Raw genomic sequence first — 225217 nt, 5'->3', positions numbered from 1 at the left:
GCCTCGACCCCGGCAGCTTTCAGATGATTCAGCAGATGGGCCGCGAGAACTTTCTGGAAATCGTGGACAACATTCCCTTCGACATCATTTTCCCCAACGACGACGAGGCCCGCGCCATGAGCCACGAGAGCGACCCCGAACGGGCGATAGCTTGGCTCAGACACCGCTACCCGAATGCGCTGGTGGTGGTGAAATTGGATGAAGAAGGCGCGCTGCTGGACGGCCCCACCCAGCCCCGAACCCGCGTGGCCGCCACCCGCGATCATCTGCTGGACGCCACCGGCGCGGGCGACAGCTTTGGCGGCGCATTCCTGGCCGGATGGCTGGCACACGGTGACGCGGTGCGGGCCGCCGAACTTGGGGCGCAGGTGGGCGGCTGGGTGGTGTCGCGCTTTGGGGCGAGGCCGCCCGCCGACGCCGAACTCAGGGCGCGGCTGGCCTCGGTGGGCATTCTCGCTCCGGTGGCTGTGTCTGCAGCTCCTGCGGCGGTGACGCCATGACCCGCCTCGGCAAGCGAAAAACGCCCGTGTGGGTGTGGCTGCTGCTGGCCGCCGTGCTGCTGCTGCTCCTGGCGGCGGGGGGCGCGTTCCTGTACCTCCGCAGCCTGCTCGCGCCTGCGGGCGGCGCGGCCTACACGCTGGAAGTCAAACCCGGCGACAGCCTGCCGCGCATTGCCCGCACCCTGCAAGACAAAGGCATCATCAAAAACGCCGAAGCCCTGCGCTTCGTGATGCGTCAGGACGGCACGGCGGGCAGCCTGAAAGAAGGTTTTTATGACCTGAACGGCACCCTGACTGTGCAGCAAGTGGCCGACAAATTGGCTGGCCCCGCCCGCATTCCCACCGTCAATGTCACCATTCCCGAAGGGCGGCGTATCAAGGACTTGCCGGCCATTTTTGCCAAAGCAGGCTTTGACGCTGCGGCGATTCGGGCCGAACTGAACAACGCGGCGCTGAGTCCCTACGCCAACACCAATCTGGAGGGCTTTGTGTTTCCGGCCACCTACGAACTGCGGCCCAAAGAGACGCCTCGCAAGATCGTGCAAATGCTGGTGGCCCGCATGAACGACGAATTTACGCCCGCCAACGTCGCCAAAGCCAAAGCGCTGGGCCTCAGTGTGCGCGACTGGGTCATTCTGGGCAGCATGGTGCAGGCCGAAGCCGCCAACAACGCCGAAATGCCCATCATCGCCGGAGTGTTCCTGAACCGCCTCCGCGACGGCATTGCGCTGGGCAGCGACCCGACCGTCGCATACGGCCTCGGCAAAGACCTGCCCGAACTAGACCGCAGCGCCGGAGACTTTACCAAAGACACGCCCTACAGCACCTACACGCGCCAGGGGTTGCCTGCTGGCCCGATCAACAACCCCGGTCAGGCCGCGCTGCTGTCTGTCCTCAGCCCCAACCGCAAGCTCCCCGATGGCCGCGACGCCGTGTACTTTTTGCACGGACTGGACGGCAAGATTTACGTGAACGCGGATTATCAGGCCCATCTGCGGGACATCGCACGGTATAGGTAAACGCTTTCAGATCGGATGAAAAATAGAATTGGAGAGAAAGACTCGTTTGGCCCTGTACTTCAAGAGCCGAACGAGTCTTCTACTTCCGCAGCCCCTTCAGCAGCGGCCCCCGTTCCTTCAACGCCTTCTGAAACGCCTGCGCGTCGTTCATGGGCGCGGCGGCCTTGACTGGACTGGACTGCGCTGAACTTGATGGGGTAGGGGCTGAGGCCCGTGCAGACTGTCCGGGCAGATTCTTGACGCCCAGTTTTTCTCCTCCAGCTCCGGCAAAGCGGCGGGCGCGGAACATGCCGGGATGCTCTTCAAAAATGGCGGTGGTGCCATCGGGTAGGCCTGCAAGGTGGGCGGCAAAGAGGCGTTCCTGTGCAAGTTCGGCGTGGGCTGCGCCTGTGCCCAGCTCGCCCAACAAGCGGTCTATCAGCGCAAACACGCGGGCGGCGTAGGTGTCCACTTCCTCGCGGCGGGGCAAATACCCCCTATGAATTACCCGGTTGCGGAAGTCTGCGCCGAGGGCTTTGGTGGTCAGGAAGTCCGGTTCGCGGCCCTCACGCAGCAGGTAGGCCAGCGCCATCATGCCCACCTGCCGCTCGGACTGGCTAGACACATGCCGCCAGGTGGATTCCAGAATGCCCGCCGCGCCGTCAAAGTCGGTCTGGCCCTGCAGCGCAGCGCGTTCCAGGGCAAACGAGCGCACATAGAATTCAAAAAAGCGTTCCAGTGCGGCGGCAAAGCTGGCCACCGCTTCACGGGCGTAGCCGTCCATCAGGGCGCGGGTGCCCAGATCAAACAGCACTTCAAACTTCTGCTTGCGAACGAACACGCAAAAGCGGTTGGCGCAGTGCGGGCAGGTCACGTCATGCACGGCGCTGTCGGTAAATTCCACCTGCACTTCACGCTGGCAATGGGGGCACACGGCGGGAAAACGCATGGCCGGAGTGTAGCGGCCCGCCGGGGCAAGCGGTGTGACCACCCGGTTGCTTACGGTAGATTGCTCCTGTGAATAGCTGGATAGGCACCCTGTGGCAAGCGGCAGATTCGGAACGGAAATGGGCCCTGGCGTTGGCAGCGGGTGTGCTGCTCCTCGGCGGGCTGACGCTGGGGCCAGCGCTGTTTCCATCGCCGCGAGTGCCCACCATCACGCGCCAGGTTCTGCCTCTGGTTGCTGCCGCGCCGAGTGCCGAGCCACCGGTTTATCCCCGCACCGCCAGCGTGCAGCCCCTGATTTCGGGCCGCCTGAATCTGAACACCGCCTCCTCCGAGCAACTGGAAGCCCTGCCCAAAGTGGGGCCGAGCATGGCCGCCCTGATCATTGCGGCCCGCCCACTGCGCTCTATTGCTGATCTGGACGCCATAAAAGGCGTAGGCGAAAGCACCTTGAAAGCCCTCACGCCGCTGGTCTCGTTTTGACGGGTGCTGGGTTGACGGGCTCTCTGGTAGCTGAGCGCTGATGGCTGTTCCCCTTCAACCGCACGAGGTGGTGACCGGACGCCATGCCGAGAAAGGAGTTTTTGCTCCCCGGCGTCCTCAACCCCGTGCTGTGCCCAAATTTCCCACTGCCCCCAACGGTGGGCGCTTGGCGTGGACGGTTCCTGCCGTGCTGGGTGTGATGGGCGGCATTCTGCTGGGGCTGGGCATCGGCTGGGGCGGTGTTGGCTGGGTTGCTCTTGGCATGGTCAGATGCTCGCCCACTGTTGCTGGCGGGAGCGTTGCTGGGCGGCGTGGCAGGCTTCGGCTCGGTGCGCTTGCAGGCGGCCCAACCCGACCCCATGACCCCCTGGATCGGCGCACATGTCACGCTGACCGACGACTGGGACGGCCAATTCCTGACCCTGCACGACCCCCGTGCGCGGCTGGCGGTGGCCCCCAAACCCGGCATTCCCACAGGCCGCGTCACGCTCAGCGGGCGACTGGTGCGTCCCGATGGGCGGCGCATTCCCGGCGGATTCGATCAGGCGGCGTGGCTGCGCTCGCAGGGCGGGCTGTTTTTGCCCACGCCGACGGCCATTCTGGTGGCGGCCCGCGTGCGCTCCAGCACCCCCGAAAACGGTCTGCGCGGGTGGTTCCGGCGCGGCCTGATCACGGGCCTCGGCCAACGCGAAGCGGCGCTGATGCAGGCCATAGAACTCGGAGACCGCAACGACATCGGGCAGGAGAAGTTTGCGGAAGGCTACGGTGTCCGAGACGCCTTTAACCGCGCTGGGCTGGCGCACCTGATGGCTTTATCGGGCCAGAATGTCGCCCTGATTACGGGCGTGTTGATCTGGCTCCTCACGCGGGCGGGTGTGCCGAACCTGTGGCGCTACCTTGCCCCGCGCTGTTGCTGGTGCCGTATCTGGTGCAGTTGGTGGGGTTTTCGCCTAGCATCACGCGGGCCGTCATCATGGGCTTCGCGGTCATGATCGGGCTGCGGTGGGGCGCGGCAAACCCGACGGGCTGGGCATCACGGCATTCGCGGCGCTGGCCTGCCTGCTGCCTTTTCCCATGTGGCTGCTGGATGTGGGCTTTCAGTTGTCGTTCCTGGCGGTGCTGGCCCTGCTGCTGTCGGGCAAAGTGGCTGAATTGTTGCCTCCCAAATGGCCCAGATGGGTACGGCTGGCACTTGTCGCTACCGTGCTGGCCGAACTGGGTACGCTCCCCATCATTGCCAGTACCTTTGGGCAAATTCCGCTGGTGGGCCTGCCTGCCAACCTGCTGGCAGTGGCGGTCATGGTGGTGCTGGTGCCGCTGGGTTTTCTGGCGGGATTGCTCGGCCCAGCCGCGTTTCTTGTCAACTGGCTGGTGTCTATTTTTGCCAACATGCTGCTCCTGATTGCTGAAACCTTTGGCCGCGCCCCGGTGCTGAGTTGGGGCACGGTCAGCGCCGCCAGATACGTGGCTTACGCACTGGCGGCAGGGGCGGGCGCGCTGTGGCTGAGGGGCCGAATCCGTGCGCCTACCGCACTGGGCACGGTGCTGGCCTGCATGGTGCTCACCGCGTTGCCGCCGCGCCTGAATCCACCCCGCGAACTCGTGTTTTTGGGTCTGCCAAGGGGATTCCACCCTGATTCGTCTGCCTGGATTCACGGCGTTGGTGGATTCAGGCGGCAGCGTCAATTCCGACTACGACGTGGGAGAGCGCACGGTGGTCCCGGCGTTGCGTGCGCTGGGCGTGCGGAAGCTGGATCTGGTCATCGCCACTCACGCCGACACCGACCACATCGAGGGCATTTCCGGCGTGCTGCGCGGCCTGCCTGTGGGGGAACTGTGGGTGGGCCACCTCAAAACCGATGACCCCATGCTGACGACGGTGCTGCTGACTGCCCGCGAACGCCGCGTGCCGGTACGCGAAGTCCGGCGCGGCGACCAACTGAAAGTGTCGGGTCTGACCCTGAACGTGCTGTGGCCGGTGGGTAAGGTCTGGAGTACCGAGGACAACGACAATTCTGTGGCGGTCACGCTGGAGTCTCAGGGTTGGCGCACCGCTCTTTTGGGTGACCTGGCTGACCCCGCCGAAGCCCTGATCGGAGCGGGCAAACTGGACTTGCTGAAGGCCGCGCACCACGGCAGCCGCTTTTCCAGCGGAGAGGCGGTACTGGCCCAAACCCGCCCCAAAGACGTGCTGATCAGCGTGGGGCGTAACACCTACGGCCATCCTCATCCGGCGGTGCTGGCCCGAATTGAGGCGGTGGGGCAAAGGTGTGGCGCACGGATACGCAGGGCACGGTGCGCTGGCCCTTGCCCTAGCGGGCGGCGCGACGCGGGATGTGGGAGAGCAGCTTGACCTTGAGTTTTTCTGACAACCCACACCCTCTGGCCCACAACCGACACCCGCCGCGTTATTGTTGGTCAGACTTCAATCTTTCAGGAGGATTTACCCATGACTACCAAACCACCCATTCGCGTTGCCGTGACTGGCGCAGCCGGACAGATCGGCTACAGCCTGCTGTTCCGCATCGCTTCCGGCGACATGCTGGGCAAAGACCAGCCCGTTATTCTGCACCTGCTGGAAATCACACCCGCCCTGAAAGCCCTCAACGGCGTCGTGATGGAACTCCGCGACTGCGCCTTCCCGCTGCTGGCCGATATCGTGACCAGCGACGATCCGATGGTGGCCTTCAAAGACATCGACTACGCCCTGCTGGTGGGCGCGATGCCCCGCAAAGCTGGCATGGAACGCGGCGACCTGCTGAGCGCCAACGGCGGCATCTTCAAACCTCAAGGCGAGGCGCTGAACGCCGTCGCCAGCCGGGATGTGAAGGTGCTGGTGGTGGGCAACCCCGCCAACACCAACGCCCTGATCGCCCAGCAAAATGCCCCCGACCTGAACCCCGGACAGTTCACGGCGATGGTGCGCCTCGATCACAACCGCGCCATCTCGCAATTGGCCCAGCAGACCGGCAAGCCCGTGAGCAGCATCCAGAACCTGACCATCTGGGGCAATCACTCCAGCACCCAGTATCCCGACCTGAGCGCGGCCACCGTGGACGGCCAGCCCGCCCTCGATCTGGTAGAGCGCGACTGGTATGAGAACAGCTACATTTCTACCGTTGCCAAGCGCGGCGCGGCCATCATCGAAGCACGCGGCCTGAGCAGCGCGGCCAGTGCGGCCAGCGCCGCCATCGACCATATGCGCGATTGGGCGCTGGGCACGGCGGAAGGCCAGTGGGTCAGCATGGGCATTCCCAGCGACGGCAGCTACGGCATTCCCGAAGGCCTGATCTACGGCTTCCCCGTGACCTGCAAGAACGGCCAGTACGAAATCGTGCAGGGCCTGGAAGTCAGCGAGTTCAGCCGGGGCAAAATGGACGCTACCGCGCAGGAACTGACTGAGGAACGCGACGAAGTACGGAAACTGGGCCTCGTCAAGTAAGGTTCAACAGGCAACAACCTAATCAAGACAATTCGGATCAGAGGGGAAGCGGGGCACTAGCCTTGCTTCCCTTTTTCATTCCCCCAAAGGCCAACCTCAAGCGATTGCGCTTCGTCTCTAAGTCATCCAACACAGAAAGTCTTCGTCGAACTTCCAAGGAGTGAATTTATCTACAACTTCATGCCCTGTTAATACACTCTGGGCCAGTGATCCAATCTCCGTGCATCGGCATACAAGCAAGTCAAAGGGACGCTTCACCAGATCGAGACCGCTGCTGTTTGCGGGTTGCCCCGTCCTTTGGCTGCCTGCGCCTGCTGCCCCGCCCTTGCCCCCATTCATTTTTCTGTGCCCGGAGGATTCACCATGAGCAACGACACCACTAAGCCCGCCAACAGCCGCCGTCAATTCCTCGGAGCCGCTGGCCTGATGGGAGCAGGCGCACTGATCGCCGGATGCGCCCCCGTGATCGCCGCCCCCCCCGTCAAGGCCAACCTCGACGCCACCATCTTCAACTTCGCGCTGAACCTTGAGTACCTGGAAGCGGCGTTCTACCTCGCTGCCGTGGGCCGCTTGAGTGAGCTGACTACGGCAGGCGGCGACGCAAGCAAGGTCACCCTGCCCGCCGGAATGACCGGCAACACGGTCATGCCTGGGCTGACGGGCGACACCCTTGCTATCGTCCAGGAAATTGCCCAGGACGAACTGGCGCACGTCAAGGTTATCCGCGCTGTCCTGGGCGCTGCTGCTGTCTCGCAGCCCCAGCTCAACCTCTCCACCTCGTTCAGCACTGCCGCCGATCTGGCCAGTGGCGGCAAGCTCAAGGGATTCAACCCCTACGCTAACCCGCTGTACTTCCTGCACGGGGCGTTCGTCTTCGAGGACGTGGGCGTGACCGCCTACAAGGGCGCTGCCCGTCTGCTGGTTGACGACAAGCCTGCCGGCAACCTGGAGAATGCCGCTGGCATCCTGGCCGTCGAGGCCTACCACGCCGGCACGATCCGCACCCTTTTGTACCAGCAGAGGGCGGTCAGCGACGCCACGCTCACCGCTGGCCTGACCGTCGCCCAGATCGTGCAGGCGATCAGCAACCTCCGCGACAGTGTGGACGGCGCCGACGACCGCGATCAGGGCATCGTGGGCGGCGTGGGCAACCCCGACTTCGTGTCCACCACGGCGGCTAACATCGTGCCGACCGATGTGAACGGTATCGCTTATAGCCGCACGCCCCGTCAGGTGGCGAACATCGTGCAGCTCAACGCTGACGCCAAGAACGAAACCTTCAGCTTCTTCCCCAACGGCCTCAGCGGCAACTACAGCGCCATTCTCGCCCTGTAAACCCGGCCTCAGAGCAAGTGCCCCCATCCAATTTGGACTGGGGGCGCTTTTTGTTGTCTGGAATGTGATGAGTACTTCTGCACTCTTTGTCCCGCCTAATCCAGCCTCACCAATTGCCCCGCCGCCTCATACCACACGCGTCTGTCCGGGCCTGCTGCTAGGGCGTGTGGGCCAGCCGCTTTGCCGTTCTGGGTCAGCACGGGTACGGTCAGTGTGCTGGTGCCGCCGCTCTGGGCGCGGTAGAGGCGGGCCTGTGTGGAGTCGCCCACCCATAGCGTGCCGTCTGGGGCCACCGCCAGTTCAGTTGGGCGTGCGCCAGCGGGCAGGGCCAACTGACTTTGCTGGCCTGTAGCTGGGTTCAGGTTCCACACCGTGCCCGTGCGGACTTCTATAAACCACAGCGTGCCGTCGGGGGCGGCGGTCAGGGCGTCGGGCAGGCTTTTGCCGGGAATGCCCACCCTGTACGCGGTGGTCTTGCCGGTGGCCGGATCAAGCCCGATGATGGCGGGGTCGGCATAAAAGCGGGTGTAGTACAGGTGCCCATTCGCGCCCAAAGTCAAGTCTTCGGCGTTCTCTTCTACGGCATAGGACGTGACCTCGCCGCTGGCCGGATTCAGGGCGGCCACGCGGTCACGGGTGTACTGGGTAAACCACACCCGGTCTGCGGTGGGCGTGGCACCGTTGATGGTGTCGGCGGTGGCCCCCACAGCATGCCGTTTGATCTGGCCCGCACTGTCCCGCGAAATCAGCACGCTGCCGTCACTCAGTGCACTCCGAACCGTGACCCACACGCGTCCATCCGGGGCAACGGCATGGCTGGTAATCGTTTCAAAACCGCCCAGGCCAAAGCCCAGCAAAGTAAAGCTGTTCTGGTCCGGATCGAAGCGCAGCAGATGATGACGGCTCTCCTCGTTTGCGCTGACTGGAGCACGCAGCAACACGGTTCCGCCCGCCTCGAATTTCATGCCGCTGGCCTCGTATGGACTGCCCGCACCCACCACAATCGGATGTACCGCGAAGGTCAGCACGGGCAGCGTCAGCGTGGCGCTTTTGCCCGCAGAGGTCACGGTAACGGTGATGCTTTGGGTTCCTGTGGTGCTAGGCCGTCCCTGTACTCGCAGCGGGATCAGTGTGTCTGCGCCGTCTGGCCGGGCAGATTCCGCCGTCACGGTCAGTCCGGCGGGGGCGCGGTCTACCGTGACCGTCACTGTTCCTGCCGAAGACACCCGCAGCAAAGTCTGTGCATCTGCGCTGCCAATCAGTGCCAACGCTTGATCTGCACTCACTTTGAGGCTGGCTACGGCGGGCGCGGTGTGGGTACTTCCGCCCTGTCCACCCGGCACAGCGGGCGCAGTCGGCCCCCCGCAGGACGCCAGCAACAAGGCAGCGGCCAGCAGCGGTGCAAACCGCTCGGCGGGCTTCCGGCGAGGTCGGCTTTCAGAGCAACCGGGGTGGCGGGCAACCGTGAGGGGAAGACGCATAGGTGCAGTTCACACTATGTTCCCTGACTTCCACCTTACATTCTTCACTCAAAGGAATAAATATTTTTGAACTAAACCGCTTGCCACTAATTCTGATGTCACACAGGCGGCGGCCCACTCTGTTCAGTTCAGGGTGCGTCCGCCACTGCCCATGAGGGCCTCGGCTTTTCGCAGGTGGTCGCGCAGGGTGACGTGCCAGTCGTCGCTTTCGGGCGTGTGCGCCAGGGCCTGCTGGGCGTGGGCATAGGCTGCCGCCGGATTCAGGAAGCCCTGCTGGGCCATTACGTCGGCGGCCATCTGGTGCCCCGTGACCCAATCGCGGCTATCAGGGGCGGCCTCCCGCACCACACGCTCGTAGTGTTCCAAGGCGTCGTCGAGGTGGTAATAATCCAGCGCCACGCTGCCCAGCACCAGACTGGCCGGAACCACTGCGCCCTGCGCCAAGGCCTGTTCTGCGGTCTGCTGCGCTTCTTGCAGGCGGCCCAGGCGGTAATCGCATTCGGCCATATCTGCCAGCACTTCGGGTAGGTAAGGGTATTCCGGGTCTTGCAGCACGGCTTCCAGGCGCTCGCGGGCGTCTACCGGTCGGTCTAGATCCAGCAGGGCCACGCCGAGTTCGTGGTTGGCATACGGCCTGTCGGCTTCTGTCGCCAGTTTCAGGGCTTCCTCGAAAGCAGCGATGGCCTGTTCCTGCAAGCCCAGATGGGTCAGAATCTGGCCGCGCACCAGCGCCACGCCGTAGCTGGGGTCGCCGTGTTCGCGCTCCAGCCGGGCGGCTTCCTGAATGGCCTCGTGCGCGGCGTCGGGCTGCTCCTGGTTCAGCATGGCCTGCGCCCGCAGGTAGTACCACGTCGCCAGATTCAGCCCCTCGTCGGGTTCCTGCCCGGTGTACAGGGCGCGGGCCTGATCTAGGGCGATGGTGGCTTCTGCCGTCTGGCCCACCGTCAGCATCAGCGCGGCCTGCTCCTGCAACATAATTGCGCGGTTCAGACCGCTCGTCAGGTGCGCGGCCTCGCCGTACAGGTGAATGGCATCGGTGGTGTGGCCCAGTTGCTCCTGACTGTCGGCCTGCCAGGAGCGCAACCGCCAGCGCAGATGCTCCGGCAGTTCGGTGCTGGGCAGGTGTATGTCCAGCGCCTCCTGCGGCTTCTCGGCCAGGGCCAGGGCGCACATGGCATGAAAACGGGCCAACGGGTCGGCGGCCTCGCGCACGCCAGCCGGGGGCGGCGTGGCCTCGCCCTCACGCAATCGGGCGTCCAGTTCGGCCATCAGTGCCAGATACAGCGGGTCGGTCTGGAGGGCGGCGTCCAGCAGGCGGGCTTCGCGCAGCGCCAGAGCCACCTCATTGGTCGAAGTATCTCCGTACAGCGCATGGACACTGGCGACATACAGGGCGATCCGCGCCCGTTCGAGTTTTCCAGCTTCCCGCATGGCGCTGTCCAGCACGTTGAATGCCGTGTCGTAATCGCCCCCTGCGAGAGCCGTGCAAGCCTGCTGCCAGGTGGTGGCGACCTCAATCATTACCCAGCAGTTTAGCGCGGAAGGAAGAACGGGTCAGTGGTAAGGGGCCAGTGAGGAGCGGCGAGCGCAAAAGAGGCTCAGTGGTGGAGAGGCAAGCTGACTCTTTAGCGTTGGTGCCAGATGACGGAACCCGAAAACTATGGCGCTCACCTAAGCTGCTTCCGCATTCCACGATCTACGCGTGACATTCCGGCTAAATCACCTCGCCCCTTAGCACTTGCTCAAGCCAACGTGTGACACCGCCTACACCCACACATCTTGAGTCTGGTACACTCAACTTCATGGAGCATCCATCGGCTTCACCCGCAGTTTTTCCCTCCCCGCCCTCTCTAATTCTGGAGGATTTCTCTTGAAGCGGTTGAATCCATGGCTGATCGTTCTGTTCGTGCTGGCGCTGTTCCTGATGTTTTCTCAGGCACCTCTCGGCGGGCGTGCTACGGTCAATTATAACGAGTTCAAAAATCTGCTCGACAAAGGCGTGATCAAAACGCTGGTGGTTCGGGAAAGTATCGGCACCGTTACCCTAGACGCCCCCTCTCAGGTCAATGTCAATACGCCGCAAGGCCCTCAACCCCGTGAAGTTCCCGGCTTTACCGTGCGCTTGCCCGGCAGCCTCGCCACGCCCGATAGTGGTCTGATCGGCCAACTCGAAGCCCAGAACGTCGATTACCGCTTCGAGGCTCCCAGCCAGTGGCTGAACATTATTCTTAGCCTGCTGCCTATTTTGCTGCTGTTCGGCATGATGTATTTCTTCTTTATGCGGGCGCAGGGCGGCCAGAGCGGCGTCATGCAGTTCGGCCAGAGCAAGGCCAAGAAGTACGGCAAAGAAAACCGTGTGCAGACCAAGTTTACCGACGTGGCCGGACACGAGGAAGCCAAGCGTGAACTGATCGAAGTCGTGGACTTCCTCAAGAATCCCGGCAAGTACCACCAGATCGGCGCAGAAATCCCCAAGGGCGTGCTGCTGGTCGGCCCTCCCGGAACCGGTAAAACGCTGCTGGCCCGCGCTGTGGCCGGAGAAGCCGATGTGCCGTTCTTCAGCGTCAGCGCCTCCGAATTCATGGAAATGTTCGTGGGTGTAGGAGCCAGCCGTGTTCGCACGCTGTTCGAGGACGCCCGCAAGAGTGCGCCCGCCATCATGTTCATCGACGAAATCGACTCGATTGGCCGCAAGCGTGGTGCAGGCATCGGCGGCGGGCACGATGAGCGCGAGCAGACGCTGAACCAGATCCTCTCGGAAATGGACGGCTTCGACAAGACCAGCAACGTGATCGTGCTGGGCGCGACCAACCGCCCCGACGTGCTGGACTCGGCTCTGCTGCGCCCCGGACGCTTTGACCGTCAGGTGACGATCGACCTGCCGACCCTGAAAGAGCGCGAAGCTATTTTGAAGGTGCACCTGCGCAACAAGCCGATGGCTCCCGGCGTAGACGTGCCAGAAATCGCCAAGAGCACGCCCTACTTCAGCGGCGCAGACCTGAAGAACGTGACCAACGAAGCCGCGCTGGAAGCGGCCCGCCTGAGCAAGACCCAGATCGACATGAGTGATTTTTACCGGGCGCTCGACAAGATCACGCTGGGCCTGGAAAACGGCTCGCTGAGCGTCAGCCCCGAAGAGCGCAAGGCGATTGCCTACCACGAGGCCGGACACGCCGTTACCTCCGCCGTGATCCCCGGTTCCGACAGGCTCCAGAAAGTCAGCATTATTCCGCGTGGGCGTGCGCTGGGTGCCGCGTTCTACCTGCCCGAAGAGCAGGTGTTGATGAGCAAGGAGCGCCTGGAAAACCAACTGGTCGTCGCCCTGGGTGGCCGCGCCGCCGAAGAAGTCTTCATGGGCAACGTGACCAGCGGAGCCGCCGACGATTTCCGCAAGGCCACCAACATCGCCCGCAAGATGGTGCTGGAGTGGGGCATGGGCGAGAACTTCAAGAACATGGCGCTCTCCACCGAAAGCGGCCCCGTGTTCCTCGGTGAAGACATGGGCCGTCCCAAGGCCTTCAGCGAGCACACCAGCCAACTCGTAGACGAGGACGTGAAGCGCATCCTGAACCGCGCCTACGAACGCGCCCGCCAACTGGTCAGCGACTACACGCCCGCCATGCACGAAGTCGTGGAAGCCCTGCTAAGTCAGGAACTGATTACGGGTGACGTGGTACGCGCCGCCGTAGCCAAGATGGGCGGAAGCCCAGAGCCGATGCCGCAAACGACGGCGTAAGCCTGACTAGATTTCATTCAGATTGACGACAACTCCCGCTGTTTGGGGGTTGTTTTTGGTTGTGGCTTTCCGTATCAGGCTTTCTCGGCTGGCGTGATCTTGAACTCCAGCCCCCCAAATTCCCGCGTCCACAGGTCGGCCTTGTCGCGTGCGCCTGCAAGGTCTAGCGGCGTGGCTCCGCTGATCTGCACCGTCCAGCCCTGCCCGCTGCGAGTCAGGCTGTGAATCTGGGTCTGGCCCGCGTGCGAGCGGTCTAGGCCGTCTGCAACACGCAAAATCGCCGACAGGCGCGACACGAGGGCGCGGTCTACGGTGGGCAGGGCCATAAAGTCGGCGTGCGACGGCTTGGGCAGGCTTTTGCGGTGGTAGCGGGCCACCTGCGCGATCCGTTCTATGTCGTGCGGGCCAAACCCGCGCAACTCGGCGTGCCGGATCAGGTAGGCGCTGTGTTTGTGGTGACTGCTCTGGGCCACGATTTGCCCGGTTTCGTGCAGGGCAGCGGCGGCGGTCAGCAGGCTGCGGGCCTCTTCGGGAAAGGGCACGCCCGCCGCGATCAGGCCGTCCATCAAAGCCCGCGATAAGGCGGCCACCTGTTGCGAGTGGCCCAGATTTGCGCCAAAGCGTTCGGCAGTCGCCAGCACGCTGCGTTGGCGGGCGCTGAGGCCGGAAGAAAAACTCTGGAAGCGCGAGAGTTCCTCGATCAACATGCCTTCCCGCAAGGCTCCCTCGCTGACGGTGACCTGTGTGGCTCCCAGCATCTCCAGCGCAGCGTGCAGCACGGCCAATCCCGCCACGATGGTATCGGCACGGTTGCCCAGGCCCGGCAATTTGGCGCGTGCGGCGGGCGACATCCGGCGCACCCGCTCCAGCAGTCCGGCCAGATCGGCCACCGAAAAGCGCACCCCGTTGATGCTGCCTTCACGGCCCGACAGGACAGCAGCGGCGGCTTCTGCCGTGCCACTCGACAGAATTACGCGGGTGCCGGGGCCCATTCGGAAACGGGCGGCGTGGGGGGCCAGTGCGTGCCTGACAGCGTCCTGTACGGCCTTCACCCCAGTCCGGTTGCCACGCGCCTCATGGTGCAGATGCGCCCGCGTCATTCGGATGCTGCCGAGGGGCAAGCTCAGGATGTCGGCGGCCTGATCGGGGCGACCCCGCGCAAATTCCAGGCTGCCGCCGCCCAAATCCAGCAGCACGTTGTCTGGCCCCAGTTCCACGCTATGGGCCACGCCCAGATACGTCAGTTCGCCTTCCCGCTCGCCGCTGATGACCGCCGGATAAACCCCCGTGCGGGCCTGGCTTCGCGCCGCCACTTCGGGGCCATTGGGAGCCTCGCGCAGGGCACTCGTGGCATACACGCGCAACTCGCTGACTCCTGCTGCGGCGGCCAGTTCCTTAAAGCGGGTCAGCGCCGAAGCCAGGCGGTTTTCCCCTTCCGGCGTCATGTTTCCGGCGGCGTCCAGGCATTCGCCCAATTTGGTGCGGTCTTTCAGGGCGTCCAGCACCCGGAAATCGCCCTGCTGGTTGGCTCCGGCGTGGGCCTCGGCAATCAGCAGATGGCTGGAATTGGTGCCGACATCGGCCACGGCTACTTTCATACAGCCACCTTCATTCTGTTTCTGACCGCACAAACTCCGGCGCACGCTTGGCCTTGAACGCGGTCACGCCTTCCTGATGCTCCCAGTGGTCTCCGGCCAGTTGTTGCAGTTCGGCCTCCAGATCCAGCGCCTGATCCAGCGTGCTGGTTTGGGCCGCGTTCAGCGCCTGCTTGGTCAGCTTCAGAGCGTTGGCGGGGCGCGAGGCGAGGCGTTCGGCGTAGGCCTGCACCGCGTCTGCAAAGCCTTCGTCGGGCAAGACTTCTTCGCACAGGCCGTACTTCAGCGCGTCGTCGGCCCGCACCCGGTCAGCCAAGGCCATCAGCGCGAAGGCGCGGTGGTAGCCCACGAGTCGGGGCAAAAACCACGTGCTGCCGCTGTCGGGCACCAGCGCAATGTTGGAAAACACCTCGATCAGGCTGGCCGACTGCGCCCACAGCCGAATATCGCCTGCCAAAGCCAAGCTTGCGCCCGCGCCCGCTGCCACGCCGTTCACTGCCGTAATTACGGGTTTGCTCAGCCCGCGAATGGTGCGAATCAGGGGGTTGTAAGTGTGATTCAGGTGCTCGGTGAAGGTCATGTCGCGCCCCGACACGTCGCCCAGATCCTGTCCCGCGCAAAAGCCCCGGCCCGCGCCCGTGATGACCACCACACGCACGGCATTGTCGGCGTCGGCGGCCTGCAATTCCGCCGTCAGCGTCAACAACAGCGCGTCGTTGGCCGCATTCAGTTTGTCAGGGCGGTTGAGGGTCAGGGTACGCACGCCCGCACGGGTCTGGCTGAGAATCACCGGGGATTCGGGTTGGGTCATGGGGTACAGGGTAGTGGATCGTAGACCTTTGGATCGTGGAGATGTGAACTGGATCTCTGGGGTTGTTCGCAAACCTCACAGTCAACAAGCGTGATGCCCGCCCAATCTTTTCCTACTCACCAATACCCACTTACCATTTTTCACCTATCCTCCCCCCATGACCCCCACCGCCCTTCCCACCGTTCTCGCACTCGACGTCAGCAAGCGGCGCATCGGCTTTGCGGTCAGTGCCGGGGGGCTAGCCTTCGGGCGCGGCAGCATAGACCGCAAACGCCTGCCGCTGGATCTGAAAGCCGTGCGCCTGCGTGCAAAGGAATCAGGGGCGGGGCTGCTGCTGCTGGGGCTGCCGCTGGACGCCGATGGGGGCCACAATGCCGCGTTAGACCGGGTGCGGGCCTTTGGACGCATTTTGCAGGAGCAGGGCTATACGGTGGCCTATCAGGATGAACGCTTTACCACCCAGCGGGCGCGGGCGCTCGGCGCAGCCGATGAAGACGAGGCCGCCGCCGTGCAGATTCTGGAACTGTACCTGATGGGCCTGAAGCACAACGCGCCCGCCGAGGCCGAGGAATGGGAGTAGGGAAGGGCTTGGTGGACAGAGAATCTGGACTCCAAAATCACCCAGCCAATTGACCCAGCGGCCCCCGTTTTCTGCACCACACCGGGCCAGTGCCCCGTAAGATGAAGCATGGCCCTCCACTCCATCTGGCAGCGTGTCAAAGCAGTGTTCAGGCGTCCTTCTGGCGGCCAGCAAAGGGAAGATGAAGGCGACGGCACGGGCGTGCTGGTGGGTGTCGGCCCGCGTCCGCTGAGGGGCGGGGCACAGGCCAAGCCGCCTCAGCATGTAGTGGAGGAATCTTCAGAGCAAGCTCGGCACTAGGGGCAGAGGGAATGGCTCCGCGTGGGTGTTCCTGCATGTGTTGCGGATTTGGGCCGCCGTATGAAGCTACACCACTCTAGACTCGGTTCAACTTCCTCGTTTCCCGCTAGAATACCCACACACATAGGCTTTCCCCTTTGGGGCAGACACAGGGCGAACCGTCGCCTTTGTTTTCCCTGTCGCTGCTTTTCCCTGTTCTCAACTTCTCTCGCTGATCTGTGCCCACACAGCAGCCACCTTCCCCGGAGGCCACCCATGCAAGGCAACATGATGGATGTACCGCTCACCGTCCCCTTTATTCTGGAGCGGGCACGTACCACCTACGCCTCCCGCGAAGTCGTGAGTTTGCTGGTGGCAGGGCGCGACGAAGCTGGACAACCGATTCCTCACCGCCATAGCACCACCTACGGCGCGGTGGCCGACCGGGCCTTGCGTCTGGGCGCGGGTTTGCTGGGCCTTGGCCTGCAACCGGGAGACCGGGTGGCCACGCTGGCGGTCAATTCCTTCCGGCACCTGGAGGCGTATCTGGGCGTGCCCAGCGCGGGACTCGTGCTGCATACCGTGAATATTCGCCTGCACCCGAAGCAGATCGCGTGGATTCTGAACCACGCCGAAGACCGCGTGCTGCTCATCGAAAACGTGTTTGGGGCCATGATTCCGGCGATTAAAGCCGCCTGCCCCAAGCTGGAGCATATTCTGGTGCTGGGGCCGACGCCTGCGCCTATTCCGCTGCCCGGTGTGGCCGACTATGACGCCTTCGTGATGGCCCACGAGCCTCTGGCCCAGTATCCGCAGATCGCTGAAACCGACGCGGCAGCCATGTGCTACACCAGCGGCACCACCGGAAACCCCAAAGGCGTGCTGTACACCCACCGCTCTACGGTGCTGCACTCGCTGGTCAGCGCCCCCAAAGACGGCCTGAACGTGGGCGAGGCCGATACCGTGATGCCGATTGTGCCCATGTTCCACGTGAATGCCTGGGGCCTGCCCTACACCTGCGCCATGTACGGCGCGAAACAGGTGTTTGGGGGCGTGTTCAGCGATGGACGCACACTGGCCGGACTGCTTCAGAATGAGGGCGTGACCATCACGGCGGGCGTGCCGACCATCTGGATGGGCCTGCTGGCCGAGCTTGACCGGGCCAAAGCCGAGGGCGAATCCTACGACCTGCACGCCCTAGAGCGCCTGATCGTGGGGGGCAGCGCCGCGCCCGAAAGCCTGCTGCGGGCCTTCTGGAACAATCATGGCCTGACCATGCTGCACGCGTGGGGCATGACCGAAACGCACCCACTGGGCACCGCCAGCGGCGTTCCTGTCGGAGTAGATCCCGCCAGCGATGAAGGTTTTGCTCTGCGGGCCAAGCAGGGCCGCGCCGTGCCGCTGGTCTGGCTCGATCTGCTCTCGGAAGAAGGCGAGCGCTTGCCCCACGACGGCAAAACGATGGGCCGCCTGATCGCGCGTGGGCCGTGGATCGCCAACAGCTATTTCAAGGGCGAGGGCCAGAGCAATTTCTTCGAGCTGGACGGCAATCTGTGGTTCGACACAGGCGACATCGCCACGCTGGATGCACGCGGCTATATGCACATTCAAGACCGCTCCAAAGACCTGATCAAGTCGGGCGGCGAGTGGATCAGCTCCGTGGATCTGGAAAACGCGATCATGGCCCACCCCGCCGTGGCCCAGTGCGCCGTGATTGCTATGGAAGACCCCAAATGGGATGAACGCCCGCTGGCCGTCGTGGTGCCGCGCCCCGGCCAAAGCGTCAGCCACGAAGAAATCATCGCGTTCATTTCGCCCAAGTTTGCCAAGTTCTGGCTGCCCGACGCGACCATCACCGCCGAAAGCATTCCGATTGGAGCCACCGGCAAATTCCTGAAACGCGAAATGCGCGAGCAGTACAAGGATTTCAAGCCGGGAAGCTGAGGTGTTTGGGCTATGAGCCAAGAACTCTGGGCCATGGACTCCAATTTTTTGAATTTGATTCTCTGCTGTTTACCGCGCCCCAAGTCAACCCGACTGGGGCGCGGCTTTTTGCCCTGCTCAGTCATTCTGCCGATGCTTTCGCCCCGTGCTACACGCCACACTAACGGGCATGACCGCTCTTTCCCAGCTTCCAGCTTGGCTGCCCGAACTGACCCAGCACTGGGCCGCCGAAGAAGGCGTGCAAGCCGTGTTCCTGACCGGAAGCTTTGCGCGGGGCGATGCCAATGAATTCAGTGATCTGGACGTGCAATTGCTGGTGGTTGACGGCTCATCGGTGAGCGGCCATACCACCTACCATGAAGGCCTGCTGCTGAGCGTAGACCGCAGCGAACTCAGCCACCGCGAACGCGCTCTGACCGACCCCGACACCGCCCTCTGGAACCTGGTGGCGCTACAGACGGGTCTGCCGCTACACGATCCGGCAGGGGTATTTGCCGTGCTGCAAGCCAAAGCACGGGCATTAGAGTGGGCCACGCTTGCCCCTGAAGCCCACAGGCAAGCGGCCAGGCGAATCGCTGGGAGTGCCGAAGAACTCCACAAGATCATGGGCGGCCTGAATGCGGGCGACGCGGGCAAAGTCGCTTACGCCGCGCTAGGCCTGACCTTTGCGCTGGGGCAAGCCGCTTTACTGAGTACCGGAACCCTGATTCCCACCGAAAACCGCTGGCTGACACTGGCCCGTGATGCTTGGCCTGATCCTGTTTGGCATGAGTCTTTCTCTTGTCTGGCCGGACTGGGAACCGACTCGCCGGAAGCGCGGGGGCGGGCGGCACTCACTACTTATGCACGTGCCGTCGCTCTGGCGCAGTGGCCTCAAGATTCTGGGCCAGAGCAGCGGGACTACGCCGTGGCACAGGAGGCAGCGAGCCGTGGTGCAGCCTTTCTTAGCCGAGTTGTGCCCTGAACTCTGACCGCACCTGCTCCAGCGCCAGCCCCAGCAGATTTTGGCCCCAGCGGGCGCGGTTGGCTTCGGCGTCGGCCTCGCGGTAGCCGATGCCCCAGATGCGGTCTGAGGGCGAGGCTTCTACCAACGGCGCGTCGCCCGTTTCGAGCAGGACGGCGCGGAGCCTGGCATTCTGGCCGAATTTCAGTCGCAGCATGTCCAGCGCCACTTCAAAACGTTTGGCCTCCCACACGGCGTTGTCGTAGGGCGCAACCAGACGGCCCAGGCGTTTGCATTCATCAGGCGTGGGGGCGGCCAGAATCGCGGCGAGGCGTTCTGTGTCACCAAAACACTCGGCTTTACGGGCCATCAAATACTGTTCGGCAGTGTGGTAGGTCACGCCGTCGGCCGTAAAAATGCTGGGGTGAAAGTTAGAAAAGGGATGTGCAGTACGGTAGAAGTAGACGGGAGCGGTCATAGGGTTAGCCTGTCACGCGCCGCGCCCCGGTGCATCGGCTCTGTGGCCTAAGCCGCCTCAGCATCCCGGCGGGCTATACTGCTCTGCTATGCCGCGCCCCGCCCGTTCCCGCTCCGACAATCGCCATGACCCCAATTCGCCCTTTAAACGCAAGGCCAGCAAGCCCAAAGGCGACTACCGGGAGCGGCAGCCTGCACACGAATACGTGCTGGACGTGCTGCCGGGGCTAGAGGCGATTGCGGAAAACGAACTGGCCGATGTGCCGTTGGCCCGCGATATTCGTGGTCTGCGCTTCTGGTATCCCGGCGACATGGAACGCCTGAACCGCCTGAAATCGGTGGTGGCCGTGTACCGCATCAAGGCCTGGGATGTGCCGCGTCCACGCGGGTTTCTGGGCAATCAGCAGCTCAGCGAACTGGCGACCTTCGTGGCAGAAGTGGCGCGGGTGGGCGGCCACAAATCCTTCCGACTGGGCGCGGCGGGCAAGGAATCCAGCGTGATGCAGCGCCTCGCCTCCGAACTGGAGGGGCTGATTGGTCTGACACACAATGCCGAAGAAGGCGAATTGCTGCTGCGGTTCCGGCCCGAAGAACACGGCGAAGGCTGGGAAGTGTTGGCCCGCATGACGCCCCGGCCCCTGTCGGCGCGGGCGTGGCGCGTGTGCAACATGAACGGCGGCCTGAACGCGACGCTGGCTTACGCCGTACTGAAACTGGCCGGGCAGCGCGACGAAGACCGCATTTTTAATCCCATGAGCGGCAGCGGCACCCTCCTGATCGAACGCGCCCTGATGGGGCCATCGGCGGCGATGGTGGGCGTGGATATAGACCCCGCCGCCGTGGAGTGTGCCCAGCGCAACCTGGCCGCCGCCAAACGTGAAATTGAAGTGGCCTGCGTGGACGCCCTGAACACGGGCCTGCCCGACCGTTCCTTCGACCTGATCCTGGCCGACCTGCCCTGGGGCGACGCCATCGGCACGCACGGCGGCAACGAAGTCTTGTACCCGGCCTTCCTGAAGGAAATGTACCGCCTGCTGAGCCGTCAGGGCCGCCTGGCCGTCATTACGCACGAGATCAAATTGTTTCAGGGCCTCCTCGAAGGCAGTACCGAGTGGTACGCCCGCGAACTGTTTCAGGCGTTCAGCGGGGGGCATCATCCGAAGGCGTATTTGCTGAGCAAACGGTAAAGAGACTGTCGGAAGTGAGGTGTAGCACGGAGGAAAGCGTGGAGTGTGCACCGTGAATGGTGGGAAAAGCCAAACCACGATCTACGCTCTCCACTCCACGCTCCATTAGGCTAGAGCCATGACATCTACGGGAGCGGGCTTACGCTGGGGCATCTTGGGCGCGGCGCGGATTGGGCGGGCGCTTATTCCAGCTATTCGGGCGGCGGGCGGAGAAGTGACGTTTTTGGGCGTGCGCGAGCCAAATGCCGAGCGGGCGCGGGACTACGCCGCCGAATGGAACATTCCGGTGGTGGGCAGCTACGCCGACGCCCTCGCCTCTGATGTGGACGCCATTTACAATCCGCTTCCCAATGATCTGCACCTGCCCATGACCCGCGACACCTTGCGGGCCGGAAAGCACGCCCTCACCGAAAAGCCGTTTACGCTGAATGCTGCCGAGGCCGCCGAACTGGAGCGGGAAGCACAGTCAGCGGGAAGGGTGCTGCTGGAAGCCTTCGCCTACCGCTTTCAGCCGCATGTGGAGCGCATCGTGGAGTTGGTGCGCGGCGGCGAATTGGGCGAGATTCGGGCCTTCCGGGGCGCGTTCGGCTTCCCGCTCACCAACCCCGACGACTTCCGCTGGGACGCCAGCAAGGGCGGTGGGGCGCTATTCGATGTGGGCACGTATCCGGTGAATCTGATGCGCCTGCTGTTGGGCGAACCCCAAAGCGTTACCGCCCGCGCCCGCTGGACGGAAGGCGGGACTGCCTCTGGCGTGGACATGGGGCTGAGTGCCGTGCTGGACTACCCGCAGGCCTCGGCCAGCATAGACTGCGCCTTCGATTGGGGAGATACGGCCACGCAGCGCCTGACCGTCATCGGCACACAGGGCACCCTGGATATGTCGGGCGTATTCCACAGCAACACCGCCGAGCCCAGCACGTTTACCCTCACCAACGCCGCCGGGACAACGCAGGAAACGTTTGGGCCATTCAATGCCTATGCGGGCATGGTCGCCCATTTTCAGCGTGTGGCGTTGGGGCAAGAAGCCGCCCTGTACCCGCCCAGCGACGCCGTCGCCCATGCCCGCGTGCTGGACGCCCTGTATGCTTCGGCCCGCACGGGGGAGCGGGTGGACATTCACGGGTCTTGAGTTGGCGGGATGCAGAAGTTGAGCGCCTGACGGCGCAATACGGCACGGTTCCGCCCCCTTTGACGCTGTACCCCGAATTCCATCCGCTCAGTGCGTTTTGGCGCATGGGCGGCGGTGAGAGCCACATCATGTTGTGGGGTCAGTGGTGGCAATCTCAGGCTTGGGATGAGGCCCAGCAGCTCGCCTACTTCCGCAGTTTTTTGCCCCCGCCGCGTTGGTTGCCGTGGATGGGGGACGCGGTTTGGGGTGCCGATTCGGATGACGAATTGGAGGAAGACGCCGTGCTTGAAAAGCTGGAGGGCCTAGGCTTCGGCAGCCGGGCTGAGTATCTAGCCGATTGGGAGGATGAGCGGTGGGAATGAAGGACTGGGTTATTGGCCTTGTCCCACCATGGATTCCCCCACCCCCGGCCCCCTACCCCCAAAGGGAGCATGGGGAGTGTCACTCCGCTGAGGAGGATTCATCTTGTCGTGTTCTAACTCGGCTAAATCCCTCATTTGAACCGCAATTGCCAGTTCATTCCAAGATGGAATTGGCCCGCGCGTTTCACGCACGACGGCCCCACCTGCATTCGGGCGGCGCGTTTTTAGGTCTGCTACAGGGGAAACCAAACTGTTGACACTGCCCACCTACTCAAATTACCCACTCCACGATCCACCGCCCCTATATCGGTGCGTCTTCTGCAAATTTCGGCTCCCGCTTTTCGCGGAGGCTGGCTAATCCTTCGCGCACATCGGGGCCAGTAAAGCCCAGAAATTCTAGGGCGAGGCTGGCATCAAAGGTCGGCCCGGCCGCACGGAGCCAGTTGTTCAGGGCGTATTTTGTCCAGCGAACGGCGGTGGGGCTGCCTGCGGCCAGTTGGCGGGCCACCCTCCATGCCCGGTCTAGCAGTTCCTCGTCTGGCACGCACAAGCTCACCAGTCCAATCCGCTCGGCTTCCTCGCCCGACACGGGTTCTCCGGTCATCAGGTGGTATTTGGCCTTGTTCAGACCGCACAGCAGGGGCCAGATGATTGCCGCGTGGTCGCCCGCTGCCACGCCCAGCCGCACATGGCCGTCCAGCAACCGCGCTGTTTTGGCCGCCACGCTCACATCGGCCAGCAGTGCCACTGCCAGTCCCGCACCCACGCAGGGGCCGTGAATCGCGCTCACCACAGGTTTTCCGCAATTGATGACGTTGTACACGAGGTCACGGGCTTCGCGCCACACGCGGGCCAGCGCCGTAAAGTCAGACGCCATTTCTTCGATCAGTTCAAAATCCCCGCCCGACGAAAAGCCTCGGCCCTCGCCCCGGATCAGCACGCAGCGCACGCCCTCGGCAGCGTCTATGTCGCGCCACACCACCGTCAGGGCGCGGTGGGCGGGGGCGTTCACACTGTTCAGGGTGCGGTCATTTTGCAGTACCACTTCCAGAATTCCGCCGTCGTGCATCTGGAGGTGCAGGCCGGGGTACGCGCCGGGTGCGGTCAATTGGGCGACGCTGGGAGGCTGTCCGAAAGAATGGGGAGTCATGGGCTGAGGCTAATACAGAAGGGGCCGGGTTGGTGGGCGGGAGTCCCAAGCTTCCCTGATCAATTCGGACTGAAATAGACGACAAGCAGGACGGGCCTTTACGTTCTGGCCCGTCCTGCCGCTGTGATCCTCTGTTCTTAGCCCAATTTGCGCTTGAGGTAATCGTCCAGTTGGGCCAGTTGCAAATTCAGGTCGCGCTGCAAGCCGTCTATGCGGGCGTTTGTGGCGGCCAAGTCAGAGGCGCTTAGTTCCTTACCCATGCCCAAAGCTTTGGGCGCTTGCATCTGCGTTTCCAGCGAGCCGAGGCGCTGGTCGATGTGGGTTTGCAGTTGGGCAAAGCGGCTGCCCTCCTGACTGTCGAGGCTGACACGCAGGGCTTCCATATCGCGCAGCAATTTGGCGCTGTCGGCCTGTGCCCGCAGACCCGTGACGCCCGCCCAGAAGTAGAAGATCAAGGCCAGCGCCAGCCCCAGCAGCAGCAAAATCATGCCCAGTGGCACGCCCTTATAGGTCACGAATCCCAGGCTGAGGGTATGGGGAAAGGTCAGGGCATTGATGTTGAGGATGCCGAACAGCACCAACAACAACACAATGACGATCAGGACAATGGTACGCATACAGAGCAAGGTAACACCCCGGCTGGGGCAAAGGGCCGGGGATAGATTGCGAGAAAGTTCACGGAACGGGCGGGGAGATGAGTTTGGGGATCAGTTCACCCGGTCAAGAATCAGAGCTTCTGCGGCGGGTTTATCGGCTTGCAGGGTCAGACCCGCCGTCAGCAGGTCGCGGGCCACATCCAGCCCCCGCCCATCCCGGTGATACAGGCGGAGCACGGCGTCTCCGACCTGTACCGCGTCGCCAGGTTTTTTCAGGAGTTCCACGCCGACTCCGTGGTCGATCGCCTCGCCTTTGCGCTCGCGCCCGCCGCCCAGCACCAGTACGGCGCGGCCCACGCTCAGGGCGTCTATCTTGCCCACGAAGCCGCCGCTGGTCGCCAGAATCTCCTCGCGTCCGGGCGCTACGTCAAACTTGCTCACATCGTCCACGTAGGTGGGATCGCCGCCCTGTCCCTCGATAAAGGCCCGGAATTTGGCGAGCGCCGAGCCGTCGCTGAGGGTGGCGCGGGCGCGGGCTTCAGCTTGCTGCTCGTCTTCGCCCTGTGCGGCCAACGCCTCTACAGCCAGCGATACGCACAGTTCGGTCAGGTCTTGGGGGCCGTGACCGCGCAGGGTGTCCAGCGCTTCCAGCACCTCCAGGCTGTTGCCCGCCATAAAGCCCAGCGGCGCGTCCATGTCAGTCAGCACGGCCCGCACCTGCCGCCCGGAATGCTTGCCGATGTCCACCATCGCCCGCGCCAGCCCGCGCCCATCTTCCAGCGTTTTCATGAATGCACCCGCGCCGACTTTCACGTCCAGCACCACCGTATGCGCCCCAGATGCCAGCTTTTTGCTCATAATCGAACTGGCGATCAGGGGCAGACAGTCCACGGTGGCGGTCACGTCGCGCAGGGCGTACAACTTGCCGTCGGCGGGGGCAAGGTCTTTGCTCTGGCCCACCAACGCCAGCCCAATCGTGCGGGCCTGCTCCAAAAAGTGGGCCTCATCCAGCTCGCTCGTCCAGCCCGGAATGCTTTCCAGTTTGTCTATCGTGCCGCCCGTGTGGGCCAAACCGCGCCCGCTCATTTTGGCCACCGTCAGGCCCAGCGCGGCCAGCATCGGCGTCAGAATCAGGCTGGTCTTGTCGCCCACGCCGCCCGTGGAGTGCTTGTCTACGGTGCGCGGCAGGTCTCCAAGGTTCATCTGATCGCCGCTGGCCGCCATCACCAGCGTCAGATCGGCGGTTTCGGGAGGCGTCATGCCCTTCAGATACACCGCCATCAGCCACGCGGCCACCTGATAATCGGGTACGTCGCCCCGCGTGTAGCCCAGCACCAAGGCTTCCAGTTCTGCGCGGGAATGTTCGTGTCCGTCGCGTTTTTTCTGAATCAGGTCAGGAATATGCAGTTTGGGTGTGGCAGTCATACAGCAGTCTACGGGGCGCAGACCAGGAAAGTGGATGAATCTCTGGGGTTGGTTTAGCCTTCGTTCGTGGGCTGGGGATCGCTTTTCCAGCCGATTTTCTCGTGCGTGCCGTCGCAATACGGTTTATGCGTGCTGGCTCCGCAGCGGCACAGGGCGGCCCGGACTTCTTTCACGGGGCCGCCCGGAGTCATCAGCGTCAGGTCGCCGCGCACGATCAGCGGGCCGTTGGGCACGGGTGAAATGGTGGTGGCCGGGTCGGGGGTTTCGGCGGGGCCACCCTGGAGTACGTAATGCAGCGCCCCAGTCGGGCAAGTTCGCACCACAGCGGCCACTGCCTGCGCCTCGGCATTGGCTGGCTGAATCCACGGACGGGCCTGTGGGTCAAACACATTCGGCAGTCCGCTCACACAGGCCGCCACATGACGGCAGCGCACGGCGTCGTAATACACGGTGATGCCGGGGGCGGTATACGCCTTGCCGCTGGTGGTAGCGCCTTGGGCCTGAGTCATGGTTCAGTTTAACCAACTCGTCAGCAAATTGCCTTTGATATGAATTCCGATTGAAAGCCCCATATTTTGGGCTTGAAATCCGACTTGCAAAGCCCCGAAGGGGAGCAGAGCGAGGAGGAAAGACTAAGGGCTACGCGGTATGGAGGAGTGGCGTTCTCATGGGCGTCCGTTCACGACGATAGAGCCGCAAGCGGTGCTGCCAGGGGTGTGGCGGAATGGAGCGGAGTCCGTCTGGTCTGCGTCCCCATTCCGTAGAGCTTGCCAGCCCGTGGGCTACCCTACAGCTATGCGGGTACTGGTCACGGGTGCAACGGGCTTTTTGGGGGGCGTAGTGGCCCGCGAACTCGCGGCATCCGGCTTTGAGGTCTGGGGCGTGGGCCGCGACGCTGTGCGGGGTCAGGCCCTCAGCGCAGATGGTGTGCGCTTCGTGCCGCTGGACTTGCGGGAGGGGACAGGGTTGAGAGGGCTAATAGCAGAGGCTGATGCTGTGGTGCATTCGGCGGCGCGGTCTACCCTGTGGGGCCGCTGGGCCGACTTCTACGCCGACAATGTAGAGGTGAGCGCGGCAGTGGCGCGGGCCTGTGCTGGGGCAGGCGTGCGCCTCGTGTACATCAGCACACCCAGCGTGTACAACGCCACCGGGCAGACGCGGAATATCTCAGAAAGTACCCCGGTTGGCCCCGCCTATTTTCCACACTTCGACTCCCTGTATGCCCACAGCAAATATCTGGCCGAATTGGAAGTACAAGCCGCCCACCCCGAAGCCACTTTATTGCGCCCACGCGGCATTTATGGCCCCGGCGACACCAGCATTTTGCCCCGGCTGGCGCAGGCTTTACGGGCAGGCCGCCTTCCCCGCTTGGATAGTGGGGGAGAAGTTCACACCGAATTGACGCATGTCCGCAACGTGTCGCACGCTGTAGCTTTGGCAATCACGCGACCTGCCCCCGGCCTCTACAACATCACCGATGGCGTGACCATCCCGATCTGGGCCACTCTAGACCGCTTGGCCGATGCCCTCGGTGTGCCCCGTCCCACCCGGCAGGCCAACCCGCGTGTGCTGGAAGCAGTGGCCCGCGTGCTGGAAGCTGTGTATGCTCTGCATCCCCGCCGTCCCGAACCGCCCCTGACGGCCAGTGGCGTGCGCCTGCTGACGCGCGGCATGACCCTAGACCTGACCCGCGCCCGCGAACGGTTAGGGTACCGGCCTGTAATTCATCCCGATCAGGGGTTAGAGGAAGCCATAGCAGAAGTTGCAGAGCGGGCGGCGGCCCATGCCTGAGCCTGTCACCATTGGCCCAGTGACTGTGTGTGTCATCCCCCTCGCGGCGGGCGAGTGTCTGAATGTGGCGGCGCTGACGCAGTGGGGAGCGGCGTGGCGGGTGCAGGCGTATCCGGCGGGGTTTGCGCTGCTGCTGCACCCTTCCGGTCCGGTGCTGCTGGACACGGGCTACGGCCCACAGGTGCCCCGGCTGATGCGGCGCTGGCCCGGCGTGCTGTACGGCCTGATTACTCCCGTGCGCTTGGCGGCTGGAGGCACGGCGGCGGCGCAACTGGCCCGCATGCGGCTGGAGATTCGGAGCATCAAGACCGTGATCGTGTCGCACCTGCACGCCGATCATGTGGGCGATTTACGGGCGTTTCCAGCGGCGCGGTTTGTGCTGGACGGTAAGGCATATCCGCCCCTGCGCGGTCTGCGTGGACTCCGGGCGGTGCGGCGGGCTTTTCTGCCCGAGCTCTTGCCCCCAGATTTCGAGGCCCGCACGGATGCGCTCGCCTTTGCCCCGGCCCCCGCGTGGCTGGCCCCCTTTGCCGAAGCCGCCGATGTCTTCGCAGATCAGAGCGTGTGGGCGGTGCGGGTTCCCGGTCACGCCCCCGGCATGATCGCGCTGGTGGTGCGTGAGGCGGCAACGGGCGAGGGCGGCTCGGAATGGACGCTGCTCGCCACCGACGCGGCGTGGAATGTGCGTGCCCTGAGGGAAGGTGGGGAAGTGCATCCCCTCGCCCGAATCGCCTTTTTTGACGTGCAGCAGGAGCGCCGCAGCCGTCAGCAGTTGCAGGCTTGGCTGGCCCTCCATCCCCGCGCCCGCGTGATCGTCAGTCATGATGTTCCCGAGACCCGTTTACTGGAAAGTCGTCCGGTCAGCCTATGAACGATGCTCTCGCCGCCGTCGGGTACGCCATCGCGGAAGGCCGCCTGCATTTCCGCACCCGCATTGCCCTAGAAGCACATCAAGACCGGCTGGCGCATGGGCATCTGCGTTGGGTGGCCGCCCACAGCCCCGCCGTGGCTGCTCGGTTCCGGGCTGCGGGCCTCGGCCTGAGTCAGTGGCGCTCCTTGCCCCCCACCTCTAAGGCCGAGATGATGGCCGACTTTGACCGCCTGAACACCGCTGGATTGCACCTGTCGGACGTGTTGGCGCTGGCCCGCTCCGCCGAAGATCAGCGCGATTTTTCCGGCCAATTGCGTGGGGCAGCTCAGTCTGCTTTTGCGGAGCAAGCCGTCACCGTCGGGCTTTCCAGCGGCACCAGTGGCACACAGGGCGCGTTTGTGGTGGGTGTGCAGGAGCGGCAGCGCTGGGCGGGCGTGGTGCTGCGGCATCTGCTTCCGCCGCCTTTTTTCCGGAGCCTGCTTCGTCCCGTGCGGGTGGCCTTTTTGCTGCGGGCCGAAGGAGGGCTCTACCGCAGCGTGCAAAGTCGCCGCATCAGCTTTACGTTTCTGGACTTGCTGCGCCCGGTGCCCGAGTTGGCCGCCGCCCTGACCGCTGCCGATCCAACCTTGCTGGTGGGGCCGCCGAGCGTGCTGCGTGCCCTGTTGGATGCTGGGGCCGAGGCCAAGCCCGCCCGCGTGGTCTGCGTGGCAGAGGTCATGGAAGAGGCAGACCGCGCCGCGCTGAACGCTGGATTTGGCCCGGTGGTACAGGTGTATCAGGCCACCGAGGGGCTGCTGGCCCTGCCCTGCCCGCACGGAAGCCTGCACCTGAACGAGGCCCATGTCCACTTTGATCTGGAGGCGCTGGGCGACGGACGCTGGCGGCCCATCATCACCGATTTGCGCCGCTGGGTGCAGCCCATGATTCGGCACCGCCTGGACGACATTTTGCAGTTAGACGCCACGCCCTGCTCCTGTGGCAGCGTGGCGCGGCGGGTGGCCCGGATAGAGGGGCGGCAGGACGATGCGTTGCTGTTTGCTGCTGCTTCGGGGCAGCCCCTAACCATGTGGCCCGACTTTCTCCGCGCCGCCCTGAACCGCGTGCCGGGCCTGCAAGAGTACCGCGCCGAACAAACCGCCTCTGATACGCTCTGGCTGCTGCTCGACCCCGATTTGCCCAGTACCCGCACTGCCGCCGCTGCCGAGGTTAAGGCGGCTTTGGCACGCGCCGGAGCCGATGCTGGGGGCGTTCGTCTGTGCTTCGGCCCCCTGCTGCCCGCGCCGCCGGGAACCAAACGCCGCCGGGTGCTGCGCCGCACGTTTTCCCAGTCTTCTCCTGTCCCAGAGGTCATCCCATGACAGTGCCCGGTCCCAGCCCCTCCATTCTCCCCGTCCGAATTTTGGGCACGGGCCAGGCCTTGCCCAGCCGAGTCGTGCCTACTGCCGAGGTTGCCGCGCTGTGTGGTCTGACCGCCGAGGCCGCCGAAGCCCGCACAGGGGTGCGCGAACGCCGCTGGCTGTCGGGCACCGAAACGGCGCTGACGCTGGGAGCCGAGGCAGCACGGAATGCGCTGGCAAGGGCGAATCTGGAACTCGGCGATATAGACGTGCTGCTGAATGCCAGCGGTTCTCAGGCCCAGCCGATTCCTGATGGTGGGGCGCTGCTGGCCCGCGAACTGGGACTGAGCGGCAAGGCGGCCTATAGCATTCACGGCACCTGCCTCAGCTTTTTGCTGGCGCTTCAGCACGCCTCGTTGCTTATTGCGTCCGGTCAGGCGGCGCGGGTGCTGATCATCAGTACAGAGGGCGGCAGCGTGGGCCTGAATATGGCCCAGCCCGAAAGTGCGCTGCTGATCGGTGACGGCGCGGCGGCGGTGGTGCTGGGGCCAGCGGTGCGCCCCGGCCAGGGCCTGCACGCGGCCCGCATAGAAACCTATCCGGAAGGCGCGGAGCATACCCGTATCCGGGGCGGCGGCACCCTGCGTCATCCCCGCAATCCCGCCGTGCAGCCCGAGGAATACCTGTTCGACATGCAGGGCCTCGGCGTACTGAAACTTGCCAGCCGCGTCGTCCCTGCCTTTCTGGAGCGCCTGCGCCCCGGCCTCAGCACTGGTTTGGTAGGCATTTCCCGCGTTGTGCCGCATCAGGCCAGCAAAGTCGGGCTGGATTTGCTGCGCCGCTACGGCTGGCCCGCAGACCGGGTAGAAGTGACCCTGCCCACTCTGGGCAACGTGATTGCCGCGAGTTTGCCCCTCACGCTGCATCAGGCGCTGAGTTCCGGGCGGGCCGGGGAAGGCGACACGCTGTTGTTGGTGGGCACCGGGGCGGGATTGACGGCGGGCGGGTTGATTCTGGAACTTTGAGCGGCGGCCCAGACTTTACTTCCCTCCCCAGTTACCCTGTTGGCATGCCCACCACATCCCTTCCCCTGACCGGAAAAATAGCCTTGATTGCCGGAGCCACACGCGGTGCGGGGCGCGGTATTGCCACCGAATTGGGCGCACTGGGGGCCACCGTAATTTGCACGGGCCGCAGCACCCGCGCCAGCCAAAGCGACTTGAATCGCCCGGAAACGATTGAGGACACCGCCGAGTTGGTCACAGCGGCGGGCGGCGTGGGCGTGGCGCTGCGATCACAGCGACGCGGCGCAGGTGGCGGCCCTGATGACACGGGTTCAGGCGGAATACGGTGGCCTCGACATCCTGATCAACGACATTTGGGGCGGCGAATCGCTGATGGAATGGGGCAAAAAGGTCTGGGAACTCGACCTGAATAGGGGCCGACTGATGCTGGAACGGGCCATCTGGACGCACATCATCACGGGCCATGCAGGATTGCCGCTGTTGCGGGCGGGTGGCCTGATTGCCGAAATCACCGACGGCGACGGCTGGTATTATCGGGGCAGCTTCTTCTATGATCTCGCCAAAACGGGCGTGATGCGGCTTGTTCAGAACTGGGCCAGCGAACTCGAAGACGATCCCCGCGCCATCACCAGCGTTTCCGTGACGCCCGGATTTCTGCGGAGTGAGGAAATGCTGACCCATTTTGGCGTGACGGAAGACACCTGGCAGGAAGCCGTGAAACAGGAACCCCACTTTGCCGAGTCCGAAACCCCGCATCTGGTGGGCCGGGGCGTAGCGGCGCTGGCGGCTGACCCCGAAAAGCACCGCTTCAACGCTGGGGCTTTGGCTTCCTGGACACTGATGGATGAATACGGATTTGCCGACCTAGACGGCAGAAAGCCGCACTGGGGCAACTGGTACCGGGATGTGGTCAAGCCGCAGCTTTGAGCCGGACAGGATGTAGAATTCTGGCCCTTCTGTCATCCTGAGTTCGTGCCTCCAGCCATGCCCATAGAATTCGAGCCGGAGAACCGCGCCGAGTGGCGGGCGTGGCTGAGCCAGCATCACTCCTCAGCGCGGGGCGTGTGGCTGGTGCTGCGCAAAAAGGCCGCGCCCCTGCCCAACCTGACCTGGGCCGAAGCTGTACAGGAAGCCCTGTGTTTTGGCTGGATAGACAGTGTGGGGCGCAAGCTGGACGACACGCGCTCGCTGCTATATTTCACGCCGCGCAAGGCCGGGAGTGGCTGGAGCGCGGTCAATAAAGGGCATATAGAACGCCTCTCGGCGGCGGGCCAGATGACGGCGGCGGGGCAAGCGCGGATAGACGCGGCCAGAGCGGACGGCTCGTGGACGCTGCTGGACAGTGTGGAAGCTCTGGAAGTGCCGGATGACTTGAAGGCAGCTTTAGACGCGATTACCGGTGCGCTAGACGGCTGGAACGCCTTCCCCGCCAGCGCCAAGAAGGGCATCTTGCAGTGGATCGTGCAGGCCAAAACCGCACTTACACGGGCTAAACGCATCACCCAGACGGCGGAACTGGCGGCGCAGGGCATTCGCGCCAACACCTGGAAGTCGGGGCGTTAACCTTTCCACAATTTTCTTCTTTGCGCTGCATCCTGCTTTATTAGGTAAAGTACCCGAATGGAATACCGGAACCTGGGCAAGAGTGGCTTGAAAGTCAGTGAAGTGGCGCTGGGCGGCTGGGAAACCTACGGGCGCAGCGTGAACGAAGAGCAACTGGTGCGCGACATCGTGATGAAAGCCTACGAGGAAGGCGTGAATTTCTTCGATCAGGCCGACGTGTACGCGCGGGGCAAGTCCGAAGAGATGATGGGCGCGGTCCTGCGCGAGTTGCCCCGGCATACGCTGGTCATTTCCAGCAAGGTGTTCTGGCCCATGAGCGACGACGTGAATGACCGCGGCCTCAGCAGAAAGCACGTGCTAGAGAGCATCGACAAGAGCCTGAAGCGCCTAGGCACCGATTATCTCGATATCTATTTTGCCCACCGCTACGACGAAAGTGTGCCGATGGAAGAAATCGTGATGGCGTTTGATCAGGTCGTGCGTTCGGGCCGCGCCATGTACTGGGGAACCTCCATGTGGCCCGCCGCCCGCATTGCACAGGCCGTAGAATTTGCCCGCGCACACGGCCTGCACGCCCCCGTGACCGAGCAACCCGAATACTCCATGCTGCGCCGCGAGCGTGTGGAAAAAGAAATTTTGCCCTATACCCAGGATGCGGGCGTGGGCCTGGTGGTCTGGAGTCCGCTGGCGATGGGCCTGCTGACCGGCAAATACGACGAAGGCAAGCCCGAAGGCGCACGCCTGACCGAAAACGAGAACTGGGGCAAGAACTTCCTGACCGATGAAAATATTCAGAAGGTGCGCGATCTGAAGCCTGTGGCCGACGATCTGGGCATCACGCGGGCGCAACTGGCGCTGGCCTGGATTCTGCGCCAACCCGGCGTCAGCAGCGTGATTACCGGGGCCACCAAAGTCAGCCAGATCGAGGACACCGTGAAGGCCGCCGGAGTGCGCCTCAGCGAAGACGTGAACAGCAAGATCGAAGCAATACTGACGCGCTGATACAGCTGTCAATCTGCCCGACCTGCTCTGGGGGCAGGCCGGGTTTTTCTGTCGGCGGGCCCAGCGTCCAGTCTGCAACTTTCGCCGCTCTCCTTGCGCCGCCCCACGCCCTATGCTGACCAGATGACGCAGCAGCGGGCCACCTCCTCAACAGCGGCCATAGAGACGCGGGAACTTCAGAAAGTGTACCGGGGGCGAGCAGTCGTGGACGGCCTCACGCTGACCGTGCAACCCGGCGAAGTGTTCGGATTCCTCGGCCCCAACGGTGCGGGAAAAAGCACCACCGTCAAGATGTTGCTGGGCCTGGTACACCCCAGCGGCGGCGAAGTGCGCGTGCTGGGCGGCCATCCTTCCGACCCCGCCGTGCGTTCCCGCCTCGGCTTTCTGCCCGAACAATTCCGCTTTCAGACGTGGATGACCGCCGAAGAATTCCTGCGTTTTCATGGACGGCTGGCGGGCCTGCGGGCCGATGAACTTCGCGCCCGCATTCCGCAGGTGCTGGAAACGGTGGGCCTCGGCGGACGCGGCACCGAGTCGCTGGGCGGCTATTCCAAGGGGATGTTGCAGCGGGCGGGGTTGGCGGGGGCCATTCTGGCGCGGCCCCAACTGGTCTTTCTCGATGAACCCACCAGCGCCCTCGACCCGATTGGGCGCGTGGAAGTACGCGAGATCATAGAGGGGCTGCGGGCGCAGGGCGTGGCAGTCTTCCTCAATTCCCATTTGCTGTCGGAAGTGGAGCAGGTGTGTGACCGGGTGGCCTTCGTGAAGGCGGGGCGGGTGCTGCGGCAGGGCAGTATGCGCGAACTGATGGGCGACGTGCTGCCTGTAGGCGTGCGCGTAGACCGCCTGACGCCGCCACTGCTGGAGGCGCTGGCCCGCATAGGCGAGGTGCGCCACACCGACACCCAGAACCCCGAACACACCGATATAGAACTGTGGGTGCAGCGCCGAGAGGACGTGCCTGCGCTGGCCGACGCCGTTCATGCCCACGGAGTGCGGCTGTACGCCCTGACGCCGCGCCAGCCCGATCTGGAAACCATGTTCCTGGAACTCATGGAAGATGCGCCCGAAACCGCCGCGCGGCGCAAGGAGGCCGCCCATGTCTGACGCTACTCGCTCCGAGACAACTCTGTCTGTACCCCACACGCCGTCGTTCTGGCGCAATACTCTGCTCATCGCTGAACTTTCCCTGCGCGAAGCCGTAAGGAAGCGCTTGGTTATCGTGCTGCTCGTACTGACTGGGGCGTTCGTGGGCTTTTACCTCTACGGCATCTTCCGGCTGGAGGGCACGCTGGATCAACGTGCCATAGACGCGGGGCTGGAGGGCCGCAGCATCAGCGGCTTGGCCAACGCGCCCATCGTGTACGCCTCAGCGTTCGGCATGTATCTGGTGTTTTTCCTCGGCTCGCTCATGGCCGTGCTGTCTACGGTGGGCGCGGTCAGTGGCGACGTGGAAAACGGCGTGATGCAGAGCGTCATTGCACGCCCAATCACGCGGGCCGCGCTGGTGCTGGGGCGCTGGCTGGGCTTTACCCTCGTTAACGTGTCGTATATCGCACTGATTAGTACGGCCCTCCTGACCGGCATTTACCTGATCACCGGGTTCCTGCCGCCCGCGCCGCTGCCTGCGGTGGGCCTGATCCTGCTCGCCATCGTGGTCATCACGGGCCTGACCGTTCTGGGAAGCACTCTGTTCAGCACGCTTGCCAACGGCATCGGCGTGTTCGTGCTGTACGGCGTGGGCTTTGCGGGCGGCATTCTCAGCACCATCGGTTCGTTTGCCGACAGCCCTACCCTGATCACGCTGGGCCGGGTCGCCAATTTCGTGATGCCCACCAATGCCCTGTGGCTGGGAGCCAGCTACCACCTGCAAAACGAGTCTGTGCTGCAACTCGGAGAAATGGCACGCGGTGCGAATCCCATTTTCGGCAACGAACCCATTGCGCTGGGGTTGGTGGTCTGGGCTTCAGCGCTGGCACTCTTGGCCCTCCTGGCGGCCATGTGGCACTTCAGTCGCAAGGATTTGTAGGCGATTGGGTAGGGAAAGTCTAAGGGTCTAAAAGTCGAGGGTCTAAGGTGCTGGGGCGGAGACGATGCTATGTGCAACGGCTTGCCGCCCCTGCCTTATATATTTTCCATCTGTTCTTAGCCCATCGACTTTTAGACCCTTGATATGCCCCTTGGTCGGCAACTTTCAACCGATCTTAGCCGGCAACACTTCCGCTATCCAATTGCTTTCGAGGGATTCATCCTGGCGTGTGCCGCCCGTGCTGGCGTGCGCCCCAAAGCGCATGAGCGGCCATTCCCGCCCTGCCGCACTCAGGGCATAGCGGCCATGTTCGCCTGCGCCCGGTATGCGGCTGCCGCTGCTCTGGTACACCACCTTTACCGCGTCGCCGGAGCGCAGGGCACCCAGGTCAGAAGTGTTCACGACGCCAGCGAAAGCGCGGGCCGGGTCAGACACGTCGCCGATCCACGCCCCCCGGATGGTCACGATAATAGGCAGATTGGTTTCTAAAGTCATGCGCCCATCTCAGCAGACCCCGCGTGAGGCGGATGTGCTGTGACGGGCGCGGGTCTTGAGAAATGGCTGAACGGCCTGGGGGGTCACATGTGTCGGTTACATGTCCAGGGGGTCAGGGTGCTTGCTGGCGTTCTCGGCCTCTTCCAGGTGATTTGGGCGGCGGTAGAGCTTGTCGCGGCCTGCCTCGTTGCCTACACCTATAGCGGCGTCGGTCACAGGCAGCTTTTCGTCGCTGTGCTCTACGGTGGGGTTTGGGGTCGTCGAGGTGGGCTTGTCGTCATTCTGCGTCATGGGTTGGGCCTCCTTGCTCATCTGGACAGGGTTGATCTGCATTGGGTTGATCTGCACTGGGCTGATCTGGGTTGCAGTGGACTGCACGCTCTGGGTGGGGCGCGGCATGGCGTCTGGCACGGTGGGTTCCGTCGCGCCACTCTGCGGGGACGTAGCCTGAGCCTTGCCTTCCTGATGCACCATTGCGCTGCTGTCTACAGGCTCAGCCGCCGCCGTGTTCAGTTCCTGAATCAGGCGTTCGCGGGCGTTGATTTCTTCGTCCACGCGGCGAATATCTTCCTGCACAGTCTGAAGCACACTGGCGTCGGCCCCGGCATGATAAGAACGCCCCAGCCGCGCAAACAGGCCGTCTTGCTCCCGCGTGAGCTGGAAGACTTCGACCCGGAGTTTGGTCACCTGAGCGACTTCTTCGCCCCGGCGCTGCACGCGTTCGGCTCCCCGGCGCACACTGTTCAGAATGTTATCCAGCATGGCCCAAGTGTGCCGCCCCGCACCCGGCAATGGGTGAGGGGCGGTTTAGAGAATGCACGGCGAGAAAGTACAGCGAGAAGGGAGCCAGCCGCTCAGGCCAGTTCGTTTTCCAGCTTCCCGGTCTGCTGCTCCTGCCCGTGCCCCAGCAGGTGCGCCAGCGCCAGCGGGATAGCCGCGTCCCAACCCTGGGGGTGGCAGGCGGCGGGGTAGGGCACAGGCGGCGTATGGGACTCGCGCTTAAATCCGGCCAACAGTTCTCTGAGGCGGCGGTCACCTGCGGCGCGCGCCACGTCGAACAGGGCGCGGGCCACCTGCGCGGCCTCAGCGTTCAGGCCGTAACGGTGCATGCCCAGCGCGGCGGCGGCGGTGTCGTGCGGCCACACGCTGCCGTTGTGATAGGACACCGGATTGTAGCGGATTTCGCCCTCGCCCAGTGTGCGAATGCCCCAGCCGCTCCAGAGGTTGTCGCCCAGCGCGGTGGCTGCCACCTGCGGCGCGAATTCAGGCGGAATAATACCCGTCCAGAGCGTGTGGGCCGGGTTACTGACCAGCACGTTCAGGGGCTTTTTATCGCCGTTCAGACCATGCACGTAGTAGCTGCGCTCGGGCCACCAGAACGCCGCGTGAAAGCGTTCGCGCAGGCTGGCCGCACGGTTTTCCCACTCCACCGCTTGCCCTTCATTGTTCAGCAGGCGGTACATCCGGGCGGCAGCAAGGTACGCGGCGTAGGCGTAACCCTGTACTTCTACCACCGCTACATGCCCGCTGATGTCTACACCCTCGGCGGTAAACGTAGAGTCGCCGCTGTCCTTCCAGACTGCATTGGTGATCCCGCTTTCGTCGGGCGTGTACTCGATAAAGCCGTCCCTGTCAGGGTCGCCGTCAGTGAGGCACCAGTTCAGGGCCGCTTCCCACTGCGGGCGCAGTTCGCGGGCAATGTCGGGGTGCGCGGCGCTCAGTTCGCCCACCAGCCACACGAACAGGGGCGTGGCGTCGGCGGTGGCGTAGTAGGGGCGGTGCGGCGTACGGCCCATGCGCGTCAGTTCGCCAATCCGTTCCTCGTGCAAAATCTTGCCGGGTTCTTCCAGCGTGGATTTGTCGTACTTGCTGCCCTGCCGCGCGGCCAGATACCGCGCCACCGTCAGCGCCATCTCGGGCATATGATCCTTCACCATCAGGGCAATGATCAGGCTGTCGCGGCCAAAGGGAGCCACGAACCAGGGCAGGCCCGCCGCCGGAAAACGCCCCTGATCGGTCTGAAACGACAGGCTCCGCAGGTCTTCGATGCTCTGATCCAGCACCTGTTGATCAAGCGGGTCGGCCAGCCGCAGATTCATCGCCCCGTGCAGCGCGTCGTATTCGGCAGCTAGTGCAGCCGGGTCGCCGGGCGTGGGCTGCTCGTCGCCCTGCAACGGGAACACACTCACCCGAATCCTGGTTTCTATCTCCGTCAGATTCCAGGTCAGTTTCTCGCCGTCCCACGCGGCAGCGGGCGATACCTGCACCAGTGCGCGGCTGTGCAGGCCGTCACCAGCGGTGTAGCTGAATTCCACGCCGCCGGGCACCTCCTGGGAACTCACCGTGCGTTCGCCGAGGCCGCCGGGCCAGCCGCGCACCTCGAACATATCTACAAAATCGGCAGCCAGCGCCAGCGTCACTTCCTGGGGCCCTTCTCCGAGGTAGCGGGTCACGGTCAGGGTGTCGCGCACCTCGCTTCCGGTCACGGTCAGATCGCGGGAAATGCCCACTTTCATGGTGTAACCCACGTTGGCGTTGGCGCTGTGCTCGTGCAGCCAGAAGGGGTAGCGCTCGTGCTGGAGCAGATGTTGCGGGCGCTCGCCGTCCAGCCGCCATTCGTAGTGGCTTAGAAAGCGGGTGTCGCGGCGGTACAGCCCACTTTCGCCCTCGGCAATTTTGTAGTGGCGGTTGCCGACAAGGTACAGGTCATTTTCTTTGAGAACAGTGCGGGTATTGAGCATGGACGCTCCTTGGGGGCGGCGTGTGGCGGGGGGTGAGGGCGGAGAATTGGGGCGCAAATCAGGCGCGAACGCTCAGATTGTAAGCGGTTACAGCAGGGAAGGTATGCCGGGTTTGGACGGCGGGGCCAAGAGATAAAAACAGTCTGTCAGATACGGGGATATTTAGAAAGGAAAACGGGCGGGCAGGGTCAGGCAGCTTCCAACGGGAACGCCCCAACGCCGCCCGCCTGGGGTGCGCCCGACTAGCCTTTCACGGCGCTGTCTGAGCCGGTATCCACAAAGTAGCGCTGGAAAATAATGAAGATGATGATCACGGGAATGGCCGACAGGATCGCGCCTGCCAGAATGAGGCCGTAATCGCCTTGCCCGCCGTACAACTGCGAGAAACTGGAGAGGCCCACCGTGAGGGTAAAGTCGGTGTTCTGGCGCAGCAGCACCAGAGGCCAGAAAAAGTCATTCCATGCGCCCTGAAACTGCGTGATGGCGAGAGCAATCAGCGCGGGGCCAGCCTGCGGCAACATCACTTTCCAGAAGGTCGTGAAGGGGCCAGCGCCGTCAATAGAGGCCGATTCTTCCAGTTCTTTGGGCATGCCCTCGAAGAACTGCTTCATCAGGAACACGCCGCCTGCCGCCACGAGGCCGTTAAACCACAGCCCCCAGATATTTAGCAGACCTAAATCCTTGAGGAGCACGTAGTTGCTGACCAGGTTCACCTGACTCGGTACCATCTGCACGAACAGCACCGCGCCCAAGAAAATCAGGTTCTTGCCAGGAAAGTCGAAGCGGGCCAGGGCGTATCCCGCCAGCGAGCAGAACACTATGGCGGCGGCCACGCGTAGGAAGGCGTACAGGAACGAGTTCAGTACCCAGGAGAAGAACAGGCTGCGGCCCGATTTGGGATCCATCGTTTCGTTGAAGGCGCGGCGGTAGTTGTTGAAGGTGTAACCCAGAATGCCGGGGGTCACGTTGCGGAAGGCAAACGACCGGTCAAAGTTCTGCTTGTCGCTGGGCGGCAGGGTGCTGTTCACGATGCTTTGCCCGCGCTGCACGTCCACCTGCATGGGCGTGCGCTCGAACAGTGGCCCGCGCAGGTAGTAGTTCTCGCCCGACTTGACCAGTTCCACGCGCTGCGTTTCGCTCAGTTCGTACTGCTTGGCCTGCGCTGCGGGCGTGTCCAGTGTCACCTTCACGATTTGGCCGCCCGGCAGTTGTGCCCGGACGTCACTGTCGGGCGTCACCAGTTTGGCCCGGATCACTTCGCCTGTTTGCGCCGTCATCGCGGGGTAGGTCACGGTGGTGCGGTACACCCGCGTATCTCCCGTCTGAGACACCTGCACCGTCTTCAGTTGGGCGTAGTCTTTGGCCTGCGCCTGGCGGGCAATAGCCACCAGACTCACGGGCTGATAGGGAAACAGGCTGACCACAGGAGCGTCTTTGGGGGCGTCTGCCGGAGAGCGCACCGACACCTCGAAGTTGACTTCTCGGCCCGGAGTCAGGCCACCGTTCCACCCGCTGTTGCCGCCCTGCACCCCAAGGTTGTAGGCGCGGCTCACGTACTGCGCCGTCAGTTGCGGAATGATGACTTTGGGCGGGTACTCGTTGGGATTGTCTTTCATGCTGCTCAGCAGGCCCATCAGGAACGGGCCGAGAAAGAAAAAGCTCATGACCAGCATGAACACGTACAGCCAGCCAGCCCGCGCCCAACGTCGCCGCGAGAGCCATGCGTCGTGGTTAGAGGCCGCCACCCTGCGTTCTGTCTGAATTGCCGTCATGCTGCCGCCTCCTGGTAAGTCGATTCTGATTGAATCCCAAAAGTGCAAGATTCAATCCGAGTGGAACGAGTCGGAAAAAAGACGGATTGCGGAACTTGCAAAGCTGCGAAGCAGAGATGGACGGAGACCCGGCGCGGCTCCGGGTGGCCGGGAATCGGACGGAATCGTTCTAAAGAAGTGCTGCCAGGGCCGCGCATCCTAGTTGGCCTCGGGTGCCACAAAGAACTTGCGCTGCACGAACACCATGCTCAGGATGATCAGGGCCAGCACGATGGCCGCCGCCGACGCCATATTCACCGGGGCCGCGCCGTTCTTGAAGGTGTTGGTGTACACGTAGAAGGCCAGCGTAATCAGCGTGTCCTGCGGGGCCGCCGAACCGATCACGGCCACCTGATCAAACATCTGCATCGTTCCAATCAGGCCCACCGTGACCACATAAAAGGTGACTGGGCGCAGCATGGGAACCGTCACGTTCATCAGTTTCTGGTAGGGCGTCGCGCCGTCAATATCGGCGGCCTCGTACAGCGAGCCGGGAATGCTCTGGAGTCCTGCGAGGAAAAACAGCATCAGCGTGGGCACGGTGGTAAAGGTGTTCTGGATGATGATGACCAGCAGCGGAATACTCAGCACCCGCACGCCGCCGATACTGATCCACTTGTCGGCAAAATACTGGTAATCGTAGGGAGCCACTTCGCGCACACCGACCAGCCCGGTGGTATTCAGAATCAGCACCACGATGATGGCAATCAGCGCACTGACCGCTGCCAGCGCCGGATCAAGCCAGCCTGCGGGCAACTTGCGCGACCTTTCCCAGAGCACCTGCACGATTTGCACCACGATCAGCACGCCAAGGAACGTCAGAACGATGGGTTGGTAGGCCTGCCACTGCGTAATCAGGTAGTTGGCAATGCCGCGCCGTTGAAACAGCCACAGGAAAATCAGGGTAATGACCACGCTGGACGTGATGGAAGGCATGTACCACGCCGAGCGGAAGAAGGCCATCCCGCGAATCTTGTTGTTGAGCGCCACGGCCATCAGCAGGGAAAATATCGTTTGCAGCGTGGTGGTCACGATGGCGAAAATCAGGCTGTTGGCGAGCGCCCGCCGGAACGACGGATCGGCCAGCACGTCGCGGTAAGGCTCGATGCCGATTAGCGTGGGCGTATTGAACAGGTTGAAATCGGTAAACGAATAATAGATGGCGCGGCCGAACGCATAGAAAAAGAAGATCAGTGTGGTGATCAGAAACGGGGCTAAAAACAGCAGCGCCGTCGTGGTCGTCTGGCTCTGCTTGGAGCGGGCGGCCTTGGGTCTTTTGGCAGTGGGATTGGTAATGGTCATACACCCTCCAGCGGTGAAACCCAGCAGAAATAAATGCAGAAGCTGATACGGATTCCGATTGAATCCTGCTCTTTTTAGGATTCAATCCGACTTGCAAAGCTCCGAAGGGGAGCGGAGCGAGTGGGAAACTATGCGGGCTACGCGTTATGGAGCCGCAAACGGTGTTGTCCCAGTTGTGGCGGAATGGAGCGGAGTCCGCATGACTTGATAGAAATTTAGACGACTGACAACAATGACAGAGGGCCGGGGGCAGGCAACGCTCGCCTCCCGACCCTCTGACCAGATCAGCCCTCTGTGTTAAACCTCAGTGGGAAAGATCAGCGGTTCTGGAAGGTGTTCATGTCCTGCTGCGCTTTTTTCAGGGCGTCGGCGCTGCTCTTCTGGCCGCTGAGGACGGCGGCGAGGGCGTCGTTGATGGGCTTGCTCCAATCTGGGCCTTGAGGCCCGAAGCTGAAGGACTTGACGTTGCCGTCGGAAGCGCCCTGGAACACGAGGCGGCTGTTCACTGCGCCCGCGTCGGTCTTCTTGAAGTAGGCGTTGTCGCCGAGGGCCGTGCGGCTAGGAATAGCGAGGCCTTGCTCCAGCACGTACTGCTGCACGGCGGGGCTGGTCAGGATGTTCAGCACCTTGGTGGCGGCGCTCTTGTTCTTGGTTCCGGAGTTGATGGCCCAGCCTACGGTATACAGGAAGTTGCCGCGTTTGGCGGTCTTGTTGTTCTTGGGCATCAGCGCGGTGCCGAACTTCAGGTTGGGCGCGTTGTCGCGCAGGAAGTTGACGACCCATCCGCCTTCGATCGCCACAGCGACCTTACCGGTCTTCAGGCAGCCGCCCGTCCAACCTTCGGACACTTCGCTGGGCGTAATACCGACTTTGTTCTTGGCGAGGCCGGTGTAAAAGTTGAAGGCTTCGGCAAAGCGGGCATCGGCGAGGTTGGTCTTGCCCTTGGAATCGAACTGATTCCAGCCGGTGGCGTAGGCGAACGCGCCGAATCGGTCGAAGTTGGGCTGAAGGCAGATGCCGTAGTACTCGTTGCCGAGGTTCTTCTTGAGGGTGGTCAGCTTGGTCTGCAAGTCCGTCCAGGTGTCGTTGTTGTCGGGGTAGGCGACTTTGGCTTCGTCAAAGAGGTCTTTGTTGTAGACCAGCGTCAGGGTGTTGAAATCCTTGGCGATGCCGTACACGCGGCCATTTTGCGTAAAGGCGGTGTTCAGGCTCTTGATGTAGGGGGTGGTGTTGACGACGCCGTTCAGGGGCAGCACTTTTCCGGTGGCCACAAAGCCGCTGAGGGTTTCGGCGGGCAGATAGAACACGTCGCCCGCATTTCCGGCGGCCAACAGTGTGGTCAGCGACTTGTTGTAGTCGCCTTGCAGCGGCTCGTAGACCACCGTGATCTTGTCTTTGGCCAGCGCGGGCTTCACGAACTTGTTGATCAGGTCGCCCACTACAGCGGGGTCGGTACCGCCGTAACCGTTGATCTTGATGGTGGTCTGGGCTGCGGCGCTGGAAGCGAGGACGGCGAGGCTGAGCAGGAGTGCGTTCTGAATCTTCATGGTGACCCTCCGGGGGCAGGCGCAACCGTTGCGCCGGAAATAAGCTGAACAGGAATGAATTCGCCACGGGGCAAGCGCCCCGAAATGGCCTCCCCAACAAGGGTGAGCGCGGTGCTGGCTATGCGGGGAATGTCTTGCGACACGGTGGTGAGAGCGTAGGGAAGCGGCAATTCGGGCAGGCCGTCAAAGCCGACCACCGATACGTCTCCTGGAATGTTGATGCCCAGGTCTTCCAGAGCGGCGACTGCGCCAATGGCACTCTCGTCGCTTTGGGCAAACAGGCCCGTAAAACGCAGGCCCGATTCCCATGCTCGCCGCACGGCGCGGTAGCCGCCCAACACCGTGAAATCGGCAGCCAACAGGTGTGTGGTGGCCCCGGTGGTGCGGGCGGCCCGCTCGAACCCGCGCTGGCGGTCTTGCGCCACCTGACTGGGGCCAGCCCCCAGATACACCAGGTGGCGGTGTCCCGCTTGCAGCAGTTGCGTGGTCGCCAGTTGTGCACCGCCTTCATCGTCCGGAGCCACCCAGAACGACGCCGGATGATGGCCGATGAGCACGGCTGGCACGCCTGCCTGCTGCAAAAACGACAACCGGGGGTCGCCTTCTACGGCGTGCATGACCAAGACGGCGCTGGGCAACCGGGCCATACGGGTCAGGTCGGCCCGCAAGTCCAGCAGTTGCACGCCCAGCGGCGCAGTGTGGGCCTCCAGCGCCCGCCGGAACAACACCTGATAGGGGCTGAGCATGGGATCGTCGCGGTCAAGAGACAGCCCCAGCGTTTGCCCCGTGCGCCAACTCAGGTTGCGGGCAGCGGGGTCAGGCGTGTAATCCAGCCGCGCAATCACTTCCTGCACGCGGGCGCGGGTGCGCTCGGCCACAGTGGAATGCCCATTGATCACACGGCTCACGGTTCCTTTGCTCACGCCAGAAGCGCGGGCAATGTCTTCGATGGTGGGGCGGATCAGAGCGTCAGACATAGCGATGTTCTATCTCTCCTTGAAAACACGTAACCGGTTACAGAGCCGACAGAACGAATAAGCGTGGCGCAGAGAAGCACCCACAGAGATGGCCCGATGTGACCCCAGATGGTCACGCCAAGTTTTTGTAATCGGTTACAAGACCATTGTGCGCTTAATTTCTCACCTGTCAAGCCCCTGCTCAGGCGACTGACCCGGCTCACTCTTGGGCAAAAGACTAAAACGTTTAAGTCCTAAAGTCCTGACCCGGTGGTAAGTTATGGCGGCTTGTGCGGTTGGTTGGGTATAGGAAAGATAGGGGGCTGGAGCGCTGTGTGCAAGCCAGACTGGCCAGAGATACAGCGCATGGTTCAGAAAGCCATGAATTACGAAAGACGCTGTTTCTGAACAGACAGTGAAGCCTGCCGCCGTTCCCGGCCCAGTACCCCGTACCTTTGTTGGCATCCCAGTACGATCAGCCATGACCAATGCGCCAGCCGCTTTCGCCACCACCGACCTCAGTGACGCGCACCCCGAGGCGCAGATTCTGGCTCCTGTGTTCCAGGACTACGGCGGCCAGGCGCGTTTTTGTGGACCTGCCTTCACCCTGCAAGTCTCCGAGAACAATCCGTTGGTGCGCTCGACCCTGGAAACGCCGGGGCTGGGGCGCGTGCTGGTCGTAGACGGCGGCGGCAGCCTGAATTGTGCGCTGCTGGGCGGGATGCTGGGGCAATTTGCGGTGCAGAGTGGTTGGGCAGGCGTCATCATTTACGGCTGCGTGCGCGACACTGCCGAACTCCGGGCGCTGCCTGTCGGGATTCGGGCATTGGCGGCTCACCCCCGGCGCAGCGGCAAGGCGGCAGAGGGGCAGGCGGGCGGAATCGTGACTTTTGCAGACGCAACTATCCAGCCCGGAGATCATATTTTTGCCGATGAGGACGGGATTCTGGTACTGTCAGGGCAATAACTTGGGGGTGGTGCGCTAGGCTGCCGCTGTGTCTACGCCGCCCCGCCCCATCCGCCCGCTGTGGGTGGTCTTGGGATTTGTGCTGACCGGGCTGGGCTTCATGGGCCTCATTCTGCCGGGGTTTCCGGGTACGGTCTGGTTTATACTGGCCGCTGCCGCCTTTGCGCGGGGCGATCCGCGCTGGGAAGCGTGGCTGCTGTCGCGCCCGGTCATCGGTCAATTGGTCAGCGATTACCGCTCTGGTCGCGGAATGCCGCTTCGGGCCAAGTGGTTTGCTTGCGTGTGCATTGTGCTGGCAGTGGGTTTTAGTCTGCCGCGTATTCCGGTGCTGGTGGGGCAAGTGGCGTGGGTGGTTCTGGGCGTGGTGTACATCGTGTGGCGCGTGCCGACCAAGCGGGGCTAAGGTGACGGATCTAGGGTGAACGTGCTGAATATTCCAGTTTCGCCGGACGTGTTGGCACGCTGGGCCGAGTGGCTGGCCCCGCCCATACAGCCCTTCCTTCTGACCGGGGCCGAGGCTGAGGGGTTTGGCCTGCCCACCCTTGCCTATGCCGATTGGCAACCTCCCCCGGAACTCCGCGACACGTTCACCCTCTGGAGCTTGTCTGACGCTGCGAACCGGGTGGCCCTACTCTCCGAGGATGATTGGAACGGCTTAACCGTACCTGCTCGCCAAAGTCTAGTGAGTCTGCAAGTGCGGCATGGGCGCGGCAATTTGCCCTATGCCAAAGCGTTTGCAGACCTGATGCCGGAGCCTCAGCGCGGGCGCTTTGTGTGGTGGCGCTCTATGCTCACCCCCGAACGGGTGGCCCGCCTCGTGTCTGCCGAATCGCAACCTTGTCAGCGCCAGCAAGTGCCGGAAGCTGTGTGGCAAACTGCCGAATCGGTGCTGCCGCGTGCCCTCGCTTTGGCTGGAACGTTCGCGGGGGGCAGCGGCCCCAACTGCTTTGGCACCGTTATGGCTGCCGCAGGCACAGTAGGCGCGGAGTCGGAATGGATGCAGCGCGAGCCATTTGAAGCATTCCTGGCGACCCATACGCGGTCTGATGACAAGGACGATCAACCCGGGACGCTGTTGGTCTGGCGAAGCAAAGGCAGGCAAGTGGAACACGCCGCTGTAACATTGGGGGCGGGGTGGGCGCTGCACAAGCCCTCTCAATCATGGATAACGCCGCGTGTCGTGCTGCCCACCCGCGCCCTCATTCGCGCCTACCGCACGCCCGGACACCGACTAGAGCGGCGGAGGCTCAGCTAAATCTGTTTACTTCCCGTGCTTGGTCAGTCGCCACAGGGTTACACCGTTGGTAATCAGGAGGAGGAGGCACAGGCCCGCCATCGGCCACTCCTGGCGCTGCACGAAGCGGATGCTCAGGATGCCCCAGCCGCACACCAGCGCCACCACCAGCCACACCCGCCATGCCGGAGCGTTCACGAAAAAAGCCTCATGACTTCATCTTAGGCAAAAGCGGTGGGCAACACGTCCCATTTACGCCGACCCAAACAAAAAATGAAGCCGGGGCGTTCAAATCCCGGCCTCGTCCTGGTCGTCCATGCGCGTTCCGGGCACATGGGCAGATTCTCAAGACGCCCCCGGAGCAAGTGGGTGTGCGGCGTCTGCATGTATGGTGCGCCAGGCCCGTATGAGACGCACAAAAGCCGGGTGAGAAGGTCTGGATGGCTGGTCAGACTGGCGTTATTTTTGGCCCAGAGGCCAGCATGACGCCGCCCCACTTGCCCACTCCCTATTTTCCCAGCGAGGAAGCTAACGCTGCCCGGAGTGCCGCCCCCGCATTCAGTGTGCCAGCGCCGCAAGTCCGGGCTGGGTCAGGGTCGCACTGTCCACTGGGAAACGGGGTGGCTGTACCAGTCAGCAGGCTCCGCAGTTGCGTGGGCGAGAGCTTGGGCCGCACACCCAACAGGAGGGCCGCCACACCTGCCGCGTGTGGGGCGGCAAAACTGGTGCCGTTGGGTTCGCGCACGCCGCCCACACCGCTCAGGCTGCTGGCCACGATGCCGCGCCCCACTTCTCCGCCCGGCGCAGCCAACGCCACAGTGCGGCCCCAGTTGGCATAGCTGGGCCGCACGCCTTCATCATTCACGCTGGTGATGGTCAGCACGCCCCGGCAGCCCGCCGGAGAGTAGCCGCCCGCATCTTTGCCGTCGTTGGCGGCCCCGGCAATCACCAATGCGCCGCGTGCGGTAATGGCGTCTACGGCGGCCTGCACGCGGGCGTCACAGCGGGTGAGGGGAATAAAATCAGCGTACAGACTCAGGTTCAGAATCCGGGCCGGGTTCGGGTTGGTGGGCACGCCCGCCACCGTCAGGCCCGCCGCCCAGCGCAGGCTGTCGGCCAAATCCTGGGGGTCGATCAGGCCATCGGTGCCCGCCACGCGTATCTGCACCACCCGCACACGCGGCGCGATACCGGCCATGCCGCGCCCATCGTGCGCCGCGCCGATGATGTTGCCCACCAATTCGGCGTGGTAGGCCAGCGCCCCCAGTCCGGTGGCGTCGGTGTCGCGCCCGTTGCCGTCGCCCGCCCGCGCCGCATCCGACACGAAGTCGTAGCCGTTGATGACCCGGCCCGCCAACTCCGGCGAAGCGATATACCCGGTGTCCAGCACCGCCACCGTAACGGGGGAGAGGACAGCAGGAAGCTGTGCCCACGCGCCTTCCAGGTCAATAGTTTGCAAGTTCTGTTGCCGCACATACAGCGGATCGGTGGGCCGGGGCAGGCCAGAGCGTGCGGCTGGAGTCGGGGTCGCCGGGGTGGGCCTGACCGGGCTGGGTGTACTTGGACGTGAAGGCGCGACGGGCGACAGTTCCGGTAGAGGAGCGGGAGAGGTGGGCCGCAATTCGGGCAGGGGCGGGGGTGGGATGGTTGGGGGTGGAACGGCAGGCGGTGTGCTGCGGGGCGGCAGCGCAGGAATGGCCTTGATGGACTGTGCAGCAGGCAAAAGGCCCGCCCCCAGCAGGAGGCCACCGAGCAGGGCAGCGCGAAACCGGCCCCCAAAACGATTCTTCATCCCACCAGTGTGCGCCGCCTGCCTGATGCTCGTCTGAGACGGCGTTTGTGCATTCCCTACTCTCTGGTGTGGGGTGTAGCATACCCGCATGACACCCCAGGCAGACCAGACAATCACCAGCAAAGTCATCGTACTGACGGGGGCTTCCAGCGGGATTGGGCGGGCCACCGCCGTAGAGCTGGCGGCACGGGGGCACAGGCTGGTGCTGGCCGCCCGCCGCACCGACGAACTGGGGCTGCTGGCCCGCCAACTCGACCCGGCGGGCGTGCGCGTGATTGCTGTACCCACCGACGTGACCGACGACGCCTCGCGCCGGGCATTGCTGGCCGCTGCCACCGCACATTTTGGTTCTATTGACGTATTGGTTAACAACGCGGGTGTCACTGTGGAGCAAGGCTGGTGGTGGGATGACGCCGACCCCATGCGCGTGTTGCGCGTGAATCTGGAATCGCCCATCGAACTGACGCGGCTGGCCCTGCCCGACATGCGGCGGCGCAGCGCAGGCCACATCGTCAATATCGGTTCGGTGGCGGGACGGGTCGCCAGTAACGGGGTGTATTCGGCCAGCAAGTACGGTCTGCGCGGATTTTCTCTGGCGTTGCGGCGGGAACTCCTGGGCACGGGCGTCACGGTCAGCCTGATCGCCCCTGGTTTCGTCAGGAGTGAAATGACGGCTTCGGCCCGCCTGCCTATGCCGGGGCCGGAAGTGGTGGCCCGCGCTGTGGCCGACGTGCTGGAGCACCCCCGCGCCGAGGTGATCGTGCCCAAGTTGTATGCCCCGCTGGTACTGCTGAACACGCTCTTTCCGGCGGTGGGAGATTTCGTGGTGCGGCGCATCATCGGGCGGCGGTATGCACATAGTCCGCAGGTAAAGTAGGTTGTGTGGAGTGGGAAAAGCGACTAAGGGTCAAGGGTCTACAGGGTCTGAGAGGCGATTTCAAGCTCTGAATCACGCCTTCTCCGGTTGATTTCTTGTGGCATCCAATCGGACTTGCCTGAGATCTTGCAGTTCAAGTTTTGAGGGGAATTTGTGCGTGCTGGAAGGCGTTGAGTGCCGCTCACTCTAGAAGAAGTGCTTGACGACGTACTTCTGGAACAAACGAGAACCGTATGGTTCTCGCCAACACTCCCCAATCCGGCCAGACCTGCGGTTTCCTCACGGCGCCATCCAACTCTTGGAAATGACAGAGAAAAAAGGCCAAGGTGGACAAACACCACCAGCGGAACACGCCCTGTTTGCTGTGTTGGGCAAAGCGTTCAAGTCCGAAACGCCCCTTGATCGTTTTAAAGAACGCCTCAATCCTCCAACGCCCTTTCCCGACCCGTGCCAGATACACGCCGCCGAGATTGACGTTGGACATGACAAAGCGTTGTTCTGGCTCCTTGTTCCGGTAAAGCCACACCCAAGAGACACACATGATCTGGTCAAGCCCACAGGGCTTGACCAGACTGCCTCTAACCATGAGATCTTGCACCTGACGGCCATCCTCGAGCTTGCGTGTACAACGGACACCCACCACGATGTCCAAGCCCTGGGCGAGAACGCCTTGAATGAACTCGACGCTCTCAAACCCCCCATCTGCATGGAGACGAGGGCGCCGTCTCCCCGACAGCAGCAGTCGTGCAACGGTGCGGAGCAACTTCAGGGCCAGTTGTGCAGGGGAAGGCGTCCCTTTGCCCCGCCACACCTGAACCGCCCAAGGCAACCGCAGTTGACCGCAACACAGATACAGCACCACCAGATGGACGCCATGAACACTGTTGAAGGTGTGCATCCAGTCGTCCAGGTCAGCGAACTTGCCACTCTTTTCCAAGCTCGTCAAATCGACCAACAGGTCAAGTCGAGGTCGCTGATGAGGCCGAAGTCGCCATTCATCCGGCAACAGTTGCAACGCGTGCTGGCGCATGACCCGGCAGAGCTGCCGGGTCTGCCATGCGGCATGGTTCAAAAACCGGCTGATGGCTGCCGGTGACTTCACGGTGGCCCGTTCTGGGAGGGGGCGACCAGAACCATCCAGCAGCAGATCAAGAAACACCTCAAATGAGGCCCGATGCTGCGCCCTTGAAAAGCACGTGAGGATGTCAGAATACAGGCGTCTGGAGCGCGGTTCTTTTGGGTTCACACCCCACTATGGGGCCAAAAGCACGTTCCAGACATCGTTTTGGAAAAATGCAAGATCTCAGTTGACCCAGCGGCCATGTTCACAAAATCTCAACCTCACCGCTGACCACTGCCGTACTCCGGCCCCTAGACTGTTTGAGTGAATCCGGCTTCCAGTTCCTCCCCGAATGCCTCTGCTGCACCCACAGTGGCAAGGGTCAGCGCCTTTAAAACGGCCTTCAAGGTGCTGCTTCCGGTGCTGGAGCGGGCGGTGGTGGCCCTCGATCATGCCGTCAGCGGGTATGTACAACCACGCCGGGCACGCGGAAAAATGATTTTGCAACCCTACGTGGGCTGGGGCACGCCGCAGCAGGCCGAACTGACGGGCCGGGTGCTGCTGCCCCGTACCCTCGCACCTGCCAAAAAGGGCGACGCCCGCTGGCGCAATTTCCGCAATATTCTGCGCCGTCTGTTTTCCCGCGAGGTGGGCGGCGTCAAGGTCACGGGCGTCCTAAACGGCTTTTCCGTGAGTGGTGTCAGCGATCACGACGGCTACTTCACCCTGATGTTTGAACCACCTACGCCGCTGCCGGGGGGGTGGCATGAGGCGAGCCTGAGTATAGAAGGCCGCGAGGGCACCACCCGCGCCCGCGTGCAGGTCGTCTCAGACGCCCGATTCGGCATTATCAGCGACCTCGACGACACCGTGATTCAGTCGGACGTGACCAGCCTGCCGCGCATGCTGATGACCAGCCTGACCGGAAATGCCCGCACCCGCCTGCCGTTTGCGGGCGTGGGAGCGCTGTACCGCGCACTGACCCGCGACGGCGAAACCCGCAATCCCATCTTTTACGTGTCCAGCAGCCCGTGGAATTTTTTCGATCTGTTGTGGCAATTTCTGGATTACCGCCGCATTCCGCTGGGGCCGATGTTCCTCCGCAACTGGGGGTTTGATCTGCTGGGGGGGCACGGCGGCTATAAACACGGCGTCATCGAGCGCATTTTGGCCCGCTACCCCACCCTGAACTTTGTGTTGGTCGGAGACAGCGGCGAAAAAGACCCCGAAATCTATGCCGAAGTGGTTCGCAAGCACCCCGGACGAATTCTGGCTGTGTATATCCGCGACGTGACCGAGGCAGGCCGAGATGAAGGCGTAGGCAAACTGCGGGCCGAGGTTCGCAAAGACGGCGTGGATCTGGTGCTGGCCTCTGACAGCCTGAACGCCGCCAGTCACGCGATGGCAATGGGCCTGATCACGCCGGGAGAATTTCGGAGTGTATTGACGAGCGTGGCGCGGAGTTACGAAAGCTGAGCAAGGCGATCCAAGGGTCGAGGAAGGGCAATCCCCTTGACGACAAGCAGATAGGGCAAGAACGTACACACCACTGCTCAAAGCTTCTCGGGTGCAGAAAATTTAAGCAGAAAACAACCGCCACGTTTCCCCGGCGGTTGTTTTCTGCTTTTAGCTTGCCCTACTCACCACTAACGGGTTGTTACCCCGACGCTGGCCCACCATTCCCACCCCGGCGGCCCCGGCGGCGGCGGCGGCGTTTGGCATCATCGGCTTGGGCCTGTGCAGACTGCACCAAGGCGGCCTGTGCGGGTGCGGCTTGCGGCGCAGGGGCGGCGGCTTGAGGCGGGCGGGGCGTGCCCTGAGCCTGACCCTGCTGGCGGCCATTTACGCGCTGCACGGCTCCCCGGTCATTGCCACCACGGGTATACCCGCGCCCGCCACGTTCAGAGGAAGCCCGCTCGCCGCCGCCGCCGCGTTCAAAGCTGCGGCCTCCGCTGCTGCGCCCGCCCTGAGTTTCTTCGGGCGGCATGTGATCCAGCGTCCAGTCGCCGAAATACATGCGCTGCACCGTGATGTTCACGGGGCGCAGGTGTTCGTTGCGGGGGCGCTCCAGCGTAATGACGCGCCGGGGCCGTCCGCTGCCCGCGTTGCCAGAGGTGGCGGCTGGGCGGCTGTTTCCGCGTGCGGCGTTCATCGGCTGGCCGCCGAAGGTCGCGCCTTCGCCCCGCTCCGGCGTACTTCTCTCACCGCGCTCGTACCTCCCCCGGCCACTGGCTCGGGCAGGAGCAGCGGCAGAGGGAGCAGCATCGGAAGCACTGGGAAGCGGAGCCGGGTCATCCAGCGTGAACTTGCGCGGCGCACTGGTGGGCACGCTTTGCAACTTCTCGCGGCGTTCCTGCTCGCGGTCATCGCGGCGGCGGGCGCGGGGTTTATGTTCGGAATCCATGTCGTTCTCCTGAGTGTCGGGGGTGCTGCTTTGCAGCGTGAAATCGGTCTGACGGGCCAGCGGATTGACCGTACTGATGGTGACGTTCACGGCGTCCCCGAGGCGGTAGCTGCGGCCCCGGCTGCGTCCGCGCAGCATCCCAGCATCTTCGATAAACACGTAATAGTCGTCATCCAAGTTGCTGATGTGCAGTTTGCCTTCCACGCCGTTTTCCAGCGCGATGAACAGGCCGCTGGCGACCACACCCGACACGTTTCCGGCAAAGGTCTGGCCCAGATGTTCCTGCGCCCATTTCGCCTGATAGTACTTGGTCAGGTCGCGTTCGGCTTCACTGGCCGTGCGCTCGCGGGCGCTGGTGTGGGTGCCCATGTCGGGCAGCTTGGCCTGTAACTGGCCCACAGCACGGCTTCCGGCCTTCAGTTCACCGCTCAGTACGCCCCGCAGTGCCCTGTGAACCATCAGGTCGGGATAGCGGCGAATCGGAGAGGTGAAGTGCAGGTATTCCTCGAACGCCAGACCGAAGTGGCCTAGGTTCTCCCCAGCGTATTTGGCCTGCTGCATGGAGCGCAGCAGCAGCGTATTGACCACGCTCTCACGCGGAGTACCGCGCACCTGCTTCAGCACCGCCTGATACGCCTGCGGGGTGGGTTCGCCGCCGGGGAACGAAAATCCCAAGCGCCCAATCGCCGCCGTCACGTCCTGAAAGCGTTGCAGGGTGGGTTCTTCGTGAATGCGGAACAGGGTCGGAATCTCGCGCTCCAGCAGATAATGCGCCACCACTTTGTTTGCCAGCAGCATCAAATCTTCGATCATGCCGCGTGCCGTTTCTTCACGGATCGGCGTCAGTTCCATGCGGCCATCTGGCCCCACGTCCACCTTCACTTCCCGCATCTTGAAGTCCAGCGAGCCTTCGCGCAGGCGGCGTTGGCGCAGCTTGGTCGTAATTTTGAGCAGCAGGTGCAGGTCGCCTTCCAGTTGGCGGGCGGCTTCAGGCAGCGTGGCGGTGGCTTCGCTGTACGCCTGCACCTCGTCATACGTCAGGCGGGCCTTAGAGTTGATGACGCTGGGCGCAAGCTGCACCTTCAGAATGTCGCCCTCTGCCGAGAGTTCCACCAGCGCTGTCATGGTCAGGCGGTCTTGGTAGGGCACCAGACTGCACACGCCGTTGCTGAGGTGTTCGGGCAACATGGGCAGCACCCGGCCCGGCAAATACACGCTGGTGGCGCGGGCGTAGGCTTCCTCGTCCAGCGGCGTGCCTTCGGGAACATAGTGACTCACGTCGGCAATATGAATGCCCACCACAAACGTTCCCTCGGGTGTCGGCTGAATATGAATCGCGTCGTCGAAGTCCTTGGCGTCGCGGCCATCCACCGTAAATATGTTGTAGTCGCGCAGGTCGAGGCGGCCCGCCAGAGCCTCTGCCGCAATCTCGGCGGGAATGGCGTTGGCCTGCTCCTCGGCTTCGGGCGCAAACTCTCCGCGCAGGCCGAATTTTACGATCACAGCTTCCGTTTCGGTTTCGGGATCGTCCTCGTTGCCCAGCACGCGCTTGATCTGGCCGAATACTTCATCCTCTCCGGTGTGTTCGGGCCAGTACAACTCGGTGACCACGCGTGCGCCTTGCTCCAGCCCTTCCAACCCTTCAGGGAACACCAGAATCCGGTGGCGGGCGCGGTGGTCGTCAGGTTTCAGGATCGGGTGGCCGTGATGAAATTCCAGCGTGCCCACGAGCTGTTTGTAGGCCCGCTGCACGATCCGGACGACGCTGGCACGCGGGCTGCCGTCTCCGCGTTGGCCCCGGCGAGGGCCGCCCTTGCCGTAGCCGTTGCTCCCACCGGTGTCACCACGTCCTTCCATCCGCACCAGCACGATGTCGCCATTCCAGGCTTCCATCGTGTTGCCCTCGGCCACGTAGTAATCCTCGCCGCCGCTGTCGGGCACCACGAAGCCGAAGCCCGCTGCCGACGCCTGAAAGCGCCCCCGCACGAGGCTCATGGCTTCGGGCAGGCCGTAGGTATGGCGGCGGGTGCGTACCACTTCGCCCGCTTCCGTGAGGGTATCCAGCAATGCTTCCAGGCTGCGCCAGTCGCCAATCCGCGAGATGGTCTGGCGCGTAAAGGTGCGTTCCAGATCGCGCACATGCACGGGCCGTCCCAACTTCCGAAGTTGGGCAATTACGATGTCACGGGCAGGATTCTGGTTGTCTTCGCTGCCGTCTGCGTCTTCACCGTCAGAAGCGGCGGCCTGCACTTGTGCTGGCTCGGCTTCTTCCGGCTCTACAGGCGCAGACTCCATTGGTACGGGCGCGGCTGCGGGTTGCTTGCCCCGGCCCTTGCCCTTAGCACGGCTGGCCTTGGGAGTGGGTTCGAGTACCACTGGTTCCACGGCTATTTCTGCGGGTGTTTCGACTGGTGCCACTTCCACTGGCACAGCTTCCACACCGCTCAGCACCTCGGTCAGAGGCAATTCTTCAACCGGGGCATCGGCCACTGTTACGGCTTTGCGGCCTTTGCGGGGCTTGATGGGAACTTCCAGCAGGACGGGTTCGGCGTCTGCAACAGCAGGCGCGGCGTCGTCGGTGGGCGTGGGGCTGACCGCTTCGGCCAGTTCCAGCACCGCCGTTTCTACCGTATTGCTGTCTGCCGTGCCGCTCGTCAGCACCACTGCGGGCGCGTCGGCTTTGGCCTTACGCGGGCGCTTGGCGGGGGCAGCTGCGGGCGCGACTTCCACCGGAGCTTCTTGCACAACGGGAGCGACGACTTCCGCTGTCTCTGCTTCGGCCACTTCTGCGGCTGGAACACTGACCTTACGGCCCCCACGCTTAGCTTTCGCCGCAGGCATGGGCGCGTCGGGTTTAGCCAGTACAGGTTCAACGGGCGCAGCTTCCGGCAGGGGAGAGGCAGCGGCTTCAACAGCCACTTCTTCTCTGGGCTCAACGGGTGCTGTGTCGACAGGCACCTTGCGGCCCCGCTTGGGTGCAGCGATTTTGCGCTGTTCCACAAGTGCGGGGGTTTCGGTCTGAAGTTCTGGCACCCTTGCTTCATCTTGCGCCGCTGGCTTTGCAGGAACCTTGCGGCCCTGTTTGGCGTGTGCTGGGGTGGCCTGTGCTTCTGCGGCCACCGTCAACAGCGGCTCCACTTCTGCGGGGATGTCCTGCTCTACAACGGCAGGCACAGGCTTGGCCTTGCTGCTTTTCTTGCTGGGTTTGCTGCTCTGATCAGAGTTGACGGCATCCGCCGCCGGTTGTGGCGCGGCCTGCGCGGGCGTGATCGCCTTGCGCTGCCGCTTGCCTTGCTGTCCCTGTTCGGCCTGCGCCGTGTCGGGCTTCATTGTCTGTTCGGAGTCGGCGCTGACGCTGCTTGCGTTCTGCGCCGCACCCCCCTTGTTTACTTTAGGCATTCCGCACCTGGGGTCTAGCTTGCTGCCCGTGGGTTCTCATTTCGTGTGGGGCACGCGGCCCCGGCCTACTGGCCCTGTTTGCCGCGCACGCCCCGGTCAGCACTGGCCGCCCACGGGGATAGATGATCGCTTGTCACGGGGGGCCGCCCTGCATCCGTTTGACCAAAAAGCCGCTGCGGGCCTGCTGGTCTTGCGGGGGCGCTTTCCTGTACCACCCGGAAGCACCTCCAGTTTAACACATGGCCCCGCCCACGCTCCTGACCCCCAGCTTATGCCGACGCTTAAAGAATAGGGGACGCTGATAGGGTATGTGCAGTGCGGTGTAGACGCTGGCAATGACGTGCTGAACGGTTCTGTTTGGTCTGTTCAAACGGGAGACTCTAACTCCGGCTTCCCCAACAGCACTGCGTTCATTCAACATGATTGTGTTTACCCAATATCACTGTGCCCACAATCGGCGCGTGATCGCTGAGGCGGGCAAAACGGTCGGCCTGCACGCTCTCTACCACGATTCCGGCGGCCAACAGGTAATCGATGCGCCAGCCCACATTGTTGTCGAACGCGCCCGAACGGTTGCTCCACCACGTGTAGGCGGGCAACTCGCCCAGGGAGGCGCGGTGCGTGTCGGTCAGGCCGCCTGCCAGGTGCGCCGTCATCCATGCCCGCTCGTGGGGCAAAAAACCGCTGTTCTTCTGATTGCTGCGCCAGTTTTTCAGGTCGAGTTCCTGGTGGGCCACGTTGTAGTCCCCACCGATCACCAGCGGTACACCCTCGGCCAGCAGCGCCTCTGTCCAACCCTGGAACACGCCGAGCGCCTCATCCTTAAAGGTCTGGCGCGTGCCCCGACTGCCGCTGGGCAGGTACACGCTGGCAAAGCGCACGCCCTGCACGGTGGCGCTCAGCACCCGGCCTTCGGCGTCCAGGGCGTCGTGGGTCAGGCCCGTTCGCACCTCGGTCAGCGGCGTGCGCGAGAGTATAGCCACACCGCTGTAGCCCGGCTTTTGTGCCGGAAACCACGCGCTGTGGTAGCCCGGCAGGGCGTCCGGCATGGGGTCGGCCCGCACTTCCTGAAGCAGCAGCACGTCAGGGCCTGTGCGTTCTACCCACTCGGCCAGTCCTTTCCGGAGCGCACTTCGCAGACCATTCACGTTCAATGTGGCGACCTTCAGAGGTGTGGGCGGCAGGTCGGGGGTGTCCGGCATCATCTTCAGCCAGGATAGCGCCCTTGTCTATCATGTGCTGCACCAGCACAACTGACGTACCCGTGCTGATTTCTGACCTGTCAAGCCCAGCAGCTTGGGCAACCCTTAGCAGACGCTTAGTCAATTTGTGCCCTCAGTTCACTGGGGATCGCTTAGGCTAGAGGTCATATGGCCGACATCAAGTTTCGTAACGAGTCCGATGGCAGCGAGTTTCAGATGCCTCACCCCAAAGCAGTCCGTGTTCTGGCGGACGTAGGTGCATGGGCGCAGAAGAACGGCTTCGAGCATGTGGTGTTTTGGCGCGATCCCGAAGACGAGCACAAGTTCTGGGTGCAGTTGGGCGCAGACAAGCTGAACTACTGGATTCATGACAGCACGTTTACCGATGGCAAGCACGAAACTGTAGAGATGCAGATGGATTACGCACGTGGGGCGCAGCGCCGGAGTGCCGCTGGGTACGGTCAGTTCGACAAGTAAGTGATGCCAAGTAAGGTGCCGGGGCGCTTGCGCGTCTGCGTGTCTTCCTGTACTGGTCGAGGGCAACAGCTTTAGCCAGAGACCAGATCTGTTCTTAGATACGTAGATTCTTGACCCTTAGACGCCTCCTTCCACAACTCAACCTCCAATCCTCTCACGGGTCACGACGCCTACACTGGCCGTCATGGCCCGTTCTTTTGTTCGCCCCCGTTGGCTGTTGCTGGCCGCTTTCGCCGGACTTGCCGCCCTGCTCGCAGGCTGCGCCGATGTGCGCTACTTGGCTCAGGCGGCGGGCGGGCAACTAGACTTGGTGCGGCGGGCGCGTCCGGTGGCGGCGGTGCTGGCCGACCCCCAAACCCCCGCCGAAACACGCCGCAAGCTGGAATTGGTGGGCCGGGTTCGGGCTTTTGCTGTGCGTGCCCAGAGTCAAGGCGGGTTGGGTGAAGGTGGTCTGGGCCTGCCCGATCACGGTTCTTACCAGACTTACGTGGAATTGGGGCGGTCTGCAGTGGTCTGGAACGTGTTCCGTGCGCCAGAACTCGGCATCGAACTGTACACGTCCTGCTTTCCGGTGGCGGGCTGCGTGGGCTACCGGGGTTACTTTGCAGAGGCCGATGCGCGGGCTTACGCGGCCTCACGCCGGGCGGCGGGCGAAGACGTGACGGTGGGCGGCGTGAGTGCCTACAGCACGCTGGGCTACCTGCGCGACCCGGTGCTGTCCAGTATGCTCAGCGCCCCCGACGCCAGTCTGATTCGCACCGTGATTCACGAGTTGGCGCATCCCAGTTTGTACGTGGCGGGCGACACCATTTTTAACGAGTCCTACGCCGTCACGATAGAAGAGGAAGGCATGCGGCGCTGGCTGGCGGCTTACGGGACGCCCGAACTGCGCGAGCAAGACCGACTGGCACAGGAACGGGCCGCGGGCTTCGAGAACTTGCTGTTGCAAACCCGCGCCGAACTGGAACGCCTGTACGCCCAACCCCTGCCCCCAGAGCAGATACGGGCAGGCAAACAGGCTGCGCTGGACGGCTTGCAGGCCCAGTACGCCACCCTCAAAGCCAGTTGGGGCGGCTACAGCGGTTACGACGGCTGGTTTGCACGCGGCGTCAACAATGCCTCGTTGGGGGCAGTAGCGGCCTACGCTTCCCTTGTCCCAGATTTTCAGCGCCTCCTGGCCCGTGTGGGCGGCGATATTCCCGCCTTCATAGCCGGGGCCAAAGCCTGCGCTGCCAAACCACAGGGGGAGCGGCAGGGCTGTTTGCGTGGTGAGGAAAGCTAAGTACCTTGAAGTAAAGCTTTGACTTTACCGAGCGGAGCGAGAAACGAAGAAAGTACGGTGCACTGGGAATGGACTTCGAGAGCCGCTTGCGGAACGGTTCCGGTGATGTGCTGGAAACGCGGAATGTATTAGGTGCGCCGTACTTAACGCTCTCTCCTACCTGCCGGGTTTAATCTTTTCTGACCCAATCTGCACGCAGTCTTTACATGCTGTGCCGCCTCACGTTTGACTGTGCCCAGTCAGGCCAGAGTTGGGCCGTGTTCGTTCGAAGGTGGGGCCGATTCAAGTTCTAGCGTCAGCATAGGTTTGTTTTCCGCTCTGCCTACCGCTCCAGGCCCATTCACTCTAAAAGCAGGTGACCCCATGAAGATTTCCAACATTCTGTACATTCTCGGCTTCGCGTCCATTCTCGTTTCGGCAGCCAACTACCTCAAGGGCAAGTCCGAAGACGGTCAGGAAGAGGCCACCAAAGAGCGCGACGGGCTGTTCGTAGGCCACTGGGCACCCACCTTCTTTATTCTGGGCAAGGTGGCAGAAGACCGCAAGATGTAATGGCGAAAGCCGAATCAACTGACCACAAAAAAGTAGAACTGGCCTCACCTGTAGGCCAGTTCTACTTTTTACCCACTTGTAGTTTTTACACTATTCGCTTTACATCTCCATCCGGGTCTTCAAGAAATTGGTCATGACTGCGCCGCGTTTGTAAAACGGGTTGTCCATGATCTTGACGTACAGCGGAATGGTGGTTTTCGGGCCATGAATCACGGTTTCTTCCAGGGCACGTTTCATGCGGGCAATGGCCTGCTCACGGGTATCGTGGTGCACGATCAGCTTGCCGATCAGCGAGTCGTAGTGCGGCGGAATCACGTAGCCCGTGTACACGTGGCTGTCCACACGCACGCCGGGGCCGCCTGCAAAGTGCACATCGTCAATCTTGCCCGCGGCTGGCCGGAAGTCCTTGTCGGGGTCTTCGGCGTTCAGGCGGCACTCGATGGAATGGCCGCGCAGCACAACGTCTTCTTGCTTCAGCGCCAGGCCCTCGCCCGCCGCGATCTGAAGCTGCATCTTCACGAAGTCCAGCCCGGAAATCATCTCGGAGACGCAGTGTTCCACCTGAATCCGGGTGTTCATCTCCATGAAATAGTAGTTGCCGTCGCGGTCTACGATGAATTCCAGCGTGCCTGCCCCGGCATAGTTCACGTGCTGGGCCAGCCTCACTGCGGCGTCCAGAATCTCCTGGCGCAGGGTGGCGGGTAGGGTACTGGGCGCTTCCTCGATCAGTTTCTGGTTGCGCCGCTGAATAGAGCAGTCGCGCTCACCGATGTGGATCACGTGGCCGTTACCGTCGCCCATGACCTGCACCTCCACGTGCCGGAACTCTTCCAGAAACTTTTCCATGATGATGGCGGGGTCGCCAAAGTACAGCCGCGCCTCTTCCTGCGCCTGATTGAAGGCCGACTTGAGTTCTTCCTGCGTCCGTACCACTTTTTGCCCGCGTCCGCCGCCGCCCGCACTGGCCTTCAGCAGCACCGGATAGCCCACCTGTTTGGCGGCCAGGATCGCGGCGTCCACGTCTTCCAGCACGCCAGTTCCGGGCACCACAGGCACGTTGCTGTTGGCAGCAATCTCGCGCCCGCCTGCCTTGCTGCCCAGCGCCCGCATACTTTCCGGCGTGGGGCCGATGAACACGATCCCATGATCGCGGCACATCTCAGCAAAATCGGGGTTTTCGGCCATAAACCCGTAACCGGGGTGAATGCCTTCCGCGCCCGTCATCATGGCCGCCGACAGGATGTTGGGAATATTCAGATAAGAGGCGTTGGAGGCAGGCGGCCCCACGCACACGCTTTCATCGGCCAGCAGCACGGGCAGGCTTTTTTCGTCGGCGGTGGAATAAACTACAACGGTTTTGATGCCCATTTCGCGGGCTGTGCGAATCACACGCAGGGCAATTTCGCCCCGGTTGGCAATCAGGATTTTTTTGAACATTTTGCCTCCGGCAAAGGTTTAAGGGTCAAACGGTCTAAGGGCAAGTCAGTGCCTGATAGGGAGCCAGACAGTCTTGTGCATATGATTTTGCCCTCTCCACTTGTTCGAAGGCGGCAACTGAGCGCGCCGGGTTGCTTTTCCATACGTCACTCAGCAACACGGGCACTTCACCTCACCAGGCTCCTAGACCCTTAGACGCTCTGATCTCATTCGATAATGAACAGCGTTTGGCCGTATTCCACCGGATCGGAGTTCTTGACCAGAATCTCGCGCACCACGCCGCCCGTTTCGGCTTCAATCTCGTTCATCAGCTTCATGGCTTCGATGATGCATAGCACCTGGCCCGCGCTGACGGTGTCGCCAATTTTCACGAATGGCGCGGCGTCGGGGCTGCTGGAGGCGTAATACGTGCCCACAATCGGAGCCTTCACGGGTGTTCCGGTGCTGGCGGCTTTGGCGGGGGCAGAGGGCGCTTCTGACGCGGCTGGAGTGGCGGCAGGTGCAGAGGCGGCGGGAGCCACGTCAGCGGGCGCGGCAGGCCCACTGGGCGCGCTTCTGGGTGCAGGCGCAAAAGCTGCTGGCTGAGGCGCGGCGGGGCCGGTGGGTGCGCTGGCACTGGGGGCAAAGGCGGGACCGCCCATCGCCTGTGGACCGCGCTTGAGGTCAAGGGCGAAGCTGCCGGTCTTCAGGCTGAATTCGCGCACATCGGCGGCGCTCAGGGCGTCAAGGATTCGTTTGAGGTCTTCTGGGTTCATGGCCCCTCCTGTACATCTGTTGGGTGTGGTGTTGCTGGTGATGGACTTGAATAAAATGAAACGTCGCCGCTCATCATGCCGCGCAAACGGTGAGAGGACAGCAGAGAGAAAGCAAACAGTGGGTTGTCTGCACTGAGTCTAACCACAAACGGCTCTTGGGTCGCCCGGTCAACACGCCAGTCTAAAAAAGCCGCCCCACTTCATGCAGGGCGGCAATTTTAGGCAAATTCAGTCAGGCAAAGGCAGTGAACGTTAGGCGCGGCCGAGGTATTCGCCCGTACGGGTGTCCACCTTCACGCTGGTTTCCTGCTCTACGAACAGGGGCACCTGCACGACTGCGCCCGTTTCCAGTGTGGCTGGCTTGGTGCCGCCGGAAACGGTGTCGCCGCGCACGCCGGGGTCGGTCTGCGTGATCTTCAGCACGACCATGTTGGGCAGCGTAATTTTCAGGGCCTTGTCGCCGTAGACCTGCACTTCTACGTCGGTGTTTTCCTTCATAAACTTGGCGGCGTCGCCCACCAGAGTAGGGGGCAAGCTCACTTGGTCGTAGGTGTCCATGTCCATAAACATGTAGTCGTCGCCGTCGCGGTACAGGTACTGCATCTTCTTGCCCTCGACGAAAATGTCCTGCAACTTTTCACCGCTGTTGAAGGTGCGGTCGACAATGCTGCCCGTTTCCATGTTGCGGAACTTGGTCACGACTTTCGCGCCGCCGCGTCCCATCTTCAGGTGAGAGTAGTCCAGGCACTCCCACAGGCCGCCGTCCATTTCCACTTTGGTGCCGTTTCTCAGTTCCGTTACGCTGATCATGTTTGATTCTCCTTGTGCGGGCCGGGGCCGCCTCTGGCATAACGCTGCCAGATAAAGGCAGCAATGCGGGGGGCCTCGCGGCAACAGGAGCGATTCTAGCAGAGGCATTGGCGTTCAGGGCGGTGGGCATCCTGTATTCCCGGTCACTGCGCTCATTGTGGTTCTCCGCTTGGCCCTTCCACCCATCCCCCAGTTTTGCTACACTGTCACGGTTGCTTGACGCCCGCCCCCGCGCCCAGATGCTTTTGAGCTTTGGACATGGAAGAGAGCGAGGCGGCCAGACGAGAGACACCCCCAAGGAGAGTCACCCAGCATGGAACTAAACGCCCAACCCCGCATTCCTCAGGAAAAACTGGCCGAAGGCTTGATCCCCGCCGTCGCCTACAACAAGGGCAACAACGTCAGCTTTGCCCTCGATTTGAAGGCCTTTGACCGTGCATTCCGCAAGCAGGGTACGACGGGCATCTTCGACATCACCGTCGAGGGTGGTCAGCCTTTCCCCGCACTGGTGAAAGCCGTGCAGATGGACAAGCGCCGCCGCGTGCCTATTCACGTCGACTTTTACATGGTCACCTACGGCGAGCCTGTGGCCGTCAGCGTGCCCGTGCACACCAAAGGCAAGAGCCAGGGCGAAGTCATGGGCGGTCTCGTGGACATCGTTGTTCACAACCTCGCCATCATTGCCCCTGGCCCCCGCCGCATTCCCCAGGAAATCTCGGTTGACGTGAGCAAGCTGAATATCGGTGACCACATCACCGCCGGACAGCTGAAACTCCCCGAAGGCGTGAAGCTGGGCATTGATGAAGACACTGTCGTCATCAGCCTGCTGGCTCCCCGTATGAGCGCCGACGAACTGGCTGCCGAAACGCAGGCCGTTCAGGTCGCGGGCATGGTCGCTGCGGGCGAACTGTCCGAAGAAGCCGCCGCTGCCGTGCTGGAAGGCGACGCGAGCCTCGAAGAGGTCAAGGCCGAAGCCGCCGCCGAAGCCACGGAAGAGGGCAGCGAAGCGTAAGCTTCAGCAACTTCAAGCTCTCAAACCAAGCCGGAATGCCCACGCGGGTGTTCCGGTTTTTTATGGTTTGCTGAGGTCTGAGCCTGGCGTGCGCCGCTGCCCCATTCCGTCTCAAGTGTAATGGGGCTTGCGCCGTGTCTGCCTGCAAATCGGGCAAGGTAGACCCAGTACCGACAACACAGAAGCCATAACACAGCACCTACAATCCAACTTCTGGAGGCACCGCATGATTCTTACGCATGGCCGTCTGACTTTTTCCGCCGCCCACCACGATACGGCCCGCCAGATGTTGCAGGGCTTGGCGGCCCAAACCCGCACCGAGCCGGGGTGTGTGCTGTATCTGGTGTCCGAGAATCTGGAAGTGCCGGGGCAGTTCTTCATCACCGAGCAGTGGGAAAGCATGACAGATATGCAGACGCATTTGGCCTTGCCGGGCGTGGGAGAGGCGGTGGCCGCCGTGCAGGGCATGGGCGTGAACGACCTAAGCATCACGGCCTGGGAAGCGGGCACAGAAACGCAGATCATGTGATCAAGTCAGGGCAGCTGATGTAGACGCCTGTTCACACTCAAAACTCGGGCGTGGCAACATGCCTTTCTTCACAACGTCACCTCAGACTCTGTTGGCTGAGGGCTGCATTTCCTTCTTCTCACGAGGTTCCCCTATGATGCAGACCGTTTCCCCGTCTACTCCGGTGCAGGGCACTCCCCCCGAATTTACCTACGACCTGTTGGTCATCGGCTCTGGCCCCGGCGGGCAGCGGGCGGCGATTCAGGCGGCCAAATTGGGCAAAAAAGTGGCTGTCGTGGAGCGCAAGTCGGTTGTAGGCGGCGTGTGCATCAACACAGGAACGATTCCCTCCAAAACCTTCAGGGAAGCGATCATGCATCTCAGCGGCTACAACCAGCGCGGCCTGTACGGATCGTCGTATTCGGTCAAAGACGATATTACCGTGCAGGATCTGCTGCTCCGAACCAGCAGCGTGATGGCGCACGAACTGGATGTGGTGCGTCACCAACTGCACCGCAACCGCGTGGAAACCATCAATGCCGAGGCGTCGTTTATCGGCCCCAACACGGTTCGCCTGCGTGATGTACGTGGTCAGGGCGAGGCCTGGCGCGACGTGACGGCCTGCACCATCGTCATTGCAGTGGGCACCAAGGCGGCACGTGACCGCAATATTCCCTTTGACGGTAAGCGCATTATCATCAGCGACGACATTCTGGATTTGCAGAATCTGCCGCGCACCGTGACCGTCATCGGCGGCGGCGTCATCGGCTGCGAGTACGCCAGCATGTTTGCCGCGCTGGGCGTGCGCGTGACCCTGATCGACAAGCGCCCGCGCCTGCTGGAATTCGTGGATTTTGAAATCACCGACGTGCTCGCCTACCAGATGCGCCAGAACCGCATGACCCTGCGTTTGGGCGAGGCCGTCAAAACGGTGGAACAGGTCACCGATCATCTGGGCCAGCGCGTGCGCGTCACGCTTGCCAGCGGCAAAGAAATCGTGAGCGATATGGTGCTGTATTCCATTGGGCGCGTCGGGGCCACCGCCAAACTGAACCTGGAGGCAGCGGGCCTGAGCGCCGATGACCGGGGCCGAATTACCGTCAACGCGCACTATCAGACGGCGGTGCATCACATCTACGCGGTGGGCGACGTGATCGGCTTTCCCAGCCTAGCCAGCGTCAGCATGGAGCAGGGGCGGCTTGCCACCTGCCATGCTTTCGGCATTCCCACCCAGAGCGTACCGGAGCTGTTCCCCTACGGCATCTACACCATTCCCGAAATCAGTACGGTGGGCAAAAACGAGGAAGAACTGACGGCAGCGGGCGTGCCTTACGAAATCGGCAAAGCCCAATACCGTGAAATTGCACGCGGCCAGATTATTGGCGACGAACAGGGAACCCTCAAGCTGATCTTCCACCTTGAAACCCGTGAACTGTTGGGCGTGCATATCATCGGCACTGGGGCCAGCGAACTGATTCATATCGGTCAGGCGGTCATGGCCTTTGGCGGAACCGTGGATTACTTCGTCAACACCGTGTTTAACTATCCGACTCTGGCCGAGTGCTACAAAACGGCAGCCTTCGACGGCATCAACAGGCTGGGAAGCGTGCCCGCGCTAGAGCCGAAGCTGGAACCTGCGGCGGCAGTGGGCGAAGTCGTTTAGTTTTTCGGCGCTTGACTGGATGATTTACTGTGGGAAATATGACCAGATTTGAACTGGCTCAATAGTTCTCAGGTTCGTTCTTAGTCCAGCAACACTTCTACTGAACATTGCATCAGCGGCAGATCAAGTCCGAACGAAAGCCGCTGTCATCTTTGCCCCTCACTACCATGACAACCTCTGGGAGTTCACTTCCCGGAAGTATTTCCTATGAAAAAACGTTCCTTGCTTGCCGTGACTGCCTGCCTCGCCCTCTGCGTTCCCGCTTCTTTGGCAGGCGGCGCACAAAACAGCCCAATGGCGGCCATAAGTACAGCCCAGGTCTCCAACGACACGGATGTGCTGTTCATGGAAGTCATGACCATGAGCAACCTCACCGAGATTCAAACCTCGCGTTTAGCTTTACAAAGAAGTAGCAATGCAGAAGTGCGGGCCTTTGCCCAAGAGATGATTGTGGAACACACCAAAGCGCAGGCTGAACTTAATGCCATTGCACAGGCCAAAGGCATCAGGTTGGCCGACAAACCCGGTGCAGACCAGCGCCTTCAGTACAACAAGCTCACTACTCTATCGGGTGCGGCCTTTGATGCCGAATACAAGAAAGTACAAATAGATGGTCACACGATGACCCTCAAGTTGATTCAAACCTACCGCACAGTCACCAAGGACGCACAGGCGGCAGCTTACGCGGCCAAAACCCAACCTGTGGTCGCCAAGCATTTGGAACACGCCAAGATGCTTCCCGGTTCCTAGGATAGATTCCGAAACAGGAGCCGTTGGCAGGTACTTAATACAAAAAGGCCCACTCCATTTAGAGGTGGGCCATTCTTTATGTTGCGCCGAATCTTAGGCTGCGCCGACTTTCTTGGCAATAATGCCTTCGATGTAGGCCACCACGCTCTTCAAAGGCACGCGGGTCAACACGTCTTCAAGGAAAGCCGTGACCAACATCTTCTCAGCCTGTTCCTCCCGAATCCCGCGAGATTTCAGAAAGAAGAGCTGCTCCTGATCCACTGGCCCGGTGGTGCTGCCGTGAGAGCAGCGCACATCGTTGGCGTTGATTTCCAGTTGCGGCACGCTGTAATTGCGGGCGTCGCTGGACAGCATCAGGGTGCGGTGCTTCTGGTAGGCGTCGGTTTTTTGCGCGTGCAGGTCTACCTTGATCATGCCGGAAAAGACACCCACCGAGGAATCGTCGCCCACGCCCTTGTATAGCAGGTCGCTGTGCGCGTTGGCGGCGGCGTGGTGCTGCAAGGTGTAGTGGTCAAAATGCTGGTCGTCGTTGGCAAAGTACAGTGCCAGCATCTCGGAATCGCTGCCCTGGCCGCGCAGGTAGGTCTGCATCTCGGTGCGGCTCAGGGTGCCGCCCATCGTGACCACCAGGCTGTTCAGGGTGGCGTCTTTGCCCACGTCGCCGCGCTGACGCTGGATATGGGTCACGCCTTTGCCCCAGTTCTGGATAGACACGTAGCGGAGGCGTGCGCCGTCCTGCACGACGAGTTCCACCGCGCCAATCGCGTAGGTACCGGGCAGGTCTTCGCTGTCCTGCTCGTCAATAAAGGTCACGCTGCTGTTGGCTTCGGCCACCACAAGGGTACGTGTGGCCGTGTAGGTTCCGGCCTCGCTCATCACGCGGAACGATCCCAGCGGCAATTCCACTTCCACGCCGCGTGGCACGTACACGAACGCGCCGTTTGTCCACAGGGCCGCCGCCAACGCACTGAATTTGCCCTCAGAGGGGTCGGGCGACTTGCTGGGCGTGGTGCCGGGGGCGGCGATGGTGGTGTCGTCGGGCACTTCGGCGGGAACCACGCTGTAGAGGTACTGCTGCACCTTGTCGGCGTGCTGCTCCACGGCGGTCTTCAGATCGGTGAAGATCACCCCTTTGGCCGTCAATTCGGCGGGCAACTCGGTGCGGTAGACCACATCCGGGCCGTCCAGCACAAGGAATGCACCCACATCGGTGCCGTTCAGGCGCTCCTGCACACTGGCAGGCAAGGACGCAATATCGGCCACGACCTCGCGCTTTCCGTGAGGCCGCAACTCGTTGAAATCCACGCTGACCTGCGTGTACTTCCAGGCTTCCACGCCTTCATGCGGCACTTCCAGCGTATTAAACAGCTCTAAGCTTTCGCGGCGCTTGTTGGTCAGCCAATCGGGGCCGCCCGCCGCAAGCAGTTCGGTGGTAAAGGGAGTTTGGGTCATTGATTCTCCTGTAAAGCAGCCATACAAGCCAGCAGAGGCTGGAATTATGCGAAGAACGATTCGACTTCGACGATGACGCCGAACGGTGTATTGAAATAGAAGGTCAGGCGTCCGTGATTCTCGCTGGGGCCGGGAATCTGGTAGCCGCCTGCCGTCAGTTCGGCGTGAATGGCCCGCACCTGCTCCGGCGTGTCCTGCAAAAAGCCGATATGGAAGACTTTGGGATACGACACGTCTTTGCTTTTGAAGACCGAGATCAGAGAACCGTCGTCGTCGCGCAGAAAAGTCATGTTGTCGTTGCGGGGCATCCCGTCCGACTGCTTGAGGCCGAAATAACGCTCAAAGATTTCTACGGCGACGGGAACATCTGTGACGCCCAAGTTGATGTGGTTGAGTTTCAAGTCGCTCCTGAGTGTTTTGGGTTAGATAATGAGCTGTCCAGTTCAAAAACATGTCCGGAGCGGGCTTGCAGATGGGGGCGCAGAGCTCCAGCAAAAGCCTCATATCCACCAACTGTGTCTAGGAAGCATATTTCGACTGCGCCATATAACTCATCTGCAGGCCGAGTCAGGACACCTTCCAGCAGAGCGGCAAGTGCTTGGAGTGAGGCCTCGTGCCATAACTCAAGCTTCGCAGCCAAAAAATGAGTCAGCTCCAAAAACACACTACATTCGCCGAAAACCTGTTGGCCTTCTCTACCTTCAGAGTAAAAAATGGAGTCTTCAGAAAGCCAGTCTGTAAAGGTAGGAAAGATGTTGCACAGGTCTTCCCGAATCTTTAAAGACGTTTCTGAAGACTCCATCACATCAGCCAACGCTGCCTTCCATCTCCAACTCAATCAGGCGGTTCAGTTCCACGGCGTACTCAAGCGGCAGCTCTTTCGCAATCGGCTCGATGAATCCGCGCACGATCAGGCCCGCCGCCTGGTCTTTGCTGAGGCCACGGCTTTGCAGGTACAGAATCTGCTCGTCGTTGATCTTGGACACGGTGGCTTCGTGGCCCACGCGTGCGGTCTTTTCCTCGATTTCAATGTAAGGATAGGTGTCCGTGCGGGCTTCTTCGTCGAGCAAGAGGGCGTCGCATTCCACGTTGGTCTTGGCGTTGCGTGCGCCTTCGTAAATCTTGACGAGGCCTCGGTAAGAGCTGCGGCCCGAGTCTTTGGAGATGGACTTGGACACGATGCTGCCGCTGGTATTGGCTGCAAAATGCACGATCTTTGCGCCTGCGTCCTGATGCTGCCCGCGTCCGGCCATGGCAATGCTCAGCACTTCGCCGCGTGCGCCTTCTTCCAGCAGGTAGCAGGCGGGATACTTCATGGTCACCTTGCTGCCGAGGTTGCCGTCTACCCATTCCATCACGCCATGCCCGTATACGGCGGCCCGCTGCGTCACGAGGTTGTAGACGTTGTGGCTCCAGTTCTGAATGGTGGAGTAGCGGAAGCGTGCGCCTTCCTTCACCACGATCTCGATCACGCCGGAGTGGAAGGAATCGGAGTTGTAGGCAGGGGCCGTGCAACCCTCGATGTAGTGGGCCTGTGCGCCCTCATCGATGATGATCAGCGTGCGCTCGAACTGGCCGCTGCTCTCCGCGTTGATGCGGAAGTAGGTCTGCAGGGGGATGTCCACCTTCACGCCCTTGGGCACGTACACGAAGGAACCGCCTGACCATACGGCGCTGTTGATCGCCGCGAACTTGTTGTCTTCCGGGGGCACGATGGTCGCAAAGTGCTCGCGGAACAGGTCGGGGTACTGCTTCAGGCCGTCCTCGATGCTCAGGAAGACCACGCCCAGCTTTTCCCACTCTTCTTTGAGATTGTGATACACCATCTCCGACTCGTACTGTGCGCCCACGCCTGCCAGCATGGCCCGCTCGGCTTCGGGAATGCCCAGGCGCTCAAAGGTCTTTTTCACGTCGTCGGGCACGTCGTCCCAGCTGCGGGCGTTCATGCCTTCGGGTTTGATGTAGTAGTAAATCTCGTCGAGGTTCAGGCCGCTCAGGTCTGCGCCCCAGGTGGGCATGGGCTTGCTGTAAAAGATTTCCAGTGCCTTGAGGCGGAAATCCAGCATCCACTGAGGCTCGTCCTTGTTGCGGCTGATCATTTCTACTACGTCGCGGCTCAGACCCCTGGGGGCCTTGACGGCGTAGCGTTCGGGGTTGCTCCAGCCGTATTCATAGCCGTTGTTGATGTCATTGACTTCAGGATTAATGGTCATGATTGCTCCTGCGTTCAGGTCTTGATGAGGTCTTTCAGAGTCAAGGAGTCGGAGGTCAGAGGTTGTGGTCAACTGTTGGGCCAAAGGGGTCAGAGCTGTCCTGTTCTTAGACCCTTTGACCCTCGACTCTTCGACGGTTTGCTTACGCCAGCGCCAACTCTTTGACCCAGTCGTACCCTTCGCTGTCCAGCTTCTTCGCGAGTTCCGGGCCGCCCGATTGCACGACTTTGCCGTCCACGATGATGTGAACGCGGTCAGGCACGATGTAATCCAGCAGACGCTGGTAGTGGGTGATGATCAGACCGCCGAGGCCGGGGCCACGCATAGAGTTCACGCCTTTGGCGACGATCTTCAGAGCGTCTACATCAAGGCCCGAATCGGTTTCGTCCATGATGATGTAGGTCGGGTCGAGCATCAGCATTTGCAGGATTTCGTTGCGCTTCTTCTCGCCGCCGGAAAAGCCCGCGTTCAGGTAGCGTTCCACGATGCTTTCGTCCCATTCCAGCACCTTCAGGGCGGCCAGCAACTTGCCGTAAAACTCGCTGAAGCTCACTTCTTCGCCTGCGGCTTTGCGGGCCTGCATGGCGAGGCGCAGGAAGTTGGCGATGGTGACGCCGGGAATTTCCACGGGGTACTGGAAGGCCAGGAAGACGCCGAGGCGGGCGCGTTCGTCGGGTTCCATCTCCAGAATGTTCACGCCGTCCACCAGCACTTCGCCTTCGGTCACGGTGTATTCGGGATCGCCCACGATGACCTTGGCCAGCGTGCTTTTGCCGTTGCCGTTCGGCCCCATTACGGCGTGCAGCTCGCCCCTGGGAATGGTCAGGTTGATGCCCTTGAGAATGGGCATGTCGCCCACGCTGGCGTGCAGGTTACGAATCTCGATCTGATAGGTCATGAAAACTCCTTGTGGCGGCTCTGGGACGGCGCTGTTAAATCACACTGCTGAAATAGAGCGGATGGCCTGAACTTGAGGAATCCTTCTTGAGAATGATTCCTACTTACAGGCCCATTCTACCTGTCTGGGGATCGAAAGTCGAGTGAGTTGGTGCGGATTCGGGACGTCCGACAGGCCTGAAGAATGTGGCTTTTTTCCAAGCATCAGTTGGAGATCATGAGGCCCCTGCACGCCATTTTCACGCTTGCCACGCGGCCATGTGTTAACCGTGAAAGGAATGAATGCTTTTGATCTTGCCCGCGCTGCCGGGCCTCTGCTGTGGGTGCTGCTGGCCCTTTCTATTTACGTGGTGTATCTGGCTGCTGCACGGGCACAGGCCTTGGCACGGCTGGGCAAAGACGCCTCGGCGTTGATCGAACGCGCCCGCGCCGTCACCGCCGAAAGTGGGCCAGCGGCAGCCCTGGCCGAAGTAGACCGCGCCACCGACTTGCGGACCAGCCCCGCCGCCAACGTGTTGCGTGCTGGACTTCTGCGGGCAGACCGGGGGCCGGATGCCAGCCTCGCCGCCATGAACGCCACCCTGCTGGCCGAAGATGCGCGGCTGTACGCGGGCCTGAGTGCGCTGGGCACGGCGGCACAGGTGGCCCCGCTGCTGGGGTTGCTGGGCACGGTCATCGGCATGGTGCGCTCGTTTCTGGTGTTCAGCAGCACAGCTGCACCCACGCCCGCGCAACTGGCCACCGGTATCAGCGAGGCGCTGGTGAATACGGCGGGCGGCCTGATCGTGGCGATCATCGCGTATGTGGCCCGCAACGCCCTGCGTGCCCGCGCTGACCGGATCGCAGTACAGGCCGAGCGGGTGCGTGAAGAGTTGCCCTCGTGGCTGTCGCGCCCCCTCGGCAGTGCTTCCGGTTTTCGGCCCACGCCCGACGCCCTGCCCGAAGTGGCCCTTTCTTTTGATGCGGCTCCCATCGGTACGGTTCCTACAGGTACGGTACGGGGATGACCCGGCCTGCCCTGCGCCGCCGATTTCGGGAAGGGGGAGACGGCGTGACCTTCGACTTTGCCCCGATGGTGGACGTCGTGCTGCTACTGCTGATCTTCTTCTTCCTGACCAGCAGCCTCGGCGCACGCCAGAACGCCCTGCCGCTAGACCTGCCACGTGCCAGTACCACCGTGCAGGAAACGCCCGCCCTGCCGATTGTGAGCGTCGACCGGGCTGGGAAGTTGTTCTTGAACGGCAAGGAAACCACCCTGACCAAATTGGGCGCTGGCCTGAAGCCTCTGCTGAAAACGTCCGGCGGTGTGGTGGGCCTGCGGGCCGATGAGCGCGGCAATTACGGAACGGTGGTGCGGGTGATGGACGCGATCAAGCAGGCGGGCGGCGAACGGTTGGCGCTGGGTACGCGCAAGGGAAACTGAGGACATGACGACCCTGCCCGGAGTGCCCCCTCGCCAACCAGCCTCCCCCGAACAGCGCGAGCGGCTGCGTGCGGTGGCCGCGACGGTGGCGCTGCATGTGGCGTTGCTGGCCGGTTTGTTGACCCTGCGCCCCAATCCTCCTAGCACTATTCCCCGCACTGCCCCCGACTCCAACCGCGCCCCGATGGAAGTGCTGACCCTCGCGCCCTCCCCAGACGATGTGCCGACTACGCCAACCGCCACGCTGACGCCCCCGCAACAGCAGGCAAGACAGGCTCAACAACAGGCACAGCAGCGTGAACAGACGCGGCAGACTGCGGTGCGGGCGCAGGCGCAAGCGGCGCGGCCTCCAGTGGCCCAACCTCCAGTGGCACAGCCTCAACCTGCTCAGTCTCAAGCGGCCCAAACTCAAGCAGTTCAGCCTCGGCCTGCGCCCGCCGCACCCACTCCAGCCGCTCGCCCTGCCACGCCCGCTGCCCAGCCTCAGCCCGCTGCTGCTGCCCCAGCCGGACAAACGGCCCCACAAACCGGGAGTGCTGCGCCCGCCGCGTCTCCCGCTGCTGCGCCGTCCACTCCATCTCCAGCGGCTCAGTCTCAATCTGCCCCGAATGTGGCCCCAGCAGCGCAGGCCCAAGCAGCCCAACCCACCCCCGCCCAAACTGCCCCGGCAGACAGCGAACCTGTGGCCGCCCTGCCTCGTCAGACGGACTTGGCCCAAGCTGTGCCGGAGCAAGCCAATCTGGAGCAGGCCAATCCAACGTCCGCCGCTCAGACGCCCGAATCTACGCCCGAAGTGGCCCGCGCCCAAGCGGAGGCCGCTGCACCAGAACTTCCCGCCGAAGCTGCCAACGCCGCGCCTACCGCCAGCCCGGAAACCGAAACGGTGTCGGCCCTGCCCCGGCGCGGCAGCAGTGCAGAAGTCGCCGAAGCCAGCGCCCAGGTGAGCCGCAACGACTCAGCCACCAGTTCTGAACCTGACCCTGGCGAGGCGGCCCCGGCCCGCAGCTCCAGTGCAGCCACCAGCCCGCAGGAAGACGGTGGCCCAGTGGATAGCGCGGTGGCCCGCATTCCGGCCCGGCCACCTTCTTCCACTGCTGCGCAGGCCAGCGCCCCGGAGACCTCGGCAGGCACACGGGGCACGCCCGTTCCCGTGACTCCGCAAGCCGAGGCAGGACGCGCCGGGGCAGTGGCTCCTGCGGCGGCAACGGCTGAAGCGGCCAGCCCAGCGGCCCGCACGCCTGCCACACGCCCTGCCCCCAGCGCAGAAACGCCCGATGTGCCCGCCACACGCACAGCACCAGCGGCCCCGGCCCAGGCAAATGCCAGCCCAAGTCCAGCCGCAACCGCCGCCCGCACTCCCGCAGCAGAAGCGGCGGCCCCGGCCAGCAGCGCACCTGCCCGCACTGCGCCCAGTGCGGCCCCAGCTTCATCTGACCCAGACGCGGCGGCCCGTGCAGCAGGGGGGTGGCCCGCCAATCCCGCTCCGGCGGAAGCGGCAGCACCGGGAGCCTCGGCCCGCACACCGGGAAGCGGTTCGGAGAGCAGTGCAGGCCCACCAGAAACCGCCTCACCTGCCGCACGCACGCCCGGCGCAGCAGCTTCGGCCCCCGCTGGCACGCCAGACGCCCCACCTAACACCCGGCCCACAGCTGGCACTGGAACGGGCACGACTGGGGCAGAAGCGGCAGCATCTGGCGCAGGCCGCACACCCGCGCCCAGTGGGAGTGGCAGCGATGCGGCGGTGTCTCGTCCCGGTGCTGGTGCTGGGACTGGTGGCGGTACAGGTGCACGCGAAACTGGTGACGCTGGCGCAGGTCAAGGTGTTACAGGCGAAACAGGAGCCGCTCGCCCCGGCAGCGGTGCAGGTGCAGGCGCGGCCAGCACAGGTACCGGCCCAGCAGAAGGCGGCGCGGAAATGGCCCGCGCAGGCGGCACGGCAGGTGCGGCGGGCGGCACCGAAACCCGGCCCCTGAACTGCACGGTGGTGCTGGACGTCCGGGCCTTCCCCAAATTCCAGCGCGACATGACCAGCTTCGTGTATGACGCAGGCGGCACGCAGGTCTGGCCCGATGCGGCGCTGGTCAGGGGCGTCAGCAGCCAACTGGTGCAGGAAGGCAACCTCCACACTTACGTGACCTCTGAGGGCGCGCTGAGCAGCTTTCCCAACATCACGCGCCTGACGGCCAGCCGGGTGCAGCCTAACCGCCTCGCGCCCCGTTCTACCGTGTTCACCGACGCCGTGCTGGACGCCGCCGCCGCTGCCCAATTCCGTTCGGCGGGGCAGGCGTGCCGGGTGGTGTATCTCAAAGCCCCCTGACCCCGACCCAACAGCCTGTGCCGAAGCATCAGCCAGCCGTCATTCAATCCCTGTTCAATGGAGTCCAACATGCGCCAATTCACTCTGAGCAAGCCCATCCTGCTGACCCTTACCGTCTTGCTGTCGGCCCCGGCCCTCGCGTGGGTACCCAAGCTGGAAGAAGTTACTGCCAAGAACGTCATAGACGGCGCGTATGGCCGCCGCGACCCCGTGCCCACCTTTCAGGCGCTTGACCTGACCGTGAAGGAGGGCAAATTCGCCGCCGGAACCGTAAATGCCTTTGCTGGCGGTGAGAAGTGCGTGGCCGACTGGCTGGCCGTCCCCACAGAGTTTGCCGCCGGAAGCCGCCCGCAGACCATCACCGTGATCGGTCAGGCCGACCAACTGTATTTTCAGGCGCAGGCCGCCCGTGACGCCTTCGGCAACCTGACCGCTGCCGATGCGTTGGCCGCCGACCTTGCCAGCAAGCGCATGCCTGACGGCCAATTGCGCGTGGATATTGCAGTAAAGGGTCTGGCCAGTGAGAAGGCGCGGCAGGCCTACAACGTGCGCCTGAAAGCCGCTGATGGCAAGATGATCGCGCCTGTGCGGGCCACCTTCGTCAACGATTTCAAGCAGGATGCAGGCACCTGGCAGGGCACGCTGGTTTACTACTTCGAGCCTCTGAAGGCGGGCGTGGGTGCAAGCGACAAGGTGGAATTGCTGTTGAGGACGGAAGCCGACAGCAACTGTGCGTATAGCGTGCCGCTGGACTTGGGGAGCTTTAGCTGAAGGCTGGAATGTCGAGCGGCTTTTAGGTCTTGTCCCACGATTTGCCCCACCCCCCAGCCCCCTCTGCTCCGCAGCTTTGCAAGTACCCCACCGGGTAGGGGGAGCGGCGCTGCGCTAGGCAGGATTGATCTTGTCGCGTCTTAAGTCGGCTGGCTCTTTCATCTGAAGCGGAATCGCTCGTGGTCTTAGAAATGGAATTGGCCCGCGCGTTGCACGTACCTTGGGGCCTCGCACGCATTTGGGCGGGGACGCTTTGGTGTGATGGCGGTTGTTTCCCTCGCTCCTTGTGGGAGAGGGGGGTGAGCGCCAGCGATTGCCCTTCCTTAGACCCTCAGACCCTCGACCCTTCGACTCGCTCTTCCCCCTTAGAATGCCGGACGTGTCCGCTTCTGCGTCCCTGCCCTCAGAATCCGCCTCCGCTTCCGCTTTTCCGCTGCTGGTCGTGGATATCGGCAACACCAGCACCGTGCTGGGCCTGGCCGATGCGGGCCTGAACCTCACCCACACCTGGCGGGTTCGCACCAACCGCGACGTACTGCCCGACGATCTGGCCCTGCAACTGCGCGGCCTGTTCGACCTGGCAGGCCTGGGTGGCGTGGGTGTGGCGGGGCCGCGTGCGGCGGTTCTGAGCAGTGTTGCGCCCCCAGTCGGCCAGAATTACGCGCTGGCGCTGAAACGGCACTTCGGCATCACGGCTCTGGAAGTCTCAGCCGCCGCCCTGCCCGATGTGCGCGTGGAACTCGATATTCCCGACGCGGTGGGCGCAGACCGATTGTGCAACCTGTTCGGCGCAGAGAAGTATCTGGGCACGCACGAATACGCGGTGGTCGTGGATTTCGGCACCAGCACCAACTTTGATGTGATTGGGCGGGGGCGGCGTTTTATCGGCGGCGTACTGGCAACGGGCGCACAGGTCAGTGCCGACGCCCTGTTTTCGCGTGCGGCCAAGTTGCCCCGGATTACGTTAGAAGCGCCCATAACTGCTATCGGCAAAAACACCATCCACGCGCTGCAATCGGGGCTGGTATTCGGGTACGCCGAGATGGTAGACGGGCTGTTGCGCCGCATCCGTTCCGAGTTGCCCGCGCCTGCAGTGGCGATTGCCACAGGCGGCTTTGCCCGCACCATCGAGGGCATCTGCCGCGAGATAGACCATTACGACGAAACCCTGACCCTACGCGGGTTGGTAGAACTGTGGGCCAGCCGGGTTGGAGTGCGGGCATGAGCGACGGTGCTGGCCTCCAAATTGTCAGTCTGCTCCCCAGCGCCACCGACTTGTTGTTCGACTTGGGCTTGGGCGGCAGCGTGGTGGGCGTCAGTCATTCCTGCGACCATTCCGGCGCGGCGGGGCTGCCCATTCTCACGCGCTCCATCGTCAGTCCGGACGCTCCGCAGGCCGAGATAGACCGCGCCGTCAGCGAGGCGGTGCGCGAGGGGCGGGCGCTGTACCAGGTGGACGGCGAACTCCTAGACCGCCTGAACCCCGATCTGGTGGTCACGCAGGGCGTGTGCGAGGTCTGCGCCGTTACGCCCGGAACCATCGAGGCCGCCGTGCGTTACTTGCCCGGTTGCCTGCCCACCGCCCAAGTCCTGAGCCTGGAAGGCCGCAGCGTGGCCGGAATTCTGGATGATCTGCGGGCGTTGGCGCTGGCCGCCGGGGTAGGGGAGAAGGGCGAGCAGTTGGCCGCCGAAGCTCTGCACGACTGGCAGGCCATCGTTCCTGTTTCCCATGCCCCGCGAGTGCTGACGCTGGAATGGGTAGAGCCGCCGTTTTATGGGGGCCACTGGGTGCCTGAACAGGTGGAACGGGCAGGCGGCGTGAACGTGCTGGGCGCAACAGGCACCGATTCTGGCCGCGCCACCTGGCCCCAGATCGCCGCCCTCGACCCCGACGTCATCGTGGTGATGTGCTGCGGCTATGGCTTAGGCGAGAATGCCGAGTTTGCCCGCACCCTGCTGACCCAAACCGACTTGCGGGCGGTGAGGGAGGGGCAAGTGTGGGCCGTGGACGCCAATGCCCATTTCAGTCGCCCCAGCCTCGGCGTGGTGCGCGGCGCGGCGGTGCTGGCCGACCTGGTGCGCGGAATGGAGCATGCTAGCGAAAGCGTGCGCGTGGGGTAAGAGCAGGGCCAAAGAGAGCGGCGCTTCCAGTGAAGGAAGCGCCGCTGTGTTGTGGTGTGTGTCTCGACTTTAGCCGCCGATCAGCAGCATGGCTTTATGCACCGCCCAGCCCAGCGCAATGCAGGTTGGTACCGTAAACACCCACGCCGTCACGATTTTTCCGGCCACCTGCCACTTCACTTTCCTGAAGCCTTTGGTGGTGCCCACGCCCATGATGGAGGTGCTGATGGTGTGCGTGGTACTCACCGGAATGCCCAGTCGGCTGGCCGTTTCGATGATCAGCGCGGCGCTGGTTTCGGCCACGAAGCCGTCTACGGGTTTCAGGTCGACCACCTTGAAACCCATCGTTTTGATGATGCGCCAGCCACCTACGCTGGTGCCGAGGCCCATGGCAGCGGCGGCGCTGAGGATGACCCACAGCGGCACAGTATCGAACTGTGTGCCGAAGTAGGCGCTGAGGGCAAAGGTCATGATGCCCATCGTTTTTTGCGCGTCGTTGCCGCCGTGACTGAAGGCCATAAACGCCGCCGACCCGATCTGTGCCCAGCGGAAGGTGCGCGTGACTATGCGGGGCCGCATCCAGCGCAGCACCAGCCAGGACAGCAGAAACATCAGCAAAATGGGCACGAGAAAGCCCAGCACCGGACTGGTCAGCAGGCCCGTCAGGGTTTTGTTCACGCCTTTGGGAATGATCGCGCCCCAACCACCCGCCGCCACACCCGCACCCACCAGACTAAAAATCAGGGCGTGGCTGGAACTGCTGGGCAGGCCCTTCCACCACGTAAACAGGTTCCACGAGATGGCGCTGATCAGGGCCGCCGCCGTCAGTTCCAGGGTGGCAAAGTCCTGAGACACGATGTCCTTGCTGACGGTTTTGGCGACGGCTGTCCCCGTGAGTGCCCCCACCACGTTCATGACGGCGGCCAGCAAGATGGCCTGTCCGGGCGTCAGGACTTTGGTGGCCACGCTGGTGGCAATCGCGTTGGCCGTATCGTGAAAGCCGTTGATGAAATCGAAAATCAGTGCCAATGCAATGATGACGACAAGGCCGATAAAAGCAGGTTCCATAAGTGTTGTTGCCTGTCCGTTACGCGTTCTTCAGCAAGATGCTTTCTACGGTTTTGGCCACCCGCTGCGCCTGATCGCTGGCGTCTTCCAGCAGGTTGGCAATCTCGCCGCCCCGCATGGCCCGGATCATGCCCGGGACGTCGGTCACGCTCAGATACAGGGTGCGCTGAACGTCGTCACTGATGGTGTCGCCCTGATCTTCCAGCTGCCGAATCTGGTTGGCGAGGGCCGCCAATTCCTTCACGCGGTTCTTGTCCTCGATCATGGGCATGCCCTGTGCCAGCAGCGCACATTGCTGCTCCACCACGCGGGCCAGTTGCGCCATCTGTGGCAGCGGCTTTTCTATGCCGTACAAGCTCAGCTTGCGGGCGGCGTCTTCCATGTCATCTACCAGATCATCCAGTTCATTGTTCAGATCAATAATGTCTTCGCGGTCGAACGGCACGATAAAGCTCTCGGCCAGGAGGCTGGTCACTTCCCGCGTAATCCGGTCGCCCTCATGCTCCAGGTCGCGCACTTTTTGTACTTTGTTCTCTACATCCGTATAGTTTTCCAGCAGATCCACCAGTGCTTTGGCGGTGGCGTGGGCATTGCGGGCCGCCTCAGCAAACTTGGCGCTGAACTGCGGGTTACGGGGCATAAATTTAGACAAAACCATGATATTCCTCCAGATGGCGGGCGGCAGACAAAAGCCTGACAACTCCGCTTGATTCTCAGAGAGTATGTCAGGGCTGTGTCAGGTCATACAAAGATGAAGAGGGGAGAGGCCCGTATCGGACACCCCTCCCCGGCAGATGAAGCGCGTGAATGATGGTTTAGGGCAGTTTCAGCCCCTGCGTAAAGGTGGCCCGCCGCTCCTGCGCGTCCGTGCCGATGGTATTGGCTCCGGCTGGCGTGCTGCCTGCATCCGGCACGATGTCGCCCGCGCCGTAGCCGTCGCCGCCAAACACGCCGCCCATGATGTTCACGCCCCCGGCAGGCTTCCCGGTCAGGCCCAAAGAGGCCCACGGAATCGCCAGTTCTACTGTCTGGGCAGGCAAAGTTCCACTGGCCGCATATTTGTAATCGGCGCTGTTCACTTCGGGCGTGGCGGTGTCGCTGGTCACGCGGCGCAGTTGGGCGCTCTGGTTTTCGTAGCGGGCCACGAAGGCGTCCACGCCGTTCAGGCTGCCGCCAAAGGTCGCCGCCCGCTTCCAGGCCTCGAAGTTGTCGGCCTGTGCCGCGCCGCCCGCTTGGTAGTCCAGATACAGAATCCCGCTGTTGCTCGCCACACGGTATGTGTAGGCCAAATACAGGTATTGCGCGTCGCTGTCGGCCTGGAGGGTCAGCCAGTTGTTGTCTGCGCCAAAGACACCCTCGGCGGGGCTGTCCAGCTTCACGGCGGGGGCCGTCCAATCACTCAGGTTGCCGTCTATGGCGTATTTGGTACGGTCATCGCGGGCCAGATTCAGGTCAGCGCCCGTCTGGGGTGCGGTGGCGGCGCGTGTGGCCTCCAGGTAGCCGCCAGCCGTAGCTTTCAGCGTGTGTGGGCCAGTGGGCGCAAACAGCGTGTAGCTGCCGTCGGGGAAGGTCAGGGCGTAGTTCAGATTGGGGTCGGCGGTGGTGGCCTCGACCAGTGCGCCTGCAAGGGCCGTGCCTGCACCTGTAACTTTGCCCTCGATGATGGTGGGCACGGGCTTGTCTATAAAGTCATAGGTGCCGCTGTAGGTATTGGCGGGCGTGCCAGTGCTGCCCGTGACATACACGCGGTCTCCCTGCCCCGGCCCTTCGTAGCCGCTGTTTTTGGCCCCCGCGCCGTCGTTGCCAAACTTGAATTTAATTTCGCGGAAGAGGGGCAAGTCAATTTCGGTTTTCCACTGGCCCCGGCTGACCTGGGTCATCGGGTATTCGATCTGAGCGCCTGTATCAAAGCGGCGCAGTTCGATGGGGCCGTTGCCCTGACTGCGGGCGTCCACGTTGAAGGTGACCTTGACCGTGTTGGTGGCGCTGGGCGTGGCGGTCACGCTGGTGCCTTTGCTCTCCGCGCCGTTCACATCCACGGTCACGACTCGGAAGGTAGCGGCCTCACCGTTGCGAACCCCGCTGGCGAGGTAGCGGGCCTGCGTGGCGGGCAGCGGGGCAAAGTTCAGCAGCCGCTCTGTGCCGCCCGCCGTCTTCACGTATACGCGGTAGCCGGTCACGAGTGGCTGGGTGCTGGGCGTCCAGGTCAGTTCCACTGCGCCGTCGCCTGCACGGGCATTCAGGCCGCTCAGTTCGGGCAGCGCCGGGTTGATGCTGCCTGCCGCGCCGCTGCCTGCGGTGGCGGTCAGCGCCAGCGTCGTCCGGGGCGGCAGGGTGCCGACCAGTTTGCCATCGCTCACACTGAGAGGATTGGCACGGCCTGTAATTTCGGTCAGGGCCGAGGTGCTGAAGGTGCCCAGCAGCGGGACTCCGCCTCCGCTGAGGGTCGCCAAGTCTACCGCCGTATCGCCGTTGTTGATGACCACCACCACAGGCTGTCCACCCTTGCCGTCTGTCGCCACGCGGCGGTAAGACAGAACGGGTGCGCCGCCATTGGGCCGCCACAGTTCCTGTTGTGCGCCCCGTGTCAGCACGCGGTATTTGCTGCGGGCCGAGGCTAACGCCGCCAGCCGTTCATCCAGTTGGCTGGTTGCCAGTGCACCAAAGTCCATATCCTCGCGGTTGCCCTGCCCCAACGGATAGTTGTAGGGGTCACCCTGCCCTGCCTGCGCGATTTCGCTGCCCTGATACACGCTGGGCGTGCCGCGAGAGGTGTAGATCAGACTCAGGGCCGTATCGAGGCGCTCGGCGGCCTGCGTTGCCGTGCCGCCCTTGCCCGTCACTTCGCTCACAAAGCGCTTGACATCGTGGTTGTCCACAAAAGTGGTCAGGCGAGAAGCGTCCTTGTACGCTCCGTCCTGCGCGAACACGTCGGCCACACGCCCCAGATCGCCGCCCGCGCTGCTCAGTTGGTCTTTGATGGCGAAATACAGCGCGAAGTCGAATACACTGGGCGAGCCGAGGTCGTCCATAAAGTGGGCCAGGTACGCCGGGTTGCCGTCGAAGACTTCCCCCACCGACCACAGCTTGGCGGGATCGCCCGCACCGCCCGCTGCAAAAAACTGCTTCCAGTAGGCGTCCGGCACGTGCTTCATGGTGTCGATTCGCAGGCCGTCTATGCCCGATTGATCACGCCAGTAGGTCACGAAGTCATTCAGGTACTTGGTCACGGCGGGCACGCTTTGCTTGAAGTCGGGCAGTCCGGCAAGGTCACAGGCCGTCACCTTGTCGGCGGGCGCGGCGGCGTCGCAGTCGGCTTTGGTATTAAACCAATCGGGGTGATCAGTCACCAGTTTGGAGCCGTATCCCGCGTGGTTCACCACCACATCCTGAATCACCTTCAGGCCCTTGGCATGCGCGGCAGTGACCAGCGACTTGTACTCGTCCAGCGTGCCGAAATGCGGATCGGTCTTGAAAAAGTCCTCGGCCCAGTAGCCGTGATAGCCCGCAAACGGCTTGCCCGCGTTGGGGCCGTCGCCCACCGGAATGGCCGGAACCTGCAGCACCACAGGCGTAATCCACAGCGCCGTAAAGCCCATCTTGTTGAAGTAACCCTCGTTGATTTTGCTCATCAACCCAGCAAAATCGCCGCCGTGCCAGCCCAGCGGATTGGTCTTGTCGGCGGTGTCTCCGGCATTGCGGGCCGTGCCAAGGTCGTTGGAGGCGCTTCCATTGGCAAAGCGGTCGGTCATCGCAAAGTAGATCACTTCATCGCGCCAGTCGCGGGCGTCTACGGGTGCGGGCGGTTTGGTCAGGTCGCAGGAAGACAGGGCCAGAGACAAGGTAATGGCCGACAGCACGCCGAAGCGTCCAACAGACGGAATTTTGGTCATGTGTGCATTCAATGAACAACGTCACAGGCCAACCTGTCAATTCCCTGACGGTGTTTGGCCTTGCGCGTGGCTTAATCTAATCCATGTCACCTACTGTCAAAGCTGTCTGGAATGGTCAGGTCATCGCCGAATCTGCCGATACGGTGGTCGTAGAAGGCAACCACTATTTCCCTCTAGACAGCGTGCAGCCGGACGTGTTGCAGGCCAGCCCCACCCACTCCACCTGCCCCTGGAAGGGAGAAGCCAGCTACTACAGCCTGAGTGTGGACGGCCAGACCAACAAGGACGCCGCGTGGTATTACCCGGCCCCCAAAGACGCCGCCAAGCAGATCGCCGGACGGGTGGCTTTCTGGAAGGGCGTGCAGGTGGGGTGAGGGTTGGGCGGAGTTGGCACGTCGACCTGGGAGGTAAATCCCCCGTTTGTGGGGCCACGCCTCCATCAAACTGCTGCTGCTTCCTCCACATCCTCCAAATCGGTGGGCAGCGTCCGCAGTTTCCCCGCCAACTGAACGCGGTTGCGCCCGTCGTCCTGGGCCTGGCGCAGGGCGCGTGAGGCGTCTTCCAGCATGTCCTGGCTGCCCACATGCTGCGCCCACACGGTCACGCCTACGGTGATGGTGGGCATGACGCCGTCGAGGGGCAGCGAAGCCACCCGCACGCGCAGACGTTCGCAGGCGGCCCGCGCGGCCCGGTCATCGGGAACGCGCAACAGCAGGGCAAATTCGGTCTGGCTCAGTCGGCCCACGACATCCTGATCACGCACGGTGGCGCTGAGGGTGCGGGCGACGTGGGCGGTCAGACGCTCGGTAAAAGCCTCGCCGCGTTCCTCTTGCAGGCGCCCCAAGTGATCCAAACCCAGGACGGCCACCGCCAGCCCGGATGGACGGCGGGCAGTGAGCCCAGTCAGCAGTTTTTCCAGCGCCACCCGGTTGGGCAGCCCCGTCAGCGGGTCTTGGTCGGCCCCGCGAGTGGCAAGCCAGGTGCGGCTGCCGCTGGCTTGGTCACGCATATGACGCAGCACCGCCCGTTGGCCCAGCACGGTCACGCCGCCTGCCAACAGCATTTGCACCAGCGTATTCAGCATGCCGTTGTTGGCGCTGCCTTGAGCGTCCAGCGTTTGGCCGGTTAGCGCTGACTGGTTCAACGCTGATCCGGTCAGGGCGTACAGGAGCACCAACAGGCCAGTGGCTGCCAACGCCATCAGGCTCAGGCCGAGTGCTCGGCGTTCGCCCAGTCCCCAGGAATGGGCCATCAGTAAAATGGGGAGCCAGGGTGCGGTGGCGGCAATCAGTTCGGCGCGGTCAGCCAGAGCGGGTGCAAAGAGCGTAAAGCCAATCCGCCCCAGCAAAAAAACCCACGCGCCCACCAACAGCACGCCGTCTATAAAATCCACCGAAGCGCGGCGCGTGCAGGCCAGCACCCACAGCCCCAAAATCAGCACCACCAGCGCGGGCAGGCCGACTTGATCGAAGGCATTGCTGTTGCCGAGCCGCAGCACCAACGAGGCCAGGGCCGCCACCGCTGCCAAAGGAAGGGTCAGGCAGTAGGTGGCGCGGCGATCATGGCCCAGCCGAAAGACACTGCTGCCTTTGGCGGCGGTCACGGCGTCTGGGCCGAGGACGGCGCGGTCTAACCTACCGGACATAGACAACCCGTTTGAAATCAATGTGCATGCAGTCAACTGCCCCGCTATCACTTTGCCTAGAGCCGTCAATCCAACACACCGCAACCTTCATGGGGGCAGCAAAGCACCCCACCTCTGACCCGGCCCTGACAGCACTCTCTAAAAGTCTGTGTGAAGGCGGTCTGTTAGACGGAGTGCGGGGGATGAAAGTGGGCTGAGTTTCAGGATGGTTGATCTAAGAGTGCGGTGTCAAAGAGTCTAAAAGTCAAGGGTCTAAGGTGCTGGGGTGGGTGCGGTTGCTGAAGGGCTGTCCCGCCCTGCAAGTAGAGCAGCGAGTGAGCGCAGAGGGTCGCCCTTGATCTGTTCTTAGACCCTTCGACCCTCGACCCCCAGACCAAGCCCCCTAAATCCCACTCCCCCTTCAGTCCAGCGCCGGAACCGGGTAGGGCAGCGTGCCTTCGTAGATGGCGCGGCCCACGATGGCCCCATGAATGCCTTCCTCGGCCAGCAGGCGCACATCGTCCAGATTCGCCACGCCGCCGCCCACGATCAGAGTATTGACCCACAACTGGCGCACCTGCTGCATCAGTTCCCGGTCTAGGCCGCGCAGGGTGCCGTCGCGGGTCACGTCGGTAAAGATCAGGGTTTCCAGGCCCGCATCGGCCAACTGTGGCGTCAGGTCGGCCACCATCAGGCCGCTGCCCTGCGCCCAGCCGTGCGTCGCCACTTCCAGCCCGCGTGCGTCGAGGCTCACCACCACGCGTTCGGGGCCGTGTGCGGCGATCAGTTCGGCTACCAGGTCAGGATTCTTGACGGCTGCCGTGCCGATGACCACCCGGTCTACGCCCGCTTTGAGCAGGGCTTCGGCGGTGACCCGGTCACGAATGCCGCCGCCCACTTCTACTGGCACGCCCAATTCTGCGGTGATCCGGGCAATGACGGCGCGGTTTTCGCCCCGGCCTGTGGCGGCGTCCAGATCCACCAGATGCACCAGCCCGGCCCCCAACGCCGCCCAGTGCCGCGCCGCATCCAGCGGAGACTCGAAATAGACGGTTTCCTGGTCGGGGTCGCCCTCGTACAGCCGTACGGCGCGGCCTGATTGGATGTCCACGCACGGAATGATCAGGGGCAAAGGCTTGGGCACAGATGAGGAGGCGGGCGCGGTCATGCGGGCCAGCATACACAGACTTCACGCGCAACCTCTGTGTCTCTGCCTCACCCAAACCGGGCTACACTGACGCCGACGTGCGAATCGGGATTGTGACTGCCACCTATCAGCCATCACGCAACGGGGTTGCCACGAGTACGGCGCTCTTTGCAGAGGGCCTGCGCCACCGGGGACATGAGGTCAGCGTGTTTGCGCCGCGCCACCCGCTGATGCCGCCGCACGAGCGGGGGGTGTACCGCCTGAATTCCTCGTTTGCTGGGGCGCGGGCCATGGGCGCTCCCGCCGATTATCCGGTCATGCTGGCTCCGGGGCCATTGCTCACGTCGCGCCTGCCGCTGCGGGATCTGGATGTGCTGCACACCATGCACCCCTTCCTGGCCGGAAGGTTGGCCCTGAATTGGGCGCGGCTGTCGGGCGCTCCGGTGGTGTTTACGGCCCACACGCAATACGAGCAATACCTGCACTACACGCCCATGCCCAAGCGGGTGGGCCGCGCCATTTTGCGCCCGCATGTGGCCGCCTTTGCCCGCCGGGTAGACGCCGTGCTGGCCCCAGGCCGCGCCATGCTGGACATGCTGCGCGAGTACGGCTTTGCGGGAGACGTGCAACTGTTTCCCAACCCGGTGGATCTCGCCGCCTTCCAGCAGGCCGGGGGGTTGGCCTTCCGCGCCAAGTATCATGTGCCGCCTGACGCGCCGCTGGCAATGTACTTGGGCCGCCTCGCCCCCGAAAAGAATCTGAGCGTGATGCTCCGGGCTTTCGAGCAGGCGCGTGCCAGCCGCCCCGATCTGCGCCTGCTGGTTGTCGGAGACGGCTCCAGCCGGGCAGAAGCGCAGGCGCTGGCCTCTGACGCCGTGACCTTTACCGGGCCAGTGCCCTACGCGCAGGTGCCCCAAGCTCTGGCCGCTGCCGACGCCTTTATTACGGCCAGTACCTCCGAAGTGCTCCCCATGAGCATGATTGAGGCCCTGGCCGCTGGCACGCCGTTGGTGGCCGCCCGCAGCCCCGCCGCCCTTGACCTGATTCAGGAGGGCGTGAACGGCACCGTGCGCGACGCCACCGCCGACGCCCTGGCCGCCGGACTGCTGGAGGTGCTGTATCCGGCCCACTTGCCCCAGCTTCAGGCAGGCGCACGCCACAGCGCCCAGCAGTACGATTTGCGGGTGCGGGCAGAGGCGCTGGAACAGGTGTATCTGCGGGCCATTGCCAGAAAACGGCGCTGAGGATGGGGTGTGGGCTGTAGGGAGGGCGTCTAAGGGTCAAGAAAAGATTCCGGTTTTGCTTCCTGCTCTCGCCCACCTACACAGCAAAACAGCCCCCGCATCGCTGCTGGGGGCCGTACTGTGGTGCCGAGGATGGGACTTGAACCCACACGCCGTGAAGCGCTAGTCCCTGAAACTAGTGCGTCTACCAATTCCGCCACCTCGGCATCATCTTGGTTGCGCCCGCGCAGGGCGCGTTTCAGGGCTTGTTTACTTTAGCCGCGACTTCCCCAACTGTCAACAGGCAGCCGCCTGCAATCTAGTTGGGCAGCCATCTGGCTTAGGCCCACGCCGGGGCGGTTTGGCCCACTGGCACAACCTAAAGCCGGAGAAACTCGGCTATAGAGTCTCTCCGGCTGGGAAGGGTACGGAAATCAGCGGCGGCGCGTGGGCGTTGCGCCAAAGCGCTTCTTGGCCTGTGCCAACACAAAATCAAGGGTGCGGTCACGCTTGCGGGCCTTGCTGTACTTGCTGCGCTGCCCGGTTTTGCCTCGCCGAACTGCACTGATGATTTCCAGCACGATAGGCGCGAACACGGCGAATTTTTTGAGGCTGCTAGAACGGGACGTTTTCATGCCACTAGGTACGGGGAGGCGGGCAGGAAAGTTGCTGGGGATAGGCCCGGATTAAAGGCAAGGTAAAGGGAGCGTGCAAGCTGCGGCGCTCCCGATACCCGATGGACTGGACGGGCGCTACTGCTCCCCGTACACCCTCACCTCTACATCCAATCTCCCGCGCCCGCCGCCAAAATAAGTGCCGCGCACCGGGGACACGTCGCCGTATTCGCGCCCGTGACCGATCTTGATGTGCTTTTCGCCCGCCAGACAGTTGTTGGTGGGATCGTAGCCCAACCATCCGTATTCGGGAATCAGGCACTCGGCCCAGGCGTGGGTGGCCTCCGCGCCCAGCATGTCACCGCCGCTGTACAGGTAGCCGCTGACATAGCGCGACGGAATGCCGAGCTGCCGCGTAATGCCCAACATGGCGTGCGTGAAGTCCTGGCACACGCCGCGCCCGTGCTGGGCAAATTCGGCCAGGGGGGTATTCACGGCGGTGGCTTTGGTGTCGTAGGAAAACTGACGGTTCAGACGGGTGGTCAAGTCCATCAGGAAGGTGGGCAGGTCGTCGGCAGGGCTGGGGCGGATCACGCCGAACACTTCGGGCCAATCTCCGCTGGGCACGCGGGGGCTGGCGACCAGAAACTCGGTGTTTCTGGCCCGTGCCTCGCGCAGCACGCTGAAAGGTGAGGGCGCGGGCATGGTCACGGCGTGCGTATCCACAATCGCCTGCGCCTCTATTTTCAGGTAGCGGTGCGGGTCGTGCACATGAACATGGTGCACGATGGCCCCGAAATAGTCCTTGTGGGACGTGATTTCGGCTTCGGGCTCCACTTGAAGGTGAAAGGAACGCACGCTCTGGCGCACCTCGCGGGCCGGGTGCAGGCGCACCTGATTAAACGAATCCCAGGCGGGTTCGGGGTAGTGGTATTCGGTGGTATGCCTTATTTCGCAGCGCATGGTTCGGGCCTCATCCTGATTCCGTACCCACTGCCGGGCCGTGCGGGTGGGCGGCGGCGCGGGGGGACGTTCGGGCGGCAGTCTGACACGCGGGGCCGCACCGCACGGTCACATAGAGCAGACGACTTGCCCCGGTACACTGCGGGCGAAGGTGCGGGAAGGCGTCTGAGCGCGGAGCAAGCCGGACGGGTGGGGCCACTGGGGGCAACAATCTGAGGGAAGGGTCGCCTGACCGTCGCGGCCCGCTGCATTCCTGCTGCCCGCTCATTCTTGCTGGAAGTATGCCGCAGTGATAGACGCGCCCACCCGGTTGAAGTCGCCCAGCAACTCTTCCAGGGAAGGATTGTCTTCATCCAGAATGTCGGCCACGCGGGCATATTGCAGCCTCGCGACCAGCCAGCGAGACAGGCGCGGGATTTCGGGATGTGCGCCGGGATGATGACGCTCGATCTGCATCAGTGCGGCTTCCAGATTCTCGGCGCTGTAGCGCACGCTGCGCGGGAAAAACTCGTCCAGAAGTAAGAAATCCCCGATGGTCTGGGGGTCTATCCCGGTATGAACGCGCTTGCGGTACGCCTCGTAGGCGCTGGCTCCCTTCAGCACGCTGACCCAGCGCTGATCCTGCATGGCCCGTTGACCGGGGTCTTCTACGGGCCGGGCGTCAATGCCCCGGTAACGGCTTTGCAGCACGCGCAGGGTGTTGTCGCCGCGCTCCAGCATCTGCCCCGCCCGCATAAACGACCAGCCCTCATCGCGCGGTAGGGTGGCAAAAGCGATGCCGAAGAAAAACTGGCTGGCGTCGCGGGCGGCGGCGCAGTATTCGAACAGGCCGTCGCGGTCTAACACCGATTCGTTTTCAAAGCACAGCTTCAGGTAGGTGGTGTTCAGGGCCTCCCACATTTCCGAGGGAATGCGGTCACGCAGGCCACGCGCATTTTCGCGGGCGCGGGCCACGCTGGTGGCGATGCTGGCGGGATTGTCGCGGTCAAAAGCCAGCCACGCGCTGATAGAGCGGGCGTCCACGCGGCCATATTTGGCCCGCAGATCGGCGTCGCCGCCCGTCAGTTCCAGCAGCGGCATCCAGTATTCGCGGGCGCGGCCTGCCATTTCCAACGTGGCGTAATAGTTGACGTTCAGCAGGCGGGCCGTATTCTCGGCGCGTTCCACGTAGCGCCCGATCCAGAACAGGTTTTCGGCAAGGCGAGAGAGCAGCAGCATCAGCGTTCCCCTTCCTTATTCTGGCTCAGTTTGTCGCCGTCCAGTTGGTCTTTTTCCAGTTCCTGCTGATAAGAATGCTGCCCCGGCGATTCGGGTGCGGGCGGCGGCAGGGTGCCCCCAGAAGTCCGTTTCTGAGCCTGACTCTGAGATTGGCTCTGGCTTTGCCCATACGCCTCAATCTGGGCTTCCTCGCTGGCCTGCACGCGGGCCTGACTGAAAATGGGCTGCGCTTGGCTCTGGCTCTGCGCCTGAGTTTGAGACTGACCCTGAGACTGACTTTGACCCTGAGTTTGAGACTGGCTCTGGCCGCCCACCGGAACCGCGCCGAAGCCGCCCTGAAACTGGCTCTGGGCCTGATTCTGTGTCGTCTGACCGTCGCCGTGCATGATCTGACTCATGCCCTGCGGCGTGGCGGGGCCGTCGTGATCCAGCACCCACGTATCCTTACTGCCGCCGCCCTGAGAACTGTTGACCACCAGACTGCCGCGCCGCAGGGCCACACGGGTCAGGCCGCCGGGCACAATTGTTACGTCTTTGGTGCCGTACAGCACGTAGGGGCGCAGGTCGATGTGAGCGCCCTCAAACTTGGTGGCGTCCGGATAAAAGGTGGGGTGGCGGCTGAGGCCCACGACTGGCTGAGCAATAAATTCACGCGGCTCCAGGCGCACCTTCACCAAGTAAGCGTCGATCTCGTCGCGGGTGGCATACGGCCCGATCAACATGCCGTAGCCGCCCGCCTCGCCCACCGCCTTGAAGACCAAATCTCCGGCGTTGGCGAGCATGTATTCCAGGTGGTCGGCATTCCAGCCGAGGTAGGTGGGCACGTTGTTCAGCAGCGGCGCTTCGTTCAGGTAGTAGCGGATCATGTCGGGCACGTAGGCGTACACGGCCTTGTCGTCGGCCACGCCGGTGCCGATGGCGTTGGCAATGGCGACGCGGCCCTGACGGTACACCTCGACCAGTCCGGCCACACCCAACGAACTGTCGCGGCGAAAGGCCAGTGGGTCAAGGAAATCATCGTCTATTCGGCGGTAGATCACGTCTACCTGCTTGCGCCCGCCCGTAGAGCGCATCCAGACCCGGCCCGCGTCTACAAACAGGTCGCGGCCTTCCACGAGTTCCACACCCATCTGCTGGGCAAGGTAGGCATGCTCGAAATACGCGCTGTTGTACATGCCGGGAGTCAACACAACCACAGTTCCGTTGTCGCGGGGGCTGACCGACTGCAAGACTTCTAGCAGCGCGGTGGCGTAGTGCTGCACGGGCCGCACGCCCTGAGCCTCGAACATGCCGGGATAAATGCGGGTCATGGCCTGACGGTTGGCCAGCAGATACGACACACCGCTGGGCGAGCGCAGATTGTCTTCCAGCACGAGGTATTCGCCCTGCTCGTTGCGGATCAGATCGGTGCCGACGATGTGGGTGTAGATGCCCTGCGGCACCTTGACGCCGTGAACCTCGCGCCGGAAATGGGTCGACGTGTACACCAGTTCGGCGGGTATCACGCCGTCGCCCAAAATCTGAGCGTCGCCGTAGATGTCGCGCAGAAAGGCGTTCAGCGCTTTCACCCGTTGGGTCAGGCCCGCCTCTACGTGTGACCACTCGCTCGCCGGAATGATGCGCGGCACGGGATCGAAGGGAAAGGTGCGCTCGGTGCCCTGAGAATCGCCGTACACGGTAAAAGTGATGCCCTGATTGCGAAACGCCAGATCCAGCAGGCGGTGACGCCGCTCGAACTCGGCTACCCCCAGATCACTGATGTATTCCTCGACGCCCTGATAGTGCGGGCGAACCTGCCCATCTGGCGTGAACATCTCGTCAAAGAACCTGTCTCCCGGCTCGTACTTCATGTCCCCGCCTCCTCTAGTGAGGTTTCCCCCTACTGTGACTAGATGCCCCAAGATAGCGGACGAAAGAAAATGCAGCACTCGGCAGTCAGACAAGCGGCAGACAGGGGAGGGGTGTGCAGGGTCTCATGGTGTAGATTTTTCCGTTGAACGTCGGGCTTTTCCGGGTTTTGGATGGGGGGCTCGGTGCGGGTTTGCCCACCGCCGCAACTTTGGTTGATGCCCGGTCAGCTCAGTGGTCTCCTGCCTGGCGTGACTTCATCTTCCGAATCGCTGCTCTGGAAGGGGTGCCAGCCCCAATCAATACGGCCTTGGCTGGTGCTGTGAGCGCTGGTCTGCGCTGCCTTGGCCCTTTTTGCCGACGCTCTGGTGCCGGAATGTTCTACTTGGGCGCAGTGCTGATGTACGGGGCGCTAGACAGGGTGGAAAGCTAACCAAAGCTTAGGCCAACGCTTCAGGCTGACTTTCCCCCGGCACTTGGCCTGCTACCCTACCCAAGTGACTCGTCGCCCGCTCACCGCAGTTTCCACACAGCCTTCCTCGACACCGGCTCCCTCGGCACAGCCCCCCGCCACGCTGCCCCTGTTGGTGGCCTTCGATCTGGACGGCACGCTGATTGCCGATGGAGCGCGGGATATTCCGGCAGCGACGGCTGAGGCGTTGGCCCGCTTGAAGGCCCTGGGCGTGCAGGTGGCCATCATCACAGGCCGCGACCTGCCCCCCGACGCCGTGCGAGACGCTGTGCAGGCCGATGCCGTAGCCACCAACAATGGCGGACGCGTAGAAATCGGTGGCACGCTGCATCAGGAATCGCGCTTTGGGCCGGGCGATCTGGAGGCGGTGCTGGCGCATGAACTCGACGACGCCCGCATGATCTTGTTTACCGCCGACTGCATCTATTTCGATATTCCGGAGGGTGTGCAACCAGAGCCTTGGATGCTGCTCCGCACGCACAAACCGCTCTCGGAAGCCCCCCACGACGACATTTTGAAGGTGGGCTTTTACCATCTGGGCGTGGCCGATTTCGCGGGAAGGCTGCGCCAATCTCATCCCCATTTAGTCCTGACCGGAGCGCAGCCGCCCTATCCCCATTTTCTGACCGTGACGCCCGACGGGGCACATAAGGGCGCGGCCCTGACCCTGATCGCGGAGGCGCTGAACGTGCCGCTAGACCGCACGATTGCCTTCGGCGACAGCGACAACGATCAGGCGATGCTGGAAGTAGCCGGACACGCCGTGCAGGTAGGTACGCTGCCCCTGCTGGCCCAGCACGCGCATCAGCAATTGCCGAATCACTTGGCGCTGGCCGAGTATCTGGATAAGTTGGCGGCGAGAATAGAGAAGCAGTAAGTGGGCATCTCTTTTTAGACCCTTCGACCCTAGACCCTTAGACGCCCCTCCAACCGCAAATGATGCGTCATCCCCCCCGGCGCGTCGCTTTCTCGGTGGGCAATGACCATCAGGTGCGTGCCAGCCGCAGCCAATTCAGGCAACAAGTCCAGAAATCGCTCCCGGTGTACCGTGTCCAGAAAGTCCAGCCCTTCATCCAGAATCAGGAGCTTGGGCGTGTGCAGCACGGCGCGGGCCAGCAGCAGGCGACGCAACTGCCCCTGCGACAGCGTTTCGGCAGTGCGGGGCAACAGGTCTTGCAGGTGCAGGCGGGCGGCGAGGGTTCGGATGGCCACGGCCTGCGCGGGCGTTGGCATGGGTGCAAAGCCCTCGGTGCCGTCCCATGCGCTCGCCAATATGTCGGCCCCTGTCCAGTCTCGGCGCTGGCGGATGCCCACCTCTGCCCCGATCAGGCCGATGGTGCGGCGGCGCGTGCTGAGCAGGTCGCGTTTGCCGAGGGCGTGCAGGTAAGGCCGCTCTACCGTTCCCCCCAACGCCGCGCTCAGTTCTCCGGCGATCAGCCTCGCCAGTGTGCTTTTACCGCTGCCATTTTCACCCGTCACCAGCCAGTGTTGGCCCGCCTGCCACGTCCAGTCCAGTGGCCCCAGTGCAGCGTGTTCGTTGCGGTACACGGTCACGTTTTGCAGCCGGATCAAGTCGCCGCTGCCGGGGGGAATGGGCAGAGTGATGGACGTGTTGTGGGCCTGAACTGCGGGTGCATCTTCATCCAGCACGCGGCCACCCTCAACTCTGACGGTGCGCCACGGCAAATCGGGGGCTTCTTCTGGGCGGTGGGTGGCGAGGACTGTAGCCACGCCCGCCGCATATACCCGCTCCAGCACGCGTCCCAGCGTGTGGCGTGCACCCGCGCTCAGGCCATCTGTAAATTCATCCAGCAGCAGGGCTTCGGGGCGGGGCATCAGGGCGCGGGCCAGTACCACCCGCCGCCGCTGCCCGTGACTCAGCATCCGGAAATCCCGTGCCAGTAAGGCTTCTACCTCAGTCAGGGCCACCACTTCGGCCAATCTTGCCAACGCTTCTGGCGTGGGTTCCCACAGCCGCAGCGTATCGCCCTCAAACCCGGCCAGCAGCACGTCCTGCACGGTCTGTTCCCAGTCGCGGGTCAGATAAAAGGCTTCGGCATCCGGCCCCACCACGCTCAGGGTGCGGCGGGCGTGGACGGCATGGCGCTGGGTCTGCCCATTCAGGTGATACAGCCGTTCTCCTGCGGTAGGAGCCAGTTCGCCCGCCAACAGCCGCAGCAGCGACGTTTTGCCGCCCCCATTCGGCCCCGCCAGTCGCAACGCCTCGCCCCGCGTCAGCGTCAGCGTCACGCCGTCCAGCAGGGTGCGCCCACCCGTCACCACCCGCACGCCGCGCAGGTCTATCAAGGTTCCCGCCTGTGCCGCTGCCTGTGCGCTCGCCGCCGTCTCTGCCGTCATCCTGCCCAGTCTAGCCCCCAGTTAGCCGGGAACTTCTGCCCCGCCCGGCGCGTACCTCTTGCATGGGATTTACAATTTTTGTGGTGGTGCTGCTTTTACTCGTCTTCGTCACCTTGTTGTCTGGAATTAAAAGTGTGCCGCAGGGCTACGAGTGGACTCAGGAGCGCTTCGGCAAGTTCCAGCGTGCCCTGAAACCGGGCCTGAATATCATCATTCCGTATATAGACCGCATAGGCCGCCGCGTGAACATGATGGAACAGGTCATGGATGTGCCCAGTCAAGAGATCATTACCAAAGACAACGCCCTCGTAACGGTAGACGGCGTGGTGTTCTATCAAGTGTTGGACTCCGCGAAGGCCAGTTATGAGGTTCGCAACTTAGAGCAGGCCACACTCAATCTCACCATGACCAACATTCGTACCGTCATGGGCAGCATGGACTTGGACGAGCTGCTGTCTAACCGCGACCAGATCAATGCCCGCCTGCTGATGGTGGTAGACGAGGCCACTGAGCCGTGGGGAGTGAAAGTCACGCGAATCGAGGTCAAGGACATCAAGCCGCCCGCCGACTTGGTGGCAAGCATGGCCCGCCAGATGAAGGCTGAGCGCGAAAAGCGGGCCAATATTCTGGACGCCGAAGGCTTCCGGCAGGCCGCCATTCTGAAGGCCGAGGGCGAAAAACAGGCCGAAATTCTGAACGCCGAGGGTCGCCGTCAGGCTGCCTTCCTGGAAGCCGAAGCCCGCGAGCGTTCCGCGCAGGCCGAAGCCGAAGCCACCCGCGTGGTCAGTGACGCGATTGCGGGCGGCAGCGTGCAGGCCGTCAATTACTTCATTGCCCAGCGGTACGTGGACGCCCTGAAGGAAATCGCCATTGCTCCCAACCAAAAGACGCTGATCCTGCCCATCGAAGCCACCGCTGTACTGGGCAGCTTGCAGGGCATTGCCGAGATTGCCAAGGAAGCCTTTGGCGGCACGGGCAAGGGCCGAGGCTAGGGGCATGATGGACTGGCTGCCCACGCTGGAGCGGGTGCAACCCTGGCACTGGTGGGTGCTGGGGGCCATCCTGCTCATTCTGGAAGTCGCGGCCCCCGGCGTGTTTTTCGTGTGGCTGGGGCTGGCGGCCTTTAGCCTCGGACTGATCGTGTTTGTGCTGCCTATGCCTGTGGTGGTGCAACTGCTGCTGTTCGGGGGCTTTAGCTTGGCCGCCGTGCTGGTGGGGCGGCGCTATGTGGGCCGCTTGCCTGTGGGCGGCGAGGAAGGCGACAGCCTCAATCTGGGCGCACACCGCTTTACGGGCCGCACCGTGACCGTAACAGCCGCCATAGAAAACGGCGTGGGCCGTGTGCGGGTCGGAGACAGCGATTGGCGGGCCACCGGGCCGGACGCCCCTGCCGGAAGCCGCGTGCGCGTGGTGGGTGCAGATGGCAGCACCGTACAAGTCGTGCCCGAAGCCCTGCTGGAAGGCGTGAAATAGGGATGGGACCGTTCGGCGGGAAGCTGAGCAACAAGAAGAAAGTACGCGGCGGCAAACGCCAAGCGGCGCGGGTGGAAGCGTGGCGACAGATACACCAAACGCCCAACCTTGCTCACTTGGAACACTCCGGCTTCGACTACGCCAAACTGACGCTTGACCCGTGGTTTCGCCTTGATCGCCGCACACCTCCGGCCTGTCTGCGCCGCCAAATGCTGGCCGCACTGCTGGATGTCCGGGCAGCCTGGGCCGAAACGTTTCCCCAACCGCCTGAATATCTGGCCGTGTGGGTAGTCTGGCCGAATTTTATGGATTCTCAGGTGGTGCTGGCGAATGGGGATCAGGCCAAGTATTACCGCTCACTCCATCCGGTGCTGGAAGAATCCAAGCCTTTGCCGAATGCGTTGGGCCTCACACCCGCCCTGAGTTCCAGCTTTGCCGCCCTGAACTGGCGCGAAAGCCTGGATGAATCTCCGTTCTTGCAAGATGAATTGCCCGATGACGGCGGCGTGTGGCTGAGCAGTCGGCCCCACCGAATTACCCCACTCCGGGCAGGCAGAGCGGTGTATTGGCTGGAGCGCGGGCGAGTCTGGATCGGAGAGTGAGCACAGAGGTTGCCCCTTCCTTAGACCCTTAGACCGCCCCACCTCTACCAACCAAAAAAATCCCCCACCAGACGGCAGGGGATAAGTTGTGGTTCTGAATTCAGCGCTTGCTGAACTGAGGAGCGCGGCGGGCCTTCTTGAGGCCGTACTTCTTGCGCTCGACTTCGCGGGGATCGCGGGTCAGGAGGCCCTTGGGCTTCATCATCGCGCGGAAGTCAGGGTTGACCTTCAGCAGGGCGCGGGCAATGCCGAGCTTGATGGCGTCGGCCTGACCCGTAGGGCCACCGCCTGCTACCGTGATCACGGCGTCGTAGCGGCCAGCCGTTCCGGTTTCGCGGAAAGCTTGGAGGGCGTGAACAGCGCGGAGCAGGCCACGGAAGTAGGTCTGAAACTCTTTGCCGTTGACGATGATCTTGCCTTCGCCGGGGCGGAGGAACACGCGGGCAACGGCGGTCTTGCGGCGGCCCGTGCCATAAAACTGCTCAACTTGTTGAATCGCCATGATTATCTGACCTCAAGCGTCTGGGGCTTTTGCGCGGCGTGGGGGTGGGCGGAACCGGGGTACACCTTCAGGTGACCGTGCATCTGGCGGCCCTGACGGCCCTTGGGCAACATGCCGAACACGGCATGCTCGATGACGCGCTCAGGGTGCTTGGCGATGGCTTCACGGGCCGTTTCGGTCTTCAGGCCACCTTGGTAGCCGGAGTAACGGGTGTAGACCTTGCCGTCCAACTTGTTGCCGGTGAGGGCCACTTGAGAAGCGTTCAGCACGACTACGTAGTCGCCCTGAATCATGTTGGGCGTGAAGTCGGGGCGATGCTTGCCACGAATGCGGCTGGCAATCAAGGTGGCGAGGCGACCCAGGGGAATGCCCGTGGCGTCGACTACGATCCAGTTTTGCTCGTCGTTTTTGGGGGTGTAGGTTTTCACCGTTTGCTCCGTAAAAAAATTGGGATTTGGTGGCGCAACGCTTCTGCGGTCTGCCAACGTCGCTGGCATCTGCCGAGGATTGCACCGTGGCTGTGAGCGCGCCCCGCCTCGTCTGGGGGAAAAGGGTCGTGCGCGTCCGGGAGCCTCCCGGTTATCCCGGCTCTACCAAGCGCGAGACACTAAACGTAAGGATAACAGAGATGGGGGAGCGGGGGCAAGAGGAGGAGAGGTGTCGGCTGCCTCTGGTCATATCTGCACGACAATTCCCGATTTGCCTGATACAACCAAGCCATGCCCAAAATTCAGTCGCTTGCTGCTCTCCTCGGTTTGTCGCTTGCTCTGTCTGCCTGCAACTCTGACCCCATCGTCGAGCCTCAACCTCAGCCGGAAGTGATCACGCAGCCTGCCGGGCCTGTGGTGGGGCAAGCTACCGAAGTCCAGAACCTGCCGATGGTGGCCGACCAAGCCGCCAATACCTTCAGCGAAATGTTGAACCCAGCTAGTGCCGACTTCGATCCCGATCTGGCGGCAGTGCTGGAAGGCTTCGGCGGCGTGATGGGTGCAATGGGCCAACCTGCGCAGATGCGGTCTCTGAAGCTGCAAAGCCCCGCGCAGCTAGGCCGTCAGATTGGGGCCATGCTTGCTGTCCGCTCCCGCTCTGGCCTGGGCACGCTGGCTGCCACGACCACGTTGCTGCCACGCGGCACCTGGATGGTGGGCGCACAGGGCCAGTTGACCCAAACCAGCGTCCAGCCCGCAGACGGGTATGTGTTGATGTCGGCTGGCACGGCCACCACCCTGACCGCTGAATGGGAAGTCGGCGGCAGCAAGACGGTACTGATTGACGACAGTGGCAACCTGACGGGCGTGGCGATGCGGGTAGAAGTGCCCACCAATGCCCGCGTCACCCTGACCAGGGGTGCGGTAAAACGGGCTGCTGCCCAGATGACCATGACCCCCGGCGCATGCGTGAGCATCACTGGCCCAGACGCGCTCACCCTGACCGCGTGGGCAGGCCGTGAAGCCACCTCACCTGCCCAACTGAAATTCAGCCATGTCTGGGCTGCGTTGGGGGTGACCACCAGCGCCGAGGCCACCTACCTGACGCGCAGCCGCCGCGCCACGGCCTCTATGACCTCCAGCATCAGCGGCAGCACGGCCAACCGATGCACGCCCGCCACCTTTGCCTTTACACCTACCCGCGCCGACCTGAGCGCCAGTGTGAGTGTGCCGGGAAATCAGGCCAGAGCCGACCTGAAATTGCGTGACCTGACCAACGTGGTGTTCAGCGACACCGAATTGAAGGGCAGCAATCCCTTCTCCAAGGTCACGGGAACGCTGAGTGCCAGTGCCCAGCACAACGGTAAAGCGGGACTGAGCGCCTTTGGCCCGCTGGCCGACGGAACCGACGCTGACCTGCTGCCCGGAGATCAGACCAACGTGCAGTTCGTGCTGCACGGCAAACTGATCGTGACCCACCTGCAAGCGGTATTTCAGGGCAAAGTGGCGCTGAACTGATACGGCCTCCGATTGAAAGCCGTACATTTGGCCTTTCAATCCGAGCGGAGCGAGTGGGAGAAAGTACGGATTTCGGGAGATAGACGAACAGACGGTGCTGTCCCGACTGTACGGGAATCATACGGAAGCCGTATGACCGGGTAGGGGCGGGATAACAGAAAGGGGCGGCCCGTAGGCCACTTATGCCATGCCGTCCCTCTCGTTGTCCTGCTAGCCTGCCCCCTATGATTCCCGCCACCTGGCAAGAATGCCGCCGCCCAGACGATGACGCAGACGATGACGAACTGGTCGGCTACCTTGTGCCCGCTGGAGAACTGGTCATTCCCGTCACGCTGATCGGCACGCCCTTGGGTGAGGCGCAGGCCAAAGCTGCCGCCGCCGCCCTGCTGCACGAACACGGCCTGATGACCCTCAACGGGCGTTGGTGGTGCCTCTTGCCAGAGGTGGTGCTTGGCCCGCAAACAGACCCGCAGCAGCCTCAGCCGTCGTGGGAATGGCGCTCGGTGTTCATCGTAGAGGCCAGCCCACAGGAATGCTGCGTGCGTCTGGAGATGCCCGCTGAGGAAGAGCGCACCAGCACGGTCACTCTGCCTGTGCCGGTGGGCGAGTTGCTGCGGGCGCGGCAGCCCTGATGCGAAATTAAAAAGAACTCCATACATGTGTTTTGCCCTCCCCACCTGTGGGACTCGCAGAGCTGCGAAGCAGAGAGGGGCGCTGCGAGGCAGCGGGATGAGGGCGTGTGCACGACGTTGCTGCCCATGTTCTGGGTTCAATACCCTGTGAGCCTCAGCCTTCCAGTTCCGTCAGGTATTCCATCGCCAGGCGGTAGCCCACGAAGCCCAAGCCGCTGATTTTGCCCCGGCATACCGCCGCCGTGACCGAGGTGTGCCGGAACTCCTTGCGGGCGTCCACGTTGCTGATATGGACTTCTACGACAGGCAACGGTTGGCTGGAAATCGCGTCCCGCAGGGCGTAGCTGTAGTGGGTCAGCGCCCCCGGATTGATCACGATGCCGCCAAATCCCTGCTCCTGCGCCTCATGCACCCATTCCAGAATCTGGCCTTCAAAGTTGCTCTGGCGGCAGGTCACGGGTTCGCCCAACTCCGCGCCCCACGTTTCGCATTGCCGCTCCAAGTCTTCTATGGTTTGCAGGCCGTACACGCCCGGTTCGCGCAGGCCGAGGCGGTTCAGGTTGGGGCCGTTGATGATCAGCAGCAAGGGAAAAACCTCCAGAGAGTGGATACGGGCTTTGAATCCTAATTTTGAAATTTTTCAGAGTGTCGAAATCTCCGCCTGCCACACCCCAAACTGCCCCCGCAGCACGGCGTCCGATACACGGGTCAGGTACGGGTGAGCCAAGCTATGCAGCAGCACGAAGCGCACGCCTTCTGCGTCGGCTTTCTTGTCACGGGCCATGTACGGCTGTACATCGTCATACGTAAGAGTGGGAAGGGGCGCGGGCTGTTGCCACCGCAAGAAGGCGCGGGTGTATTCCGTCAAATCCTCGCCGCCCTGTGCCTTCGACAGCAGCGCCGCATAGTGCATCCCGTAGCCCACCGCGTCTCCGTGTGGCACGGCGTGATGGGTCACGGCTTCCAGTGCGTGCGCCAGCGTGTGCCCAAAATTCAGGTAAGCGCGTTCGCCCTGCTCGGTCAGATCGCGGGTGACGACGCCTGCTTTGACGGCTATAGCGTCGGCCAAGGTGTCGGTAAACGGGGCTGACCCCGGCACAAAGTCAGGCGCTAAGACCCGCTCAATCAGGCTGGGATCGGAAATCAGGCCGTGTTTGTAGGCTTCAGCGGCCCCTTCTCGGAATACGGCGGGCGGCAGGGTGGTCAGGGTGTCAGTGTCGCACCACACGGCGCGGGGCGGGTGGAATGCGCCCACCAGATTCTTGCCTTCGGGCAGATTCACGCCCGTTTTGCCGCCCACCGCCGCGTCTACCATGCCCAGCAAGGTCGTCGGGGCCGTATAAAAGGCCACGCCGCGCAGGTAGCTGGCCGCCGCAAAGCCCGCCAGATCGGTGGCCGCGCCGCCGCCCAGGCCCACCACCGCGCCGTCGCGGGGCAGGTTGGCCGCCGCCAGTTGGGACAGCACGCCCGCCAGAACCTCCAACGTTTTGCAGGCCTCGCCCTGCGGCACAGGAATGGTCAGCAGCAGCGCAGGCGAGAGCGCCGCCGAGAGCCTATCTATCCAGATTTGCGGCACGGCTTCATCATAAATCAGGGCGATCTGACGGGCGTCCACGCGGGCGCGGGAGAGAACGCCGGGGCCGACTTCTACGGCGTAAGGAACGTTTCCGCCCACTTCAACCTGCCGGAGATGAACGGCTTCAGTCGGCTGCACCTTAATCTGCTGCACGTTCGCCCTCTCCACCATCAGCTTCCTCGCCCCACGCGGCGTTCACGTCGGCCCAGTCCCACAATCGCTCGATCACTTCTTCCACGATTTCCTCGGAAGGCCGCCCGTCGCTATGCACGTGAATGGTGCCCTGACGGTAGGACGGCTCACGCTCGGTCATCAGGGTGCGAATGCGCGACAACGGATCGGCAGTCGCCAGCAGCGGGCGGTCACTGTGTTTGGTGCGCTGGTACACGGTTTCCGGCGTGGCCCACAACACCACCACCGGGCCGCGTTCCAGCAGGGTTCGGCGGTTTTCCTCATGTATAAACGTGCCCCCGCCGAGGCTCACCACCGCGTGATCCAGCCGCGACACGCGCCGCACCACTTCCTGTTCACAGGCGCGGAAATAGGCTTCTCCCTCCTGCTCGAACACTTCGGGAATGGTTTTGCCCACCACCCGCGTAATCAGCTTGTCGGTGTCTACGAAATGCAGGGCAAGGGCGCGGCTCAGTTCCCACCCCACGCGGCTTTTGCCCGTGCCCATAAAGCCTGCCAACGCCACCCAACTCACGGGGCGCTCGATCAGGCCCGTGCTGAAACTGGGGGCAGGCCGTGTGGGGCCAGTGTTCGGCTCCAACTCGGGCGGGGTTGATTCTGAACCGGGTGGCCCATATTCAGGGGTCACAGATTCAGGCGGGACAGTCATGGGGGACAGTGTACGAGACTGGCCCCGCTGCGGCGTGATAGCGGCACGGTCTGACCATTCCGGATCTTGGGGCGGCTCCTGAAGGTAGGCGTGCAGCCCCGCCTCGATCTGTTCCGGTGAAACGCTGGCCAGCACAGCCTAGTAATCCCGCGAAAAGGCGTGTGCGGCGGCGACCCGCTCCTGCAATTCGGGCAGGGTATCGCCGCCGAACTTCTCCAGAATCGCGTCGGCAATGACCCAGCCGATGATGGTCTGCAGGATCACTCCGGCGGCAGGCACGGCGGTGGTGTCGCTGCGTTCCCGTGCCGCGTCGCTGGCCTCGTGAGACACCACGTTTACGGTGGGCAGCGGCTTCATCAGGGTGGCAATCGGTTTCATGGCGACCCGGACTACCAGTTCTTCGCCGTTGGTCATGCCCGCTTCCAGGCCGCCCGCGCCGTTGGTATCGCGGGCATAGGTGCCGTCCCGGTAGTACACCGCGTCGTGAACACCGCTGCCCGGCTTGCGGGCATTCTCAAAGGCTGGCCCGATTTCTACGCCTTTCATGGCTTGCAGGCTCAGGCAGGCCTGCGCGATTCGGCCATCCAGTTTGCGATCCCAATGCACGTAGCTGCCGAGGCCCACTGGAAGCCCCCGGAAGCGCACTTCCAGAATGCCGCCGAGGGTGTCGCCGTCTTTCTTGGCCTGATCGATCCGTTCGCGCATCTGGGCAGCGGCGTCGGCATCGGGGGTACGCAGGTCGGATTCCTCGATGGCCTCCAGATCGTCCCAGCTAAACCCCTGTTTGGTTTCTATTCCCGCAAGGCTGGACACATAATTCGCTCCCTGCACGCCCAATTCTGCCAGCAGCTTGAGGGCCACCGAACCCACCGCCACCCGCGCCGCTGTTTCCCTTGCCGAGGCCCGTTCCAGCACGTCGCGCAAATCCTTGTGGCGGTACTTGATGCCTCCGGTCAGGTCGGCGTGTCCGGGCCGGGCGTCAGTCAGGGCCTTCTTGCGCGGCTCTCCACCCGGTTCCGGCGACATGATCTCTGTCCAGTTGCGGTGATCTTTGTTGGCAAGGACCAAAGTCACGGGCGCACCGGTGGTTCTTCCGGCCCGCACGCCGCTCAGAATCTCGGCCTCGTCGGTTTCGATGACCATGCGCCGCCCGCGCCCGTAGCCGCCCTGCCGCTTGCGGAGCCAAGGGTCTATGTCGGCCTTGCCCAGCGGCAGTTGCGACGGCAACCCCTCGATGATGGCCGTCAATTGCGGCCCGTGCGACTCTCCGGCGGTCAGATACCTCATAAGTCTGACTCTAGCGCCCGCGTGCAGGCGGGGCAGGGGCCATGATCAAACAAACCCAGCCCCAATTCAGACCAGCCAAAGAAACCCGGACGCCCCCAGTGGTGGGAAGGCGTCCGGGCAGGAGAGCTTAGGGTTTACTTGACGACGGTTCCGGTCACGATGACCAAGAGCTGGGTGCTGTCTTTGGTCACGTTCTCGCTACCACCGAGGAGTGCGCCGATGACGGGAATGCTGCTGACGTAGGGGAGGCCCTTGCGGGTCGAGACTTCGTTGGAACCGAGCAGGCCGCTGAGCAGCAGGGTTTCGCCGTTCTTGAAGCTGACCACCGTCTGGGCGCTGCTGTTGGCAAAGTCCAGCAGGCTGGGCAACGTGTTGGTAATGGCGGTGCGGGGTTGGTTGACCTGACCGCACAGGCGCACGCTGACCGTTCCATCGGCATTCACGCTGGGGTCAAGGAAGTACATGTTGACGCCGTAGGGGATGGTGCGAACCACGGGGGCGCTGCCGCCCGAACCGGGAATGTTGATATCGAGGCGTCCGCCCGATTGCAGCGAGGCCGCCGCGATGTTGCTCTGGTCGTCGGGGCTGCCGCAGCGGAAGGTACCGCCGCCCGAGCCGCTGCCGTTGGTCTGACCGCTCTGCATCATCACAGTGCCGTCGTACACGCGCTTGGTCATGCCCTGCTGCTCCAGGCTGTCCAGCGTTGCGCCGAGGTTAAAGCCCGTAAAGGCCCGCAGAGGATCGAAGGACGCGGCCAGTTGCCCGTTGGTGAGCGACACGTTGAAGCCGCCCAGCGACGCCTTATAGCCCACGCCGAGGGTTCGCAGGCCCGTTTCGGTAATCTCGTTGATGCGTACCTGAAGGTTGATCTGGGGCACGCGCACATCGAGGGTGGGAATCAGTTCGGCCACCTGAGCGACCTGCTGTGCCGTACCGCGCACGATCAGGGTGTTGGTGCGCTTGTCGGCAATGATGGTCGCCGGGCTGACCTGCTCTGAACCGGCGGTGCTTCCCGTCTGTCCCAACAGAGTGCCGAGGGGGTTGGTCGCGGGTGTGGGAGTCGCCGCTGGCTGGGCCGCAGGCGTGCCCCCCACATTCACCCCAGTCACGATGCTGCCGGTGCCCGCCGAGCCTCCGGCAACGCTCTGGGTGATGCTGTTGGCACTGACGCTTGCGGCCAAGGTGTTCTCCAGCACGGCCTTGATTTCTTCGGCCTTGCCATTGGCAATCGTAAAGATGCGCTGGGTAGTCTGGGCGGCCACCGGAGGGGTAAGGTCGACCTGAGCCAGCAGGGCCAGCGCCGCCTCGATTTGCGTTTGGGGGCCAGTCAACACCAATGGGCCGGTCTTGCCGACGCCCGTGACCTTCAGGGTGGGAAACTGCGCCGTGAGCAGGGCACTGACATCGGCCTGCTGCCCTTTGACGGTGTACACACGCTGCACGGTGGGGCTGATTTCGGCGGTGGGCACCGGGGTCGGGGCGCGGTCAACTTGCGCCAGCAGAGCCAGAGCCGCGTCCAGTTGGCTTTGCTGCCCGCTGAGTACGAGTTGCCCGGTCTGGCCCACGCCCGTCACCCGCAGGGTGGGAAACTGAGCCGTCAGGAGCGCCAATACGTCAGCCTGCTGCCCGTTTACGGCGTACACGCGCTGCATGGCGGGCGAGGTGTCTACCGTACTGATGACGGGGCGGTCTACCTGAGTCAGCAACGCCAGCGCCGAATCGATCTGGGTTTGCGAACCGCTGAGCACCAGTTGTCCGGTCTGACCCACTGCCGAGACCCGCAAAGTGGGGTACTGGGCCGTCAGGAGCGCCAACACATCGGCCTGTGTGCCGCGTGCCGTGTAAATGCGCTGCACGGTAGGGGGCGTATTGCCGACCCGGAGCAAGGTTTTGCCGCCCAGAGGCAAGGTTTGGTAGCTCAGACCGTACACGTCCATCAGCAGCGGCCAGACTTCGTTGAAGGGCTTGTCGGTAAACGACAACACCAATGGGCGGGCGGTGGTGCTGCCTGCCGCCGTGGCTGCTGCCGGGGTCGCGGGAATGGTGGCCACTCCAGCGGCGGGCGCGGCGGCCAGATTCGCGGCGGTGTTCAGGCTGTCCACGTTGGCATCAAAGATGACTTCGTATCCGGCGGCTTTGGCAAGGGCGGCCAGCAGGCTGGACAGTGGCCCGGAGTACACGCCCACGTTCACGGTTATGGTGGCCTTAGAGAGTTGCGGATCAGGGGCAATGGTGGGTGCAGCGTTGGGGGCGAGGCTGGTCTGTGCGGCGGGAGAGGCGGTGGTCGTGCTGGTCTGCGCGGCGGCCATGCCGAGTGCGGCGGTCAGGAGGAGGGCGTGACGTTTATTCATGGCTCACCTTTTGTCCAGTTCGAGGGTCTGGGTATCGTTGCCGAGTGCGAGGGTGGCGCTGGTCGCCGTCACTTCTTTGATCACGATGTCGGAATCGGGCAAGGTTTGCCCCACCGACACCACCAAGAAGCCGTCTTTAGAGCGGAAGATGGCGGTGTTGACCGGGCCGAGAACCACGGCGTTAAAGGCCAGTTCGCGGGCAGCGATGCTCTGATCCAGCGGGCGGGTGGTTTCGGCGGGTGTGCCCGTACTGAGGGGAGCCAGTTCGGTGATGACCTGAGGCGTTCCGGGACGCGGGGCGGTGGTGGGCAGGGAGGCGGTGACGCCCGCGCCTGTCCCCGTTCCCGTTGCGCCAGTGCCCGTGCCGTTCGCGCCGGAAGTGGCTCCGGTGCCGCCGCTGTTGGCATTGGCGGTCAGGTTGGGCACGCGGTTTACACCGGGCACGCTCACGCCTGCAATGGGCGGTTTGATGGGCGGCAACACTGGTTCGACTGGGATTGGGGTCGTTCCATTCGCGCCCGTGCCCGCATTGTCTGTGGGCGTATTGCCAGAAGTATTCGCGCCTGTGTCGTTGGTGCCATTGCTGCCAGAGGCATTGTTTCCAGTTCCGCCGTTGCCCGTGCCGCTGTTGTCGGCTGTTATGGGGTCAGGCGTCACGGTAGCCGCACCGGGCGTAATGGTCACGCCACTGGTGTTCGGAGCATCGGTAGGATTGCCGTCTGCACCGGGAATGGTGGGGATGGGGAATGCGCCGCCCGTTAGGTCTACCGAGTCGCTGGGAACGGTATCGCCCGAACCGGGAATAGGGGAGATGGCAAGTGCGCCGCCCTCAGTGCCGAGGGAATCGATGCCGCTGTTGCTGCCAGTGTCGGTATTGGCGACGGTGCCTGTGTCGCCAGTATTGCCGCTGTTAACCGGGGTATTGGTCGGGGGTGGAATGTTGGCCGTCACGTTGCCCGCAGGTGTGGTGCCAGCGGCGGCTGCATCTACCGTCAGTGGGCGGAAGGGATTCACGCCGGGCAGCAGCACCAGAGGGGTGTCGGGGTTGATGCCGCCCGGTTTGGGCGAAACAGCGGTGGTGCCTTCTCCGTTGGGGCCGACCAAAGTGCCTTCTGGATTACCCAGTGGGGGCAGGGTGGGAATGGTCACCGTGCCATCAGGGTTAGCGGTGCTGTCAGGATTGACCGTGCCATTGGGAGTCACGCTGCCGTCTGGGTTAGTGGTTGCACTGGCTGCCGGATCAACAGGGGTTCCGGTGCTGCCAGAGGCCAGAGGATCAGGCGAGGTGCCAGTCCCAGTGTCCGTGCCGCTGTCTCCCGAATCCGTGTTTCCTCCCGCTGTGTTGCCCTCGCCACCAGCGGGCGCACCCTCGACAGGAACGGGGCCGCTGCCGCTTTCGCCGTTGGCGACCACGTTGTTGGTTCGGCTGCTCGTCCACACATACCAGCCGCCGATCAGGCCCACCATCAGCAGCAAGATCAGGAGAATCTTCATTTCACGGGACGGCTTAAAGTTCAGTGGAGCGCGGGTGCGGGTCACCGGACACCTCCAGATGCGGCGTCTGTGGCGGGTACAGCCCCTGCTGCCGGAGCCTCAGGCGTGCCGTCCGCTGCGACTGGCGTGGCCTGCGAAGCATCGAAGGTGTACACCGTCAGGCCAATCGTGCTTTCCAGGGGAGGATTGAAGCTGGACGCCTGCGGCACCTGAATGCCCACCGCCGTGACGTTGGTAAAGCGGTTCATGGTTTCTATGGAACGGATCGCCTGAAACACCTGCGTAAACTGCCCGCCCACACCCACCGTGAGGGAAATAGGCCGCACGCCGCTGGGCAAATTGGTGCCTGTGCCCGTCTGGACATTAAACGAACTCAGTTGCGCTCCGGCAGCGGTCACGTTACGCCGGACTTCGTCGAGCACGGTGCCGAACTGCGCGGCATCGGGAAGCGCCCGCAAAAACTGGCTCTGCTCGACTTCCAGCGCGGCCACACGGGTACGCAGGTCGGGCAGCCGTACAGAGGCGCTGCGGTACAGGTCGGCCTGCGTCTGGGCACTGTCTACCTCGGTTTGAAGCTGTACGATCTGCGCCTGCCGGGGCTGAAAACGCAGGTAGTACCACCCGGCGATCAGGGCCACACAGCTCACGAGTGCGATGAGGAAAATAGAGCGGGCATCGAGTTTGCTGGCGGTCATTGGGTGGCCCCCGTCGCCGGTGCCACAGGAGCAGCGGCAGGTGCCCCGGCTGCGCCTGCGGCGTCGGTGGGGGCGGCAGCAACGGGTTCTGCGCCCACCATGCCCACCGTGGCGGCAAAGGTATAGGTTCCGGTGGCTTGGTCGTTTTGCAGGCTGCGGAAGTTCACGCCGAATTTAGGATTGGTTTCGTAGGCGTTCAAGAAATTTACCACCGCCTGCTGGCTGCGGGCCGTACCGGACAGTTCTATTTCACGCTGCACGTTTTTGCCGATGTACACGCCGGTTTGTTGCAGCGCGGTCAAGGCGGTGGCCTCGACCGGGCGCACGTTCATGCTGGTCAGGGCCACGTTGCTGCCCGCCGGAAGCTGCGCCGTAAAGGTCGCCAGATCGTTTGACCAGTACGTTTTGCGGTCACGCAATTGGGTCGCAATATCGGTCACCTGCTTCAGTTGGGTTTCGGTGGCGGTCAGGGCGTCAAATTCCTGCTTGGCAGCCGTGAGAGCCACGACTTCGCCTTGCAGGGCGTCGCGCTGCTTTTGCAGGTCGCCCACGCGGGTCGCGGTTACTACTTCGGGAATGAGGATGGCAGCGATTGTTACGGGGATCAGGGCATAAGTCGCCAGCCGCCACCCGTTCGGTTCATTGTTTTTGCGGTACTGCTGAGGCAGCAGGTTGATCTCAACCACGGTTCATCACCCCCCGCAGCGCGAGGCCCAGCGGCACCGTAAATTCGGGCGCGTTGGTTTGCAGGTAGCCGGTATCCACGTTGGCCTGATCGGTTTGCACCGTCAGCCAAGGACTCGCGACCTCTACCCGGAAGCCCAGCGCGTCACTTATGGCCGCCGCCAGACCGCGCAGTTTGGCCCCGCCACCTGCCAAAAAGGTGCGGTCAATGACCACGTCGCCGCTCTGCACCCGGTAAAACTCCAGCGAACGCCGAATTTCGGTGATCAGGTCGCCCAGCACGGGGCGCACCACCTCGAACACGCGGGCGGGGCTGTACTGCTCGCGGGCCATATCGAAGTTCAGCAGGTCTTCCTCGTCCTCGGTGGGCGTGGTGGCGGTGGCGTAACCCAGTTTCACGTCCTCGGCGGCGGTAAAGTCCAGATCGAAGGCTTTTTGCAGGGCCGTCGTGAAGTCGTCGGCAGACACGTTGATGTTGCGTGCCATCAGCACCCGGTCACCGCGTACCAGATTGATCACGCTGCTGCTCGCGCCGATTTCCATCACCAGCGCCACCTCTCCGGCTTCCGTGTAATTGGTGCCGGTCAGGGTGCTTTTGGTCAGGTGTTCGCCCAACAGGTTGCCGCGCAGGGCACGCAGCGTGGCAAAACTTTTCAGATCGACCACAGTCGGCTCCAGCCCGGCCAGCCGCAACACTTCCACCTGCCGCGCAATGGCTTCGGTGGGCGCGGCGGCAATCACGACCTCCATCTGTCCGTCGGGCGGAATCGTGCTGATGTCGTCCAGAACGTCAAAATCCAGGCTGACCTCATCGATGGGGTACGGAATATAGCGCTCCGCCTCCCACTTGATGGCCTCCTGAAGGTCTTTGCGTTCCATGCGCGGCACCATGATGTTGCGCGTGACCGCCGACTGGTTGGGTACGGCGGTCACGGCGTATTTGGTGGTAATGCGGTGTTGGGCCAGCAGGTTCTTCAGTTCGGTGGCCACGGCCTGAGGCTCGACCACCATGCCGTCGCGCATGCTGCCGATGGGCGTAGGCACCATCACGGCATGTAACAAGGACGGGGGAGAGCCGGGACGCAGCGCAACAACCTTGATGGCGCTCGTGCCAATTTCCACGCCGATTGCAGATGGGCGCGGATTAAGTAGGCGGTTCAAGAAGCTCGACATTCTCCCTCCAGAGTCAGACAGATTTTAGCATTCACTCATCTGGCACGGTCTGCGACCAGAGGAAGATGAGAGGTGAGGGTGCGGGCCGAGGTCTGGGAGCGACATGAACAGTTTATGCAATCATTCGTTCGCTTACTTAACTCTGACAGGTGAGAGCTATTCCACAGCCGTCTAGCACGCACACCATACCTCAGATGTCCAGGCAGTCCAGTACGTTTCCAGTCGCTGCTACACACAATGCTTCACCCCCAAACTGTGAAGGGATGCAGGCGGCGCAGCCATGAAGAAATCGGCCCACTGGCTTGACTGGCCCCCCATTGGTGGAAAATGAGCGACATTTTTGTGAACAAAATGGCATCCTGATCTTAATGTCGGGTAGGATTCAAGCTCAACAGTTTGCCTTCATAGTCATCCGCGTTTCTGGCATGGCCTTAAGCTTTTAACATAATAATTTACTCATGAAGATTGGTAAATTTCAAACTTACCGACTCTCATCCACGAGGTTAAGATTCTCGGTGAACACTTTGACGCTCCCGTCTGCCGAAATGGTCACGATGTTGCTGCCAACTTGCCCAACCCGGCCGGCCCCGTGCGCCACGCTGTTTAGGATTCGGCCTGTGCCGTCGCCGCGTTCTAGCCGTCCGTTGGCAAGGCGGTAGGTTCCAAAACTGGTTACGACTGTTGGCACGTCTGCGCTGCGTGCGCCTGTATTCAGAGGTACCAGAAACGGCGCGGCGTTTACTTCAGTCACCACGTTGTCGGTCACGCGCCGCAGGTTTCCGGCCAGCAGCACATAATCTGCGCCGTCGCCCCCCGTCAAGGCCGCCGAGGGTGCGCCCGCCACGCCCGCCGCCGCCGCGCCTTCATAGGTCACGGCGCTGCCATCTTCACGGTAGGCCCGTGTGCTGCTGAGGGCCACCACCCGGCCCACCGCCACGCTGCGGGCGGCCCGGTCTAGCGTGACCACCACGCCCGCACCCGGCACGGCGGCCCATGCTTCGCCCCGATTCCAAGCCACATCTACAGCGGTAGGCACGCTAGGGCACGTGACCCGGAACCCCGGCGCACGCGCCACACACGCCCGCCCACCTGCCACCCAAGCTACGCCGTCTGCACTAAAGGCCGCCCGAAACGCCGCGTCTCCGGTGGGGGGCGAGTAGGCCGGAGCGCAGGCCGAGAGCAGCAGGGCAAGGATGGGCAAGAGGCGGGGCATGGTGTATTTCAGCTTATGGGGAGGTGGGGTGGGTGAGGATTGGGGGGTGGGGCGGTGAGGGGCTGGGTCTAAAGGTCAAGGGTCTAAGGTGCTGGGGCGGGTGCGTTTGCTGGTTGCCTTCTCTGCTGCGCAGCTCTACGAGTCCCACAAGGGGCGAGGGCAAACGGCAAAAGCTAAAGAGCTTGATTTGGCTCCCTCGTTCCCTGCAGGAGACGGATAAATGAGCGTCAGCGATTCCCTTGCCCTAGACCCTGCACTCTCAGCTCCTTCCCCTCACCGCCCCGCCAGCAGCGCCCCCACCACCGTATCCAGCCCTACCCCTTCCTCCGCCCGTTGCTGCGGCGTCCAGCTGATGCCCCGGCTGGCCTTCACCAGAATCACGTCGCCATCACTGGTATCGGCCAGCAGCGCGGCCAGGAGTTCCGGCACCGTCCGGTAGGCCCGCTCGCCCAGTTCGGCGGCAAATGCACCCACGCCGTAGGTCACGTCGGCTTTGGCCCGCGCATAGTCCCCGACTTCGGCGTGTAGGGCGCGTTCGGTGTCGCCCAGTTCCAGCATTCGCCCCAGCACACTCACGCGGCGGCCCGGAAAGCCATTCAGGGCCTCCAGCGCGGCGGTCACGGCAATGGGGGAAGCGTTGTAGGCGTCGTCTATGACCGTGTAGCGGCCCGGATGCACCCGGTAACGCCCCCCCGGAACCTCTGCGGCGGCCATACGCCTAGCTGCTTCGCTCAGCGACATTCGGGCACTCTGCGCCAGCGCCAGCGCCAGCACGGCGGCTTCGGCCTGCACCGTTGCGGCATGCGGCAGGCTCACGGGTTGGCCCGCGTAGATAAAGCTCGCACCTTCCGGAGTCACCTCTAAATCCTGTCCAGCAAAGGTCGCGCCCCCAAATCCATAGGTATCTGTTCCCGGAAAATAGGCGGCGGCCTGTGCGCCCACCACAGAGCGAATCGGCCGGGCCGCTACGTCCCGCAAGATATGACCCTTCTCGAACGCCACGGTGTCTACTGTTCCCAGCGCCTCCAGATGCGTGGCTCCGATGGTGGTAATCACGCCCACATCAGGCCGCACCAGGTCAACAAGTTCGGCCATTTCACCCACGCGGTCTATGCCCATTTCGACCACCAGCGGCTTAGTGCTGCCCCCAAATTCGATCAGAAAGCAGGCAATGGCGGGCAGGGTATTGAACACAGGCATAAAGTGGGCGTCCAGCGCGGCGGCCACGTAGCTTTTGGCCGTAGTTTTACCCGCGCTGCCCGTGATTCCGACCACCAGACCATTCTTGGCCCTCTCGCGCCGCGCCCACTCAAACAGGGCTTGCTGGGCATCGGGCACGCGCACGGCCCGCTCTACGTTCAAATCAGTCAGGACAAAAGGTGCGCCTGCCGCCAACGCCGCCTCTACAAAGCGGTTGCCGTGCATTTTTTCGCCGGGCAAGGCCACAAATGCTACCTCGGGCGAGGCTTCCCGTGAGTCCCAGGTCAGGCGCAGGGCGGGCCGGGCCAGGGGATGAACGGCGGCAGCAAAGGGCAGGGCGGCGTGCGGATCGAGCATGAAGGCAAGGTAGCAGAGACGGAGAAGCGGCAGAAATGGCCCTTGCCGAGGCCAGAGTCAACATGCCTGTTCATGGAGGGTTGGGGCGTCCACACCGATAGTCTCCTTGTTCCTATAGGTCATGAATACAGGTGCACAGGCCAAGTTCCTCCCGTCCCCGGCTCTCTTCTCAATTGAGAGTGAGAGACCGAGTTAGCCAATGGCAATCGGCTCAGCCCCCAGGCCATTTCATCCATTTTTGACAAAAATGTGATGTATTAATGCTATATGAAACCCTTCAACAGGACAGCTTTGCTGCTGGTCACTTCGGCACTCGCTCTTACTGCCTGCGCTCCAAGTGGCGAAGTGCGGTATGCCCCCGAGGCCGTAGACATCACGGTGTTGGGCCTGAATGACTTCCACGGCAACCTCCAACCCACCAGCTTTACCAAAGCGGGCGAGAAAACCGCCATCAGCGCGGGTGGCGTAGAAGCCATCGCTGCAGAAGTGAACGATGCCCGTAAGGCCAACCCCAACACAATTTTGGTGGGCGGCGGCGACCTGATCGGCGCAAGCCCCGCCATCAGTAGCCTGCTGCGCGACGAACCCAGCATCTACGCCCTGAACCAGATCGGCCTCAAAGTCAGTTCGCTGGGCAACCACGAATTCGATCAGGGCCTCAAGGAACTGTTCCGCATGCAGAACGGCGGCTGCGACAGCAACGACACCGCCAAGGCCTGCAAATTCGACCCCAACTACAGCGGCGCGACCTTCAAATGGTTGGGCGCGAACGTGGTCTATAAAGCAGACGGTACGTCCCCCTTCCAGCCCTATTCCATTCAGGATATCGGCGGAGCGAAAGTGGCGTTTATTGGTGCGGTCACCGTGTCGACCACCGGCCTCGTGTCGCCCGACGGCATCAAGGAACTGAACTTTTTGGACGAAGCCGAGTCGGTCAACAAGTACATTCCGGAACTGAAGGCCGCCAAAGTAGACGCCATCGTGATGCTGATTCATGAAGGCGGCGAGATTTCTACGGGCAATAGCGATAACTACAGCACCGTCGGCTGTAAAAGCCTCAAGGAAAGTAGCCCTATCGTGCAGATCGCCAGGCGGGTTGATCCTGCTGTGACCGCCATCATCAGCGGGCATAGCCATACGGGCTACAACTGCCTCGTGCCCGATCCTAAAGGCAACGACCGCATCGTCATTCAGGGCGACTTTTACGGTCACCTGCTCCAGCGCCTGAACCTGACCGTAGACAAAGCCAACCATGAAGTGATGAAGGTCAGCGCTCAAAATCTGGTGGTGGATTACACGGCCCGCAAAGCCAACAACACACTTGATTTCGGTATGACCCAACTGGTAACTACCGCCGATGCCAAGACCACCGCCGTGAAATCGGTATTCGTGGCTAACCTCGGCGTGCCCCAGATTCAGCGTGGTATCAGCAATGCCCGGAACACCGAATCTGCACTGGGCGACGTGATTGCCGATGCACAGGTATTCGCGACGCAGGCGCAGGGCACCCAGATTTCGCTGATGAATCCCGGCGGTATCCGCGCCGACTTGCCCGACACCACCCAGATCAAGCCTAACAATGCCATTAACTTTGGCGACGTATTCGCCGTGCAGCCCTTTGGCAACACGATGGTCGTGATGGACTTGACCGGACAGCAGATCAAAGACGTGCTAGAGCAGCAGTGGAGCGGCAGCAATGCCACCGCCGTCAAGCTGCTTCAGGTCAGCGAAGGCTTTAGCTACAGCTACACCGACGCCGCGCCCGCAGGCAGTAAGGTCAATATCGCCGACATCAAGTTCAACGGACAGCCTATTGATCCAGCGGCCAATTACCGTGTGGCCGTCAACAACTTCCTGGCCGCAGGCGGTGACTTCTTCAGCGTCTTTACGCAGGGTAAGAACGTCGTTCAGCTTCCCAATCTGTCCGATGTAGACGCCTTTGCCCAGTATCTGAAAGCCAAGGGCAGCACCCTAACCAACACGGTCAAGGGCCGGATTATCAAGAAGTAAGCTTCTACGTTTTTAAGCAGGACGAGGCGCACACGCCTCATCCTGCTTTGTTGGCTTGCCTGTGCTGCTGGCCTCAGTGCTACATCAGAGACGTCAGCGCGATAGGCTGGCCTTCCCCATCCACTTCCGAAGGATCTACAGGCACAAACCCCCGACTTGTACATAAAACTTGGGATTCTGGACGTTGGTTGTGGCTGTGGTCTTTGCTGCCCCCGCCTGACAGATAAAGCCTGAGTTGACCGAATGCCGCAGGTCAATAAACACCACGTTATTGACCTGTGCTCTACCACACTTTTAAACTCGGCAGATCTTCATAACGCAATGAGAGCAAACAAGGGACTCAGGGAGTGATCACTGAGTCTGTTGTTCGTCCCGTCTACTCGATTGTGACCAGGTAGTCGTATAAATCCGGCCCGCCCGCGTGGGCTTCCAGTTCGGCCATCGGGAATTCCTTCTCTATGCGGCCCGACAAGGCTTCCAAATCTTCCAAGGTTTTTTGGGGGCCGCCGAATACCGTAATGACTTCTTGGCCGCTGTAGCCCCGGTTCAGCATTTCCAGCACGCTGTCTTCGGGGCTGCCGCCCGCCTGCATCAGTTCGTCGTCTTGCAACCCGATCACGTCACCTTCGGTAATGGCGAGGGTGCGGCCATCTTTGGTGGTGATATTGGTGGTTCGGCTGGCCCGCGTGACTTCAAACGTCGTGACTTTTGCCGCGCTTTCGGTCATCTCGGCTTTCAGGCTTTCGGCGTCTGCGTCGGCGTTAAAGGCCAAGGCTGCGCCTACACCCTGCCCCAGCGTGCGCGTCGGCACCACCACGGCGCGGCCTTCCATCAGCTCCATCGCTTTTTCGGCGGCCATCAGCACGTTTTTGTTGTTGGGCAAAATCAGCACTTTCTTGGCACTCACGCTGCGAACCGCGTCTACGATGTCCTGCACGCTGGGGTTGGCCGTCTGCCCGCCCGACACGATGCGTGCGCCGAGGCTTCGGAACAGTTTGACCAAGCCGTAGCCACTTGCCACCGCCACCAGGCCCGACTCCGGCACTTCTTCCTCAGCGCGGGCAGCGGCTCCGGTCATGCCCAGGATTTCGGTGTGTTGCTCGGACATGTCCTCCACTTTGGTTTTCAGCATTCGTCCGTAGCGGCCCACCATCGCCAGCAGCGCGTCGGGTTCATTGGTATGAATGTGGCCCTTCACGTAGCCTTCCGCGCCCACCACCAGCAGGCTGTCGCCAAACGGCGTCACCAGTTCGCGGATTTCTTCGATGGGCTTGGTGGCCTCGCTCATCAGGAATTCGGTGCAGTAGCCAAATTCCTCGTTGTCAAACTGCTGCTGCGCGTAGCTGGTCACGTCGGGCGCTTCGGGCAACGCTTCGCCGCGCAGGGCCGCCAACATGCCCTGCACCAGATACAGGTACCCCTGACCCCCCGAATCGATCACGCCTGCCTGCTTCAGCGCGGGCAGCATTTCGGGTGTCTGATCCAGCAGTTTCTGGCCGCCAAACAGGGATTGTTCCAGCACCGTATCAATGGTGGCGGCCTTGTCGGTCACGCTGGCGGCTCCATCGGCCACGCCCCGCGCAACGGTCAGAATGGTGCCTTCCACGGGCTTCATGACGGCCCCGTATCCGGCTTTCTGGGCGGCGGCAAAGGCAGCGATCAGGGTGCCAGCGTCCACAGATTTCTGGTCTTTCAGCGTTTCGGCAAAGCCTTTAAGAAGCTGGGACAAAATGACGCCGCTGTTGCCGCGAGCGCCCAAGAGGGCGCCGTAGCTGATGGCGCGGGCCACGCTGGGCATCAGGGTTTCGTCGCAGGTATCGAGCTCGCGGCGCACCGACTGCATGGTCAGGTGCATGTTGGTTCCGGTGTCGCCGTCCGGCACGGGGTACACGTTTAGGGCGTTCACCTGTTCGCGGTACACGCCCAGCCAGTCGGTGGCGGTTCTCAGCATGTGCGCCAAATCTGCCGGAGAAAGCGTCAGCATCTCTTTATTCATAGGCCTATGCACGTTGAACCCCCACGGCATGAACCCGGGTGGCTTTCAGTTCTATGCCTGCTTGCCCGCGCACGGTATGCACCACGCGGTCAACGATGTTGCGGGCCACCGTGGGAATGCTGACACCGTAGGCCGCCACGATGTACAGGTCGGCGGTCAGGTCCCCCTGAGCGTCCTTGGAAATCACCACGCCATCGCTGACATTGGCGCGGCCCAGCACACGGGACAGACCTTCCTTAAGATTCGCGGGGGCCATGCCCACCACGCCCGGAATTTCGTGGGCCGTCAGGCCGATAAGCGAGGCGAGGGCCGCCTCGGTAATATGGATGGAGCCAGTCACAGTAACCGGCAGTATACAGGCCGGGCAGATTGGGGCGGGGTTGTAGAGCTCTGGGGGCGGTGGGGGAGGGGGCCGGGTCACAGGGTGTGGTCTCTCTAAGGCCGAGGATCTAAGGGTCTAGGATCAGCAGTCGCAGCCACAAAAAAGATGGACTGCAAGCCTCTTCAGCCCACAGTCCACGATCTACCTCCCACAATCTGAGTTTCCAGCTTTACCTCGCTGGATCGAGTTCGCCCTTCAGCAGCAGTTGCACCCGCTGGCCCAGGCGTTTGTACAGCGGCGGCGCGTAGTGGGCACGGAAATCTTTGGTGGCTTCCTCGCTGCCTATGTCGTGGCCTTCCTGGGTGGTTAAAAAGTAGCGGTGATCCATGATCCACAGGTACAGGTCGGCTTCGGTGCGGCCCGGAAATCGGGTCATCACGTCGTGCTTGTCTATGTTTTCCAGGATTCGGCAATACAGGCGCTTGTACCAGCTTTCCACGGCTTCTTCCCAGGTCACGGGCGGCAGACCCGCGCGTCCGGGTTTGCGGTCTAGAAAATACTGCCGAGTCCGGATGTGTTCCAGCAGGCGGTCATAGCGGCCCGGCGTGGTAAATAGAATTCCACTGTGGTTCGGCACGATCTGGTCAAGGTTGGTCTCACGCAAAAAGTGCGCGTATTCGCCCTTGATGATCAGGTCTTTCAGGGTGTCGTGCTCTTCGGGCGGCACGGTCACGTTCAGTTCGATCACGTTGGCGTCTATGTATTTCTGACCCTGCCGACGCGCCACGCTGACGCGGTGGTTGCCGTCTTTCACGAAGTACAGATCGCCGACTTTGTAGACCTGAATGGGCGGCAGTTCCTTGCCTTCCAACTGGGCACTCCGCACGCCGATCCAGCGCTCATCGAGGTGCTTTTCTTTGGGCAGGTAGTGGCGGTCAAACTCGCGGTAGCGGTCAACAGAACCGGTGATCTGATCGACGGGAATAGCTTGCAAGCCCAACTGGTGCTCACCTTGAGGGCCAAGATGTTTCATCCAGTCGAAGGGCAAGAGTTCATTGGGTTCACGGCGCAAGATGCCCAGCAAGTCCCGCACATCGGCGAGTAAGCGGGCACGTTCGACTTCATGTCTGGCCTGATTGTTGGCGTGCATGTGGTGTACTCCTCGCAGCTCTTACCTGAGTGGGCGGAACTGCTAAGACCAGGGGCAACGCTTTTCCGGGGAAGAAGAAATGAGCCCCGGACTTGAAACAAGTATACGTGCCCTGCCCTTACCCCGTCCTGACAAGTTTGGTCAGGATGCCGTCTGCTGACGCGCCCAGACGCTACTGCGCCCGACCCCGATCTATCGGAAGCCTTAACACTGGCCCCCGCCTGCCCAGAATTGGGGGTTCGCCTCTACCCCAGAGTGTGTGGGCGGCGTTGAATACCCCCCATGTTAGGCAGATTTTTCAAGAAGCCCGAGAACGATATGGGAGGCCGCGTGCCGCCCGGTCAGACCCTTACCACCCGGTTTCCGGTGCTGACCTATGGCCCGGCCCAACGCTACGCAGCGGCCGATGTGGTGATCCGTATAACCGGGCTGGCCGAGGAAAAAACGCTGACATGGGCCGAACTGATGGCTCTGCCGCAAACCACCCTGACCTACGATATTCACTGCGTGACCCACTGGAGCAAGCTGGATACTACCTGGACGGGTGTGCGGGTCGTAGACCTGATGCAACATCTAAAGCTGAAGCCGGGGGCCACCCACGTCATGCAGCACAGCGTCGGCGGGTATACCACCAACCTCAGCCTCGAAGACTTTACGCGCCCCGAAAACTTGTTGGCCTACGAATTTGACGGTGAGCCGCTGGAAGCTGAACACGGCGGGCCGCTGCGTCTGGTGGTGCCGCACCTGTACTTCTGGAAGAGTGCCAAATGGCTGACCGGCCTGGAGTTTATGGCCGACGATGAACCCGGATTCTGGGAGCGCAACGGCTATCACATGCGGGGCGATCCGTTTAAAGATGAGCGGTATAGCGACTGAGAATTCCGATTGGAAGCCGTGCATTTTGGCTTTCAATCCGACTGCAAGGACTTGCGGAGGTGCAGCGCAGACAAGGAACAAATACGGTTCACGTGGAAGGGACGCGCAGCCAGTGGGGTTCTGGGTGTGCAGGAATGAAGGGGTATCCGTATGAGCGGGCCATCTAGCGACCCCTATCTCGTCCCCGACGTGTTGCAGCCGGGGCTGACGCTGGTGCTGATCGGCACGGCCCCCAGCAAGATCAGTGCGCGGGCGCAGGCCTACTACGCCAACCCCCAAAACAAGTTCTGGAGCGTGCTACACAGCGTGGGCCTCACGCCCCGGCAACTGTCGCCCCACGATTACGCGCTGTTGCCCACCTGGGGGATCGGCCTGACCGATGTTGCCAAACGGCATTCGGGTGTAGACGCTGCCTTGCCCGCTGAGGCATGGGCACCCGAAGAATTGCGCCAAAAAATTCGCACCCACGCGCCGCAAGTGGTGGCTTTTACCAGCAAACGCGGCGCGTCCGAGGTGTTGGGCAAAGCCACCGGGCGCTTGCCCTACGGCGTGCAGACCGACTTGCTGGAGGGGGCAGAAGTGTGGGTCTTGCCGTCTACGAGTCCATTGGGTCACACCCATTTTGTGCTGGAGCCCTGGCAGGCGCTGGCGGAGCGCGTGGCGGAGTTGCGGGGTCTAAGGGTCTAAGGGTCTAAGGGTCTAAGGGTCTAAGGGTCTAAGGGTGACTCGTGAAAGTTGGCATTTGCTGTTGCCGTTCTGAGACAGAGCCCCTTAGACCCGTCCTACAGCCCACGCCCCACATCCTCTGTTTCCGGCGGCAATGCAGGCGGCAGCACCAACACACTCAGTGCCAGCCCGCCTAATCCGGCCATGACGGCCACGCCCAGCCAGAGTTCCAGACTCAGGTTGCTGAGGCCCAGCCACACGTTGAGGGCGAGGTAAGGTGCCCAGACCAGCAGCGGCAACAGAAAAGCGAAGGCGCGGAAGGCAGCGGGGCGACGTGGGGAAGGATCAAGCCCTAGCAGCAGCGCATCGAGGACCAAGCCGCACGCCAGCATCAGTACCGGCTCGCGCCACGTTCCGGGCATCAGCATCAGCGTCATCAGCAGGGTGTTCAGGCCGTACATGACTGTAATGGCCCCAAACGGCAACCGAAAGCGGCGCAGCAAGAGCAGCACTGGGACAGCCAAAATGAGCGCGGTCAGCAGGGTGCCGCCCAGTTCGGCCCGCAGTTGCACATATTCGGTACCCTGCGGCGCACGCAAATAGCCCCACAGGTACATCTGCATAAACGACGTGAAGCATAAAATGGCGGTAGCAGCCATCACTGCGGGCCATACGACCCCGGCAGGTGCGCGGCGCAGCGTGGGCATCCGCCAGGAAGCGTTTAGCGGCGCACTCAGAATCAGCACCGAACCCGCGAACAGCAGCAAATGGGTGGGCGAAAGCAGGGCTTCTATGCCTAGCTCTATGCCAAAAACGGTGTGCCAGAGCAGGTCGCCTAGGCCGCCCAGGGCAAATACGGGCACCCCCAACGCGGCGGGCCAGTACCCGTCGGGAAAGGCCGCCACGCCGCGCCGCCCAGCCCTCATGCCCTGCCAGGTCAGCCACAACGTCCAGCCCGCCACCGCCGCGAAGCCGCTATAAAACAGCGCGTGCCACGGTGTAAAAAAGGTTTCCAGACTCTCACCCAGATTGTTGTGCGCCCAGCCATCCACAAAAATGCCCACCATCAGCCACCAGCCGAGGCCCACCGTAACCAAGTTTTGCGTAGATGTAGCCCGGCCTGAAGCGGCGGCGAGCGCGGCGGCGGGATGGATGGTGGTCATGCCACAAGTTTAAACCTGTGTCAGGCAGCCTGCATCAATTTCCGGCGTACTGAATCCGCCACACCTTGCCCGCGCCGTCATCGGTGAGCAGCATGGCCCCGTCGGCGGCCACCACCAGGTCTACAGGCCGCCCCAGCACCCTTTGACCCGACAGGAATCCGGTCAAGAAATCCGTGGTCTTGCCCGTTTTCGGGTCGATCATAATTACTTTGTAGCCGCTCTTTTGCGAGCGGTTCCAGCTGCCGTGCAGAGCAGAAAACATCATGCCCCGGTAGGCGGCGGGGAAGGCGTTGCCGGTGTAGAAGGCCAGACCAAGCGGGGCCGAGTGCGCGGTGGTCAGGGCAAAGGCGGGCGTGGCGTTGGCACAAGTGCTGGCATTTTTGCGACCAAAATCCTTGTCCCAGACTTGGGCTTTGCCTGCCTGCGTGGTGTAGCAGTACGGCCAGCCGTAAAATCCACCTGCTTGCACGCGGTAAAACCCTTCGGGCGGAATGTCGTCGCCCAGTTGGTCGCGCCCATTATTGGTGGCGTATAACGTGCTGCCGTTCCACTCCAGGCCCACCGCATTTCGCAGGCCCGACGCGAAGAGTTTGCCGTTTTTGCCCTCGGCATCGTAGACCCAGATGGCGGCGCGGCGAGGGTCGCTTTCCTCGCATACATTGCAGGTGCTGCCTACCGACACGTACATTTTGCCGTCTGGGCCAAATTCTACGGTACGGGTCGAATGCCCGCCGCCGCCCGGCAGATCCACCACTTTTTGCGCCGCACCGCTGGCCTTCACGTCGCCCGACATGAATTTGAAGCGCACCACGCCGTCGGTATTGGCTACATACAAAAACCCGCCGTGGAAGGCCAGTCCGTGCGGGCGGTTCAGACCCGACGCGAACACGGTTTTGCCGTCTGCCTTGCCGTCGCGGTTGGCATCGGCCAGCACGGTCACGGTGCCCGCCCCCTGATCAGACACGAACACGTCTCCGCCCGGCGCGACGGCCATAAAACGCGGCTGCTTGAACCCTTCGGCGAACAGGGTGACGCGGAAGCCGTCTGGCACGGAAAAGGGCGATGGAGACGATGTTTGGGCACAGGCCGAAGCCGACAGCGCGAGTGCGCCGGAAAGCAGGAGGGGGCGAAGCATATGCGGCCAGTAGAGCAAAGCCGGGTGAGAGGTGACGGGGAGGCAGATAAACAGGGATTGACGGAGGGGCGGGCCTGAGGCCTAGGTCAACTCACGCGGGCGGTAGGTCACGGCCTCGGCCAAGTGCGATTCGCGGATGTCGCCACCGCCTGCCAAGTCCGCTACGGTGCGGGCCACACGCAAAATTCGGTCAAAGCCGCGCCCAGTCAGGCCGAGTTGGCGCGCCGCTGCCCTTAAAAAGGCGTCTGGGCCGGGATTCAGGGGCGCGTGCTTGCGAAGTTGCTGGCCCGCTAGGTCGGTATTTCGCCCGCCCTGCCGATCCAGCATCAGGTCGCGGGCGGCGGTAATTCGGGCGCGAACTGGGGCGCTGCTTTCCGGCTCTGGCGCACGCGTCAGTTCATCCACAGTCAGCCTGGGGACTCTGACGACCAAATCTATGCGGTCGAGCAGTGGCCCACTAATTTTCGCGGCGTAGCGGGTGCGCTGGAGCGGCGTGCAGGTGCAGGCCTTTTCAGGGTCGCCAAAGTGCCCACAGGGGCAGGGATTCATGGCGGCGATCAGTTGAAAGCGGGCCGGATAGTCCACGCTGGCCCGCGCCCGGCTGATGGTCACCGTACCGTCTTCCAGTGGTTGCCTCAAAGTTTCTAGCGCCTTGCGACTAAATTCGGGGAACTCGTCGAGAAATAAAACGCCCCGGTGCGCCAGCGACACTTCCCCCGGACGCGGCACGCTGCCCCCGCCGATCAGTCCGGCATCCGACACGGTGTGGTGGGGCGTGCGGTACGGAGCCGCCAAAGTCAGCGTGCCCCGTACCGTCAAGAGTCCCGCAGCCGAATGAATGCGCGTGACTTCCAGCGCCTCGGCCCGCGTGAGGGGCGGCAGCAAGCCCGGAGCGCGGCGGGCCAGCATGGTTTTGCCGCTGCCCGGAGAGCCGATCATCAGGAGGTTGTGGCCGCCCGCCAGCGCAATCTCCAGGGCGCGGCGGGCCGAACTCTGGCCCTTCAGGTCGGCCAGATCGGGGTGCAGGTCGCTGGGGGCGTCGGGCAGGGGCGGGTCGGTGGCGCTCAGCAGGGCTTGGCCGCTCAGGTGTCGCACGGCTTCCAATAAATTGGCGGCCCCAAATACCGTTACACCGTCTATCAGCGCGGCTTCGCGGGCGTTTCCGGCGGGCAGCAGCGCAGGCAGGCCAAGGCTGGAGGCCAGCAGCGCCAGATTTACCGCCCCCGCGATGGGCCGCAGCGTGCCGTCCAGCGCCAGTTCGCCCGCCACCAACGTGCCTTCCAGCGCCGACGCAGGCAAGAGTTCCTGCGCCGCCAGCAGCCCCAGCGCAATCGGCAAGTCGTACAGCGGGCCTTCTTTTCGCAGGTCGGCGGGGGCCAGATTGACCGTAATTCTGGCCGCCGGAAAGGGCAATCCCGCGTTCCGAATTGCCGCCCGCACCCGTTCCCGCGCCTCACTCACCGATTGATCGGGCAGGCCCACCACACTAAACGCTGGCAAACCGGGGCTGACATCTACTTCTACTTCAACTGGTACGGCATCCACGCCGATCAGGGCCACACTCCGCGCCCGCGCCAGCATCAGCTACGCCTCTGGAGAGGGGCGGCGGGCAGAAGTGGGGGCGGGAATGTCACACCAGTCAGCTTAAGGCCAAAATGAGAAAAATATTACACGCTGTATATGGGGCCGTTTGGGGGTGTGCTGAGCCTGGGCCGGCTTCAGCTGCCCGAATTGCCGCCCGATGCACGGATATACCAGTGTGCTACTGCCCGCATCACGTCTTTGCCGCCCGCATCCTTGACGGTTACGTTTACGGTCAATCTGGCTTTGCCCTGCTCGGCAAACTCGGCGGCGGCGGCGGGCAAGGTGGCCGGGTCGATCTGGCCCTGCGCGGTAATGTCGCCCTGAGCGCGGGCCACATAATGCGTTTCCAGCTTCTCTATCAGCGGGATGGCCTGCGCCAATTGCGCGGCAAACGCTCCGGCAAAGGCGGCCCCACTCACGGCTTCGGCCAGCAAAAACTGTGCCCCGGCATGAATGGTGCCCAGGTGGTTGCGAAACGGCGCAGTGTCGGCACAGACACCCTCGGCCCAGCCCACGCCCACATCGGTGATCTGTACACCCACCGTCGCATTCATGGGAATGGCGTGCAGCGCGGCCTTCACCGCTTTTACGGCAAATCCGGGCAGGGCGGGGCGGGCAGGGGAGGCGGCAGTATCAGGCTGGGTCATGGGTGAACCTCCGGGGGAGAAGTGGGGACAAGCTGGAAATTTTGAACTGAGTATAACGGCAGAATGGAACGTAGTGTTGGGCTTGTTCTGCGCTTCCTGTTCCATCGCTCAGGTATACGGGTCTTCCAGATACCGCCGCAGCACCGCCAGCGGCGCATACGTTCCTGCGTGCAGTTCGGCGGCTACGGCCCGTGCCTGTGCCCACGTCGCCTCGTCCAGCTCCGGGGTCACCAGCCCGGCCTTCACTGCCTCCTCCAGGTCTTCGGCGTCAATGATGTTGGTTGCATTGACGCCCCAGCCGCCCGCTTCCGGCTCGGCGATCACGTCCAGATAGAGGTCGTCGTGCCAGGGCAGGCCGTCTTCGCCCACGCCCTCGCCCGTGTGGATGTCGGCGTAAAACTGCACGGGCCGTCCCCGTTCGTTCAGCTGCACAGTCAGGGCGCTGCCCATCACGCCTTCTCCCATTCCGGTGGGGTGGGCACGTACCCAGCGGAAGCCGTTGTCCAGAATCCGCACCGTGCCCTCTCCGGCGGGGCGCGGCACATCCAGCGGCCTGATGACCGTGTGGGCCGTGAAATCCAGAATTACGTAGCCCGGAATGGTGGTCTGGGTCTGCGTGTGGGCGGTCACGCGTGCCCAGGGGCGGAGGTCAAAAATCTTGCGTTTCATGCCGCCAGCCTAAGCCCGCTACCATGGGGGTGTGAATGGACGAACCCGGAGCCTGCGCCTGTGGCTGAGTTTGGTGGGCATGCTGGCCCTCTTGGGCGGTCTAAGCGTGTGGGGCAGCGTGCAGCAATCGCGTGCAGCACAGCAGCAAACTCAGCAGAGTGGGGAAGCGCCGCCGCCGCGTCAGGCTGAACCTCAACGTTAACGGCAGTCCGCCCCGGTACGATTTCGGGAATATGTGCGTCAGGTGGGCCTCGCCGCCGATGTGCTGGGCCAAGACGAGCGCGACGCTTCTTGCCCTAGCGTCAGCAGCATTGAGAGTGGCGTGGGTGACCCACTGCCCGAAACGGCGGCCTGCATCATCCAGAACACCGGGAATGAAGTGCGTTCCGTGCTGCTGACCCCCAAAGACGGGCGGAAATTTGCCTGGCCTGCCAAATAAAAACCACAACACTGGATGTCCTGGCCGCGCTAGTCGAACAGCCTCCAGAACTCTCCATCAAAGAACGGAGCCGACCTCGGGTTAGCGGGGTAGGCTCTGGCAGATTGGGTAAAAAAGGGAAGGCTGGATTAGGCATCTAGGCAAAGATGAAGTCCTCTCTGGAGAACGCTCAGTCTGGTACGGGTCGGTGAAGGCCAGACCGTTCCTGTCATGCGTGTCCTGGCCCCTCGCGGCGTTCCCTAGAGTTCCAAAATGCGTGGGCTCAGCCCAGGGAGCAGCAGCCACAGGCACACCTCAAGCGGGCAGTCTCTATCTGCCTGAAACAGGCCCAGCGAGATCGTCCGGTCGGGCAACGACCAGCTCACTTGCCCCGTGGAGTCCGTCTGAGCGGGTTCGCCGAGCACCTGCGCCGCCTGAGCGATCAGGGTCTGCATTACCTCGCTCGCCTCCTGCCAGCGTTGGTCAATCACTGCGTAGGGGTCTTCCAGCTCCTCATCGGTATAGTCGCCGCGCCCATCAAGCAACTCCTGAAAGTCCTCGGACTCGTGAAGCGTCAGGTTCAGATAGAGCGTGCCGTCCGGCGCGTCGTTGCACCGCAGGTGGGTGCCGTCAGGCAGCGTGACACCCTCCTGGGGCAGCGCCTCCCAGCTCACGGGGAGGGCGGGGAGGACAGGCCACAGGGCCGCGCGATCCGTTAGAGCGGGGGTCATCTCACCCTACAGCCTAGGGCATGTCGCACGAGGCCTGTCTGATGGGTCTCTACCAGACAGGCTGAACCCGTTGGCCCACACGCCCTACAGCTGAGCCGCCTGTGGAGTGGCCGACTCCTGCAATGTCCGCAACGCTTCCAACATCAGGTTGCCCTCGGTGGCCTGCACGCGGGTTTTGAGGCTTGCGAGCGTATCGCCGGGCAGCACCGGCACACGCGCCTGGGCCAGAATCGGCCCCTCGTCTATGCCCTGCGTGACCAGATGCACCGTCGCGCCGCTTTCCTTGTCGCCTGCCACCAGAACGGCCTGATGCACCCGGTCTCCGTACATGCCGCGCCCGCCGTGCCGGGGCAACAGGCTGGGATGCACATTCACCACGCGCCCCGCAAAATGCCCCAGCACACGCGGCCCCAACTCGCGCATATAGCCGCTGAGCACGAGGGTTTCGGCTCCAGCATCCAGCAAAAACTCCAGAATGGCAGCGTCTAGCGCATCGGCGTCTGGAATGCGGGCCGAGCTGAGATGTGCCCACTTCAGGCCCGCTTCCTGCGCCCACAGCAGCGCCGGAGAACGGCTGTTGTTGGAGGCCAGCGCAACGGGAGTGCCTGCCAACTGGCCCGACTCGCAGGCCGCCGCGATATGCCGGGCCGCGCTTCCTCCGTGTGAGGCGAGGAAGGCCAACTTCATAGGCGCTGCACGCGGTCAGGAGAGTGTGAACCGTAGATCGTGGTTTGGGCTGTTTCCACATTCCACATTCCACGTTCAGGCAATTTCACTGCTCTCAGTCTCACTGCTCCGGCTCGCCAACCCGCCCCAACTCCTGAAGCAGATAAGCGCCCGTCAGAATCCCGTTGTGGTAGTCCTCCAGCGCAAAGCTTTCGTTGGGCGAGTGGGGGGCGTCTTCGTTCAGACCGAAGTCTACAAGCAGCACGGGTGCGCCCAGAATGGAGCGGAAGTCGGCCACGATGGGAATGCTGCCCCCGGTACGGGCAAAGGCGGCGTCGCGGTTGTAGACCCGCTTCAGGGCGCGGCCGGCCGCCTGCACAAACGGAGAATCGGCGTCCACTTTAATCGGTTGGCCGCCGTGCAGCGACTTCACTTCTACCTTCACGCCTTCGGGGGCGATGGTCGGCACGTAGTCGGTGATGAGCTGCGTGATGCGTTCCGGGTCTTGGCCGGGCACCAGCCGCATACTGACTTTGGCTCCGGCTTTGGCGGCAATCACGGTTTTGCTGCCCTCGCCCTGATAGCCGCCCCAGATGCCGTTCACGTCCAGCGTGGGGCGTGCCCAGAGGCGTTCCAGCACGCTGTATCCGGCCTCTCCGGGCAGGGCAGGCACATCTATGGAAGCGGCAAACGCGGCGTCGTCCTGCGGCAGTTTGGCCCACATTTCGCGCTCGGCGGGCGTAATTTCCTCCACGCCGTCATAGAAGCCGGGAATGGTCACGCGGCCCTGATCATCCTTCAGTTTGGCGATGATTTCGGCCAGTGCATTGATCGGGTTGGGTGCGGCCCCGCCGTAGCTGCCGCTGTGCAGGTCACGGTTTGCGCCCTGCACATGAATTTCCACATAACTCAGACCGCGCAGGCCGTAGGTTACCGTGGGCACGTCGGGGGCAAAGCGGCTGCCGTCTGAAATCACGATCACGTCGGCCTTCAGCGCCTCTACGTTTTGGCGCAGGTAGGCCGCGAGGCTGGGGCTGCCCACCTCTTCCTCACCTTCCAGTAAAAACTTGACGTTCACGGGCAGTTCGCCCTGAGAGAGCAGCAGTTCCACGCCGCGCACATGGGCGTAGGCCTGTCCTTTATCGTCGGTGCTGCCGCGCGCATAGACCCGGCCATCCCTGACGGTGGGTTCGAAGGGTGGCGAGACCCATTCTTCCAGCGGGGCTTCGGGCTGCACGTCGTAATGGCCGTAGATCAGCACGGTAGGCAGGCTGGCATCCACCTGTTTTTCGGCAAACACCACCGGATGTCCGGCCACCGTTTGCCCGCTTTTGCCCGCATGAGACGTAGCATCTACGCGCACGGCAAAGCCCAACGTTTCCAACTTGGCCCGCAAAAAGTCGGCGGCGCGGGCCATGTCGGGCACGTGGCTGGGGTCGGCGCTGACACTGGGAATGCGGAGCAGGTCAAACAATTCGGCTTCGGCCCCGGCGCGGTCAAGGTGGGCCGAAAGATCGGAAGAACCCGTCAGATGCTCAGAACTGGTCATGCCCGGAATCATAGCGGCAACGGTGGATGGGGGAGAGGTCACAGGCCGTTGCCACGCCGCTTAGGCGTCTGGACTGGCCGAACAGGTGTGCCGCCGCCCCTTTGTTGTTCCCCATCACGGTCAGCAATCTTGCTTCCGGTATACTCAGGGAAGGTATGGCAAATCAGTCTAAGCATCGTCCGGTCTACGTGATTTCTGTCGCGGCAGAGCTGGTGGATATGCATCCGCAGACCCTCCGTCTGTACGAGCGCAAAGGCCTGATTCGTCCGGGCCGCAGCACCGGCAAAACCCGCCTGTACAGCGAACGGGACATCGAGCATCTGCGCGAAATCCGCCGCCTGACCCAGGAACTCGGCGTCAATCTGGCAGGCGTGGAAGAAGTGATGCGCCTTCAACACGAACTCGACGATATGCAGGGCGAGTTCGAGGCCGAGATTGAGCGCATCGAGGGCGAGTTGCGCGAGCAGGTGCAGCAAAAAGCTCTGCCGGCGCCCGGGGAAAAACTTGACCCACGTGACCGCCCGGTATACGTCATCAGTATCGCCGCCGAATTGGTGGACATGCACCCGCAAACCCTGCGCCTGTACGAACGCAAGCAACTGATCCGGCCCGGACGCAGCAGCGGCAAAACCCGCCTGTATAGCGAGCGCGACATAGATCATCTGCGCGAAATCCGCCGCCTGACCCAGGAACTTGGCGTGAATCTGGCGGGCGTAGAAGAAATTATGCGGCTGCGGCACGCGCTGGACGGCGCACGCACGCACCTGGAGGGCAACGTGCGGAAATTGCAGGACGACATTACCGAGCGCATGACCCTGTGGCGCGAATTGCCTGCGCCGGAAGAAACCGATATACAGGACGATTCGGCAGACCAAGACGAGGGTCAGCCCGTGCCTGCTTTGCAGAGCGACGGTTGATGTTGAGTGACAACGCAGCTCAGCGTGTGGGCGCGGGCGTAGCTGTGACAGACGGCAACACCATCTTGCTTGTTCGCCGTACCGACAACGGCCTGTGGGACATTCCCGGCGGCGCAGTAGAGCCGGGCGAAGCAGTAGAAGACGCGGCCCGGCGCGAGCTACGCGAAGAAACTGCTTTAGCAGCCGAAACCCTTACACTGCTGGGCGTGTTCAGTGGGCCAGAGTTTCAGCATACCTACCCGGATGGCAACGTCGTGGACTGGGTGACGGTGTTGTTTTCTGCCGATTGCAACGGTCAATTCCCGCGTGCAGGCGATGACGCTACAGCGGTGGCATGGTCTCCACTGGACTCTCTGCCCACCGATCTTTCCCCCGCTGCCCAACGTTACTGCGCTGTCATCCAAACCCACATCGGGCAATCCCAAACCGGAACCGCCCATGCCTGACCTGTGGGTGGTCGGCGATATTCACGGTGCATACGACAAGGTACGGGCCATTTTGCTGCGGGCGGGCCTGATCGATTTTGACGGTGCGTGGACGGCAGGCGACACGCATCTCGTCTTCCTGGGCGACTACATGGATCGGGGGCCAGACGGCATCGGCGTGGTGCGCTTTATTCGGAATCTGGAGATTCAGGCGCGGCTGGCGGGCGGACAGGTCACAGCGCTCCTTGGCAACCATGAAGTGATGTTTCTGGCAGCGCAACGCTTTCGGCGCACCGACCCGGACGACCAATACGGATTCAACGATTACTGGATGAGCAACGGCGGCCAACCCCGCGACGCGGCCCGGATGGAAGCGGGCGACCACGCCTGGCTCAGCGAGCGCCCCGCCTTGGCCCGCGCAGGCAACTGGCTCCTGATGCACGCCGACACGCGCATGTACACCCGCTTTGGCAGCACCATCGAGGAGATCAATGGGGCTATTCAGGCCCTGCTGCAAACCAACGAGCCTGAAGCATGGGGCAGCTTCGCCAATGCCTTCGCTGACCGCTTCGCCTTTTCGCTGAGCAGCGGAGAAAAGTCGGCGTGGCAACTCCTGCGAACCCTCGGCGGAGACCGGCTGGTGCATGGGCATACGCCCGTATACATCCTGCTGGACGAGAATATGCACGGCCCCACCCTCGGCCCCGGCGCACCGATTCCCTACGCAGGGCGGCTGTGCGTGGCGATGGACAGCGGCATGGCCTACCGCGACGACGCCGGATTCATAGCGCGGCTGGACGGCACAGGCATTGCCGAAGTCGTCACTTTTCCCAGTGGCTCACCGCTACACTGATACGGATTCCGATTGAACAGTTCTAAAAAACTGTTTCATTCGACCACAGGGAGTGGGAAAAAATACAGATTCCAGAATGGAGTTGGCCTTCGGTGCTTTCCCGAAAGAGAACGAACTGGCCGGAAGCCGTATGAGGGGTCAATTGACCCCAATCCACAGCCAAAAAAAGCCCCCGCGTGGAGTGTCTCCGGCGGGGGTGAAGTGGTGCGCTTGAATCGGTTGCGCTGGGCGTTCTCAGCATGCTCTGCGGGTACGAACCGGGCCAAGCGTGCCGTAGCCGTGCGCGTGCAGGGCGTCAACTAGGTCGGCGGCAGTCTGCTGTGCATCAATCGGGCGGGCTTCCAGCGTGGCGTCTCCGAGGCGGGCCACAGGCCACACGCGCAGTTGCCAGCCAGTCAGGGCAGGGGCAGTGGGCAGGCTGTCGGGCGTGGTGATTTCTAGTACAAATGCGCCAAACAGGGCCGAGTCGGGCCGGGCTACGCGGGGCGTAACAGGCGCGGCATTGAAGAGGGGCAGGGGGGCAACGGCGGGGCGGGGAACGTGGTAAGTCATGGGTGAAACCTCCTGCTCATAGAGTGCGCTCATTTGCTCTCATAGGCCATCGGCAGCGTGGTGGAGGTACTGACTGGAGCATCGGGTTTACCGATATGGCCGGGACAGATGCGGTTTAGAATGTCGTATGAGCCAACACCGTCAGCAAGCGCCGCCTGAAGATTCGGTGATTCAGCCTCAGCATGCCCAGACTCAGCACAGCCAGCAAGGTCAGCCCACGCTGGCGCAACTGCGGGCACTCCTGCTGGTTTCAGAAGCAGGCGGCTTTGGCGAGGCGGCGGCAGAAGCGGGCGTGTCACAGTCCAGCCTGAGTGAGGCGGTGAGCAAGTTGGAAACGGCCGTGGGCCGACCCCTGCTGCGGCGCACGCAGGGGGGAACCGTGCCCACTGCGGCAGGCCTGCGGGTGCTGGTGCATGCCCGCGCTGCCGTGCAGGCCGCTGCCGATGTGCTGCTGGCCGCGCAGGATGAAGGGGCGTTGTCGGGCCGTCTGCGCCTTTCTTCGTTCCGCTCTACGGCCACGCATCTGCTGCCGCCTGCACTCTCCGCATTCCGCTTTCTTTATCCCGGCGTCACGGTGATGCTGCTCGATAGTGAGGCACACGGCGGCAGTGAATCGGCGGTGCGGGCGGGCCGCGTCGACCTGTCGGTGGTGGTGGGGCGGCAGGTGCCGGGGCTGCTCCTCACGCCATTGGCCGAAGATGAATACCTGTATGTAGCCCCCGAATCACGCGGCCCACACCCGGTGTCGTGGGCCGACCTCGCCGCCGCGCCCATGATTTTGCCCCCCCACCGCGACCCCTGTTTCGAGCGAGTACGCGGCTACCTCGAAGCCCACGCCATTCCCCTCACCGACCTGATGGAAGTCGAACAGGACAGCGTGACCCTCAGTATGGTGCGCTATGGCCTCGGCATTACCGTGATGCCCCGGCTGGCGCTCTCGCCGCTGCCGCCCGGATTGATCGCGCTGCCGCTGCCTGACCCGTTGGCGCGTCCACTGTCGCTGGCGGTACTGCCCCAGCGGGCGGGGTTGCCCCTGGTGCGGGCCTTTACACGGGTACTGCTCGACAGTGTGCAGGCGCAGGCCGCGTTGACTCCATCTGTGCCGGAAGTGGTGGCAGGGGAGGGCAAGGGGGGCGAGCGCGTGCGGCACTAGAGGGCCATCTGTCTACCTCTCCAATTCGTCACGTCCTGCCGTACTTTGCTACACTCCCCCCATGAAGCGCGTGCCCTCCCTCTCTCTGTGTTGTCTGCCCCAGCGGTAAAGCAGGGCACGCTTGCCTGTCGCCGCGCCAAGTTGTCTGGCGCGGCGTTTTTGTATCTTCCCCCTCTGTTCTGATTCTCCACCGGAGCCACCATGACCCAACCTGACGCCAGTTCACCTGCCCGCACACCCGACTCCGATATTTTCCTGTACGACACCATGCAGCGCCAGAAAGTGCGGTTTGTGCCAACCACACCGGGGCGCGTGGGCATGTATCTCTGCGGGCCGACGGTGTACAGCGACGCGCATTTGGGCCATGCCAAAAAAGAAGTTGCCTTTGACGTGATTCGCCGCGCCCTGATGCACTTTGGGTACGCTGTGCGCTACGTGACCAATATTACCGACGTGGGCCACCTGCAAAACGATTCCGACGACGGCGAGGACAAATTGCTGGCCCGCGCCCGCCTGGAGCAATTGGAGCCGATGGAAGTGGCCGACAAGTATTTCTGGTCTTTTGTCAGCGATATGGACGCCCTGAACATCCTTAAGCCCAGCATCAATCCCCGCGCCACCGGGCACATTACCGAGCAGATTTCCTTGATAGAGGAACTGACCTCGCGCGGCCACGCCTACGCCTCCAACGGCAGTGTTTATTTTGATGTGCGGAGTTGGCCCGACTACGGCAAACTGTCGGGCCGCAAGCTGGACGATCAGGCCGAGGGCACGCGGGAAGACATTCGCACCGAGAAGCGTGATCCGCGTGACTTTGCCCTCTGGAAGAAGGCTGAGGCGGGCCACATCATGCGCTGGGACTCTCCGTGGGGCGTGGGCTTTCCAGGCTGGCACATCGAATGCAGCGCCATGAGCCTGAAGTATCTGGGCGAGGGCTTCGATATTCACGGCGGCGGCCTGGACCTGCAATTCCCGCACCACGAGGCCGAAATCGCGCAGTCGGAAGCGGCGGGGCACGCCTTTGCCCGCTACTGGATGCACAACAACATGCTGACCATCAACGGCGAGAAGATGAGCAAGAGCAAGGGCAACTTCACGACCCTCAAAGACCTGTTGATGCAGCACGACCCGATGGTGATCCGCTACCTGCTGGTGTCCAGCCACTACCGCTCCATCACCGAATTCAGCGACGCGGCTTTTGAGGGCGCACGCAGCGGATACCGCCGACTGAGTGAGGCTCTGCACGAGATTGAGCGCCACTTGCCTACCGCTCAAGCAGGCAATGACACTGCCCTAAACGCCAGGATTGCGGCCCACCGCAAAGCCTTCGAGGATGCCCTGCGCGACGATTTTAATACGCCCAAAGCTATCGCCGCGCTGTTTGGCCTGACCACCGATATGAACGCCGCCATCAACGCTGGCCCGGTGGGGGCGGCCACGCTGGAAGCCGCCCAAGAGGTGTACCGCACGTTGGGCGGGGGCGTGCTGGGGCTATTTTCTGGTTCATCTAACGGGCAAGCAGCGCAAGCCGACGAAGCCCCGGTGGTAGACGCCCTGATGGAACTGGTGTTGCAGGCCCGCCAGAACTACCGCCTGAATAAGCAGTACGCTCAGGCCGACGAACTCCGGCAAACGCTGACCCGCGTGGGCGTGACGGTAGAGGACACCAAAGACGGCCCCCGCTGGCGCAAATAAGGCAACCACTAACACAGCACCCGTCAATCCATCACCCGCCGGGGGCTGGGCAAAACATATTGATGAGACTTCCTCACCGTCCTGTCAGAACTTTGTCAACTTGGCCCGTTAAGCTGGGGGCCGAGCGGTGACGCAGCGTCATTCGTTCTTCCCCCCCGTGGACACGCCACCCCCCTTTAGGCGTGTCCACTTCTTTTGGCTTGTGGTTCAGGCGTGCGGCAGTGGTGCGAACTTGCCGACGCCCCGCTGTGTGAACCCGGTATCATCTTTCACTTCACCGCACAGCTTGGCAGTGAGCGTACACTTCTCCGTATGCTTCCTCCGCTCGTCAGGCAGGTACTCGATAACTTCAACTTCGACGTGGATTCCGAGCGCACTCCGGAAGAAAACACCGACGAAGTGATCAAGAGTGCTTCCTTGTTGGCTGGCGCGATTGCCGTAGAGCCGATTCCCTTTGCCGACATGCTACTGATTACGCCCTTGCAGGCCAAAATGGTGCTGCACATCGGCAAGATTTACGGCTTCGACGTGACTGCTGAACGCGCCCGTGAAATCGCGCAGGAACTCGGCGTCACGTTGGCCTACGGCATGGCGGCCCGTCAGGTCATGCGTGGGCTGGCGAAACTGGCCTTGCCTGTCATCGGCGGCATTATTACCGCCCCCGCGGTGTATGGTTGGACGTTTGCACTGGGGCGGGTGGCCCAAAACTACTTCGAGCGCAAGCGTCAGGGCCTGCCTTTTGCCCGACCCGATCAGGTGAAAGTGGTGCAGGAAGCCAAGCAGCAAACCCGCCGCGCCCTGCCCAGCGCACAGGATTTTACCGATCTGGCTTCCGAACTGCGCCGCCGTGCCGAAGAAAAAAGCAAAGGCAACGGCCCCAGCAGTATGAACTGAGGGTCAGAGGCACTGATACCTTCAAGCATGGTTCTGTCTCAGCGTTGGAACGAAAGAGATTGGGATGGGTCATGGCTGGTCATTCCTGATCTCCACGGCCACGCCGCCCGCTTGAACGTGGCCCTCAAGTTGGCACAGCACTTCCAGGCGTCCAAATTGGTTTTCTTGGGCGATCTGATCGACGATTCCCCACGCCGCCGAGTGGCCCGCCGTATGCCGCCCAGTCCCGGCACTGGCGACAATTCGCGCTTGGTGCCGGAAACGGTGCGCGTACTGGTGGAATTGGGCCGCGCCGAACTGATATTGGGCAACCATGAGGCGATGGCCGCCGCAAGTGTTCTGGACGATCACCGCCCGCTGATGAACCTGTGGTGGAAGGTGGGAGGCCGGGAAGCCGCCGCGTCGTATGGCTGGGATGGCCGGGGCGATTCACCTGCGCTGATGGCTGATTTGCGTTGGGTGCGCGAGAATGCCTGCCTGTGGCTGGAAATCGGGCCGCCGGGTGCAACAATCCTCCTTTCTCACGCCACGCGGCCCACGCCCGAGCGGTATGTCAGTGGCCTGAACCGGGCAGGCGACCTGCTGCCCAGCGACAGCGATGACGACGTGGTTTGGTTTCCACTTGGCCTAGAGGCCGCCAATGGTGCACGCCTGCTCTCCCTGCCAACTCTGCCGCCCAGATTCGTCGCTAGCTTGCACGGACACATGGAAACACCGGGCCTCTGGACACTGTTGGACACAGAGAACAACCCGGCGTATCAGTTAGATATGAATCCAGCACGACAGAAATTGGCGCTGATGCTGGTCAGTGCAGAGGGTCAGATGAAACCGCATCTGACCCCTGTAAAATAAGGTTTTAGCCTACAGGCCCATCAGCCCACAAAGACATTCTGACCGTCAATTCGCACAGCGACGCGGTCTAGCGGGCGCACGGCGGGGCCTTTGACCACGTCTCCGGTGAGAGTAAACACCGAGCCGTGACAGGGGCAATTGAACGCCGTAGCCGCGCCTGTGCCCGCCGCCTGCACGCCGCAGCCGTTGTGGGTGCAGCGGTCACTGAGGGCCAGAAGATGCACGTCGCCGCTGCTGGCCGCGCCCGCCTGAGCCGCTGGGATACGGGCCAGCAGCACGCCTTTGCCGCCTACCTGCACCAGTTGCGTGCTGCCTACTGCCGGAAAAGCGCCCAGCGTGGAGGTGGCCGCCGGAGCAGCAGCCGGGGCCGCCGCTGGAGTCACAGCCGCTGCAGGAGCAGGAGTTGCGGGGGCCGCAGCGGGTGCAGCGGTGTTCATCATGGGCTGCATCATCGGGGCGCACCCGGTCAGCAGGACGGCCCCGCCCACCAACTTGACGGCGGTGCGGCGGTTCAGATCAGTCTGGGTGCTGTTCAACTGGGTGTTGGGGGCAGCGGCGGCAGTCTGATCTTCGGTCTGGGTGTGCTGGGTCATGGCGGTTCCTCCAGAAGCGGTCAAGCGAGATGCACGATGTGGGACAGACGGTACGGGTCGGAAACAGTCCAGCACGGCAGAACTGAACACTTATAGGCTCCGGCCTGCCCCAGTGGACAGCCAGAACCCCTCTACATTGAAAGACCTACCTATACCGTACCCTCCAATGATGAGGTACACAAGGGGGAATCAGACACCTTTCGGCCCCGTGCCGCTTGACCGGGGAGCGGGCGGTGCGGCACACTGGCGGCAGCGTCGATCCGCAGAAGTAGCGGCACACGACCCCAAGAGCGAGCCTGTGGCGGTGAGAGTCAGGCGGGAAGTCGGGCCGTGAAGGGCAGCGGGGAGCGCGGGCTGCGGCAAGTGGTCCGACAACATGTTTCAGAGTGCCCCGGCAGCGTTTCGGGGAACTGGGGTGGAACCGCGCAGGGCCAAGCAGGCCCACACTGCGCCCCCAGGCGAGCCAATCGCCGGGGCGTTCTCTTTTTGTTTTTGCCCCGGCGGGCGGCCAGAAGGAGCAACCATGCCCGCAACGTCTATGGAAGAACTGGTCAGCCTGTGCAAACGCCGGGGCTTTATTTTTCAAGGCTCCGAGATTTACGGCGGCCTGCAAGGGTTCTACGATTACGGCCCGCTGGGTGTAGAGCTGAAGAACAACATTAAAGCCGCGTGGTGGCGGGCCAACGTCTACGAGCGCGACGACATGGAAGGCCTAGATGCCAGCATCATCATGCACCGCCAGGTGTTGCGCCACAGCGGACATGAAGCCACGTTTTCCGACCCGATGATCGACAATAAAAAGAACAACAAGCGCTACCGGCTCGATCATCTGGTGAAGGATCAGAAGGCCGATGTGATCGCCAAAGTCGCGGAGCTGATCGGTGAAGATGTGGCGAATTTTCCGGCAGTGGTGGCGGCCCTGAATAAAAAGCCCGCCGAAGCCAGCGCGGCCCTGAAAACGGCAGGCGTGCGCGACCCCTTTTCCGGCGAGGTGGGCGACTGGACGGAACCCAAGCCCTTCAACATGATGTTTAAGACCACGATTGGCCCGGTGGCCGATGAGGAAAGCTACGGCTACCTGCGCCCCGAAACCGCGCAGGGCATCTTCGTGAACTTCAAGAACGTCGTGGACAGCACCAGCCGCCGCCTGCCGTTCGGCATCGCCCAGATCGGCAAGGCCTTTCGCAACGAGATCACGCCCCGCAATTTTATTTTCCGGGTGCGCGAACTGGAGCAGATGGAAATTGAATTCTTCTGCACCCCCGGCACCGACGAAACGTGGCATCAGCACTGGCTGGAACAACGCCTGAGCTGGTGGGAAGCGCAGGGCATCCCGCGCAGCAAGATCGACATTCTGGACGTGCCCAAAGAGGATCTGGCACATTACTCCAAGCGCACCTACGACCTGATGTACGACTACCCCACGCTGGGCTACGAGGAAATCGAGGGCATTGCCAACCGCTCGGACTACGATCTGGGCAGCCACACCAAGGCGCAGGGCGAGCTGAACCTGACCGCCCGTGTGGAAGAAAACCTGGACAGCATCGCCAAGCTGACCATTCCACACCCCGAAACCAACAAGCCCGTCGTGCCGTTTGTGATTGAGCCGTCTGCGGGGGTAGACCGGGCGCTGTTGGCGGTACTCAGCGAGGCGTTTACCAAAGAAACCCTAGAAAACGGCAATGAACGCATCGTGCTGAAGCTGAAGCCACACCTTGCGCCCATCAAAGTGGCCGTCATTCCGCTGGCCCGCAACAAATCCGAACTGGTGGAACTGGCCCGTTCCATTAAATCCGATCTGCAAAAGCTGGGGCTTGGCCGTATTTTGCTGGAAGACAGCGGCAATATCGGTAAGGCTTACCGCCGTCATGATGAAATCGGTACGCCGTATTGCGTGACGGTAGACTTCGACACCATCGGCCAAAGTGCGGAAGGTGCAGACCAGAGTTTGAAAGACACCGTGACCATTCGTGACCGCAACACCTTGGCGCAGGTAAGAATCAAGATCAGTGAATTGGCCGGGTGGATTACAGCGCATTTGAAATAGAGGCTTCTCCGAATTAAAAGTATTGCCCCTGCTGAGCGCGGGGGCTTTTTTCTTCCCACTCCCCGCCGTTCCTTCATCCTGACATTCCGCCGCCACCCATTCCCTTACGCTGACCGTATGACGAAAGTGGGCATGGTTGGGTCAGGTATGGTGGGCAGTGCGGCGGGATTTGCGCTGGTGCTGCGGGGCAGTTGCACCGAATTGGTGCTGGTAGATAAGGACGCGGCGCGGGCGCAGGCCGAAGCGCAGGACATCTCGCACGCCACGCCGGTCAGCCATCCGGTGCGGGTCAGCAGCGGCGGCTTTGAGGCTCTGGCCGGGGCCAGCGTGGTCATCCTCACGGCGGGCGCGAACCAGAAACCCGGCGAAGATCGCCTGAGTCTGCTGAAGCGCAACGCCGATATTTTCCGTGAGCTGGTGCCGCAGATTACACAGGCCGCGCCCCATGCAGTGTTGCTGGTGGCGACCAATCCAGTCGACCTGATGACGGCCCTGACCGCCAAACTCGCGCCAAATCAGCCTGTCGTCGGTTCAGGTACGGTGCTGGACAGCGCCCGCTTTCGCGCCCTGATTGCGGCCAAAGTCGGCGTGGCCCCGCAGCATGTTCACGCCTCGGTGCTGGGCGAACACGGCGACTCCGAGGTGCTGGGCTGGAGCAGCGCCAGTGTGGGCGGCGTGCCTCTGGCGCAGGTGATTGACTTGACCGAGGAAGTAACACAGGAAATCGAGAACGGCACACGCGGCGCGGCGGCGCAGATTATTGCCGGGAAACACGCCACCAACTACGGCGTCGGCGCGGCGTTGGCCCTCATCACCGAGGCCGTGCTGCGAGATCGCCGCGCCGTCCTGACCGTCAGCGGGCCGTCGCCGTATGGCCCCTGCCTGAGCCTGCCGCGTGTGGTGGGCGCAGGCGGCATCGGGGCCACCCTGACGCCCGATCTGTCGGAGCAAGAGAAAGCTGCACTGGAACGCAGCGCAGCGGTATTGATGGAAGCGGCGAAAGGGCTACCAGAACTCTCCGCCTGAGCTTCGCTTACACTCCATTCATGCTTGAGATGAAGGCCGAGTGCGAACACTGCCAAACCGCCCTAGCTGCCGGTGCGGAGGCGCTGATCTGCTCGTTCGAATGCACATTTTGCGCTGCCTGTGCTGCCAGCATGAATCACGTCTGCCCCAATTGCAGCGGCGAACTGCTAACCCGGCCCCGCCGCGCCGTTAAGGGTTTGGGGCCTGTGCGGTCTGGGCCACCGCTGGCCCGGTAATCCCGCGCATCCAATTCAGCGTCCAGCGGGCCACCTGATCGCTCTTGGCCACCGTGATATCCAGATGGCTGGCCCCCGGCAACGTACGCGTGGTCACGGTGGCGCGGGTGAAGGCGGCGAATCGGCGGTAGTCGTTCTCAGTCGTAATCCCATTTTCGGCAGCGATGCCCAGAATCGGGGTAGAGACGGCGCGGGTGTGCCAGACGCGCAGGGTGGTCGCAAACGGCGTGCCCACCGTGTCCAACTGGGCCGCGCCCACATCCACACTCAGGCGCATAGGAAAGTACCACTCGGCGTAATCGCTGACCGGATTCCAGAATCGGCCCACAAAATCGTGCGGATCGGTGGTGGCGTCGGCGTCGGCCTTCCAGCCTACCGGGCGGCTGCGGTCGGCGGGGCCAAGCACGAACTGGCTGTTTTCTGTGGCCCCCAGCAGGCGCGGCAGCGGGTTGGGAATGGAAGCGGCATTGGTGGCCTGCCCCGTTCTGAGCGTCAGGAAGGGCAGCAGCGAATATTGCTGCTCCAGTTGCGCAAGGCCCGCCGCAAGATTGGTAGCAGCGTAAGAAACGAGACCGCCCGCCGGAGCCAGAGCATCGGGCGCGGTGGCCGCAAGCCGGGCCTGAGCAGCGGCGCGGCTTGCAAAGGTCGGATTGAAGATCAGGCTGTTGATATAGGGAATTTCATCCAGCTTGTTGACTCCCGGCACATACCCCAGCCGGCCCACGCTGCCGTTCTGGTACTGATCCCAGGAGATCGGGTCAGAGGTGGTGTTGCCCGGTGCGCCGTCCAGCATCAGCAGGCCGCGCACGCCCTTAAATCCAATCTGGTCGTCAGGGGTAGGGGCCGCGCCAAACGGGGCATTCCCGAAGTCGTACCCGGCATACAGGCTGGTCAGTGTGCCGCCCAGAGAATGCCCGCCAATAAAGACATTCGGCGTCAGCGTGCGGGCCTCGCGCACCGCCTCGCGCCAGTCGCGCAGCGTGGTATCCAGTCCCCAGTTCTTCATAAAGGTCAGGCTGGAAGTGGGCCGTGCCGGAATACCCTGCTGCACGATACGGACGAGTTCGGCGGGGTCGGCGTTGGCAATGGCCGCGCCCGATTCCAGAAGATTGGAGCGGCGGTCTACGGCCCATACCGCCACACCCGGATCAAGCGCCACGATTTGCCGCGCCAATCGGTCAAAACTCCCCGCGCCGCCCAGGAAGCCGGGCATCAGCAGCAGCACGGCGTTTGGCTTAGTTGGGCCGTAGCGCACCGTGATGCTGGCGTTCAGGTCGGCGGGCGTACCAGGCACGACCTCGCCTGTCCGCACTACCCGTACGGCGGGCACGGCGTCCAGCGCGGCTTCAGTGGGTGCGGCGGGGTGTGCCGCACCCACACAGAGTGCGCCCAACAGCACAGCGGCGGCAAAACGGGACAGGTTGCGCTCCGAGAAAAACATCACACGTCATCCTGAGGCCACGCGGCCCTGCAGACCGTACCTTCATCAACATCCCAGCTAGATCAAGCCTGAAGCTGGCCCTCACCCAGGGAGGTCACTCTGTAGGGCTGGGTTCTTTTAGGTCTTCGCTGAGGCTGTATTTGTCTTTCAGATAGCGCCCGTGCGCCTCCAGTTTGCGCTGCCCCTGTCCGGCCCGCTCGGTACTCACGCTCCGCATCCGGCGCTCTATGTGGCCCAGTTGCATCAACAGTTCCAGATCGGCGGCAGAGGTAGGCGACGCGGCGCGGTAGGCGCTTAGCAGGTCGGGCAGATCGCGGCGGGCGGCCTGCTGGGCGTCGTAGGTGTCGCGGCCCAACGCCTGATCGTGGGCGGTCACGCGCAGGGCGTCGCGGGTGGCGATGGCGGTGGCGTGCAGTGCAGCGCGGGCCGGGGCGGGCAGCGTGCGCTCATGCAGGCGCAGGGTCGCCAGCAACGAGGCTTCATCGTGGGCAGCGGCTCCGGCCATATCAAGCGTCGTGGGCTGTGCGGTGTCTTCCGGCGCATGCAAAATGGCGCGGGCGCGGCGGGCCGTCCAGTACGTGCCGAACGCTGCCGCCGCCAAGGTGAGGGCCAGCAGGATTCCGGCCACGTCGCTGCCCGACGCCGTGCCGATGCCCAGCAGCAGCAGCAGTGGCCCCACCAGGAGCGCCCCCAGCACGCCCAGAATCAGCAGGGCCACCAGCCCCAGCAGGCGCCGCACCCGGCTTCCGGCGCGGCGGGCACGGCTGACCGTCTCGGCGGCAGACCCGGCAGGCGCAGGCAGCCAGGGATCGCGCCCGCCCGTCATCAGGACGACTGAGCTATTTGGCAAACGCTGTGCAGGACGGATCAGATACCGCACCACACGGGAGCCGGTGCGGGCAACAGTGATGATGGTGGCAGCGTTCAAGTCCGGCATATTCCCTAAAGTACGCGCCCAAGGTGTGAATAGTTGCCGCCTGGCTTACGAAGCAGACCGGGAATTGGGGCTGGGTCTTGAGCTATCGGCCATGAATGGGCTGTCCTCTGACAGGTTGTTCGCAGTCTTCTCTTCATACGCCGGTCAAAAGGAAGCAAGGCAAGCAGTTTGAATCCCGGTGTGCGCTAGACTTCAGGATGTGTTTGTTCTTGTTGCTTGCCGTGTAGACCGCTGCCCGCTGGTCAGGGTGCTCCTGTGAAGCTCAGTCGTCTGCCGCCGGGATTTGGGCTGGATACGGCGGCTCAGGCCCTCGCGTTGCGGCAGGAAGCCGTGTCGGACGTGATGCGCGAGTGGACGGACACGGGCTGGAAGGCCACCGCCACCGTGCGCGACGGGGGCAACGACTTTCAGGCGATGGCCGAACTGACGCCGCCGCCCGATCCGGTGCTCCGCTCCACGTCCTGCACCTGCGGGCGCTACCGCTGCCGTCATGTGGCGGCGCTGGTGCTGTCTGCCGACCCGCCCGATGCGCCGCGCCCCGCGCTGAAATCAGGGTCTAACGGGGTTTCTGGCTCTGCGGCAGGTGAAGGAGGGCCCGCCCGCGCCCCAGCCGTAGAACCGCTGGATGCCCGCGCCCAGCAGTGGCTCGCCAGCTTTGACGACAAGAAATCCGGCGGGCGCGGGCGGCAATATGAGTTGCGCTACGTGCTCAGGATCATGCCTGTGACCTCCCAGGGTGGCCCCGGCAGCATCCGGCGGGTGGCGGTGGGCGTCGTGCGCGTGCCGGTGCGCGGCGACGTGGCCGAGGTGCGCTCTGCTGAGCATTACAGCCTGCCGCGCAACCTGTCGGCGGCCCCGGCTTTTGCTCGCCGAGACGCCGACTTGCTGCGCCTGTTGGAAGTGGCCTCTACCGCCGCACATCTGCCGGGCCGCTGGGACGAAACCCTGCACGCCTTGGGCGACCATCCAGCCACCGACCTGCTCATAGAGCTGATGCTGGATTCGGGCCGCCTGTGCTGGGAAGCCGCCGACGCCGTGCTGCACCGGGGCGAGTCGGTTCAGGGCATGCCGGGCTGGGCCACCGACGAGCGCGGCATGCAGTTTCCGACCCTGACGGTAGAGGGCGCGGCGGGCGGCGTGGTGCTGCCCCTGCCCCGGCCCTGGCTGGTGCGCCCCACCGAGTCATTCTTGGTGCGAGTCACCACCCACACGCCGCCGGAACAGGTGGCCCGCTTTCTGGCTGGCCCCACCGTGTCGCCCGCGCAGGCGGCGGCCCTGGCCCACGCGATCACGGCGGCGGGCGCACCCCTGCCCGTGCCCCAAACCGTACAGGTAAGGGAAGAACGTCTGCCCTTTACCCCGCAACTGCACCTGATGGGGCGCACCGTGACCATTCCCACCTACGATCGCTGGACGATGGTCATGAAGACCGAAACCTTCCCGCTGGCCGAGTTGCGCCCTGCATACGGCGGCCTGCCCATCCCGCAGGAGCCGGTGGTGTCGTCGGCCAACCGGGGCCGCGACGCCGGGCGCGACGTGTCCACTCTGCCCGTGCCCACCGTGTACCGCGACGGCATTCTGACCCGTGTGCCCCGCGACCCCGCCGCCGAGAAGCAGGCCACCCGCGCCCTGTCCCGCGCAGGCTTTGCGACCATGCAGGACGTGTACGGCGAGGAGTATGCCGTGCCCAGAGAACTGCGCGATCACCTGACGTTGGGCGACGACGAATCGTGGCTGGAATTTATGCGCGATGGCCGCACCGATCTGGAGGCGCGGGGCTTTACCATCCATATTCACCCTGATTTTCCGCTGGCTGTGGCCGAAATTAGCGACTGGTACGGCGAAACCGAAGAAGGCGGCGGCAACGGCTGGTTCACGCTGGACTTGGGCATTGTCGTAGACGGCGAGCGCGTGAGCCTGATTCCCGTGCTGGCCGATCTGATTGCTCGCCAGCCCGACCTATTTACGGTAGAAGCCCTGAACGAACTGAAGGACGACGAAACCATTTACGCTGCGCTGGGCGATGGCCGCCGCGTGGCGCTGCCTGCCGGACGGGTGCGGGCCATTCTCAGCGTGCTGGTAGAACTGAACCTACGCGATATTCCCGATGGCCCCCTGCGCCTGCCTCTGCTGGACGCCGCCCGCTTGGCCCAACTGGAAGGAGCTTTGCAGGCCCGCTGGGTGGGCGCGGAACGTCTGCTGGAGTTGGGGCGTAAGCTGCGGGACTTTGGCGGGATTCAGCCTGTAGAGCCGCCCGCAAGTTTGAATGCCGAATTGCGGCCCTACCAGTTGCAGGGGTTGGCGTGGCTGCAATTCCTGCGCGAGTACGAGTTGGGGGGCATTCTGGCCGACGACATGGGGCTGGGGAAAACGGTGCAAACGCTGGCCCACCTCCTGACCGAGAAGGCGGCGGGCCGTGCAGACCGTCCCAGCATGGTCGTGGCCCCCACCAGCGTCATCGGTAACTGGCAGGCCGAGGCCGCGCGGTTCGCTCCCAGCCTGCGCGTGCTGACCCTGCACGGCAAGGATCGCCGCAGCGAATTTGGCCGCATTTCCGACGCCGACCTGATCCTGACCACCTATCCGCTGCTGCCCCGTGACGTGGAATTGCTGAACGGGCACGCCTTCCACATGCTGATTCTGGACGAGGCCCAGAACATCAAAAACAGCAAAACGGCTGCTGCCAAAGCCGCCGGAAGCCTGGACGCCCGCCACCGCCTGTGCCTCACCGGAACGCCGCTGGAAAACCATCTGGGCGAGCTGTGGTCGCAGTTCAATTTCCTCTCGCCGGGGCTGCTGCACGATGAGCGCACCTTCCGCGAGTTGTACCGTACGCCCATAGAGAAGAAGGGTGATCCCCACCGCCGCGCCGCGCTGGCCGCCCGCGTTCGTCCCTTCATCCTGCGCCGCGAAAAACGCGATGTAGCCCGTGAGTTGCCACCCAAAACCGAAATTCCGGTGCGCGTGACCCTGGACGGCGATCAGCGCGACCTCTACGAAACTGTGCGTGTGACGATGGAGAGCCGCGTGCGCGAGGAGTTGCAGGCGCGGGGACTGGCCCGCTCGACCATCGCCATTCTGGACGCTCTGCTCAAACTCCGGCAGGCCGTCACCGATCCGCGCCTGGTGAAATTGGAGGCTGCCCGCAAGGTCAAGGGGAACGCCAAGCTGGACTGGCTGGAATCCAACCTGCCGCAGATGATCGAGGAAGGCCGCCGTGTGCTGATTTTCAGCGGATTTGCCACGTTGCTGGGCCACTTGGAGGACACCCTCAAGGCCCGCAATATTCCCTACTCCAAGATCACGGGGCAAACGCAGAAGCGTCAGGAACAGATCGACGCGTTCCAGTCGGGAGAAACGCACGTGTTCCTGATCACGCTCAAGGCGGGCGGCGTGGGCCTGAACCTGACTGCCGCCGATACGGTCATCCATTACGACCCCTGGTGGAATCCTGCCGCCGAGGATCAGGCTACTGACCGGGCCTACCGCATTGGGCAAGACAAGCCCGTGTTCGTGTACAAGCTGATCGCGGCGGGCAGCGTGGAGGAAAAGATTCTGGACTTGCAGGCCCGGAAGGCGGCGCTGGCACGCGGGATTCTGGACGGCGGTTTAAGTGACGCCACGCAGCTGACGACGCATGATCTGGATCGGTTGTTTGCTCCGTTGGAGGATGGGGAGGAGGACTAGGGTGGGGCGTTGGTGGGAAATGAAAAGGCGATTTGAATGGATGTTTTTTGCCTTCTCCCACGTTTTGCCCCACCCCCAACCCCATACCCCACCAAGTAGGGGGAGCGGCGCTGCGCTAGGCAGGATTGATCTTGTCGCATTTTGAGTCGGCTGAGTCCTTCTCTTGAAGCGGAATCGCCTGTTCATTCTCAAATGGAATTGGCCTGCCCACTGCGTGGACGACGGCCTCATACGGACTTGGGCAGTGGTGTTTTGGATGTGCCACGAGGTAAACCAAGCTGTGGATACCGTCCATCAACCCAATTTATTCACTCCACGATGCACGGATTTAGAGGCTGACGATCCCTTCCCCTACACGTCGCTCAGATCGGGCATCAGCATCAGCAGGCCGCGTGTGGCGTCAGCCAGAGCCAGGTGTCCATCGGGCAGGGCGGCAATGTCCATCGGGGTACCGAAGGTGCGTTGGCGGGTCACGCGGAAGGTTTGCAGGTCGACCACGCTGACCGTGCCGCCCCGGTCTGTCAGGTAAGCTTTGCCGTCCATCACGCTAAATTTGTCGGGATTGCCCTTCAGCTTCAGCGTGCGCCTGATCTGCCCGTCTTCGGCCAGTTCCAGCAGACGGCCCTGAACGTCCAGCACGAGCACGCCGCCCGACCACTGCTCCAGGCCAACGGGTGCGCCGCCCACTGCGTAAGTGTCCAGCAGTTGCCCCCCATCGGCAGACAGCACAAACACTTGCCCGGTGCTGTGGCTGGTTGCCCACAGGCGGTTGCCGACGTGCAGCACGGCGTCCATGCATTCGGCTTCGGGCATGGGGGCGGCTTTGGCCAGAATTCGGCGCGTGGTGGCGGCGTCATTCGGGCCGCCGAACACCAACAGTTCACCGCTGGACGCTGTTTTGACGAACACGCGGCCATCTTCTACGGCCAGTCCCGCCGCGCCGCCCGGTGTAGCGAATCGGCGTTCTATCTTGCCCTGAGCCACGTTCAGCACGATCAATTGGTTGTTGGCGGCGTCCAGCAGGTAGGCGCGGCCCACCGCGAACACGGCCTCGGTAAACCACGCGGGCTGGGGTGTCTCCATGTTCACGCGGCGCAATTGGCCGCCCGCCGAGCGAATCGTCAGCGGAGCGCCAGAGCTTTTGCTGGAGGCAAATACCACGCTGTCTCCGGCACTGACCACCACATCGGCCCGCGTGGGCGCAGGCTGGGGCCACAGCACAAAGGCGGCGACGGCGGCGGCCAATCCGAGGCTGGTGGGCAGCCAGAGGGCAAGGTTTGGGCGCTTTCGTGGGGCAGATTGGGGTATGGGGTGGTGCTGAAGATTGCTGCTGCGGGCGCTGTTCAGCACACGCGCACGCAGTTCGGCAGGTGGGGCGATTTCGGGGGCAGCTTGCAGCACGCCGCCCAGCACTTGCCGCAGTTCGGCAGCTTCACGCTGGCAGGTGGCGCACGTTTGCAAGTGTGCCTGTACCCGCTCCGCCTCCGCTTCAGAGGCGATGCCCAGCAGCACGGCGCTCAGGTCTTCGCGGCAAGCTTCACAGTCTGAATTGTCGATGCCCTTTCCGCTCCATTCCTGCCCGTTCATAAGCTCTCTCCTTCCTCGCCCAGTACCCCGCGCAGACGGTCTAGCGCGTATTTCAGTCGGCTTTTGACTGTGCCCACCGGAACCGACATGGCCGCCGCGATGTCTTCGCGCGTTTCTCCCCGGAAAAAGGCCCGCTCCACCGTTTCGCGCTGCACGGGTTTCAGGGTATGCAGCGCGGCCTGAATGTGTTCGGCGCGGGCACGTTCCTCGGCTCCGGCCTGCAAGCTCACGCGCTCATCGGGGAAGGGGAGAGGCAGTCCCTCGGCGTCGTCCAGCGGCAGATGCACCCGCCCGCCACGCAGTTTGGAAATGGCCGCGTGGCGCACCACCGTCAGAAAAAAGGTGGGAAACGACGCCCGCGCCGGATCGAACAGCCCCGGTTTCTCCCAGACCTTCAGGAAGGCGTCATGAACGATGTCCTGCGCCTGTGCCGCGTCTTTAAGGATGTAGAAGGCCACTCCATAAGCGGCGCGGCTGTGGCGGTCATACAGCGTAGCCAGCGCCGCCTCGTCGCGCAGGGCAAAGCGGGCCAGCAGCCCCGTGTCGGGTTCATCCGGCAGGGTCTGAAGGGGGGCGACCTGCTCGCTGGGGCGCATCGCTGACACACTACCCGAAACCGCCACAGCCGCGCCGCCACGTGGCCGGTGCGGGCGCAAGCCTTCCCTGCACACGCTCAACATGTTGGCCCGCGCTTCTTCCTCATGCTGACCTATACGCCCGCCGCGCCGGGAAAGTTCAGAGGGGCCATCAGCTCTGGCCTATAGACGTGAAAGAAAGCTTGTTCGTGGCCCAGAGCTTTCGGCTCATGGCGTGTCTGGCCCCGGATTGAACCTTTGCCCCCGCTCCCGCGTACAGGTCATCAGCAGGACAGGCCGGGTGGGGCGCAGCACAGGCCTTGAACCTTTTGCCCTACCCCGGCGTACAAGCTTTCAGAAGTACCGACGCCCACCACTCAAAGGAGAACAACGATGAAGCCCCCAATGGGCGCAGCCTTCGGCGCTGTGCTGACCCTGACCCTTGCTTTCGGCAGCCTCGCGGCGGCGCAAGAGGCCAAGCCATACACCGCTGTTGCCTCCACCACACCTCAGGCCCAATTCAATTTCCGGGTCACGCTGATTCCGGTGCCGGGGCGAGTGCAACAAGTGACGGCCAGCTTGAAGCTTGACCCACTGCGGCCCCAGGACGTGACCGGAACCGTGCAAGTTGCCCTGAAAACGCTGATGACGGGCATCAAGTTGCGCGACGAACATGCCCGCAATTACCTCAAGGCGGGGCAATTTCCGCTCGCTACCTTCCGGGTGGGCAAGCTCAGCGGCATTACCGCGCTTCCGGTAGGGCAAGAGGTCAGCGGGAAAGTCAGCGGAGAGTTCACGCTGGCCGGGGTCACACGTGCACTTTCCGCGCCTGTCACGCTGCGGCGAGAAGCTTCGGGCCGCATCATCGTTGCCACGCAGTTCGACATTCCGCTCCGGGAGTACGGCGTTCAGATTCGCGGGGCCGACAAAAACACCGACGTCCAGCTGATGTTTGCCGTGACCGCCAAATAAACCAAGCGGATTTTCCCCGCCCTTTCATTCCACACAGGAGAACCACCATGACCCAGATTCACTTCGCCCGCACCATCACCGCCGCCCTGGCCCTGACCCTCACCGCCGCCGCCGTTGCCCAGACGATGACCGACACCATGCCCATGAAAGACCCCGCACCCATGACAACCAGTATGTCGGGCAGCATGCAGGCCGTCCGGCAGGGCAATTTCCGCGCCCTGGAAGCCCCCACACAGGGCAAGGCCGCCCTGACCAAAACCGCCACCGGATACACGCTGACTCTGACGGGCCTGAAAACCGAACCCGGCCCAGACCTGAAAATCCTTCTGTTCGCGGGCAACCTGACCAGTGCGGGTGCCAATCCCAAAGTGGCGGGCAAGTACGTGCAGGTGGGCGAACTGAAGAAATTCAGCGGCAACTTTACCTACAAGATTGCCGCCAGAGACCTTGCCAAGTACACCAGCGTCGTCATCTGGTGCGATCAGGCGGCGGCAGGCTTTGCGATTGCCAATCTGAAGTAAGGCCATGGGTGGGGAGTGACGGGTGGGCCAGGCAAAGGTGAAGTGTGGATAGCCTGTCCCGCTTACACGCTCTTCTATGCCCACGATCCACCCTCTACACTCCAGCAATGCTTTCCCGCACTCCCGAAGAAGTCCGCGCCTTTTTTGATGCCCACCGCACCGTTCGGCAGTACCGCACGCAGGAAGACGGCTCGCCGCTGCCCCTACCGACCGAACACCTGGACGTGATCCTGCACGCGGCTCAGCGTGCCCCCACCGACGCCACCGCGCAACTGTATTCGCTGATTCGGCTGGTCGATCCGGCGGTGCGGCAGGCGGTGGCCGACCTGACCACCAACGCGCACATCGCTACTGCATCCGAGGCGTTTGTGGTGTGCGCCGACGTTCACCGGGTCTCGCGCTTGCTGGAAGCGGGCGGGTCTGCCGGAGGAGACTTTCCCGCCATCGCCGTGCATTTTGGAATTGGCGACTCGGTGCTGGCCGGGCAAAATCTGCTGTTGGCTGCCGAACTGTTGGGCTATCAGGGCTGCTGGATCGGCGGCGTGATGAACGGGCTGGACGGTCTGATAGACGTGCTGGCGCTGCCCGCCGGAGTGCTGCCCTTTGCCGCCCTGACCATCGGCACGCCCGCCGAAGAAGCCCCGCATCGCCCCCGCCTTGCCCGCGAACTGGTCATTCACACCGACGCTTACCGTCCCGCTGCTCCCGAAGAACTCCTGGCAGGGATAGAAACTATGAATCCGATTGCGGCGCGTGGGGATAAACCCGGCGATTGGCTGAGGCTGTTGCGCTCGTACTTTGGCGCGGGTGGCGGGATGGAGGGGCGCGAACCGAGCTTGCGGGCGGCGCTGAAGCGGCAGGGGATGTGGGCGGGCGAGGAGTCGTCTGGGCCGAGGCATTAGGGTTGATTTGATTAGAAATTTCCGGGCTTGTGCCACGTTGGATTCCCCAGCCCCCGTCCCCAAACGGAGGAGGGGAGTGGTCACTCTGCTCCGCAGCTCTACGAGTCCGCTGAGGAAGATTGATCTTGTCGCGCTTTAAGTCAGCTGGCTCGTCCATTTGAAGCGGAAGCGCCTATTTATTCCAAGATGGAATTGGCCCGCGCGTTGTACGCACGACGCCCTCACAGGGATTCGGGCGGGGAGGTTGAGAGGTGGCGGTGTCGTGGTGTTTGCTCCCTCCCTATTTATGGGGGAGGGCTGGAGAGGGAGTGAGTGAGCGCCAGCGATTGTCCTTCCTTAGACCCTCAGCCCCTCGGCCCTTAGACCTGGCCCCCCCCGCCCACTCACGCTACCCTTGGCTCCATGTCTACTTCATCCACCCGCCCACTGCCCACCCTAGAAGAACTGAACGCGCAGGGTGAAGGCATGTTGCCCGGACTGATCGGCATCCGCTTTACGCACGTCGAAGCGGGCCTGATGCGTTCCGAACTCACCCTGCGCCGTGAACTGTTGGCCCCCAACGGGTTTCTTCACGCGGCCACCGTGATTGCGCTGGCCGATACCACTTGCGGCTACGGCACGCGCCTGCTGTTGCCCGACACGGCGACCGGATTTACCACCATCGAACTGAAGAGCAACCACCTCGGCACGGCCCGCGAAGGCACGCTGACCTGCGAGGCCCGCAGTGTTCATGCTGGGCGCACCACTCAGGTCTGGGACGCTGAAGTGCGCTCACCGAACGGCAAAGTGATGGCGCTGTTCCGGTGTACGCAGGCGGTGCTGTACAAGCCGTAATAGCTCAGTGGGGAGTGTGGAGCGGGAACATCAGGTAGATTCAGGACAACTTGACTTCCTTCTCCCGCTGGCCCTCCCCCACCTATGCCCACCGCTAACCCATTCCTGCGCCACCCTGACCCCCTGACCCGTGAAGTGGCGCGGGAGTACGCAGGCGGCGCATTCCTGATGGATAACGGCGACGGGTTGCAGTGGTACACGGTGTCTACGCGGGCGCTGGTGCCCCTCACCGAAGAAGAAGGCCTGCACATTGCGCGGCGATTGAGGCGCGAATTGGGGCGCTTTGAAGTCCGAATCGATACGGCCTTTGGCGACGTGGTGCAGGGCTGCCGGGGCCTGTTGCCCGGTGCGCCCCCCCGCGACGGCGAGTGGATCAGCGACGAACTGGCCGATATGTACAGCCACCTGCACGCCACCGGTCTGGCCCATTCCTTCGAGGTCTGGCAGGGCGGCGAACTGGCGGGCGGTATTCTGGGCCTGGCCCTGGGCGGCGCGTTTATTGCCGAAAGTAAATTTCACCGCGTCACCAATGCCAGTAAAGTTGCGCTGGTGGAGTTGGCGGGGCATCTGCACAGGCAGGGTTTTTCTCTGTTCGATGCCCAGATTCAAAATCCACATCTCGCCCGCCTCGGCGTGCATGAAATCAGCGCCAAAGTGTACCGGGGAAAATTGGCTGTGGCGTTGGCTCAGGATGTGAGTCTGAAGGGCGTTGCTAGCCCGTAAACGCTCCCCACAGCAAAAACCCGTTCAGGCCAATGATGATGGCGGCAAAGCACCAACCCAGCGCCGTGATGATCGGGCGGCTGACCAGTACGCCCATCACGCCCCGGTTGGCGGCAAACATCAGCAGCGGCACCAGCGCAAACGGCACACCAAAGCTGAGGATCACCTGCGACAGCACCAGCACGCTGGTCGTGTCCAGCCCGGCCAGAATGATGGCAAAGGCCGGGGCCATCGTGATGGTGCGCCGCAGCCACAGCGGAATGCTGAAACTCACGAAGCCCTGCATGATGACCTGACCCGCCATCGTCCCCACCGCGCTGCTGCTGAGGCCGCTGGCCAACAGGGCCACCGCAAAGGCCACGGCGGCGGCTGGCCCCAGCAGGGGCGTCAGCGTGCGGTAGGCGGTTTCCAGGTTCCCGGCGTCCTCGATGCCCTTGCCAAAAAAGGTGGCGGCGGCCACGGCCAGCATGCTCATGTTGATCAGGCCCGCAAATCCCAGCCCCACCAGCACGTCTATCCGGTTCAGCCTCGACAGGCGCAACTTTTCGGCGTCGTTGGCGGTGGGCACGCGCCCCTGAGTGAGTGCGGAATGCAGATAAATGACGTGTGGCATGACCGTTGCACCTATAATCCCCACTGCCAGATACACGCTGGCCTGTCCCTGGAAACTGGGAATAAAGCCGCCCAGCGCCGCCAGTTCCGGACGGGCAATCAGCAGTTGCACCAGGTACGCCACGCCGATGACCAGCACGAAGCCGCCAATGGCGATCTCCAGCGGGCGGAAGCCCTTGTTTTGCAGGGTCAGCAGCCAGAACGTGATGACGCCTGTAATCGCCGCACCCCAGATCATGGGCAGGCCAGTCAGCAGGTGAATGGCGAGCGCCGCGCCCAGAAATTCGGCCAGATCGGTGGCCATTGCCACGATTTCGGCCTGCACCCAGTACACCCACACCAGCGGGCGGGGCCAGCGTTCGCGGATCAGTTCGGGCAGGTTTTTTCCGGTGGCGATGCCCAGTTTGGCGCTGAGGTTCTGAATCAGCATCGCCATCAGGTTGGCGGCCAGAATGACCCACAGCAGCGCGTAGCCAAACTGTGCCCCGCCCTGAATGTTGGTGGCAAAGTTGCCCGGATCCATGTAGGCAATAGAGGCGATGATGGCTGGCCCCATAAACGGCAGGATTCCGGCCACGCCGCGCCGCCCACCGCGCTTGCCCAAAATCTCGGTGGCGCGGGCGGTCATGCGGCTGTCCAGGGTAGAAGGCGGTGGATCCGGGGCCGAGGCCTGAGAACTGGGCGGCACAGACATGACCCGGAGTTTAGGGTCGCCTAAAACCAATAGCTATCCCCCGGCACACCCATGAAGGCTTCATGAGACTAATGGAGTGCAGAGAAACCTACGCTTGCCCTAGCCATCTGCCTGCACACAGCCGCCCAGACGCTTACCCTGACAGGATGACTGCGCCCCTGCCCACTGCTCCCGCTGTGCCCGTCACGCCACTGCGCGTATTGATCTGCGACGAGATGAACCCTGGAAACCTCGTGCACAGCGGCTTTGAGCTTGATTATGAAGGCAATATGCCGCGTGAAGAAATCCTGCGCCTCCTGCCCGAATACGACGCGCTGATTACCCGCAGCCGTACCAAAGTAGACCGCGAACTGATCGACGCCGCTGGCCCGCGCCTGAAAGTGATCGGACGCGGCGGCGTGGGCGTAGACAACATTGATCTGGATTACGCCAGCTTGCGCGGGTTGCTGGTGCTGAATGCGCCCGAAAGCAACAACGTGAGCGCCGCAGAACTGGCGATCATGCACCTGATGGCCGCCGCGCGTGGCCTGACCCGCAGCGACAGCAAGACCCGGCAGGGCGTGTGGGATCGCAAATTTCTGGGACTGGAACTCAAAGACCGCACGCTGGGGATCGTGGGCCTGGGGCGCATCGGCTCCATCGTGGCTGACCGGGCACAAGGGTTACGCCTGAATGTGGTGGCCTTCGATCCCTACGTGCCCGACAGCAAATTTGAACGTCTGGGCGTGAAGCGGGCCGCCACGCTGGATGAACTGTTGCCGCAGGTGGACTTTCTGACCGTGCATACCCCCCTGACCGACGAAACCACTGGCATGGTCGGCGCACGCGAACTGGCCCTCATGCGTCCCGATTCCATCGTGGTGAATGCGGCACGCGGCGGCATTATCGAGGAGCAGGCACTCGTAGATGCTCTGCATTCCGGCCACCTGTTCGGCGCGGGCGTGGATGTGTTCGTAGACGAGCCGCCCACCCCCGACCACATCTTTCTGTCGGCCCCCAATTTGGGCATTACCGCGCACCTGGGCGCAAATACCCGTGAGGCACAGGAGCGAGTGGGCGCGGAAATCGTGGCCCGCGTACTGGCCGCCCTGCACGGCGACGTGAGCAAGGGAGCCGTGAACGCCCCCGCGCTGGACGCCAAAACGCTGGAACTGTTGGGCGGGCATCTGGATTTGGGCGGCAAACTGGGCCGCATCTTGGCGCAACTGCTGCCCGGCGCACACAATATAGAAGTGACTTTTCAGGGCGAATTCCCGGCAGACCCTGTCCCGGTGGTGACGGCGGTGCTGGTGGGCTATCTGAGCGGCAGCACCGACGAATTGCCCAACATGATCAATGCCCGAGCCCTCGCCAAAGAACGCGGCCTGAACGTGGCGATCCGCGAAGTGGCCGACAGCCCCGACTACCAGACCGAAGTGATCGTAAAGGTGTTCAGCGGTGGAGGCGAAGAAAAAGAGCGCACCCGTACGGTGGGCGGCACGGTCTTTGGCCGCAGCCCCCGACTGACGCGCCTGCGGGATTACCGCGTGGAACTGGAACCACAGGGCTTTATTCTGATCGCCAGCAACCAGGACAAGCCCGGCGCAGTCGCCAAACTCAGCAACCTGTTGGGCACCTGGGGCGTCAACATTGCAGGCATGGCGCTGGGCCGCGCCCAAAAAGGGGGCGAGGCGCTGTTTACCCTGACGCTGGACGACGGCCTGAACCCGGAGCAGTTGCAGGCCATCCGTGATCTTGACGTGATCGACTCGGCGTACATCGTGCGGGTCTAAGAACTTGGGTGAGTTCGGGGCAGGTCTATCTGCGGCAGGCCATCTGGCTGAGGCTGGTTTGGCGTCCTGCTTCTACACTGGCCCCATCTTGGACATCACCGTTTCTTTGGTTCGGCAACTCGTGGCGGGCCAGTTTCCCCAGTGGGCCAGCTTGCCTGTAGCCCGTGTTGCGTGGGGCGGCTGGGACAACCGAACCTTCCATCTGGGGTCAGAAATGCTGGTGCGCCTGCCGAGTGCTGAAGGGTACGTGCCTCAAGTCGCCAAGGAACACCGTTGGCTGCCGTTGTTGGCTCCGCTGCTGCCGCTGCCGATTCCCGCGCCGCTGGCCCTGGGTGGGCCTGCCGAGGGTTACCCGTGGCCCTGGTCGGTGTATGGCTGGTTAGAAGGGGAGAGTGCGCTCCAGAATCCGCCCCACGATTTGACTGCGTTTGCAAAGGCGTTGGCTGACTTTTTGGCCGCTCTGCAAGGCATAGACGCCAATGGTGGCCCGCCGCCCGGTGTGCAGAACTTCTTTCGGGGCGGGCCGCTGACCACCTACGACAGCGGAACCCGGCAGGCCATAGCCGATTTGGGTGGCGAGATTGAGGCACAGGCCGCGCTAGAGGTTTGGGACACGGCCCTGTCTGCCACCTGGCACGGCCCGCCTGTCTGGTTTCATGGCGATGTGGCCGCCGGAAATCTGTTGGTGCAGGGGGACTGCCTGAGCGCCGTCATCGACTTCGGCTGTGCAGGCGTGGGCGATCCCGCCTGTGACCTCAGCATCGCCTGGACGCTGTTTTCGGGCCAGAGCTGCGAGGCTTTCCGCGCTGCCTTGCCACTGGATGAGGGGACTTGGGCAAGGGGCCGAGGCTGGGCACTCTGGAAAGCGTTGATTACGCTGGCCGAATACCGTTTGAGTGATGAGATAAAGGCGGCAGAAGCACGTCGGGTGCTGGCTGAAGTCTTGGGCGAGAAACTGCTCTAGCTTCAGCCCGCCCTGTCAGTCCCTTTCGGTTCGTCTCTCGGTTCTGGGCGCTCGTTACTCCGCTCTGGCCCCTGCGGATACAGCCAGCGCAGGAAGACCAAAAACAGACCGATGACCGTGGCTGTGCTGGTCGTCAAAAAGGCGATGACCACGCTGCTTTCCAGCCGGAAGGGCGAGCCGTTCAGCGTGCCCCAGCCCACCGCCAGCGTCAGCACCACATCGGCCACCAACCATGTTCCCGCTATCAGAAACACGGCGCTGCCGATCCACAGCCGCCAACGGTACAGGGCGCGAAACTGATTGAATTCCTCGGTGCGGCGGGCCAGATCCAGTTGCCGCTGTTGCTGGGTGCGCTGTTCTTCGCGGTTCAGGCCTCCTTGCAGCGTTTGCACCAGGGTTGGGGGAACTGTCGGGGTGGGCGTGCCAGATGTTTGGGTACTGGTCGGCTCCGAAGTCATCCCGAGTTACTCCGGTGAGCGTGGCTTCTTCCGCTGGTTCGCTCTGCCTCAGCGCCAGTTCTTTTCACGCGCCACGCAGGAGATCCACGTAATACTCACGGGTAATCTCGTTGGGAATCAGGTCGTTGGAGAGGCCGTAGGTCTGTGCCCAGGGCGTGCCCTGCAGGTGCGTGAGATTCGACAATTCCTCACCGCTTTTCTGCCCATACGTCACCCAGATGCCCCGGATCAGATTCAACGCGTCTGCGTCGTCTTCCAGGCGAGGCTCGGCTGCCGACACGGGAAGAACATCACGGATAGGCTGCCGCCCCAGCGTGCGCCAATGCTCCCATAACCTTGGGGCCACCGGCCCGCGCTGCCACGCATGAAAGGTGTTGTAGGTCAGCGGGCGGCCCATGAGTGCCAAGGCCCACCCATGCGCGATAAACACCAATTTGTTGACCTGCATCTGCGTCAGCGTGCGGCCCTCTGCCCGTGCCAATTCCAGAAAGGCATTCGCCACCACCTCGGCAGCGTACCCGGTGCGGGTCGGGTCGCCGTATGCGGGTGCGGAGGGAGATTCGGTCTGGGTGGCGGTCATGAGCAGTCCTCCTTTTGGGGGCATGATTGAGGGGGCAAAAGTGTACGCCGTTCTGACCACAGCGTAACACGGGCAGGGCAGGGAAGAAGGTGAAACGCCCGCCTTCTGCCCTGCCCCGCCCGGTGGTCATGCCTGTTCTACAGGTCTCGTTTCACGTCCTACAGTCCTCTCAGCGCCTCCCGCATAATTTCCAACCCCGTTGCCGCCTCTTCGCGCGTCAGGGTCAGCGGCGGGCTGATTCGGATCACCGATTCACCGCAGTCCAGATTCAGCAGGCCGCGCTCGAACATCGCCATGCTGGCTGCGTCGCGCAGTTTGCCGTCGGGCGATCCATCGGGCTTCACAAATTCCATACCGATAAACAGCCCCTTGCCGCGCACGTCGCCCAAAAAGGGGAACTCGGTCTGCATCTGCCGCAGCTCATTCAGAATGTAGTCGCCCACCTGCGCGGCGTTGGTCATCAGGTCGGAACCGCAGCCGGGGTGCTTGACCACGCCTTCCAGCAAATCCAGCGTGGCGTGGGCTGCCGCCGCTGCCACCGGATTGCCGCCGAAGGTGCTGCCGTGCGATCCCACCGGCCAGGTCATCACGCTTTCTTTGGCGAGCATGGCGCTGATGGGCATGCCCGACGCGATCCCCTTGGCAATCGTGATGATGTCGGGCTGCACGCCACCATATTCCTCAAACTGCTGAAAGCTGAACATTTTTCCGGTGCGCCCCATGCCCGACTGCACCTCGTCAAAAATCAGGAGAATGCCGTGCTGGTCGCACAGGCCGCGCAGCTTCTTCAGGAAACCCATTGGCGGAATGATGTAGCCGCCCTCGCCCTGCATCGGCTCGATGATGATGGCGGCCACTTCATCGGCAGGAATCACGGTGGTGAACAGCAGCTTGATGTGATCCAGCACGGCGTCGCCGCAAAACTGAGCGTCGCTGCCCAGCGGCGGGCGGAAGGGGTTAGGGTACGGCACATGCGACACGCCCGGCAGCAGCGGCCCGAAGCCGCGCTTGTACTTGGTTTTGCTGCCCGTGAGGGTAATTGCGCCGTAGGTGCGCCCGTGAAAGCTGCCCAACGTGGAAATAATGTGGGTGCGCCCAGTGTGATTCCGCGCCAACTTAACGGCAGCCTCTACAGCCTCTGCGCCGCTGTTCCCGAAGAAGGCACGCCATTTCTCGCCGGGTTTCTCCACATGCGCGATCAGGCGTTCGGCCAAACTGGTCGTAATTTCCTGCGGGTAGTCGGTCAGGCATACATGGGCGAACTTGGTGATCTGCTCCTGCACGGCCTTTACCACATGCGGGTGCGCGTGTCCGGTGGTGCTTACAGCAATCCCCGCGAAGAAATCCAGCATGGTGTTGCCGTCCACATCGGTCAGCCACACGCCCTCGCCGTGATCGGGCACGAAGGGGTAGGGGCGCATGTAGGACGTGGAGAGGTGCTTGCTGTCCCGCTCCATGATGGCGGCGGTCTTGGGGCCGGGGAGAGATGTTTTGAGGATGGGTTGGCGGGGTTGGGTTTTAGGTTGGGGAATGGTGGTCATGATTTTGGCTCCATTGTCGGGTTCTTAAACATAGATAGTGCTGCGGGTTTCAACTCAATAACGTCGTAGGGGCGGGAAAAGTCAAATTAGCCTTCATTGTTCCCCACCCCAACGAGCCGTCCAGCTTGAACATAGATCACAGCGAGTTCCTCGCCAAAGTCACAGATGGGGCATTCTTCTTGACAGAAATCAATCACCACTAGACCACCATGGAAGTTGCCTCGCTGGTTTCCGCCCCGCTTGAATTGATCGGTCAATTGATATTCGTGCTGCCCGCACTCGCTGTACTTGAATTGAAAGCGCCTGTTAATTACGTTTTCACATTGAGGGCACGGGGCAATGACATTCAAGATATTGACAGCTCCCATACCTCTATTCTCGCTCAGTCCCCACTCACCGGCACCTGAATCATCCCGTCCGGCGCGGTATCCGTGACACTCACTTCTACACCAATCCCGTGCGCGGCCCATTTGTCTTCGCGGCTGTTCAGACGGTGCTGCGTGGAGCCGGGGCGGTGGCGGCTTTCGGCAAATTCTTTGGGTTCAATCGAGATGCGCTCGCCTTCCATTAGGCCGTAAATCCCACTCTGGCCGGGTTCCTTGCGCTGCCATTCCGGGGGCACAGCCATATCCGGCCCGGTGTAGTCGTTCGGCTCGCTGTAGGCGGCAATGTAGCCCTCAAAGTTCCGCAAAATCAGCTTGTCGGGGCTGTGGCTCAGCACGTAATTGGGGGCCACTGGAATCTTGCCGCCGCCGCCGGGTGCGTCTACCACGTAGGTCGGAATGCTGTAACCGCTGGTATGCCCGCGCAGGCTTTCCATGATTTCCAGCCCCTTGCTGACGGTGGTTCGCAGGTGGCCCGCGCCGTGAACGAGGTCACACTGGTAGATGTAGTAGGGCCGCACCCGGATTTTCACCAGTTCGCGCAGCAGCTTTTGCATGATGACCGCATGGTCGTTCACGCCGCGCAGCAGCACGCTCTGGTTGCCCAGCGGCACGCCTGCCCGCGTGAGGCGGTCACAGGCATCGGCCACTTCCGGCGTAATTTCACGGGGATGGTTCACATGAATGTTCATCCAGACCGGGTGATTTTCACTCAGCACGTCGCAGAGTTCCTGAGTCACGCGCATGGGCATGAACACGGGCACGCGGGTGCCAATCCGGATAATTTCGATGTGCTCGATCTTGCGGAGTTCGGCCAGCAGGCGGCCCAGCACTTTGGGGGCCAGCGTCAGCGGATCGCCGCCCGACAGCAGCACGTCGCGCACCTGGGGCGTGTTCCGCAGGTAGTTCAGTTGCGCCTCGTACTCGGCAGGGTTAAACGTTTCGGTGGGGTCGCCCACGATCCGGCTGCGGGTGCAGTAGCGGCAATAGGAGGCGCACTGCGTCGTCACCAGCATCAGCACGCGGTCTGGGTAGCGGTGAACCAGCCCCGGCACCGGCGAATGCTTGTCTTCCGCGAGGCTGTCTTCCATCATCGACATGAACGGTTCCAACTCGTGGTGGGTCGGGATGACCTGACGCCGCACCGGGCAGGTCGGGTCTTCGGCGTCCATCAGGCTGGCAAAATAGGGCGTGATGTCCAGCCGGAAAATGCCTTCCGCGCTGGCCCCGATGCGCTCGGACTCAGTCAGGCGGATCACTTCTTCCAGCTCGGCCACTGTGTTGATGCGGTTCTTCAGTTGCCATTTCCAGTCGTACCACTGCTCGTCGGGCACGTCGGCCCATTTGGGAGCGCGGTGGTTGCGGGGCAGCATCATCTGGCTGCGGGTGGTGGCTTGGGGGTGCAGGGTGTGGGGACTGGGCATGGACGCCTCCGGGTGTCTGGGAGAAGGAAAACGTGATCTGATCGACCTTCATTCTTGCCTACCACCGCCCAACTTGGAAGGCACGGACACCGGGCAGAGCAGCGGGTAAGCCGCATATAAAACTCTCAAACGCCATGCTCCGCTTTTCAAATGCCAATAAGGGGTGCTAGGCTAAGAATATGAAGCATTCCGGCGGGTCGCTCGATCCTCTTGACCACCGCATTTTGGGAGAACTGCAAACCGACTCCCGCCTGTCTATGCGCGAACTGGGCAGGCGCGTGGGCCTCAGCGCCCCTGCCGTGACCGAGCGGGTGCGCCGCCTCGAGGACGCCGAAATCATCCTCGGCTACGGCATCCGCGTGGCCCCCAAGCCGCTGGGCCGCACTATTACGGCCTTTATTGGCGTGCAGGACAGCGGGCGCAACGATCCCACGCTGGTGCGCTGGGCCACCCGCAGCGACAGCGTGCTGGAATGCCACTCGGTCACGGGCGACAATTCCTGCATCCTGAAGGTGGCTGTGCCTGATGTGGGCGCACTGGAAACCATGCTGGGAGAACTGATTCAGATGGGCTTTACCTGCGATACCAGCATCGTGCTGAGTACCCCGCTGGAAGGCAAGCTGATGCTGCCGCCGAAGTGAGAAGAGTTCTGATTGAAGCCCGTTTCTTGGGCTTCAGTTCAAGCAAAGCGAGCGGGAACGAATACGGACTCTGGGAAATGGACGGCTACCCGGTGGGGTACTGAGTGGCCGGGAATTGGACGGAATTCGTATGAGATTACTGGCCTGTGTGGACGTGGATTACCGCGAAGATGGCAGCGCCCGCACCGCCGCGTTGCTGTTCCAACATTGGAGTGATGAGCTAGAAACAGAACTCCGGCTGCATACTGTCCCACTGGCCGCGCCCTACGAACCGGGGGCGTTTTATAAGCGGGAATTGCCCTGCCTGCTGCCTGTGCTGGAGCCGTTGGCCCCGGAACTGGCCGCAATTGTCATAGACGGGTACGTGACGCTGGACGCTGAGGGAAGCCCCGGCCTGGGCTGGCACCTGTTTCAGGCGTTGGGCGGGGCGGTTCCGGTGATCGGGGTGGCTAAAACGGCTTTTCGGGGGTCGGCCCATGCACAGGCCGTGCAGCGTGGGTCGGCCCTTCGGCCCCTCTATGTCACCGCCGCCGGAATAGATGTGCTGGACGCAGCGGAGCATCTGCGCCAGATGGCCGGGCCTTACCGAATGCCCACGCTTTTGGGGCGGGTAGACCGGGCCTGCCGAGCCGCAGTCTGAGACAGCTCTAGGCCAGCGCTTCCCTGCGCGTCAACGCCGCGTACCGCTGCAACAACTCCCACGCTTGCCCGCCTGCCATCACTGCCCGCGCCTGCACCACGCCTTCGCGAATGCTGCCTACGCGCCCGGCCACGCACAGGGCCGCTCCCGAATTCAGGGCCACGATGTCGCGTTGGGCCGGGGTTCCGCCGCCCGTCAGCAGGGCGCGGGTAATTTCGGCATTCTCGGCGGGATTGCCACCCACAATCGCCTCTTTAGGGTGCAGGCTCACGCCTACCTCTTCGGGATGCAGCACCGAATCGGTCAGTTCGCCGCCGTGCAGCGTGGTCAGGGTATTGGGGCCGCTGACCGTGAATTCATCCAGCCCACTGCCGTTGACGATCATCGCGCCCTTTGTTCCGAGAAGCCGCAACACTTCGGCCATCGGGCGTGTGAGGGCCGGACTGTATACGCCCACCACCAGATGCGTGGCTCCGGCGGGGTTGGAGAGCGGCCCCAGAATGTTGAACACCGTGCGGGCCGCCAGATCAGCCCGGACGGGCGCGGCGTGGCGCAGGGCCGGGTGGTAATTGCGGGCAAACATGAAGCCCACGCCCAGCGTATTCACGGCCTCGGCAATCAGGTCTGGCCCGGCGTCCAGATTCACGCCCAGCGATTCCAGCACATCGGCACTTCCGGCGCGGCTGCTGGCGGCGCGGTTGCCGTGCTTGGCGACGGGTACGCCTGCCCCAGCCACCACAAAGGCCGTCGTGGTGCTGATATTGAAGGTGTGTGCCCCGTCGCCGCCCGTGCCCACCACATCCAGCAGGACTTCACGCGGGGTCACGTTCACGCGCACGGCACTTTCCCGCATGGCCTGCGCGAACCCGGCAATCTCGGCAGGCGTTTCGCCCCGCACGCGCAGGGCCGCCAACGCCGCCGCCAAGCGCACGCCGCTCACGTCGCCCGCCATCACCTCGCGCATAAAGCCCGCCGCTTCTTCCTGGGTCAGTTGCTCGCTGTTCATCAGGCGGGTATGAATCATAAAAACTCCGATGGAGTGGGGATGCAGGCTCCCCTGAAATCCGAGATCATGCCCCCACCTTAGCCGCTCGGTGTTCCCGCACCACATCCAAAAAGTTACCCAGCATCGCCATGCCGCCTTCCGTAGCAATGCTTTCGGGGTGGAATTGCACGCCGTACACCGGATAATCGCGGTGACGCAGCGCCATCACGATCTGCTCCTCAGGGTCTTCTGTCCACGCCGTCGCTACCAATTCGGGCGGCAAATCGCGCACCACCAGCGAGTGATACCGGGTCACGGTCACGCCGTTTTCCAGCCCCGCGAACAGGCCCGAACCGTCATGCTGCACGGGGCTGGTTTTGCCATGCACAGGCAAGATGGCCCGCCCCACCGTCGCCCCAAACGCCTCGCCAATGCTCTGATGACCCAGGCACACGCCCAGCATCGGCACGCTTGGCCCCAACTCGCGGATCACGTTCACGCTCAGACCTGCTTCCAGCGGCGTACATGGCCCCGGCGACACCACGATGGCATCCGGATTCAGAGAGCGCACCTGCTCCAGCGTAAATTCATCGTTGCGCCACACGGTCAGGTGGCAGCCCAGTTCTCCAAAATACTGCACGAGGTTATAGGTAAAAGAATCGTAGTTGTCGATCAGCAGGACACGGATGGCGGGGAGAGAAGAAGTCACAGTGGGGTCTCCTGAGAGGGAAGGCTAGAGGAGTAAAGCGTGATGCAGAAGCGGTCTAAGCCTGTGGGCGACGAGACTTGTGGGCGCTGAGGTCAATTACAAACGGTCAGGGGCAACCCATTCACAGCCCCCCCGCCGCCATCTCCACCGCCCGCATCAGCGCCGCCGCTTTACTGCGCGTTTCCTGCTCCTCGCTGGCGGGGTCGCTGTCGGCCACGATTCCGGCTCCGGCCTGAATATGCACTTTGCCACCCGCAATGACCATCGTCCGGAGAGTCAGGGCCATATCCAAACTACCGTCGAAGGCGATGTAGCCGAAGCTGCCGCCATAAGGCCCACGTCGGGTCGGTTCGAGTTCGTCGATGATCTGCATGGCCCGGATTTTGGGTGCGCCCGACACCGTACCCATCGGCAGCACGCTGGCAAGGGCATTCAGCGGCGTCTGGCCCTCGCGCAACTGGCCCGTCACCGTAGACACGATGTGCATCACGTGGCTGTATTTCTCGATAGAAAAGGCGTCCTGCACGCGCACCGTGCCGTAGTTGCTGACCCGGCCTATGTCGTTGCGGCCCAAGTCCACCAGCATCAGATGTTCGGCGCGTTCCTTCTCGTCGGCCAACAGCTCGTCGGCCAGTGCGGCGTCTTGCTCGTCGGTTTGGCCGCGGACTCGCGTGCCCGCAATGGGCCGGGTGATGATGGTCTGGCCGTCACTTCTGAGCAGGCTTTCGGGGCTGCTGGCAACGAGCGTCACGTCTCCCAGTGCCAGATAACCCAGATAGGGGCTGGGATTCACGCGGCGCAGGGCACGGTACAGCGCGAATGGATGCACCGTCAGGTCGGCGCTAAACCGCTGCGAGGGCACCACCTGAAAGATGTCTCCGGCCCGGATGTATTCCAACGCCTGCTCCACGGCGTCCATGTAGCCCTGCGGCGTGAAGTTGCTGGAAAATTGCGGCGCTTGGGTAGGTTCGGTGCCGGGAATTTCTGCGGGCATGGGGCCGCGCAACTTGACCGAAAGGGCGTCGGCCTGCGCTTCGGCGTCCTCCTGAGCCTCAGCAGTCGCCACCGCCAACAACCGGTGGCGCAAGTGGTCATAAATCACCATGCCGCGTGGCGCGATAAACAGGGCGTCGGGCACGTGGAGTTCGTCGGGGTTGGTGTCGGGCAGGCGTTCGTAGGCGCGAACAATGTCGTAGGACGCGTAGCCCACCGCGCCGCCGATCAGGGCGGGCAGTCCAGCGGGAATTGCTACAGGCCGGGTCACCGAGTTGTACAGGCGGGCCAGTGGGTCGGCCTCCGCGCCCTCGTAGTCGCCAAATGCGCCCGTACTCTTCACCTGTCCGGCATGGTATTCAAAGCGCCCGCTTTCGCCCACGCCAATAAAGGAGTAGCGGCCCAATTTCTCGCCCGCCTCCACACTTTCCAGCAAAAAGCTGACGCGTTCGCCCTGCGCCACCTTCAGGTACGCGGTCACGGGGGTGTCCAAATCGGCATTCAGTTCGCGCACGGCCACGTTCAGGGCGGTGCGTGGGGCAGAGACGGAAGGTGCAGTCATAGGGCTCCTTGGGATTGAGATCGGGAATCAAAAGAAAACGCGCCCAGTGGATTGATCTCCACTTGGGCGCGTTGCAGTCGGCAAAAAAGGACAGCGCAGCTTAAGCCCAAGCAGAGCTGGGCCACCACCACGCACCGGTTACGGTCATAGGGGCATAGTAGCGCGGCGGGGGCCAGCACGGGAAGGCGTGTTTAGGCACGTTGTTTAGCCCCCCGGCTGATTCGACGCCACATAAAACAGCAGCCCGATCAGGATAACGTCGAAAGCCCAGCTTGCCGGGCGGCGCAGATTCGGGTCACGGCGCGAGCGGAGGAACTGCACGCCCAAGCGTCCGATCAGCAGCACGATCACCAGATAAGGACTGGGCGTGGGGCCACCCAACAGCGGCAGCAGCAGCGCCACCGCCACCAGCCCCAGCAGCACGAAACTGGCGACGGTCAGGGCGTCGGGGCTAGCTTTGCGGGGCGGCTCAGACGGGTTCAATGGACGTGACCTGCAAGGATTTGGGCAGCATGGCTTCTATTTCTACGGCCTTCTTCGGCGCGGCTTTGGTGGTCGGGACGGCAGCGGCTTTGGCGTCTTCATCTTGCACCAGTTCCAGCACCAGCACGCTCGTGGGCGGCAGGCTCAGGCGCAGATGGTGGCTCTGGCCGTTCCAGCCCTCGGCTTTGGCGGTCAGGTCGGGTTGCTGGGTGCCAAAGCCGCCGTATTCGCCGTCGTCGGTGCTCAACAACACGCGGTAGTCTCCAGCTTCGGGCACGCCCACCGGGTACAGGTCGCGGTACACGGGCGTCATGTTCGCCACCACCAGCGACCAGGCCCCGCTGCCCGGATCACGGCGGATATACGCGTACACGCTGTTTTCCACGTCATCGGCGCTGATCCACTGCAACCCCTCGTCCAGCGTATCGCCTGCGTGCCAGTCGGCGCGGCCCACATAAAGGGCGTTCAGGCGGCGCACCAGATTCATGATGCCCCGGTGGTCGGGCACGTCGGCCAGATGCCACGGCAGGCCCGCGTCGTGGTTCCATTCGGTGGGCTGGGCAAATTCCTGTCCCATAAACAGCAGTTTTTTGCCCGGAGTCGTCCACATCATCGCCAGGAAGGCGCGGTAGTTGGCCCGCTGCATGTACCAGTCACCGGGCATTTTCGCCACCAGCGACTTCTTCAGGTGCACCACTTCGTCGTGACTGATCGCCAGCACATAGTTTTCACTGGTGCGGTAGGCATTGAAAAAGGTCAGGGCGTGGTGGTGGTACTTGCGCCACAGGGGGTCTTCTTCAAAGTAACGCAGCGTGTCGTTCATCCAGCCCATCGCCCACTTGTAATCGAAGCCCAGTCCGTGCGGAGAAGGCGTGGTGACGCCCGGAAAGCTGGTGCTTTCTTCGGCAATGATCATGCAACCGGGGGCCAAGTGGTGCGTCACTTCGTTCAGGCGCTTCAGGAAGGCAATCGCTTCCAGATTCTCGCGGCCCCCATGAATGTTGGGAATCCATTCTGTACGCGAAAAGTCCAGATACAGCATAGAAGCCACCGCATCTACCCGCAGGCCGTCCACATGGAAGTCTTGCAGCCATTTCAGGGCGCTGCCGACCAGAAACATCACGACTTCGTTGCGCCCATAATCGAAGATCAGGGTGTTCCAGTCGTTGTGGTAGCCCTTGCGTGGGTCGGCGTATTCGAACAGCGGCCCACCGTCAAAGTTGGCGAGGCCTGCCACATCGGTGGGAAAATGGCCCGGAACCCAATCCAGAATCACGCCGATGTTCAGCCCGTGCAGGTGATCCACGAGGTATTTGAAATCTTCGGGGCTGCCCATTCGGCTGGTCGGCGCGTAGTAGCCCGTGACCTGATAGCCCCACGAGCCATCGAACGGGTGCTCCATGACGCCCAACAATTCCACGTGCGTATAGCCCATATAGCTGGCATATTCGCCGAGGCGGTGGGCAAAATCGCGGTAATTTAGGAACCAGCCGTCGTCGCGCTTGGCCCACGAGGGCGCGTGAACCTCGTACACGCTCACTGGGCGGTCAAAGTTCTGGGTGCGGGCCTGCATCCATGCACCGTCCTGCCAGTCGTAAGGCTGATCCCAAACAATCGAGCTGGTGCTGGGGCGCACTTCGAAAAACGTGCCGTAGGGATCCATCTTGTCTTCGGTCAGGCCGCTGGCCCCAGTCACCCGGTACTTGTAGCGTTGGCCGTGCAGGGCAGCCGGCACAAACGCACTCCAGAAGCCGAAATCGAGGCGCTGCATGGCGTTGTCGAAGCCGTTCCAGCCGTTGAAATCCCCCACCATACTCACATGCTGGGCGTTGGGTGCCCACACGCCGAAGCGCACGCCCGCCACGCCGTTTTCCGTGACCTGATGTGCCCCCAACATCTGGTCGGGGCGCACCAGATCGGAGGTCACCAACTTCTGAAGATGCTCATGGTCTAGCGGCAGGGTTTGGCTCATGAGGGGAGTTTAGCGGGAAGCAGTTCACCCAGAAGACGCGGCGTGCATACGTCCGGCAGATATGAAGACTTTATGGAGAAGAAACTGACCCGGAGCCTTCCAAGACATTGCGCCGGAAGCGTTCCAGAATCGCCAATCCCACCGCGCCGCTTTTTTCCGGGTGAAACTGCGTGGCGTGCAGGTTGTCCACGCTGAAGGCCGCCCAAAACGGGACGCCGTAGTCGGTCAGTGCCCCGTGATCTACGGCTACAGTGGCGGGCACGTAATAGCTGTGCACAAAGTAGGCGTGCGCCGGAGCAGGCAAACCGCGCAGCAGGGCGCTGTCACCCACGCTCTGCATCGAGTTCCAACCCATCTGCGGCACTTTGCGCTCTGACACGGCCTCAAATTTGCGGACTGTGCCGGGAATCAGGTTCAGGCCCGCCACCCCCGGCGCTTCCTCGGAATCGGTGAGGAGCATTTGCATGCCCACGCAGATGCCCAGAATGGGTGTGCCCGCGTGCGCGGCGGCCATCACGGGGGCGTGGAATCCGCTGCTCTCGAAGGCGTCCATCACCTGCCGGAAGTGGCCCTGACCCGGCACCACCAACGCCCGCGCTCCCGGCACATCGGCGGGATCGGCGCTGACCTTCACGCTCATTCCGGCCCGCGCCAGAGCTTTGGCAGCGCTGCGGACATTGCCCGCGCCGTAGTCGAGGAGAAGGACTTCTGGTTGGTCATTCATAACGATCCTTTCGTACTTGCCATCCCATCCGACGTGACCTGTACCGCGTCGCGCAGGGCACGGGCAAACGCCTTCATAATCGCCTCTATGACGTGGTGCGCCTCGCGGCCTGCCAGCACGCGCACATGCAGGTTGGCCCCGGCGTGGTTGCAAAATCCCCGCAAAAATTCACGCAAATGGTAGTGGGTCATGCCGCCCGCCGTGCCCCACACGTCCAGCGTTTCGGGTTCGAAGGCGAGGTGGGCGCGGCCTGACAAGTCCAGCACCACATGGGCCAGCGTTTCATCCATCGGCACGAAGGCGCTGCCGTAGCGTTCGATGCCCCTGCGGTCTCCGAGTGCCTGCGCCAACGCCTGCCCCAGCGTAATTCCGGTGTCCTCGATCAGGTGGTGAGGCTCTATGTGCAGGTCGCCCGCTGCCTGAATGCTGAGGCCGATGCGGGAATGCCGGGCCAGAGCATCCAGCATATGGTCAAAAAACCCGTGACCGGTGGCGGGCGGCTGATATAGCACACTGTTCAAGTCAAGGTTCACGGTGATGTCGGTTTCGCTGGTGCGGCGGTTGACGTGGCTGCTGCGGCCAGACGTGGGAGTAGTGGAATTGGGGGTGGCCGGGTGGCTCATGCCTCTATGCTACGGCGGAACGGGAAGCGCGTGCGGGCCGCAACATGGACAGCCTGAGCTTGGGCCGCTCCACATGAAATCAGCCAAACTGCCCGTAAAGGCAATCTGGCTGAATCAGTTTGGGTCTAGAACCTCAGATTAGATCAGTTCGCGCAGGCCACTTTCTTTAAAAATCGTGCTGCCGATCAGGGCGGCGCAGGCGGGCCAGTTGCCGTCGTCGGGGGCGGGCTGCCCGGTCAGGCGCGATTCCAGAATTTGCACGAGGCGGGCCGCTTCCTGGCGCTCGTCCTCGCTGGCGTCGGCCAACACGTGGGCGTGACGCAATACCAGTGCGGCTTCCTGGGTGTTGTCGCGGTTTTCAATAACTTCTTTAAGCAGGGCTATGTAAAGCGCGGCAGCATTATCAAAGTAGAGGTAAACGGTGCCCTTGCTCAGCCCTGCTTCGCGTGCGGCGGCGTTAACACTCCAGCCCTCCGCATGGTGCAACGAGGCGAGGGTGGCATCGAGAAGGCGGGTGCGCATAGCAGCTTTGGCCTGCGGCGAACGGGCGCGGGTGCGTTTGGAGCGTTCTTCTGTCATGACATCGGATATTTTCATATTAGACCGCCTTTCTGCTGAACACAGTTTCATTTTTCAGCTGAGCAATGGGAGACTTAACTCTATCAATGGATTCTGCACCTTGCGATCGTCAATAGCTGTCCGTGGAGGTGAATTCCACTTTAGATCACCACTTCATCATTAGTAAGAAAGTTCACACAGTCAGAGATCAGGCTGGTCAGGTTGCAAAAGTATAGAGCGTCTGATGAACTTTGCGTCAGCTAAAACCTTACACCGTACCATTAGAGCGATTAATGCTGAAAATGACTGGCATGTACTTACTTTTCAAAGTTAGAAGCGTGAAGCTAACCTACATCAAGCAGGTGGTAGACCGTTCATGAAGCATCCATTCGAAGCGCAACAATTATAACTGGCCTCTCTAATCTTGACGTCTTTATGAAGCTATGTGAGTGAAATACCCCACATAGGTAGTTATACTCAACTGGGTCAATTGGTAGAGCTTTGGCAAAGAAATTCCCTATGATCCCTGAACTGTATCGATTTAATTTGTATGTGTTGCTACAACAAATCAAACTATCTAGTCGTCTCTCTAAGAAACTTCGGGTAGTGCAAAAGCCTACAACTGCGCCAGCTATACAGGAAATTGTTCACACCATAAAAATTAGAACCGCAATCTTATTTTTCGAATTTTCTACATCACAGCCCTATCACAACCTTTCTTGCCCGATGCTCATCTAATTTTTCCAGAGCCAATATATCTATTATTTCCTTGTAGATGATTTCCATTTTCTCAAATTGTGTCTCATATGAAACGTGTTGGGTTACATCTGATAAGTTGCCTAGTTGTTTGTAACAATTGGCCGATTCTAAACGTGCTAGACCTCCCACGTCGGCATAATTCAACGGTTCCACACGCATTCCATCTACCTTTTGGAGGTTTTGTGATGGCACGTCTTACCCCTATTGCTGCAAGCTGCACCCTCGCCCTGACATTGCTCCTTGCCTCCTGCGGCTCCCAGCCCACCGAAACTGCACTTGCCGCACCCGATGCAGCGCAGGCTGCCAGCCCTGACCGTGCCATCCGTACAGAAGCGCCATTGCTGGGAACCTCCAACCCAGACGCCATTCCGGGCCAGTACATCGTGGTCATGAGTGAGGGCAGTGTCAGTGGTCTGAGTGCCCAGGGTCTGAGCGCACAGAACGCCGGAAGCCTGATTCAGTCTTTGTCCCTCGATCCGCAGGGCGTGACGGTGCAGCAGGTGTATACGCAGGCCATCGAGGGCTTCGCGGGCAAGCTGAGCGCCCAGAACCTCCAGACCTTGCGGGCCGATCCACGGGTGAAATACATAGAACAAGACGGCGTGATGCGGGCCAACGCCACCCAGACGGGCGCGACGTGGGGCCTTGACCGCATAGACCAGCGCGACCTGCCCCTGAACGGCAGCTACAGCTACACCCCCACAGGTAGCGGTGTCACGGCGTACATCATCGATACGGGCATCAACACCGGGCATACCAACTTTGGCGGACGGGCGGTGTGGGGAACCAACACCACAGGCGACGGCAACAACTCGGATTGTCAGGGGCACGGCACACACGTGGCCGGAACGGTAGGCAGCGCGACCTGGGGGGTTGCCAAAGCCGTGAAACTCGTGGCCGTGAAGGTGCTGGACTGCGCCGGGAGCGGCAGCAATTCGGGCGTCATTGCAGGCATCAACTGGGCGGTAGCCAACAAGACTGGCCCAGCCGTAGCCAACATGAGCCTCGGCGGGGGCGCGAGCCAGGCCGTAGACGACGCTGTGAACTCGGCTTCTAGCCGGAATCTGGTGATGGTGGTGGCTGCCGGAAACGAGAACCAGAACGCCTGCAACGTCAGCCCTGCACGCGCCGCCAGCGCCATCACGGTGGGTTCCACCACCCGCACCGACGCCCGCAGTTCGTTCAGCAACTTCGGCACCTGCGTCGATATTTTTGCGCCCGGCAGCGACATTACCAGCACCTGGATCGGCAGCACCACCGCCACCAACACCATCAGCGGCACCAGCATGGCCAGCCCCCATGTGGCCGGAGCGGTGGCCCTGCTCCTGCAAGGCACACCCAGCGGCACCAGCAGCGCCATCACCTCCAGCCTGATCAGCGCCAGCACGCCCAACAAGGTCACGGGTGCGGGCACGGGCAGCCCCAACCGCCTGCTGTTTACGGGAACAGGCGGCACCACGCCTCCGCCCACCGGTACGACCACCACCTACACGGGCAGCGTCAGCAGCCGCACCAGCAGCTACAAACCTGGCACAGGCGGCTTCAGCTACGCGGGCGGTACCCTCAAGGGCAACCTGAGCGCAGCCAGCGGCACCGATTTCGACCTGTATCTGCAAAAATTTAACGGCAGCGCGTGGGCCGATGTGGCCAGCAGCGAGGGCAGCAGCAGCACGGAAGCTATCACCTATGCGGCGGGCAGCGGCACCTACCGCTGGGAAGTGTATGCCTACGGCGGCAGCGGCAATTACACGCTGGTCGAAACCAAGTAATCTTTAAGCAATTGGGGGCGGGATTCGGCGTGTGGGTGCGCCTGAATCTCGCCTCTGACCTGCTGCTTTAGCGGCCTTGCGAACGTGAAGGCTGGATGTGCAGAATTGGAACTCTGGTAAGCCTATTCTGTCTTGACCGTAATCGTATTCTGTTATAGACTAAATGCATGAAGCTGAGCGATGTTCAGAAACGACTCCAAGCCCCGTTTCCCGCTCATGTGGTGGCGTGGAAACCTCAGGCCTTTACCAAAGACCGCAGCCGCGCCCTGATGCTCGCCCACGTGGACGCCCGCGCCGTACAAGACCGCCTCGACGCCATCTGCCCCGATGGTTGGATGTTTGAAATCGAAGTGATCGCTGGAGCCGCCCGCCCCACCGTGAAGGGCCGCCTGACCGTGCTGGGCGTCATTCGTGAAGATATCGGAGAGGCCCCGGAAGGCGACCTCGGCACGTTGAAGGCCGCCAGTAGCGACGCCCTGAAGCGCTGCGCCGTGCATTTCGGGATTGGCCGTTACCTGTACGACCTGCCCAAAGTCTGGGCCGACTGGAACGACAGCCGCCGCGAACCTGTGACCCCGCCCGAACTGCCCGAATGGGCACGCCCTGACCACGAACGCAGCCCCGGTGGAGCGCATCTGGTTCAGGCGATGGAGCAACTGCGCTACGAGTTGCCCGAAGACCTTGACCTTCAGCGCGAAGTGTACAAGCACCTGAAAGCTGCGCTGGGCAGTATTCACCCCAGCCAGGGCACCGGGCAGGCGGCGTGAGTCCTCCCACGCCCCGCCAGACCGGATTGGTCATGTTGGCCCTCTTTGGTCTGATGTTGCTGGGCGGCGCGATTGCCCGGATGCTGTAAGAGTTAGAACCCCATAGCCCCGCTTGCCGTGTATTCGGTAGGCGGGGTTGTTGCTGGTTTGTGTAGACTATCCAAACGTAGTCATCTGGTGGCCTTAGAGCTTAATTTATCTGTCTAGCACGCCTTTCCTCTGACCAAGATCCCGAATGAGGGCCGATGCTCAAGCCAGCAATTCGGCCCAAAATGCCAAGCTCGCTCGTTCGTAGAGCAGCCCCATCCGCAGCGGCAGGGCTTCAAAGCTGCCCTCGGGCACACACGCCGCCTGATGCTCGTACTCGGCTAAGCGGGCGCGGTGTAAGTCCAACTGCTCCTGCGCCAGTTGCGGCAGGAGGTCTGGCGGCCCCTGCCCCGCAAAAAATAGCTTGAGAAGGCCAGCGTCGCGCAGTTCGGGAAACCCGGCCGGATGCGCCAGCCAGTGCGCGAGCGCCGAACGCCCGGCCAGCGTGATGCTGTAGGTGCGTTTGCGCCGCCCGCCGTCTTCCTGCGTTTCTGCAAGCAGGCCCAATCCCACGAGGCGTTGAGGTTCGGCGTAGAGCTGAGAGCGCGGGAATGTCCAGAAATACCCCACCGATTCGTCGGCCCAGCGCTTGAGATCGTAAGAAGTGCCGGGGCCACACTGACCCAACAGCCCCAGCACGATGTAGGCCGACGGGCCAAGGCTGGCCTGCTCATCGGCAGCCGCAGGAATCGCAACAGGACTTGCATCTGACATAACCAGAGCATACACTCACTTCATACCGTCCAAAATAGACCATTCAGAATGGATGGTGGCTTGCGGCGAAGGAGAAAGCTAAATGAACCCCACAACACGGCTCACGGCAGAACTCGAAGGCGATTTTGTGGTCTTTCTGATCGGCTTCCGCATCAATACTCTGTGGAGGATTTCCGCGTGGTTGCCTGTGTTCCGGGCCATGCCCAAGATGCTCAAGGAATTGGCGGAACATCCAGAAATGGGCCTGTTGGGAGGGCGCTTTGCGGGCCTGACACTCATTCAGTATTGGCGCAGCACCGAACATCTGAACGCTTATGCCCAGTCGCGTCAGAACGAGCATCTCCCGGCTTGGCGGGCCTTCAATCAAAACGCCCGCAGAGCTAAAGGTGCAGTCGGCATCTGGCACGAAACTTACCGTGTGGCAGCGGGCCAATACGAAACGGTGTATGTGGACATGCCCGCGTTCGGACTGGGTCAGGCGGGCAAATTGGTGCCTGCCAGCGGGCGGCGCGAAACGGCAGCCGGGCGTATCAGTCCGCCTGCGGTGTGAGGGGCAATTATCCGAGCAAACCCCCCAGTCTGCTTCGCAGCCAGCCTCCCCTCGAAGGGTGCATTGCATGAGCAACGGGGGGTTCACCTTCCACCGCCACTCCCTTTCCCCACCACAAACAGCGTATGCGCCACCCTCAAGCCATACCGGGAAGTCCAGCTCTCCTCGTGCTGAACGACCAATCCACACGCCGCAAACAGCGCCAGCCACTCCGCCCACGTTAGCTTCCTGCTGTGATTGGCCCCGCTACACGCCCCGTTTTTTGGTGCCCTTCATCGGCGCGTGTGTCCAGGGATCATCGGGCCAGGGGTGCTTGGGATAGCGGCCCCGCAAGTCCTTGCGAACCTCGAAATAGCTGGAATTCCAGAACGAGCGCAAATCCTGCGTGACCTGCACGGGCCGTCCGGCGGGCGACAGCAGATGCAGTAGCACCGGCGTCCGGCCCCCATTCACGGTGGGCGTCTCGGCCAGCCCGAACAATTCCTGCAACTTCACCGCCAGAATGGGCGCGTCGCCGGGGCGGTACTCCAGCCGGATGCGGCTCCCGGTGGGCACGCTCAGGTGCGTGGGGGCCAACTCGTCCAGTTGCGCGGGCAGCGGCCAGGGCAAGAGGGCTTGCAGCGCGGCCAGCAAGTGAATGCGGTTCAAATCCTCGCGGCTGCGGGCGCTCCCTAGCATTGGGCCAAGCCACGTTTCCAGCGTGTCCAGCAGCGCCGTATCCGACAAATCAGGCCAGTCTTCTGCGGGGCGCCAGTGCCGCACCGACTCCACACGGGCGCGGAGTTGCGCGGCTTCCGGCGAGAAATTCAGCAGATGCATTCCCTCGGCGCGGATGGCTCCGGTCAATGCCCCGGCCCGCGCCCCGGCAGGCAAATCGCGCAGGGGTTGGCTGCTTAGGATCAATGCGCCCACCCGCTGCTGCCGCTCGGCCAGCAGCGTGCCCGTGCGGGAATCCCAGCGCACCACATCGGCGGCTTCGGCGCGGGCTTCCAGTGCAGCGCGGTCTAATGGGGCGGCCAGAAAAATCCGGCCCTCGGCGCTGCCAGACGCTTTAGCCGCCGCTCCGGGTGTCGCGTCCAGATGGGCTACCGCCAATGCCAAGGCTCCGGCCAGCGGGTCGCCTTCGGGCAAAGCCGCGCCCTGCCCGCCCGCCAGCAGAAAGCGCCCGCGTCCATCCTCCCGTGCCAGTGCCGCCCGCTCCGGGTAGGCCAGCGCCACCAGTGCGCCCACGTCGTACCCGTCTGGGGGGCTGGAATCGGGCCGCACCTTCAGCAACGTGCGCCACTGTTTCGATAAGCGTTCCACCCGCTCCAGCACAGTTACGTCTGCTGCTGTGCGCTCGCCCCGTCGCCAGGCCCGCAGCGCCGCCACTCTGTCGGTCAGGTCGGCCCCGGAACCGGGCGGCAAGGGATCGCGTTCTTCCAGCAGGGCGGCCACGTCAGCGGCCAGTGCCCCATCTTCGGCTCCATTCAGCAGGTGCGCCAGCCGGGGATGCGTGGGAAAGTCCAGCAGTCTCGCCCCGACTGGTGTGACGCGTCCAGCCCCGTCCAGTGCGTCCAGATCGTGCAGCAGCGTGCGGGCCAGAGCCACACGGGGCGCGGGCGGCACGTCCAGCCAGTGCAGCGCTGTAGGGTCGGGCGTGCCCCACTGCGCCAATTCCAGCGTCAGCGGGGCAAGGTCGGCTTCCAGCACTTCTGGCAGGCTGGCGGTGGGCAACAGGGCGTGGGTGCGCTCGCTCCACAGGCGGTAAGCCACCCCCGGTGCAGTGCGTCCGGCCCGTCCTGCACGCTGCGTGGCGCTGTCCCGCGTGACCCGCCCCGTCACCATCCGCGACAGGCCCGATGCCGGGTCGAAGCGCTGGGTGCGGCTCTGCCCGCCGTCTACGACCACCCGCACGCCGGCGATGGTCAGGCTGGTTTCGGCAATAGAAGTAGCGAGAACCACTTTGCGCCGCCCATTTGGGTCAGGCAAGAGCGCCCGCCGTTGCGCGGCCAAAGGCAAATCTCCGTAGAGGGGCAAGATCGCAATCCCCGAAGTTTCCAGATCGGCCAACTGCCCCGCCGCCCCACGAATCTCGCGCACGCCCGGCAGGAAGGCCAGAATGTCGCCGGGGTCGGTCTCCAGCGCCGAGCGCACGGCCCGCGCCACCGCGTCTTCTACTCGCCCAACCGGGTCGGCATTCAGGTAGCGCACCTCCACCGGGTAAGCCCGCCCCGCGCTCTCGATCAGCGGCGCATTCAGGCGTGAGGGCAGGTCGGCATTTAGTGTGGCACTCATGACCAGCACGCGCAGGTCGTCGCGCAAGGCTCCCTGCACTTCCCGAAGCAGGGCCAGCGCAAGGTCGGCGTTCAGGCTGCGTTCGTGAAACTCGTCCAGAATGACCAGCCCCACGCCCGCCAGTTCAGGGTCGCGCTGCAATCGGCGGGTCAGAATGCCCTCGGTCACGACTTCTATGCGCGTGGCCGCCGACACCCGCGACTCGAAGCGCACGCGGTAGCCCACGCTCTGGCCCACTTCCTCTCCCAACGTTTCGGCCATGCGGGAAGCCACCGCCCGCGCTGCCACCCGCCGAGGCTGAAGCATGACGATGGTTTGACCCGCCAGCCAGGGTTCGTCCAGCAAGGCCAGCGGCAACGCCGTGCTTTTACCCGCGCCGGGCGGGGCCTGCACCACCACCAACGCCGTGTGTTGCAACGCCGCCCGCACTGCCGGAATCACTTCGGCAATCGGCAAGTCGGTGGGAGGCAGGGGAGAAACAGGCATGACGAGGGGCATGCTAGCGCGGGTGGACAGGTAGTCCGTCTAGCCGCAACACATCTCGCAAGTCATTCAGCACGGCGTCTGGCGTTTCACCATTCAGCCCGTGTCCGGTGGGCAAGAAGGCCGCCCGCATTCCGACTTGCTGCGGCCCCCACACGTCATTCTTGGGCGAGTCGCCTACAAACCACGTTTCCGCCGCCGACACGCCCAACAGCTCCAGCGCCAGCGTATAGATGCGCGGGTCAGGTTTGCTCAGCCCCACATCTTTGCTGATCACGACATCATCTACGAGGGGCCAGAGTGCACAGCCTTCCAAACAGGCGGTCTGCACGTCTTTCCAGCCATTGGTGACTACGCCGACTCGGACTCCAGCCGCTCGCAACTCACCAAGCATATCTACCGCGTAGGGCATGAGGGCCGGAGCAGTCAGAAAATGCGCGGTAAAGTCTTGGAGCAAGTGTTCGGTGTCGTGCAGCAAGCCAAATTCCCCGATCAAGGCTGGGAAGACTTCCCGCTTGGGTCGATACCCGAAGTCATCCAACTCGGTAAACCGCTGGGCATATCCGGCAGGCAGACCAAACCGTTCTATATGCCCGCTCAGCCAGCCTTGCACAGTGGCGTTCCGGTCATGCAAGGTGCCGTCCAGATCGAACAAAACGGCGCGTACTGGAATCAACGCGGCCCCGGACGAATGCTGAGGTCGGGCATGGTGGCGTCACGGGGCAAGTTCAATACGGTGCGGATGGCGTCGGCCACTGTTTCGGCCTGTACGAAGGCAGCGGGGTCGTACGTTGTCCCCTCTTGCCCACGCACCTTGCGCTGCATTTCGGTGGCGGTGCGGCCCGGATACAGGCTGGTGACGCGCACGCTGTGAGGGGCTTCCTCGTCGCGCAGGGCGTCGGCCAGGGCTTTCAGGGCGTGCTTGCTGGCGGCGTAACTGGCCCATTCGGCATTGGCCCGCAGGCCCGCGCCGCTGTTCACAAAAACGATGGTTCCGCGCTCTGAGCGCACTTGCGGGAGCAGTAGCCGGGTCAATTCCGCAGGGGCGACCACGTTTACGGCCAGCGTGTGCGTCCAGACCGCGTGATTCTGTTCGGCCGCCGCGCCCAATTCCACCACTCCGGCGTTATGAATCAGGTTGGTCACGCGCCCCAGTCCGGCCACCGCCCCCGCAAATGTGTCGGGCCGAGTCAGGTCGAGAGATAACGTTTGGCCGCCCACTTCGCCGTGCAAAGTTTCCAGCTTGGCCGGGTCGCGGCCTACTAGAATCAGGTCGTGTGCGCCAGCCAGAGCGCGGGCGAGAGCTGCACCGATGCCGCCAGTTGCGCCAGTAATCAGGGTCACGGGGTTGGTCATGGGGAAACGGTAGCGCACCCAGCGTCTAGAGGCACAGCAAAACCGCCGCACCCATACAGGGCACGGCGGTCATGGGCTCAAGCTTCAACTCAGGGGCAAGGAGTCACCGGACTCGCGCTGTTGCGGGGCGTGGGCGCTGCCGCCGCAAAGTCGCTGGCGTTGTTGTTGGCGTCGGTGCAGCCGTTTCCGGCGCGGGTGGCGGCAGTGGTGCTGCTCAGGGCCGGAGCCGCCGCGCTGCCTTCAAAGGCGTTGGCGCTGCCGTAGCCCACGAAGTCCAGCACGTCGGGATCGGCCAGTCCGGTAATCGCTACCGCATTGCCGACCAGCGCGACTTTGCCGTTGGTGCCCGACATCGCCACACCCGTGCCCGTAAAGTTGGCGTCAGGCGTGGGCAGGGCCGCCGCTGGGCCTGCACCGTCCGACATACGGATCAGGAAGGATTGGCCGGGCTGCACATTAAAGGTGGGCAGGGCGATGGAAGCGGTGGCCGTTGCAGCGAAGGTGCCTGCCGCCGAAGCGTACTGTACGCTCATTCCTGCGGTGCTGACGGGCTGCTTGCTGCGGTTGAACAGTTCCACAAAGTCGCTGAGGAACGGAGCGCCAGTGTTGCCCCCCGCGCCGTACACCTGACGGATGACCAGTGCGCCGCCTGCCACTGCCGCCGCCGGGTTCACGGTCACGTTGAGGGTGCTGCTGTCGCTGAGAAGGCCATTGCGGGCCGTGATGGTGTACTGGTAGCTGCCGGGGGCCGTGCCAGCCGGAGCTGAAACGGTGGCATTAAAGGCCGCGCCGCTGGCAACGGTGGCGGGTACGGTCACGATGGCGGGTGCGCCGCCGGTGGGCGTCACGGTCACGGTGATGGGGCCGCTGGCGTTCACGTTGCTGGCTGTAAAGCTCTGGGTTGCTGCCACGCCGCCCACTGTTACGGTGGCGCTGCCCGCTTCTGGCGTCAGGGTCAGGCTGGCAATCGGCGTAGTAATAGGTGCGTCTGCCGTTAGGTTCAGGCCCACCAGCACGGGGTCATGGTCGCTGCTGCGGAAGGCGTCGGGCGCGAAGAAGGACGCCTGCTGATCGGCAGCCTTGAATTCCGTGTTGTAGTCCAGAATCACAGGTTCGTCGGCGTTGATGTGCCACTTGGTCTTGCCCGTCAGTTGCCCGTTCAGGCTCTGGCTCACGATGGCGTGATCGAGGCTGCCCCACGTGCCGTCAAATTGATAGGAGTAGCTTTCGGGGCCAAACACGCTCACCAGATCGTCGGCGTTGCCCGCCGTGTTGTCGGCCCCGCGCAACAGGCGCATGATCGGGTCTTCCATCCGGTAGGCGTTCAGGTCGCCCAGCAGGATGCGGTCTGCGTCGGCCACACCGGTGGGATTGGTTTCCAGCCACTTGGTGATCACGTCGGCGGCAGCGAGGCGCGTGGCGTTGCTGGCCCCCTGGCCGTCCAACTGATCGGTGTCGCCCGCGCAGGGGCTGCCCTTGCTTTTCAGGTGGGCCATAGCCGCCGTAAAGCGCCCGCCGTTGGCATTGCTCTGGAAGGTCTGCGCCAGCGTGGGGCGGTTGCAGGTGTCTATATAGGCCGGGTCGAAGGTGCTGTCCAGAATCGCCAGATTGCCCACCGGGGTCACGGCGGCGGGTTTGTAGATCATGGCAACCGTGATCGCGTCGGTGCCGATGTTGGCTGCTGAATTGAGGTAGGCGTAAGCGCCCGCCGTGCCGCCGGTGGCCGGGTCGTTCAGCGCATTCACCAGATTGGCGAGGCTGCTGTTGGCACCTTTGGCGTAGTCGTTCTGCATCTCCAGAATGCCCAGCACATCAGCGTTCAGCTTGCGGATAGAATCTACGGTTTTGGCCCGCTGGCGCAGGAATTCGTCGCAATTGTTGGCCCCGCGTGCCGTGCTGCCTATGCCGTTGGGGGTGCAGCCAGTGTTGGTGGTCAGCAGCGTGGTGAAGTAGTTCAGCACGTTCATGCTGCCCACGCGCAGGCTTCCGCCCACAGCTTCGGGCACGGGCTGGCGCGGGTTGGTGGCAGTAATGGTGGTGCTGGCGGCGGTGGCATGAATACGGTAGGTGTCGAGGCTGCCGCTGCCCGTCCAGCCATCGTTGCTGTAGCTCAGCACGCCCGTTGCGGTGGCCGTATCGCCGCCGCGCAGGGTGTTGGCCGCGCTCAGGGGTTGGTTGCCGCGCCCAAAAATCAGCGGGTTGGGGTTCTGTGCCCGTGTGCCGTCGTCAATCCGAATAAAGCGGTTGGGAAGGTTGGCGTTAAAGGCCGCCAGTCCGCTGACGCTGGGCGCGTTGATCTGGCTGAAGGTGTACAGGCGCTCGTCGGCCAGATCAAAGCTGCCGCCTCGTCCCAGCGTGAAGTTGTTGGTCACGGTGCCGCTGACGGTGACCAGCATGCCCTCGAAGCGTTCGCGCTCGGCTACAGGCAGGGGTAAGGTTAGGGTTTGCGGCGCGGGCAGGGCGGTGCCGCTGGCCAGCACAGTCACGTCAGCTGCACTGGCGGGGCTGATCTGCGTGGCGGTCACGAATTCGCTCACGTTTCCGGTCACGCGCACGCGGTCGCCGGTGGTCAGGGTGGGGCAGTTGCCGCCCGTAGAGCCGCAGAAAATAAACACGCCGTCGCTGGTTTGGACGTCGTTGTCGGCGTCTATCCCTTCTTCCTGCACAAAAAAGCCGCGCAGGGTTCCGGCCACCAGATTGCTGGTCACCACACCCTCCACGTTCACGGCTCCGGTCAGGGGGCTGGGCGCGTTGCCGCTGGGGGTGCTGCCCTGTACGGCTCCGATGTTGTTCAGGGCAATGGTGCCGGGGTTGTCGGTGGCGCTGAACACGAGGCTGAAGGCGAACGGGTCTTCGGCGGCGGTGGCGGCCATCGGAATCTGGGTGGCAAAGGTGACCACCGTTTCGGCTCCGGGCGCGAGGGTGGACATACTCTGCCAGCCCTGATGCGCCACGCCCGCGACTTGCAGGCCAGCGGGCAGGGTCACGGTCAGGTCGCCCGTATTCAGCCCGGTGACCAGCGGCGTCGCTTTAGGGTCGGGCGCAAAGGTGGGAACGCTGCCCACATAGGTCAGTTCGCGGGCCGTGTCGGGTTTCAGCGCGGATGCACGGGCGTCGGGTACGGGGGAGCCGTCAAACCGCTTCACATCCTTAAATGGGGTAGAGGAGACGGTGGCCGTGTTGGTCGCGTCGCCGCCCGCCGTATCTACGGGCACGAAGGTGGGGGCCGTCAGCGTGGCGGTTCCGGTGTTTTTCACCCGGAAGGAGGCCCGCAGGTAGCGCACCCGGTTCGCCTCATCGGTCAGCGTGCCCGCCGAGAGCGGCGTGTACAGCAGGTCGGTAACGTCGGTGGCCTGCGGAGCGAGTCCCTTCACGGCCTGCACGCTGATGGTGGGCGTGGCAGAAGTGGCGTCCGTGACCCGCAGTTCGTATATTCCAAGGCTGGTTGGAGCAGCGCGGCCCGGCTGATTGGCACTGGGTTGGCTGGCGTTGGGCTGATTGGCCGCAGGCGTCTGCACGTTGGGTTGGCCGCAGGCGGTCAGGGCCAAGAGTCCGGCAAGAATCAGGCGTTTGGTGGGCATTAGTGTTGGCTCCGTGTGGGCAGGGTCAGTGGTGTGGCGGCGGTTGGTGCAGTTTCTACGGCGGCCAGCAGCAGCGTCACCGAGAAGGGTTCAGCACCGGGGTGAGCGGTGCGGTTGAGGGTCAGGCCGACGTTCAGGGGGCGGGTATCGCCGCCGCCCTGCGTCACGAAGGCTTTTCCGGTGTAGGTTCCTGCTGCGAAGGTACCCGCCGGATAGCCTACGACAGTGCCCGCCGGACTCTTCGCGCCTGTGGTGGTCAGAGCAACGTCGTTGTAGGCGCTCGCGCCAGGGGTCGTCACGTCTTCGACCAGGCCTGTAGCCGCATTAAAGGTTTTGGGTTGTCCCAGCGTCAACGATGAGGCGTAAGCAGGCGCAGAGGTGCCGTTGAACAACTTAATCAGCGTGTAGGGCGTGTTGCCTTCGGTCAGGGGGCTGCCCAGGCCTTCCACCCCCGAATCGTCCGACAGGCTCACGGGCACAAAGGCCAGCGGCGCACTGCCTGCATTGCCCACCCGGTAAGCGGCGTGGAAGTGGCGCGTATCCTGCCCATTCACGGTGGCCGTAAACGTATGAACGCTGTCCAGCGTAAAGGTCAGGGCTGCCGTGTCCTGCGCGGTCAAACTGCCGCTCACGACTTTCAGGCTGCTGCCCAAAACTTGCGTGCCGATGCCGTTGATAGTCAGGGCCACGATGGGCGCGGTGCCGTTTGGCGTGGGTTCGGGAGTGGGCGTGGGGACGGGCGTACAGGCCACGAGGCCCGCCAGCAAAGTGAGGGTCAACAGGGTTCGTTTCATAGCGTCCTTGGAAAACAGCAGTGAGTTGGAGTTGAAGCACCCGATTCTAAGCCGGAAATGTCAGGAATGTTAATGCTCGGTGTGGAGCGTTGCTTTAACAGCAGGCTCAAAAGCAGCCCGCCTGCCCAGGCTCAAGCGTCCCGAACCTTGCGGTTCAGCTTGTCGGCGGCCACCAGCAACACGTCCCACACACCAGAAAAGGGCGGGGCGTAGGCAAGGTCAGTGTCGAATAGATGTTGAACGGTACTGCGGCGGTGCAGCAGGGCGGCCACCACATCCACCCGCTTCACGCTGATGTGGCGCGGGCTGACCAACTGCACGCCCAGCAGCCTTCCCGTGCCCACTTCGGCGGTCAGGCGCACATGAATCGGGCGCGAATCGCCGTAATACCCGGCGTGGTCGGTGCTGTCCACGTCCACGCTCACGGCGTTCAGGCTTAACGCCTCGGCCTCGGCCTGCGTCAGTCCGGTGTGGGCCGCGCCCAATTCGAACACCTTGAAAATGGCCGTGCCCACGATGCCGGGAAAAGTGGCGTCTCCGCCCGCCATATTCACGCCTGCCACGCGGCCCATGCGGTTGGCGGTCAGGCCCAGCGGAATATGCACCTTGCGCTTTGTCACCCGGTGCAGGCTTTCGGTGTTGTCGCCCGCCGCATAAATCCCTGCCACGCTGGTTTCCTGCTGAATATTCACCGCCACCGCGCCCGTTTTGCCAATCCGTGCGCCCGCCGCTTTTGCCAGCTCGGTATTGGGTTTGACGCCCACGGCCACGATCACCAGATCGGCCCGCACCAGCCCTCCGGAAGTCTGCACGCCCGTCACGTGATGGTCTCCGGTCAAGCCTTCTACTGACGTCCCGCAGCGCACATCCACGCCTTTGGCTTCCAGTTCGGCGCGCACCCGGCGTTGCAATGGCTTGTCCAGCATGCGCCCGGCCACTTCCGGCCCTTTTTCCAACAAGACCACGCTCAGGCCGCGTGCGTGCAGGGCCTCGGCCATCTCCAGCCCGATGTAGCCGCCGCCCACTATGCAGGCGCGTTTGGGCGCTTTGCCGCCTGCCCCTTGCAGGCTGGCTTCAATCGCCTGTCCGTCTGGAATATCGCGCAGCACATGCACGCCGCCCAGTTTGGTCTGTGCCCAATCGGGCCGCACGGCGCTGACGCCGGTGGCGATCAAGAGGCGGTCAAAGGGTTCAGTGGAGGTGCGTCCAGCGGCGCGGTCTAGCACAGTGATGGTTCCGGCCCCCGCGTCCACGCCCGTCACCTCATGCCCGGTACGGACGCCGATGCCCTGCCCGCGCATGCGTTCCGGCGTTCGGGCGATCAGGTCGTCAAAGTCTTCGACCTCGCCGCCTATCACGTAGGGCAGGCCGCACGCGCCGTAGCTGATGTAGTCGCCTCGCTCGAAGACCACCACTTCCGCCGCCGGATCGAAGCGTCTGGCCCGGCTGGCCGCGCTCATGCCCGCTGCTACGCCGCCGATGATCACGATTCTGCCGGTGCTGCCCGCCGCCGATGTTGCGCCCATACAGGCAGGCTACCGCGCCGGGCCTGCCGCACCGTTACCATGCAGCTATGACCGATACCGCTGCCCGCCCCGGTTTGACCACAGCTGATTTGCCCGCCTATATCCCCCTCAACCGGGAACGCCTGATCGCGCCCGGCCCAGTCGAGGTTGATCCCCGCGTATTGCTGGAACTGGCCCAGCCTCAGATGCACCACCGGGCGGCGGCGGGCATCGAAAAACTGATGGAAGCCCGCGCCAAACTGACGCAGCTCTTGGGCGATCCCTATGACGCTGTGATCACCACCAGCAGCGGTACCGGAGCCTTCGAGGGCGCACTCGTCAGCTTAGTCCCGGAAGGGGCCAAAGTTGTGAACGCGCAGGCCGGCAAATTCAGCGAACGCTGGGGCGAAATGGCCGGACGGTTGGGCTACGACGCGCAGATCGTGGCGAAACCCTGGGGCGAAGTTCTTGACCCAGAGGAGGTGGCCGACGCTGCCAAAGATGCCCACACCCTGCTGATCACCCACAGCGAAACCAGCACCGGAGCGCTGCACGATCTGGCGGCCATCTCGGGGGCGGCCCGTGCCCAGAACCCCGACCTGATCATCATTGCCGACTGCATCACCAGCTACGGCGTGGCCGAATTGCGCCCGGCGGCCTGGGGTGTAGACGTGATCGTGTCGGGCAGCCAGAAGGGAACGGCCACGCCCCCCGGCCTCGGCTTCGTACTGTTTTCTCCCGAAATTCAGACCCGACTGATCAAGAACACGCCGCGCGGTTTTTACCTCGATATGCACCGAGAACTGACCGGGCAAAAGGCGGGCAGCACGCCCCAGACGCCTGCCATCAATCTGATCTACGCCCTGTCGTTGTCGTTGGAGCGGTTGCTGTGCGTGCCCTTGGACGTGCTGTGGGCCGAAAAGCGCCGTCAAGCCGACGCGCTGATTGCTGCCGGAACCGCGCTGGGTGCGCCTGCGTGGGCCGCCCGCACCAGCCCCGCCGTGGCCGTTCTGACCCCACCTGCCGGAATCACGGGGCGTCAGGTTTCGGCCCGCCTGGCTGAAATGGGCCAACGCGCCCTGCCCGGTCAGGCGCCGCACGAGGACACCGTGTTCCGCGTGTCCACGATGGGCTACGCCGACCGGTACGACGCTCTGGCGATTGCCGGAATCTTGGAAGAAGCCTTTGCCAGCCTCGGCGTGAAAGTGCAGCGCGGGGTGGCGGTGCAGGCGGCCTGGGCGGCGCTTCAGGTCAACTGAGTGGCTCTCAGAAGGTAAGCCAACCCTAGACACCCGCCCCCTGTATCTCTATACTTAGAATGTTGCCCGCCAGAAGGCGGGTTCTTTACCAGCATAACCAGAGGACACCTGACCAGAACGGACGGAGTAGCCCCAACGGTTTTCCCGCAGCAGCGGAGTGCTGGGAGCAGGGTTTCAGGGTGCGTGCGCCCTCCCCCGCGAAAGGAGTTTGAACATGGCGAAAGACGGCCCCCGTATTATCGTGAAGATGGAAAGCACCGCTGGAACAGGCTTTTACTACACGACCACCAAAAACCGCCGCACCACGCAGACCAAACTGGAACTGCGTAAGTACGACCCCGTTGCCAAAAAGCACGTCGTCTTCAAGGAGAAGAAAGTCTGATCTGCTGGGGCCGCCCTACCCGTATGTGGGTTCAGCGGCTCCACTGGGTCAGCTTTCTTTTCCTCAGTACAGGCTTTGAGGCGCAGGTGAACGCATGAACTTGATTCAGTACTTCCGGGACGCCCGCGCGGAATTGTCCCGCGTGACGTGGCCCACCCGCCAGCAAGTGCTGGAAGGCACGCAGGCCGTGCTGATCTTCGTCGTGGCACTCACCCTGATCGTGTTTTTCATGGATCGCGTGTTCGGCACCGCCGTTCGTGCGCTCCTCCCATAAGGCGGCTGACATGAGTATTGAATGGTACGCCGTGCATACCTACGTGGGTCAGGAAGACCGCGTGCAAGACCAACTGATGGATCGGGCCAAAAAGCTGGGCATGTACTACACCAAGATTTTTCAGGTGTTGCAGCCCAGCGAGGAAGCTGTAGAACTGCGTGAAGGCGGCAAGAAAGAAACCGTCAAGCGCAAGTTGTTTCCGGGCTACGTGTTCGTGCAGATGGACGTGGAAGACGATGACGCACCCGGCGAACTGGGTGAGTCTTGGGAAGTGGTGCGCGGCACCAACGGCGTGACCGGATTTGTCGGCACCGCCACGCGCCCTGTACCCCTCTCTCACGATGAGGTTCAGCGTCTGCTGGCCTCGGTGGGCGTGGCTGCTCAGCCCGTCGTCGAAGAAGCCCCGCGCATCAAGGTCAGCCTCAAACCTGGCGATATGGTTCGGGTCACGGGCGGCCCATTTGCGGACTTCAGCGGCATCATCAGCGAAGTCAATGCTCCTCAGGCCAAGGTCAAGGTGCTTGTCAGCATCTTTGGCCGCGAAACCCCTGTCGAACTCGATTTCGCACAGGTCAGCAAATAAGGCCTGTTTGTTCCCACTGAGGTCAGGCACCATCCAAACTGTGCCACTAGTCAAAATGGGCAACAGGCAGTAAAATCAAAAAGTTGCTGTCAATTCACTCTCAGGGTGAAGCTCCTTACCGGGCAGGCAGAACTTAGCGTCAGCACCCCACCGCCACATTTGAGGGCGTTCTGGGGGAGCTAAGGAGGCAAGACATGAAGAAAATTACCGGAATGGTGAAACTCCAACTCCCGGCAGGCAAGGCGACACCCGCCCCGCCAGTCGGCCCCGCGCTCGGTCAGTACGGCGCGAACATCATGGAATTTACGAAGGCGTTCAATGCGCTGACCGCCGACAAGGGTGACGCGATCATCCCCGTCGAGATCACGATCTACGCCGACCGTTCCTTTACGTTCATCACCAAGACCCCCCCCATGAGCTACCTGATCCGCAAGGCCGCAGGTCTCACCAAGGGCAGCCCGACCCCCAACAAAGCCAAAGTTGGCAAACTGAACTGGGATCAGGTGCTGGAAATCGCCAAAACCAAGATGCCCGACCTGAACGCAGGCAGCGTCGAGGCCGCCGCGTACACCGTGGCAGGCACGGCACGCTCTATGGGCGTGACCATCGAGGGGGCCCCGAATGCCTAAGCACGGTAAGCGGTACCGCGCGTTGACCGAAAAGGTTGACCGCAACAAGCAGTACACCATCGACGAAGCCGCCGCACTCGTTAAGGACATCGCCACCGCGAAGTTCGACGAAACGGTCGAAATCCACTTCCGCCTCGGCATCGATCCTCGCAAGAGCGATCAGAACGTGCGTGGAACGGTTGCCCTGCCTCACGGTACGGGCCGCACTGTGCGCGTCGCCGTGATCACCAAGGGTGAAAACGTGGCGCTCGCAGAAGCCGCTGGCGCAGATGTCGTCGGCAGCGATGACCTGATCGAGCGCATTGCGGGCGGCTTCATGGAGTTCGACTCTGTTGTTGCCACCCCCGACATGATGGCCCAGGTGGGCCAGAAGCTTGCGCGTTTGCTGGGGCCCCGTGGCCTCCTGCCCAACCCCAAGAGCGGCACCGTCGGCCCCGACGTGGCGAGCATGGTGCGCGGCCTGAAAGCCGGACGTATCGAGTTCCGCAACGACAAGACAGGCGTGGTTCACGCGCCTATCGGCAAGGCCAGCTTTGATCCTGCCAATCTGACCGCCAACTACGCGGCCCTGATTCAGGCTGTCGAAGCCGCCAAACCCGGTAGCGCCAAGGGCGTGTTTGTGCGGAGCGCATTCATGACCAGCACGATGGGGCCGAGCATTCCCCTCTCGCTCACTACGGCGTAATTTCTAGGGGGGTAGGTTCTTTCTACCCCCGCCAACTTCAGCACCCCGGTGCGTTCTGCACCTTTTAACAGCATCACCGTTAGACCGGCTTCCGTGACAGCGGGGACTCTTGCCAAGTTTAAACATCCCGCCGAGTTGTCAGGGCGCAGTTACCGCACCCGGACTTGTTCGACACAAAGGAGGTTCACCGCGTGGCGAACGAAAAAAACCAGCAGAACCTCAGCAGCCTTCGGGGCAGCCTTTCGGGAGTAGACACGTTTTACGTCGTCGATTACCAGGGCCTGACCGCAGGGCAACTGAGCAAACTGCGTAAAGACATCCGCGAAAAGGGTGGGCAGCTCATCGTTGCCAAGAACACCCTGATCAACATCGCCCTTCAGGATGGTGGCCGTGATTTTGCCGACGCCCTGAAAGGCCCCAGTGCCCTTGTTCTGGCCCATGAAGACCCCGCTGGAGTCGCCAAGACCCTCAGCGATGCCGCCAAGGCCAACGACAAAGGCATTCCCACCATGAAAGGCGGCCTCGTGGAAGGCAACCGCGTCGATGTGAAAGTTATCGAACGCCTTGCCAGCCTCGGCAGCAAGCAGAGCCTTCAGGCCGAGTTCGTGGGTGTGCTCTCCAGCCACCTGTCGGGCTTCGTCGGAATTCTGGAAGCCTACAAGGCCAAGCTGGAAGCGGGCGCTCCTGCCGACAGCAGCCCAGCCGCCGCCGATGGAGAAGTCGCTAGCGCAGATGCAGTTGTTGCCGAAGCCAGCGCTCCCGACGACAGCGCCCCGGAAGCGAGCGTCTAAGACCGCTCCGGCGCGTCTTGACCCCTTCTGTCCCCCTGCTTTAACAATCAGCACCACCCAAACCAATCCTCGGAGGAAGACATCATGGCATACGACAAACAGGCACTTATCGACCAACTGGGCACCCTCACCATCATGGAACTCGCCGACCTGATCGACGGCCTGAAGGAAACTTGGGGCGTTACCGCAGTCGTGGCCTCCGCTGGCCCCGCCGCTGCCGCCGCAGTGGTCGAAGAGAAGACCGAATTCGACGTCATCCTGATCGACGCTGGTTCGAGCAAGATCAACGTCATTAAGGAAATCCGCGCCATCACGGGCCTCGGCCTGAAGGAAGCGAAGGACATGAGCGAGAAGGGCGGCGCACTGAAAGAAGGCCTGCCCAAGGAAGAAGCCGAGAAGATCAAGGCCCAGCTCGAAGCAGCTGGCGCACGCGTCGAACTCAAGTAATCTTCTAAATTCGCTCTAGCAAGACCAGTTTTAAGAGCATCACCGGGAGTGCAGCCCCCAGCCGTCTTTGGTTGGGGGTTCCTATTTTGCCGCGTGGTTTTGGCCCCCTTGACCTCTCTTGACTTAACTATAGACAATGTAAGACAAAGTACTATCTGTAGATGAGGGGCGCACTATTCTCCACGGGTTCTACTCCGGTGGGTCTTTTGAGACGGCAGGTCAGGAAAAGCTCTTGGCAAGCCCGACACCGCTGGGTTGAGAATGCTGGAAGCAGCAAGGAGAGTATCAGATGGCTACAGGTAAAGTGAAATGGTTTAACGCAGAGAAAGGCTTTGGCTTCATCGAAACACCCGGCAGCCCCGACGTGTTCGCGCACTTCAGCGCCATCCAGAGCAGCGGCTTCAAGAAGCTGAACGAAGGCGACGAAGTGGAATTCGAAGTTGAAGAAGGCCAGCGCGGAAAAGGCCCCCAGGCCAAGAACATCGTTGTCACGAAGGCTGCTCCTGCACCTGCGTTCAGCGACCGCCCCCGCCGCGACGACCGCTGGTAATCCCCAACACCCTCTGACATTTTAAATGTTGATCCCCCAGCTGAAAGGCCGGGGGATTTTGCATTGTCTGGGACGAGCTGTTTGGAGTACAGAGTTTACTTCAAGTTGCGCCGCAACTCTGCCGCCAGCCCAAACCACTCGCGCTCCTGCCGCTTATAAAGATTGGTGGCGCGGCGCTCTGTTCTGGCGAGGGCTTCCAGCAATTGCGCGGCTTCCTCGTGGCGGCCTTGCGCGACCAAAAAAGCGGCGTAGCGGGCGCGGGGTTCTTCGGTGGTGGCAGCCGTCATGGCCTGCACATAGGTCGCGTCGGCCTCAGCCATTTTGCCCTGTTTTTCCTGAGCTTGTGCCAAGAGCGTCAGCGTGCGGGTGCGGGTGGCGGCGCTGGTTCGCAGGTCTACACGGGTCAGGCGGCCTTCGGCGTCGGCGGGGTTGCCGCGTGCCAAATCCAGTTCGGCACTGGTCAGCAGCACCACCGGATCATCGGCGTAGATGCCTGCCAACAGCGGATTGAGCGTGGCCTGCGCTTCGTCGTTGCGGCCTGCACGGGCCAGCAGCCCGGCAAGATCGGCGCGGTGGGCCAGCGTATCGCTCTCGGCAAGTTCTTCCTGCGCTTCCCGAATGCGGGTATCCAGCGGCTTGATGGCTTCCAGGCCACTTTGCAGGGCGCTGCTGGCCGCCCGCCGACTGCCGCGCAACGTAGGCAAAAACTCCAAGAAAAAGTAGATCAGCGGCCCCAAAAATCCACCGACAAACAGGCTGAACCCCAGCACGGCTATCCAGATCACGCCGCGCCGGGTGGCGATGGCGTGCACCAAGAACAAGATGTTGAGTACGTAAAAAACCGTAAACAGCCACGGCGCTTGGTTAAAGATAGAACCGACATTCATGCCCCCACTGTACAGAAGGTGGGTGAGTCACTTGTCTTGAAATGAGGCTGGTCTGGAAGTGCGAGGGGCCAAAGCCCTGATCAGAATTGAGAGCCGTTCTTAGACTTTTAGACCCTCGACCCTTAGATCATCCTTTGGCCGTACACCCCTTGACACCTAACACCAAACAGCCTATATTCTTCTGTGGCCGACCATGATGGGTTGGACGGGAGTGATGTGCCAATCAGTACGGCGTCAACACCGGCTGGACTTCACAACTAATTAGATTGTTTGGGACGCAACCGCGAGCGAGTTTAAGCCAAAGGTTGCTGTCCCGTTTGCGCTGTTCTCTGCCCCGGAAGAGTGCAATATTCCCATCAGGGTGCCCCGCGAGGTGTGCATGAGTTTTATTGGTAAGAAGCCCCGCATCGAACGCTTTGGTGAGATCACCGAAGTAATCCCGCTTCCTAATCTGACGGAAGTGCAGATGAACTCCTTTCAGGCGTTCCTGCAAGCCGACCGCGCACCAGACGCCCGCGATAACGTAGGCCTGCAAAGCGCCTTCCGCGAAGTGTTTCCCATTGACGAGACCGAGAAAGGCCGCAGCACGGGCCTGGTTCTCGATTTCCTGGAATACCGCCTCGGAGACGTGCCCTACACGCCCGAAGAGTGCCGCGAAAAAGACCTCACCTATCAGGCCCCGATGTACGCAAAGCTTCAACTGATCCACAAAGACAGCGGCCTGATCAAAGAAGACCAAGTCTTCTTGGGCGACTTGCCCCTGATGACCGCTGACGGCTCGTTCGTCATCAACGGCGCAGACCGTGTAGTTATTTCGCAGATTCACCGTAGCCCCGGCGTGTACTTCACCAGCTCCTACAAGGGCATCAAGAAGATGTACACGGGCGCGATTATTCCGATGCCCAAGCGCGGCCCTTGGATCGAACTCGAATCCAACGGCGGCGTGCTGGAAATGAAGGTTAACAAGCGCAAATTCCCCGTGGCCATGCTGCTGCGGGTGCTGGGCTACGACGACGCCAGCCTGAAAGCGCTGTTTACCGAATTTGACCCCAACCTGGAGTTGCCCGAAGACAAGAGCGCGGGCATGGGTTCCGATGAAGCCATGCTGCGCCTGTTTACAGTGCTGCGTCCCGGCGATCCACCGAAGCGCGACAAGGCGATTCAGTACCTGTATGGCCTCTTGGCCGACCCCCGCCGCTACGATCTGGGCGAGCCGGGCCGCTTCAAGATGAACACCAAGTTGGGCGTCAACCGTCCTGAGCGCACCCTGCTGACCTTTGTGGACGGCAAGTTCAGCGACGCCGGACTGGTGGATACCATCCGCTATCTGCTGGCGCTTCAGCAGGGACTGGAAACCGTCAAGATCGAAGAGGGTGCGCTGGAAGTGCCTGTGGCCGAAGACGACATCGATCACCTCGGCAACCGCCGGGTGCGGACGGTGGGCGAACTGTTGGCCGACCAACTGCGCGTAGGCATGGGCCGGATGGCGCGTGGTGTGCGCGAGCGGATGCTGCTCGGCAACCCCGACGCTGCGACCCCCACCAAACTGGTCAACAACCGTCCCATCGTGGCCGCCATGCGCGAGTTCTTCGGACGCAGCCAGCTGTCACAGTTTAAGGATCAGACCAATCCTCTGTCCGATTTGCGTCACAAGCGCCGAATCTCCGCACTGGGGCCAGGCGGGTTGACCCGCGAACGCGCAGGCTTCGACGTCCGCGACGTTCACCGCACGCACTACGGGCGCATCTGCCCAATCGAAACGCCGGAAGGCGCGAACATCGGTCTGATTTCCTCACTGTCCAGCTATGCCAAAGTCAACAGCCTCGGCTTTATTCAGGCTCCTTACCGCAAGGTGAACCACGGCGTCGTCAGCGACGAAGTGATCTACATGACCGCCGACATCGAAGACCGCTACGTGATCGCGCAGGCCAACACCGCGCTGAACACCGACGGCACCTTTGCCGAAGAGCGTGTGCTGGCGCGTAAGAAAGGCGACCCGACCTACTACGAGCATGAAGACGTCGATTTCATGGACGTTTCGCCCAAGCAGATCGTGTCCATCAACACCTCTCTTATTCCGTTCCTCGAGCACGATGACGCCAACCGCGCCCTCATGGGATCGAACATGCAGTCTCAGGCCGTGCCGCTCGTGCGTGCCGACAGCCCCGCCGTGGGTACGGGCGTCGAAACCCGCGTGGTCACCGACTCCGGAACCAGCGTGGTCAGCGACGTGACGGGCCGCGTGAGCTACGTGGACGCCCGCGTAATTCAGGTCACGCTCAGCGAGGACTCTGCCACCGCCGGAATGGTGAAGGGCAACGTCCGTACCTTCGAACTCGTGCGCTTTACCCGCTCCAACCAGGGCACCAACCTCGACCAGCATCCCATCGTGGATACGGGTGACGAAGTGAAGGCCGGACAGGTCATCGCCGACGGCCCCGCCTCCGACCTGGGCCGCCTCGCGCTGGGCCAGAACATCACGATTGCCATCATGCCCTTCGACGGCTTCAACTTCGAAGACGCCATCTGCATCAACGAAGGCCTGATCCGCAAAGATTTCTACACCTCGGTTCACATCGAGAAAGATGAAATCGAAGCCCGCGATACCAAGCTGGGGCCAGAGAAGATCACCCGCGACATTCCCGGCCTCTCGGAAGCTGCCCTGCGCGACCTCGACGAGGACGGCATCGTGCGCGTGGGTGCAGAAGTCAAACCCGGCGACATCTTGGTCGGCAAGACCTCCTTCAAGGGCGAGTCCGAACCCACCCCCGAAGAACGCCTCCTGCGCTCCATCTTCGGTGAAAAAGCGCGTGAAGTGAAAGACACCTCGCTGCGCGTGCAGTCCGGTCAGGGCGGCATCGTCGTCAAGACCGTGCGGTTCCGCCGGGGCGATGAAGGCGTTGACCTGAAGCCTGGCGTGCGCGAGATGGTGCGCGTGTACGTGGCCCAGAAGCGTCAGTTGCAGGTGGGCGATAAGGTTGCCAACCGCCACGGTAACAAGGGCGTGGTTTCCAAGATTCTGCCCCCCGAAGACATGCCCTACCTCGAAGACGGCACCCCCGTCGACCTGGTGTTCAACCCGCTGGGCGTGCCTTCGCGCATGAACCTCGGCCAGATTCTGGAAACCCACCTTGGAGAAGTGGCCCGCCTCACCGGCCAGAAGTTCGAAACGCCTGTGTTCGACTCCGTGACCGAAGCGACCATCAAGGAAATGCTGGAAGTGGCTTCTGCCGAACGCCTGCAGGCCCGCAAGGATGAAGGCTTCGAGCTGGACTCCCGCGAGCAAAAAGTTCTGGATCGCGCTGGCAAAACGGGCGTCATCGATTCGCCCAACGGCGATTACGACGCTGCACAGATGCAACTGGCCCGCACCGGCAAGAGCGTCTTGTACGACGGACGCAGCGGCGAAGCGATCAGCGGCCCTGTGGTCGTCGGCACCATGTACGTCATGAAGCTGTACCACATGGTGGAAGACAAACTGCACGCCCGCTCCACTGGCCCTTACAGCCTGATTACCCAGCAGCCTCTGGGCGGCAAGGCGCAGTTCGGCGGACAGCGCTTCGGAGAAATGGAAGTGTGGGCGCTCGAAGCTTACGGCGCGGCGCACACCCTTCAGGAAATGCTGACCATCAAATCCGACGACATCGACGGACGCGACGCCGCCTACCAGAGCATCGTGAAGGGCGAAGAAGTGTCGGGCAGCACCATTCCCGAATCCTTCAAAGTGCTGGTCAAGGAACTCCACTCGCTCGGTCTGGATGTCGAAGTGCTCGACAGCTACGACAAGAACGTGGACATCTTTGAAGGCATGATGCCCAAGCGCTGAGCGGGGCCAGACAGATCGTCACTGAACAGATCGTCTCAAGGTCGAGGGTCTAAGAAGGGCAGCAAGCAAGAGTTTTTTAGTTTGGATGGGGTGGCAGTTCAGAAACACCGTCGCCCCAGCACCTTAGACCCTTCACCCTGAGACCCTTAGACCGCGCCCCAGCAAGCACCACCACGCCTCCCACCACAGGAGCTACTGCTTTGAAAGATTTCAGCAAGGTACGCATTGCCATCGCCAGCCCCGCGAAGATTCGCGAGTGGAGCTTTGGCGAGGTCGAAAAGCCCGAAACCATCAACTACCGCACCCTCAAGCCCGAACGCGAAGGTCTGTTCGACGAGCGAATCTTTGGGCCAATCAAGGACTACGAGTGCGCCTGCGGGAAGTACAAGCGCCAGCGCTATGAAGGCAAAGTCTGCGAGCGTTGCGGTGTAGAAGTCACGTCCAGCAAGGTGCGCCGCTACCGCATGGGCCACATCGATCTGGCCACGCCTGCCGCGCACATCTGGTACGTGAAGGACACGCCCAGCAAGATCGGCACGCTGCTTGACCTGAGCGCCGGCCAGCTGGAGAAAGTGCTGTACTTTTCCTCGTTCCTCGTGACGCAGCCGCTGAACGCCCAGAAAGATGGGCGGCCCCTGAAGCGCGGCGAACTGCTGACCGACGACGAGTACCGCGAACTGCGCTATGGCCGTCAGGAAACCTACACGATTCCCGGTGGGCAAGAAGCCGTGATTCGTGACGGTGAGTACGTGACGCGTGGGCAGATTCTGGGCGGCAACGTGGTCGCCAAGATGGACGGCCTCGCCCAGTACCGCTTCCCGCGCCGCGCCGAAATCGCGTACAGCGAAGAAGTCGAAGCCTCCTTGCCCCTGCCCGCCGACGTGCTGGTGGAGCAAGAGACCTTCCGGGCCGGAGAAATCCTGGCTGAACTGGAAGCCGACGTGACGATTACGGCCCCCGTAGACGGCACCGCCTTCCTGCACGAACTGGGTGAAGACTCCGTGATGGTGGATATCCGCGCCAGCGTGGAGGCCCCCGAACCCAGCGAAGACGGCGAAGAAGAAGTGGCCGCCGCACCCCTCGGCGAAATTTTGGCCCGCGTGTACCTGCCTCACGGCATGAACGTGCAGGTCGCGCAGGGCGAGATCGTGGAAGCAGGCGCAGTGTTGGCCGACGCCAGCGCTGGAAGCCGACTGCGCGTCAGCCGCGATAGCCGCCTGAGCGCCGTTACCTTCCCCAAAAAGAAGGGCGACGTCACGGTTACGGCTCACTGGATGCGCCGCGCCGAGTACCCCATCAACCCCACCATGCACGTCTTGGTCGGCGACGGCAGCGAAGTCAAGAAGGGTCAGAAGGTCGTTGGCGCAATTGACAAGGAAGAAGAAATCATTGCCGAGGCCGCCGGGGTCATTACCCTGCACGCGCCCGCCAGCGTGATCGTGAGCAAGGCCAAGGTGTACCCGTACAACGATGAACCCCTGGTGGTCATCGGTGACCGTGTGGAACCCGGCGACGAGTTGGCTGACAGCGGTAACCTGCGTTCAGAAATTTCGGGCCGCATCGAGATCGACCTCGTTCGCAAGCAAGTTCGTGTGATCGAGTCCTACGATTTCGAAGCCAAGATGGGCGCGGAAGCCGTCAAGGAACTGCTGGACGAACTCGACCTCGACATCTTGGAAGCCGAACTCGGCGAGATGATGAAGGATTCGAGCCGTCATAAGCGTGCCAAGGCCCGCAAGCGCCTTGAAGTCACGCGTGCCTTCAAGCGCAGCGGCAACCACCCCTCGTGGATGATCCTGAACACGGTTCCGGTCATGCCACCAGACCTTCGCCCGATGGTGCAGGTCGACGGTGGACGCTTTGCCACGTCCGACCTGAACGACCTCTACCGCCGCCTGATCAACCGCAACAACCGTCTGAAAAAGCTGATCGGACAGGGCGCACCCGACATGATCATTCGCAACGAAAAGCGGATGCTTCAGGAAGCTGTGGACGCCCTGATCGATAACGGACGGCGCGGCAGCCCCGTGACCAACCCCGGCTCTGACCGCAGCCTGCGCTCGCTGACCGACCTGTTGGGCGGCAAGCAGGGACGCTTCCGTCAGAACCTGCTGGGCAAGCGTGTGGACTACTCGGGCCGTTCGGTCATCGTGGTCGGCCCGCAGCTCCGCCTGCACCAGTGTGGTGTGCCCAAGCGCATGGCCCTCGAACTCTTCAAGCCCTTCTTGTTCAAGGTGCTGGAAGAGAAGGGCGAAGTGACCAACATCAAGCAGGCCCGCAAGATGCTGGAGCGCTACCGCGACACCCGCGATAGCGTGTGGGACGCCCTCGAAGAAGTGATTGAAGACAAGGTCGTGCTGCTCAACCGTGCGCCTACACTTCACCGCCTCGGTATTCAGGCCTTCGAGCCGGTGCTGGTGGAAGGCCAGTCCATTCAGCTGCACCCCCTCGTCTGTGAAGCCTTCAACGCCGATTTCGACGGCGATCAGATGGCGATTCACGTCCCCCTCAGCGCTCAGGCGCAGGCTGAAGCCCGCATTCAGATGCTCAGCTCTCACAACCTGCTCTCGCCCGCCAACGGCGAACCCAACGTGAAGCCCAGCCGCGACATCATTCTCGGCATCTTTACGCTGACCCAGCTTCGCCGCGACATTCCCGGCGCAGGCACGGAATACGGCAGCGAACAGGACGTGCTGGCCGCCCTCGACAGCGGCATCCTGAGCCTCAACAGCCCTGTGATGTTGCGCGGCAAGGAAACTAGCCCCGGTCGTCTGCGCTACGTGTTCTCCAGCCCTGATGAAGCCATCATGGCTGTGGAGCGCGGCACCATCGACAACCAGGATCACGTCCTGATTCGCCTGAACGGCAAGATGTACGAAACCAGCGCGGGCCGCGTCAGCTTCCGCCGGATCGTGCAGGAAGCCCTCGGCACTCAGGCCAGCCTCGTCGATACGCTGGTGGATCTGGACACCACCTACGAAAAAGACGCCCTGAAAGATATGGTCATGGCCTGCTTCAAGCACCTCGGCATCGAAGCCACGGCGGGTCTGCTCGACGGTCTGAAAGACAGCGGCTTCAAGCTGTCCACGACATCGGGCATCACCATCGGCATCGACGACATCGTGTTGCCCCCCAGCAAGCCCGCGCTTCTGGCCGCCGCCGATCTGAAACTCAAGGAAATCGAGCAGAACTACGAGTTCGGCTTTATGACCCACGAGGAGCGCTACAAGCAGGTCGTGCAGCTCTGGAACGACACCACCGACGAAGTGAAGAACGCGGTGTTCGAGAACTTCAGCCAGAACTACCCGTTCAACCCCCTCTGGATCATGAGCCAGTCGGGTGCGCGTGGTAACCCCCAGCAGATTCGTCAGCTGGCGGGGATGCGCGGTCTGATGGCCCGTCCTGACGGCAGCACCATCGAAGTGCCGATTAAGGCCAGCTTCCGTGAGGGTCTGACCGTGGCCGAGTACTTCATCAGCACGCACGGTGCCCGTAAGGGTGGTGCCGATACTGCTCTGCGTACCGCCGACTCCGGTTACCTGACACGTAAACTGGTCGATGTGGCCCACGAAGTCGTGGTGCGTGACGTGGACTGCGGAAGCACGGATTACACCGAAATCTTCCTTGGGGCCACCGACGAGCGCACCGGCGAATGGCGTTCGCGCAAGGCCAGCGAAATCGAAACCAGCATCTATGGCCGCACCCTGACCGCAGATGTGACCCTCGAAGATGGCCGCGTGGTGCCTTCCGGCGAAATGCTGAACCTCGAAGACGTGAAGCTGATCGCCAAGCAGGCCCGCGCCCTGGAAAGCGTGTACGTCCGTACTCCCCTCAACTGCCGCGTGAAAGCGGGCGTGTGCCAGAAGTGCTATGGCTACGATTTGTCTCAGGCCAAGCCCGTGAGCATGGGCGAAGCAGTGGGTGTGGTGGCCGCCGAGTCCATCGGCGAGCCCGGCACCCAGCTGACCATGCGTACCTTCCACACCGGTGGCGTGGCAGGCGGCGGCGACATCACGATGGGTCTGCCCCGCGTGATCGAGTTGTTCGAAGCCCGCAAGCCCAAGACGCAGGCGGTTGTGGCTGACCGCGACGGCCTGGTGCGGATCGAGGAAGAGGAAGAGCGCTACATGATCAAGATTGAGGCCGACGACGATCAGTACTCGGCCAAGACCGCGACCAAAGTGCCCAAGACTCTGCGCCTGATCGTGAAGGACGGCGACCGCGTGGAAGCCGGACAGGCCATGACGCGCGGCGCTGTGAACCCCCACGACCTGCTGCTCTACAAAGACAGCGGCGCGGCACAGCACTACCTCGTGGAAGAAGTCCAGCGCGTCTACCGCTCTCAGGGCGTGAAGGTACACGATAAGCACATCGAAATCATCGTGCGCCAGATGCTGCGCTGGGTGGAAGTTATCGACGGCGGCTCCACTGAACTGCTCGAAGGCCAGACCGTCGAGCGTTGGGAAGTCGATCAGGCCAACGAGGCCCTCACCGAAGGCCAGACCCCCAGCTCGTGGAAGCCCGTGTTGCTCGGCATCACCAAGAGCAGCCTGACCACCAAGTCGTGGCTCAGCGCGGCCAGCTTCCAGCACACCACCCACGTTCTCACCGAAGCCTCCATGAAGGGTCAGGTAGACGAACTGATCGGTCTGAAGGAAAACGTGATCCTGGGCAAACTGATTCCCGCCGGAACGGGCCTCCGTACCGTGCGCGAGATGCAGGTGGCCGACGAGCGCACCCTGGAAAAATACGGCGAAGGCAGCGTCAGCCCCGACGCCGTCACCGGAACCCAGCGCTACGACGACACCCGCCCCACCAGCACGCCGACCATCAGCTTCAACGGCTAAAGCTTTAAGTTAGTAGGGAAGACCCCCACTCGGAAACGGGTGGGGGCTTTTTTGGGTTTGTGTTGTAGCGGGGCGAGTCTAGGGGTCAAGGGTTGAAGGATCTAGGGAAGGGCAAAAAGCGTTAGCCAGCGTTTGACTCTTTTCCTTAGACCTTTAGTCCCTCGCTCCTTAGACCTTCCGCACCCTCGTCGTACAATCCCGCATAATGCGCTCCCAGTTTTTCCAAAAAGCGCATTTCTTCGCGGGTGGTAATGGCGCTGAGGGTGGCTTCGTAGCTGAGCAGCAGCGCCCCATAGGCCAGCCCGCCTGCGCCCAAAATGGCGAGGAGAATGGGCATCAGGCCCGTGTCGAAGCTGCCGAGGCTGCCCGCGCCGATCAGGATGCTGGTGCAGACCAACAGCGTGACGGCCAGATAGAAGGCTTGCATGGCCCGCTGGATATAGCGGGTGCGGCGGGTCAGGCGCGGCAATTGCTGAATGATCATGCGTTTTTCGTCGCGGGCCAGCGGCTCCCGTTGCCCTTCTTCACTGACTAAGAACTTGAAGCGGGCGGTGAGTGCCCGCACCCGGTCTGTGCTGCGGCCTAAGCGGGCGCTGGTGCTCATCAGCAGGGTGCCCGCGCCGCTAATCAGTACGGCGGGCGTAATCATGGCTGTCAGAACCGCGAGGCTGGGGTCGGCCATGCCTCTAGCGTAAGGGCTACAGCGGGGCGTGGCTCTGTATAGAGCCAGACACCCCCTAACGCAGACACCCCCCTGACGCGGCCCCCTTAGCCTCGGCAATGGCTGTCAAATTATCACCCATGCTGCGTTTGGCGGGGCGAGGTACGGCGTAAGATAGGCGCACGACGCCGCCCACCCACTCTATGTACGACACGGAGGTACCTAGTATGCCCAATATCGGCCCCGGAGAAATCCTCGTTATTTTACTGATCGCCCTGCTGGTGTTCGGCCCCCGCAAGCTACCCGAATTGGGCAAAAGCTTGGGCGCAGGCATCCGCGAATTCCGCAAAGGAACCGCTGGCCTGAAAGAAGAGTTTGAGGGCAGTATGCGCGACCCGGCCCAATCGGTGGCCCCCGCGCCTGTGCAGACCATCGTTGCCTCTGGCGTGACGCCCGGTGTGGTTATGGCAAAGGAAGTCACGCCTCAGCCCGCGCAGGCCGTCACTCCCACCACTTCCGAAAAAGCGCCTGAGCACGTCTAGCACACGCTTTGCCCGTTTTCCTCTGCCAGTCACCCTAACGGGCATTTGATTTTTGGCCGCGCCTCCGCTAGATTGGCGTGCGCTGGAACGGTGTCCGAGTGGTTGAAGGAGCACGCCTGGAAAGTGTGTAACGGGGCAACCTGTTCGAGAGTTCGAATCTCTCCCGTTCCGCCAAAAGAGCTTGCCTAAGAGTAGGCTGGACTAAAGCAGGGCCGCAATCCCAAAGAGGTTGCGGCCCTAATTTTTGCTTTGGTGTAAAGGTCTAGCGCCGTACCCGCCACGCGCTCACCAGCGGCAGGAGGGCCAGCACCGCGCAGGCGTAGGCAAGGGGCGGGAATCCGGCGCGGGCAATAACGAAGCCGCCCAGCAGGGTTCCTGTGCCCGCCGCGACGTAGCCCAGACCATCGGTGACGCCCTGCACTGCGGGAAAACGGGTCAGGGCTTTGGAACCGCTGACGAACGCCAGATTCCAGCCCAATCCCAACAGGAACATGCTAGCCCCCAACCACGCCGAACCCGCCAGAGGAGCCGTGAGCGCCGCCGCCACCAGCAGCACCGAGCCGCCGATATAGCCCAGCCGCAGCCCAAAGCGGTCTATCAGCGGCCCGGTCAGCCAGCCGAAGCCGAACATGCCCAGAATGTGGCCCGAAATCAGCACGGCAATTCCGGTGTGATCCATGCCCCCATGGTGCGCCCGCAGCGGCGTCAGGCTCATGAGTGTGACCATGATGCCCTGTGCGGCGGCCAATGCCAGCCCCGTAGACCGCACGCCCGGCATAGACATGGCGGCGCGGAGGTGCAGGCGCGCGGCAGCCACCGCAGCCCCCGGAGCCACAGTTGCCGGAGCCACCAGCGGTTTCCAGAACACCATCAGCACGGCGGCCACCGCCAGCAGCAGCCCGCCCATCAGCCAGCCGCCCACTTCGGCACTGACGCCTAGGCCCGCGCCGATGCCTTCCACCACACCCGACGCGCCCGTCATCAGGAAGGAACCCAGCACGCTCATCAGCATCAGTGCGCCCAGCGCCGTGCCGCGCCGCGATTCCGGCACGCTTTCGGCGGCGGCGTAGCGGGCCTGCTGGTAGCCGCCCTGAGCGCCGCCCATCATGACCGCGCCCAGCAGGAATACAGGCACCAAGCCTGCCCGTGCCCCGGCAAAGCCCACCACCGCGCCTGCCGCCCCCAGCGCAAAGGCCAGCCCCAGCCCCAAGCGCCGCCCGGAGCGCAACATCAGCGCCCCGAAAGCGCCTGCCGACAACGCCGCCGCCGCACTGATCAGGGTGCTGGGCAGGCCCGCCAGATGTTCGCTGCCCAGCCCACTCATGACCAGGCTGGCGAGGACGGTGCTGACGGTGGTCGCGCCCGTTGCCAGGGCCTGAGCCGTGTACAGCGGGGCCAAACGCAAATAATCGCTGCGGGTGATCTGGACGCTGCTGGCGCTCATCGCCTGAGCTTGGGCATCTAGGCCTCGCCCTGCGCTTGCCAACGCGCGGTCACTGCCGTTTTCAGGTAAGTGGCGGCGTCTTCGGTGCTGGCTCCCGGCGTAAATACGCGGCCCACGCCCAGTTCCTTCAGCGTCGGCAAATCCTGATCGGGAATGATGCCGCCGCCAAACACAATGATGTCGGTGGCGTCCCGCTCGCGCAGCAGGGCCATGACCTCGCGGAAATAGTGCATATGTGCGCCCGACAAAACGCTGAGGCCGATGGCATCCACGTCTTCTTGCACGGCGGCGTTTACGATCATTTCGGCGGTCTGGCGCAGCCCCGTATACACCACTTCCATGCCCGCGTCGCGCAGCGCCCGCGCCACCACTTTCGCGCCCCGGTCATGCCCGTCCATGCCGGGTTTGGCAATGAGAACCCGAATCCGGCGGTCTGTCGTCTGTTCTGTGTCCATCGTGTCTCCCTATCGCGGCTTACCTCACCGAATTGCCTAACGAGCGTTTGGCTGCATTGTAGAGGCAAGCAGGGCGAGGAGGGGCCAGCTGCTGGCGCGGGGACTAAGGGTCTAGGGTCGAAGGATCTACGAAGGGCGGTTGCGAAAAGCTTGTGCTTGGGCGTTGGCCTTGCCGAAGCTGCCCCCGCCGTCACCCCACCTGATCTTTACCTTAGACCCTCAGACTCTTGACCCTTAGACCGTCCCAGCGTCGCTGCCCCCCGCTGAGCCAGCACCCAGCACCCGCAGATTTCCGTAAGCGCCGTCCCGTTCCACGCCAATTTCGGCTTCTATCGCCAGCACGATACGGTTCACGCGGTTGGCCGTTTCGCCCAGTTCGCGGGCAAGGCTGCGGGCTGTCCATTGCCCCGGCTCGGCCTGAAGCTTCAGCAGCACCTTTACCGCGAGGCGTTCGAGACTTACTCCACTGCTGTTGGCAACCATACTTCTCCTGTAGAGCTTAGTGAGCGATGAAGCTTATTTTGCGATCAGTACGGCCAAAATCGCCAGCACTGCCGGAACAGTCTGAATAAACAGAATCCGGCGGTTGGCGGTGGCGGCCCCGTACAGACCCGCCACCGCCACGCAGCCGAGGAAAAACAGTTGAATGGCCGGAGCCTGCGTAAACAAGCCCCAGAACAGACCCGCCGCCAAAAAGCCGTTGTAGAGGCCCTGATTGGCGGCCAGTGCTGCGCTGGCGTTGGCAAATTCGGGCGTCGTACCAAAGGCTTTCATGGCGCGGGGCGTGCGCCACAGGAACATTTCTAACACCAGAATGTACACGTGCAGCACGGCAATCAGGGCCACCAGCAGGCCAGCTACAAAGCTCATGCAGGCCGCGCCGCACGTTCTATTCGGGCCACCACGCGCTCGCGGCCCAGCGTTTCCAGTACCGTCAGCAAGTCCGGGCTTTCCATCGTCCCGGCCACCGCTGCACGCACAGGCGGCATCACTTTGCCCAGTTTCAGGCCCTGTTCCTCGGCAAACGTGCCAAAGGCTTCCTTGATGCTGGCGGCGTCAAAGGTGGGCAGGTTCTTCAGGCGCGAGGCCAGTTCGGGCAGCAACGGGCGGGCGTCGTCTATGGCCTTCTGCGCCTTCTCGTTCACGGGGTACTGCTCTGACCAGAAGTACCCGGTCTTGTCCAAAAACTCCGAGAAGACTTCCATGCGAGGAATCAGCATCGTCACCACAGCGCGGAAATAATCGTCGAGCGGCAGGTCGTGTTTCTGATCTTGCAGGTAGGCGTGCAGGCGGCGGGCGACCTCGTCCTCGCTCAGTACCTCGCGCAGGTATTTGCCGTTCAGCCAGTTCAGTTTGGCCAGATCAAAGACTGGGCCGCCCAGCGTCACGTCTTCCAGCCGGAACACGCGCCGAAATTCGGCCAGGTCGAACACTTCCAACCCGTCCGGGTGCGTCCAGCCCATCGTTGCCAGGAAGTTCAGCATGGCCCCCGGCAGGTAGCCCTGCTGCTGGTACCACTCCACACTCGTCGGATTCTTGCGCTTGCTGATCTTGGACTTGTCGGCGTTTCTGAGCAGCGGCATATGCGCGAACACGGGTTCCGGCCAGCCGAAGGCGCGGTACAGCAGCACATGAATGGGCGTGGACGTGATCCATTCCTCGGCCCGCACTACATGTGTGACGCCCATCAGGCGGTCATCCACCACGTTGGCAAGGTGATAGGTGGGGTAGCCATCGGCCTTCAGCAGCACCTTGTCGTCAATTTCGCGGTTCTGGAAGGCAATCGGTTTTCTGAGCACGTCGCTGACCACCGTTTCGCCGTTGTGCGGCACCTTCAGGCGGATCACGGCTTCGGCTCCGGCGTCTACACGTCGCTGTGCGTCCTGGGCGTCTAGTTCGCGGGAAGGCACGGCGATGATGTGGCCTTCTGCCTGCGCCGCATCCCGCAGGGCCGTCAATTCTTCCGATGTTTCAAAGGCGTAATAGGCCGCGCCCGACGCCACGAGTTGCCGCGCATAGTCGCCGTACAGGTCAAAACGCTCGGATTGGCGGTAAGGGCCGTTGGGGCCGCCCTGCAAAGGGCTTTCATCGGGCGTGAGGCCCAACCACTGCATCATCGTAAAAATTCGTTTTTCGCTGTCGGGCACGTAGCGGTTGCGGTCTGTATCTTCTATTCGCAGGATGAATTTGCCGCCTGCTTGCTGAGCCAGCGTGTGGTTGAACAGGCCAATGTAAGCCGTGCCGACGTGTGGATCACCTGTGGGACTGGGCGCAATTCGGGTCACGACGGGGCGTGTTGTGGGAGAGGAAGACTGGTCAGACATAAGCTCAGGATACGGCCTCTTGGAATACGGCGCAGATAGGGCAACGCGGTGGGGCCGGATGGTTTACGATGACCGCATGCCCACTTCGCGCCGTTTGTTGCCTGCCCTGTGGTTGCCCGCTCTGGCCCTCGCCTCCTGCAACTACGGCAGCATCTCCAACGAGGCCAACATAGACATCAGCGGCGAGTATGTAGGCCGGATCGTGGGGAGTGATGGCAAAAGCGCCCTGCTGGACGTGACAGTGGCCGAAAAGGACTTGCGCGTGACGGGCACGGTCAAGAGCCGTGATACGGGAGAAACCTTCAATGTGGTCGGCACCCGTAGCGTGTACGATGCCAGCCCGGTCACCGCCGACATGACCGCCGATCTGGGCAGCGGCAGCGTATGTGAGGGTGGATTTACCGACAAGTACGTTATTCGCGCTACTTTTATTCGGGGCAACCGCTATACCGGAGCAGGGGCCACCGGATACGTGACCCACAGCGTGTGCAAGGCCAGCACCAAATCTTATGATTACAGTGCTTTTAATAGCGGCAGTTTGGAACTGTCGCGCAAATAAGCTCGCCCATCAACCCCACTCCCCTGATCATCTGGCATCCAGACGGCGTTCGGGTGTTGCGGCAGGCGGGCGAGTGGCCGATGCTGCCTGCTGGGGCGCAGGCCGACTTGCTCGCCCTGATCCGCGCTGAATGGAATCTGGAAACTTGGCTGCTGCACGACGGTGGCCTCAGTTTTGGCCTGGAAGGTATGCCCCGCTTGCAGGCGTTGTCTGACTTCCTTCCAGATGGGTGGGCGTGGGCGGTGGCCGCCGTGCCACCCCTGCCCGGAGCGCGGGAATGGCAGCGTCTGGGCTGGTTTCCTGTTCTGAAGGCCCGATTGGAAGGTGTGCTGAGCGAGTATGGACTGCCTCCTGCTGGCCTGCTGAAACTGCTGTCTAGCAACGATTTAGGGATGGTGGTCGAGGCGGCTACGTCAAGCGATTCGGTGTTCCTCAAAGTCACCGCCCATCCGCGTGAGGTGGCCGTGACTGCTCATCTGGCCCAGCAACACCCAGCCCTGCTTCCACCTGTGCTGCACGCCGACGCCGCGACAGCAACGCTGGTTACGAGCTCTGGTGGAATCTTGCTGGACGGCGTGGGGAATCTTGAGGCTTGGACGGCGGCCCTGCGCCAATTGGCCAATTTTCAAACCGCAGCCGATGCCCCAGCTTTGGCCACGTTGGGCTGCCCCGCTTTTCCCTTGCTGGACATGGCGCAGCGCGTGGATGCCTTCCTGTCCGACACGGTCACACTCACCGATTGGGGCTTGAAGCCCGAAAAAATTGCCACCCTGCAAGCGGCGCGGCCCGTCATCCGCGCCAGTTTTGGGGCATTGGCGGCGCACGGCCTCCCCGATCTACCCGCACACGGCGACGCCCATCCTAGGAATGCGCTGACCGGAGTAGGGGAGAGCCTCTGGTTCGACTGGAGCGAGGCGGCAAGCGCGGCACATCCGTTTATGGATGCAGGCTGGTTTCTGGCCTTTGCGCTGCACCCAGCGCGGGCGAAGCTGCCCATCAGAATCGCTTGTCCAGACCTAGAATCCCGGCTGAGCACGGCCTATCTGCAAACTTTAGGTTGCCCAGATGCCTCGGTGTTGTTGGCCCAAAGTATCCCGCTGGCCCTGCTGCACCGCGCCGTGCTGTACGACGCCCGCTTCCGCGACTGGCACGGCACGGTTCCGAATTGGCGGCCCCAGTATGTGCCCTACTATCTGGGTTTGGCGGCGCGGGAAGTAGATCGGCTGCCCAGGCTCACCCGCTGACCTAGCGCCCCACCCGTTCGGCCTCGTCCCGGCCCCGCGCCACATCCCGCGTGCCGCGCCGCCCGAAGGCGTGGGCCAATTCGCGCTCCGACATTCGCAACGTGGTCGGGCGTCCGTGGGGGCAGCTCCAGGGTTGTTCGCAGGCGTTCAGGGCAGCCAGTACCGCCTCGCCGCGCTCCAGGGTCAGCATTCCGGCCTTCAGAGCCGGGGCGCAGGCCAGCCGGGCCAAGACGTCGCGGCGGGGGTCGGGGTGGTCGCCCAGCGCACCGTCAATGATTTGCTGATGCAGCCTGGGCACAGGCAGCGCGGCAAGGGTGGCGGGCAGGGTTCGCAGGCGGGCCAATCCCGCGCCAAAGTCTTCGATGGTCAGGCCCCAGCCGCGCAGTTCCGCGCCGCGTTCGGCCAGGCGGGCCGTCTGTTCGGGTGTCAGGTGCAGTAACTCTGGCTCTGGCAATTCCAGCGGCGGTGCGGCCCCCAGTTCGCGGGCAAATTGTTCGTACAGGGCGCGTTCGTGGGCGGCGTGGGCGTCTATCACCCACAAATCTCCCTCGCCCTCGGCCAGCAAGTACAGGCCCTGAAACACTCCCGACAACCGCAGCGCCGGAAAGTTGGCCCGTTCGCGGGGCGTGTGCGGCGGCGTGGGCAAACTCAGGGCGGGAGCGAGGCGGGCCTGTGCCAGAGGATGCGTGGCCAGCGCAGTTTGCACGGCTTCCCTGACCCGCGCCGCCACGCCCGCAAGGTCGGCCAACGCCACCACCTGTTTGGCCGGATGCACGTTGGGATTGTGGTCTTCGGGGGCCACCCGGATGTCCAGCACGGTCAGCGGAGCCACGCCCGCAGGCAGCAATTCGGCGTAGCCTTCCAGTACAGCCTTTTCCAGTTCTGGTGGGGCCACGATAGGCCGCCCGTTCACCGAAAAATGCATCCGGTCACGGCGGGCGCGGGTCAGTTCGGGGCCGGAAATGACACCGCAAATGCCGTTTGCCTGCACCTTCAGCACGCGGTTGGCGTTCAGCGGCCCGTACACACTCGCCACCGCCCCCCGGTGATCGCTGGGGGCGTGGGTCAGGCGAGCTTCCTCGTCCACGGTCAGTCGCCAGTGCAGGCCGGGATGGTGCAGCACGTAGCGTCCCACCAGTACAGTAATTTCACGCGCTTCGGCGGCGGCTGGGGCCTGGGTTCGCAGGCGGGCAGGCAGGCGGGCGAACAGGCGGCGCACCGTCACCGTGGTGCCTGCCGGGGCCGAAGTTCGCCGCACCGTCACATCGTCGCCGTGGGCCTGCACCTCAGACGCGCCCACCTGCGCCGCTGGACGCGACACCAGATGCAGTTCGCCCGCCTGAGCCGCTGCCCAGAGTGCCTCGCCCCGGAAGCCCAAAGTCGTCACGCGCTCCACGGCGTCTGCATCGGGTTCCAACTTGCTCGTGGCGTGCCGCACCGTTGCCAGTGCCGCGCCGTCTGCCGCGATGCCCGCACCGTTGTCGCGCACCCGCATCAGCCCCAAGCCGCCGCCCTCAATCTCAATTTCGAGGCGGCTGGCTCCGGCGTCCAGCGCGTTCTCGATCAGTTCCCGCACCACGTCCAGCGGGCGCGACACCACCTCGCCCGCAGCGATCAGGCGGGCAATGTGGGGGGGCAGCACACGAATGGTCATGGGTAGGGGCAGTTTAGAACGCGGCAGCGAGTGGGAATGTCGTTTGGGGTGGGGTTTCGTTGTGGCCTAGTCACATTATGAATCTCTGGTTATTTATTGACTCTGCTCAGAGCAAGTGGTTACACTCCAGCCTCAGTGAGAGAAGAAACCGCCGACTACTGGACGCAAATTCAAAATGTCTTTGGGGCGAAGGCTTTCACTGCTGGACTGTTTTATGAGCATCCTTCTGCCCTCCGCTTTGAACTGTCGCGGGGCGGCTCATACCTTGAGATGTTCACACGAGCCTATGACCTGTCCCGAACCATCTTGGCGCAGGCTTTTGGCAGTTCACCGCGTCTGCTCGTTGCGCTTTCGTATTTCAGCGAACCTCCAGGGCCGACACGCAGCCAGCGCCGTACATTCAAACAAGCTCTGAAGGCTTGCGGTGTGCTCCTCCCCTCAGATCATCAGGAAGTGTGCTTGGTGCATTTAGAAGAGGACGGCCATTTGCTGAGCCGGGTCTTTGTCTTATTTGAGATACAACGGGAAGAGTTGCATTTACTGCTTTGGGGTGTCTTGGCGTCAGAGTTAGGCATCCGCCCCCGACTTCAGTGCAGTCTCTATATTGCCAATATTTTCCAGAGCCTCTTGGCGCACCCATACGATGATCGCGGAATGGACTTGATCGCTCCCGACGCCTCGCTCCTCGCTGGTCTCTATCAAGTCTTCAATGCCAATTTACTTGACTTTGACCGCGAGCGGATGGATAAGACATTTTTAGATTGCTAGAAGTTTACTTTATGCCTCGTCTATCTGCCGCAACCGCTCTAGCCGCGCTGCCAATTCTGGCAATTCCAGTCCGCGTAAGGCTTTGGCACTGCGCGTCAGCCCCGCTTCGTCAATCATGCCCTGATTCCACCCGGCAATCAGCATGGCGCAGCCCTGAAGCGCGTCGGTCACGAGTTCTTTATGGAACATGGCTGCCAGATTGCTCGCCTGTGCGGGTTGCGTCTGCTGGGCCTGCGCCTGCACGTCCATCACGACTTGCATAAAAATCTGATCGAGGCGGGCACGGTCATTGGCGTCGATGGTTTTGTCTGCTTGGGGGGCGTTGTCGGTCATACGTAGCAGTCTAAAGGTCAAGGGTCGAAGGGTCTAAGCAGGGTGAATAGGTGGTGCTTGAGCTTTGGCACAGGCTGTGCCACCCGATACCTCACCCACTCTTTCCCTTAGTCCTCCTAGACCCTAGCCCCTTAGACCAGCGCCTTCACCATCCCAGCCTCCTAAAATCCAAATCGCTCCATCACTTCCGGCGGCGTGCGCTTGGGCCTGCCGCTCACGGGGTCCACCCAGACCCACGTCGTCTGACATTCGGCCAACCGCACGCCGTTCGTATCCTCCGCGTCGCCTTCGTTCAGGCGGTCTAGCGTATAGGCCCGCACGCTCCGCACGCCCACCGAGGTGGTCAGGGCGGTACGAATCCGCACGCGGTCTCCCAGAAGGGCGGGCTTGTGGTAATCGATGACGTGCTGGCGGGCCACTGGAACGGCTCCCAACGCGATCAGGGCGTCGGTGCCCATGCCGAGGCGCACAGCGTGGGCGCGGGCGGCCTGTTCGCACCACGTCAGGTAGACCGTGTTGTTCACGTGCGACAGGTCGTCCAGGTCGGTCTGTGCAACGGTCAGGGTCAGGGCGTGCTTGCGGGAGTCGGCCAGACCGTCCCACAGCACATCGGCGTCAGGAATAGAGAGCTTCACCCGGCAATTTCACCTTTGTGCTCATCGGTTGGCTCTAGGCCTGCAATTAGCCCATTCACAGCCCGTGCGCCCTCGATATCGGCCATCGTCACGCCGCCCGCATCGTGCGTAAAGTAGCTCAGTTTCACGCGGCGGAAATGGATGGTGATGTCTGGGTGGTGGTTTTGCGCCTCGGCCAGTGCGGCGACCTGCACGGCAAAATTCACGCCGTCCTGATAGCTCTCAAAAGTCACATCACGGAAAAGCGTCCCCTCGCCGCCCCACCAGCCGTCGGGCTTCAGGTCTTGCACATCTCCATCAGTCATCTTGCGCTCAGGATCGAATGCCATTCGCGGGTCGTAAGCCATACCGAGCATGGTAGGGCGCGGCACGGTGCACCGTGCAGAGTTGAAACACGGTTCAAGAGACTAAGGCAACTGACCCTTTACGCAGGTCAGGGCTATGTAATGTAGACCCATTTCTCATGAAGAAATCTTAGGATAAGATCAGTTGTTCATCAGTTTGCCTGTGCTCCCGCACCCCATCGCTTCTCTCGTCATCTAACGAGGTGCTTATGACTGCATTCTTTTCCCGCTTATTTGGCCGCCGCCCCCGTCCTGTTGCTCCGAAAAAAGTGTTACCACCGATTACCGAGTTGGACTTGCTGCGGGCGCTCGGCTGCGACGAATAACAATCAGACTTAGATTAAACAGGCCCATGCCTTTACAAAGAGGTGGGCCTGCTTGCTGGTTTCTCTGTTCTTCGGATTCCGCGATCTGGAGGTTGGCGCGAAAGGGTGCAGAGTCCGTCTGTGTTCCTCCTTGCTCTGCTATGTAGCTTTGCAAGTCGATTTCCGTATCAGCCGCGGGTTTTCTCCGGCTGAGATTTGCTGTGCAGGAATGTCTCTAGCGCGGGCCAGGCTTGCCTGATTTGCTGCTGAGATTCTTGCCGCGCCTTCTGCTCCCGTTCTATCAGGGCGTCTTTGGAATGTGGTAGCCACGTTTCTGTGGTCAAAATGTCTAGCACCACTTCGGCGTCTTGCAATCGCCCCAAACCGTCCAGCACGTCCGTCAGGGCGGTGGGCGCTGGCTCTAGCAGTTCCAGCGTGTAGCGGTAGTGCTTCAGAGTCTTGCGCCACTCGTGCCAGGTCTCCGTTTTTCTGGCCCGCAGAACCTTGGGGGCAGCGTCCAGAATCTCTGCGCTCTGCTCGGCCAACGCTGCCCATACCTTGCGCTTAAAGTGCTTCGGGCGCGGCACATCCTTGATGAGCCTGGGCAAGTGCAGAGCAGCCAATGCCTCGGCCCGCTTGCCCTGCCAGCCCCGCTCGAACGCCGCGATCTCGGTTGCGGAGGCGTTCAGTTCCTCCAGGGCGGCCCGCACATGCTCGCCCGCCGCATCCCGGTCACGGATGGGGGCCACGGCGCGGCGCAGATCCCGCCAGGCCCGCCGCACTTTTTTCGGAGCGTCCGTGAGGGCCAGTTCTGCGGCCACTTTGCGCGTCAGCTTGCGGGCCTCATGAACCGCTTTGGGGTCGCCGCTTTGTACGGCTGGCAGTAGCTTGGTCAGGCGTTCACTGGGTGTTTTAGTCTTCTTGGCACTGGACTTCTTGCGTTGTTGTTCGGGCGCTTGGTCTGAGTGTGCGGCCATCTGAAGTCGGTCTCCTCTGGCTTTCCGGTGAGGACAAGGGGTGGTGCAGGGGAAGGCCGTTTTCAGCCTACTGTGTGGTCAACAGCCCGCACAGCGACGAGAACGCTGTTTTAGTGCTTGATAAACCCTGAGACTGGAGGTTCCGAGTTCAGCTGGTCTGACTCGCCAGCGTATTCCGTTCCACATGGCCCTTGAAAATGGCCGCGAAATCTGGGCGCTGTTGAGGCGTCAGGTGGCGCTGTGGATTCCACAATTCTGCGGCAGAAAAGGCGCGGGGGCAATGCATAAACGCCTCACGCACAGCGATGGAAATAACCAACCGGGGCAACTTGCCCGCCCCTTCAAAGCGCCCCAACAACTCGGGATCGGTGCTGAGGCGGGCGCGGCCATTGACTCTGACGACCTCATTCACGCCGGGCAGCACAAAAATCAGCCCCACTTCCGGGTTCTCAACAATGTTCCGCAGGCTGTCGAGGCGGTTGTTGCCGGGGCGGTCAGGCAGCAGCAGCGTGTAGGGGTCGGGCACCTGCACGGTTCCGGCGGGATCGCCACGCGGCGAGCAATCGAGGTGGCCCTGTGCATTGGCCGTCGCCAAAAAACACAGCGGAGACAGGGCCAGGCTGCCGCGCAGGCCGTCATCTATGTGGTCAATGACTTTCAGAGAAACGCTGGCATTGGGGGCGGGGTACAGGCCTTCTAAGGCGCTGAGGCTGAGAACGGCGTGTGGGTCAGCGGGTGCGGTCATGGGAGCCTCGGCGGGGTGGGGGAGAGGGTGAATACTGCGTGTATCTCCACTCTAGTTCAACTGATCTGGACTCCAAGCGGTTTGGCTGGCCGGAGCATAGGCCACACAAAGCCCGCCTTATGGGGAGGCGGGCCGAGACAACCAGACTTGCTTTAGGCCACTGTGCGCTGTCTTACGTAGCCTTCCAGCAGTTTTTGCACGCTCTGGCGGGTGTGGTTGCCCTCGGCCCGCAGGCGCAACAAGGGCAGGCCCGCGCTGCGGAAAGCTACGTCTTTCACGGCGTCGCGGTACTGCTGCTGGGGCTGGTCATGGGTTGCGCCGTCCAGTTCTATGGCGCACACGGGCCGGAAATCGGGCAGGGCCACGATCAAAAAATCCACGTGCTTGTCGCGCAGGCGGGCGTAGGTACCCTGCCGCTGGTGCGGGGGCGCGGTGATCAAAAACAGGTCGTTCAGGCGCACGTTGGCAAACACCCGGAAGCCCTGCGGCAACGCGCCTTCCAACGTCTGAAAAAAGGCCAGTTCGCTTTTGCTGAAAAAGTACCCCTTGAGCTTGATGGGCAGCGATTCGGGGATGCCGCCGGGCACGTGGGAAGGGTGAACGCTGGCGGCTTCCTCCTGCTCGCGGAGCCGCTGCTGTCGCTCGGCCTCGGCAGTAGAAAAGCGGACTTGGCCTTCTGGAAGCTGGCCGGAAGAAATGGGGCCGGAACGCCGGGCAGAACCAGCAGATGTCGGGCTTTGGGTGCGCTTGGCGCGCGGAGCCAGAATCACGGCCAGCACCAGCACCGCACCCACCACAAACAATGTCATCAGCAGTTCCATATGCCGTCCAGCATGGCCGCCACGCTCTGACATACCTCTGTCAGCAGGGCTGATAAGGGTATGAATTCTGGCATAAAACCTGAGCTGACCGCAGCGTCAGTCGCAACTTGTCCCCCTGAGCAATGTGTTTCGGATCTGCCTTGCCCGAATGATTGGGGTCGTTCTGCCAATCTGTGAATGGAAGACTTCCTGTTTCTTCCAACGTGCCCCATACCCCCGTTCCAATCTGCTGTGGACGTAAACTGGTCTGGTGAGTCCCAGAGAAGTTCCGCAGGGTGTGCTGAAGGGCACGGGTCATGGCCCATTGCCGCCGATGCTGACGCAGTACGTGCAGATGCGCGATGAGGTGGAAGCCCAGTTGCCCAACGCGCTGCTGCTATTTCAGTGCGGCGATTTTTACGAAACCTTTGGCGAGGACGCCGAACGCCTCTCACGCCTGCTGGGGATTGCCCTGACCCACAAAAGCAGCCGCGACTTCTCTACGCCGATGGCCGGAATTCCGCTGAGGACACTGGACAACAACGTAGAGCGGCTGTTGCAGGCGGGCGTGCGCGTGGCGGTGGCCGACCAGATCGAGGAACCGGGCGGCGCACTCGTCGACCGCAAGGTGACGCAACTGCTGACCCCCGGCACCGTCACCGAGGAACGCCACCTGACCGCCGACGAAAACTATCTGGCGGCGGTGGCCACGGGCGACGGCTACGCGCTGGCGCTGCTCGACATTTCTACGGGCGAATTCCGCTGCGCTGCCTTTCATACCCGCTCGGTGCTGTACGACGAATTGGGGCGCTGGCGGGCGCGGGAGGTCCTGCTGGCCCCCGAATTGGCCGGAAACGCCGCGCTGATGGCCGATTTTCAGGCCCGCTTTCCGGCCATGCTGTCGCCCGGCAACTTTGAGGAAGCGGCGGCCCGCCATGAACTGCACACCGTACTGGGCGAAGTGCCCGGAACCCTCAACAATGCCGCGCTGGTGCGGGCCTGCGGCGCGGTGCTGGGCTACGCAAGGGCCACCCAGCAGGGCCGCCTGGAGATGGTGCGGCGGGTATTGCGGTTTGAGCCGGGGGCACACATGCGCCTGCCCGACGCGGCGGCGCGGGCGCTGGAAATCTTTGTGCCGCAGGCTCCGCAGGGTATGACCCTGATGGACGTGTTGAGCGAAACGCGCACGGCAGGCGGGCGGCGCAGGTTGCGGGCGTGGTTGCGTGCGCCCCTGCTGGATGAACTGAGTGTGCGGGCGCGGCTGGACGCTGTGGAAACCCTGACGAGAGCGGCAGATTTGCGAAACGCGGTGCGTGCCCTGCTGTACCGCGCCCACGATCTGGAACGCCTTGCCGCAAGGGTTGCCACCCGCCGCGCCACCCCGCGTGAAGTGGCGTCTCTGGCCCGCACCCTAGACCTCTTGCCCGACGCCGCCCGCCTGCTGGACGGTCACGAGGGGTTGCTGGGCGGCGTGCGTGCCCGCGTGAACGGGCTGCCGGAAGTGGTGTTGCAGATTCGCGCCGCACTGGTCGAAGACCCACCAATTCGGGCAGGCGACGGCGGTCTGATCCGCGAGGGGTTTCACCCCGAACTGGACAAACTGAAGGCGGAAGCGCTGGCACACCGCGAATGGATTGCCATGCTGGAACTCTCGGAGCGCGAACGCACGGGCATCGGCAGCCTGAAAGTCGGCTTCAACAACGTGTTCGGTTACTTTCTGGAAGTCACGTCGGCGCATCTGGCAAAGGTGCCATCGGATTACCGCCAGATCGCCACCCTCAAAGACCGCGCCCGCTTCACTCGCCCCGACCTGCGCGACCATGAACGCGAGATTGCGCGGCTGGAAGGAGCTGCCGGACGATTGGAGCAGGAGGTCTTCACTGACCTGCGCGACGGCCTCGCCATGCACGCCGACGCGCTGCTGGAAGCTGCCGGAGCCGCCGCTGACCTCGATGTGCTGTCGGCCCTGGCTGAAATTGCCGTGGAACGGGGCTGGACGCGCCCCGAAACCGTATCGGGGTATGCACGGGTAATGCAGGCGCGGCATCCGGTGGTCGAGCAGAGTGCGCGGGGCCGCTTCGTGCCCAATGACGCGCTGCTGGACGACTTGCGCCACACGCTGCTGCTGACCGGGCCGAATATGGCGGGCAAAAGCACCTACCTCCGCACGGTGGCGCTGTGTGCGCTGCTGCACCAGATCGGCTCCTTCGTGCCCGCTGACCGCGCCGAATTGCCTGTCTACGACGCCATTCATACGCGCATCGGGGCCAGCGATGATCTTGCCGGGGGCCGCTCTACGTTTATGGTCGAAATGAGCGAACTGGCCGCCATCCTGCACGCGGCCACGCCCCGCAGCCTGATCATTCTGGATGAAGTGGGGCGCGGCACGAGTACCCTCGACGGCCTCGCCATTGCACAGGCGGCGCTGGAACACCTACATTCCACCCGCGCCCATACGTTGTTTGCCACCCACTACTTCGAGCTGACTCGGCTAGAAACCGACCATCCCGGCCTGATCAACCTGCACGTGGCTGCCGAAGAGGACGCTGACGCGGGCGGCCTGACTTTCTATCATCAGGTCATTCCCGGTGCGGCCCGCCAGAGTTACGGGGTAGAGGTGGCCCGCCTGGCCGGGTTGCCCGCGCCCGTGACCGCCCGCGCCGCCCGCCTGCTGACCGCGCTGAACACGCAGGGCGACGACCAGAAGCTGACCCGCGAATTGGCAACACTCGACCTCAGCCGCCTGACGCCGATGCAGGCGCTAGAGGTGCTGCACGGCTGGCAGCGTGAGTTGGTGGGGGGGAAGGCAGAGCCAGTATCGTAAGCTGAGATACACATCGCAGCCCCACCAGATGATTCACTGTTCTCAACTCCGGGGGAGTAACCGCCCTGTTAATTTCGATTGGTAGGGAGCGTGTGGACGTCATTACGAGCGGCATTGTTGCTCCGTCACGCGCAGTAAGGGCCAGACCCGGACAGGATCGCCGCATGGTGACTTGTCCGATGATGTCTGGCCCAATTCCTATTGGCCTCTCGTCCGACTTGCCGTGTGGCGCTCTCCCCAAAGGAGTGTCACTGATGGAATTCTTATATGAACTGTGGTTGGGCAAGCCCGCGTGGATGTGGCTGGTCTTTATGACGTTGGTGGTTTCTCTGCTGGCCTTCGACCTCGGTGTGCTGGGCAAACGCCGCGAAAAGAAAGCAGTAGCAAAGGGCGCAGAGCATCCGCAGGAAATCAGCATCAGCGCCAGCCTGAAGCTCAGCGTGTTTTACATCGGTGTGGCACTCCTGTTCGGCGCTTGGGTCTGGTACGCGCTGGGCGCACAAAGTGGCATGGCCTACCTGACCGCGTTCGCCGTAGAAAAGGCGCTGGCCCTCGACAACGTCTTCGTCATCAGCGTCATTTTCGGGGCGCTCGCCATTCCGCGTCACCTGCAACACCGCGTCCTCTTCTGGGGCATCCTCGGCGTTATCGTGCTGCGCGGCATCATGATCGGTCTGGGCACGGCACTCGTCACGCAATTCGACTGGATCATGTGGATTTTCGGCGCATTCCTGCTTCTCACGGGCATCAAACTCCTGTTCACCAAAGAGAGCGAATCGGAAACGCCTGACCTCTCCAATCACTTCATGGTGCGCGTGCTGCGGCGCTTCGTGCCCATCAGCCCCAAGCTGGACGGCCAGAAGTTCCTGACGCGCCTGCCCGACGCGACTGGCCGTGTGCGCCTTCACGCCACGCCGCTGCTGCTGGCCCTCCTGATCGTGGAAGCCGCCGACGTGATCTTCGCGGTGGATTCCATTCCCGCCGTGTTCGCCATCACCCAAGACCCGTTCCTCGTGTACACCAGTAACATTTTCGCCATCCTCGGCCTGCGGGCGCTGTACTTCGCCCTCGCCGCCCTCGTGCACCGCTTCGAGGCGCTGAAGCCCGCGCTGGCGCTGGTTCTGGTGTTCATCGGCGGCAAAATCTTCTACACGCAGTTCTTCGGCAAGATGGATCCGGCCGTCAGCCTCGCCGTAACCATAAGCATTCTGGTGGGCGGCATTCTGGTCAGCCTCTGGAAGACTCGTGGAGAAGGGCCGAAAACGGCAGTCTGATCTGAGTTTTCTCCTCTGAGGGAGTGGGGCGGCGGGGCAGGGAATGGGCACTTGCCCCCCTGCCCCGCCGCCCTGTATACTCTCAAGTCGGCCAAGTGGGACAGGGCGGCCAACTGTTTCCGTCAGACTGCTGCTGCATACCCTGCAATGCGCACCCGGCGAAGAAACGGCCCTCGCCCCCAGACGGCGACCCGAATGCAGCCCACCTCTCAGGTGACGCAGTGCGCGGAGTTTCCGGGCTACAGGAGCAAGTCAATGCCTAAGATGAAGACCAAGAAAAGTGCCACCCGCCGCGTGAAAATCACGGGTACGGGCAAGGTCATGGCGTTCAAGAGCGGTAAACGCCACCAGAACACCGGCAAGAGCGGCGACACCATTCGCGGCAAGGGCAAGGGTTTCGTTCTCGCCAAGAGCGAGTGGGCACGCATGAAGCTCGCGCTGCCGAAGGGGAAGTGATTTAGTTGCCACGCGTCAAGACCGGTACTGTTCGCCGCCGCCGCCATAAAAAGGTGCTCAAGCGGGCCAAGGGGTTCTGGGGCACCCGCTCCAAGACCTACCGTAACGCCTTCCAAACGCTGCTGAACGCCGCAACTTACGAGTTCCGCGATCGCCGCAACAAGAAGCGCGACTTCCGCCGCCTGTGGATTCAGCGCATCAACGCAGGCGCACGTCTGCACGGCATGAAGTACTCGCACTTCATCAACGGCCTGAAATTGGCCGGAATCGACCTGAACCGCAAGGTGCTGGCCGACATCGCCGCCCGCGAACCCACCGCCTTCAAAGCGCTGGTCGAAGCGTCGCAGGCTGCCCGCAACAAGTAAATTTAGAGCAGCACCAAGCAGGGCCGCCCTTCCGATTGGAGGGGCGGCTTTGTTTTGTTGAGCTGGGAGTTTTATTGAACTGGAAGGGGGAAGGGCGTCTAAGGGTCGAGGGTCTGAGCGACTAAGCAGGAGATTCCAACCCAGCTTGAAGCTGTTGCCTTCGTCCCTTGTGGGACTCGCAGAGTTGCGGAGCAGAGGGGGCAGTTCAGCGGCGTACCCGTCCCAGCACCTTAGACCCTAGACCTTTAGACCAGCCCCCACTGTCCCGCTTCATCGCCCGCTCCCCCCGCCCAGCCTGTACCCTATGCGGTATGGCGGTCATCCTCGGCATCGATATCGGCGGAAGCGGCATCAAAGGCGCTCCAGTAGACACGGCAACTGGCAAACTGACGGCGGAGCGGCACCGGATTGCCACACCCGAAGGCGCACGCCCGGACGACGTGAAGGCGGTGGTGGCCGAACTGGTCAAGCACTTTGGGCACAAGGGCGCGGTGGGCGTGACCTTTCCCGGCATCGTGCAGCACGGCGTTACTCTCAGTGCGGCCAACGTAGACAAAGGCTGGATCGGGCTGGACGCCGATAAGCTCTTTACCGAAGCCACCGGCCAGAACGTGACCCTGATCAACGATGCCGACGCCGCAGGTTTGGCCGAGGCCAAATTCGGCGCGGGAGCAGGTGTGGCGGGCACAGTATTGGTGCTGACCTTCGGCACGGGCATCGGCAGCGCCCTGATTCATGACGGTGTTTTGGTGCCGAACACGGAACTGGGTCACCTGTGGTTGCGCGACAAGCACGCCGAAACGTGGGCCTCTGACCGCGCCCGCGAACGCGACGACCTGAACTGGAAGCAGTGGGCGGCGCGGGTCAGTAAATATCTGCAACATCTGGAACTGCTGTTTTCGCCTGACCTGTTTATCATCGGCGGCGGCGTGAGCAAAAAGGCCGAAAAATGGGAATCGGCGCTGGTATTGGAGCGCAGCAAATTTGCACCCGCCGCTCTGCTGAACGACGCCGGAATCGTCGGCGCGGCCATGATTGCCGAGAGCCGCATGGATGTCAAATCTTAAGCCCAGGTTATTAAGAGATCGCTTAAGCTGATAGGGCGGCGACGAAGCCAGTCAGTGGCCCAATTGAGACGGGAACTATAGTTGGCGCGGCCGCGTAAGGGGGGAGTATGGGATTCCTGAAGAAGATGATGGCGTCGGTGGGTGTGGGTGCAGCAAAAGTGGATGCACAGTTGCGTGACCGGGCGGTGCGGATCGGTGATCCCCTGACCGGCGTGGTGGTTGTGAAAGGCGGCGCGGTGGAGCAGACCATCGAGCGGATCAACTTGGGCATCGCCACCCGCTACCGTCACGACGATTCCTACGTGAACCACACACTGTTTACCCAGCCGATCACGGGCAGTTTTTCTGTTCGCCCCGGCGACACGCAGGAATTTCCCTTCAGTGTGGTCATTCCGGCAGGCACGCCCCTGACCCTCCCCGGCACGTCGGTCTGGCTGGTCACCGACGCCGATATTGCCGGAGCTTCCGACCCCAGCGACAACGATCAACTGACCATCTTGCCCAGCGCAGGCATGGAAACCCTGATCAGCGCGGCGCAGCGCCTCGGCTTTAGCCTGGCCAAAAGCGAAGTCGAGTATTCTCACGGGCGCATTGCACAGGAACTCAGCTTCCGGCCCCCGCATGGGCAGTACAAGCTGACCGAACTGGAACTGATGATGTTCCCCAACGGTGACGGCCTGGACGTGATCCTGGAAGTAGACCGCCGCGCGACGGGGGTGGCCAGCCTGTTTACCAGCGAATTCGAGAGCAAAGATCGCTGGAACGTGCCGGGTCATTTGCTGCGCCAAGGGCCGGATGCTGTAGCCCACGAGCTAGAGGGCCGAATCAAGCGCCTGAGCTGAGGACAGTTGCTGGGGGCCGGACACTCTGCGGGTTGTCCGGCCCTTTGTCTGCCCGCTGTTGTCTGCCGTGCCAAGCGGCACAATGGCGGACATGTCTGATCTTGCCGCCGCTGATGCTGTCCACACGCCCGAACTCCTGACCTGCGACATCCTGTATACGGGCATGGGCGGCGCACAGTCACCGGGCGGCGTGGTGGTGTCAGGCGGGATCGTGGCGGCGACGGGCCATCCCGACACCCTGCGCGGCAACTTTCCACACGCCCGCGAGCGCCGCGCCGGAAGCGTGATTGCGCCGCCGCCCGTGAATGCCCATACGCACCTCGATATGAGCGCGTATGACTTCCAGGCTCTGCCGTACTTTCGCTGGATTCCTGAAGTGGCGATGGGCCAGCGAGAAAAACGCGGTTTGGCAGGCGCTCTGGCTGGAGCCGACATCCTGACCCGTTTGGGTGTTGGCGCGGTGGGTGACATCGTGTGGTCGCATGGACAAGATCTGTTGGCCCCGTTGCTGGCCCGCACCGACCTGTCCGGCGTCCTGTATTACGAGGTTCTCAGCCCCTTTCCAGACCGGGCCGACGAAGTATTTCAGGCGACGAGGCAGGTCATAGAAACCCACCGCAAGCTGGAGCGTCCCGGTGGCTCCCGCCTCGGCTTGTCGCCCCATACGCCGTTTACGGTCAGCCACCGTCTGATGCGCTTGCTGGCCGACTATGCGGAGGGCGAGGGGATTCCGCTGCAGATCCATGTGGCCGAACACCCCGCCGAAGTGGAATTGTTCCGCACGGGCGGCGGCCCCATCTGGGACAGCATGACCCGCTTTCCCTACCCCGCTACATTTGCCGAGGTGATCGGACGCGCCCCCGAATCCGACCTGACGCCCGTGCGCTACCTCGATGAACTCGGCGTGTTGGCCGCCCGCCCCACGCTGGTGCATATGGTGAACGTGACACCCGACGATATGGCCCGCACCGCCCGCGCAGGCTGCGCCGTGGTTACCTGCCCGCGCAGCAATACCCACCTAGAATGCGGGGTGTTTCCGTGGTCAGCGTTTGCGGCGGCAGGGGTAGAAATCGCCCTCGGCACCGATTCCGTCGCCAGCGGCGGCAGCCTCGACGTGCGCGACGATGTGGCGTTTGCCCGCACTCTGTATCCCCACCTCGACCCACGCCTGATCGTGCGTGCTGCCGTGAAAGGCGGCCACCGCATTACCGGAACGCCGATGCCCTTTATTCGGCGGGGGGAGCTGTGGCAGGGCAGTTTCATCTGGCCTTGAGCTGAATACTGTACTTGGCCCTGAGTAACTGGTACTGAGCCGCGCCGCTATGTGCTACAGTTCTAGAGTTGCCCGTTACGCACTTTGACGTAACGGAGGAGGCACCCCATGAAGAAAGATATCCACCCCAAGGCCGTTCCTACCAAGATCATTTTTCAGGGCAAAGTCATTATGGAAACCCTGTCCACCAAGCCCGAAATCCACGTAGACGTGTGGAGCGGCGTGCACCCCTTCTGGACGGGCGAAGAGCGTTTCCTTGACACCGAAGGCCGCGTCGACAAGTTCAACAAGCGCTTCGGCGACAGCTACCGCCTCAAGAAGAAGTAAGACGAACGCTCAAGACCGCCCTGCCGTTACTGGTGGGGCGGTTTTTTTGGCATGGAATTGGCATGGAATCGGTCAAGTGTCCCGCTGAGATAGACATATGGTGCACGCCGACGACTATGCTAAGCCGCGTGCCTACAACCCAATTGCGGCTGGAACTTTTGCATCAGCTTTCTGACTTGAACGGCGTGCCCGGCAACGAGGAAGCCGTGCGCGACCTCGTGCTGCGCGAACTGGAAGGGCTGGTCGACGACGTGCGCGTGGACGCTCTGGGCAACATCATTGCCACCCGCGCCGGACGCAAAGCCAAAAAGTCGGACGGCGAACGCCAACGCGTGATGCTCAGCGCCCACATGGATGAAATCGGCTTCTTGGTGCGCTTCGTGGATGACCGGGGCTTTGTGCGTGTGCAGGCCCTCGGCGGCTTCGATACCCGCAACCTGTTTGCCCGCAACGTGACCGTGAATACGCGGGGCGGCGCATTGCCCGGCATTCTGACGCCCGGCGGCAAGCCCGTGCATATCGCCAGTGCGGAGGAGCGCAAGAAGATTCCGGAAATCAAGGAATTCTTTGTGGACTTGGGCCTGGACGCCGATGAGGTGAAACGGCGCGTGCGAATTGGCGACATGGTGACGCTGGATCAGACGGCGCGGCAGGTGGGCAAACTGACGGTGGGCAAGGCGATGGATGACCGAGCCAGCGTGTTTATGCAACTGGAAGTGCTGCGCCAGTTCCGAGACAAACGCCCCCGCCACGATCTGGTGGCCGTGTTCAGCGTGCAGGAGGAGGTGGGTCTGCGCGGAGCAGTGGTGGCCGCCTACGGCATAGAGCCGACGCTGGGCATCGGGCTGGACGTGACGTTGGCCGTAGACACGCCTGGAGTCGCCCCCGAAGAAGCCGTGACCCGCCTAGGCGACGGCATCGGCATCAAGGTCTTCGATTCCACCATGATCTCGACCCGCTGGCTGGTAGACGAGCTGGTGGATTTGGCCGAGCGCGAGGGCATCCGTTACCAACTGGAAGTGCTAGCGCTGGGCGGCACAGACGGCGCGGCCATCCAGAAATCGCGGGCGGGCGTGCCCAGCGTGACCCTCAGCCTGCCTACCCGCTACATTCATACCATCGTCGAGGCCGTGCATGAGGATGACTTGCGGGCGGGAATAGACTTGCTGGTGGCTTACTTGGGCTGAGGCTCTGGGCCTTCGCACCTCAAAGCCCACGACCCGACACTTACGGTTCAGGGCGTTCCCCTACGGCACAATCGCGTACAAATCCACCCGGCTGCCGGGGCGCACGTCGTCGCGGGCGGCAATAGTCAGGGTGGCAGTGGGGCCAGTTTTGGCGTTCAGGCGCGTGATCAGGTCTACGAACTCGTTCACGTCCAGCCCCAGATTGTTGATGTATTCACTGGGCACGCCGCGTGTGGTCAGGTCGAGTACCACGTCCTGCACGGCCTCACTGATCTGGGCCTGAAGAGTGCGGGTATCGGCGCTGAGAGTCAGGTTCACGCGCCGGATGCCTTCGCCGCTGCGGTACAGCACGCTGTTGGGGCGGGCGTCGCAGGTCAGGTCTACCGGAAAGCCCGTCACGGTGTTGCTGGCAGCGCGGCACTGCACGAAGGTGCTGGCGTTCAGGCCGCGCAATTTGGTTTCCAGTGCGGTGCGGGCGGCAGCATTCAGGCGGGCGGCGGGCGTGCCTTTTGCGCCCCGGCTCTGGGCAGCAGTGGCGGCGGCCTGCAAAAAGGCGTCCAGGTTTCGCACGCCCGGCACCACGCCCGCATACACCAGATCGTTGCGCGGAAAAGCGAGGTCGGTGTTCCGGCTGGCGCTCAGTTCTGTGCGGGCGCTGGAGTATTCATCTTGCAGTTGTCCCAGCGTGGCACGGGCCGTCGCCAGATCTTTAGACAGGACTTCGTTGGCCGTGAGCAGTTGTTTTTGCTGGGTGCGGAGCGTGGTCACTTCGGCCCGCACGCGGTCACGTTCGGCTGTGGCCTGCTGGCGTTCCTGGGCGGCCTTGGTCAGTTCTGCGGCGGCGCGGTTGCGCTCCTGTGCCACTCGGTCACGCTCGTTGGCAATGCGGTCTCGCTCGCCGATCAGGCGGGCACTCTCGCGTTGGGTGGCGTCGCGCTGGGTTTCGGCCTGCGTGCGGGCGGTCACGGCGGCGTCGCGCTCTTTGGTGGCGGCGGCGCGGTCGGCTTCCAGTTGGCGCACCTGTCCCCCCAACTGTGCGGCGAGGCTGCGGGTCTGTTCTACCTGAGCCTGAGCCTGCTGCGCCTTGGCCTGCGCGGCTTTGGCCTGGGCTCCGGCCTGCTGCACTCTGGCCTGAGCTTGGCGCACCTGCGCCTGAGCCTGCTGCACCTGTGCGGCCACCGCCAAGACCTGCGCCCGTGCCACCCGCGCCTGTCCCTGCGCGGCTTTGGCCTGGGCCTGAGCCGCTGTCGCCTGAACCTGTGCAGCGTCGGCCTGCGCCTGCGCCTGCTCTGCTTGTTGCTGCGCCTCCTCAGTCTGAATCTGGGCAGTGGCGGCGCGGTTCTGGGCCAACTGCGCTTCCTGTTCTGCCAGCGCCGAGCGAGTATTCAGGTCTACCACTTGGCTGTCCAGCGCTTCTGCGCGGGCCTGACTGGAAGCAAACGCTGCCTCGGACGCCGTGAGCAGCGTGCGGGAGAGCGCGGCGCGGGCTTCCAAGTCGGTTCGCAGGGTAGTCAGCGCCTCTACCTTGTCCTGCAAGGCGGCAGCTTCCGTCTGAAGGCGTTGCTGGGCGGTGCGTGCATCTTTAAGGTTGCTGCGGGCGGCCTGAAGATCGGTCAGCGCGGCCTGCTGCTGCTCGCGCAACGCATCGGCCTCGCGCTGGGCCGTGTCGCGGCCACTCTGGGCCGTTTTCAGGTCGTTCTGGACGCCCAGAATCTCGGTTTTCAGGGCGTCCAGTTGCGGGCGCAGTTGGTCGGCCTGAGCAATGGTATTGATGGCGCTGGAATTGAGCACCAGAAACGCCGCGAGACTGGCCGCGCTGATGCCCATGCCCGACAGTACGGCCACAATCAGCGCCGTGGTTTTGGGCCGCAACCCGAACCAGCGCAGATGCTTGCGTCCGGCTTTTTTGGCAATGGTGTCGGCGGCGTAGGCCACCACGCCCGACAAGATCACCACAAAGGGCAAAAACAGCCACAGCATCGCAGTCTCCGGTTACAGCTCGAAATCGTCGCCGAGGTAGTGGCGGCGGGCGTCTTCGTCTTGCGCGAATTCCTGCGGCGTGCCTTCGAACTTCACTTCACCATCGAACATCAGGTACACCCGGTCGGTCAGGGCAATGGTTTCGCGCACGTTGTGGTCAGTAATGAACACGCCGATGCCCCGGCGGTCACGCAGTTCCCGAATCAGGCGCTGAATCTCGCGGATGCTTTTGGGATCTACGCCCGTAAAGGGTTCGTCCAGCAGCAGGTAATCGGGGTCGGTGGTGAGGGCACGGGCCAGTTCTAGCCGCCGCCGCTCGCCGCCCGAAAGCTGGTAAGCGAAGCTGCCTGCCAAGTGTGTCAGGCCAAATTCGGCCAGCAGCGAGTCGGCGCGGGCTTCCTGCTCGGCGCGGGGCAGCGGGCCATATTCCAGGATGGCCAATAAATTATCGCGGGCCGTCAGCTTGCGAAAGGCACTGGGTTCCTGCGGCAGATAGCCGAGGCCCAACCGCGCCCGCTCGTGCATAGGCAGGCGCGTCACGTCACGTTCTCCGAGGGTGATGCTGCCGCCGCCGGGCCGAATAAAGCCCACCAGCATATAGAACGTGGTGGTCTTACCCGCTCCGTTGGGGCCAAACAGTGCCACGATTTCGCCGGGCCGCACCCGGAAATCCACGCCCCGCACCACCGCCCGCCGTCCATAACTTTTGGACAACCCCGAAGCCACCAACTCGGGCCGTCCCAATCCAGCGAAAGGATTGGCAGGGGCGGCGTCAGGCACGGCGGGGGGGAAAGATGCGGGCAGCGTCACGTCTGGAAGCGTACCACGCGCCTTCCGCACCGCCCGTGAGAGGGATGACGATGAGGAGGATCAGGAGCAGAGGCGAGTTTGGCTGTTCTGACTGTTTGCGGCCCACCATTCACACCGCTTCCCGGTACACTGCCCCCATGCTCCTCACCATCATCGTTCTGGATTCCGTGGGCGTGGGTGACCTGCCTGATGCCGCCAGCTTTGGCGACGTGGGCGCACACACCCTGAACCACACGTTGGCCGCCGCGCCTGTCCATTTGCCCCATCTGGCCGGGCTGGGACTGGGCCGCATTCCCACTGTGCAAACTGGCCCGCAGACTATTCCCGCTGATGCAACCGTACAGGGCGCGTTTGGCCGGATGCGCGAGGTCAGCCCCGGCAAAGACACCAGTACCGGACACTGGGAATTTATGGGCGTGCAGTTGGAACACGCCTTCCAGATCTTCCCTGAAGGCTTTCCGCCTGCCGTGATGGACGCCTTCGACGCCGCCACAGGGCGCGGCCACCTGTGCAACAAGCCGTACAGCGGCACCGACGTGATCCGTGACTACGGCGAGGAACACCGCCGCACCGGGACTCCCATCGTGTACACCAGTGGCGACAGCGTATTTCAGATTGCCGCGCATGAAGACGTGGTGCCGCTGGAAACGCTGTATGAATGGTGCCTCGCCGCCCGTGAGATTTTGCAGGGGCCATATGCGGTGGCCCGCGTCATTGCGCGGCCTTTTCGGGGCGAGCATCCCTTCGAGCGGGCAGGCGAACACCGCCGCGATTTCAGTCTGTTGCCGCCGCCCACTGTGCTAGACAGCCTGAAGGCCGCTGGGCAGGCCGTGATCGGCATCGGTAAAATCCCCGACATCTACGCGCATCAGGGCTTTACCGAAGAGATTCATACCGACGACAACCCGGACGGAATTCGCAAAACGTTGGCCCGCATGACGCAGGCCGCGCAGGACGGCACTTCTGGCTTGATCTACACCAATCTGGTGGACTTCGACGCCAAATACGGCCACCGCCGCGACCCCGCCGGATACAGTGCATGTCTGGCCGATTTCGACGCTGCGCTGCCCGAAATTCTGGCTACCGTACCCACTGACGGCGCACTGATCATCATTTCTGATCACGGGAATGACCCCACTTGGCGCGGCACCGACCACACCCGCGAATACGGGATGCTGCTGACCTACCGCCCCGGCAT

General features: G+C 62.7%; 209 protein-coding genes, 2 tRNA genes and 3 pseudogenes (2 of these 214 cut by a window edge). 106 read left to right on the top strand and 108 right to left on the bottom strand.

Translation table 11 applies throughout. The features are described 5' to 3' along the window. Together M1R55_RS04315 and mltG are read left to right on the top strand one after the other, a co-directional pair. A protein-coding gene (locus M1R55_RS04315) for a carbohydrate kinase family protein (protein WP_249393496.1) crosses the window boundary here: on the top strand, positions 1 to 500 show its 3' end. It extends 532 nt beyond the left edge of the window; only the last 500 of its 1032 coding nucleotides appear in the window; its start codon lies off the left edge, out of view; the stop codon is at positions 498 to 500. Then, the gene (gene mltG / locus M1R55_RS04310; protein ID WP_249393495.1) at positions 497 to 1519 is read left to right on the top strand and encodes an endolytic transglycosylase MltG; all 1023 of its coding nucleotides are present in this window, start codon (positions 497 to 499) and stop codon (positions 1517 to 1519) included. Before M1R55_RS04315 ends, mltG begins: the two co-directional genes overlap by 4 nt. 79 nt (positions 1520 to 1598) lie before the next feature. On the opposite strand, the gene M1R55_RS04305 is transcribed toward mltG, so the two are convergent. Then, positions 1599 to 2447, bottom strand: coding sequence for a hypothetical protein (locus M1R55_RS04305; protein ID WP_249393494.1), 849 nt, complete (start codon positions 2445 to 2447; stop codon positions 1599 to 1601). A 68-nt stretch (positions 2448 to 2515) separates the two neighbouring features. On the opposite strand from M1R55_RS04305, the gene M1R55_RS04300 reads away from it, so the two are divergent. The 6 genes and pseudogenes from M1R55_RS04300 (at position 2516) to M1R55_RS04280 (ending at position 7703) form a co-directional block, all read left to right on the top strand. Beyond that, positions 2516 to 2926, top strand: a complete 411-nt coding sequence (locus tag M1R55_RS04300; protein ID WP_249393493.1) for a helix-hairpin-helix domain-containing protein — start codon at positions 2516 to 2518, stop codon at positions 2924 to 2926. A 239-nt stretch (positions 2927 to 3165) separates the two neighbouring features. Beyond that, positions 3166 to 3918: a ComEC/Rec2 family competence protein gene (locus M1R55_RS31730; RefSeq protein WP_256566010.1), complete on the top strand. Its 753-nt coding sequence runs from the start codon at positions 3166 to 3168 to the stop codon at positions 3916 to 3918. Between the two features lie 10 nt (positions 3919 to 3928). After that, a pseudogene (locus tag M1R55_RS04295) lies at positions 3929 to 4375 on the top strand (ComEC/Rec2 family competence protein); the annotation flags it as partial. A 214-nt stretch (positions 4376 to 4589) separates the two neighbouring features. Continuing rightward, positions 4590 to 5279, top strand: coding sequence for a ComEC/Rec2 family competence protein (locus M1R55_RS04290; protein ID WP_249393492.1), 690 nt, complete (start codon positions 4590 to 4592; stop codon positions 5277 to 5279). Between the two features lie 96 nt (positions 5280 to 5375). Continuing rightward, positions 5376 to 6368: a malate dehydrogenase gene (locus tag M1R55_RS04285; protein WP_249393491.1), complete on the top strand. Its 993-nt coding sequence runs from the start codon at positions 5376 to 5378 to the stop codon at positions 6366 to 6368. A 363-nt stretch (positions 6369 to 6731) separates the two neighbouring features. Then, positions 6732 to 7703: a ferritin-like domain-containing protein gene (locus M1R55_RS04280; protein WP_249393490.1), complete on the top strand. Its 972-nt coding sequence runs from the start codon at positions 6732 to 6734 to the stop codon at positions 7701 to 7703. Positions 7704 to 7798: 95 nt separating this feature from the next. Here M1R55_RS04280 and M1R55_RS04275 read toward each other — a convergent pair whose 3' ends face one another. Both M1R55_RS04275 and M1R55_RS04270 read right to left on the bottom strand, forming a co-directional pair. Beyond that, positions 7799 to 9184, bottom strand: coding sequence for a hypothetical protein (locus tag M1R55_RS04275; protein WP_249393489.1), 1386 nt, complete (start codon positions 9182 to 9184; stop codon positions 7799 to 7801). Between the two features lie 123 nt (positions 9185 to 9307). Then, positions 9308 to 10705: a hypothetical protein gene (locus M1R55_RS04270; RefSeq protein ID WP_249393488.1), complete on the bottom strand. Its 1398-nt coding sequence runs from the start codon at positions 10703 to 10705 to the stop codon at positions 9308 to 9310. 349 nt (positions 10706 to 11054) lie between these two features. Here M1R55_RS04270 and ftsH point away from each other — a divergent pair, with 349 nt between their 5' ends. Further along, the gene (gene ftsH / locus M1R55_RS04265; RefSeq protein ID WP_249393487.1) at positions 11055 to 12920 is read left to right on the top strand and encodes an ATP-dependent zinc metalloprotease FtsH; all 1866 of its coding nucleotides are present in this window, start codon (positions 11055 to 11057) and stop codon (positions 12918 to 12920) included. 74 nt (positions 12921 to 12994) lie between these two features. On the opposite strand, the gene M1R55_RS04260 is transcribed toward ftsH, so the two are convergent. Further along, positions 12995 to 14518 (bottom strand): Ppx/GppA phosphatase family protein, encoded by a 1524-nt coding sequence (locus tag M1R55_RS04260; protein ID WP_249393486.1) that lies wholly within the window; start codon positions 14516 to 14518, stop codon positions 12995 to 12997. A gap of 10 nt (positions 14519 to 14528) precedes the next feature. Next, the gene (locus tag M1R55_RS04255) at positions 14529 to 15326 is read right to left on the bottom strand and encodes an enoyl-CoA hydratase-related protein (protein ID WP_249393485.1); all 798 of its coding nucleotides are present in this window, start codon (positions 15324 to 15326) and stop codon (positions 14529 to 14531) included. A gap of 157 nt (positions 15327 to 15483) precedes the next feature. Between M1R55_RS04255 and ruvX the strand changes: the two genes are divergently transcribed. The 4 genes from ruvX to M1R55_RS04235 all read left to right on the top strand — a co-directional run bounded on the left by ruvX (position 15484) and on the right by M1R55_RS04235 (position 19093). Further along, the gene (ruvX, locus tag M1R55_RS04250; RefSeq protein ID WP_249393484.1) at positions 15484 to 15906 is read left to right on the top strand and encodes a Holliday junction resolvase RuvX; all 423 of its coding nucleotides are present in this window, start codon (positions 15484 to 15486) and stop codon (positions 15904 to 15906) included. A gap of 108 nt (positions 15907 to 16014) precedes the next feature. Beyond that, positions 16015 to 16206 carry a hypothetical protein gene (locus M1R55_RS04245; RefSeq protein ID WP_249393483.1) on the top strand — a complete coding sequence of 64 codons (192 nt, stop codon included), beginning with the start codon at positions 16015 to 16017 and terminating at the stop codon, positions 16204 to 16206. A gap of 255 nt (positions 16207 to 16461) precedes the next feature. Further along, a complete protein-coding gene (locus M1R55_RS04240; protein WP_249393482.1) occupies positions 16462 to 18129 on the top strand; it encodes a long-chain fatty acid--CoA ligase in 1668 nt (555 codons plus the stop codon). 169 nt (positions 18130 to 18298) lie between these two features. After that, positions 18299 to 19093: a nucleotidyltransferase domain-containing protein gene (locus tag M1R55_RS04235; protein ID WP_249393481.1), complete on the top strand. Its 795-nt coding sequence runs from the start codon at positions 18299 to 18301 to the stop codon at positions 19091 to 19093. Here M1R55_RS04235 and M1R55_RS04230 read toward each other — a convergent pair. After that, positions 19074 to 19550, bottom strand: a complete 477-nt coding sequence (locus M1R55_RS04230) for an NADAR family protein (protein WP_249393480.1) — start codon at positions 19548 to 19550, stop codon at positions 19074 to 19076. The two genes, M1R55_RS04235 and M1R55_RS04230, sit on opposite strands and share 20 nt — an antisense overlap. Before the next feature lie 88 nt (positions 19551 to 19638). Here M1R55_RS04230 and M1R55_RS04225 point away from each other — a divergent pair, with 88 nt between their 5' ends. The 3 genes from M1R55_RS04225 to M1R55_RS04215 all read left to right on the top strand — a co-directional run bounded on the left by M1R55_RS04225 (position 19639) and on the right by M1R55_RS04215 (position 22230). Continuing rightward, positions 19639 to 20736, top strand: a complete 1098-nt coding sequence (locus M1R55_RS04225; protein WP_249393479.1) for a methyltransferase domain-containing protein — start codon at positions 19639 to 19641, stop codon at positions 20734 to 20736. Positions 20737 to 20854: 118 nt separating this feature from the next. Then, on the top strand, positions 20855 to 21868 hold the full coding sequence (locus M1R55_RS04220) for a Gfo/Idh/MocA family protein (protein WP_249393478.1): 1014 nt from the start codon (positions 20855 to 20857) through the stop codon (positions 21866 to 21868). Continuing rightward, on the top strand, positions 21865 to 22230 hold the full coding sequence (locus M1R55_RS04215; protein WP_249393477.1) for a hypothetical protein: 366 nt from the start codon (positions 21865 to 21867) through the stop codon (positions 22228 to 22230). The genes M1R55_RS04220 and M1R55_RS04215 overlap by 4 nt, the downstream gene beginning before the upstream one ends. Positions 22231 to 22531: 301 nt before the next feature. Here M1R55_RS04215 and M1R55_RS04210 read toward each other — a convergent pair whose 3' ends face one another. The 4 genes from M1R55_RS04210 to M1R55_RS04195 all read right to left on the bottom strand — a co-directional run bounded on the left by M1R55_RS04210 (position 22532) and on the right by M1R55_RS04195 (position 25910). Next, positions 22532 to 23380, bottom strand: a complete 849-nt coding sequence (locus tag M1R55_RS04210; RefSeq protein WP_249393476.1) for an enoyl-CoA hydratase/isomerase family protein — start codon at positions 23378 to 23380, stop codon at positions 22532 to 22534. Between the two features lie 137 nt (positions 23381 to 23517). Then, positions 23518 to 23997: a LapA family protein gene (locus M1R55_RS04205; RefSeq protein WP_249393475.1), complete on the bottom strand. Its 480-nt coding sequence runs from the start codon at positions 23995 to 23997 to the stop codon at positions 23518 to 23520. Positions 23998 to 24087: 90 nt separating this feature from the next. Continuing rightward, positions 24088 to 25401 carry a thymidine phosphorylase gene (locus tag M1R55_RS04200; RefSeq protein WP_249393474.1) on the bottom strand — a complete coding sequence of 438 codons (1314 nt, stop codon included), beginning with the start codon at positions 25399 to 25401 and terminating at the stop codon, positions 24088 to 24090. 53 nt (positions 25402 to 25454) lie between these two features. Then, positions 25455 to 25910, bottom strand: a complete 456-nt coding sequence (locus tag M1R55_RS04195) for a (4Fe-4S)-binding protein (RefSeq protein ID WP_249393473.1) — start codon at positions 25908 to 25910, stop codon at positions 25455 to 25457. Positions 25911 to 26196: 286 nt separating this feature from the next. Here M1R55_RS04195 and M1R55_RS04190 point away from each other — a divergent pair, with 286 nt between their 5' ends. The 10 genes from M1R55_RS04190 to M1R55_RS04145 all read left to right on the top strand — a co-directional run bounded on the left by M1R55_RS04190 (position 26197) and on the right by M1R55_RS04145 (position 35019). Further along, a complete protein-coding gene (locus M1R55_RS04190; protein WP_249393472.1) occupies positions 26197 to 27192 on the top strand; it encodes an NAD(P)-dependent oxidoreductase in 996 nt (331 codons plus the stop codon). Then, a complete protein-coding gene (locus M1R55_RS04185) occupies positions 27185 to 28063 on the top strand; it encodes an MBL fold metallo-hydrolase (protein WP_249393471.1) in 879 nt (292 codons plus the stop codon). Before M1R55_RS04190 ends, M1R55_RS04185 begins: the two co-directional genes overlap by 8 nt. Then, on the top strand, positions 28060 to 29421 hold the full coding sequence (locus M1R55_RS04180; protein WP_249393470.1) for a F390 synthetase-related protein: 1362 nt from the start codon (positions 28060 to 28062) through the stop codon (positions 29419 to 29421). Before M1R55_RS04185 ends, M1R55_RS04180 begins: the two co-directional genes overlap by 4 nt. Further along, positions 29418 to 30425, top strand: coding sequence for a 3-oxoacyl-[acyl-carrier-protein] synthase III C-terminal domain-containing protein (locus M1R55_RS04175; RefSeq protein ID WP_249393469.1), 1008 nt, complete (start codon positions 29418 to 29420; stop codon positions 30423 to 30425). Before M1R55_RS04180 ends, M1R55_RS04175 begins: the two co-directional genes overlap by 4 nt. 44 nt (positions 30426 to 30469) lie before the next feature. Beyond that, positions 30470 to 30838 (top strand): hypothetical protein, encoded by a 369-nt coding sequence (locus tag M1R55_RS04170; protein ID WP_249393468.1) that lies wholly within the window; start codon positions 30470 to 30472, stop codon positions 30836 to 30838. After that, complete coding sequence (locus tag M1R55_RS04165; RefSeq protein ID WP_249393467.1) at positions 30726 to 31352, top strand: short-chain dehydrogenase; 627 nt, start codon at positions 30726 to 30728, stop codon at positions 31350 to 31352. Before M1R55_RS04170 ends, M1R55_RS04165 begins: the two co-directional genes overlap by 113 nt. A 45-nt stretch (positions 31353 to 31397) precedes the next feature. Next, positions 31398 to 31988: a YdeI family protein gene (locus M1R55_RS04160; protein ID WP_249393466.1), complete on the top strand. Its 591-nt coding sequence runs from the start codon at positions 31398 to 31400 to the stop codon at positions 31986 to 31988. Positions 31989 to 32045: 57 nt separating this feature from the next. Next, positions 32046 to 32990 (top strand): aldo/keto reductase family protein, encoded by a 945-nt coding sequence (locus tag M1R55_RS04155; RefSeq protein ID WP_249393465.1) that lies wholly within the window; start codon positions 32046 to 32048, stop codon positions 32988 to 32990. A 123-nt stretch (positions 32991 to 33113) separates the two neighbouring features. Then, the gene (locus M1R55_RS04150; protein WP_249393464.1) at positions 33114 to 34097 is read left to right on the top strand and encodes an ABC transporter ATP-binding protein; all 984 of its coding nucleotides are present in this window, start codon (positions 33114 to 33116) and stop codon (positions 34095 to 34097) included. Further along, positions 34090 to 35019: an ABC transporter permease gene (locus M1R55_RS04145; protein ID WP_249393463.1), complete on the top strand. Its 930-nt coding sequence runs from the start codon at positions 34090 to 34092 to the stop codon at positions 35017 to 35019. The genes M1R55_RS04150 and M1R55_RS04145 overlap by 8 nt, the downstream gene beginning before the upstream one ends. 165 nt (positions 35020 to 35184) lie before the next feature. On the opposite strand, the gene M1R55_RS04140 is transcribed toward M1R55_RS04145, so the two are convergent. The 7 genes from M1R55_RS04140 to M1R55_RS04110 all read right to left on the bottom strand — a co-directional run bounded on the left by M1R55_RS04140 (position 35185) and on the right by M1R55_RS04110 (position 43892). Then, complete coding sequence (locus M1R55_RS04140) at positions 35185 to 35514, bottom strand: hypothetical protein (protein WP_249393462.1); 330 nt, start codon at positions 35512 to 35514, stop codon at positions 35185 to 35187. A 96-nt stretch (positions 35515 to 35610) separates the two neighbouring features. Then, entirely contained in the window at positions 35611 to 36276 is a 666-nt protein-coding gene (locus M1R55_RS04135) for a hypothetical protein (protein WP_249393461.1), read from the bottom strand. Between the two features lie 92 nt (positions 36277 to 36368). Then, complete coding sequence (locus M1R55_RS04130; protein ID WP_249393460.1) at positions 36369 to 38255, bottom strand: glycogen debranching N-terminal domain-containing protein; 1887 nt, start codon at positions 38253 to 38255, stop codon at positions 36369 to 36371. Between the two features lie 242 nt (positions 38256 to 38497). After that, positions 38498 to 40027, bottom strand: a complete 1530-nt coding sequence (locus M1R55_RS04125) for a carbohydrate ABC transporter permease (RefSeq protein WP_249393459.1) — start codon at positions 40025 to 40027, stop codon at positions 38498 to 38500. Positions 40028 to 40225: 198 nt separating this feature from the next. Continuing rightward, complete coding sequence (locus M1R55_RS04120; protein WP_249393458.1) at positions 40226 to 41368, bottom strand: carbohydrate ABC transporter permease; 1143 nt, start codon at positions 41366 to 41368, stop codon at positions 40226 to 40228. 317 nt (positions 41369 to 41685) lie between these two features. After that, entirely contained in the window at positions 41686 to 42915 is a 1230-nt protein-coding gene (locus tag M1R55_RS04115) for an extracellular solute-binding protein (protein ID WP_249393457.1), read from the bottom strand. Continuing rightward, a complete protein-coding gene (locus tag M1R55_RS04110; protein WP_249393456.1) occupies positions 42912 to 43892 on the bottom strand; it encodes a LacI family DNA-binding transcriptional regulator in 981 nt (326 codons plus the stop codon). The genes M1R55_RS04115 and M1R55_RS04110 overlap by 4 nt, the downstream gene beginning before the upstream one ends. 460 nt (positions 43893 to 44352) lie before the next feature. Here M1R55_RS04110 and rraA point away from each other — a divergent pair, with 460 nt between their 5' ends. Genes rraA through M1R55_RS04095 form a run of 3 tightly spaced genes read left to right on the top strand, consistent with a single transcriptional unit; the run spans position 44353 to position 46093 of the window. Continuing rightward, positions 44353 to 44838 (top strand): ribonuclease E activity regulator RraA, encoded by a 486-nt coding sequence (gene rraA / locus M1R55_RS04105; protein ID WP_249393455.1) that lies wholly within the window; start codon positions 44353 to 44355, stop codon positions 44836 to 44838. Between the two features lie 28 nt (positions 44839 to 44866). After that, a complete protein-coding gene (locus tag M1R55_RS04100; protein WP_249393454.1) occupies positions 44867 to 45241 on the top strand; it encodes a YbaN family protein in 375 nt (124 codons plus the stop codon). Between the two features lie 15 nt (positions 45242 to 45256). After that, positions 45257 to 46093, top strand: a complete 837-nt coding sequence (locus tag M1R55_RS04095) for a hypothetical protein (protein ID WP_249393453.1) — start codon at positions 45257 to 45259, stop codon at positions 46091 to 46093. A 6-nt stretch (positions 46094 to 46099) separates the two neighbouring features. Here the strand turns inward: M1R55_RS04095 and M1R55_RS04090 are convergent, their stop codons facing one another. Both M1R55_RS04090 and M1R55_RS04085 read right to left on the bottom strand, forming a co-directional pair. Continuing rightward, positions 46100 to 46270 (bottom strand): hypothetical protein, encoded by a 171-nt coding sequence (locus M1R55_RS04090; protein ID WP_249393452.1) that lies wholly within the window; start codon positions 46268 to 46270, stop codon positions 46100 to 46102. A gap of 310 nt (positions 46271 to 46580) precedes the next feature. Then, positions 46581 to 47864 carry a S8 family serine peptidase gene (locus tag M1R55_RS04085; protein ID WP_249393451.1) on the bottom strand — a complete coding sequence of 428 codons (1284 nt, stop codon included), beginning with the start codon at positions 47862 to 47864 and terminating at the stop codon, positions 46581 to 46583. An 88-nt stretch (positions 47865 to 47952) separates the two neighbouring features. On the opposite strand from M1R55_RS04085, the gene M1R55_RS04080 reads away from it, so the two are divergent. After that, positions 47953 to 48741 (top strand): SDR family oxidoreductase, encoded by a 789-nt coding sequence (locus M1R55_RS04080; protein WP_249393450.1) that lies wholly within the window; start codon positions 47953 to 47955, stop codon positions 48739 to 48741. 181 nt (positions 48742 to 48922) lie between these two features. Here M1R55_RS04080 and M1R55_RS04075 read toward each other — a convergent pair whose 3' ends face one another. Then, positions 48923 to 49900 carry a transposase gene (locus tag M1R55_RS04075; protein WP_249393449.1) on the bottom strand — a complete coding sequence of 326 codons (978 nt, stop codon included), beginning with the start codon at positions 49898 to 49900 and terminating at the stop codon, positions 48923 to 48925. 273 nt (positions 49901 to 50173) lie between these two features. On the opposite strand from M1R55_RS04075, the gene M1R55_RS04070 reads away from it, so the two are divergent. Beyond that, complete coding sequence (locus M1R55_RS04070; RefSeq protein WP_371827177.1) at positions 50174 to 51277, top strand: App1 family protein; 1104 nt, start codon at positions 50174 to 50176, stop codon at positions 51275 to 51277. Between the two features lie 181 nt (positions 51278 to 51458). Here the strand turns inward: M1R55_RS04070 and rnr are convergent, their stop codons facing one another. After that, on the bottom strand, positions 51459 to 55604 hold the full coding sequence (gene rnr / locus M1R55_RS04065; protein ID WP_249393447.1) for a ribonuclease R: 4146 nt from the start codon (positions 55602 to 55604) through the stop codon (positions 51459 to 51461). Between the two features lie 410 nt (positions 55605 to 56014). After that, positions 56015 to 56809 (bottom strand): exodeoxyribonuclease III, encoded by a 795-nt coding sequence (locus tag M1R55_RS04060; protein WP_249393446.1) that lies wholly within the window; start codon positions 56807 to 56809, stop codon positions 56015 to 56017. Positions 56810 to 56974: 165 nt separating this feature from the next. On the opposite strand from M1R55_RS04060, the gene M1R55_RS04055 reads away from it, so the two are divergent. The 3 genes from M1R55_RS04055 to M1R55_RS04045 all read left to right on the top strand — a co-directional run bounded on the left by M1R55_RS04055 (position 56975) and on the right by M1R55_RS04045 (position 59117). Next, positions 56975 to 57283, top strand: a complete 309-nt coding sequence (locus M1R55_RS04055; protein WP_249393445.1) for a hypothetical protein — start codon at positions 56975 to 56977, stop codon at positions 57281 to 57283. A 184-nt stretch (positions 57284 to 57467) separates the two neighbouring features. Then, on the top strand, positions 57468 to 58565 hold the full coding sequence (locus tag M1R55_RS04050; protein ID WP_249393444.1) for an aminopeptidase: 1098 nt from the start codon (positions 57468 to 57470) through the stop codon (positions 58563 to 58565). A gap of 363 nt (positions 58566 to 58928) precedes the next feature. Then, complete coding sequence (locus tag M1R55_RS04045; RefSeq protein WP_249393443.1) at positions 58929 to 59117, top strand: hypothetical protein; 189 nt, start codon at positions 58929 to 58931, stop codon at positions 59115 to 59117. 99 nt (positions 59118 to 59216) lie between these two features. Here M1R55_RS04045 and accC read toward each other — a convergent pair whose 3' ends face one another. From accC to efp, 3 genes are all read right to left on the bottom strand, one after another. Beyond that, positions 59217 to 60554, bottom strand: a complete 1338-nt coding sequence (accC, locus tag M1R55_RS04040; protein ID WP_249393442.1) for an acetyl-CoA carboxylase biotin carboxylase subunit — start codon at positions 60552 to 60554, stop codon at positions 59217 to 59219. A 206-nt stretch (positions 60555 to 60760) separates the two neighbouring features. Further along, entirely contained in the window at positions 60761 to 61309 is a 549-nt protein-coding gene (gene accB, locus M1R55_RS04035) for an acetyl-CoA carboxylase biotin carboxyl carrier protein (RefSeq protein ID WP_249393441.1), read from the bottom strand. Positions 61310 to 61561: 252 nt separating this feature from the next. Continuing rightward, positions 61562 to 62119, bottom strand: a complete 558-nt coding sequence (gene efp / locus M1R55_RS04030) for an elongation factor P (protein WP_249393440.1) — start codon at positions 62117 to 62119, stop codon at positions 61562 to 61564. 313 nt (positions 62120 to 62432) lie between these two features. Between efp and M1R55_RS04025 the strand changes: the two genes are divergently transcribed. The 4 genes from M1R55_RS04025 to M1R55_RS04010 all read left to right on the top strand — a co-directional run bounded on the left by M1R55_RS04025 (position 62433) and on the right by M1R55_RS04010 (position 66052). Continuing rightward, positions 62433 to 63131 (top strand): 50S ribosomal protein L25/general stress protein Ctc, encoded by a 699-nt coding sequence (locus M1R55_RS04025; protein ID WP_249393439.1) that lies wholly within the window; start codon positions 62433 to 62435, stop codon positions 63129 to 63131. Positions 63132 to 63357: 226 nt separating this feature from the next. Further along, positions 63358 to 63660 (top strand): putative quinol monooxygenase, encoded by a 303-nt coding sequence (locus M1R55_RS04020; protein ID WP_249393438.1) that lies wholly within the window; start codon positions 63358 to 63360, stop codon positions 63658 to 63660. 133 nt (positions 63661 to 63793) lie between these two features. Continuing rightward, positions 63794 to 65302 carry a Si-specific NAD(P)(+) transhydrogenase gene (gene sthA, locus M1R55_RS04015; RefSeq protein WP_249393437.1) on the top strand — a complete coding sequence of 503 codons (1509 nt, stop codon included), beginning with the start codon at positions 63794 to 63796 and terminating at the stop codon, positions 65300 to 65302. 207 nt (positions 65303 to 65509) lie between these two features. Beyond that, positions 65510 to 66052, top strand: coding sequence for a DUF4142 domain-containing protein (locus tag M1R55_RS04010; protein WP_249393436.1), 543 nt, complete (start codon positions 65510 to 65512; stop codon positions 66050 to 66052). Positions 66053 to 66145: 93 nt separating this feature from the next. Here M1R55_RS04010 and sufD read toward each other — a convergent pair whose 3' ends face one another. The 5 genes from sufD to sufC form a co-directional block, all read right to left on the bottom strand. Further along, the gene (sufD, locus tag M1R55_RS04005; protein ID WP_249393435.1) at positions 66146 to 67504 is read right to left on the bottom strand and encodes a Fe-S cluster assembly protein SufD; all 1359 of its coding nucleotides are present in this window, start codon (positions 67502 to 67504) and stop codon (positions 66146 to 66148) included. 44 nt (positions 67505 to 67548) lie between these two features. Continuing rightward, positions 67549 to 67905, bottom strand: coding sequence for a VOC family protein (locus tag M1R55_RS04000; RefSeq protein WP_249393434.1), 357 nt, complete (start codon positions 67903 to 67905; stop codon positions 67549 to 67551). Next, a complete protein-coding gene (locus M1R55_RS03995) occupies positions 67902 to 68318 on the bottom strand; it encodes a hypothetical protein (RefSeq protein ID WP_249393433.1) in 417 nt (138 codons plus the stop codon). Before M1R55_RS03995 ends, M1R55_RS04000 begins: the two co-directional genes overlap by 4 nt. After that, positions 68311 to 69717: a Fe-S cluster assembly protein SufB gene (gene sufB / locus M1R55_RS03990; protein WP_249393432.1), complete on the bottom strand. Its 1407-nt coding sequence runs from the start codon at positions 69715 to 69717 to the stop codon at positions 68311 to 68313. Before sufB ends, M1R55_RS03995 begins: the two co-directional genes overlap by 8 nt. A gap of 142 nt (positions 69718 to 69859) precedes the next feature. Continuing rightward, positions 69860 to 70615 carry a Fe-S cluster assembly ATPase SufC gene (sufC, locus tag M1R55_RS03985; protein WP_249393431.1) on the bottom strand — a complete coding sequence of 252 codons (756 nt, stop codon included), beginning with the start codon at positions 70613 to 70615 and terminating at the stop codon, positions 69860 to 69862. A gap of 277 nt (positions 70616 to 70892) precedes the next feature. Between sufC and M1R55_RS03980 the strand changes: the two genes are divergently transcribed. The 6 genes from M1R55_RS03980 to M1R55_RS03955 all read left to right on the top strand — a co-directional run bounded on the left by M1R55_RS03980 (position 70893) and on the right by M1R55_RS03955 (position 77246). Beyond that, positions 70893 to 71621 (top strand): MotA/TolQ/ExbB proton channel family protein, encoded by a 729-nt coding sequence (locus M1R55_RS03980; protein WP_249393430.1) that lies wholly within the window; start codon positions 70893 to 70895, stop codon positions 71619 to 71621. Then, positions 71618 to 72037 carry a biopolymer transporter ExbD gene (locus M1R55_RS03975; RefSeq protein ID WP_136365730.1) on the top strand — a complete coding sequence of 140 codons (420 nt, stop codon included), beginning with the start codon at positions 71618 to 71620 and terminating at the stop codon, positions 72035 to 72037. Before M1R55_RS03980 ends, M1R55_RS03975 begins: the two co-directional genes overlap by 4 nt. A gap of 4 nt (positions 72038 to 72041) precedes the next feature. Beyond that, complete coding sequence (locus M1R55_RS03970; RefSeq protein ID WP_249393429.1) at positions 72042 to 74354, top strand: hypothetical protein; 2313 nt, start codon at positions 72042 to 72044, stop codon at positions 74352 to 74354. Between the two features lie 69 nt (positions 74355 to 74423). Beyond that, a complete protein-coding gene (locus tag M1R55_RS03965) occupies positions 74424 to 75125 on the top strand; it encodes a hypothetical protein (protein ID WP_249393428.1) in 702 nt (233 codons plus the stop codon). Between the two features lie 370 nt (positions 75126 to 75495). After that, positions 75496 to 76350 carry a type III pantothenate kinase gene (locus tag M1R55_RS03960; RefSeq protein ID WP_249393427.1) on the top strand — a complete coding sequence of 285 codons (855 nt, stop codon included), beginning with the start codon at positions 75496 to 75498 and terminating at the stop codon, positions 76348 to 76350. After that, positions 76347 to 77246 carry a cobalamin-binding protein gene (locus M1R55_RS03955; protein WP_249393426.1) on the top strand — a complete coding sequence of 300 codons (900 nt, stop codon included), beginning with the start codon at positions 76347 to 76349 and terminating at the stop codon, positions 77244 to 77246. The genes M1R55_RS03960 and M1R55_RS03955 overlap by 4 nt, the downstream gene beginning before the upstream one ends. 69 nt (positions 77247 to 77315) lie before the next feature. Here M1R55_RS03955 and M1R55_RS03950 read toward each other — a convergent pair whose 3' ends face one another. The 3 genes from M1R55_RS03950 to M1R55_RS03940 all read right to left on the bottom strand — a co-directional run bounded on the left by M1R55_RS03950 (position 77316) and on the right by M1R55_RS03940 (position 82207). Next, entirely contained in the window at positions 77316 to 78314 is a 999-nt protein-coding gene (locus M1R55_RS03950; RefSeq protein ID WP_249393425.1) for an inorganic phosphate transporter, read from the bottom strand. 19 nt (positions 78315 to 78333) lie between these two features. Further along, a complete protein-coding gene (locus M1R55_RS03945) occupies positions 78334 to 78972 on the bottom strand; it encodes a DUF47 domain-containing protein (RefSeq protein ID WP_249393424.1) in 639 nt (212 codons plus the stop codon). A gap of 157 nt (positions 78973 to 79129) precedes the next feature. Beyond that, the gene (locus M1R55_RS03940) at positions 79130 to 82207 is read right to left on the bottom strand and encodes an alpha-amylase family glycosyl hydrolase (protein ID WP_249393423.1); all 3078 of its coding nucleotides are present in this window, start codon (positions 82205 to 82207) and stop codon (positions 79130 to 79132) included. An 83-nt stretch (positions 82208 to 82290) separates the two neighbouring features. On the opposite strand from M1R55_RS03940, the gene M1R55_RS03935 reads away from it, so the two are divergent. Continuing rightward, positions 82291 to 82581: a DUF427 domain-containing protein gene (locus M1R55_RS03935; protein ID WP_249393422.1), complete on the top strand. Its 291-nt coding sequence runs from the start codon at positions 82291 to 82293 to the stop codon at positions 82579 to 82581. A 65-nt stretch (positions 82582 to 82646) separates the two neighbouring features. Here the strand turns inward: M1R55_RS03935 and M1R55_RS03930 are convergent, their stop codons facing one another. Both M1R55_RS03930 and hisA read right to left on the bottom strand, forming a co-directional pair. After that, positions 82647 to 83852 (bottom strand): GGDEF domain-containing protein, encoded by a 1206-nt coding sequence (locus tag M1R55_RS03930; RefSeq protein ID WP_249393421.1) that lies wholly within the window; start codon positions 83850 to 83852, stop codon positions 82647 to 82649. Positions 83853 to 84252: 400 nt separating this feature from the next. Continuing rightward, the gene (gene hisA / locus M1R55_RS03925) at positions 84253 to 84999 is read right to left on the bottom strand and encodes a 1-(5-phosphoribosyl)-5-[(5-phosphoribosylamino)methylideneamino]imidazole-4-carboxamide isomerase (RefSeq protein WP_249393420.1); all 747 of its coding nucleotides are present in this window, start codon (positions 84997 to 84999) and stop codon (positions 84253 to 84255) included. 77 nt (positions 85000 to 85076) lie between these two features. Here hisA and M1R55_RS03920 point away from each other — a divergent pair, with 77 nt between their 5' ends. Continuing rightward, positions 85077 to 86222, top strand: coding sequence for a glycosyltransferase family 4 protein (locus M1R55_RS03920; RefSeq protein WP_249393419.1), 1146 nt, complete (start codon positions 85077 to 85079; stop codon positions 86220 to 86222). Positions 86223 to 86343: 121 nt separating this feature from the next. Here the strand turns inward: M1R55_RS03920 and M1R55_RS03915 are convergent. From M1R55_RS03915 to M1R55_RS03895, 5 genes and pseudogenes are all read right to left on the bottom strand, one after another. After that, a tRNA-Leu gene (locus M1R55_RS03915) sits at positions 86344 to 86428 on the bottom strand. 207 nt (positions 86429 to 86635) lie between these two features. Then, positions 86636 to 86836, bottom strand: a complete 201-nt coding sequence (locus M1R55_RS03910) for a hypothetical protein (RefSeq protein ID WP_249393418.1) — start codon at positions 86834 to 86836, stop codon at positions 86636 to 86638. Positions 86837 to 86953: 117 nt separating this feature from the next. After that, on the bottom strand, positions 86954 to 87778 hold the full coding sequence (locus tag M1R55_RS03905; protein WP_249393417.1) for a transglutaminase family protein: 825 nt from the start codon (positions 87776 to 87778) through the stop codon (positions 86954 to 86956). A gap of 264 nt (positions 87779 to 88042) precedes the next feature. Beyond that, positions 88043 to 88996, bottom strand: a complete 954-nt coding sequence (locus M1R55_RS03900) for an alpha-E domain-containing protein (RefSeq protein ID WP_249393416.1) — start codon at positions 88994 to 88996, stop codon at positions 88043 to 88045. A 425-nt stretch (positions 88997 to 89421) separates the two neighbouring features. After that, a pseudogene (locus tag M1R55_RS03895) lies at positions 89422 to 90846 on the bottom strand (circularly permuted type 2 ATP-grasp protein); the annotation flags it as partial. 495 nt (positions 90847 to 91341) lie between these two features. Between M1R55_RS03895 and M1R55_RS03890 the strand changes: the two are divergent. After that, complete coding sequence (locus M1R55_RS03890; protein WP_249393414.1) at positions 91342 to 92193, top strand: HAD hydrolase family protein; 852 nt, start codon at positions 91342 to 91344, stop codon at positions 92191 to 92193. 29 nt (positions 92194 to 92222) lie between these two features. Here M1R55_RS03890 and M1R55_RS03885 read toward each other — a convergent pair whose 3' ends face one another. After that, positions 92223 to 93674, bottom strand: a complete 1452-nt coding sequence (locus M1R55_RS03885) for an ATP-binding cassette domain-containing protein (RefSeq protein WP_249393413.1) — start codon at positions 93672 to 93674, stop codon at positions 92223 to 92225. Between the two features lie 62 nt (positions 93675 to 93736). On the opposite strand from M1R55_RS03885, the gene M1R55_RS03880 reads away from it, so the two are divergent. From M1R55_RS03880 to M1R55_RS03870, 3 genes are read left to right on the top strand one after another with little or no spacing between them, the layout of a single operon-like run. Further along, positions 93737 to 94666, top strand: a complete 930-nt coding sequence (locus M1R55_RS03880; RefSeq protein ID WP_371827153.1) for an SPFH domain-containing protein — start codon at positions 93737 to 93739, stop codon at positions 94664 to 94666. 7 nt (positions 94667 to 94673) lie between these two features. After that, positions 94674 to 95147, top strand: coding sequence for an NfeD family protein (locus M1R55_RS03875; protein WP_249394124.1), 474 nt, complete (start codon positions 94674 to 94676; stop codon positions 95145 to 95147). 2 nt (positions 95148 to 95149) lie between these two features. Further along, positions 95150 to 95749, top strand: coding sequence for a hypothetical protein (locus M1R55_RS03870; RefSeq protein WP_249393411.1), 600 nt, complete (start codon positions 95150 to 95152; stop codon positions 95747 to 95749). Between the two features lie 100 nt (positions 95750 to 95849). On the opposite strand, the gene rpsI is transcribed toward M1R55_RS03870, so the two are convergent. Both rpsI and rplM read right to left on the bottom strand, forming a co-directional pair. Continuing rightward, a complete protein-coding gene (gene rpsI / locus M1R55_RS03865) occupies positions 95850 to 96251 on the bottom strand; it encodes a 30S ribosomal protein S9 (protein WP_019011124.1) in 402 nt (133 codons plus the stop codon). Positions 96252 to 96253: 2 nt separating this feature from the next. Then, the gene (gene rplM, locus M1R55_RS03860; protein ID WP_249393410.1) at positions 96254 to 96679 is read right to left on the bottom strand and encodes a 50S ribosomal protein L13; all 426 of its coding nucleotides are present in this window, start codon (positions 96677 to 96679) and stop codon (positions 96254 to 96256) included. Between the two features lie 291 nt (positions 96680 to 96970). Here rplM and M1R55_RS03855 point away from each other — a divergent pair, with 291 nt between their 5' ends. Both M1R55_RS03855 and M1R55_RS03850 read left to right on the top strand, forming a co-directional pair. Next, entirely contained in the window at positions 96971 to 98197 is a 1227-nt protein-coding gene (locus M1R55_RS03855) for a hypothetical protein (protein WP_249393409.1), read from the top strand. 224 nt (positions 98198 to 98421) lie between these two features. Then, the gene (locus M1R55_RS03850; RefSeq protein WP_249393408.1) at positions 98422 to 98829 is read left to right on the top strand and encodes a hypothetical protein; all 408 of its coding nucleotides are present in this window, start codon (positions 98422 to 98424) and stop codon (positions 98827 to 98829) included. A gap of 154 nt (positions 98830 to 98983) precedes the next feature. On the opposite strand, the gene aroQ is transcribed toward M1R55_RS03850, so the two are convergent. From aroQ to murF, 11 genes are all read right to left on the bottom strand, one after another. Next, a complete protein-coding gene (gene aroQ / locus M1R55_RS03845; protein WP_249393407.1) occupies positions 98984 to 99415 on the bottom strand; it encodes a type II 3-dehydroquinate dehydratase in 432 nt (143 codons plus the stop codon). Positions 99416 to 99469: 54 nt separating this feature from the next. After that, positions 99470 to 100558, bottom strand: coding sequence for a 3-dehydroquinate synthase (gene aroB, locus M1R55_RS03840; protein ID WP_249393406.1), 1089 nt, complete (start codon positions 100556 to 100558; stop codon positions 99470 to 99472). Continuing rightward, positions 100545 to 101246: a shikimate kinase gene (locus M1R55_RS03835; protein ID WP_371827152.1), complete on the bottom strand. Its 702-nt coding sequence runs from the start codon at positions 101244 to 101246 to the stop codon at positions 100545 to 100547. Before M1R55_RS03835 ends, aroB begins: the two co-directional genes overlap by 14 nt. 138 nt (positions 101247 to 101384) lie before the next feature. Further along, positions 101385 to 102533: a chorismate synthase gene (gene aroC / locus M1R55_RS03830; RefSeq protein ID WP_249393405.1), complete on the bottom strand. Its 1149-nt coding sequence runs from the start codon at positions 102531 to 102533 to the stop codon at positions 101385 to 101387. 134 nt (positions 102534 to 102667) lie between these two features. Next, positions 102668 to 104884 (bottom strand): type II secretion system protein GspD, encoded by a 2217-nt coding sequence (locus tag M1R55_RS03825; RefSeq protein ID WP_249393404.1) that lies wholly within the window; start codon positions 104882 to 104884, stop codon positions 102668 to 102670. Between the two features lie 3 nt (positions 104885 to 104887). Next, positions 104888 to 106423 carry a hypothetical protein gene (locus tag M1R55_RS03820; protein ID WP_249394245.1) on the bottom strand — a complete coding sequence of 512 codons (1536 nt, stop codon included), beginning with the start codon at positions 106421 to 106423 and terminating at the stop codon, positions 104888 to 104890. Further along, positions 106420 to 107073, bottom strand: a complete 654-nt coding sequence (locus tag M1R55_RS03815) for a type 4a pilus biogenesis protein PilO (RefSeq protein ID WP_249393403.1) — start codon at positions 107071 to 107073, stop codon at positions 106420 to 106422. Before M1R55_RS03815 ends, M1R55_RS03820 begins: the two co-directional genes overlap by 4 nt. After that, complete coding sequence (locus M1R55_RS03810; RefSeq protein ID WP_249393402.1) at positions 107070 to 107759, bottom strand: fimbrial assembly protein; 690 nt, start codon at positions 107757 to 107759, stop codon at positions 107070 to 107072. The genes M1R55_RS03815 and M1R55_RS03810 overlap by 4 nt, the downstream gene beginning before the upstream one ends. Next, on the bottom strand, positions 107752 to 108930 hold the full coding sequence (gene pilM, locus M1R55_RS03805) for a type IV pilus assembly protein PilM (RefSeq protein ID WP_249393401.1): 1179 nt from the start codon (positions 108928 to 108930) through the stop codon (positions 107752 to 107754). Before pilM ends, M1R55_RS03810 begins: the two co-directional genes overlap by 8 nt. Positions 108931 to 109411: 481 nt before the next feature. Further along, positions 109412 to 110143: a hypothetical protein gene (locus M1R55_RS03800; protein ID WP_249393400.1), complete on the bottom strand. Its 732-nt coding sequence runs from the start codon at positions 110141 to 110143 to the stop codon at positions 109412 to 109414. Between the two features lie 273 nt (positions 110144 to 110416). After that, positions 110417 to 111700, bottom strand: a complete 1284-nt coding sequence (murF, locus tag M1R55_RS03795) for a UDP-N-acetylmuramoyl-tripeptide--D-alanyl-D-alanine ligase (protein ID WP_249393399.1) — start codon at positions 111698 to 111700, stop codon at positions 110417 to 110419. Between the two features lie 267 nt (positions 111701 to 111967). On the opposite strand from murF, the gene M1R55_RS03790 reads away from it, so the two are divergent. Continuing rightward, positions 111968 to 113710: a bifunctional UDP-sugar hydrolase/5'-nucleotidase gene (locus M1R55_RS03790; protein WP_249393398.1), complete on the top strand. Its 1743-nt coding sequence runs from the start codon at positions 111968 to 111970 to the stop codon at positions 113708 to 113710. 376 nt (positions 113711 to 114086) lie between these two features. Here M1R55_RS03790 and M1R55_RS03785 read toward each other — a convergent pair whose 3' ends face one another. The 3 genes from M1R55_RS03785 to M1R55_RS03775 form a co-directional block, all read right to left on the bottom strand. Continuing rightward, complete coding sequence (locus tag M1R55_RS03785; RefSeq protein ID WP_249393397.1) at positions 114087 to 115706, bottom strand: DAK2 domain-containing protein; 1620 nt, start codon at positions 115704 to 115706, stop codon at positions 114087 to 114089. A gap of 4 nt (positions 115707 to 115710) precedes the next feature. Next, positions 115711 to 116046 carry an Asp23/Gls24 family envelope stress response protein gene (locus tag M1R55_RS03780; protein ID WP_249393396.1) on the bottom strand — a complete coding sequence of 112 codons (336 nt, stop codon included), beginning with the start codon at positions 116044 to 116046 and terminating at the stop codon, positions 115711 to 115713. A 211-nt stretch (positions 116047 to 116257) separates the two neighbouring features. After that, complete coding sequence (locus tag M1R55_RS03775) at positions 116258 to 117178, bottom strand: DUF4032 domain-containing protein (protein WP_249393395.1); 921 nt, start codon at positions 117176 to 117178, stop codon at positions 116258 to 116260. Between the two features lie 282 nt (positions 117179 to 117460). Here M1R55_RS03775 and M1R55_RS03770 point away from each other — a divergent pair, with 282 nt between their 5' ends. Together M1R55_RS03770 and M1R55_RS03765 are read left to right on the top strand one after the other, a co-directional pair. Further along, positions 117461 to 118054, top strand: coding sequence for a sulfite oxidase-like oxidoreductase (locus tag M1R55_RS03770; RefSeq protein WP_249393394.1), 594 nt, complete (start codon positions 117461 to 117463; stop codon positions 118052 to 118054). A gap of 150 nt (positions 118055 to 118204) precedes the next feature. Continuing rightward, positions 118205 to 118741 carry a mismatch-specific DNA-glycosylase gene (locus tag M1R55_RS03765; RefSeq protein ID WP_249393393.1) on the top strand — a complete coding sequence of 179 codons (537 nt, stop codon included), beginning with the start codon at positions 118205 to 118207 and terminating at the stop codon, positions 118739 to 118741. 95 nt (positions 118742 to 118836) lie between these two features. Here the strand turns inward: M1R55_RS03765 and M1R55_RS03760 are convergent, their stop codons facing one another. The 5 genes from M1R55_RS03760 to M1R55_RS03740 form a co-directional block, all read right to left on the bottom strand. After that, positions 118837 to 119883, bottom strand: coding sequence for a hypothetical protein (locus M1R55_RS03760; protein ID WP_249393392.1), 1047 nt, complete (start codon positions 119881 to 119883; stop codon positions 118837 to 118839). 34 nt (positions 119884 to 119917) lie between these two features. After that, positions 119918 to 121018 carry a sorbosone dehydrogenase family protein gene (locus M1R55_RS03755; protein ID WP_249393391.1) on the bottom strand — a complete coding sequence of 367 codons (1101 nt, stop codon included), beginning with the start codon at positions 121016 to 121018 and terminating at the stop codon, positions 119918 to 119920. A gap of 81 nt (positions 121019 to 121099) precedes the next feature. Beyond that, positions 121100 to 122599, bottom strand: a complete 1500-nt coding sequence (locus M1R55_RS03750; protein ID WP_249393390.1) for a YifB family Mg chelatase-like AAA ATPase — start codon at positions 122597 to 122599, stop codon at positions 121100 to 121102. 137 nt (positions 122600 to 122736) lie between these two features. Further along, a complete protein-coding gene (locus M1R55_RS03745; RefSeq protein WP_249393389.1) occupies positions 122737 to 123249 on the bottom strand; it encodes a DUF4442 domain-containing protein in 513 nt (170 codons plus the stop codon). A gap of 108 nt (positions 123250 to 123357) precedes the next feature. Next, entirely contained in the window at positions 123358 to 123918 is a 561-nt protein-coding gene (locus M1R55_RS03740; RefSeq protein ID WP_249393388.1) for a DUF402 domain-containing protein, read from the bottom strand. A 31-nt stretch (positions 123919 to 123949) separates the two neighbouring features. Here M1R55_RS03740 and M1R55_RS03735 point away from each other — a divergent pair, with 31 nt between their 5' ends. Continuing rightward, positions 123950 to 124120: a hypothetical protein gene (locus tag M1R55_RS03735; RefSeq protein WP_249393387.1), complete on the top strand. Its 171-nt coding sequence runs from the start codon at positions 123950 to 123952 to the stop codon at positions 124118 to 124120. Positions 124121 to 124153: 33 nt separating this feature from the next. Further along, positions 124154 to 124357 carry a hypothetical protein gene (locus tag M1R55_RS03730; protein WP_249393386.1) on the top strand — a complete coding sequence of 68 codons (204 nt, stop codon included), beginning with the start codon at positions 124154 to 124156 and terminating at the stop codon, positions 124355 to 124357. 239 nt (positions 124358 to 124596) lie between these two features. Here M1R55_RS03730 and M1R55_RS03725 read toward each other — a convergent pair whose 3' ends face one another. From M1R55_RS03725 to M1R55_RS03715, 3 genes are all read right to left on the bottom strand, one after another. After that, complete coding sequence (locus tag M1R55_RS03725; RefSeq protein ID WP_249393385.1) at positions 124597 to 125067, bottom strand: hypothetical protein; 471 nt, start codon at positions 125065 to 125067, stop codon at positions 124597 to 124599. 84 nt (positions 125068 to 125151) lie between these two features. Continuing rightward, complete coding sequence (locus M1R55_RS03720) at positions 125152 to 125754, bottom strand: phosphoribosylglycinamide formyltransferase (protein ID WP_249393384.1); 603 nt, start codon at positions 125752 to 125754, stop codon at positions 125152 to 125154. 100 nt (positions 125755 to 125854) lie between these two features. Continuing rightward, positions 125855 to 127282 carry a dipeptidase gene (locus M1R55_RS03715; protein ID WP_249393383.1) on the bottom strand — a complete coding sequence of 476 codons (1428 nt, stop codon included), beginning with the start codon at positions 127280 to 127282 and terminating at the stop codon, positions 125855 to 125857. Between the two features lie 155 nt (positions 127283 to 127437). Here M1R55_RS03715 and hspR point away from each other — a divergent pair, with 155 nt between their 5' ends. The 3 genes from hspR to M1R55_RS03700 are packed head-to-tail and all read left to right on the top strand — an operon-like array spanning position 127438 to position 129477. Continuing rightward, the gene (hspR, locus tag M1R55_RS03710; protein WP_249393382.1) at positions 127438 to 128199 is read left to right on the top strand and encodes a heat shock protein transcriptional repressor HspR, fused homodimer type; all 762 of its coding nucleotides are present in this window, start codon (positions 127438 to 127440) and stop codon (positions 128197 to 128199) included. Further along, on the top strand, positions 128199 to 128645 hold the full coding sequence (locus M1R55_RS03705; protein WP_249393381.1) for an NUDIX domain-containing protein: 447 nt from the start codon (positions 128199 to 128201) through the stop codon (positions 128643 to 128645). The genes hspR and M1R55_RS03705 overlap by 1 nt, the downstream gene beginning before the upstream one ends. Then, the gene (locus M1R55_RS03700) at positions 128638 to 129477 is read left to right on the top strand and encodes a metallophosphoesterase (RefSeq protein ID WP_249393380.1); all 840 of its coding nucleotides are present in this window, start codon (positions 128638 to 128640) and stop codon (positions 129475 to 129477) included. Before M1R55_RS03705 ends, M1R55_RS03700 begins: the two co-directional genes overlap by 8 nt. 234 nt (positions 129478 to 129711) lie before the next feature. Here M1R55_RS03700 and M1R55_RS03695 read toward each other — a convergent pair whose 3' ends face one another. After that, the gene (locus M1R55_RS03695) at positions 129712 to 130029 is read right to left on the bottom strand and encodes a hypothetical protein (protein ID WP_249393379.1); all 318 of its coding nucleotides are present in this window, start codon (positions 130027 to 130029) and stop codon (positions 129712 to 129714) included. A 127-nt stretch (positions 130030 to 130156) separates the two neighbouring features. Between M1R55_RS03695 and M1R55_RS03690 the strand changes: the two genes are divergently transcribed. From M1R55_RS03690 to M1R55_RS03675, 4 genes are all read left to right on the top strand, one after another. After that, positions 130157 to 131182 carry a LysR family transcriptional regulator gene (locus tag M1R55_RS03690; protein ID WP_249393378.1) on the top strand — a complete coding sequence of 342 codons (1026 nt, stop codon included), beginning with the start codon at positions 130157 to 130159 and terminating at the stop codon, positions 131180 to 131182. 201 nt (positions 131183 to 131383) lie between these two features. Further along, the gene (cysS, locus tag M1R55_RS03685) at positions 131384 to 132877 is read left to right on the top strand and encodes a cysteine--tRNA ligase (protein WP_249393377.1); all 1494 of its coding nucleotides are present in this window, start codon (positions 131384 to 131386) and stop codon (positions 132875 to 132877) included. Positions 132878 to 133189: 312 nt separating this feature from the next. Continuing rightward, a complete protein-coding gene (locus M1R55_RS03680) occupies positions 133190 to 133771 on the top strand; it encodes a YcjF family protein (protein ID WP_249393376.1) in 582 nt (193 codons plus the stop codon). Between the two features lie 27 nt (positions 133772 to 133798). Next, the gene (locus M1R55_RS03675; protein ID WP_249393375.1) at positions 133799 to 134623 is read left to right on the top strand and encodes a metallophosphoesterase; all 825 of its coding nucleotides are present in this window, start codon (positions 133799 to 133801) and stop codon (positions 134621 to 134623) included. Between the two features lie 20 nt (positions 134624 to 134643). Here the strand turns inward: M1R55_RS03675 and M1R55_RS03670 are convergent, their stop codons facing one another. Then, positions 134644 to 135216: a ubiquinol-cytochrome c reductase iron-sulfur subunit gene (locus M1R55_RS03670; RefSeq protein WP_249393374.1), complete on the bottom strand. Its 573-nt coding sequence runs from the start codon at positions 135214 to 135216 to the stop codon at positions 134644 to 134646. A 523-nt stretch (positions 135217 to 135739) separates the two neighbouring features. Between M1R55_RS03670 and M1R55_RS03665 the strand changes: the two genes are divergently transcribed. The 3 genes from M1R55_RS03665 (at position 135740) to M1R55_RS32045 (ending at position 138525) form a co-directional block, all read left to right on the top strand. Further along, complete coding sequence (locus tag M1R55_RS03665) at positions 135740 to 137263, top strand: glycine--tRNA ligase (RefSeq protein ID WP_249393373.1); 1524 nt, start codon at positions 135740 to 135742, stop codon at positions 137261 to 137263. Between the two features lie 117 nt (positions 137264 to 137380). Beyond that, positions 137381 to 138289 carry an L-lactate dehydrogenase gene (locus tag M1R55_RS03660; protein ID WP_249393372.1) on the top strand — a complete coding sequence of 303 codons (909 nt, stop codon included), beginning with the start codon at positions 137381 to 137383 and terminating at the stop codon, positions 138287 to 138289. Positions 138290 to 138309: 20 nt separating this feature from the next. After that, a complete protein-coding gene (locus M1R55_RS32045; RefSeq protein WP_371827151.1) occupies positions 138310 to 138525 on the top strand; it encodes a DUF1272 domain-containing protein in 216 nt (71 codons plus the stop codon). Here the strand turns inward: M1R55_RS32045 and M1R55_RS03655 are convergent. Together M1R55_RS03655 and M1R55_RS03650 are read right to left on the bottom strand one after the other, a co-directional pair. Continuing rightward, on the bottom strand, positions 138479 to 139966 hold the full coding sequence (locus M1R55_RS03655; RefSeq protein ID WP_249394122.1) for an alpha/beta hydrolase: 1488 nt from the start codon (positions 139964 to 139966) through the stop codon (positions 138479 to 138481). The two genes, M1R55_RS32045 and M1R55_RS03655, sit on opposite strands and share 47 nt — an antisense overlap. A 94-nt stretch (positions 139967 to 140060) precedes the next feature. Beyond that, positions 140061 to 140903 (bottom strand): hypothetical protein, encoded by an 843-nt coding sequence (locus M1R55_RS03650; RefSeq protein ID WP_249393371.1) that lies wholly within the window; start codon positions 140901 to 140903, stop codon positions 140061 to 140063. A 255-nt stretch (positions 140904 to 141158) separates the two neighbouring features. Between M1R55_RS03650 and M1R55_RS03645 the strand changes: the two genes are divergently transcribed. Beyond that, positions 141159 to 144590: a DEAD/DEAH box helicase gene (locus M1R55_RS03645; RefSeq protein ID WP_249393370.1), complete on the top strand. Its 3432-nt coding sequence runs from the start codon at positions 141159 to 141161 to the stop codon at positions 144588 to 144590. Between the two features lie 351 nt (positions 144591 to 144941). Here M1R55_RS03645 and M1R55_RS03640 read toward each other — a convergent pair whose 3' ends face one another. Further along, entirely contained in the window at positions 144942 to 146177 is a 1236-nt protein-coding gene (locus tag M1R55_RS03640) for a zf-HC2 domain-containing protein (protein WP_249393369.1), read from the bottom strand. Beyond that, entirely contained in the window at positions 146174 to 146773 is a 600-nt protein-coding gene (locus tag M1R55_RS03635; protein WP_249393368.1) for an RNA polymerase sigma factor, read from the bottom strand. Before M1R55_RS03635 ends, M1R55_RS03640 begins: the two co-directional genes overlap by 4 nt. A 372-nt stretch (positions 146774 to 147145) precedes the next feature. On the opposite strand from M1R55_RS03635, the gene M1R55_RS03630 reads away from it, so the two are divergent. The 5 genes from M1R55_RS03630 (at position 147146) to aat (ending at position 150704) form a co-directional block, all read left to right on the top strand. Continuing rightward, positions 147146 to 147724, top strand: coding sequence for a YceI family protein (locus M1R55_RS03630; protein WP_249393367.1), 579 nt, complete (start codon positions 147146 to 147148; stop codon positions 147722 to 147724). A gap of 47 nt (positions 147725 to 147771) precedes the next feature. Beyond that, complete coding sequence (locus M1R55_RS03625; RefSeq protein ID WP_249393366.1) at positions 147772 to 148245, top strand: DM13 domain-containing protein; 474 nt, start codon at positions 147772 to 147774, stop codon at positions 148243 to 148245. 107 nt (positions 148246 to 148352) lie between these two features. After that, entirely contained in the window at positions 148353 to 149147 is a 795-nt protein-coding gene (locus M1R55_RS03620) for a nitroreductase family protein (RefSeq protein ID WP_249393365.1), read from the top strand. A gap of 402 nt (positions 149148 to 149549) precedes the next feature. After that, positions 149550 to 149981, top strand: coding sequence for a PaaI family thioesterase (locus M1R55_RS03615; RefSeq protein WP_249393364.1), 432 nt, complete (start codon positions 149550 to 149552; stop codon positions 149979 to 149981). Between the two features lie 84 nt (positions 149982 to 150065). Beyond that, entirely contained in the window at positions 150066 to 150704 is a 639-nt protein-coding gene (gene aat / locus M1R55_RS03610) for a leucyl/phenylalanyl-tRNA--protein transferase (RefSeq protein ID WP_249393363.1), read from the top strand. On the opposite strand, the gene M1R55_RS03605 is transcribed toward aat, so the two are convergent. Continuing rightward, positions 150694 to 152010: an Nramp family divalent metal transporter gene (locus M1R55_RS03605; RefSeq protein WP_371827149.1), complete on the bottom strand. Its 1317-nt coding sequence runs from the start codon at positions 152008 to 152010 to the stop codon at positions 150694 to 150696. The genes aat and M1R55_RS03605 overlap by 11 nt on opposite strands. 146 nt (positions 152011 to 152156) lie before the next feature. On the opposite strand from M1R55_RS03605, the gene serA reads away from it, so the two are divergent. Together serA and M1R55_RS03595 are read left to right on the top strand one after the other, a co-directional pair. Then, positions 152157 to 153782, top strand: a complete 1626-nt coding sequence (serA, locus tag M1R55_RS03600; protein WP_249393362.1) for a phosphoglycerate dehydrogenase — start codon at positions 152157 to 152159, stop codon at positions 153780 to 153782. A gap of 88 nt (positions 153783 to 153870) precedes the next feature. Next, positions 153871 to 154746, top strand: coding sequence for an aminoglycoside phosphotransferase family protein (locus M1R55_RS03595; protein WP_249393361.1), 876 nt, complete (start codon positions 153871 to 153873; stop codon positions 154744 to 154746). A gap of 2 nt (positions 154747 to 154748) precedes the next feature. Here M1R55_RS03595 and M1R55_RS03590 read toward each other — a convergent pair whose 3' ends face one another. From M1R55_RS03590 to M1R55_RS03575, 4 genes are all read right to left on the bottom strand, one after another. Next, a complete protein-coding gene (locus tag M1R55_RS03590) occupies positions 154749 to 155204 on the bottom strand; it encodes a hypothetical protein (RefSeq protein ID WP_249393360.1) in 456 nt (151 codons plus the stop codon). Positions 155205 to 155268: 64 nt separating this feature from the next. Continuing rightward, positions 155269 to 155784 carry a Panacea domain-containing protein gene (locus tag M1R55_RS03585; RefSeq protein WP_249393359.1) on the bottom strand — a complete coding sequence of 172 codons (516 nt, stop codon included), beginning with the start codon at positions 155782 to 155784 and terminating at the stop codon, positions 155269 to 155271. 158 nt (positions 155785 to 155942) lie between these two features. Continuing rightward, positions 155943 to 157325 carry an acetyl ornithine aminotransferase family protein gene (locus tag M1R55_RS03580; protein ID WP_249393358.1) on the bottom strand — a complete coding sequence of 461 codons (1383 nt, stop codon included), beginning with the start codon at positions 157323 to 157325 and terminating at the stop codon, positions 155943 to 155945. A gap of 382 nt (positions 157326 to 157707) precedes the next feature. After that, entirely contained in the window at positions 157708 to 159132 is a 1425-nt protein-coding gene (locus tag M1R55_RS03575) for a KamA family radical SAM protein (RefSeq protein WP_249393357.1), read from the bottom strand. A 179-nt stretch (positions 159133 to 159311) separates the two neighbouring features. Here M1R55_RS03575 and M1R55_RS03570 point away from each other — a divergent pair, with 179 nt between their 5' ends. Together M1R55_RS03570 and M1R55_RS03565 are read left to right on the top strand one after the other, a co-directional pair. Continuing rightward, positions 159312 to 159773, top strand: a complete 462-nt coding sequence (locus M1R55_RS03570) for an Lrp/AsnC family transcriptional regulator (protein WP_064014030.1) — start codon at positions 159312 to 159314, stop codon at positions 159771 to 159773. Positions 159774 to 159903: 130 nt separating this feature from the next. Next, the gene (locus M1R55_RS03565) at positions 159904 to 160413 is read left to right on the top strand and encodes an endonuclease V (RefSeq protein WP_249393356.1); all 510 of its coding nucleotides are present in this window, start codon (positions 159904 to 159906) and stop codon (positions 160411 to 160413) included. Between the two features lie 7 nt (positions 160414 to 160420). Here M1R55_RS03565 and trpD read toward each other — a convergent pair whose 3' ends face one another. The 9 genes from trpD to M1R55_RS03520 all read right to left on the bottom strand — a co-directional run bounded on the left by trpD (position 160421) and on the right by M1R55_RS03520 (position 168973). Then, positions 160421 to 161437 (bottom strand): anthranilate phosphoribosyltransferase, encoded by a 1017-nt coding sequence (trpD, locus tag M1R55_RS03560; RefSeq protein WP_249393355.1) that lies wholly within the window; start codon positions 161435 to 161437, stop codon positions 160421 to 160423. Positions 161438 to 161483: 46 nt separating this feature from the next. Continuing rightward, the gene (locus tag M1R55_RS03555; RefSeq protein WP_371827176.1) at positions 161484 to 162086 is read right to left on the bottom strand and encodes an aminodeoxychorismate/anthranilate synthase component II; all 603 of its coding nucleotides are present in this window, start codon (positions 162084 to 162086) and stop codon (positions 161484 to 161486) included. 142 nt (positions 162087 to 162228) lie between these two features. Beyond that, positions 162229 to 163662 (bottom strand): anthranilate synthase component I, encoded by a 1434-nt coding sequence (gene trpE, locus M1R55_RS03550; protein WP_249393353.1) that lies wholly within the window; start codon positions 163660 to 163662, stop codon positions 162229 to 162231. A 204-nt stretch (positions 163663 to 163866) separates the two neighbouring features. After that, a complete protein-coding gene (locus tag M1R55_RS03545) occupies positions 163867 to 164145 on the bottom strand; it encodes a hypothetical protein (protein WP_249393352.1) in 279 nt (92 codons plus the stop codon). Continuing rightward, positions 164132 to 166117: a 1,4-alpha-glucan branching enzyme gene (locus M1R55_RS03540; RefSeq protein WP_249393351.1), complete on the bottom strand. Its 1986-nt coding sequence runs from the start codon at positions 166115 to 166117 to the stop codon at positions 164132 to 164134. Before M1R55_RS03540 ends, M1R55_RS03545 begins: the two co-directional genes overlap by 14 nt. 70 nt (positions 166118 to 166187) lie before the next feature. Further along, entirely contained in the window at positions 166188 to 166841 is a 654-nt protein-coding gene (gene hisH, locus M1R55_RS03535) for an imidazole glycerol phosphate synthase subunit HisH (RefSeq protein WP_249393350.1), read from the bottom strand. Continuing rightward, complete coding sequence (gene hisB, locus M1R55_RS03530; protein WP_249393349.1) at positions 166838 to 167464, bottom strand: imidazoleglycerol-phosphate dehydratase HisB; 627 nt, start codon at positions 167462 to 167464, stop codon at positions 166838 to 166840. The genes hisH and hisB overlap by 4 nt, the downstream gene beginning before the upstream one ends. A gap of 138 nt (positions 167465 to 167602) precedes the next feature. Continuing rightward, complete coding sequence (locus M1R55_RS03525) at positions 167603 to 168061, bottom strand: TetR/AcrR family transcriptional regulator (RefSeq protein WP_249393348.1); 459 nt, start codon at positions 168059 to 168061, stop codon at positions 167603 to 167605. A 657-nt stretch (positions 168062 to 168718) separates the two neighbouring features. Next, on the bottom strand, positions 168719 to 168973 hold the full coding sequence (locus M1R55_RS03520) for a hypothetical protein (RefSeq protein WP_249393347.1): 255 nt from the start codon (positions 168971 to 168973) through the stop codon (positions 168719 to 168721). Between M1R55_RS03520 and M1R55_RS03515 the strand changes: the two genes are divergently transcribed. Then, positions 168967 to 170550, top strand: a complete 1584-nt coding sequence (locus M1R55_RS03515) for a S8 family peptidase (protein ID WP_249393346.1) — start codon at positions 168967 to 168969, stop codon at positions 170548 to 170550. The two genes, M1R55_RS03520 and M1R55_RS03515, sit on opposite strands and share 7 nt — an antisense overlap. Positions 170551 to 170717: 167 nt before the next feature. Then, positions 170718 to 171317 (top strand): single-stranded DNA-binding protein DdrA, encoded by a 600-nt coding sequence (ddrA, locus tag M1R55_RS03510; protein ID WP_249393345.1) that lies wholly within the window; start codon positions 170718 to 170720, stop codon positions 171315 to 171317. Positions 171318 to 171566: 249 nt separating this feature from the next. On the opposite strand, the gene M1R55_RS03505 is transcribed toward ddrA, so the two are convergent. Next, positions 171567 to 172118, bottom strand: a complete 552-nt coding sequence (locus M1R55_RS03505) for a PadR family transcriptional regulator (RefSeq protein WP_249393344.1) — start codon at positions 172116 to 172118, stop codon at positions 171567 to 171569. Positions 172119 to 172200: 82 nt separating this feature from the next. On the opposite strand from M1R55_RS03505, the gene M1R55_RS03500 reads away from it, so the two are divergent. Further along, the gene (locus M1R55_RS03500) at positions 172201 to 172668 is read left to right on the top strand and encodes a DUF4188 domain-containing protein (RefSeq protein WP_249393343.1); all 468 of its coding nucleotides are present in this window, start codon (positions 172201 to 172203) and stop codon (positions 172666 to 172668) included. Positions 172669 to 172914: 246 nt separating this feature from the next. Here M1R55_RS03500 and hrpB read toward each other — a convergent pair whose 3' ends face one another. The 6 genes from hrpB to M1R55_RS03470 all read right to left on the bottom strand — a co-directional run bounded on the left by hrpB (position 172915) and on the right by M1R55_RS03470 (position 182685). Then, positions 172915 to 175431 carry an ATP-dependent helicase HrpB gene (gene hrpB, locus M1R55_RS03495; RefSeq protein ID WP_249393342.1) on the bottom strand — a complete coding sequence of 839 codons (2517 nt, stop codon included), beginning with the start codon at positions 175429 to 175431 and terminating at the stop codon, positions 172915 to 172917. Between the two features lie 13 nt (positions 175432 to 175444). Continuing rightward, positions 175445 to 176104, bottom strand: coding sequence for an HAD family hydrolase (locus M1R55_RS03490; protein ID WP_249393341.1), 660 nt, complete (start codon positions 176102 to 176104; stop codon positions 175445 to 175447). After that, complete coding sequence (locus M1R55_RS03485; RefSeq protein ID WP_249393340.1) at positions 176101 to 176784, bottom strand: SDR family oxidoreductase; 684 nt, start codon at positions 176782 to 176784, stop codon at positions 176101 to 176103. The genes M1R55_RS03490 and M1R55_RS03485 overlap by 4 nt, the downstream gene beginning before the upstream one ends. Positions 176785 to 176873: 89 nt before the next feature. Then, positions 176874 to 180365, bottom strand: coding sequence for an ExeM/NucH family extracellular endonuclease (locus tag M1R55_RS03480; RefSeq protein WP_249393339.1), 3492 nt, complete (start codon positions 180363 to 180365; stop codon positions 176874 to 176876). Then, complete coding sequence (locus M1R55_RS03475; RefSeq protein ID WP_249393338.1) at positions 180365 to 181159, bottom strand: hypothetical protein; 795 nt, start codon at positions 181157 to 181159, stop codon at positions 180365 to 180367. Before M1R55_RS03475 ends, M1R55_RS03480 begins: the two co-directional genes overlap by 1 nt. Before the next feature lie 131 nt (positions 181160 to 181290). Continuing rightward, positions 181291 to 182685, bottom strand: coding sequence for an FAD-dependent oxidoreductase (locus tag M1R55_RS03470; RefSeq protein ID WP_249393337.1), 1395 nt, complete (start codon positions 182683 to 182685; stop codon positions 181291 to 181293). Positions 182686 to 182732: 47 nt separating this feature from the next. Here M1R55_RS03470 and M1R55_RS03465 point away from each other — a divergent pair, with 47 nt between their 5' ends. The 9 genes and pseudogenes from M1R55_RS03465 (at position 182733) to M1R55_RS03425 (ending at position 188264) form a co-directional block, all read left to right on the top strand. Next, positions 182733 to 183923, top strand: a complete 1191-nt coding sequence (locus M1R55_RS03465) for an aminotransferase class V-fold PLP-dependent enzyme (RefSeq protein WP_249393336.1) — start codon at positions 182733 to 182735, stop codon at positions 183921 to 183923. Positions 183924 to 184137: 214 nt separating this feature from the next. Next, on the top strand, positions 184138 to 184305 hold the full coding sequence (gene rpmG / locus M1R55_RS03460) for a 50S ribosomal protein L33 (protein ID WP_019012050.1): 168 nt from the start codon (positions 184138 to 184140) through the stop codon (positions 184303 to 184305). A gap of 94 nt (positions 184306 to 184399) precedes the next feature. Next, positions 184400 to 184579, top strand: coding sequence for a preprotein translocase subunit SecE (gene secE, locus M1R55_RS03455; protein ID WP_136364425.1), 180 nt, complete (start codon positions 184400 to 184402; stop codon positions 184577 to 184579). 10 nt (positions 184580 to 184589) lie between these two features. Next, positions 184590 to 185162, top strand: coding sequence for a transcription termination/antitermination protein NusG (nusG, locus tag M1R55_RS03450; protein WP_064014050.1), 573 nt, complete (start codon positions 184590 to 184592; stop codon positions 185160 to 185162). Between the two features lie 194 nt (positions 185163 to 185356). Beyond that, positions 185357 to 185791, top strand: coding sequence for a 50S ribosomal protein L11 (gene rplK / locus M1R55_RS03445; RefSeq protein ID WP_249393335.1), 435 nt, complete (start codon positions 185357 to 185359; stop codon positions 185789 to 185791). Beyond that, entirely contained in the window at positions 185784 to 186476 is a 693-nt protein-coding gene (rplA, locus tag M1R55_RS03440; RefSeq protein ID WP_249393334.1) for a 50S ribosomal protein L1, read from the top strand. Before rplK ends, rplA begins: the two co-directional genes overlap by 8 nt. Before the next feature lie 191 nt (positions 186477 to 186667). Beyond that, positions 186668 to 187159: pseudogene (rplJ, locus tag M1R55_RS03435) on the top strand (50S ribosomal protein L10); the annotation flags it as partial. Between the two features lie 192 nt (positions 187160 to 187351). After that, positions 187352 to 187714 (top strand): 50S ribosomal protein L7/L12, encoded by a 363-nt coding sequence (gene rplL, locus M1R55_RS03430; RefSeq protein ID WP_249393333.1) that lies wholly within the window; start codon positions 187352 to 187354, stop codon positions 187712 to 187714. A 289-nt stretch (positions 187715 to 188003) separates the two neighbouring features. Then, the gene (locus tag M1R55_RS03425) at positions 188004 to 188264 is read left to right on the top strand and encodes a cold-shock protein (RefSeq protein ID WP_019012057.1); all 261 of its coding nucleotides are present in this window, start codon (positions 188004 to 188006) and stop codon (positions 188262 to 188264) included. A gap of 95 nt (positions 188265 to 188359) precedes the next feature. Here M1R55_RS03425 and M1R55_RS03420 read toward each other — a convergent pair whose 3' ends face one another. Then, positions 188360 to 189151, bottom strand: a complete 792-nt coding sequence (locus M1R55_RS03420) for a hypothetical protein (RefSeq protein ID WP_249393332.1) — start codon at positions 189149 to 189151, stop codon at positions 188360 to 188362. A 379-nt stretch (positions 189152 to 189530) separates the two neighbouring features. On the opposite strand from M1R55_RS03420, the gene M1R55_RS03415 reads away from it, so the two are divergent. Both M1R55_RS03415 and rpoC read left to right on the top strand, forming a co-directional pair. After that, complete coding sequence (locus tag M1R55_RS03415; RefSeq protein ID WP_249393331.1) at positions 189531 to 192977, top strand: DNA-directed RNA polymerase subunit beta; 3447 nt, start codon at positions 189531 to 189533, stop codon at positions 192975 to 192977. 200 nt (positions 192978 to 193177) lie between these two features. Next, positions 193178 to 197824: a DNA-directed RNA polymerase subunit beta' gene (rpoC, locus tag M1R55_RS03410; RefSeq protein WP_249393330.1), complete on the top strand. Its 4647-nt coding sequence runs from the start codon at positions 193178 to 193180 to the stop codon at positions 197822 to 197824. A 145-nt stretch (positions 197825 to 197969) separates the two neighbouring features. Here the strand turns inward: rpoC and M1R55_RS03405 are convergent, their stop codons facing one another. Then, on the bottom strand, positions 197970 to 198506 hold the full coding sequence (locus M1R55_RS03405) for a DUF2721 domain-containing protein (protein ID WP_249393329.1): 537 nt from the start codon (positions 198504 to 198506) through the stop codon (positions 197970 to 197972). Positions 198507 to 198712: 206 nt separating this feature from the next. Between M1R55_RS03405 and tatA the strand changes: the two genes are divergently transcribed. Both tatA and M1R55_RS03395 read left to right on the top strand, forming a co-directional pair. Next, a complete protein-coding gene (tatA, locus tag M1R55_RS03400) occupies positions 198713 to 199027 on the top strand; it encodes a twin-arginine translocase TatA/TatE family subunit (protein WP_249393328.1) in 315 nt (104 codons plus the stop codon). A gap of 84 nt (positions 199028 to 199111) precedes the next feature. After that, positions 199112 to 199201, top strand: a tRNA-Ser gene (locus M1R55_RS03395). Between the two features lie 88 nt (positions 199202 to 199289). Here the strand turns inward: M1R55_RS03395 and M1R55_RS03390 are convergent. From M1R55_RS03390 to gltX, 5 genes are all read right to left on the bottom strand, one after another. Then, a complete protein-coding gene (locus M1R55_RS03390; RefSeq protein WP_249393327.1) occupies positions 199290 to 200471 on the bottom strand; it encodes an MFS transporter in 1182 nt (393 codons plus the stop codon). A gap of 17 nt (positions 200472 to 200488) precedes the next feature. After that, positions 200489 to 200926, bottom strand: coding sequence for a cobalamin B12-binding domain-containing protein (locus M1R55_RS03385; RefSeq protein ID WP_249393326.1), 438 nt, complete (start codon positions 200924 to 200926; stop codon positions 200489 to 200491). A 234-nt stretch (positions 200927 to 201160) separates the two neighbouring features. After that, on the bottom strand, positions 201161 to 201409 hold the full coding sequence (locus tag M1R55_RS03380) for a hypothetical protein (protein WP_249393325.1): 249 nt from the start codon (positions 201407 to 201409) through the stop codon (positions 201161 to 201163). 33 nt (positions 201410 to 201442) lie between these two features. Further along, positions 201443 to 201796 (bottom strand): DUF1304 domain-containing protein, encoded by a 354-nt coding sequence (locus M1R55_RS03375; RefSeq protein WP_249393324.1) that lies wholly within the window; start codon positions 201794 to 201796, stop codon positions 201443 to 201445. Further along, entirely contained in the window at positions 201793 to 203250 is a 1458-nt protein-coding gene (gene gltX / locus M1R55_RS03370; RefSeq protein ID WP_249393323.1) for a glutamate--tRNA ligase, read from the bottom strand. Before gltX ends, M1R55_RS03375 begins: the two co-directional genes overlap by 4 nt. Before the next feature lie 76 nt (positions 203251 to 203326). Here gltX and M1R55_RS03365 point away from each other — a divergent pair, with 76 nt between their 5' ends. After that, the gene (locus M1R55_RS03365) at positions 203327 to 203809 is read left to right on the top strand and encodes a hypothetical protein (RefSeq protein ID WP_249393322.1); all 483 of its coding nucleotides are present in this window, start codon (positions 203327 to 203329) and stop codon (positions 203807 to 203809) included. Between the two features lie 53 nt (positions 203810 to 203862). Further along, a complete protein-coding gene (locus M1R55_RS03360; protein WP_249393321.1) occupies positions 203863 to 205053 on the top strand; it encodes a phosphotransferase in 1191 nt (396 codons plus the stop codon). 1 nt (position 205054) lies between these two features. Here the strand turns inward: M1R55_RS03360 and mutL are convergent, their stop codons facing one another. Further along, positions 205055 to 206707: a DNA mismatch repair endonuclease MutL gene (mutL, locus tag M1R55_RS03355; RefSeq protein ID WP_249393320.1), complete on the bottom strand. Its 1653-nt coding sequence runs from the start codon at positions 206705 to 206707 to the stop codon at positions 205055 to 205057. Between the two features lie 135 nt (positions 206708 to 206842). Here mutL and M1R55_RS03350 point away from each other — a divergent pair, with 135 nt between their 5' ends. Then, entirely contained in the window at positions 206843 to 207475 is a 633-nt protein-coding gene (locus M1R55_RS03350; protein ID WP_249393319.1) for a DUF3885 domain-containing protein, read from the top strand. Positions 207476 to 207484: 9 nt separating this feature from the next. On the opposite strand, the gene M1R55_RS03345 is transcribed toward M1R55_RS03350, so the two are convergent. The 6 genes from M1R55_RS03345 to M1R55_RS03320 all read right to left on the bottom strand — a co-directional run bounded on the left by M1R55_RS03345 (position 207485) and on the right by M1R55_RS03320 (position 211668). Next, complete coding sequence (locus M1R55_RS03345) at positions 207485 to 207808, bottom strand: hypothetical protein (RefSeq protein WP_249393318.1); 324 nt, start codon at positions 207806 to 207808, stop codon at positions 207485 to 207487. Between the two features lie 161 nt (positions 207809 to 207969). Next, complete coding sequence (locus M1R55_RS03340) at positions 207970 to 208443, bottom strand: thioesterase family protein (RefSeq protein WP_249393317.1); 474 nt, start codon at positions 208441 to 208443, stop codon at positions 207970 to 207972. Beyond that, the gene (locus M1R55_RS03335) at positions 208440 to 208790 is read right to left on the bottom strand and encodes a 4a-hydroxytetrahydrobiopterin dehydratase (RefSeq protein ID WP_249393316.1); all 351 of its coding nucleotides are present in this window, start codon (positions 208788 to 208790) and stop codon (positions 208440 to 208442) included. The genes M1R55_RS03340 and M1R55_RS03335 overlap by 4 nt, the downstream gene beginning before the upstream one ends. A gap of 490 nt (positions 208791 to 209280) precedes the next feature. Further along, positions 209281 to 210069, bottom strand: a complete 789-nt coding sequence (locus M1R55_RS03330; RefSeq protein ID WP_249393315.1) for a CHAD domain-containing protein — start codon at positions 210067 to 210069, stop codon at positions 209281 to 209283. Between the two features lie 148 nt (positions 210070 to 210217). After that, a complete protein-coding gene (locus M1R55_RS03325; protein ID WP_249393314.1) occupies positions 210218 to 210814 on the bottom strand; it encodes an MSMEG_1061 family FMN-dependent PPOX-type flavoprotein in 597 nt (198 codons plus the stop codon). Between the two features lie 152 nt (positions 210815 to 210966). Beyond that, on the bottom strand, positions 210967 to 211668 hold the full coding sequence (locus tag M1R55_RS03320; protein ID WP_249393313.1) for a DUF2726 domain-containing protein: 702 nt from the start codon (positions 211666 to 211668) through the stop codon (positions 210967 to 210969). Positions 211669 to 211948: 280 nt separating this feature from the next. On the opposite strand from M1R55_RS03320, the gene mutS reads away from it, so the two are divergent. The 9 genes from mutS (at position 211949) to M1R55_RS03275 (ending at position 221229) form a co-directional block, all read left to right on the top strand. Next, on the top strand, positions 211949 to 214438 hold the full coding sequence (gene mutS / locus M1R55_RS03315) for a DNA mismatch repair protein MutS (RefSeq protein ID WP_249394120.1): 2490 nt from the start codon (positions 211949 to 211951) through the stop codon (positions 214436 to 214438). A gap of 254 nt (positions 214439 to 214692) precedes the next feature. Next, positions 214693 to 215712: a TerC family protein gene (locus M1R55_RS03310; RefSeq protein WP_249393312.1), complete on the top strand. Its 1020-nt coding sequence runs from the start codon at positions 214693 to 214695 to the stop codon at positions 215710 to 215712. A 255-nt stretch (positions 215713 to 215967) separates the two neighbouring features. Then, positions 215968 to 216168: a 50S ribosomal protein L35 gene (gene rpmI, locus M1R55_RS03305; protein WP_019010828.1), complete on the top strand. Its 201-nt coding sequence runs from the start codon at positions 215968 to 215970 to the stop codon at positions 216166 to 216168. A 5-nt stretch (positions 216169 to 216173) separates the two neighbouring features. Beyond that, positions 216174 to 216533, top strand: a complete 360-nt coding sequence (gene rplT / locus M1R55_RS03300; protein WP_249393311.1) for a 50S ribosomal protein L20 — start codon at positions 216174 to 216176, stop codon at positions 216531 to 216533. Between the two features lie 311 nt (positions 216534 to 216844). Further along, entirely contained in the window at positions 216845 to 217600 is a 756-nt protein-coding gene (ppgK, locus tag M1R55_RS03295; RefSeq protein ID WP_249393310.1) for a polyphosphate--glucose phosphotransferase, read from the top strand. Between the two features lie 107 nt (positions 217601 to 217707). Continuing rightward, positions 217708 to 218442, top strand: a complete 735-nt coding sequence (locus M1R55_RS03290; RefSeq protein ID WP_249393309.1) for a sporulation protein — start codon at positions 217708 to 217710, stop codon at positions 218440 to 218442. Positions 218443 to 218533: 91 nt separating this feature from the next. Next, the gene (locus tag M1R55_RS03285; protein ID WP_249393308.1) at positions 218534 to 219715 is read left to right on the top strand and encodes an amidohydrolase family protein; all 1182 of its coding nucleotides are present in this window, start codon (positions 218534 to 218536) and stop codon (positions 219713 to 219715) included. Positions 219716 to 219823: 108 nt separating this feature from the next. Continuing rightward, entirely contained in the window at positions 219824 to 220042 is a 219-nt protein-coding gene (gene rpmE / locus M1R55_RS03280; RefSeq protein ID WP_136364455.1) for a 50S ribosomal protein L31, read from the top strand. Positions 220043 to 220170: 128 nt separating this feature from the next. Beyond that, entirely contained in the window at positions 220171 to 221229 is a 1059-nt protein-coding gene (locus M1R55_RS03275) for a M42 family metallopeptidase (RefSeq protein ID WP_249393307.1), read from the top strand. A 60-nt stretch (positions 221230 to 221289) separates the two neighbouring features. Here M1R55_RS03275 and M1R55_RS03270 read toward each other — a convergent pair whose 3' ends face one another. Both M1R55_RS03270 and lptB read right to left on the bottom strand, forming a co-directional pair. Further along, the gene (locus tag M1R55_RS03270) at positions 221290 to 223209 is read right to left on the bottom strand and encodes a DUF3084 domain-containing protein (protein WP_249393306.1); all 1920 of its coding nucleotides are present in this window, start codon (positions 223207 to 223209) and stop codon (positions 221290 to 221292) included. A gap of 12 nt (positions 223210 to 223221) precedes the next feature. Then, the gene (lptB, locus tag M1R55_RS03265; protein WP_371827148.1) at positions 223222 to 224019 is read right to left on the bottom strand and encodes an LPS export ABC transporter ATP-binding protein; all 798 of its coding nucleotides are present in this window, start codon (positions 224017 to 224019) and stop codon (positions 223222 to 223224) included. A 137-nt stretch (positions 224020 to 224156) separates the two neighbouring features. Between lptB and M1R55_RS03260 the strand changes: the two genes are divergently transcribed. Beyond that, positions 224157 to 225217, top strand: the 5' portion of a protein-coding gene (locus M1R55_RS03260) for a phosphopentomutase (protein ID WP_249393305.1). The gene runs 118 nt beyond the window's last position; the window shows 1061 of its 1179 coding nt (coding positions 1–1061); its start codon is at positions 224157 to 224159; its stop codon lies beyond the right edge, outside the window.

Origin of the sequence: Deinococcus sp. QL22 (genome assembly GCF_023370075.1) — a bacterium.
Classification (GTDB): domain Bacteria; phylum Deinococcota; class Deinococci; order Deinococcales; family Deinococcaceae; genus Deinococcus.
This window is presented reverse-complemented; position numbering and strand designations above follow the sequence as displayed.

What these genes read in the sequence shown, in the direction of transcription:
- M1R55_RS03330 (WP_249393315.1), bottom strand. Translation starts at nt 210,069, where the DNA reads ATGGCCGCACACTCAGACCAAGCGCCCGAACAACAACGCAAGAAGTCC.
- M1R55_RS04280 (WP_249393490.1), top strand. Translation starts at nt 6,732, where the DNA reads ATGAGCAACGACACCACTAAGCCCGCCAACAGCCGCCGTCAATTCCTC.
- M1R55_RS03310 (WP_249393312.1), top strand. Translation starts at nt 214,693, where the DNA reads ATGGAATTCTTATATGAACTGTGGTTGGGCAAGCCCGCGTGGATGTGG.
- M1R55_RS03725 (WP_249393385.1), bottom strand. Translation starts at nt 125,067, where the DNA reads ATGACCCCCGCTCTAACGGATCGCGCGGCCCTGTGGCCTGTCCTCCCC.
- M1R55_RS03900 (WP_249393416.1), bottom strand. Translation starts at nt 88,996, where the DNA reads ATGCTGCTGCTCTCTCGCCTTGCCGAAAACCTGTTCTGGATCGGGCGC.
- M1R55_RS03365 (WP_249393322.1), top strand. Translation starts at nt 203,327, where the DNA reads ATGCCCACTTCGCGCCGTTTGTTGCCTGCCCTGTGGTTGCCCGCTCTG.
- trpE (WP_249393353.1), bottom strand. Translation starts at nt 163,662, where the DNA reads ATGACTGCACCTTCCGTCTCTGCCCCACGCACCGCCCTGAACGTGGCC.
- M1R55_RS03850 (WP_249393408.1), top strand. Translation starts at nt 98,422, where the DNA reads ATGATTCCCGCCACCTGGCAAGAATGCCGCCGCCCAGACGATGACGCA.
- accB (WP_249393441.1), bottom strand. Translation starts at nt 61,309, where the DNA reads ATGAACCCAGAAGACCTCAAACGAATCCTTGACGCCCTGAGCGCCGCC.
- M1R55_RS03270 (WP_249393306.1), bottom strand. Translation starts at nt 223,209, where the DNA reads ATGCTGTGGCTGTTTTTGCCCTTTGTGGTGATCTTGTCGGGCGTGGTG.
- M1R55_RS04145 (WP_249393463.1), top strand. Translation starts at nt 34,090, where the DNA reads ATGTCTGACGCTACTCGCTCCGAGACAACTCTGTCTGTACCCCACACG.
- sufB (WP_249393432.1), bottom strand. Translation starts at nt 69,717, where the DNA reads ATGACCATTAATCCTGAAGTCAATGACATCAACAACGGCTATGAATAC.
- M1R55_RS03670 (WP_249393374.1), bottom strand. Translation starts at nt 135,216, where the DNA reads ATGACCCAGCACACCCAGACCGAAGATCAGACTGCCGCCGCTGCCCCC.
- M1R55_RS04120 (WP_249393458.1), bottom strand. Translation starts at nt 41,368, where the DNA reads ATGACCATTACCAATCCCACTGCCAAAAGACCCAAGGCCGCCCGCTCC.
- M1R55_RS04115 (WP_249393457.1), bottom strand. Translation starts at nt 42,915, where the DNA reads ATGAAGATTCAGAACGCACTCCTGCTCAGCCTCGCCGTCCTCGCTTCC.
- M1R55_RS04220 (WP_249393478.1), top strand. Translation starts at nt 20,855, where the DNA reads ATGACATCTACGGGAGCGGGCTTACGCTGGGGCATCTTGGGCGCGGCG.
- M1R55_RS03945 (WP_249393424.1), bottom strand. Translation starts at nt 78,972, where the DNA reads ATGGTTTTGTCTAAATTTATGCCCCGTAACCCGCAGTTCAGCGCCAAG.
- M1R55_RS03580 (WP_249393358.1), bottom strand. Translation starts at nt 157,325, where the DNA reads ATGACCACCATTCCCCAACCTAAAACCCAACCCCGCCAACCCATCCTC.
- M1R55_RS03390 (WP_249393327.1), bottom strand. Translation starts at nt 200,471, where the DNA reads ATGAGCGCCAGCAGCGTCCAGATCACCCGCAGCGATTATTTGCGTTTG.
- M1R55_RS03380 (WP_249393325.1), bottom strand. Translation starts at nt 201,409, where the DNA reads ATGGTTGCCAACAGCAGTGGAGTAAGTCTCGAACGCCTCGCGGTAAAG.
- M1R55_RS03715 (WP_249393383.1), bottom strand. Translation starts at nt 127,282, where the DNA reads ATGACCAGTTCTGAGCATCTGACGGGTTCTTCCGATCTTTCGGCCCAC.
- M1R55_RS04140 (WP_249393462.1), bottom strand. Translation starts at nt 35,514, where the DNA reads ATGACTTTAGAAACCAATCTGCCTATTATCGTGACCATCCGGGGGGCG.
- M1R55_RS04255 (WP_249393485.1), bottom strand. Translation starts at nt 15,326, where the DNA reads ATGACCCAACCCGAATCCCCGGTGATTCTCAGCCAGACCCGTGCGGGC.
- M1R55_RS03665 (WP_249393373.1), top strand. Translation starts at nt 135,740, where the DNA reads ATGCCCGCAACGTCTATGGAAGAACTGGTCAGCCTGTGCAAACGCCGG.
- M1R55_RS03815 (WP_249393403.1), bottom strand. Translation starts at nt 107,073, where the DNA reads ATGACCGCCAGCAAACTCGATGCCCGCTCTATTTTCCTCATCGCACTC.
- hspR (WP_249393382.1), top strand. Translation starts at nt 127,438, where the DNA reads ATGGCAAATCAGTCTAAGCATCGTCCGGTCTACGTGATTTCTGTCGCG.
- M1R55_RS03875 (WP_249394124.1), top strand. Translation starts at nt 94,674, where the DNA reads ATGGACTGGCTGCCCACGCTGGAGCGGGTGCAACCCTGGCACTGGTGG.
- M1R55_RS03835 (WP_371827152.1), bottom strand. Translation starts at nt 101,246, where the DNA reads ATGACTGTCCCGCCTGAATCTGTGACCCCTGAATATGGGCCACCCGGT.
- M1R55_RS03700 (WP_249393380.1), top strand. Translation starts at nt 128,638, where the DNA reads ATGCCTGACCTGTGGGTGGTCGGCGATATTCACGGTGCATACGACAAG.
- M1R55_RS04190 (WP_249393472.1), top strand. Translation starts at nt 26,197, where the DNA reads ATGCGGGTACTGGTCACGGGTGCAACGGGCTTTTTGGGGGGCGTAGTG.
- sufD (WP_249393435.1), bottom strand. Translation starts at nt 67,504, where the DNA reads ATGACCCAAACTCCCTTTACCACCGAACTGCTTGCGGCGGGCGGCCCC.
- M1R55_RS03695 (WP_249393379.1), bottom strand. Translation starts at nt 130,029, where the DNA reads ATGACTTACCACGTTCCCCGCCCCGCCGTTGCCCCCCTGCCCCTCTTC.
- M1R55_RS03405 (WP_249393329.1), bottom strand. Translation starts at nt 198,506, where the DNA reads ATGGCCGACCCCAGCCTCGCGGTTCTGACAGCCATGATTACGCCCGCC.
- nusG (WP_064014050.1), top strand. Translation starts at nt 184,590, where the DNA reads ATGAGTATTGAATGGTACGCCGTGCATACCTACGTGGGTCAGGAAGAC.
- secE (WP_136364425.1), top strand. Translation starts at nt 184,400, where the DNA reads ATGAACTTGATTCAGTACTTCCGGGACGCCCGCGCGGAATTGTCCCGC.
- M1R55_RS04205 (WP_249393475.1), bottom strand. Translation starts at nt 23,997, where the DNA reads ATGCGTACCATTGTCCTGATCGTCATTGTGTTGTTGTTGGTGCTGTTC.
- M1R55_RS04210 (WP_249393476.1), bottom strand. Translation starts at nt 23,380, where the DNA reads ATGACTCCCCATTCTTTCGGACAGCCTCCCAGCGTCGCCCAATTGACC.
- rpmG (WP_019012050.1), top strand. Translation starts at nt 184,138, where the DNA reads ATGGCGAAAGACGGCCCCCGTATTATCGTGAAGATGGAAAGCACCGCT.
- M1R55_RS04020 (WP_249393438.1), top strand. Translation starts at nt 63,358, where the DNA reads ATGATTCTTACGCATGGCCGTCTGACTTTTTCCGCCGCCCACCACGAT.
- M1R55_RS04130 (WP_249393460.1), bottom strand. Translation starts at nt 38,255, where the DNA reads ATGCTCAATACCCGCACTGTTCTCAAAGAAAATGACCTGTACCTTGTC.
- M1R55_RS04270 (WP_249393488.1), bottom strand. Translation starts at nt 10,705, where the DNA reads ATGATTGAGGTCGCCACCACCTGGCAGCAGGCTTGCACGGCTCTCGCA.
- hisH (WP_249393350.1), bottom strand. Translation starts at nt 166,841, where the DNA reads ATGAATGACCAACCAGAAGTCCTTCTCCTCGACTACGGCGCGGGCAAT.
- M1R55_RS03640 (WP_249393369.1), bottom strand. Translation starts at nt 146,177, where the DNA reads ATGAACGGGCAGGAATGGAGCGGAAAGGGCATCGACAATTCAGACTGT.
- M1R55_RS03745 (WP_249393389.1), bottom strand. Translation starts at nt 123,249, where the DNA reads ATGACCCAGCCTGATACTGCCGCCTCCCCTGCCCGCCCCGCCCTGCCC.
- M1R55_RS04225 (WP_249393479.1), top strand. Translation starts at nt 19,639, where the DNA reads ATGCCGCGCCCCGCCCGTTCCCGCTCCGACAATCGCCATGACCCCAAT.
- M1R55_RS03525 (WP_249393348.1), bottom strand. Translation starts at nt 168,061, where the DNA reads ATGAAAATATCCGATGTCATGACAGAAGAACGCTCCAAACGCACCCGC.
- M1R55_RS04285 (WP_249393491.1), top strand. Translation starts at nt 5,376, where the DNA reads ATGACTACCAAACCACCCATTCGCGTTGCCGTGACTGGCGCAGCCGGA.
- rpmI (WP_019010828.1), top strand. Translation starts at nt 215,968, where the DNA reads ATGCCTAAGATGAAGACCAAGAAAAGTGCCACCCGCCGCGTGAAAATC.
- M1R55_RS03415 (WP_249393331.1), top strand. Translation starts at nt 189,531, where the DNA reads ATGAGTTTTATTGGTAAGAAGCCCCGCATCGAACGCTTTGGTGAGATC.
- M1R55_RS03760 (WP_249393392.1), bottom strand. Translation starts at nt 119,883, where the DNA reads ATGACCACCATCCATCCCGCCGCCGCGCTCGCCGCCGCTTCAGGCCGG.
- M1R55_RS03420 (WP_249393332.1), bottom strand. Translation starts at nt 189,151, where the DNA reads ATGAATGTCGGTTCTATCTTTAACCAAGCGCCGTGGCTGTTTACGGTT.
- tatA (WP_249393328.1), top strand. Translation starts at nt 198,713, where the DNA reads ATGCCCAATATCGGCCCCGGAGAAATCCTCGTTATTTTACTGATCGCC.
- M1R55_RS03570 (WP_064014030.1), top strand. Translation starts at nt 159,312, where the DNA reads ATGAAGCATTCCGGCGGGTCGCTCGATCCTCTTGACCACCGCATTTTG.
- M1R55_RS04060 (WP_249393446.1), bottom strand. Translation starts at nt 56,809, where the DNA reads ATGATGCCGGACACCCCCGACCTGCCGCCCACACCTCTGAAGGTCGCC.
- M1R55_RS04025 (WP_249393439.1), top strand. Translation starts at nt 62,433, where the DNA reads ATGGAACTAAACGCCCAACCCCGCATTCCTCAGGAAAAACTGGCCGAA.
- M1R55_RS03385 (WP_249393326.1), bottom strand. Translation starts at nt 200,926, where the DNA reads ATGGACACAGAACAGACGACAGACCGCCGGATTCGGGTTCTCATTGCC.
- M1R55_RS04150 (WP_249393464.1), top strand. Translation starts at nt 33,114, where the DNA reads ATGACGCAGCAGCGGGCCACCTCCTCAACAGCGGCCATAGAGACGCGG.
- M1R55_RS03950 (WP_249393425.1), bottom strand. Translation starts at nt 78,314, where the DNA reads ATGGAACCTGCTTTTATCGGCCTTGTCGTCATCATTGCATTGGCACTG.
- aat (WP_249393363.1), top strand. Translation starts at nt 150,066, where the DNA reads ATGCCCACCGCTAACCCATTCCTGCGCCACCCTGACCCCCTGACCCGT.
- gltX (WP_249393323.1), bottom strand. Translation starts at nt 203,250, where the DNA reads ATGTCTGACCAGTCTTCCTCTCCCACAACACGCCCCGTCGTGACCCGA.
- rpsI (WP_019011124.1), bottom strand. Translation starts at nt 96,251, where the DNA reads ATGGCGATTCAACAAGTTGAGCAGTTTTATGGCACGGGCCGCCGCAAG.
- M1R55_RS04180 (WP_249393470.1), top strand. Translation starts at nt 28,060, where the DNA reads ATGAACGATGCTCTCGCCGCCGTCGGGTACGCCATCGCGGAAGGCCGC.
- M1R55_RS03765 (WP_249393393.1), top strand. Translation starts at nt 118,205, where the DNA reads ATGAGCGGGCCATCTAGCGACCCCTATCTCGTCCCCGACGTGTTGCAG.
- mutS (WP_249394120.1), top strand. Translation starts at nt 211,949, where the DNA reads ATGCTGACGCAGTACGTGCAGATGCGCGATGAGGTGGAAGCCCAGTTG.
- M1R55_RS03465 (WP_249393336.1), top strand. Translation starts at nt 182,733, where the DNA reads ATGACCGATACCGCTGCCCGCCCCGGTTTGACCACAGCTGATTTGCCC.
- M1R55_RS03650 (WP_249393371.1), bottom strand. Translation starts at nt 140,903, where the DNA reads ATGCCGGACTTGAACGCTGCCACCATCATCACTGTTGCCCGCACCGGC.
- M1R55_RS04175 (WP_249393469.1), top strand. Translation starts at nt 29,418, where the DNA reads ATGACAGTGCCCGGTCCCAGCCCCTCCATTCTCCCCGTCCGAATTTTG.
- M1R55_RS03705 (WP_249393381.1), top strand. Translation starts at nt 128,199, where the DNA reads ATGTTGAGTGACAACGCAGCTCAGCGTGTGGGCGCGGGCGTAGCTGTG.
- rplL (WP_249393333.1), top strand. Translation starts at nt 187,352, where the DNA reads ATGGCATACGACAAACAGGCACTTATCGACCAACTGGGCACCCTCACC.
- M1R55_RS03630 (WP_249393367.1), top strand. Translation starts at nt 147,146, where the DNA reads ATGAAGCCCCCAATGGGCGCAGCCTTCGGCGCTGTGCTGACCCTGACC.
- M1R55_RS03620 (WP_249393365.1), top strand. Translation starts at nt 148,353, where the DNA reads ATGCTTTCCCGCACTCCCGAAGAAGTCCGCGCCTTTTTTGATGCCCAC.
- M1R55_RS03540 (WP_249393351.1), bottom strand. Translation starts at nt 166,117, where the DNA reads ATGAGCCAAACCCTGCCGCTAGACCATGAGCATCTTCAGAAGTTGGTG.
- M1R55_RS03905 (WP_249393417.1), bottom strand. Translation starts at nt 87,778, where the DNA reads ATGCGCTGCGAAATAAGGCATACCACCGAATACCACTACCCCGAACCC.
- M1R55_RS03825 (WP_249393404.1), bottom strand. Translation starts at nt 104,884, where the DNA reads ATGAATAAACGTCACGCCCTCCTCCTGACCGCCGCACTCGGCATGGCC.
- mltG (WP_249393495.1), top strand. Translation starts at nt 497, where the DNA reads ATGACCCGCCTCGGCAAGCGAAAAACGCCCGTGTGGGTGTGGCTGCTG.
- M1R55_RS03940 (WP_249393423.1), bottom strand. Translation starts at nt 82,207, where the DNA reads ATGACCAAAATTCCGTCTGTTGGACGCTTCGGCGTGCTGTCGGCCATT.
- M1R55_RS32045 (WP_371827151.1), top strand. Translation starts at nt 138,310, where the DNA reads ATGCTTGAGATGAAGGCCGAGTGCGAACACTGCCAAACCGCCCTAGCT.
- M1R55_RS03285 (WP_249393308.1), top strand. Translation starts at nt 218,534, where the DNA reads ATGTCTGATCTTGCCGCCGCTGATGCTGTCCACACGCCCGAACTCCTG.
- M1R55_RS04305 (WP_249393494.1), bottom strand. Translation starts at nt 2,447, where the DNA reads ATGCGTTTTCCCGCCGTGTGCCCCCATTGCCAGCGTGAAGTGCAGGTG.
- M1R55_RS03345 (WP_249393318.1), bottom strand. Translation starts at nt 207,808, where the DNA reads ATGACCGACAACGCCCCCCAAGCAGACAAAACCATCGACGCCAATGAC.
- M1R55_RS03980 (WP_249393430.1), top strand. Translation starts at nt 70,893, where the DNA reads ATGAATGCTTTTGATCTTGCCCGCGCTGCCGGGCCTCTGCTGTGGGTG.
- M1R55_RS03885 (WP_249393413.1), bottom strand. Translation starts at nt 93,674, where the DNA reads ATGACGGCAGAGACGGCGGCGAGCGCACAGGCAGCGGCACAGGCGGGA.
- M1R55_RS03675 (WP_249393375.1), top strand. Translation starts at nt 133,799, where the DNA reads ATGGTTCTGTCTCAGCGTTGGAACGAAAGAGATTGGGATGGGTCATGG.
- M1R55_RS04245 (WP_249393483.1), top strand. Translation starts at nt 16,015, where the DNA reads ATGGCCCTCCACTCCATCTGGCAGCGTGTCAAAGCAGTGTTCAGGCGT.
- sthA (WP_249393437.1), top strand. Translation starts at nt 63,794, where the DNA reads ATGATGCAGACCGTTTCCCCGTCTACTCCGGTGCAGGGCACTCCCCCC.
- M1R55_RS04230 (WP_249393480.1), bottom strand. Translation starts at nt 19,550, where the DNA reads ATGACCGCTCCCGTCTACTTCTACCGTACTGCACATCCCTTTTCTAAC.
- M1R55_RS04165 (WP_249393467.1), top strand. Translation starts at nt 30,726, where the DNA reads ATGACACGGGTTCAGGCGGAATACGGTGGCCTCGACATCCTGATCAAC.
- M1R55_RS04185 (WP_249393471.1), top strand. Translation starts at nt 27,185, where the DNA reads ATGCCTGAGCCTGTCACCATTGGCCCAGTGACTGTGTGTGTCATCCCC.
- M1R55_RS03655 (WP_249394122.1), bottom strand. Translation starts at nt 139,966, where the DNA reads ATGTTTTTCTCGGAGCGCAACCTGTCCCGTTTTGCCGCCGCTGTGCTG.
- hisB (WP_249393349.1), bottom strand. Translation starts at nt 167,464, where the DNA reads ATGAGCCACCCGGCCACCCCCAATTCCACTACTCCCACGTCTGGCCGC.
- ppgK (WP_249393310.1), top strand. Translation starts at nt 216,845, where the DNA reads ATGGCGGTCATCCTCGGCATCGATATCGGCGGAAGCGGCATCAAAGGC.
- M1R55_RS04275 (WP_249393489.1), bottom strand. Translation starts at nt 9,184, where the DNA reads ATGCGTCTTCCCCTCACGGTTGCCCGCCACCCCGGTTGCTCTGAAAGC.
- serA (WP_249393362.1), top strand. Translation starts at nt 152,157, where the DNA reads ATGACTGCGCCCCTGCCCACTGCTCCCGCTGTGCCCGTCACGCCACTG.
- M1R55_RS03855 (WP_249393409.1), top strand. Translation starts at nt 96,971, where the DNA reads ATGCCCAAAATTCAGTCGCTTGCTGCTCTCCTCGGTTTGTCGCTTGCT.
- M1R55_RS03880 (WP_371827153.1), top strand. Translation starts at nt 93,737, where the DNA reads ATGGGATTTACAATTTTTGTGGTGGTGCTGCTTTTACTCGTCTTCGTC.
- M1R55_RS04050 (WP_249393444.1), top strand. Translation starts at nt 57,468, where the DNA reads ATGGCCCGTTCTTTTGTTCGCCCCCGTTGGCTGTTGCTGGCCGCTTTC.
- M1R55_RS04170 (WP_249393468.1), top strand. Translation starts at nt 30,470, where the DNA reads ATGCCCACCACATCCCTTCCCCTGACCGGAAAAATAGCCTTGATTGCC.
- M1R55_RS03625 (WP_249393366.1), top strand. Translation starts at nt 147,772, where the DNA reads ATGACCCAGATTCACTTCGCCCGCACCATCACCGCCGCCCTGGCCCTG.
- M1R55_RS03930 (WP_249393421.1), bottom strand. Translation starts at nt 83,852, where the DNA reads ATGTCCGGTAGGTTAGACCGCGCCGTCCTCGGCCCAGACGCCGTGACC.
- M1R55_RS03515 (WP_249393346.1), top strand. Translation starts at nt 168,967, where the DNA reads ATGGCACGTCTTACCCCTATTGCTGCAAGCTGCACCCTCGCCCTGACA.
- M1R55_RS03575 (WP_249393357.1), bottom strand. Translation starts at nt 159,132, where the DNA reads ATGCCCAGTCCCCACACCCTGCACCCCCAAGCCACCACCCGCAGCCAG.
- M1R55_RS04010 (WP_249393436.1), top strand. Translation starts at nt 65,510, where the DNA reads ATGAAAAAACGTTCCTTGCTTGCCGTGACTGCCTGCCTCGCCCTCTGC.
- M1R55_RS03965 (WP_249393428.1), top strand. Translation starts at nt 74,424, where the DNA reads ATGCGCCAATTCACTCTGAGCAAGCCCATCCTGCTGACCCTTACCGTC.
- M1R55_RS03565 (WP_249393356.1), top strand. Translation starts at nt 159,904, where the DNA reads ATGAGATTACTGGCCTGTGTGGACGTGGATTACCGCGAAGATGGCAGC.
- M1R55_RS03500 (WP_249393343.1), top strand. Translation starts at nt 172,201, where the DNA reads ATGAACCCCACAACACGGCTCACGGCAGAACTCGAAGGCGATTTTGTG.
- M1R55_RS03290 (WP_249393309.1), top strand. Translation starts at nt 217,708, where the DNA reads ATGGGATTCCTGAAGAAGATGATGGCGTCGGTGGGTGTGGGTGCAGCA.
- M1R55_RS03740 (WP_249393388.1), bottom strand. Translation starts at nt 123,918, where the DNA reads ATGAAACGCAAGATTTTTGACCTCCGCCCCTGGGCACGCGTGACCGCC.
- M1R55_RS03605 (WP_371827149.1), bottom strand. Translation starts at nt 152,010, where the DNA reads ATGTCTGTGCCGCCCAGTTCTCAGGCCTCGGCCCCGGATCCACCGCCT.
- pilM (WP_249393401.1), bottom strand. Translation starts at nt 108,930, where the DNA reads ATGTCGAGCTTCTTGAACCGCCTACTTAATCCGCGCCCATCTGCAATC.
- trpD (WP_249393355.1), bottom strand. Translation starts at nt 161,437, where the DNA reads ATGATTCATACCCGCCTGATGAACAGCGAGCAACTGACCCAGGAAGAA.
- sufC (WP_249393431.1), bottom strand. Translation starts at nt 70,615, where the DNA reads ATGACCTATCAGATCGAGATTCGTAACCTGCACGCCAGCGTGGGCGAC.
- rplA (WP_249393334.1), top strand. Translation starts at nt 185,784, where the DNA reads ATGCCTAAGCACGGTAAGCGGTACCGCGCGTTGACCGAAAAGGTTGAC.
- M1R55_RS04045 (WP_249393443.1), top strand. Translation starts at nt 58,929, where the DNA reads ATGAAGATTTCCAACATTCTGTACATTCTCGGCTTCGCGTCCATTCTC.
- accC (WP_249393442.1), bottom strand. Translation starts at nt 60,554, where the DNA reads ATGTTCAAAAAAATCCTGATTGCCAACCGGGGCGAAATTGCCCTGCGT.
- M1R55_RS04240 (WP_249393482.1), top strand. Translation starts at nt 16,462, where the DNA reads ATGCAAGGCAACATGATGGATGTACCGCTCACCGTCCCCTTTATTCTG.
- M1R55_RS04200 (WP_249393474.1), bottom strand. Translation starts at nt 25,401, where the DNA reads ATGACTGCCACACCCAAACTGCATATTCCTGACCTGATTCAGAAAAAA.
- M1R55_RS03935 (WP_249393422.1), top strand. Translation starts at nt 82,291, where the DNA reads ATGTCACCTACTGTCAAAGCTGTCTGGAATGGTCAGGTCATCGCCGAA.
- M1R55_RS03470 (WP_249393337.1), bottom strand. Translation starts at nt 182,685, where the DNA reads ATGGGCGCAACATCGGCGGCGGGCAGCACCGGCAGAATCGTGATCATC.
- M1R55_RS03335 (WP_249393316.1), bottom strand. Translation starts at nt 208,790, where the DNA reads ATGGCTTACGACCCGCGAATGGCATTCGATCCTGAGCGCAAGATGACT.
- M1R55_RS04135 (WP_249393461.1), bottom strand. Translation starts at nt 36,276, where the DNA reads ATGCTGGATAACATTCTGAACAGTGTGCGCCGGGGAGCCGAACGCGTG.
- rpmE (WP_136364455.1), top strand. Translation starts at nt 219,824, where the DNA reads ATGAAGAAAGATATCCACCCCAAGGCCGTTCCTACCAAGATCATTTTT.
- ddrA (WP_249393345.1), top strand. Translation starts at nt 170,718, where the DNA reads ATGAAGCTGAGCGATGTTCAGAAACGACTCCAAGCCCCGTTTCCCGCT.
- M1R55_RS03800 (WP_249393400.1), bottom strand. Translation starts at nt 110,143, where the DNA reads ATGCCCCGCCTCTTGCCCATCCTTGCCCTGCTGCTCTCGGCCTGCGCT.
- M1R55_RS03960 (WP_249393427.1), top strand. Translation starts at nt 75,496, where the DNA reads ATGCCGGACGTGTCCGCTTCTGCGTCCCTGCCCTCAGAATCCGCCTCC.
- M1R55_RS03870 (WP_249393411.1), top strand. Translation starts at nt 95,150, where the DNA reads ATGGGACCGTTCGGCGGGAAGCTGAGCAACAAGAAGAAAGTACGCGGC.
- rplK (WP_249393335.1), top strand. Translation starts at nt 185,357, where the DNA reads ATGAAGAAAATTACCGGAATGGTGAAACTCCAACTCCCGGCAGGCAAG.
- M1R55_RS03635 (WP_249393368.1), bottom strand. Translation starts at nt 146,773, where the DNA reads ATGCGCCCCAGCGAGCAGGTCGCCCCCCTTCAGACCCTGCCGGATGAA.
- M1R55_RS03505 (WP_249393344.1), bottom strand. Translation starts at nt 172,118, where the DNA reads ATGTCAGATGCAAGTCCTGTTGCGATTCCTGCGGCTGCCGATGAGCAG.
- M1R55_RS03480 (WP_249393339.1), bottom strand. Translation starts at nt 180,365, where the DNA reads ATGCCCACCAAACGCCTGATTCTTGCCGGACTCTTGGCCCTGACCGCC.
- M1R55_RS03770 (WP_249393394.1), top strand. Translation starts at nt 117,461, where the DNA reads ATGTTAGGCAGATTTTTCAAGAAGCCCGAGAACGATATGGGAGGCCGC.
- aroC (WP_249393405.1), bottom strand. Translation starts at nt 102,533, where the DNA reads ATGAGGTATCTGACCGCCGGAGAGTCGCACGGGCCGCAATTGACGGCC.
- cysS (WP_249393377.1), top strand. Translation starts at nt 131,384, where the DNA reads ATGACCCAACCTGACGCCAGTTCACCTGCCCGCACACCCGACTCCGAT.
- M1R55_RS03975 (WP_136365730.1), top strand. Translation starts at nt 71,618, where the DNA reads ATGACCCGGCCTGCCCTGCGCCGCCGATTTCGGGAAGGGGGAGACGGC.
- M1R55_RS03325 (WP_249393314.1), bottom strand. Translation starts at nt 210,814, where the DNA reads ATGACCGCACCCGCTGACCCACACGCCGTTCTCAGCCTCAGCGCCTTA.
- hisA (WP_249393420.1), bottom strand. Translation starts at nt 84,999, where the DNA reads ATGACCGCGCCCGCCTCCTCATCTGTGCCCAAGCCTTTGCCCCTGATC.
- M1R55_RS03680 (WP_249393376.1), top strand. Translation starts at nt 133,190, where the DNA reads ATGCTTCCTCCGCTCGTCAGGCAGGTACTCGATAACTTCAACTTCGAC.
- M1R55_RS04235 (WP_249393481.1), top strand. Translation starts at nt 18,299, where the DNA reads ATGACCGCTCTTTCCCAGCTTCCAGCTTGGCTGCCCGAACTGACCCAG.
- M1R55_RS03970 (WP_249393429.1), top strand. Translation starts at nt 72,042, where the DNA reads ATGACGACCCTGCCCGGAGTGCCCCCTCGCCAACCAGCCTCCCCCGAA.
- M1R55_RS03910 (WP_249393418.1), bottom strand. Translation starts at nt 86,836, where the DNA reads ATGAAAACGTCCCGTTCTAGCAGCCTCAAAAAATTCGCCGTGTTCGCG.
- M1R55_RS03590 (WP_249393360.1), bottom strand. Translation starts at nt 155,204, where the DNA reads ATGACTTCGGAGCCGACCAGTACCCAAACATCTGGCACGCCCACCCCG.
- M1R55_RS04260 (WP_249393486.1), bottom strand. Translation starts at nt 14,518, where the DNA reads ATGAAAGTAGCCGTGGCCGATGTCGGCACCAATTCCAGCCATCTGCTG.
- murF (WP_249393399.1), bottom strand. Translation starts at nt 111,700, where the DNA reads ATGCTCGATCCGCACGCCGCCCTGCCCTTTGCTGCCGCCGTTCATCCC.
- M1R55_RS04080 (WP_249393450.1), top strand. Translation starts at nt 47,953, where the DNA reads ATGACACCCCAGGCAGACCAGACAATCACCAGCAAAGTCATCGTACTG.
- M1R55_RS04155 (WP_249393465.1), top strand. Translation starts at nt 32,046, where the DNA reads ATGGAATACCGGAACCTGGGCAAGAGTGGCTTGAAAGTCAGTGAAGTG.
- ruvX (WP_249393484.1), top strand. Translation starts at nt 15,484, where the DNA reads ATGACCCCCACCGCCCTTCCCACCGTTCTCGCACTCGACGTCAGCAAG.
- M1R55_RS03485 (WP_249393340.1), bottom strand. Translation starts at nt 176,784, where the DNA reads ATGACCAACCCCGTGACCCTGATTACTGGCGCAACTGGCGGCATCGGT.
- M1R55_RS03375 (WP_249393324.1), bottom strand. Translation starts at nt 201,796, where the DNA reads ATGAGCTTTGTAGCTGGCCTGCTGGTGGCCCTGATTGCCGTGCTGCAC.
- M1R55_RS03425 (WP_019012057.1), top strand. Translation starts at nt 188,004, where the DNA reads ATGGCTACAGGTAAAGTGAAATGGTTTAACGCAGAGAAAGGCTTTGGC.
- M1R55_RS03775 (WP_249393395.1), bottom strand. Translation starts at nt 117,178, where the DNA reads ATGCACGCCAACAATCAGGCCAGACATGAAGTCGAACGTGCCCGCTTA.
- M1R55_RS03720 (WP_249393384.1), bottom strand. Translation starts at nt 125,754, where the DNA reads ATGAAGTTGGCCTTCCTCGCCTCACACGGAGGAAGCGCGGCCCGGCAT.
- rraA (WP_249393455.1), top strand. Translation starts at nt 44,353, where the DNA reads ATGACCAATGCGCCAGCCGCTTTCGCCACCACCGACCTCAGTGACGCG.
- M1R55_RS03750 (WP_249393390.1), bottom strand. Translation starts at nt 122,599, where the DNA reads ATGCTGGCGCGGGCGCGGAGTGTGGCCCTGATCGGCGTGGATGCCGTA.
- M1R55_RS03320 (WP_249393313.1), bottom strand. Translation starts at nt 211,668, where the DNA reads ATGTCAGAGCGTGGCGGCCATGCTGGACGGCATATGGAACTGCTGATG.
- M1R55_RS03660 (WP_249393372.1), top strand. Translation starts at nt 137,381, where the DNA reads ATGACGAAAGTGGGCATGGTTGGGTCAGGTATGGTGGGCAGTGCGGCG.
- hrpB (WP_249393342.1), bottom strand. Translation starts at nt 175,431, where the DNA reads ATGCCTGTTTCTCCCCTGCCTCCCACCGACTTGCCGATTGCCGAAGTG.
- M1R55_RS03785 (WP_249393397.1), bottom strand. Translation starts at nt 115,706, where the DNA reads ATGAATAAAGAGATGCTGACGCTTTCTCCGGCAGATTTGGCGCACATG.
- efp (WP_249393440.1), bottom strand. Translation starts at nt 62,119, where the DNA reads ATGATCAGCGTAACGGAACTGAGAAACGGCACCAAAGTGGAAATGGAC.
- M1R55_RS03755 (WP_249393391.1), bottom strand. Translation starts at nt 121,018, where the DNA reads ATGCTTCGCCCCCTCCTGCTTTCCGGCGCACTCGCGCTGTCGGCTTCG.
- mutL (WP_249393320.1), bottom strand. Translation starts at nt 206,707, where the DNA reads ATGACCATTCGTGTGCTGCCCCCCCACATTGCCCGCCTGATCGCTGCG.
- M1R55_RS03955 (WP_249393426.1), top strand. Translation starts at nt 76,347, where the DNA reads ATGAGCGACGGTGCTGGCCTCCAAATTGTCAGTCTGCTCCCCAGCGCC.
- M1R55_RS04125 (WP_249393459.1), bottom strand. Translation starts at nt 40,027, where the DNA reads ATGACGGCAATTCAGACAGAACGCAGGGTGGCGGCCTCTAACCACGAC.
- rnr (WP_249393447.1), bottom strand. Translation starts at nt 55,604, where the DNA reads ATGCCTAAAGTAAACAAGGGGGGTGCGGCGCAGAACGCAAGCAGCGTC.
- M1R55_RS04110 (WP_249393456.1), bottom strand. Translation starts at nt 43,892, where the DNA reads ATGTCTGACGCTCTGATCCGCCCCACCATCGAAGACATTGCCCGCGCT.
- M1R55_RS03615 (WP_249393364.1), top strand. Translation starts at nt 149,550, where the DNA reads ATGTCTACTTCATCCACCCGCCCACTGCCCACCCTAGAAGAACTGAAC.
- M1R55_RS04055 (WP_249393445.1), top strand. Translation starts at nt 56,975, where the DNA reads ATGGCCGACATCAAGTTTCGTAACGAGTCCGATGGCAGCGAGTTTCAG.
- M1R55_RS03690 (WP_249393378.1), top strand. Translation starts at nt 130,157, where the DNA reads ATGAGCCAACACCGTCAGCAAGCGCCGCCTGAAGATTCGGTGATTCAG.
- M1R55_RS04195 (WP_249393473.1), bottom strand. Translation starts at nt 25,910, where the DNA reads ATGACTCAGGCCCAAGGCGCTACCACCAGCGGCAAGGCGTATACCGCC.
- M1R55_RS03475 (WP_249393338.1), bottom strand. Translation starts at nt 181,159, where the DNA reads ATGAAACGAACCCTGTTGACCCTCACTTTGCTGGCGGGCCTCGTGGCC.
- M1R55_RS04085 (WP_249393451.1), bottom strand. Translation starts at nt 47,864, where the DNA reads ATGAAGAATCGTTTTGGGGGCCGGTTTCGCGCTGCCCTGCTCGGTGGC.
- M1R55_RS03585 (WP_249393359.1), bottom strand. Translation starts at nt 155,784, where the DNA reads ATGACCGCCACCCAGACCGAATCTCCCTCCGCACCCGCATACGGCGAC.
- M1R55_RS03790 (WP_249393398.1), top strand. Translation starts at nt 111,968, where the DNA reads ATGAAACCCTTCAACAGGACAGCTTTGCTGCTGGTCACTTCGGCACTC.